Here is a 210,276-nt window from a genome sequence, read left to right as displayed (position 1 = left end):
ATTAATTATGGCACAACTGTTCAGAAATTTATGTACCAAATACTAGGATAGGAGCATCTTGATCTAATATGCCATACGTCATACCTGTACTGTGTCTGAAAGTGTTATAGGTTAGCTTGGTCGTTTCATGGTAAAAATATAGTATTACTTATCAATAACATTAATTAATTTTAGATTGGTTGTATATTATTACTTTTGAAAAAGAACATCTTGTTTTTTCTATTTACAGTAAGTTTTCACTCTATGAAAAAAAGGAAAAGAGGATTTTTAATGCTTCAACCGATTTATGGCTTCTTTTAATTCTAAGTTTTCTTTTTCAATTCTGTCTAATTTCTCAAGCACCTTTTTGTTGCTGTCTTCTTCATGTGTAAAAAAGGCGGTGAGAGAACTTGTCAGCATACCTATAAATCCAATACCCACAAACATCAACATAACAGCGGCAAATTTTCCAATAGCAGTATGAGGTGAGATATCCCCATAACCGACAGTTGTTGCAGTTGCGATAGCCCACCAAAATGCTTCACCGAGAGGGACGTTTTCAGCCAACGAATATAAAACGGCTGCTGTTGCTAATATGAATAAACTAACAATAATTAAGTATATTAGGCCGTTTGTTTTCAGAAATTTTTTTGCGTTTTTTTGCAATTTTCCGCTTAAGCCAACAAGTCTTGTTAGTCTCAAAACTTTCATCACACGGATACTTCTAGCGACACGTGCTATTCTTGCTATTCTGAAAAACGAAAAGATAGAATTCACGGGTAAAATAGCGAGCAAATCCCAAATGTTATTTTTGAAGAAACTGATTTTATTTTTGGATAAGGCAAAACGTGAAAAATAATCGATCGTAAAAAGCAATAAAATACTGTTGTCTATGTAACTGTACGGTGCACTGACCAGAGTTATCGCATTGGCATAGTCCATAATCACCATAACAATTGATGTTACAGCTAAAAATGCAATTATCACATCATAGGTTTTTTTCAAGTTTACCATTCCCAATTAATAATAGTTTTTGACACATTAGAAAATATTTTCTTATTTAACCATAATAGTATATTTTTTTAAGAGTGAACTTCAGGCAAATTCCATTTCTACTACAGACTCTTCTAATTCATCTAAAACCTCGTTGTCCTCTATAAACTTGATCCAGCTTTTTTGAGGTTCAAATTGGTCCTCTTTAACATACATTTTTATTTTATCGTGGATACCCGTGATGAAGGTATTAAGCATTTTATCTGCTGCACGTTCTAACATTGTTTCATTCCATCTCTTAGCTGGCTGTCTTTTTTTATTTTTTGCCTGCTGATATACCAGCGCTTTATCCCAGAAAATTTTAACAGCACGGCTGTTGTTAGTGATGTATTCTTGTAGTTCTTGATTATTCATCAGTAGCTCCTCCAATTTTGAATGTAATTTGTTTTAAAATTTTTGAATTGATATATAGTGTCTACGTGTTTATTATCAAGTTTTAAGCAAAAGTTCTTAAGACAAAATAAAAGCTCCCTTCGATACAGTATAATGGCTAGTACAACCAAAATTGGATCGAAAGGGAACCTCTACGTAACTTTTTACTGTTGTTGCAATTAAGCCTGTACTGTTGATATGTGGTTATTAAACAAGTTTTGCTGTAGTGTTAAAAGAAAATTTCAATGACGGAATTTGCCACAGAAGAAATTAACTCTATGCTCTCTGTTTGTAAGTCCCATTTGTAGTGTTAATAACCAGTGTATCGCCTTCTTGAATGAAATCTGGCACAGTGACCACCAATCCAGTTTCTAAAGTAGCAGGTTTTCCACCACTAGCTGCAGCAGCGCCCTTGATGTTAGGCGAAGTCTCTGTTACACGCAGAGTAACAGTAGTCGGCAGTTCTACGCCAATTAGTTCTTCGTTGCAGAAATCTAATTGAACTTTTAATTCTGGAATTAAATACTTTACTTCATTTGCAATTTGTTCAGCCGATAATTCGTATTGATCGTACGTATCTAAATCCATGAAATAAAAGACTTCACCTTGTTTGTACAAAAATTGTGCCTGCTTTTTGTCAACAATAGCTAGGTCAACTTTTTCAGTTGGCCGCATAGTTGTTTGGACAATAGAGTTAGACCGAATATCTTGCAACTTCATTTGCATTACTGTATTACCCTTACCAGGTTTGTGATGATTAGTTTCAAGTACTCTAATAAGTTTGTCGCCTTTTTCAAAAATCATGCCTGATTTTAAATTGATCGCTTCCACCATGTATAATACACTCTCCATTTTTTATTGACTGTAGTAGTTACAAGTTTTGAAATGAAAAGGTCTAGGAGGAGCTAGAGATAGTGCAAAACCTAAAATCAACATTTCTAAGTCCACCAATCATTTATATTTGCTACATTCTAATTCTAACATATTGAGCGTACACAAAATATGATTCACATTATTTAAATTTTATTACAATTAAAAATAGACTTGTTGAACACGAGGCAACTAATAACATATAGTGCTAATTGATCGAGTTTTTACTGCAGACAACCTACAATGACAGTAATAAATAACCTATAACTAAAAACGGAGGAACATTTTATGAAAAAAGAACAAAGAAAAAGATTGTTTCGGCAAAAATGGGTGCATCTTTTTATTGCTGTTGTATTAGGGTTGGCAAGTGGTTTCGTACTAAAAGCTTATTTCAATTGGGAAATCTCATTGTTGATGAGCTGGAATGCCGGTGCTGTCACTGTGATGTCCCTAATGTGGTTTAATTTTCAACCGTTAACAGGAGAGCATACTAAAAAAATTGTTTTAACTGAGAGTATACGCTATTCTTTTTTGGACATATTTATAATTTTGGCCAGTTGTGTTAGCTTAATTGTTGTTGTATTTTTGGTGACTGCTGGCAAAGGAGATCCCATGGAACTCGGAGTAGGATTAATAAGTGTTCCTGTTTCATGGAGCCTGGTCCATGCAGTATACACATTCCATTACGCTGAACTATATTACAAGAAAAGTTATGACAAGAAAGAAGGGGGGGTTGATTTCAATAATGACAGTCTCCCAAGTTTTTGGGATTTTGCCTATTTGTCCTATACGATAGGGATGACTTATCAAGTTTCTGATACGAATTTTTCTACTACAAGTTTTCGTAAGGCAGCATTGGGACATGCCCTGATTTCTTTTCTATTCAACACAGTTATAATCTCTGTATTAGTTAATTTTATAGCCGATTTAGCATAAGCAATTAGTAGTCAAGTAAGAAGTAAGTGACCTTGTACAATTATAATTAATGGAGTGTGACACAATTCGGTAAAATTTAAATATTTCGAAATTAGAGGGAGCATTTTGACTTATGGAACACGTTCATACAGAATTAATAAAAGGGGCCGGCTCAAAAGTTAAATTTTGAGCCAGCCCCAAGTCATTAGGCTAATTTTACTATTACAACTAAAGTGTTTTATTTTTCAATTTTTTATTTTTTACTAAGTGCCAAATAAAGAAGCCCACTCCAATAATAAATGCCAACCAACTCCAAATTACAAGATCTGAATAAACACCGATGTTTGATAAGCCGATAATCCATGCAATCAAAAGCAAAATAAGATTTGCAATATCGCCACCAAGTTTCTTCTTAGATTTGGTTGCTAAATAAACAATACCTGCTACTAAGAAAAGAATTGCTACAATAATTCCGCCTGATCCGCTTGTATTATTATTATTTTCAAGGGCGTCTCCCAAGCCTACAGCCATTGATTGGAAACCAATAAACACAGATAGAACAATCATTAGAATGCCTGCCACTAATTTTGTCGTTTTCATATACGAATCTCCTTATTTTTTATTTAATTCTATCTGTTCTATGTTAGTGCTCAAAACCTGTCCTCTAGTCAGATTGACTGTAACTTTTGTTACTTGTCCAGCGTCAGAATCGCTAGTAGTTCCCAGAATTTCGTTAACATCCCCATCATCTGTTCCAATGTTTCCACTACCTTGTAAAGCTGTTATAACATAGCTGCCGGGTTTAATGTCTTTTCCAACAATCCAGTCACCAGCATTCAATTGAGTTTGGTAGGTTCTTTTACCCGCAGGTGCGAAACTTGTAGCTTCAATTCCTTCTATTTTCACATTGTCTCCTTTTTTGAGAGTCGTTGTGTATGAGTCAATTTGACCACTATCATTATCAGTTGTTTGTCCTAAAATAATATTAATGTTTCCGGTGCTGTCTGAAATATTTCCACTACCATTAGTGGTTTTGATTATGTAACGACCAGGTTTGATATCTTTTGTTTTTCCGACCTTGAAGGTTCCTGCGCCAAGAGTTACTTGTTGAGCTTTAGCGTATACAACATCAGTGTTGCGTAAAGAAACCCCAATGAAAGTTGCACTTGCCATCGAACAGGCTAAGACAGTGGTTAGCCCGAATTTTGATAATTTGTTCATAATAAATCCCCCTAATAAATCAGCTTTTAATGTCTTCAGTGTTTGGACAGAAATAGTTTTTGTGGCTAGATTTTAAAATGCTTTTTATATACATAAGGCAATGTCGGCATCAAAAAATAATCCTACTGTTAGTTATTATTACTGTCTTTGAATTTCGATTTAACATCAACCAAATCTCTTATTTTACCCAAGATTATAACGGCCCCTGGCTAGAAGTCGTTTTCTTTTAGTTAAAAACTAGATATCTTTGTCCGCTTAAATTTTTTGATAGTACTTTCAATCTTAGATGTAGCGTGGAGCATGAAGAATTATATGGAAGGCAGATGACACTATGAAAAAATTGAATAACATTAGCTATAATAAAAATATTTTATTTTTACAGAATACACAGTTTTAAAGTCAATATAAATTATATATGTTTTAACAAAAATTATAAAATATTATGCAAAAACATTAGAATTAGAATATAAATTGAATATTAGTTTAATTTGTTAAACTTAATTTTCGGTAAAATGATTTATGCTTTTGCATTTAGTGATAAAGTTACTGATCATGGGTTTTAAATTACACAAAATTATTAAAAGTGGAAATAAAAAAGCTAACTTTTGCCAAAGTAAGAGTGAAAAAGATACTTTGAGCAGTAAGTTAGCTTTTTTTTGAAAAAATAAGGCCAGAGGAATGTCTTCTTACTTATCATGAATTTAGTTTAGAAGAAAATTTCTCGGCAAAGAGTGAGTTTAGATAAGTAGTACTGGTTGATGTAGTTTTTATAGGAATAATGACGAGCTAATTTTTTTGACTAGTCTCTGGCGAACAAAAAAATTTTTTTATTTAAAAGCATCTCTTTCTTCCAAATATTTAGTTTTTTCAATTTGCCAGAACTTTTCATCTTTAGATGTTATTTCCCGAATAGGCCGGGCAGGGACACCCGCAGCAATCACATCAGCCGGAATGTTTTTTGTTACAACTGCTCCAGCACCGATGACTGCATTATCACCGATCGTGACTCCAGGACAGATAACAACGTTGCCGCCGAGCCAGACATTGTTACCGATTTTAATTGGATGACCATATTCCAAGTATTCATTGCGAACACTTGGTACAAGAGGATGACCAGCTGTATAAAGTCCAACTCGTGGGCCAAATAAAACATTGTCACCGATCGAAATAGGTGCTATATCCAAAAAAATACTGTCATAATTAGCATAGAAATTCTTTCCCAAATGAATGTTTTCACCGTAATCCATGCGGGTAGGAATTTCAATATATGCATCTTTGCTGGGACAATCTACCATTTTTTGAAGCAATTGTGCACGTTTGCCATCTTCTTGCGGCAGAGTTTGATTATATTCATAAACAAGTTTTTTTGCATTTTTGCGCATTTTAACTAGTTCGGCATCATTTGAGGCGTAAAGTTTTCCAGCCACCATCATTTTTTTCTCCGAAGTCATAGAATACCTCCTGTGTTTAATTATGAGGAATATTATAGCATGAAGTAAGAGTACTTATGGCTTAAGAGCTCTTAATGACAAGAAATTAGGAAGTGTTTGATTGTGCATTTGTAGTTATCCGCTAACTTCTGTTGAACAAAACTTATGAATAATTTTTGAAGTGAATAGTGGTTTGCCAGCTATTTAGAAATAATTTTGTAGCAAGGTCTTTTTAGCCTGTTGAGAGCAAGAATTTAAAAATAGATTATTAAAACTGCTGTTGAAGGAAACAACAGCAGTTTTAAGGAAAGAACTATTATTTTAAATTGAGTTGCTAACCATGTATCACAATAGTGTATATTGACATTAGCTTGTGTTCAATTTAAATTCAACATCTATGTTAAACGGATTAAATTAGAAATATTCGTTTAATTGTAATCCGCTTGGAATTTTGAAGCAGAATATATGCTTTTCTTTATTATAGACACTAAAAACCTCTAGTAGTTCTGCGACACGACTTAATGAGCGTTCCATCATTCAGTCGTGAACTACTAGAAGTTTACAGACAAGTCAAGCGGTAACTACCTTTTAAAGCTGGTCGCTTGTTCGTTCTTGAGCAGACAGTTTAAAAATATCATAAAGTGCTTTTGCGAGTGTATTATTTTTATTTTCAACACCATGCTGCCGTAGAATATTACTAATATCTGTTTCTGTAAACATCCAGCATGCACCTCCTTTCTTAAATGATAATTTAATTATAACGCAAAAGTCAAAAAGAATGGCACCAGAATTTAAAAATATGCAAAAAGCAATGGCCCCAAAAGTTTAGTAAAAGGATGGTATTTGGAGTTAAAATGCGAAAAGAATTTTTGAGGGCAGAACTAAAGTGAAATACAGAAAAGAATGGTAGAAAATTATAAATTATTCCTTTGGAGCAGACGGTTTATTTTTTGAATTAAGTCCCTTAATAATTTGATCATTTTGAGCTATCAATACCCAGTTCTGTTCAACAATGGCTCTCAAATAACTAGCGGTAGCTTTTTCTGCAACATAGTCGCTGGAGATTACTTTTTTGCTGTTTTTTAGCAGTTGTTCCTCTTCAAGTTCACTCAAAATAGCCCTGACTTGCCAGAAAGCATCTCTGTCTAAGTTTGCTAATCCTCTATCTTCCAAAAGTCCATCAGCTTTTTTATTATTATTAAATAATGACATTTTTCTACCGACCTTTCCGTAACCTCTTTAAGGATATTGTAGCACTTTGGTAAGGAACTTTAACATTTGGAGAACAGAAAAAATCGAAGTTAAGGGTAAGATAAAGCAATCAAAACAATTGAACGTATCGCCATGATGAATAGCAATGAGAAGAGAAACATAATCAAAAGAAACGAGCTGAGATTTTCCCCTGAACTGAATTAGGTAAACAGGAATTTTTTAAAAATATATTAGTATATTAAAAAAACAGGGCGGGGTACAGTTCATTATCCTTTCTATCCCCGCTCTGTTTTAATGTTGTATTATAGAAATCAATGTGTTTTCATCAATTATCAGCTTTCTCTGCGTAATTATCAATTACTCATAGCCACTCGCTTCAAAATGTTTCTGTGATTACTGGTTAAAATTTAGCGGCTAGTGGCACATTTTCTTTTAAAATTATTGAACCTCACTTTGATTTGTCGTCCAACGTGAATTTTTAACACTAGGTAACAAAAAGAGTACAAGGAGCCAAATTTGTCCGATTAGCGGAACCAAGGTTATAAAAAGCCAGCCAGCGCTGTGATTTGTATCATGTAAACGGCGGGCTTTGAGTGTTAGTGTCGCTAACCAAACTAAAAATATAATAAATTTTGCAACTAAATTAGTTCCAAGATCACCAACGCTGTAAATTTCCTCAACAGGGTGACCCAAAAGATTTTCGAATATACCGGCTATGATACCACCCAAAATGTAATTGATGATTATTGGCCACCAATATTGTGAACGTGTGGCAGTAGCATTCCACGTTAATATGTTTTTCCAAAACTCTTTGTAGCTATTTATCATTTTATCTCCTCCTATCATCGTAAAGTTTAAACTAAAATATATATTAGTACAAAAAATCCGATATTTTACATAACATTAGATGTGTAGATAAAATCAACAAACACTCTCCAAGTATGCTGCTTAATGGAGGAGAGAGAGGGCGCAATTTGTTTTTTTGTAAATTTTCTGTTTTCACATGTATAAACGCGAAAAAGCATCGATGCTTTTTCAGAATATGTGACTATTTTTAACGCAAAGCTTTTCGATAGCCGTTGGCTTGGGCATCCTGCTCATTAGCGAAGTAAACGGCATTGGCAGAATTCATATGATATCCAGCTTGCCCAGGGACATGATAAATGTGTGATCTGGAATTTCCAATTATTTGGCCTTGGGTACCTGTATATAGATCATCTCCGCCATTACTGTTACTGTTATTTGCCTGCGCTGCAGCAGTGGAGCTTGCGGCAGCCGCAGATGAAGTCGCTGCTGCACTTGATGACGAAGCTGCTGAAGCTGCTTTAGAAGACTGTTCGGCAGCTTCATTTTGAGCTTTTGCTGCACTAGATGATTGGGCAGCACTGGCCGATTCAGCAGCTGCTAAACTGGAAGATGCGGCTTCAGATGACTCTTCAGCAGAACTGCTGGCTGATTCTTCAGCTGCAACACTGGCCGATGAGGACGCTTTAGAGCTGGCAATTGCTGATAGGTATGAATCTGATCGGTTATAGATATTAATTTTTTTGCTGCTGTGTTTGTTTCCCGAAGTTGCCGTTAATTTAAGATTTATCTTTTTCTTTGAATCATCAAGCTGAACTTGCACTTTAAAGTGTTTTCCTTTTTTAACACTCTTTTTTAATGTTTTAAAATTTGCTCCTTTGACGGTGAGCTTAACATTTTTAATCGCTTTTCCCTTAATATAAAAAATGCCATGTTCATTCGTTTCGTATCGAGATGAAACTGAATTCTTTTTTGTAGTGAGCTTAACCAGTTTTCCTTGATCAACTTTTGCAGCATTTACTTTTTCGATGGAGCTAGATTCCGGTAAAGTGGTGATTGCAAGTGAAAGTGTAAAGAATGAAAGGATGAGCATGCTGGTTTTAGATAAACTATGTATAAATTTTGGTGAATGATGCATTTTTAAATTCCCCCTATATAGTAAAGCAGCTTTTTAAGTCATCAGTTTTTGGACGTCTCTTGTTGAAAAATATAATCTTATACTTTTCTTAATATTTTTAATAATAGCACACTTCTTGTTACTATGTGTGTATTTTATTACACAAAAAATAGAAAATGATACTAGATAATATTTTTGATGCACTTATTGTGACCGGAAAACGTACTAAGTTATGATTAGCTAGATGCATTTAAAGAACAATTATTGTTTATAGACCGCGGATAGTTTCTAAAAGTAAATTTTTTAAGTGAAAGTTTATACGATATAAAGTTTGAGAATTAGGGCTAAGATGAAATTCTAGTTTTTGAGAAAGTGATTAAATTATGATTGCGGAATGACAAAAGTTCTGTAAAGTACAAAATAATTTTAGGCAAAAAATAAGTAATTTATACCGCTTTCATTGTATAATTGAGGTAGTCTATGAATTTGACAGGTGGTGAAATCATGCTGTACGGATATGAGCCTAATGATGATATTAGAGATCAAGTAAGAATTATTATGCGAAATTTTAATGAGATTCAATTTGCTTATGATACATCTGGGTCGGTTATTTCTATCCACGAAAGCAAGAAACATGTATTTATTATTGATAATGCATGCAATTCATGTCAAGAACTGCTGCAATTCTATAAAACAGGTGTAAAAAACAGAGCAGATTTAGAGTTCTTGATTAGGAAGACAAGATATATACTAGCCAAATTGTTGCAATTACATGATAATATTACTCAAAAAGAGCGAGATTTTGTCAATAGAGAGATTGATTTACTAAAATTACGTTTCGATAATAAATTTTTTGGATAATTTATTTTAAGCAGATCTATTTTTACGTATCATAACATGTACAGCAGTTTCTATGGGTTTTTGACACTTTGAAAAAACAACTAGTTTAGATTGTAGAGTTTTTTTATATTAGTGTGGATTTGAACCACGCAGGCTCTAAAATGATTTGAAGCTAGGCTCAAGAGGGTGACTAAAAGTGAAACCGGAGAGAATCTTAAATGTTGCCAATAGTGTGAATCTGCGTGAACTGGGGGGATACAAAACTCACGACGGTCGGATGATACGCTGGCAAAAATTGCTTCGTTCAGGTGACATGAGCCGGTTATCATCCAAAGAAGCAAAACGGTTATTTAATTATGGACTTAATTATGTGATCGATCTGCGATCACCATTTGAATGTGAAATGTCGCCGGATCGTATTTCCAGGCGGGTGATATATCGTTCTTATCCGGTCTATTCTCTAGGTGACAAAGGTTCTTCGGATCTTCCTGCCCTTGAGGATGAAAACGATATATATGAAAATGATTTCTCAGAACCATATGTAACAATGATCCTCAGTAAACATTCACAACTGGCATTTCGAATGATGTTTTCCGAATTGCTGGACAACAATAAAATAGGGAAATCCTTGCTTTTTCACTGTGCAGCAGGCAAAGATCGAACTGGAGTGGCTTGTTTTTTGGTTTTATCTGCGTTAGGAATCGATTATCAAATTATTAGGCGAGATTATTTATTGACGAATCTTGTGTATGAAACAGTAGATCAAAATGATTTGCGAAGAAAGCTGCAAAGTGATGATTTAATGGATTTTATCAATGAAATGAATTCTTCATTTTATGTTCAAGGCAGTTCGTTGGATAAAGCTCGTCAAGCTCTTATAAATAATTATGGCAGTGTGCGGGAATATATGCATGTTGCTATGCAGTTATCAGATGGAGACTTGAGCGATTTGCAGCGGATTTATTTAAAAAAGATATAGACTGACGATGGCAGATTTTGGTTAGTACTCGGTCTTTGTCTCTTACCAAATCATTTTAGTATCTGTACCAACATATTTTAAAGTTTGGAACAGTCAGCATTATCTATGAGCAGGGACCGACCAAGGGTAATCCAAGTTTATTACGCAAACATTCTGCATGTTCATTTTTTGATTCTGAAAAAGAAAAAATCTTCCGCAGTAGCATAAAACTACTAGAAGATTTTTTGTGATGATTAAAGTTGGAGATTAGTTTTCTTTCCGATATTTTTCCATTTTTTTCTGGAAAGTTGCCTCGGTTACACCATATGCAGTAAAAGTAATGGCATTAGCGCCTGCATCAATTGTTTCCTTTATCTGGGCGTCTGTTTTCCCCCAGATGCGATTATCGGAAAATTAGGTGAGGTGTCCTTTAATTCATTTCGCAGCCAGCGAACAAGGTTGGCTGTATCTTTTCCGCCGGCTACATTGAAAGCTTTAACGCCAGCGTTGATTCTTTGTTTAATATCAATACTTTTATTTACGACGGTATAAATTATTGGAACATCTACCACCTTACCGACACTAATTAATGTTTCGAGCGGCGTGGGTGCATTCAATACGACGGCTTGAGCCCCGTTCTCCTCTGCAAAAAAGCCGATTGTTGCTGAACGAAGTCCCTTAGTGAGACCTCCACCGATTCCGGCTAAGATTGGGACGTTCGAAACAGTTGAGATGGCTTGCAATATTTTGGTATTGGGTGTCCATGGGTAGACCGCTAAAACAGCATCTGCATTGCAGTTGGCAATTACTGCGACGTCCATTGTATAAATGATACTTTTAATCCTTTTACCAAAGAGATTGATACCAGATGCATCTCTAATCACGGATGGCGTTTCTACGATATCTGATCTTAATTTTGAAGTTAAATTTGGTACATTTTTTTTTGGCTCTAACATAGTCCAACCTCGATCTTTAGTAGTTTATTAAATAAATTTCAAGTTAAATATAAAACGTTTCCTCACTGAAGTAAATTATAAAAATAAAAACGTCTAATAGCAAACATTATGATATTTTTCTGATAATTCAAACTTTTACACTTTGTTTACACGTTTGAAGCTAATTTATGATTAAATCTTTACAAACACTCGTTACTATTGAGGTGTTCCAAGTATTGTGAAGGAGAGTGAGACTATGTCTAATGTTTCAAAGAAAAAATTATTTTTGATTGCAGCGATAGTTTGTACATTTCTTTTAGTTACTGCTACTTTTGGAGATTTGACAATTAGCAACACTGTGATTAATTACAATAGTATTTTCGGAACAGTTTTTCAAACTTTTGGAGAATTTCCAGTTTACTTTATTTTTGTTCTGAGTGGGGAAATAGCCGCAATTTACGCGGTTCGCTGTAGGAAGAACACGTTATTTGCTGTTCCGTTGTTTTTGGGAGGAATCGCACTGTCAGCATGGCAGGTTAAGCAGTATATAAATGAAGTTTCAAGTTATTCAATTGCTGCATTGACGAATATACATAATAGTAAAGCGATGGGATTAGCAAATAGTGATGCTAATACGGCAGACTTATCGCCGAAAGAGGCGACTATTATATGGTTTGTTGTATATATTTGTGTCACAATGCTTATTGTTTTTTGGTTGAAAAATAAAAATGATGACCAGATAAAAAGATATCTAGTGGTAGGTATTTTTGCTTCTTTAACTGTGTGGTTCTCTCTTGAGGTGAATATGGCACTCAAAGATTTTTGGGGGCGTGTCCGTCCATATGAACTGAGTACATCGCAACATGATTTTACATCGTGGCTGCATCCGAATGGTGTTAATGGACACAAGTCTTTTCCTTCTGGACATACAATGGCGGGAACTCTGTGTATTGTTTTTTCATGGTTTGCTATAGGTACAGTGCGCAAGCGGCTTTGGATAGTTGGAATTATTTATGGTGCAGTTCTAGGACTATCACGGTTAATTATCGGTGCGCATTTCTTATCGGATATTGTTTTTTCATATTTTTTGACAGCACTTTTTATTTTTATTATGCGTAGCTTATATGACAATATAGTAGAAGAAAACTTAAAATTGCACTAAAAAGATTTTACTGTGAAAAATGTGAGAAGGGTACCAAAAACAAAATTTTAGTAAGATTACTTGAGCTTAATTTTCAAGGGTATTTTAATATTTTATAAAAAAAGTATTTTGGGGTTTTGCTATGAAACATTTGCGTTTGCAAACGGCAATGGATAAACTGCTTTTAATAGGTTCTTCTGGTTTTTGGTATGTTTTCAGTATCTTAGTCTGAATTGCTAAACGTATTTTGTTTTGATAGACCTGTTCATCATTTTAAGTTAAAATTAGTTATCAATAGTAATCTGTAAGGAATGATTCGGTGAGCAAGTATAGAAAACAGTATGGGCTGCCTTTTAAGATCGGTATTGGATTGAATACCATATATATCATTTTTGAATTGACTTTCGGTATATTATTTGGCTCTGTTGCTTTAATGACAGATGCTATGCATAATTTAAGTGATGTTTTGGGACTTTTAGTTTCATGGTTTGCTGGGATCATCAGTTTTAAAAAGAGAACTCCCAAAATGACTTATGGCTACAAGCAAGCAACCGTTTTGGGGGCCTTTGCTAATGCGATTTTTGTTTTAGCAGCAATGATTTGGATTGTTATTGAGGCAATTGCAAATTTTGACATGCAAAGATCAAATCAAGGACTAGCTGTTGCTGGAGTGGCGCTATTAGGTGTTTTCATTAATTTTACTACAGCCTTTCTTTTTCAGAAAGACAGCAAAAAAGATTTAAACATTAAAGGAGCTTTTTTGCATATGGCCGCTGATGGGATGGTTTCATTAGGGGTAGTTTGCTCGGGACTGCTTGTCAGCTTGACCGGATGGGGCTTTATTGATTCTTTAACTAGTATAATTGTGGCTGTTTTAGTTATCTGTTCTTCATGGGGACTTCTTAGACAATCTCTGCAACTGCTAATGTCTGCTGTGCCGGATGATGTGGATGTAGAAAAGATCGTTCAGGTTATTAAAAGTTGCGATGAAGTAATAGATTACCATGATTTGCATGTTTGGGGTATAGGAACAAATGATGCTGCCGTATCGGTACACGTTAGTCTTAGAAAAAACATTGATTCTGCGAGCGTTTTAGAGCAGCTTACGAATAAATTAAAGGGCTTGAATAAAGTTACGCATACTGTTATTCAAATTGATTGCCCCCGTTCTGAAGTTGAGAATGAATTCTGATAAAACATCTAATTATTGTTTTGCTTCTAAAGTACCATTTTTTTAAATAATTAAACGTTAACCCCTATCATTATAACGAGAATAAAAAGGAAGCTGCGACATTCAAAATCGCAGCTTCCTTTTTTGTTGGGATATACAAAGTGATTTATATTTTAAATCTAAAATAAAATGTGGGTAGGGACTAGGTCAAAAGTTAAATTCTGGTTTAGCTTTTTTACTGATCCCGAATCAGGGTGTTCCATAAGGCAAGATTCTTTTGTCTAACTTCAAATTATTTACTAGGTTGTTCATTAGTGTTGAATAAAGAACCAATTGTTTTTTGAATGTTTATAGCTGTTTCAGCATGGTTCATCGTATATAGATGGATACCTTCAGCTCCTCGAGTTATAAGATCGACAATTTGGTCAACTGCATAAGCTAGACCAGCTGTTCGAAGTGATTCAGGGTCATGTTCATATTTATCAAAAATAGCCAGAAATTTTTTAGGAAGGTGAGCCGAAGTAGTTTTAATCAAACGCAAAGCTTGCTTTCTATTGGTGATGGGCATAATACCAGCTATAATTGGAACATTGATACCTGCTAAAGCACAGTTTTCCTTAAATCCAAAAAACTTATCATTGTCAAAGAACAGCTGTGTGATCAACTGAGTACATCCAGCATCGACCTTTTGTTTTAAATAATGAATATCTGAAACTAAATCCGGTGATTCTGGATGAATTTCAGGATAACAAGCCCCTGAAATTTTGAAGGTAGGTTCTTGAATATGAACGAATTTAATTAGATCGCTAGCATACCGGAAGTCTTTTTTGCAAGGAACTGTCGGAATAATATCGCCTCGAAGGGCAAGTACTTGCTGGATATTTAAAGCATTCAGTTCCGTCAATATTCTTTTGACTTGTTCTGCGCTGAGATATGCAGCTGGCAAGTGGGCAATCGCAGGAATATTTAGTGTGTTGTTAATATAACCAGCCAATTTAAGTGTTGTTTCTTCAATATCATTTTTATTATTGCTACAGGTAACACTAATAAAACGAGGCTTAAGTGTTTGAAGCTGATCAAGTGTTGTTACTATGTTATCCATGCCTGCTTGTGTGTTTGGTGGGAAGACTTCAAAAGATAAAGAAGGATGATTGTCATTCACATTCCCCAAGCTCCTTTCGGATTTTCTGTGCGGCACTTGTTAAATTCTTAAGACTTGCTTTTGTTTCACGTTCTCCACGTGTTTTGAGTCCACAGTCAGGATTAATCCAGACCTTGTGTTCAGGGACCTTTTGTAGAATTTTATGAATTGCATTTTCAATCTCATTGACGGAAGGAACGCGCGGAGAATGGATATCATAAACACCTGGGCCGACTTCTGTTTTAAAATTCTGAGCTTGCAGTGCATCTAGAATTTCGAGATTGGAACGTGAGGCTTCAAATGAAATAACATCTGCATCCATATTATCAATGGCGGGGATAATATCAGTAAACTCACTGTAGCACATATGCGTATGTATCTGTGTTTCAGGCTTGACTTTGCTGTGTACTAAACGGAAAGCTGGAATTGCCCAATCAAGATATTCGCTGTACCAATCACTCTTACGCAGCGGAAGTTTTTCACGCAAAGCAGCTTCATCGATCTGAATGATACGAATACCATTAGCTTCAAGATCAAGAACCTCTTCTTGAATTGCAAGTGCAATTTGAAGGGTAGATTCACTTACTGGGATGTCTTCACGTGGAAATGACCAATTTAGAATAGTTACCGGCCCGGTCAGCATGCCCTTAACAATTTTATCCGTTTGTTCTTGGGCATATTTAGACCACTTGATAGTGATAGGCTTTTGACGTGTCACATCACCCCAAATGATAGGTGGTTTAACTCCTCGTGTGCCATAAGATTGAACCCAACCATTTTTGCTAAAAAGGTAACCGCTCAAGTTCTGTCCGAAATATTCAACCATATCGTTACGTTCAAATTCTCCGTGAACTAGAACGTCAAGGCCAATTTCTTCTTGCCATTTAAGCCAATCATTGATTTTTTTAGCAATAAAAGCATCATATTCTTCCTGTCCAAGCTCATGACGTTTAAAACGTGCACGCATTTTTTTTACTTCGCGTGTTTGTGGAAATGAACCGATCGTGGTTGTCGGCAGAAGAGGAAGTTTGAACTCTTCTTTTTGCAGTGCTTCTCGCTTAGAGAACTCAGGAGTGCGAACGAATGAAGCCTCGGTCAGATTCGCGATTTTTTCTTTTAAAGCCTCGTTGCTATTAATGCGATTTCCAGCAAACAATTTCTGATTTTTAGCAAGCAGATTGTCATTTTTGCCTTCAAAAATTGAAGAAAGTGCAACGAGTTCAGCTAATTTTTCTTTTGCAAATGCAAAATGTGCTTTTATTTTCGGTTTGAACTCTTCATTAGCTACGCTGAAAGGGACATGCAGTAATGAACATGAAGTTGAAAGAACGATATTTTTTGTGGCTAACTGTTTAACAGTCTTCAATGTGTGTTGATAATTGTTGCGCCAGATATTTTTACCATTAACAAGTCCGGCAAACAAAAATTTTTCATCTGGAAAGCCGCTTTTTACAAGCTCTAATGTTTTTCGACCTTCAATAAAATCAAGACCAAGTCCGTCAAAATCAAGCTTGATTAAGTCAGAATAATTATCGCGAACATCACCGAAGTAGGTCTGAAGTAAAACCTTTAAACTAGCTTTTTTGGCCAGAAGTGCATCATATATCTTATTGAATAAGACACGATCTTGTGCTGACATATCTTTAACAAGCGAAGGTTCATCGATTTGCAGCCATGATACACCGAGTTCATTGAGTTTTGAGATGACTTCTGTGTAAACAGCAATAATTTGCGGAACGAAGTCTTCCAATTTAACATCATCAGCAAACTCACTAAGATGCAGCAGGGTATAAGGGCCAACTAGTACAGGGCGTGTATTGATTCCAGCTGCTTTTGCTTCTTCAAATTCAGCAAAAATTTTATCGCCAACTAATTTAATTTGCGTTGTTTTATCGAACTGAGGCACGAGATAATGATAATTAGTGTTAAACCACTTTTTCATCGGCAAGGCCTTGATATCTCCCTTTTCACCTTGATATCCGCGAGCAAGGGCGAAATATTTATCAAGAGGACTAAGGTCTAAATCAGCGGCTTCTTGCGGTATGATATTAAATAATAATGCCGTGTCAAGTGTTGTATCATAGAATGAAAAGTCATTACTAGGGATATAATCAACACCAGCGTCTTGTAGCAATTTCCAATGTTTCAGACGAAGTTGGGATGCTTGATCAAATAATTCTTTTTGTGTAATTTCATTGCGAAAGTATTTTTCAGTACTGAATTTCAGTTCACGATTCTCGCCAATGCGCGGGAATCCGATAACAGATGTGGCCATAAAATTTTCCCCCTTTTATTATTATGAATAAGGTAACACTATATTTGTTTATTGGATAAGTGACAGAATTGATTATTTGTTATAGTTATAAGCTATAACATAGTGGTAAAATGAAAATAAAATTTTTAACAGGAGGGAAACAATGCGCTTAGAGCAACTTGAGTATCTAGAAATGATCGTGAAAACAGGTTCTTTTAACGAAGCATCTAAAAGGCTTTTTATGACACAACCTAGCCTTTCGAACGCAATCAAAAAACTGGAGGAAGAATTAAAAATCAAGCTTTTGCTGCGGACAAAGACCGGTGTTTCACTGACTGATGACGGAAGAGAGTTTATGAGTTATTCAAAGCAAGTAACTGATCAAGTAAGTTTATTGCAGGAGCGGTATAAAAAACATGAGCCGCGTAAAAAGTCATTCTCTGTTTCAGCCCAGCATTATGCTTTTGTTGTGAGTGCATTTGTTGAATTGTTAAAGGGGCTAGATGTTGACGAATATAATTTTACTTTGCGCGAAACAGAGACACAGAACATTTTTGATGATTTGAATGAGTTTAAAAGTGAAATTGGGATACTTTATTTAAACAATTTTAATGAAAAGGTTTTGCAGAAAATTATGAAAGAAAATGATTTGGAGTTTCAGCCATTATTTAATGCAAAACCACATATTTTTGTTGGTTACCGTAACCCTTTAATTAAAAAAAAGAGCGTTAAATTGGCCGATCTTGAAGATTACCCATACCTTTCGTACGAACAGGGTGACGCAAACTCATTCTTCTTTGCTGAAGAAATTTTGAGCACAATAGTACACAAAAGAAATATTAAAGTCAGTGATCGGGCCACAATTTTTAATTTAATGGCAGGTGTTAATGGCTATACGATAAGTTCTGGAATTATCAGCAATGACCTAAATGATGATAAGATTGTTGCTATCCCTCTTGACGTGGACGATTCGATGACACTTGGATTAGTAAAGCATAAACAAATCGAATTAAGCCTAACAGCGGCTGAATATCTAAAAATCTTAAAACGGCATATCCAGAATTACGGGTTTCAAATCATTGACGAAAATAATTAACTTAATATTCAAACATAACGTGAATTCTCTCTTACTGTTTTGCAAAGCAAACCTTATTTACTTTTTAACTTTGTTAAATAAAGTTTTTTATTTCATAAAACGCTATCAAATTAGTGATGTGTCATTTAATAACAGAAGTATGATATACTTATTAAAATTAAAAGTTATAGGGGAAGATAGAATGAAAAAAATTATTGCTCTGATAAGTTGTATGTTTGGCTTATTTGTATTTATGAATGTTTACCATGAACCACAGGTAGATGCTGCAGAAAAGACATATACAATTGGAACCGATGTAACATTTCCCCCGTTTGTGTATGCCAATTCCAATAATAAGTACGTTGGAATTGATATGGAATTGATACGTTCGATCGCTAAGGAAGAAGGATTTAAGGTAGATATTAAACCAATTGGTTTTAATGCAGCTGTTCAGTCCTTAAGTTCTGGGCAAATTGATGGTGTGATTGCAGGAATGACAATTACCGATGAGCGTCGTGAAAAATTTGATTTCTCGACACCTTATTACAAATCTGGGATAGTTATGGCAGTTGCTCCTAAAAGCGATGTTAAAAGCCTTAAGGATTTGAAGGGCAAAAGGGTTGCTGTTAAGACAGGAACATCCGGTGCTACATATGCTAATTCAATTAAGGATCGTTATGGTTTTAAGACTGTAACTTTTGACGATTCTGATAACGTATATAATGATGTTAAGAATGGAAATTCGGCTGCATGTTTTGATGATAGTGCGGTCTTGAATTATGGTGTTAAAACTGGGTTAGGTCTTAAAGTTGTTACTAAGCCAACTGATACCGGCAGTTATGGTTTTGCTGTTGAAAAGGGAAAGAACAAAGAACTGATGGCTAAGTTTAATTCTGGATTGAAGAAATTAAAAGCTAATGGTCAGTATGATAAAATTATTAAAAAATACACTGGTGAATCAGCAACTTCATCTCAGAAAAAGGCTAACGACAAGGCTGACAGTGAAGGACATACTTTTATCGGTTTGATAAAACAAAATAAGTCAGCTATCCTTGAGGGTATTTTTGAAACTATCAAGTTAACAGTTGTATCAATAATTTGTGCTACAATTTTTGGTGTTTTGGTTGGACTACTTGGGGTGCTGCCTAGCAAAGTTGCGCGTGGAGCATCAACAACGATTATTTATATTTTCCGTGGATTGCCTTTACTTGTTTTAGCATTGTTTATCTATAATGGTGTACCAAGTTTGACTGGTTCTAAGGTCCCGGCCTTTATTGCAGGTATTATCACACTGACTCTAAATGAAGGTGCATATACAGCGGCCTTCGTTAAAGGCGGAATTGCGGCAGTTGATCCTGGACAGATGGAAGCTGCTCGGAGTTTAGGGTTGCCGTTTGGCAGGTCAATGCGCAAAGTTATTTTACCGCAGGGGATTAAGATTATGATCCCATCGTTTATTAACCAGTTCATCATTACTTTAAAAGATACTTCAATCTTGTCAATTATTGGGATACTTGAATTGACACAAACTGGTAAAATTATTATTGCACGTAATCTAGAAGGCTTTAAAATTTGGACGATTATTGCTTTGATTTATTTAATAATTATTACAGTGTTGACACTATTGTCCAAATGGGTAGAACGGAGGATCAATGATTGATGAAAAATTTAAAAGTTGATGTAACAGATCTTAAAAAAAATTTTGGTGATAATCATGTTTTAAAGGGGATTGATTTTAAGGTTGCCCAAAATGAAGTAGTTGTACTAATTGGTCCTTCAGGTTCTGGAAAGAGTACATTGCTCAGGTGCTTAAACAGACTGGAGGAACCAACATCAGGCAAAGTCATCATAGATGGTAACAACATTAGTGATTCAAAAACAAATATTGACCAGGCGCGTGAAAATATTGGCATGGTGTTCCAGCATTTCAATCTTTTTAATAATTTAACAGTTGGGCAAAATGTTGAACTTGCTCCGGTTGAACTTGGAAAAATGTCAAAAGAAGAGGCTGTTAATGCAGCTAAGCAGCTTTTGAGTACAGTTGGATTGGATGATAAGTATGATGCAATGCCGCAATCTTTGTCAGGTGGACAAAAACAGCGTGTAGCGATTGCACGTGCGCTTGCAATGAATCCGGATATTATGTTATTTGATGAACCAACGTCTGCACTTGACCCAGAAATGGTTGGTGATGTTCTTACAGTAATGAAGGACCTTGCTAAAAAGGGTATGACAATGGTTGTTGTTACACATGAAATGGGTTTTGCTAAAGAAGTTGCTGACCGGGTTGTCTTTATGGCCGATGGAAAAGTAATGGAAGAAGGAAAACCTGAAGAAGTCTTTGATAATCCTCAAAATGAGCGTACTAAAACTTTCTTGGAGAAGGTTATCAACGTTTAGGATATAAGCCGTGCTATAATGGTTTTATCTTTCAGAGTTGTCGTTAATTTAATATTTACTATGTCGAGTTGCTGCCCTGTCTTATGGAATTACAGAGGTGATTTTTACATGTTTAAAGTTGTTTTAGTTATGCATGAATCTTCCACAAATGACTATTATCGGATGAATAAAACTTATTTTGAGAGTATGCCTGTTGCTGGTCAGTATATTTATAATTCTGATGGGTTGGCCTATCGTGTTGAAGAAGTCGCTGAATTTGCAGGCTATGTCAGCAGTAAGGGTGCCACAACAATTTTGGTCGTACATCCGGTTGATAAGAAAGAACCTGTAAGCAATTTGTATGGGTTGGATATTGAACGTGACTTAGACGATTGATTAAATTTTGAATTGATTAGAAGTTTAAAAGTGAATAATGGTAAAAAACCTGAACTTTATGTGATCGAAGAAATGTAAAAATGTTCTTTGACGTAAAGGGTCAGGTTTTTTTATGGACGAATAACTGTTTTTGAGGATAATTAGGAGGGAAATGAAAGAAGACTCGAAAAATTAAAACTGAGGCTATGATATTAGTGGCCGACAATGTTATTATAAGAATATTGCTTAAAGAAGGGATTGTTTTTTTGTGGCTAAAGAGGCAGAAGAGCGGCGTCAAGCTGTCTGGAAGAAAAGTTTTCTGATTCTGTGGATAGGATGTTTCATCACAGCATTAGGATATTCAATGACGATGCCATTTATTTCGTTGTATTTGGATACTTTGGGTCATTTTAATAAATGGGAACTCAACCTCTATTCAGGGATTGCATTTTCTATTACATACTTGTCACAAGCAATTGTTTCTCCATTTTGGGGTAATTTGGCTGATCGCAAGGGAAGAAAATTAATGTGTTTGCGTGCGTCTGGAGTTATGGCATTCACTATTTTCTTTGTAGGAATGGCACAGAGTGTGTTAATGGTTATCGTTTTGCGTTTGCTGCAAGGAGCGTTCTCAGGGTACATTAATAATGCAACTGCGCTAATGGCGGGGGAAACACCGCACAAGAAAAGTGGTCAGGTAATGGGCAATTTAATGACTGCTAATGTAACCGGAACACTGCTGGGCCCGCTTTTTGGTGGATTAATTGCAGGTGCAGTTGGTTATCGAATGACATTTTTCATTACAGGGATCTTAATGGGATTAGTTTTTGTAATGACATTTTTGTATGTTACAGAACACTTTACTCCGATCCCTGCAAAAAAGATTAAACCCATGGGAAAGATCTTCCATGAACTAAGGCAGCCAAAACTTATTATCGTGATGTTTTTGACAACGCTCTTTGTGCAATCATCACTAATGTCGATTTCGCCGATTATTAGTTTACTGGTACGTCAGTTGATGAACGGCCAGGGGAATATTTCTTTAGTTAGTGGTTTTGTTGCAGCTATGCCAGGTTTTGGCACCTTGCTACTTGCCTCAAAAGTTGGACATTTGATGGATAAAATTGGGCCAGAACGAATTTTACTGACCGGATTGTTGGCTACTGCAATTATTTTTGTGCCTATGTTTTTTGTAACAGCACCGTGGCAATTGGGACTTTTGCGTTTCTTACTAGGGCTCTCTAGTGCAGCAATGCTGCCGGCGGTCCAGACTATTTTGACACTTGATGTCCCTAGCGAAGCATTTGGGCGCATTTTCAGCTACAACCAGTCATTTCAAGCAGCTGGAGGAGTGGCAGGACCAATGGTTGGTTCGCTTGTTTCGAGTTTGTTTAGTTATGAGACAGTTTTCCTTGTAACAGCAATGCTGATTGCAATTGATTTAATGATTGTTACACGCGTTGTTAGAAAAGGTTAATTTTTTGTATTTGTAATTTACTTAAAATATTTGCAGTGAATAGTTGAAAAAAGTTTGAAGAGGAGATCCAGGAAAATTCCAGATTTCTTCTTCAAACTTTTTTATGTTTTTTAAAACTATTAAGAAAGAAGCGTCACTCATAAGATATTTCAAGTAAGTAACTTTTTTTGTGTGTAATATGTGCTGTTGTAATCCAGATATCTTTGAAATGTAAATCAGGGTGTTTAGTCTTTTCTTGATAATGATTAAGCAAATCTCCATGTTGTGCAATAAAATCGGTTTGCATTCTGTTTACCATCAGCTTGTTATCGGGAAAGTAGATTTCTTGGTCTGAAATTCGAACACTATCAGGTATGATTAAACGAATGACATTACTATATGAGGTTTGTAACTGTTTATACTGATCCGGATGACGTTTTAAAAAAGATAGTAAATTAAAAATGGAGTCTGAATTGCTTGCCACATTGATCAATCCCTTATAATTAAGTCATTTTAAAGTTTGTTTGGTATAATTGTACTATCTGATCACCGATATGTAAAATTAGGCAAAGAAAATAGCTGGTTTGTTAAGGAAGTGGAACGAATGATTGTTCATTTTTATTTAGTAAGGCACGGTCAAACAGAACTCAATCGGCGTCGTCGACTTCAAGGAATTACCGATTCTCCATTAACTAAAAAAGGAATCGCTATGGCAAAAAAATTAGGTGATGATCTTCATAATGTAGAATTTACAGCAATCTATACAAGTGATCTTAAGCGTACTCAAAAGACTGCTCAGTATATTTTAGAACAAAACAACAAAAAAAAGCCGCCAATAAAGACAGCTCCTGGGCTGCGTGAACTTAATTTCGGAAATTATGAGGAAATGAAGAATAGAAAACTGGTTCCGACAGTTTTAAGAAAAATAGGTTTGCGCAAAATCATCGCGGCTTTTCGACAACAGCAGCATGTCGCTGCGGTAACAAATTTGTTCAAAATTATGGATACAGCGACTCAGATTGAAAATGCGCAGCAGCTTAATCAACGAATGACACGTACTTTAACAGAAATTGCCTACGAATATAAAGACAAGCAGGGTGAGGTCAATATTTTAATTGTTGCACATGCAATCGTACTTTCAGTTTTTATTGAGGGACTAAAGGGGGATGTCCCAATGCTTTTATTGAAAAACGCACGTGTTAGCAAGGTTGATTTCCAAGATGGTGTTTTTAATATTATCAGCATTAATCAGAAAAAACTAAACAATGATCGAAGTGAAAAAAATGAGGAATAAACGCACAATAAACATGTTACATGAACTTGTAAGTGAAAATGTTGTTCCTGGGGTTTCATATGCGTTGCTGCATCATGGCAGTGTCAAAGCTGAAGTATTTGGAAAACGGCAAGTCGTACCAGTTGAAAAAGAGATGAAACCTGCTTTGTTGTACGATGTTGCATCCCTGACAAAGGTTATCGGAACGACAACCGTTATTTTAAAATTAGTTGAAAAAGGTAAAATTAAACTTGATGATCCAATTAAAAAATTTCTGCCTAAGTTTTCAGATCAACGCATTACAATCCGTCATTTCTTGACACATACTTCGGCAATTACTGGTTATATAAAAAATCGCAATTCTTTAAATGCAAATGAGTTGATAGATGCGCTTTATACGTTGCATACAGGAGAATGGTTTGAAAAAAAAGTTGTGTATACCGATATTGGAATGATTTTTCTCGGTTTGATTATTGAGAAAATATATCAGCTGCCGGTCCAAAAAGTAATTGTTTCCGAAATACTGCAGCCTTTGGGAATGAACGAAAGTACGTTTGTACCAGATCCTGCACAATGTGTCCCAACTGAATTATCAAAAAAACGTGGGCTTATTTGTGGACAAGTCCATGATCCTAAAGCTAACATTATTGGTGAACGCTGCGGATCTGCGGGCCTCTTTACGTCCTTGCATGATTTAATAAAATTTTCAGCATGGATATTGGAGGATAACCCAAACAAAAAGATTCTGCATGAGCAGACAATTTGGAATTTGTTTAGAGATCAAACGCCTAGCAGAAGTTTGAGACGATCTTTAGGTTGGGATTTACGTTATAATAGTCAGAATGAAGCGTGTCTTTATCACACTGGTTTTACAGGTACATTTATTCTTTTGGATAAAAATAAGCAGGATGGACTAATTGTTTTGACAAATAGAGTTCATCCGAATGCAGTCAATGATATTTTTTTAGAAAAACGCGATAAAATAATCGCGCAATATCTTAACGAAAAAGATCAGAACAATTAAAAACAAATAGGGGGAGCGACAGTGAAACAACCACTTTTTTTAAAACCGTGTTTTCAAGAAAAAATTTGGGGCGGTCAACGCTTGAAAACAAAATTTGGTTATCCAATACCGAGTAATCAGACTGGCGAATGTTGGGCTATCTCGGCACATTCGCATGGACCAGCAACTGTTTTAAATGGAGAGTATAAGGGGCAAACCCTTGGTCAACTATGGCAGGATAAACGTGAATTATTCGGGAATGCTACTGGTGATGTTTTTCCGTTGTTGACTAAGATTCTTGATGCTCGGACTGAATTATCTGTTCAAGTTCATCCGGATGATAGTTATGCGATGGAACATGAACATGAACTTGGTAAGACAGAATGTTGGTATGTGATTGCAGCAGATGAAGATTCAGAGATGATTTACGGGCACCATGCCAAAACAAAAGCTGAGTTGTCCACGATGATCAAGAAGGGGCAATGGGACAAGCTATTGCGTCGTATACCAGTCAAAGCAGGAGACTTTCTTTATGTACCGAGTGGGACGATTCATGCGATTGGTAAAGGTGTAATGGTCCTAGAAACACAGCAAAGCAGTGATACGACTTATCGTGTCTATGATTTTGATCGTGTAGACAAGAAAACTGGGGAAAAGCGCAAATTGCACATTAAACAATCGATTGATGTAACTAATGTACCGCATATTGATCCCAAACTTGATATTTCAACACATAAACAAGGTAATGCTGAGATCACAAAATATATTGCTACTGATTTTTTTAGTGTCTATAAATGGGAACTTCCCTTCGGCAAGGCATCTTTTCAACGGGGAAAAGCCTCGTATACGTTAGTCTCTGTTCTTGACGGTCAAGGAAAGATAATTATTGCAGGCGAAAGTTATTCTTTGACTAAGGGTCAGCATTTCATACTTCCGTTTGATGTCAAGGAGTGGACAATCGAAGGAAAATTATCAATCATTGCTTCTGAGCCAGGTATCAAGGCTTGATTTTGAAGAATGTGAGGAAACTCTTCGTTCTGAAAATAAACTGTTTGAAAATAGGTTGAGATTCGCTGCCACAGTTAATGCTTAGTTTTGCAGTGAAGATTGTTTTTTATAATTGATATAAAAAATTAAGATTAGATTAAAAAAGGGGCTTTGCTAAAATAGAATTTTGGCAAAGCCCCTTGGTATCTGAATTTATTTTGATATAGAGTCTCTTATATCAAAAATTTCCAAAGGCAGATAAAAGTATTAGATTTCTAATAGGTTGGCTTGATAATTAGGCTTTCTTCTTTACTCAGATCAGCATCAGGATATTTGCGCTTTAAGGCGATTAGCAGCAGTCTTTTGGCAAGTTCTCCGTTGCGGGCAAGAATCGGGCCATGAAAATAGGAGCAGAAAACATTTTTGTAGATAGCGCCTTCTGATTTATCTTGGCCATTGTTGCCATGACCACTGATAACAGTTCCCAAAGGACGTTCGCTTGTACCCAAAAATGTTATACCATTGTGATTTTCAAAGCCATGATAAGTTTGGTTAGTTTCAGCATTTTTTATGACTATATCACCAATAAAACGGTTATGGTCTTGACTTTTTGTGTAATGCGGTAGAGCATTAATTCCTTCAATCCGTTCACCGGCAGCACCGATGTAGTATTGCCCAAGCAATTGATAACCGCCACAGATGGCGAGCATCGGACCGTTGTCTTCAATAAAGTCGGTCAAATCTTTTTTCTTGCTTTGAATATCTTTAGAAACAATGACCTGTTCGTAATCCTGCCCTCCACCAAAGAAGGCTAGATCAAATTTTTTAGGATCAAATGACTGATTAAGACTAACTATTTCAGAAGTTAAGGTGACATTCATTTTTTTGGCATAGTAGTTGAGTACCAGAATATTTCCAATGTCACCGTAAGTGTTCATCAAGTCACCGTATAAATGAGCTATCTTCAATGTATAAGGCATTATTGTTCCATTCCTTCCTTAATATAGTCTTGTGCAGCCATCGCTTTGCGCAATTGTAAGACAGCAGTGTAAGTTGCCAAGACATAGACATGTTCTGTCGGCATTTTTTTGATTGACTCAAGCACTGCATTCAGATTTTCACGCTCTTCAAAATTCTTTGCAGGAACACCTGCAACTTTAAGTCGAAATGCAATATCGCGATATCTTTCACCGCCTGCAAGCACGCTTGGAATTCTTTCAAATGGTAATTCTTCAAAACGACCATCCCAGATCCAGCTTGTATCAATGCCGTCAGCATAATTTGCGTTTAGCAAAACAGCTAATGAAAAGGGATTACGATCAGTTTTGATCATATTCAGCACTTGATCGAGACCAACTGGATTTTTAACTAGAATCAGTGTGACTTCTTTACCATCTATTGAAATGACCTCTTGCCGACCAAATATTTTTTCGTCTTTGCTATCTAATGCTTGAACAATCAACTTAGGATCAATATCAAAATGGCGGCCGACACTGTAAGCTGCTAAGGCATTATAAATATTATAAGTACCGCCAATATGCAGAGTCACTGGATGTGCGTCAATTTCAAAGGTTGATGAGGTTGGTGTCTGTTCTTTTATTTTAGTTACTTGGTGTTTTAAATCAGGTCGTTTGAAATCGCAATTTGGACAATAATATTTTCCTAGATTGCTGTAAGTAAGCTGATAATAATGCAATATTTTTTTGCATCTTGGGCATAATAAGCCATCAGTATTCGGTGCCGCCATTTGTTCACGATCTTTTTCGGCATTAAAACCATAATAGACGATAGGGTTGGGAAGTTCTTTACTATTGAAGATTGGTGCATCGCCATTAGCAATAATTGTTGCTTTTGGTGCCAAACGAATTCCCTTGAGTATTTTGTCATAAGTTGTGTATATTTCACCATAGCGATCCATTTGATCTCTAAAAATGTTAGTCAGCACGAAAGCACTTGGATTAACATAACGTGTAATCAAAGCAACGTTGGCTTCGTCAGTTTCTAAAACTGCCAAAGGTTTGCCAGATTTGGTTTTGTGAGCAGTAAGAAAGGCTGTTACGATGCCTTGTTTCATATTTGAACCGCTTGGATTGGTTAAAACATTAGTATATTTGGTACGCAAAACTTTAACAGTTAATGCGGTCGTTAATGTTTTACCGTTTGTGCCTGTAATAATAACTACTTCATAGTTTTTGGATAAAGTCTGTAAAACCTCAGGATCAAGTGCAAGGGTTATTTTACCAGGTAATGCTGTTCCTCCATGTAGAAAGTTATGCAAGAACCAGTACGATGCACGACCAGCTGCAATTGCGACTGAGCTTTTAAACGACATGCTTTTTCCTCCGTTTCAAAGCGATGTAAAGAGATGATAAAAAAATCGCTCTGTTTGATAATATCATTTTGTATCATATCATAAATAGCAGTGAGTGTATGTTTTTTGCTGTTTTTTCCTATGAAAATTATTATTTTCAACTAGATTATTTTTATTTTCAACCATGTGTAGTGAAATTTTACTGAAAATCATATATACTTATCAGGAGAGTCTTGATTTGGAGTGGATCATTTTGGCACAATTGTTTTTTCGTTATGGAGCAATGAATAGTGGTAAAAGTATAGAAATATTGAAAGTTGCGCATAACTATGAAGAACAGCACAAAAGTGTTGTTATAATGACTAGTGCAGTTGATAAACGTGAACAGGTAGGATATATTTCAAGCAGAATTGGATTAAAGCGGGAAGCTGTTCCAATTTATGAGAAGACAAATATATTCCAGGAAGTTATTGGACGGAATCCGCAAACAGCATGTGTGCTTGTAGATGAAGCACAATTTTTAAGCAAGCACCACATAATTGAACTGGCAATGATTGTTGACAAGTTGCAGATACCGGTTATGACTTTTGGCTTAAAGAACGACTTCCGTAATGAATTATTTGAAGGCTCAAAATATCTTTTACTCTACGCGGATAAAATAGAGGAAATGAAAACAATTTGCTGGTTCTGCCAGAAAAAGGCCATTATGAATCTGCGAGTTAGTGATGGAAAGCCAGTCTACGCTGGGGAACAGATAATGTTGGGCGGAAATGAGTCTTACTATCCAGTATGTCGGCGTCATTATCTGCACCCACCGCTTTCAGCACAAGAAGGAAACTAGGGAAGATATATATTTGTCATCTGTTTTTTATAGAAGAACTTATTTTTGATGGAGGAAATTATTAATGAACGATTTGTTTGATAGACTGCAGACCCTTAAGGATCGTTATGAAGAATTGGGAGGCTTGCTGTCTGATCCAGATGTTATTTCTGATACCAAACGTTTTACTAGTTTGTCGAAAGAAATGGCTGACTTGCGTGAAACGGTTGAAAAGTATGACCAATATAAAAAAGTTACTAATTTAATTAAAGAGGACGAAGAACTACTCGGCGAGAAGCTTGATGATGAGATGGCTGCAATGGCCAAAGAAGAATTAGCAGAAGCCAAGACTGAACGCGGAAAATTGGAGGAAGAGATTAAAGTTCTACTGCTTCCCAAGGATCCTAATGATGATAAAAATATAATCATGGAAATTCGAGGAGCTGCTGGCGGCGATGAGGCTAGCCTCTTTGCCAGTGATCTTTTCAGTATGTATGCTAAGTATGCTGAAAAGCAGAATTGGTCGATAGAAGTTTTGGATAAGAATGTCACCGAAGTTGGAGGATTTAAGGAAATTGCTTTACTTATCAATGGTGACAATGTTTATTCTAAGTTAAAATATGAAAATGGCGCTCATCGTGTTCAACGTGTGCCTGTTACAGAGTCAGCAGGGCGGGTTCACACTTCCACAGCAACAGTAGTAGTTATGCCTGAAGAAGAAGACGTTGAAATTGATATTGATCCGAAAGATATTCGTGTTGATGTTTATCGTTCTTCAGGTGCCGGTGGACAACATATTAACAAAACTTCATCAGCTGTTCGAATGACTCATCTTCCAACTGGAATCGTTGTTGCGATGCAGGATCAACGTTCACAACAGCAAAACCGTGAAAAAGCAATGAAAATCTTAAAGGCACGTGTTTATGATTATTATTCATCTAAGGAACAAAATGAATATGATAAGAACCGTAAGTCGGCTGTTGGAACAGGGGATCGTTCTGAAAGAATCAGAACTTATAATTATCCACAAAATCGTGTTACAGATCACCGTATAGGTCTCACCTTGAACAAGTTGGATCGAATTATGAATGGTGAACTTGAGGAAGTAATTGATGCTTTAATTTTGTATGATCAAACAAAGGCTTTGGAGAATTTACAAAATGAGTAGTGTAACCTATTTTGAAGCCCAAAAATGGGCTTCTTCTTTTGTGTCTGACCATAAAATTGATGAAAGTGTAGTCAACTTGCTCCTGTTGGGAATGAAGAATTGGAACTTAACTGATTTGTTAATGAATTATCAGCAACAAATGCCGCAACATGAGTTTGAAAAGTTCAAAGACATGCTGAATAAGGTGTATCATGGCTGGCCGCCACAGTATCTGCTCGGTGAAGCTGACTTTTTTGGACGTAAATTCAAAGTTACAGAAAACACTCTGATTCCCAGACAGGAAACAGAAGAGTTAGTTGAATGGGTACTGAATGATTTTGGAAATAATCAATCTGATTTAAAAATAGCAGATATTGGGACAGGAACAGGGATCATTGGTATTTCGCTAAAATTGGAGAGGCCTTTGTGGGATGTAACACTGACTGATGTTTCTCCCGCAGCACTTTCTGTGGCACGAGAAAATGCCCAAAGATATGGACTTGATATAAAAAGTATTTGCAGTGATTTATTTGCAACATTAAAGGGGAAGTTCAATATTATCGTATCCAATCCACCTTACATTGCTGAGTCGGAAAAATATTTGATGGATCAAAGTGTTATTGAACACGAGCCCCACGTGGCACTCTTTGCGGCAGAAAAAGGTCTATTTGTTTATCAACGAATTGCTGCAGAAATCAGTTCTTATCTTGAAAAAGAGGCTGTTTTGTATTTAGAAATCGGTTTTCGCCAAGGAAAAGCTGTAAAGCAGATTTTCCAGCAAGCATTTCCAAGTGCAGATATTTTTTTGAAAAATGATATCACAGGCCATGATAGGATGATTAAAGTTGTTTTTCATAATGATCAATGAGAAGGTGGAGAAATGTTAATCACGAAAATATATAAAACTGAAGAAATTGATAAAGCAGCTGATGAATTAAGAAAGGGAGAGTTGATAGCTTTTCCAACCGAAACTGTGTACGGCTTAGGTGCTGATGCAACCAATGAGCAGGCTGTTAAACGAGTTTATCTGGCTAAGGGACGTCCGTCAGACAATCCCTTGATCGTTACTGTTTCATCGTTTGAAATGATGAAACAGTATGTTGATGATATTAGTGAAGATGCACAGAAATTGATTCGTCATTTTTGGCCAGGATCTTTGACTTTGATTTTTAAAATCAAGCCAGGTTCGTTATCAAAGGCTGTAACAGGAGGGCTGGAGACAGCTGCATTTAGAATGCCTGATAATAGCGTAACGCGTAATTTAATTGATCTTGCAGGCGTGCCGCTAGTCGGGCCTTCAGCCAATTCGTCTGGTAAACCAAGCCCAACAACTGCAAAACACGTTTTTCATGATTTAGAGGGTAGAATTGCAGGGATCGTAGATGATGGACCGACGACCGTGGGTGTTGAATCTACTATCTTGGATATGTCATCTGAAGTTCCCGCTATCTTACGACCCGGAGCTGTTTTAGGCGAAGAAATCGAACAACTTCTCGGTAAAAAGATTCTTTTTGATCGACATAAAGTCGGTAAAACAGAGACACCAAAGGCTCCAGGAATGAAGTATAAGCACTATGCGCCAGATGCTCAGGTTTTGATTGTTAAGCATGAAGATTGGCAGGCGGCTTTGGAATGGGCAAAAAATCGCGCTGAATCTGTCGGAGTGATGGCCTTAAAGGCTGATCTTGGGGTAAACTTACCAAATAATTGTATTTTTTATGATTTAGGTACAGATATTCATACCGCCAGTCAACGCCTCTTTGCTGGTCTTAGATATTTTGACAATGAGCAGGCTGTGAATTGGATTCTAGCAGCAGCATTTCCGGAAAAAGACTTGGGTGCGGCCTATATGAACCGTTTAAGGAAGTCAGCTGGAGATAGTTTTTTTGAAAATTCAAAATTGAGCTAGCAAAAAGTAATGTTATCAGCTAAAATATATTAGGAAGAAAAAGGAGTGGCTAAATTGGGAAAGTTTGAAGTATTGAATCACCCACTGATACAGCATAAGTTAACGATTATCCGCAACGAAGACTGTGGTACTAGAGAATTCAGGCAGGTCGTTAATGAAATTGCAGAACTAATGGCATATGAAGTTTCACGTGATATGCCTTTGGAGGATTGCGAAGTTAAGACACCTATTACTAAGACGATTCAAAAACGTCTTGCAGGTAAAAAAGTCGTGATTGTTCCTATTCTCCGTGCAGGTTTGGGAATGGTTGATGGGATTCTTGAATTGATTCCTGCGGCTAAAGTTGGTCATGTTGGTATGTATCGTGATGAAAAGACTTTGAAACCTACAGAATATTTTGTTAAGATGCCGGATAATTTGGCGAGTCGTGATATTTTTATAGTTGATCCGATGCTGGCGACAGGCGGTTCAGCCATAATGGCTGTTGATGCGCTTAAAAAACGTGGTGCTGTGAATATTAAGTTTGTTTGCTTAGTAGCTGCTCCTGAAGGCATAAAAGCTCTGCGGGATGCTCATCCTGATATTGATGTTTTTGCTGCTGCGCTTGATGATCACTTAGATGAAAATGGGTATATTGTTCCTGGCCTTGGTGATGCAGGCGATCGTCTGTTTGGAACAAAATAATAAGCATAAAAAGTAGAGTTTTGGTAACATGGAATGTTACCAAAGCTCTTTTTAATATCATAAATTGTTTTTTTACCCATTGAGAACATTTACACAAAAACATTGAAAATACTGAAAATTGTTTTTCTTAAAAAAAATATTATCCGACCGTAAACATGATTAAATAAGCATAGAATGCGCTTTCCTGGGTTTTCAATGACATTTTGTGTTTTTTGTAAATTGGTGGTATGATTTCTTGTGTATTCAAAGACTCAGTTTCTTTGGAACCTTTTGTACCATGCTTTTTCCCATAATTGTTGGGTCGTACATCCAACTGTGAAAAGAGGTGAGACTTGGTGAATGAAGGAGCTTATGTTCAGGAGCTTTTTGGTATTCCCTTTAATCTTAGTAACGATATTCCAGGATTGATAGCGGCAGCAGTTGTCTTTTTTTTATTGTTTTGGCTGTCAAGAAACATTCAGTTGAGACCTAATAAAAGGCAAAATTTTATTGAATGGATAATCGATTTTACTAATGGAATTATTAAGGGCATAATGCCGGATGAAGAAGGCAAAAAATTCGGACTATTGGCATTTACGTTGTTTGTATTCATATTTATATCCAACCAATTGGGACTAATGCTTCAATTGACTGCAAACGGGACGAGTTATATTTCAAGTCCAACGTCTAGTGCCATGACTACGCTGTCGTTGGCGTTTATGGTTCTTATGCTTGCACATTTTCTCGGTGTGAAAAAATTTGGCTTCAAGGGGTATTTTAAGAATACTTATTTAAGCCCCATTCCATTTTTATTCCCACTAAGTGTGCTTGAAGAATTCACGAATTTTTTGACGTTAGCTCTTCGTTTGTACGGGAATATTTATTCCGGTGAAGTTTTATTGAAGTTGATCTACAAGTTTGCAACTTCTTTTGGTATTGCATCGTTTATTCCAGCGGTACCGCTAGAATTAATCTGGCAGGGGTTCTCTGTCTTTATTGGAAGCATCCAAGCCTACGTCTTTGTTACATTGACAATGGTTTATATTTCTCAAAAAGTTGAAAAAGAGTAAACAAGGAGGATTTCTAATTATGAGTTCATTAGCTTTAATTGGTGCAGGTTTAGCTGCAGCTGGTGCTGCCATTGGTGGTGCTATAGGTAACGGTCTTGTTATTTCTAAAATGTTGGAAGGTATGGCTCGTCAGCCAGAATTATCAGGTCAACTTCGTACAAACATGTTTATTGGTGTTGGTTTAGTTGAAGCTGTTCCTATCATCTCAATCGTTATTTCATTCTTATTATTGGCTCAAGGCTAAAAAAATCTTTTGTCAATATTTAGTTGAGTATGGAGGAGGTGTCAATAGATGAGTTCAACATTTTTGTTAGGAGCTGCAAATGGGGTTCAATGGGGCGATACGATCTTTTATCTTGTTCTCTTCATAGTTTTAATGGCATTGTTGAAACATTTCGCTTGGGGTCCAGTAAGCGAAATGATGGACAAACGTGCTGATAAAATTTCTGGTGATCTTGATTCTGCAGAATCAGCACGAAAAAAAGCAGAGGACTTAGCTACACAGCGCCAGGATGCTTTAAAGGATTCCCATTTTGAAGCTTCTAAAATAATTGAACGAGCAAAGAAGAATGGTGAACAACAAAAGGCTACAATCGTTAGCGATGCACAGGAAAGAGCGCAGACGTTAAAGGTGAATGCTAAAGAAGATATTTCACGTGAACGTCAAGATGCTTTAGACAGTGTAAAAAATGATGTTGCAGAATTATCTATTGAAATTGCTTCGAAAATCATTCGCAAAGATTTAGATGCAAATGATCAGAAGGCCTTAATTGATTCTTATATCGAAGGGTTGGGGAAGCAAAATGAAGCTAAGTAGAGAAATGGTTGCCCATCGTTATGGAAAGGCTTTGTTCGATTTAGCTGGAGAACAAGATATTCGCCAGTCTTTATTAGAAGAACTGACAGAATTGAAAAAAATATTTGAAGAACAACCAGAGTTGAACGTGTTTTTAACGAGTAAACAAATTTCATATTTAGATAAGGTGAAGATGGTAAAACTTCTAACGAAGACAGCATCGCAAACAGTCACTAATTTATTAAATATGACTTTTGATTATGGGCGTATCTGTAATTTGGACGCGATCATTAATGAGTATATTAGGTTAAATGATGAATTTGAAAAGACAGTTCGAGCATCTGTTGTTACTGCCATCAAATTAGAAGATGCTCAAAAAGAAAGACTTGCATCTTCATTTGCAGGCGTAGTTGGTGCTAAAAAGGTTTATCTTGATGAAAGGATTGACCCTGAGATTATTGGTGGGGTTGTTCTTAAGTCGAATAGTTACATTTATGATGGTTCGATCAAGACAAAGATTGCGCACATCAAACGTCTGTTATTGAAATGAATTATAAAGAGGTGAAACTTCTATGAGCATTAAGGCTGAGGAAATCAGTGCTCTGATTAAGCAACAATTAGCGAATTATCAAGATGAGCTCAGTGTGGATGAGGTCGGTACCGTTACTTATGTTGGTGATGGTATTGCTCGTGCCAATGGGCTCGATAACGCCTTAGCTGGTGAATTATTAGAATTTGATGATGGCACATATGGAATGGCTCAAAACTTAGAGTCGAATGATGTTGGTATCGTTATTCTGGGTTCATTCAAGGGGATTCGTGAAGGCGATAATGTTAAACGTACAGGACGTATTATGGAAGTTCCAGTTGGGGACGCTCTAATAGGAAGAGTTGTTAATCCTTTGGGACAAGCCATTGATGGCTTAGGCGAAATGAAGACCACGAAGACACGACCTGTTGAAAAGAAAGCTCCTGGCGTTATGGAACGTCAATCAGTTAAGGAACCTCTTCAAACAGGGCTTAAAGCTATTGATGCTTTAGTTCCAATTGGACGTGGACAACGTGAATTGGTTATTGGTGATCGTAAGACTGGTAAAACATCAGTTGGAATCGATACTATTATTAACCAGAAAAATGAAGATATGATTTGTATTTATGTTGCGATTGGTCAAAAGGAATCGACAGTTCGCGCACAGGTTGAAACGTTACGTAAGTATGGTGCAATGGATTACACGATCGTTGTTTCTGCTGGTCCTTCATCACCTGCGCCTTTACTGTGGCTGGCTCCTTATGCTGGTGCAGCAATGGGTGAAGAGTTCATGTATAATGGCAAGCATGTTTTGATTGTTTACGATGATCTTTCAAAACAAGCTGATGCTTATCGTGAACTTTCTTTGATTTTGAGACGTCCGCCTGGTCGTGAAGCATACCCTGGTGATGTTTTCTACTTGCATTCACGTTTGTTGGAACGTGCGGCTAAGTTAAGTGATGAATTAGGTGGAGGTTCAATGACTGCTCTGCCATTTATTGAAACTAAAGCCGGTGATGTTTCTGCTTATATCCCAACTAACGTAATTTCAATCACTGATGGTCAGATCTTCCTTGACAGCGATAACTTCTATTCTGGTGTTCGTCCTGCGATTGACGCTGGTACTTCTGTTTCTCGTGTAGGTGGTTCTGCACAAATTAAAGCTATGAAGAAAGTTTCTGGTACTTTGCGTTTGGATCTTGCTTCTTACCGTGAACTTGAATCATTTGCGCAATTTGGTTCTGATTTAGATGAAGCAACACAGTCTAAGCTGAATCGTGGACGTCGTACAGTTGAGGTATTGAAACAACCTTTACACAAGCCGTTGGTTGTCGAAAAACAAGTTTTGATCTTGTATGCTTTGACACATGGTTTCTTAGATGCAGTACCTGTAGATGATATTATGCGTTATCAGAGTGAATTGTTTGATTTCTTCGATAATAACAACAAAGACTTGTTAACTTCAATCAAAGAGACGGGCAATTTACCTGATACGGATAAACTTGATTCTGCTCTTAAGGATTTTGCAGAGTCTTTTCAAGCAACCGCAAAATAAGAAAGGTTGGTGAGAGTTAATGGGGGCTTCTTTACAAGAAGTTAAGCGGCGTATCTCTTCAACTAAGAAGACAGAACAAATCACTGGTGCAATGCAGATGGTTTCGACTGCCAAGTTGAGTCAGATACAACGCCACACGACTAGCTATCAAGTCTATGCGGATAAGATTCGCAGCGTTATCACACATTTGGCGCAAACGCATCTTCTGGATGGAAAAGTAATCAGCGACTCGGCCAGCACACCTAAAAAAGAGAAGGATCAAGTCAGTGGGCTTGATATGTTGACTAAAAGGAATGTCAAACATACTGGGATAGTCGTCATAACATCTGATCGAGGTCTTGTTGGAAGTTACAATAGCAACGTGATCAAACAGACGATGGAATTGATAAAAAATGCGGGTCATACTGCTGACGATACGGTAATTATCGCCTTAGGTGGAACTGGTGCCGATTTCTTTAAAAAACGCGGTTATAATGTTGCTTTTGAATATCGCGGCATTGATGATATACCGAAGTTTAGAGATACACAACAATTAGTTAAAAAAATTGTTGGAATGTATGATGATGAAACGTATGATGAACTGTTTGTTTGTTATAATCATTTTGTTAATACGTTGACCTCAGAGTTTCGTGCTGAACAAATGCTTCCAATCTCGGCAATTAATATTGGAAGTGATGATTTAACACAGAAATCAGATGAGGGGTACGCTCCAGTGTATGAAATGGAGCCTTCGCAGGATGCAATCCTAGAGGTTGTATTGCCACAATATGCAGAAAGTTTGGTTTATGGGGCTATTTTGGATGCTAAAACTTCAGAACACGCTTCTAGTTCAACTGCAATGAAGTCCGCAACGGATAATGCGAAGGATATTATTTCCTCGTTGGAGTTACAATTCAATCGTGCACGTCAAAGTGCCATTACAACAGAAATTACAGAGATCACGGGTGCACAAGCTGCCCTAGATTAGGATGACAGGAGGAATTAACAAGATGAGTTCTGGTAAAGTAGTTCAAGTTATCGGGCCTGTTATTGATGTTCAATTTCCTCTTAGTGAATCTTTACCCGATATTAACAATGCGCTTCATGTGGAACGTGAGGATGGCTCAAAATTAGTCATTGAAGTTGCACTTGAATTAGGCGATGGTGTAATGCGCACGATTGCTATGGATTCAACAGATGGCATAAAGCGTGGAGCAAAAGTTGAAGACACAGGTTCTTCAATCAGCGTTCCTGTTGGTAAAGATACATTAGGAAGAGTATTTAATGTTTTAGGAGATACCATTGATAACGGTCCGAAGTTTGATAAGGATGCACGTCGCGATCCTATTCATCGTGATGTTCCAGCTTATGATCAACTGAATACTGGGGTTGAAATCCTTGAAACAGGTATCAAGGTTATTGACCTTCTTGCACCTTATGTCAGAGGTGGGAAAATCGGACTCTTCGGTGGTGCCGGTGTTGGTAAAACAGTTTTGATTCAAGAGCTGATTCATAATATTGCTCAAGAACATAACGGTATTTCGGTTTTCACTGGTGTTGGAGAACGTACACGTGAAGGTAATGACCTTTACTTTGAAATGAAAGATTCCGGTGTTCTTGAGAAGACTGCTATGGTGTTTGGTCAGATGAACGAGCCACCTGGTGCACGTATGCGTGTTGCCCTAGCAGGCTTGACAATTGCTGAATATTTCCGTGATGTTGAAGGTCAGGATGTGCTATTATTTATTGATAACATCTTCCGCTTTACACAAGCGGGTTCTGAAGTATCAGCTTTGCTTGGCCGTATTCCGTCAGCCGTTGGGTACCAGCCAACTTTGGCTACTGAAATGGGACAACTGCAAGAACGTATTACATCAACAAAAAAAGGTTCGGTTACATCTATTCAAGCCGTTTATGTTCCAGCTGATGATTATACTGATCCAGCTCCAGCAACGACTTTCGCTCATTTGGATGCGACAACTAACTTGGAACGTAGTTTGACTCAGCAGGGTATTTATCCTGCTGTTGACCCGTTGGCATCGACATCTAGTGCTTTGGAACCTGAAATTGTTGGGGAAGAGCATTATAAGATTGCGGTTGAAGTGCAACATGTATTGCAGAGATATCGTGAATTGCAAGACATCATTTCTATTTTAGGAATGGATGAACTTTCTGATGAAGAAAAAGTAATCGTTTCACGTGCACGCCGTATTCAATTCTTCTTATCCCAAAACTTCTCAGTTGCTGAACAGTTTACGGGTGTTCCAGGATCATATGTACCAGTTGAGGAAACGGTTAAAGGATTCAAGGAGATTTTGGAAGGCAAGTATGATGATCTTCCAGAAGATGCTTTTCGTTCAGTCGGCCGGATTGAAGAAGTCGTTGAAAAGGCAAAAAAAATGGCTAGCAAATAATAAGGAGGTAACGTTTAATGGCTGAGCAATCTGTTTTGACAGTTAATATTGTTACTCCTGATGGTAGTGTCTATGAAGAAAAAACTACAATGGCTATCTTTAAAACGACTGTTGGTGAAATCGGTGTTTTGCCGAATCATATTCCGTTGCTTGCCTCACTTCAAATTGATGAAGTTCGTGTGAAAATTGATGGAACTGATGATAAATTTGAGGAAATTGCTGTTAGTGGTGGCTTTGTAGAATTCTCAAAAAACATCGCGACTGTTGTTGCTAATAGTGCTGAACTTAAAGAAAACATTGATTCTGACCGTGCTGAGCGTGCTCGAAGACGTGCAGAAGAAAAACTTGCACGTGCAAAACAAGAACACGATGTTGACACACTGCGCCGAGCGGAAGTTTCATTGCGACGGGCAGTAAACCGTTTAAATATCTCAAAACATTAAATATTGGTTTAGTGTTTTAATGAAGTAATTGCGGCGTAAAGGGTCGATATTCTTTGATGCAAGTAACCATGTGCTAACTGGTTTACCTGCAGTTGTTTAAGCAGTGGGTTGGCTTTTAGAGAACACATCAGTTAATTATTTAAAATTAGTGTGACAAAAATCAGAGCTTTTTGGATGCTAAGATCGATTTGCAAATATAGTTCAAGTTGAACTTGTGAGTAATTCGTTGTTAGTCAGAAAGATGATTTTTGAAACATGTTGATAATGAGGATCAGTGATGAAACTAATGTTTTGTCACTGATTCTTTTTTGTTTTTCGTTCTATATGCAACAAAATGATAACTTTTTTTAAATTCGCTTCAAAACCTTTTTCATATGGGTAAATAATTAAAATATTACAAATTAGTTACATTTTTGAAGACGGACGTTTTTTTTTATGCTATTATTAATCTGAAACAATTAAGGGGTTGTTTTTAATGAAGTACTATGGCTTTTTAGCTTTGCTGACATTAGTAAGTCACTTTGCTTTCATTACGGTGGCTTTTACGAGTCTTCAGTCTTTGCGTCTTGATCGCTGGATAACTCCTAGCAAACAAAGATATTTTAATATTTTGTTAGTGATGTTAGCAATTACGATTGGTTATACTTGTAGCTCCTTCTTTCTTAGTTTTGTTGATAATGTTCGTAATCTTACATACTTGCTGTCATTCTGATCAAGCATATGTTTTAATTGTGTCTTTTGTGCTGTAGTTTAATTATTTGTTGAATAATGAGACGTTTTGGAGGAATTGTATTGGAAAAGATTATCGTTCACGGTGGAAATCCACTAAAAGGTGAAGTTACAATTGAGGGGGCAAAAAATGCTGTTTTGCCCATTTTAGCAGCTAGTTTATTAGCAAGTGAAGGTAAAACTTATTTGGATAATGTTCCAGTTTTATCAGATGTTCATATGATGAATAATATGTTACGATTCCTGAACGTTAAGGTTGACATGGATGAGTCAAAGAAAACTGTTTCTCTTGATGCCACAGCTAAACCTTCATATGAAGCTCCATTCAAGTATGTTTCTAAAATGCGTGCTTCGATCGTTGTGTTTGGCCCTCTATTAGCTAGATTAAAACATGCCAAAGTTGCAATGCCGGGTGGTTGTGCTATTGGATCACGTCCAATCGATTTACATCTGAAAGGATTGGCTGCAATGGGGGCGAAAGTTGAACAGCATGATGGGTATATTGAAGCCTTTACGAACGGTTTGGTAGGTGCTAATATTTACCTTGATTTTCCAAGTGTTGGCGCAACTCAAAATATTATGATGGCTGCGACCCTCGCTGAGGGAACCACTATTATAGAAAACGTTGCACGTGAACCGGAAATTGTTGATTTAGCAAACTTTCTTAACCAAATGGGAGCAAAAGTTTCTGGAGCAGGAACAGAGACAATTAAAGTGACGGGTGTAAAAAATCTGCATGGCGTGCAACACACTGTTATTCAAGACCGAATTGAGGCTGGGACTTTTATGGTAGCTGCAGCTGTCACAAACGGTAATGTTTTGGTCAAAAATGCCATTGCGGAACATAATAAGCCACTGATTTCGAAACTAGAAGAAATGGGAGTAACTGTCATTGAAGGTGATGATGGTATTAGAATTATTGGAACATCCGATTTAAAACCGGTTTCCGTAAAAACTTTGCCGCATCCTGGTTTTCCAACAGATATGCAGCCGCAATTATCGGTATTGCAATTATTGGCAGCAGGTACGAGTATGTTGACAGAGACTGTTTTTGAGAACCGTTTTATGCATCTTGAGGAATTACGCCGCATGAATGCTAAATTTAATATTGAAGGCAATTCTGTTGCCTTAGAGGGGCCAACAGAATTTCACGGTGCTGAGGTTGAGGCAACTGATTTGCGTGCTGCAGCTGCTTTGATCTTAGCAGGGCTTGTAGCAAAGGGCTATACACAGGTATCACAGCTTAAATACTTAGATCGTGGTTATTATGATTTTCATAAAAAACTAGCTAGTTTAGGAGCAGAGATAAAACGTGTGAATGATGAAGTTTTAGAGACTTACCCATTACACCAAATTACTAAATCGTGATGAAAAATTATTGACCTTATTAGTTGCTGCATATCAAATACAGCCAACCTTAAATTTTTATATTGTTTGTCAGCACAAATGATCGAATATTTTTGTGTAAGCTTATTTGTGCTATAATGATAATGATTTTTTGCATATAATCTATGCTGGTATTAATTGATTATGCAGCAATGCATCCATTTTATTGAAGGAGAGTAATTATGGCTAAAGATATTGGTATTGATTTGGGAACTGCTAACGTTTTAATCAATGTGCAAGGTAAAGGCATTGTTTTGAACGAGCCTTCAGTGGTTGCGATCGATACACATACGGGACGCGTCTTAGCGGTTGGATCAGAAGCATACAAAATGGTTGGCCGGACACCTAGCAATATTCGTGCAATCCGACCACTTAAAGATGGTGTGATTGCTGATTTTGATATAACAGAGCAGATGTTGTCTTATTTTATAAAGAAATTAAATGTTAAGGGTTTTATGTCTAAGCCGAATATTTTGATTTGTTGTCCGACTAATACGACTTCAATTGAACGCAAGGCAATTCGACAGGCTGCTGAAAAATCCGGTGGGGGCGCTGTTTATCTCGAAGAGGAACCTAAAGTTGCTGCAATCGGTGCAGGACTAGATATTTTTCAACCTCATGGAAGTATGGTTATTGATATTGGAGGTGGAACAAGCGATATCGCAGTAATTTCTTTAGGCGATATTGTGGTTAGTCGCTCTTTGCGCGTTGCAGGCGATCGTCTGAGCAACGATATTTCTTCTTATGTGAAGAAGAGACATTCTCTTCAGATAGGAGAACGGACCGCTGAAAAAGCAAAAATTGAGATTGGAACGGTTGTTGCTGGCCACCGAAAGAAAGCAATGGAGATTAGAGGACGTGACATCGTAAACGGATTGCCACGAACGATACAGTTATCTTCAAATGAAATCGAGCAGGCACTGCATGATACGATGATTTCAGTAATTTCGGCTGCTAAAGAAGTTCTAGAGCAGACACCACCTGAATTAGCCGCGGATATTATTGATCGTGGTGTTATTTTAACTGGTGGCGGGGCATTGCTGGATGGCATCGACCAATTATTCTCAGATCATCTGAAGGTTCCTGTAACGGTAGCTTCTACGCCTTTAGATGATGTTGCTTTAGGAACTGGCAATTTGCTGAATCACATTGCGAAAAGTAAAAAAAGAAAAAAATAATGCAATCGGATAAAAGGTGAATTTGAAAGAAGGGTACAGCATGAGCAAGTTACTAATAACATTAGTTCGTGCCTATCAGAAGTTCATTTCACCTTTTTTTCCTCCAAGTTGCCGTTATTATCCCACATGTTCGCAATATATGCTGGAAGCTCTTAAAAAGCATGGAGCGTTAAAGGGAACGTTGATGGGAATTGCACGTCTTTTGAGGTGCCACCCCTTTGTGCGTGGTGGATATGATCCAGTTCCAGAGTATTTCAGTTTAAAACGAAATCAAAAAGGTAAAAAGTAAAGTATTATTAGGAGGAGTACCGTGGCAAGAAAAGAAAAAAATATTGAGATCTTTGAAGAAGAGAAGATGGTCGATGGCAATGTTATTTTAGAACTTAAGACAGAACGAGATGATATAGGGACTGTCAAGCAAGATGGAAACAGGTTTTTGGTACTATTGCCCAATGGTGAGACTTTTAAGGCCAGCTCTCAAAAAGAAGCAGTCAATATTTTGATTCGAGACTACCATTTGCATCGAGTTAATTAAGTATGTTTTGTCGGCTAGCTTGATTCATTAGTCGGCAATTTGTTTTTATCGAAAAAAGTAAACATTTTTACAAAGGAGGATCAGCTTTGGCAGAGAAACAGCTGACAAGAGCAGACAATGATGATTCACGGATAGATTACGGTATTGTTTTTTCGGTACTTATTCTAGCTGTAATCGGAATGGCATCAATTTATGTTGCTGCTAAGCACGATACCAGTACAACAAGCATTACAAAGGCACTGCTTATGCAAGTTGTGTGGTATGTCCTTGGAACAACTGCTGTCGTTGTGATTATGCAGTTCGATGCTGAACAATTATGGAAGCTGGCACCTGTGGTATACGGAGTTGGAATTACACTTTTGCTGCTTGTGCTTGTATTTTACAGTCGTTCTTATTTCGCAAGTACAGGAGCTAAGAGTTGGTTTTCTATAGCAGGGTTAACCTTTCAGCCTTCGGAGATCATGAAACCCGCTTATATTTTGATATTAGGGCGAATTGTTTCGCAGCATAACAGTGAGCATCCCGTACATACAACTAATTCAGACTGGCGTTTGTTAGGAAAAATGATTGCGTGGACTTTGCCGATTGCAGTTTTACTGAAACTGCAAAATGATTTTGGAACAATGCTGGTGTTCTTTGCGATACTCGGCGGAGTAATTTTAGTTTCAGGTATTACTTGGAAGATTATTCTACCTGTTGTTACATTTGCCACAGTAGTCGGAGGAACAGCTATTTTCTTAGTTATCTATGGTCGAAATGTTTTGTTGAATTTTGGATTCAAATCTTATCAATTTCAGCGTATTGAGGCATGGTTAGATCCTTCAGCAAGTACTTCTAGCAGCAGTTATCAATTATGGCAGAGTATGAAGGCGATTGGTTCAGGCAAATTACTTGGAAAGGGTTTTGATGTCTCCAAGGTTTATGTTCCTGTTCGGGAGTCGGATATGATTTTTTCGGTTATTGGAGAAAATTTTGGATTCATTGGCGGTTGTCTGTTGATTTTTATATACTTATTGTTGATTTTTCAGATGATTCAAGTAACTTTTGATACAAAAAATGAGTTTTATGCTTATATTTCAACCGGAGTCATTATGATGATTCTGTTCCATGTTTTCGAAAACGTCGGAATGAGCATCGGTCTCCTGCCTTTGACAGGTATTCCATTGCCTTTCATAAGTCAGGGTGGATCGGCATTGATCGGAAATATGATTGGAATCGGATTAATCATGTCTATGCGTTATCACAATAAGAGTTATATGTTCAGCAGTAGTAGAGAATTTCATTAAAAAAGAGTTAGATTAAGATTAGCTGTTTTTATAGCTGGTCTTTTTTTGTATAATGGAGTGAAGCAAATTGTTAATAAAGGGGTGTTTTAAATGAAACAATTTTATTGTTATAACAAATGCAGTACATGTCGTAAAGCCAAAAAGTGGTTAGATGAAAATTCTATTGAATATGAAAAAATTGATATTGTAAAGGATACTCCTACAGCTGACCAGTTAGCGAAATGGATAGATGGAAGTGGACAGCCACTTAAGTACTTTTTTAATACTAGTGGTATAAAGTATCGTGAATTAAAACTCAAGGATAAGGTACCTACGATGAGTGTTAAGCAGGCCAGTGAAATTCTTGCCAGTGATGGGAAGTTAATCAAACGACCACTAATGGTTGAAAAAGGGCATGTGACTTGCGGTTTTAAGATTGATATTTATGAAAAGAAATGGAAATAGTGGCTTTAGTTTTTAGAATTTTTAAAATAAAAATTCTATAAAAAGTAAAAAAAAGCTTTTATACAAGTGGATAGGAAGCATATGATAAACTTTATCAATTGAAAATGATTCGCAACTAGGATAGAATGTTAGCATACATTAATTGGGGGAATCGTCAATGTCAACACTTGAAGTTAAGGATTTACATGTATCAATCGATGGTAAAAATATTTTAAAAGGCGTTAATTTAAAAATGCAAACTGGTGAGATTCATGCCATTATGGGACCAAATGGGACAGGGAAATCAACTCTTTCAGAGGCCATCATGGGTCACCCTGCGTATAAAGTAACGAAAGGTGAAGTTTTGCTGAATGGTGAAAACATTCTTGAACTTCCAGTCGATGAACGCGCTCGCGCCGGTCTCTTTTTGGCGATGCAATATCCAGCAGAAATTCCTGGCGTCACGAATGCTGAATTTATCAGAGGAGCAATCAACGCACGTCTTCCAGAAGACAAGCCTCTTTCAGTACGTAACTTTTTGAAGAGGTTAGATAAGACGATGGGTGTCTTAGATATGACTGATGAGATGGCTGATCGTTACCTGAATGAAGGATTTTCAGGCGGTGAAAAGAAACGAAATGAAATTCTGCAGTTGATGATGATCAAACCTAAATTTGCTATTTTGGATGAAATTGATTCAGGTCTTGACATTGATGCGTTGAAAGTCGTTTCACGCGGAGTTAATCAAATGCGTGGACCAGAATTTGGTTCATTAATTATTACGCATTATCAGCGGTTGCTAAATTACATCGTCCCAGACGTTGTACATGTTATGATGGGGGGACGTATTGTGAAGCAAGGTGGGCCTGAGTTAGCTAAACGTCTTGAAGATGAAGGTTATGCTGGTCTGCGGGATGAGCTGGGGTTAGATATCAAATTGGTAGACGAAGAAGCGTAAGGGGAGATGTGGGTTTATGACGGTTGATTTGAAAAAATATCCAACTATTGCTGCATATGCGGAGAAAACAGCAGAACCAGCTTGGTTTACAGAATTAAGAACCAAGTCGTTAGAAAAGGCAGCTTCACTTGCGCTTCCGTCTTTTGAGAAGATTCGTTACCAGCGTTGGCCGATTCAACTGAAGCAGCCTTTGGAAAGAAAAAACTCTTCCAAAGAATTAATCGAGGAAATCAAACCTGAACAAACTGAAAACATGGTTGTCCAGTTGGGGCAAGATACCTTAGAGTTAAAAGTCAGCAATGAACTGCGCAGCCAAGGTGTAATTGTATGCGATTGGCACACAGCTTTGCAAGAACATAGTGATTTAGTGAAGAAATATTTTATGCAAAAAGCTGTTAAGATAAATGAAGATTTGCTTACGGCACAACATGTTGCGCATTTAACAAGTGGGCTATTTATTTACATTCCCAAAAATGTTGTTTTAAAAAAAGCACTTACGAGTTATTTTGTTCAAGATGCAACTGCCAAAAATGATTATGTTCACCACGTGATAATTGTTGCAGGTGAAAATAGTGAATTTTCATATCTTGAAAACCTGAAAACGGTTGGGGAACAGGCAACGACAGCTAATATTATAGTTGAAGTTATTGCACAAGAAAATAGTCATGTTAAGTTTGCCAGTGTTGATCGCTTAGGAGCTAAAACAACTACTTATCTAAATCGAAGAGGTTATTTAGAGAAAAATGCCAAAATTGACTGGTCAATGGGAATGATGAATGATGGAAACATTGTTGGTGATTTTGATTCTGATTTAGTTGGAGCTGGATCTCATTCTGAAGTTAAAATCGTTGCAATTTCTACTGGCAAGCAGATTCAGGGGATCGATACACGTGTTACGAATATTGGTAAACATACAATTGGTCATATTTTGCAGCACGGTGTCATTTTGTCACGTTCATCGCTAGTTTTTAATGGAATTGGTCACATTTTGAAGGGAGCTAAGGGTGCCGATGCACAGCAGGAAAGCCGTGTCTTGATGCTTTCGAATAAGGCTAAAGGGGATGCTAACCCTATTTTGTTGATAGATGATAATGATGTTACTGCTGGACATGCAGCAAGTATCGGACGTGTTAACCAGGAACAGTTATATTATTTAATGAGTCGAGGACTACCGAAAAAAATGGCCGAACGTTTGGTTATTATAGGTTTTCTGGGGCCAGTTTTAGCTGCCATTCCATCGAAACTGATTCGCGAACAACTAAAAATAACCATTGAAAGGAAGCTTATCGATGGGCAAAAAGATGAGTAGTTACATTGAAGATTTTCCTATATTAAAGCAAAAAGTCAATGACGAACAATTAGTCTACCTAGACAATGCTGCAACAGCACAAAAACCACGTGCAGTAGTTGAAGCGATCATGAATTATTATTATCATGATAATGCTAATGTCCACCGCGGGGTGCATACGTTAGCTGAACGTGCGACAAAGGCCTTTGAAGATGTACGTACGAAGGTCGCACATTTTATCAATGCACCAAGTAAAGATGAGATTATCTATACAAAGGGGACAACTGAAAGCTTGAATTGGGTGGCTGCCAGCTACGGGCAGACACATGTTGAGGCCGGAGATGAGATTGTTATTTCCTATATGGAGCATCACAGTAATCTAGTTCCATGGCAGCAGTTGGCACAGCGGACAGGGGCTAAACTTAAATATATTGATCTTCAGTCCGATGGTCAGCTGGACATGGATAGTGTGCGTCACCAGATTACTGATAAAACCGTGATTGTTGCACTAGCACATGCTTCGAATGTTTTAGGTGTAGTTAATCCGTTGGCTGAAATAGCAAAAATTGCCCATCAACATGGTGCGGTATTGGTAGCTGACGGTGCGCAGTCAACGCCGCATATGAAAATTGATGTTCAAAAGCTGGGAGTCGATTTTTTCGCATTTTCGGGTCATAAATTGATGGCACCGACAGGAATTGGTATTCTTTGGGGTAAAAGTGAACTTTTGGATGATATGCCACCGTTGGAATTCGGTGGCGAAATGATCGATTGGGTTCAGTTACAGGAAACGACTTTTAAAAAAGCACCTTGGAAATTCGAAGGCGGTACACAAAACATTGCCGGCGTAGTCGGCTTGGGAGCTGCAATTGATTATTTGGAACAGATTGGAATGGATAACATCCAGAAACACGAGCATGCCGTTATTCAGAAAGTCATGCCTGAATTACAGCAAATCGAGGGATTGACTATTTATGGCCCACAAGAAGCAAACAAACGTACAGGGGTAATATCCTTTAATCTCGATAATCTCCATCCGCATGATGTTGCGACTGCCCTTGATATGGAAGGTGTTGCAGTCCGTGCAGGGCATCATTGTGCTCAACCGCTGATGGAGTATTTAAATGTTCCAGCAACCGCTAGAGCTAGTTTTTATTTATATAACACGTTGGAGGATGGCCAACGTTTGGTTGAGGCAATCAAAGCCACAAAGGAGTTTTTCAAAAATGGCACTGTCTAAGTTGGAAAATTTATATCGGCAAATGATTTTGGAACATGCAACGCACCCGCACCATCATGGATCGCTAGAAAAAGCCGATCAGGATATTGAACTGAGGAACCCGACTTGCGGTGATGTTTTAACACTGCAAGTCGAAATGAAAGATGGAAAAGTGTCAGATATTGCTTTCTCGGGTTCTGGATGCACAATCAGTCAAGCTTCTGCAAGTATGATGACGGATGAAGTTGTTGGTAAGACACCAGAAGAAATTGATAAAATGGTCGTTGCATTTTCAGAAATGGTAACCGGAAATGAATCGGATGATGTTGATGAGCTTCTGGGTGATGCAGCAATATTGGCTGGAGTTGCACAGTTTCCAGCACGAATTAAATGTGCAACACTAGCTTGGAAGGCAATTTATCGAGCTGTAAAAACAGATGACAAAAAATCAACGCTCGGTTTTTTACGTCATGACGAATAGAAATGAAGGAGGTTCTCTGAATGTCAGATGCAGATATGCTCGGATTGGGCGGAGAGTATAAATATGGTTTTAAAGATGATATCAACCCCATTTTGACAACTGGTGAAGGTTTGAATGAAGATATTGTTCGTCAGATTTCAAAAGCAAAAAACGAACCAGATTGGATGCTTGATTTTCGTTTAAAATCTTTTAAACGCTACAAAGAAATGGAAATGCCGGATTTTGGGCCGGATTTATCTGGAATTAATCTGGATCGAATTAATTATTTCAGACGTGACAGTGACAGTGTAGCACGTAATTGGGAAGATGTTCCTGATGATATTAAGAAGACCTTCGATCGTTTAGGTGTTCCGGAAGCGGAACGCAAATATTTAGCAGGATCGTCTGCTCAGTATGAATCGGAAGTTGTTTATCACAATATGCGTGAAGATTTTGAAAAACTAGGAATTGTCTTTATGGATACTGATTCTGCAGTTCAAAAATATCCAGAGTTGGTCCGCAAGTATTTTGGAAAACTTATTCCGCCTTCTGATAATAAATTTGCTGCGCTTAACTCGGCTGTATGGTCGGGGGGCACGTTTATTTATGTACCAAAGGGTGTTAAAACAGAAGTTCCTATCCAAAGTTATTTCCGAATAAATGCGGGGAATAGCGGACAATTTGAAAGAACATTGATTATTGTTGATGAGGGTGCGAGCGTGAATTACGTTGAGGGTTGTACAGCACCAAACTATTCTGAAGATAGCCTGCACGCTGCGGTTGTTGAGGTAAATGTCTTGAAAGATGCGTATTGTCGTTATACGACAATTCAAAACTGGTCAGACAATGTGTACAGTCTTGAAACTAAACGGGCGCAGGCATTAGAAAATGGAACAATGGAATGGGTCGATGGTAACTTAGGATCTAAGGTAACAATGAAGTATCCTAGTGTCTACTTGAATGGCAGAGGTGCTCACGGAACAATGCTGTCAATTGCTTTTGCTGGGAAAGATATTGTTTCTGATACGGGAGCGCGGATGATTCACAATGCTAAAGACACGTCAAGTTCAATTGTTTCGAAATCTTTGTGCAAAGATGGCGGCCGAGTTGATTATCGTGGGAAGGTCCGTTTTGCACGGAATAGTGATGGATCATTCTCACATGTTGAATGCGATACGATTATTTTAGATGAAAAAAGTGCCAGTGATACGATTCCGTTTAATGAGATCAAAAATGGCAATGTTTCGATGGAACATGAAGCTAAGGTCTCCAAAATTTCTGAAGAACAACTTTATTATTTAATGAGTCGCGGCATTACAGAAGAAAAAGCTACTGAGATGATTATCATGGGATTTGTTGAACCATTTACAAAAGAGTTACCAATGGAATATGCGGTTGAGCTTAACCGATTGATTGAATATCAAATGGAAGGTTCTGTCGGTTAAACTAAGTAAATAGTCCATGAACGTTGTTAAACACGTTTGTGGGCTATTTGTTTACACGAATGTTTAAGTTGACCCACGAAATGACCGCGAAACATCAATTATCAATGTGACTTAAAAATCGGGGAAAATAATTAATTTTTACGTACTTTAAAGTTATCAAGAGGTGTGCTGTTTTTATACAATTAAATAACCCTCAGCATTTGAGCTGAAGGTTGTGTGGGTCGTATATCAATTTAGAGAATGGAGACATACCTGACTGCGACTACTTCGATGCTAGTTCTTTCAAAGTAAATTGTAAACTAAAGTGTTTCATGATGCTGTAATGAAAGAAGTTAGTCTTAATTTATTTCGTTAATATCTTCATTATTGTCAATTTTGAAAATTTTATAATCAGTAAAGTTTAAGAGCGGTTTCAAGGATAGTTTGTTGATCCGCTGATTATAGTAAGTCGAATAATAAAATGAAAGTGATTCTGAACACATATATGCAGTATAGCAAGTATAATCCTGAGCCCCTTGTTCATTTATTACGGCACCTTTAGGAATACTTACAGATTCTAAAATGTGATGAAGTAAAGAGATAGTAGAAGTTTCGTCTTTTGCTTGTTCAACAGTATTTTTTAAAAATGCTGTACGTACAAAACGAGAAGGTGGCGTGTAATCCCCAGGTAGTCCAAATGTTCCAGAGCCTTGACTGAAAGGCATGAGCTCTTTGTTTATGAAAGTAATAGAACTGTGCTGCTTAGGGGTGAGTGTGATGTAATTTCGTAAATTGGTCTCATGCCAATGATAATCGGGACTGTTTGTCATAACACCGATGGAATTTTCTATAATGTCGATGCCATCTTCCTTGGGTTCAATAATCAAACTTTGACCGCTTTGATCACTAAAAATAAAATGCAAAGGTGGGACAGTTTTAATTGTTGGATTTAACTGATTGATTATATTAATTTTTGTCTTAAATAAATTAGCAACTTCAGTTAAACTTTTAGCTTTGGATAAAACTGTTGAGATTATCCTATCAGGGGAAATGTTAATTTTTCCTGTCATCAAGTCATCTTTGTAGGATGCATAGCGGGGAAAGTATAGTGTGGCCCCCATTAAACCTTTTTCGTTAATTCCATCATATAAGAGAGGACCATACTCGTCTAATTGACCTACACCTGCAAATGCATAGTCAGAAATGATAGGACTATTATTTGAATAATTAGACTGAAATTTTTTGTTACGAGGTACAAAAATTACTTCTTCAGCCATTTCTATAGTGAAATCCATCGTACGTGCTAAAAAATGTTTACTGTTTTTGGAACTTAAAGTAAGACTGCTGCAACCAATCATATTATTACCTCCCTAACTGTCTTCCAGTATATCTTTGTGTATTAGTTATGTAAAATCAGCGCAGAGTATTCTTTCTGGAAATATTATTATTTGAAGGGTAGAGGCTAGAAAAAAACAACAATTAGATGTTACAATGACATTGGAATTAAACTTCTTTGAATTTAAGGAGGTGAAAATATTGAATGCATTTCCTAATAAGTTTTCTAAAAATTACTGAAAGGAAGTGATCCGCATATCTCCTAGCAAGTAGGTGACTTGCCTTTGTAAGATGTGGAGGGGGTAAAGATATTCTTTCCCATATTCAATATAAAATATAAATTCCAAATTAATAATAGAATAAGGTCTTTGATAGATCGTCGTGTCGTATCTGCTTTTTAGAAAAAACACTGTCAGAAATTTTTGTGTTTCTGAGGGTGTTTTTATATAGAACGAAATATTGACTTGAGCTTAAGCAAAAGAGTTTGAAGAGGTTTAAAATCAAGAGTATTTTTAATATACTCTAAATTTAAAATTAAAAAGTTGAAATCAAAGCCTGCTTTAACGATGATTCGGGACTTTTTATAAGTATTATTTAAAAGATAATATTTGCATTTTCTTATATCTGTGCTATACTTATAAACAAGTTAGCATTTGCTCGGAAATTAAAAGTATCATTTTTATGTTATTTCTAAAATTCTTTCAGGTGTTGATAGTCGATAGTCACTTTAGTTTTAATCCTAGGAGGATTTAGATATATGAAAAATGGTACAGTAAAATGGTTCAATGCAGATAAGGGTTTTGGTTTCATCACTGGCGAAGACGGAAACGATGTTTTTGTTCATTTCTCAGCTATTCAAAAAGATGGCTTTAAGACATTGGATGATGGCGAAAAAGTTACTTTTGATGAAGAAAATGGCGACCGTGGTCCCCAAGCTGTCAATGTTGTTTCACAATAATGACTAGTGAAAGATAATTACCAATTAAATTTGCTAATTAATCTTATAGAGCTTAATTCACTTTTGAATTTTGCTCTTTTTTTGTGCATAATTTTAATTGATTTCCAATTTTGGTTTCAAATTTAGCACAAATAAAAGGGATCTGTCCCGTTTACTGAGCAGATCCTTTTCATTAAAGTGTTGTAATAAATTCCGCATTGTATTATCATAATAATTAAGGTAGTATTCATAATAAACGATTGTCGCAAACGTTTGGCTACCTTACTACTTCTTGAGGACTTTATCCCAGTATAGCGAAGCTGAGATAAAGTCCTCTTCGCTTTATACAACACAAGAACATTCTACAACTATCAAGTTATACAGGTCAAGAATCATGAACTGGTCTTTTTGGATGTGGTAGTTATTTATTCAGAGAATACGAATATTTAGCTAAGAGATGAGGGCTGTACTTTAGAGGCATTCATTTAATGCTGATGGCATAGGAAATTTAGCAGCGAATTTAATAGCGAGTGTTCTTCAGATTTTTTTTATGCAAAATACTAAATAATATTAATTTAAAAAATAGTGTTATACGAAATAAGATTAGGTGTTAGCAGCAAAAAAAATAAGGAATTTTGCGAAAAACAACGACAAATAAAAGGCCTGCTAAATGGAATGAATGCAGGCCTTGTCAAAAGCTGATAATTATTATTTTGTTAAATTAACGTAGTAATTCGCCATTGTCAGCTGATAGTATGGCATCGTCCAAAGACCGGCAATACCACCGGTAATAAAAGTTAGAAGCCAATAACCAATAAAACTTAATTGAAGAAGAAAGTATTCCCATTTATGGTTTTTCATTAAGATCCGGCTTTGAGTAACTGCATCACGATATCTGATTTTGTGGCCTGCATCGACCTGATCACGGTAAATGTAAATTGCTTGTGAATAAGCAATCGACTTGATGATTCCAGGAATGATGAAAATCAGGGTCCACAGAAAAATCCACAGTGTCTGTAAGAGTGAGATGATGATTGTCCCTATGACATATTCACGTTGCTGAAATAGTTTCAAGCAGTCAACGAAGGGATTGTCCAGTTTCTGCGTTAAGCGGTGGATGTCAATGCAGGCGAACGTTACACTAACGATCAGAATAGACAGAATAATTGAGAACATAATATTAGCAATGGACCAGACATTCCAAATAGCTGAATAGTTTAATTGGTCTAAGTTGATACTTTGTTCCTGTTCCGTAAAATTACGGCTGGCAAAAGTATTGATAAAGTATACAACAAAAACTAAGAGAAACAATTTAAAAAAATATGGGTAATTTTTATTAAGCAGCTTTTTTGAACTGAGTTTTAGTTCCGTTTGATTAATAATGAGCACATCCTTTCAACATGTAAAAGCGTAACAAGGATTATTTCGAATGTAAAGCTGCATATTAGGAAAAATTTTGTTTGAATGAAAAAATAAATCTAGGATATTGCTGAAACTGAGTTGTTTCCAGAGGGGAATATGGTTTATTAAAGAAAAGCAATTAAGAAAATTTGGGGGCACTATTAATAATACTAAGGATTTATTATATTCAATAATGTGAAGAAGTGAGCATTAAAACATCAAAAACAAAAAGAGAGGCGAAGGGACATCTTGTATTTTACGTGAGGACTGTGCTAAAAAAACAATTTTTTTGATTGCTGGAATATCGATCTGAGTGGAAAATTTTTTCTTCAAAGCTTATTGATCTTTTCCCTGAGTAGTTTTATCTTTTTCAAGTAAAAGTTTAATTATTTTGTCATTTTGAGCAATTAAAATCCAGTTTTGTTCTACTAGTGCACGTAAGTAAGAAACTTTGGAATCATCACTGCGATCTTTAATTAATAGGCGTTTGTCATTACGTAAGAGATTTTTTTTATCAAGCTCACCCAGAATTGCTTCAACTTGTTCTGAGGTCTCGTTTGATATGTCATTCAGACCACGATCGATCAAGATCCCTTTGATTTTGTCGTTATTAAAAATCCCCATTTTATTTCCTCCATTCCCAAAAAATATCTTCAATTAAACTATAACATTGGTAAAGAAAATATTCCTTGTTAAAGCTTACGGGGAGGCAGTTGAACTGTACAATAATGTGCATAGAAAAAATTTTTTGGCTTTCTTTATTAAGAGTAAAAAGTTTGATGATTAAGTAAAGTCTTTGCATATTTTTATTATAAATAGTAAGGCTTCTTGCTATTTATAATATTGTTAAGTACAATTAAATTAATAAATGATAGGGGAGGAAGACATATGCTAGTCGAGTTCTTAAATGATTATTATCAAGCAAATCTAAAAAGCATTCATGACGTAGCTGGTAATCAACATTTAATTGGCTACAGTAAAGTTTTCAAAAGCCCATTATTCGTTAAAATTTTCAAGGAACGTGACATGTTTTATGCTGAGCAACACGTTAATCAAGTTTACTATCCGGAAATCTATTTGGATAGTGTAATCTTTGGTGACAGTTATGTGGTGACTCTTAAAGATAGAAAATTGAAAGATATTTCAATTAAGAAAATCAGTCCGGAAAGGGCGTATGCATTTGGTCAGCTACTTGGTGATTTTCATAAAAAATTAACCGGGAAAGCTACTGTTCATCAAAGTGATAAGCGTCTCTCAGAGCAAATTCAATATCATGTCAATAAACTGCAGGAAACAGAATATGAGGCAATAGTCAACGATGTCCAGCAAATGCTGAAATCTGATTTTGAGTACGCCGATATGGAATATATACAGCTTCCAAAGGTTGTGCTGCATGGTGACTTTAGTATTCGCAATATTATGAATTATCGAGGAAAAGATATTTTAATTGATTTTGAACGTTCGCATATGGGGACACCTTATCAAGACTTTATCAAATTCTTTTATAATGAGGTAAAGGAACCAGCACTGCGCAATGAATTTATTAAGGGGTATGTCACGATGCATGATTTTGAGATTCCTCGGAAATCAGTTCAGCGCTGTTTACTATTTTTATGTGCATTGGATATATGTGAATACAATGCAACGCATCCTAAACGTAAGTTTGGCGAGATGCCAGGTGCTATGCTTGAGACTATCAAGAAGAATGATGCAGTCTTAGCGCTTTAATGACAATTTCAGAAAAAAGTGTTTTCTCAAATTAAAAAGAAGTTGATCATTGAATATTATATTTGGTTTAATAAAGAATCGCGAATGTTACTGTTACTTTACATAAAAAGCCGCATACAAAAAGAGCATCACTAGAAAGGTACTTCAGCTTCTGGTGAGGCTCTTTTTGTATAATTCAAGGTTAAAGTTTATTAATTTAAAAAATCATTTACTTATCGCGGACGGCTGAATTGATAAGCCGAATCGAGATAATCGAGCAGTGCTCCTTCACGTAGCCCATTATTTGAGAATAGAATTTCTGGGATGTGAAGTGTCCTCAGAATTAAGGAAATGGGAATTAAACCGCCAATAATAACATCTGCACGTGTTTTAGCGAGCCCAGGTATCTTTTCGCGTTGTGCTTGGTTTAAATCAACTAAATCAGCAAAGATATCAAAAGCATCTTCACTTTTAAGCTTGTAGCCATGCAAACTTGGTAATTTATCGGAATTCTGTTGTCTTCTAGCTATTTTAGCTAAAGTACGGTTGCTGCCACCCAGGACAACAAGTTGAGCTTTATGTGCGTCAAAAAGCCAATTAATATCCGTTATTTTTTTCTCAACAAAAGTCATAGCTTTGAATAAGTCAGATGCAGCAATGTTATTTCCTAAAGAAAATTCCTGCGAGATATTAACAGAACCAATCGGAAGACTAATTAAGTCACTGACTTTTTTCTCTTTTACTAATATTAGTTCAGTACTGGCACCGCCAGTATCCATAATAATGCAATTGTCCTCGATAGGCAGAGTTTGAGTAACAGCAAGAAAATCGAGATATGCTTCCCGGTTGCCAGGAATAACTTCAAAATCAACCCCGATACGTTTTTTAACGAGTTTTAAAAATTCTGCTTGATTTTTCGCTTGCCGGACAGCCGCGGTAGCTAAAGCTTCAATTTTAACATTTTTGAGCTTTGAATAGATATCTTTAAATGAGGTTAAGGCTTTAAGTGTTCTTTCGATTGGTTCTTTCTGGAGGATCTTTTTAGAACCCATATTTTCAGATAAGCGGACCATTTCTTTCAATTGATGGGTAACGTTAATTGCACCCTTATCGTTTATTTGGGAAATTGTCATTCTAATTGAGTTTGAACCGAGATCGATCACCACAAAGTTTTCCATTCCTATTCCTCCTCCTCATCATTGGACAAGTGTACCATACTTTCATGGTGTGTCATTGGATGAAAAACGGACGCGTCTCTTTTTGCGGCATGTTCTTGTTTCAATAAAAGTTTGTTTTTTTGTTGGGCTTCCTTAATAAAGTGTTCCTGTGAATTCAATGGTGTTAAACCACGTCGATCCAATTTTTCAAACTTCTCGCCGCGTAAAACACGCGTCTTAATATTATCTTGCCACATCGTTGCGAAAATTGAAATAATTTTTTGCCGAATGTCGTCTTGGAGGATCGGAAACAGAAGTTCAACACGGCGATTCAAATTACGCGTCATCATGTCGGCACTTGAGAGATAAACATCCTCGTTGCCCTTATTGTAGAAGTAATAAATACGACTGTGTTCCAAAAATCGACCGATGATCGAATGAACATGGATATTTTCGCTGATACCAGGAATCATAGTTTTTAAGCAGCAAATACCACGAATAATTAAATCATTCTTAACACCTGCAGCGGAAGCTTCATAAAGTTTTTCAATAATTTTTTGATCGGAAAGTGAGTTCATTTTCATTTTAATCACCGCTGGCTGACCATTGTTAGCCGCTTCGATTTCATCATCAATTTTTTTGTTAATAAATGTACGAATCTTTTTCGGTGAGATATGCAGTTTATGAAAGTAGGGTGGTTTAGCATATCCGGATAACATATTAAAAATGTTTGAAGCATCAACACCCATATCCGGATTAGTAGTTAAAATTCCCATATCTGTGTAAAAATTTGCGGTCACGTCATTATAGTTACCAGTACCTAAATGCATATAACGTCTAATGCCATCTTCATCCCGCCTGATAACAAGTGTCAGTTTGCAATGAGTTTTCAATCCAACTAAACCGTAAATAACATGACATCCCATTTTTTCAAGCTGTTTAGCCCAGCGAACGTTGTTTTCTTCATCGAAACGAGCTTTAACTTCTACAAGCACGGTTACTTGCTTGCCATGCTGTGCAGCTAAGCCGAGATATTTAATGATAGGCGAATTGCCGGAAACACGATATAAAGTCATCTTGATAGCTAAAGTATTTGGATCTGAAGCTGCTTGAGCAATGAATTGGACAACTGAACTGAAAGAATCATAAGGATGTTGCATAAGATAATCTTGTTGACGAATAGCCGTAAAAATATTTTTTTCTGGTGCTAACTTTGGATTAACATATGCTGTGTATGGCGGATAACGTAATCCCTTGTGTCCAGTGACTAATCTGGGAAGCTTTTTCAAAAAAGACAAATCTACAGGTCCATTGATGCGATAAACAGCTTTTTCATCTGCATCAAGCGTCTTTGTTAAGCGTTCTCCAAGATGTTTACTCATCTTGTTTTCAATTTCAAGCCGCATGATTCCACCGTGTTCTCTTTTTTTCAGCTGTTTTTGAACTTCTCGTAACAAATCAGAAGTATCTTCCTCTGCAACATCAAGATCCATATCTCGAATAACACGAAAGGCTGCAACTTCACTTACTTTATAACCGGCAAACAAGCTTTCAATGAATTCTTTAACGATTTCCTCAATGAGGATAAATGTATTATCACTATTAGGCAATTTAATAATGCGGCCAAATACTTCGGGAATTCTAATTGTGGCAAAGCGCTTGTTATTTTTATTGTCCTGTTCATGTATACGGACTGCAAGATTAAGCGAATTATTGCTGATGAATGGAAAAGGACGCGATGAATCGTCAGCTAATGGCGTAAGAACAGGGTAAAGATCATCATTGAAGTAACGTTTAATAAATTTATATTGCTCCTCGTTAGCTTCCCGAGGGGTGATGATGTTAATATTATTTTTTTCAAGCTGCGGCAGTATAGAACGATTATATGTGGTGTATCTTTTGGTGACCATCTCTTGTTCTTGTTCGTTAATGGCGTCAATTTGTTGCTTAGGCGTCATCCCGGAAGCATCTGTTGATTGAATATTAACGGAATACATTTTATTGAGGGATGCGACCCTAACCATGAAAAATTCATCCACGTTACTTTGGGTGATACCAAGAAAATTGACTCTTTCTAGTAGTGGGTTATCTAAATCCCGTGCTTCTTCGAGAACACGTCCATTAAAGTCGAGCCAACTTAATTCACGATTTTTAAAATACTTGTGTTTACTGAACTCTGATTTTGTCATTTTGGCTGTCTCCTTTGCTTTAGTATAGGGTGGATACCGAAGACTTCTTTGAACAAAGCAGATTTATTTTTGAATGACCATGCTTCTAAAGCAATATTTTGATTTGAATAAGCATAGATAAGCATAGTTGAACCACGCAGAGAAACTGAAATTTTTTTAATTTTCTGCTCGCGTGAATCGTCTAAAGCATCAGCTAAACGCAGGATAGCCGACAGTTTTGCGACATTCATCTGAACTGTTGGTTCAAGTTTTTGAAAGTGCGGCTGGTCCGTTTCAGGTGTCTCACTGCTGTGATAACGTGAAACCTCAGCAATGATTTGATTCTCATCATTTGACAGGCCAATCAGCCTTGTTGCTTCGAGAATGTAAGCTGAATGCCGGTAATGCTGCTGCTGGTTAATATAGTTTCCTATGTCATCAACAATACAGGCAACGTGAAGCAGCAGACGCTCACGTTTTCCGAGATGATGAATTCGTTTGAGCTGATCGAATAAATGCAATGCCAATTTTGAAACATTTTGACGATGAGCATGACTTGTCAGGTAGCGTGATGCAAGATTTTCGGCCGAGGTCAAAATCATTCCGTTCAAGTCCAAATTCATGAGTCCTGTTTTAGTGGCTCTTTCAATTGCAAGTCCGTCTGAAACAGCAATATTTGTGATGATTAATTTCTTAGCTTTGATCATTTTTATAATTTTGTTGATAAGTATAAAGTAAGGAATGATACGTCCAATATCATTTTCATCAAGATCAAAAAAATCCATGAGATACTGGTCGGATGATTTAACGACGGTTGCATAAATTTTTTCAAAATCTTCAGTAGTCATTGTGTAGTAGGATTTATTGGCAGGAATGAATTTCTGAGCCAATGCGTAAGCGTCCTGAAGAACAAGATTTGAACCTTCCATATGTTGAGGAAAAACATGATGCAAATGTTCTAGCTTGCTGCCGATATAATCTTCGATAACTTCAACTGGATCATTTGTACTCAATTTTAAAGCTTCAGAAATTTCACCAACGTGAGAAGAACCTAGGTCAATGTTCCATGTGGAAATGAATTTTTGTTCGTCGAATTGGGATAAAGAAGCACGTTCGATTCCAAGACTCAGCAAATATGTCGACTTCAAGCTGAGGTTTTCAAAATTGTCCAAATGAACAGTGATGGCAGTTGCCTTATAGTAAGTTAATTGGCTCGTGCTCAGCCACTGTATATGCAAACCTGTTCGAATATAAATCTGTTCACCAAGATAACGAGCACTTATCGTGTTCAACTGTTGTTGATTACCCCATAATTTAACGTTTTTAACACCATAATCTTTTGTTAGCTGAAGATAGCCATTGATGGAACTGGCAATTTCTTCAACATTCTGATCATATTGATAATTTTTACTAGAAAAATAATTTGAAAAGACATCTTCGACTTTTGTTAATTTTTTTAAATCAATAATCGATAGTTGAATACGCCTAGGTGTCATGTATATAATACCGAAAAGTTTCATTGGCACAATAATCACCCCACTCTTTCTTCTATACTTAATTTTAACAACCATACTAAGGTTTATAAAGAAAAGATTGTGTAAATTTTAATCTGTATCGTTTTGGACGAATGGAAAGAACCATTAAACAGCCAATAGAAGCAGCAGGTTGATATTTTTTAACTGACAAGACTTATTCTACGTGTTATTATTCTAGGGGGTGTATTGAAGATATCCTCGATACGTTCTCTGTACATTAAGTTGAAAATTATCGTATAATAGGTAAAACCGTATAATAAGATTAGGGGATAGGAATGAGATATATTTATGGATAAAAAGAAATTGCACGTTGCACTGTTTTTCGGAGGAAATTCATCGGAGCATGATGTTTCAAAGCGTTCAGCACATAATATCTATGATGCTATGGACAAGGACAAGTATGATGTTTCAGTTTTTATGTTTACTAAGGATGGATATCTGTTAGGAAACAAGGATTCGATGCGCATTTTTAACGGCGAAGAAGAGGATAAAGTTGTTGCGGAAATTTTACCTAAAGTTGATTTTTCCGATCCGTTAGCCAACATTCAGAATATCTCTGAAGTAAAAGACATAGATGTTTTTTATCCTGTTATCCATGGTAATATGGGGGAAGACGGAACTATTCAAGGTTTGTTTAGATTATTAAACAAACCTTGGGTTGGTAGTGGAGTAGGATCATCTGCTGTTTCGTTTGACAAGGACTGGACAAAACAACTCTTGACACATAATGGCGTTCGGAATACTAAGTATCTTGTAGTTACGAAAGAAAACCAAAGCAAATACTCATATGAAAAATGTAGTGCGGAATTAGGAAACACTCTTTTTGTTAAACCTGCTCGTCAGGGCTCATCTGTTGGTATTTTCAAAGTTGAAAATAAGGCTGAATTTGATCGTGCAGTCAAAGAAGGATTCTATTATGATTTTAAACTTTTAGTTGAAGAATCAATTGAAGGTCCTCGTGAAGTTGAATGTTCAGTTTTGGGGAATCGTGATATAAAGGCTTCAAAATTAGGTGCTATTAGAATCCCTGAGACAGATACTTTTTATGATTATAACAATAAATTTGTTGATGCTTCGGGTGTTGTCTTTGATCTGCCAGTTGATTTGCCTTCAAAATTGGCAGATGAGATCACTCAAATGTCCTTAGATGCATTCCGTGTTTTAGGTAATCGTGGTTTGGCCCGAATGGATTTTCTTGTTGATAAGAACAATGTTCCTTATTTCGGAGAAGCTAATACCTTGCCTGGCTTTACCAATATCTCATTGTATCCGCAGTTATGGCAAGTTTCTGGTATTAGTTACAGCAGCTTAATTGATCAATTGATTCAATTAGCAATTGAAGAATTTGATGATAATGCTAAGTTGCATTATGATTTTGTCGAGCTTGGTGAAGAAAAACTTTAAGCTAAGGTAAGATTTTCAAAAGAGGGGTGGGTCAAAAGTTATATTTTGACCCACCCTTTAGCATTAACTCGTGATTTTTTCTTCCCGATTGCAAATTTTGAAATTTGGAATGATTGGCATATTAATAAAAGAGAGCATCCAAATAACTAAATAGCTGGGAGAGACTGAGAATGGTACAAAGATGTAATTGGGCACTAACTGGAAGTAAATTTTTGTGCGACTATCACGATAATGAGTGGGGAAAGAAGACTACAAATGCACGTGATATTTTTGAAATACTGAGCCTTGAGATTATGCAAGCAGGTTTGAATTGGGATTTGGTTCTAAAGAAACGTCAAGCCTTTAGGAATGCTTTTGATAATTTTGAAATTAATAAAGTGGCTGCATATGATACAGCAAAAATGGAGGAGCTCAGTTGCAATGCAGCAATTATTCGAAATAAGCGTAAAATAACAGCTATCGTAAACAATGCTCAGGTTGCACTTCAACTAAGAAGGGAAGGAACGAGTTTGTCTGAATTCATTTGGCGGCTTGCGGATAATAAGTCGATTATCAATAATTGGGAATATGCTGAACAGGTTCCTTCGAAAACTTTATTTTCCGAAAAAGTAGCTTCTGAATTACAAAAGAAAGGTTTTAAGTTTGTTGGTCCGACGATTGTTTATTCTTTTTTACAGGCAATTGGGATTATTAATGATCATCTTTCTTATTGTTCGTTCAAGAATTATTAATGGGCAATAAAAGTGGGGTTTCTCATTTTTGATCTACCTTTGTATTACAATTAATTAGTGCATCTTCTGAGAAGTCAATTTTTTATGTTTAACCGTAAATTGTTTGCATTTAATTCACGAATGTGTGTAGTTCACAGTTAATGCTCAAAACTAATAATTACATAACTTTCTAGTTTGAGCCTGGATTGTCTGCCTAACGTGCTCTAAAATCAAATCAGTTGTGGGATTCTTCCACAATAAAAAGCATTCATCAGAGACTAAGATTACATCAATGCTGAATGCTTTTTTGTTATTTATTATTTCTTTTTACGATCTTTTTCTTTTCCGAGTACAGGGTTATTTTCCAAGTCAGTTCTAACAACCAAAACATCGCACGCAGCCGTCCGGGTTACATATTCGGTTACAGAACCAATTAGCAACCGTTCAACAGCGTTTAAACCAGTTGCACCAATCATAATCAGATCAACGTGTTCCTCCTCGGGAACTTCTTTTGCAATAATTACTTTTGGTGCCCCGTATTCGATTGAGTAATCAGTATTCTCCAACCCTGCTTTTTTGGCTTCTGCAACGTAACCTTCAATTGTTTTGCGCGCAGTGTCAGTAATTTGTTCAACCATTGCGGTGTCAAAACTTGAAATGTTCTGAAAGGCACGTGTATCTACTACGTGAATCAAATGTAACTTCGTTTCAGGACCATTTCGCTTTGCGACCTGCACCGCTTTTTTAAAAGCAAGTTCAGCTTCCTTAGATCCATCGACAGGTACAAGAATGTTTTTGTATTGTTGTAACATTGAAATCACCCTTTCTATTTGCCACACCTCCATCTTACGTTATTTCCAACTAAAAAAAAAGTGAAAACAATTACATAATGATAATTATTGAAGAAAAATCAGCATCATGATTGGAAGTGTGGCAATGATTGTAACGTTGCATATTAAAACAAGTGCGAGCACCCAAGGGGCAAAAAAGAATCCGGTGATAAAAGTAATAAGTGATGAAATAATCAATATTAGACTATATGTTTTTACAATAATGGACAAAGCATGATTATTTTCAGGGTGAAACATCAAAAAGGTTTTCTGACGATGTGACCACAGATAGTAACCTAGGAAAAAAATTATACCTGCAAGAAGCAATGTTAAAATTTTAATAATGGTCATATGTAAACTCCTTTGAATATTGTTTAGGTTAGATATTTTTAGCAGTGGATGGGGTGCAGTGAAATCGAAAACTTCAATAATCAAACTCGAAGCATTTTGTACTCTCTTAGCAGCTAGTTTGGTTGAACAAAATTACTTTTATACTAACATCAAAATTGTCAGTTAAGCCGAAAGAGCCGTGACAAAACAAATGTTTTGTCACGGCTCCCTCAAACAAAGCAAAAATACTTTGAAAATCCGCCTGATGCCGTTAATCATCTCTGTAGTTGAACCCGCTCTCAAGCAGGTGGTTTTCGATCAACCAGTTTTTAACTTCCAAACAAAGTCTTGGCATGTTAGCTGCTGATTATCCCAAAAGCCGTAATTATAGGTGTTCGGTCAACCTTACATTATGAGATAACGCGTACATCTCAGATCCAATTTCATTCTAGCATAGGGTAAATTGATTATCAATTCTTAGAATTTCGATTTTTTACAGTTTTATCTTTTTGTTGTGCTTGTTTGAGACGTTCATACTGATTTTTCAAAGCCTGTTCGTAGCGTCCGTTTGTTTTTGGATGATAATATTGTATCTTAGCAAGTTTGTCCGGTAAATACTGTTGTTGTGTCCAATCATGCGGATAGTCGTGTGGGTATTTGTAATCGACGCCTCTTCCAAGTTTATCAGCTCCAGCATAATGTGCATCTTTGAGGTAAGGAGGGACTTCACCACAGTTGCCCTTGCGGATATCTGCAAGAACGGAATCAATAGCCATTATGGCAGAGTTAGATTTTGAGGACAGGCAAAGATCGATCACAGCAACCGCTAATGGAATTCTTGCTTCCGGCAAGCCAATTTTTTCAGCAGCGGTGACTGCTTGTACAGTTTGTGCTGCTACACGAGGGTTAGCTAATCCAATATCCTCATATGCTATGGTCAGCAGTCGGCGATTGATGCTTATTAGGTCGCCAGCTTCGATAAGACGGCCCATATAGTGCAAAGCGGCATCTGCATCAGATCCACGAATTGATTTTTGAAAAGCAGAGATGACGTCGTAATGCGCATCACCATCTTTATCTTGAACCAGAGCCTTTCGCTGAATACATTCTTCGATGACTTGTAAATCAATTATAATCGTTCCCTTTTTGTTAGGAACGGTCGATTTTGCAGCAAGTTCAAGCCCATTTAGTGCACTACGCAAATCACCACTTGTTGCATGACAAAGATGGCTTAAGGCATCATCGGTTAACTTGATTTGCATTTTTCCAAGTCCGTTTAATTTGTCAGTTAGCGCACGCTGAACAGCATGAGCAATGTCAGCTTCGCTCAATGGCTTTACTTCAAATATCTGAGTTCTGCTTCTAATAGCGGGATTGATTGCAATATATGGATTTTCGGTTGTCGCACCGATCAAAATAATACGTCCGCTTTCTAAATGAGGCAAGAGAAAGTCTTGTTTGGGCTTAGTTAGGCGATGAATTTCATCTAACAATAAAATAACAGTTCCGCTCATTTTAGCTTCCTCAGCAACAATTTCTAATTCCCGCTTAGAATCTGTGGCGGCATTTAATGTTCGAAATGCATATTTGGTAGAACCGGCAATGGCACTTGCAATACTGGTTTTTCCAGTTCCAGGTGGGCCATAAAGAATCATTGATGAAAGCAAACGTGCATCTACCATTCTGCGAATGATTTTTCCAGGACCAACGAGGTGTTGCTGTCCGACGACATCATCTATGTGTTGCGGTCGCATACGAAAGGCTAACGGTTGTATCATGGCTTACTCTCCTTTGTTGCATTCATTATAACATTATCTAAAGAAAATTTTAGAACGTAACTGTCAAATTCAACTGAATGTTTTTTTAATATTTGTTATAATTGCTGTCGAGTATTAATAATGAAAAGGTGAATGATATCATATGGTAGAATTAGATGAAATTGGCAGACAAATAGTTAAAAATAATTATACTGCAGCCTTTAAGGCTATAGGATGGCAAGTTGACAGAAGCTGGAAAGTTTCGTCCTCATTTTCAGAAGGAAACATTGACAAGGAAAAACTTGGAAATATCGAAAAAAGTGATTATTTTGAATTCAGTGAGGCAAATGATACCGTTTGTTTGAGCTCTAGTAAATGGTCCAGTAAAAAGACTCTTCGGGAAGAAATGATGTTGAATCAATACTTGCTTCAAAAAAACATAGGTTTTCGCGATGTATTGTGGCCGTTAAGTATTGTGAAAAAGTGGGCGGAACCAAACTGTTCTGGTGGTTTAAAGATACGGATCCAATTACCTGAAGATTTATTGATAGGACTTTATAAAAATAAATTTAAACAGCTGAAAATTGATTATATTTTTTTCCGCAATCAGGTTTATATGAAAATGTTGCAGCAATTTGCTAGTCATCGCTGGTTATTGACTTATTTAACAGGGGCGACACCCTTTGAAGGAACAGCGACAAAGCCAGTTCGTTCACAAAGTGAGTGTTATGCACCAACAATTACAAGTTTAGCAGATTCAGTCCTGTACCATTCTTTGAAAGATTATCTAAAAAGCGACTACTGCAAGCAAGCAGAATTAGTTGATGGGGTAAAGGTAGGGTCTTCGCTAGATGCAGAAAACGAGATGCTTGAAAAGGGAATTCATTACTTAGAAATTACACACCTTGATTTAGACCCTTTCAGCACTTTAGGAATCAGCAATGAAATTATGGACCTGCTTGAGGCAATGGCTGCATTTTTTATTGCAACACCAGGAATTAGAAATGAAGATCTTCAAAAGATTTTAAAAGGGAAACGACAACTGGACCAACAAATTGCATGTGAAAATCCATTTGCAATCAGTAAATGTCAGGTGCAAGCACGCCAGTTCATCAATAAATTAAGTCGATTTGTTAGTGAGGCGGGCCTTAGTGAGCTAGAAAATTCTTTAAACAAAATAGCTGTATTGTGCAGTTCACCAACCGAAACTCCCAGTACTAAATTGCTTAGAGGACAGGGAAGTGAAAAAATTGATGCGAGTGCACTTCGGCTGGCACTTGATATCAAGAAAAAAAATATTAATGCTCTTGCTGGAATCGTGGGCAAATTAGATTCCAATAGTCGGTTGGTTTTGTGTTCGGCTTTTAAACTAGGTGAGTCATTTTCAATTGTGTCCTTGCCTGATAAATTGATTAAAGTTGGGGATACAATGCTGGAAGCGGGAATTCAAACCGAAAAAAACAGTGGTATTATGCAAAAATTGTGGGCTAATCGTGAATTAAGCAAAGAAATTGTTGCTGCAGCTGGATACGATATTCCTACAGGATGGATAATATCAAGCATAGCTGAGGCCAAAAACGTGTATCAAGAGGTCCAGGGGCTGCTTATAGCAATAAAAAGCAGTCATTTACCGGGAGTATGTGTGTTCAGAGTTCCCCCAACGCGTGGTGCTTTTCTGCAGACTGTTAAGAAATATTTAACTCCAGAATATCCTTGCATAGTAGAGCAAGTGGTAGTGGGTTCGAACTACACAGCTTTAATTGTGGGAGGAAAAGTTATCAGTTTGGTAGAACGTATTCCACAAAATGTTGTTGGAGATGGGCGTTCAAGCATTGAACAGTTGATTCAAAATAAAAGGGCTAAGCGCGAAAGTCTGCAAAGTAATTTTGAATTTGGAAAGTTTCAGGCAGCAACGTTAGCAGAGCAAGGGCGGACAAGCAAAGATATTTTACCAAGGGGAGTGCAATTGTATCTTCGGTATGATGCAAGCGCAGGGACTGGAGCTGATTACTTTGAAGTTTTGACAGAGACGAATCATTCCTGTCTTGGAAAGATTGAGCAGCTCGCCAAGATCTTAAAAATGAATGATGGAGGTCTAGATGTCATTATTTCAAATATTTACCAAACACCAAATGGGGAAGAGAACCAGTTTGTTTTTTTGAATGCACATGCGACCCCTTGTTTTAGCGAACATGAATTAACTCTTTTAGGCAAAACACAGCACCCTGCAGATTGTATTGTAAAGAATGCCATTGGGTCAAATGAACACACTAAATGAAACTATATTGAAGGAAGTTTTGAGCTCTAAAATTTACACTACTATATAAATTGCTAATATTATTAGTTTTAACTACAAACGATACGAGGCTAAGCGAAAAGTTTGATCTTGAAATTACATTAGCATCAAAAAAATGTGCTTTAAACTTAAAGGAATTTGTTGCAAAATTGGTGTTTTGACATCGTTCACGCAAAAAAGTTGGTAAGCTGAATTTTTTATTCGGCATTCCAACTTTTTTTGCTGAAAATTAAGTTGCAGTCGAGTTTTACATACCCATGTACAGGTAACTATTCAACAGGTCTAATAGCAAAGCCGCCAAAATAATTAATTGGATAAAAAAAGCCAGACCCGAAAGGTCTGACCTCTGACAACAAATTGTCTAATTAAAGTTTGTTATAGTATTCAACGATAAGAGCTTCATCAACTTCGCCTTCAAGTTCTTCACGTTCTGGTAAACGAACTAATGAACCTTCTAATTTGTCTTCATCAAATGAAACAAATTGTGGGCGGCCAACGATTGCTTCCATAGCATCTTTGACAATCTGAAGATTTTTTGATTTTTCACGTAATGAAATAACTTGTCCAACTTTAACTTCATATGAAGGAATATCAACACGTTTTCCATCAACAGTAATGTGACCATGGTTTACCAACTGACGAGCTTGGCGACGTGTTGTTGCCAAACCTAAGCGATAAACAACATTGTCTAAACGACGTTCGAGTAAAATCATGAAGTTATCGCCGTGACGACCTTCGCGGATTTTACCAGCTTTTTGGAATAAGTTAGAGAACTGACGTTCTGAAAGGCCATAAATCATACGTAACTTTTGCTTTTCACGTAATTGCAAACCATATTCAGATAATTTACGACGATTATTTTGCCCATGTTCACCTGGTGCATATGGGCGACGAGCTAATTCTTTACCTGTACCGCTGAGTGAGATACCCAAGCGACGAGAAACTTTCCAACTTGAACCTGTATAACGAGACATAAGAAATCCTCCAATAATTTATTTTGGAGTAAAATAATCCGATGTATACTTTGTATTCGTGCATTTCGTTCTGCAATGTTCACTCTTGCAGCCGAAGAGGTACTGATTGACCAATATAGGCAACGAACTGTTGACGAGCTTACCGCATACCGCTGCATTATTTTACACAATGGCGAGTATAGCTGATTTTTCTTGATTAGTCAAGCTTACTGACACGCTATGATAAGTGCTTAATTAAAGTTTCTACAAATTCTTCAATGAGCTTTTCATCCTCTTCTGTAAAACGACTAGCAATAGGTGAGTCAATATCGAGAACCCCCCATTTTTTTGTATTGCTTGATATAGGAATTACAAGTTCAGACATACTCGCTGAATCACAGGCAATATGTCCAGGAAATTCGTGAACATTTTTGATGCGCTGTGTTTTTTGCAAAGAAAAGGCTGTTCCGCAAACACCTTTACCGATAGCAACGTGCATACAAGCAACTTTTCCCTGGAAAGGTCCAAGGACCAGCTCATTTTGATCTTCATCGTATAAATAGAAACCAACCCAGTTAATATCGCCTAAAGATTCAGCCAGAAGCGCGGAAGTGTTTGATAGATTGGCAACCAGATTTTTTTCATTTTCTAATAAAGCATCTAGTTGTTGGCTTAATAATGAATTTTTCACTGCTAAAAACCTCCGAGAAATGTGATTATTGTTGTATTATCATGTGTATCAATGGGATGACTATGCTATAATCAAAATTGAGTTACTATAGTATAGGGGTCGGGTACAAATTGGAACATTAACAACTAAAAAGAGAATCAATGGTGATAATTAGGAGTGTGGGATCATATGACACTAGTTTTGAGCATAATCGTTATAGTTGCAATAATAGCATATTTTTCTTTTTTTTACATACAGCGTAAGAATAGCGGAGAAATAGCACGTATTCAAAAACAGATAAGCGAGCTTGTAAACTCACCGTTACATACAAGTATTGCGAGTGCTGAGCAGATAAAATTGGCAGGGAAAAGCTTGTCGTTATTCGAAGAGACAAAACAAGGTTATCTTTATATGGTTAACCATCAGTTGCCAGAATTTTCTGAGCATTTGGATGAAATCGCGGGAGCTAACATGCGCTATAAATTTTTTCAAGTGGGCAGTGAGCTCAAAAATATTAGGTTAAAAATGGAGGATGCAAAAAAATTAGCGGAAAAAACTAAACTTGAAATTAGTGATGTAAAAAAGGACAACGAAGAACATCAGAAAAAATTAAAAGAATTAGAAGAAAAATATCGAGAACTTCGCAAAACTTTATTGGCAAAAAATTTTTCGTATGGTCCAAGTGTTGATTTGTTGGAAGAAAATTTGGCCCAGATTGAGACTGATTTTGACCATTATGCTGAAATTGCTAAGCAAGGTGACTATGTCAAAGCTAGTGAATTATTGGTTGGCCTTGAAAAAAAGACAGCTGCTTTGGAACAAGAATTGGAACAGATTCCGCCCTTATATAGAAACCTGAAAAATATTTTTCCTGACCAACTTGCTGAGATTAGCGAAGGTCATGAACAATTGGTTGCGCAAAAATATGCATTTAAAACAGATATTAAAAGAAGTGTCTCTGAGTTGCGTAACTTATTAGGCGAAAATGTTGTTAATTTGAAGAAACTTCAAGTGGCAGAGGCAGTTAAATGTGATAAACAGCTTGATTCTGGAATAAATGCTCTTTATGACGAACTTGAGCAGGAATTAAAAGCTCGGGCAGCAGTTGAAAAAAATGTACCAAGTTTGAAAAAATTTATTGAACATGCTGAAAAGCAGCAGCGTGATTTGTTGATTGAGTTAGACAGGCTCAATCAAAATTATACTTTCAACCATAATGAATTGGAGAATGGACATAAGTTGGATGGACAACTTAAGGCTATTGCCAATCATTTTAAACAATATCAGGAAAAAGCAGAAAAGGGCGAGGTTGTTTATTCAGAGACTTTAGAGCAACAGAAAAAGCAAGTAGTTGATTTGAAGGATATTGAAGAAAAACAAGCAGCTATAAGTAAAAGTGTACAGGGATTATGGCGTGAAGAGCAAGAAGCAAAGGAAGCTCTTTTAGAATTTGATTTTGAGATTCATCGTCTCAAACGGGAAATTGAAAAACTAAATTTGCCTGGCTTGACTAAAGAATACCTAGATTATTTTTATAGAGTCAGTGATGAGATTGAGCAGCTTGACCAGGATATTAATAAGATTCAAATTAATATGGATGAGATAACTAAGACTATGATAAATATTCAGGCAGATGTGGATGTTTTAGGTGAAAAAACAAACGACATTATCGCTAGTTCTTCACTAGCGGAGCTCTTACTGCAATATGCTAATCGATATCGTGTTCGTTATCCAGAAGTCGCACATGCCAGTGCTGAAGCATATGAACTATTCAATCACAAATTTGACTACGCTGCTAGTTTGGAAAAAATTGCAACAGCAGTTAATAAAGTTGAACCGGGTGCATATAAAAGAATAGAAGATGAATATTATGCTACTAATCCAGCTAAGGACTAAATTCATTTAGGTTTTTAAAACGTATTTTTTAGGCAACTGAGTTGAATAGTCAAATCGTGTGTGGGCTGTTTTCGCTTTGGCAAGATAAGTAGGATTTGAACAAGAATGCAGGCTAAGATGTGGGCAGTAACATCTCAGCCGCATTCTCTTTTGTCTATAGTTACAATTAAAAACAGCTGAATTTTTAATTTCTGTTTTTTGTACTGAATTAATAATTAAAGCTATTGTAACTAGACTATGAATTTTGGTAGAATATTTTATTGGCAGACTAGAGATTTGTTTTTTATTTTTAGTGTTGTAGAATGAAGTTTACATTTGGAAGTTTTTAATAAGAGTTAAGTATCAGAATACCTTTCCTAAGGAGCAGAAGAATTAACAATGATATATTTAGATAACAGTGCAACTACAAAGGTCGCTCCAGCAGTATTAGAAACATATACGAAAGTAAGTCAAAAAATTTGGGGTAATCCTTCTTCACTGCATGCCCTAGGTGAAAGTGCATATAGTCTGCTAGAGCAAGCGCGGAAACAAATTGCAGATCTGCTTGGTGTTAAATCCGGGGAGATTTTTTTTACAAGTGGGGGAACAGAAGGAGATAACTGGGTTCTCAAAGGGACTGCGATTGAAAAAATGGAATATGGAAAGCATCTGATCACATCCAGTATCGAGCATCCTGCTGTGTTGAATGCAATGGCACAATTGGAAAAGCTTGGCTTTGAGGTTACTTACTTACCGGTAGATAAACATGGTCATGTCTCGGCTGATGATTTAAAAAAGGCTATCCGGCCAGATACGATTTTAGTTTCAATTATGGCAGTTAATAATGAGATTGGAGCAATTCAGCCGCTTGATAAAATTGCAGATGTTTTGCGAGATTACCCTAAAATTCATTTTCATGTGGATGCAGTTCAAGGAATTGGTAAGGGAATTCAATCATTGATTATGAATGATCGAGTTGATTTTGTAACTTTCTCTGGGCATAAATTTCATGCACCTCGTGGAATTGGTTTTATGTTTAAAAGACATGGACGCAAGATTGCACCTCTGATGAGCGGTGGTGGGCAAGAAAAAAATCTGAGAAGTGGTACTGAAAATTTGCCAGCAATTGCGGCGATGTCAAAAGCATTACGCTTGCTGTTAGAGTCTGAGAGTACAAAAGTTCAAAATCAGCTCAAGATTAAGCAATTTATCTATGATCATATCACTCAATTTCCTAAAGTAACGGTCTTTTCGGAGATGAATAACAAGTTTGCACCACATATTCTCTGTTTTACAATCAACGGCGTTAGAGGCGAAACGATTGTACATGCTTTTGAAGACCATGATATTTATATTTCAACGACAAGTGCTTGTTCATCAAAAAAACATGAGATTTCTGGAACACTGAATTCGATGGCGATTCCCGCAAAAATTGCGACATCTGCTGTTCGTGTCAGTCTTGATGAAAACAATACACTTGTTGAAGCAGAAGAGTTCACAAAAGTATTTGATAAATTATACAGTCGTTTTGAAAAAATTAATTCATGATTTTGTATAGAAAGGAAAAAGAACGTGCAATATTCTGAAATAATGGTTCGTTATGGCGAACTTTCAACAAAAGGTAAAAATCGACGGAGTTTCATTGACCGCTTGGCACATAATGTGCGTAAAAGTTTGCATCAATTTCCTAATCTAGTTGTCAAGGCACATCGAGATCGGATGCATCTACAGCTACATGGTGAAAATAGTGAGGCCGTTATGACTAGTTTGAAAAAAGTCTTTGGGATTCAAAATTTTTCCCCATCTATAAGGGTTGAACGTGATATTGAAGCAGTTAAAGAGCGCGCATTAGAAATGATTAAGGACCAATTTTCTGATGGGATGACGTTCAAAATAAATACACGTCGATCAGATCATGATTTCGAATTTGATACTAATGAAATGAATGATATTTTAGGGGGATATATTTTAAAAAATCTCCCTGGAATTAGTGTCAAAATGAAAGCTCCAGATTTAAAGTTACGAGTTGAAGTGCGCAAAAATGGTATTTTTTTATCTAGTCAAACGATTAATGGTGCTGGAGGGCTGCCGGTAGGGACTGCTGGGAAGGCTATGATGATGCTTTCTGGTGGGATAGATTCTCCAGTTGCAGCGTATCTTGCAATGAAACGCGGAGTTGAAATTGAGATGGTGCATTTCTTTAGTCCACCATATACGAGTGAGCAGGCTTTGAATAAGGCTAAGGAGTTAACTGCAAAATTGACTCCTTATGTAGGACATATCAAATTCATTGAAGTTCCATTTACAGAAATTCAAGAAACAGTTAAACACGATGTCCCATCTGGTTATTTGATGACGGTCCAGCGAAGGTTTATGCTGCGCATTGCTGCTCTTTTGGCTAAAAGAAGAGATGGTCTTGCAATTTTTAACGGAGAATCACTGGGCCAAGTTGCTTCGCAGACATTAGAAAGCATGTTGGCAATCAACGATGTTACAACGATGCCGATTTTACGTCCTGTCGTCTCAATGGATAAAAATGAGATTATCAAGATTGCACAGGAAATCGATACTTTTGATTTGTCGATCAAACCTTTTGAAGATTGCTGTACAATTTTTGCACCGCCATCCCCTAAGACAAAACCGCGTCTCGATAAGGCTCGCGACTATGAGGCTCGTTTAGATATTGATGGTTTAATTGAACGCGCAGTGACTGGTATAAAGATTTCAGAGATCAAGAATGGCGAGACTTTCTTAAATCAGCAAGAAAATAAATTTGCGGAATTGTTGTAATTTTAGGGTTGACTAGCAGTTTAAACAACGATATTATAAGCCCTATAAGCAATGAACAAGAGCGTCTAAACGAATTAAGTCTGACAGAGAAGAGATAGTGTGTTGAGATATCTCCCAGCTTGGTTTTAGATGGTAGCTTGTGAGCTGTTGGTTTGAAACTTTCTAGTAGAATCAACCGGAACCTGTTCGTTAACATGGAATTAAGTGGGGTTAAAAGCCCAATTTAGGTGGTACCACGGCAATGTCGTCCTAGTTTAATTACTAGGGCGTTTTTTGTTTAGAAATTTTAGAGAGGATGATTTTTAATGACAAAAGAAATTTCGATGTCGACTAAGTATGATCCAAAACAAGTTGAACCCGGTCGCTATCAGGCATGGTTGGATCAAAAATTATTTAAACCCAGCGGAGATTTGAAAGCCAAGCCCTATTCGATTGTTATTCCGCCACCAAATGTTACAGGAAAACTGCATTTAGGGCATGCTTGGGATACGACGTTGCAAGACATGATTATTCGTCAAAAAAGAATGCAAGGCTTTGATACTTTATGGCTGCCAGGAATGGATCATGCTGGAATTGCAACACAGGCTAAAGTCGAGGCACGTCTTGCTGAACAAGGTGTTTCACGTTATGATCTGGGACGTGAAAAATTTATTGATACAGTGTGGAAATGGAAAGATGAGTATGCCGATATTATTCATAAACAGTGGGCAAAGTTAGGATTGTCGCTTGATTATGACCGTGAACGTTTCACTCTTGACGAAGGTTTGTCTAAAGCTGTCCGCAAGGTTTTTGTTAAACTTTATCAAAAGGGATTGATTTATCGCGGGGAATATATCATTAATTGGGATCCAAAAGCACGGACAGCACTTTCAGATATTGAAGTGATACATAAAGATGTCAAAGGTGCTTTCTATCATGTTAAGTATCCATTTGCGGATGATACGACTTTTAACGGGAAAAACTATATTGAAATTGCGACAACACGTCCTGAAACAATGATGGGAGATGTAGCCGTAGCTGTTCATCCTAGTGACAAACGTTATAAGGATATTGTTGGTAAAACACTTGTACTTCCTCTTCAGGGCCGTCATATTCCAATTATAGCTGATGAGTATGTTGATCCAGAATTTGGAACAGGGATGGTTAAAATCACACCGGCACATGATCCTAATGACTTTGGCGTTGGTAATCGACATGATTTGAAACGTATTAATACGATGAATGAGGATGCTAGCATGAATGCTAATGCTGGCAAATATGAAGGAATGAACCGGTTTGAAGCACGCAAGGCAATTGTTAAAGATCTTGAAGAACAAGATTATATGTTGCGGATTGAACCAATCGTTCATAGTGTTGGGCATTCGGAAAGGACAGGCGTTCAGGTCGAAGCACGTCTGTCAACTCAATGGTTCGTCAAGATGGAGCCCTTGGCTAAAGCGGCTTTGGCTAATCAAAAGTCTAATGATCCAGTTGAGTTTGTTCCAGAACGTTTTGAAAATACATTTGAACAATGGATGAATAATATTCATGATTGGGTTATTTCACGGCAATTATGGTGGGGACATCAGATCCCGGCTTGGTATCATAAAGAGACCGGTGAAATCTATGTTGGCGAAGAAGCACCTGAGGATAGTGAAAATTGGGAACAAGATCACGATGTGCTGGATACATGGTTCTCAAGTGCCTTGTGGCCATTTTCAACGATGGGTTGGCCTGATGAAAACGCTGCAGACTTTAAACGTTATTTCCCAACAGATACTTTGGTTACAGGATATGATATTATTTTCTTCTGGGTTTCTCGGATGATCTTTCAGAGTGTTGAATTTACCGAGCGGCGTCCATTTGAACATGTCTTGATTCACGGGCTGATTCGTGACGAGCAGGGACGTAAAATGAGTAAGTCGCTTGGTAATGGGATTGATCCGATGGATGTGATTGACAAATATGGTGCTGATGCATTGAGGTGGTTCTTATCCAATGGATCTGCTCCTGGTCAAGATGTTCGTTTTAGTTACACAAAAATGGATGCTGCGTGGAATTTCATTAATAAAATCTGGAATGCGAGTCGTTTTGTTATTATGAATCTGGATGATGATACACGTGCGGAGCTGCCTGAAAAAGCAGTTTGGAAATTATCCGATAAGTGGATCATCAGTCGCTTAAATCACACGATTACTGAAGTCACTCGTTTGTTTGACGGCTTTGAATTCGGTGAAGCAGGAAGAGCGCTGTATAACTTTATTTGGAACGATTTTTGTGATTGGTATATTGAAATGGCCAAAGAAGATCTTAATGGTGATGATCAAGCAGCCAAGAAAAACACGCAAAATATCTTGTGTTTTGTACTTGATCAGACAGTTCGTTTATTGCATCCGATTATGCCGTTTGTTACTGAAAAAATTTGGTTATCAATGCCACATGAAGGTTCTTCACTAGTAACAGCAAGCTATCCAGTTGCCGATGCTAAGTATGCTGATCCACAAGCTGAACGTGAAATGGAAAATTTGATTGAGCTGATCAAAGCTGTTCGAAATAGCCGGGCTGAGGTTAATGCTCCACTTTCAAGTGCCGTTGATATTTTAATCAAAACAAAGGATGAACAGACAAAGCTTGTTTTTGAAGCTAATAAAGAATATATTGAACGCTTCTGCCATCCTAAAAAGCTTGAAATTTCAGCAGCAATCGAAGCACCCGCACTGGCAATGACATCTGTAATTACCGGAGCTGAAGTTTATCTGCCACTGGCTGACTTGGTAGATCTTAATGAGGAAATCAAACGTCTCCAAAAAGATGTCAAAAAATTGACGGCTGAAGTTAAACGCGGAGAGTCCAAATTATCTAATCAGCGTTTTGTTGCGAATGCTCCAACACAAGTAGTTGAGCAAGAACGCGAAAAACTAAATGGGTATAAGGAAAAATTGACGGCAACTAACAAAAGAATTAAAGCGCTAGAAAAAGAACTTTAGACAGGTACGATTTTGGTATTACAATAAAATTAATGTATGGGCTGCGGTAAATTTGTTCGCAAGCACTTCTAGGATCAAACACAGATATGAGTTTTTTTATAACGGGGCCGGGTCAAATACTATTTGTCCTGACCTCGTTTGTTTTGAATTCAACCTTACAGCATGATATACAATTGAGGAGTCGGTTAAAATGAGTGTTAAAAGTTATGCGGAAGCACTTAATTTTATTCATGGAAGAACTAAATTTAAAAAGAGTCCTTCTCTGGACAGAATGCGGAAACTTGTTACCTATTTGGGGCATCCTGAGGAAAAAATTAAAGCGGTACATGTGACAGGAACAAACGGAAAGGGATCAACAACTGTTTTTTTACGGAATTTACTTATGTCGCAGGGACTACATGTCGGGACATTTACATCACCTTTTATGGTGAAGTTCAATGAAAGAATTACAATAGATGGACAGATGATAGCAGACAATGAACTAGTCAGGCTTGTAAATGAAATTATTCCGATTGTCAAGAGACTAGATGAAGAACTGATGAATCAAGAAGGCGGTCCAACGGAGTTTGAGCTGGTTACTGCGTTAATGTTTGTCTATTTTGCGGAACAAAATGTTGATATAGCTGTTATCGAGGTTGGTATCGGTGGAACATATGACTCGACAAATGTTATAATGCCATTGGTTTCAGTTATAACAACAGTGGCTTTGGATCATGCCAACCTGCTGGGTAATACATTGACTTCAATTGCTAGACATAAAGCAGGTATTATCAAACCTGACCGTCCAACGGTAATTGGTCGGTTGAATGCAGAAGCAAAGAAAGTTGTTACAGAAGTAGCCATCCAAAAAAGGTCAGAGCTTTATGCTCCAGACGAAAAATACCGAGTAACTAATGTCAGCAGGTCGAAACGTTGGGGAGAGAATTTTGCTTATGCTGGCTTGGGCAAACATTTTGCTAAGCTGCATGAATCTTTATTGGGCAGGTACCAGATTGATAATGCAGCAACAGCGCTTACGGCGTTTCTTTTAATTGTTCAAATGCAAGGATGTCAGGTTCGAATTTCAGAAATCTCTACCGCTTTGGCACACACAAACTGGCCTGGAAGATTTGAGTTGATTAACCAGGAACCGATGATTATTCTTGATGGTGCACATAATGAGGCAGCAATTGAAGAGGTTAAAGGGACCTTGTTAACGCATTTTAAGGGGCAGAAGATTTTTGTGATCATTGCCATTTTAGCAGATAAACAGCCACAGACGATGATTAGAAAATTGGCTGAAATTCCGAATATTCAAATTGTTGTAACAACTTTCAATGCTCCTCGTAAAGTGGCTCAGGTTTCTTCACTAGTGGAAAATATCAAGCAGCTCGATTATGAAAAGCAGTGGCAACGAGCACTTGTTAAAACCTTGCAACAGATGTCAGCAACGGATATTTTGCTAATTACAGGATCGCTATATTTTATTTCAGAGGTTCGCAGATATTTCACAACATAAATTGATTAATGCTGAGGGGTTAATAATATGAATTTAGATTTAGTTATTTTTGATATGGATGGGTTAGTTGTCGATTCAGAAAAAATATATTTTAAAGCCAATGAACTTGCAGCAGAGGCTCTTAAAATGCCTTATTCTTTCGAATATTATCGACAGTACATCGGTGCTGGAACTGAAGAAATGCTTCAAAAAATGAGCCATGATTATGGCAGCAAAGATCTTGTTGATGAATTTATCAAATTAAGCCGCGAAAATTTATATGATTTAGTTGAAAAAAATGGTTTGCCTTTAAAAAAGGGATTTATGGAACTCAGTACGTATTTGCACGATAGTCATATTAACAAAGCTCTGGCTTCTAGCAATAATAAAGACGCTATTGATTATTTTTTGAAAAAGGCACATTTGCAGACACAATTTGATTTTATTGTCTCTACAGATGATGTTGCACATGCTAAACCCGCACCTGATATTTTTAACAAAGCCTGGTCAGTTGCAGATGAGCCAGATAAGAAAAAAACATTGGTTTTGGAAGATTCAATTAATGGGATCAATGCAGCGGTCAATGCTAATATTCCAGCAATAATGATTCCTGATTTAATAGAGCCGCCAAAACAATTTAGGCAAAAACCACTTGCAATATTGGATGATCTTGGCGCAGTTTGTTCATTTATTCAATAACAAGCATCTTTACCTGACTAGCGTATTTTACGTCAGGGGGGATTTAGGTGACATTAACAAACAAGATTACGATACAGGAATTAATAAAAAGAGTGCAAAAATTTGGTGCGGAGTCTTTAAGTGATCATGAAGTGCTAGCAGTTATTTTTAGAGAAGTGTTTGGAAATAAAAAAATAAACCCTAAAACTGCAGAATTGGATGAGTATTCTGACCTACGCCAGTTAAAGTATTTCTCGGATGAAGAATGGAAATGTTTATTAAAAAGCAAAGAAAATGTTGCCTATGCTAAGGTATTGTGTGAATTTGCACAGCGTTTGGAGCGAAGGCCTAAGCTGACTTTGGGAAAAATTTATTCAAGTCAGGGAATTGGTGAACAGATGATTGATGAAATTGGAATGTTTGAACAAGAGGTTTTGGTTGTGATTTTGCTTGATACTAAGAATCAAGTCTTGGCTAGAAAAATTATCTTCAAGGGTACACTTGACGCTGCAACTGTCCATCCTCGGGAGATCTTTAAGTTTGCATTTCGTTATTCTGCCGCATGTTTAATAATTGTCCATAATCATCCAAGCGGTGTTACGACACCTTCAGAAAATGATTTGAAATTAACAAAAAGGATGGAGCACAGTAGTAAGATTCTCGGGGTAGCATTTTTGGACCATATTATTGTTGGTTCTACATCGTATTTTAGTATGCGTGAAGAGAAAATAATTCATTAAAAAAAGTTTGTTTTTTTAGTTTCTTTCGTTGCTTTAAAATTTATGATACACTCATTTTAGTTGAAATTTATAGGAGATGTGCTACAGATGCTCATGGGAAAAGTCCATTTTTTTGATAGCAAAAATGGTTACGGTTTTATTACGCCTGAAAATGGAAAAGACGATATTTTTGTCCATTATACTGCGATTAAAATTAGCGGTTACAAGGCTTTAGAGGTTGATCAAAAAGTTAATTTCATGATTGCACAAGGAAAACGCGGACCGCAGGCTGTTAATGTGATTCCTGTCAGTTGATTCTTAATTAATAATTAATTAAGAATTACAAATATGTGAGCTTTTTTGAAGCAGGTCTTGTATGCTAAAAGACGTATTGCAATTTGTCTAAACGGCATTGCATAATTATGATATAATACGGGTATTACGGATTAGAGCGTCATTTTACTGAGGCAAATGTGAAGGGATGAAAAAAAGTGTTCGGAATCGGGACGAAAAACATTGGGATCGACTTGGGAACCGCAAATACGATTGTTTATGCTGACGGCAAAGGAATCGTACTGCGTGAACCATCAGTCGTGGCAAAAAACACAAAAACTGGAGAAATAGTTTCTGTTGGTTCAGAAGCACGTGCTATGATCGGGCGCACACCCGCAAGTATTGTTGCTATCCGACCAATGAAAGATGGTGTTATTGCAGATTATGATACTACCGTTGCAATGATGAAGTATTACATTGACAAGGCATTGGGCCATAAGACAGGAAAACCATACGTGATGGTATGTGTGCCAAGCGGTGTCACAGAAGTAGAAAAAAGAGCAGTGATCGATGCTACACGGGTTGCTGGAGCAAAGGATGCCTACGTGATTGAGGAACCATTTGCTGCTGCAATCGGTGCGGGGTTGCCTGTTATGGACCCTACAGGTAGCATGGTTGTCGATATTGGTGGTGGAACGACGGATGTTGCAACAATTTCTTTAGGCGGCATTGTGTCAAGTAGATCAATAAGAATGGCTGGAGATAAAATTGATGAATCGATTATCTATTATGTTCGTCAGCATCATAACCTGTTGATTGGGGAAAGAACCGCTGAACAGTTGAAGATTGATGTTGCATCAGCTTCTATCGAACTGGCAGAAGAATTAGATGATCAGACAATCCGTGGGCGCGATTTGGTGACAGGATTGCCTAAAACAATTGACATTAAAGCAACGGATGTTGCAAAAGCAATTCAAGAAGTTGTTGATGAAATTATTTCAGCAATCAAAGAAACTTTGGAAGAGACTTCACCAGAGATTGCTGCTGATGTTATTGATCATGGTATCGTGCTCACAGGTGGCGGAGCTCAGTTGCGTCACTTAACTGAGGTGATTTCAGAAGCAACAAAAGTACCCGTGTTTATCGCGTCTGAACCTTTGGATTGCGTCGCTATTGGTACAGGTGAATCATTGAAGAGTATTGATGTAATGAAAAAAAGATAATATAGACGATTAAAGGCGTATCGTATTGAGAGGTTGGGATTTAGTCGTCCAGCCTTTTAGTTATGATGCGGCTTTCGTTTTTATGGAGGAAATTATGCAAAGATTTTTTTTCAACAAAAGACTTATTATTGTATTGGTTGTACTGATAATTAGTTTTGTTCTAGTAGCTTTCTCAATTACTGTGCGTAATAACAAAGCGACACCTCCATTGGTTCAGCAGGTGGGAAATGATGCGGCTGGAATGGCTGATCGAGTGATCGCTTACCCAGCGAATGGGTTGAAAAGTGCTATGGGTTCTTTTTCGGATCTCATGAATACTTATAGTGAGAATCAGCGATTGAAAAGTCAGGTTGATAGCCTAGCGTCTGAAAAGGTTAAAGACCAGACTCTAAAAAGAGAAAACAAAAAATTGAAAGAACAACTTAAACTTAATAAAACATTAACTGATTATGAAAAAATTTCGGCTTCTGTATTAACTCGAAGTCCTTCAGCTTGGCAGAATCAAGTAGTTATTAGCAAAGGATCTCTTTCAGGTATCAAGAAAAATGCAGCTGTCATGTCAAAGAAAGGTTTGGTTGGAAGAATTACCGAAGTCAACAAAACAAACAGCAAGGTTGAATTGCTGAGTACAACGAATGATTCTGCTAATCGCTTTGCAACACAGGTAATGACCAAAAACAACAAAGTGGTCAATGGCTTGATAACTGGTTACAATGCAACTTCAAATTACTTGGTTATGGGGCAGATAACAGTTAAAACAGGGATGGAAAAGGGCGATAAGGTCATTACATCCGGTCTAGGTGGTAATTCACCGAAGGGCTTATACGTTGGGACTGTTGCTAAAGTTGAAGAAGATGATTATGGCTTGGCTTCCAAAGTTTATGTGAAACCAGCTGCTGATTTTACAGATTTAGATGTTGTCACAGTTGCAAAAAGAGTTGATTAGAGGGTGTAATGTAAATGCGAATTTCAAGAATGCGGTATTTTTTCCCATTAGGTTTGTTCGTTGCCCTTTTTCTTGATGGTGCGCTTAGTCAAGCATTTGCCGGAGCAATGTTTACATCGACCTTAGCAATTGAAAGCAGGCTGGTTCTGTTGTGGATCGTCATGGCCGTCTGTTTTGGAAAAATTGATCATATATTAGTATGGTCAATCCTTGCGGGGTTGGTTTTCGACCTGTATTATACAGGGATCATTGGTGTTTTTGTTGTAATATTGCCTTTGATCATGTATTTAACGAAACTAATGTATAGATTTTTTACACCATCATTTATTGTGGTACTATTAATATATCTGATAGACGTAACAGTTGCGACTGTTATGTTTTACTGGATCAATTTGTTGATAGGATTCACTAATGTTTCGATGGCTGGGTTTATTGGACTATCATTGGGCTCGACACTTGCATATAATCTTGCAGTGTTCGTGTTATTGTATTTTCCTTTACAGCGTTTTTTTGAATCCTTCTCAAAATAAGGAGAGTCTGACTAATGCAGAATGTTGTGTTGAAGGGATATAAAGACGGCTATGAAATAACCTTAAATGCTGATGCTGATTTTAAGGCTATCTTGATTGACCTAAGTAAGTTATTTGCTGAATTGCAGCTGGAAAAAGAGAAGAGCGAGGCTAAGTCACTCTCTTTTGATATCAGTACAGGCACGCGTTTACTGGATGCTGAACAAAAACAAGAAGTTGAAAAAATTGTGAGCCAATATCCTCTGTTTTCAATACATAGATTTACATCCAGTGTGATGCAGATTCAGGATGCATTAGAAATGATTGAGAACCGTACGGTGCATTTGAATGCCAATACGATTAGGAACGGTCAGGTTGAAAATATAAAGGGCGATGTACTGTTTGTCGGTGATTTGCATCAAGGCGGAATTTTAAGAGCCAGCGGCAATGTATTTACTTTTGGGAAAAATGAGGGCATTATCCATGCTGGTTTTCCAAATGATGCAGAGGCGATCATTATAGGAAATATTCATGCTACACAACAAGTTAGGATAGCTGATGTGGTTGATATTCTTGAAGAAAATCAAATTGAAGATAGTGCTGAGACAGTCGTTTTTGTGAACGATCTCCACGTATTAGCGTATACCGAGCGTGCAAAAGTAAAGATGATCAGGCCAAAACTATTTACGCGAATGGGGGGTTATTGAGATGGGAAAAGCAATTGTTATTACTTCAGGAAAAGGTGGGGTGGGTAAAACAACAACTTCAGCTAATCTAGGGACAGCTTTGGCTTTAGCTGACAAGAAAGTCTGCTTATTGGATTTAGATATTGGTTTACGTAATTTGGATGTTATTCTCGGACTTGATAATCGTATTATTTATGATATCGTGGATGTTGTTCAGGGGAGAGCGAAGCTGCATCAGGCTTTGATCAAAGATAAGCGCTTTGATGAAAAACTTTTTTTACTTCCTGCGGCACAAAATGCAGATAAATCAGTATTGAAACCTGAAGAGGTTAAAGACATTGTAGATGAATTGAAACCTGATTTTGACTATGTTTTGATTGACTGTCCTGCTGGAATTGAACAAGGTTTTATCAATGCGGTCGCCGGTGCAGATGCTGCAATTGTCGTTTCAACTCCTGAAATATCGGCTGTACGTGATGCGGATCGTGTAATAGGTTTGTTAGAAAAAGAAAGCCTCGATGAGCCACCAATGCTGATTATTAACCGAATACGAACACATATGATGAATGATGGACAGGTTATGGATGTTGATGAGATAACACGTCATTTGTCAATTAAACTTTTAGGAATCGTCTTTGATGATGATCAGGTTATCAGTACGTCTAATAAGGGTGAACCGATAGTTCTTAATGAAAAAAATTTAGCAGCACAAGGATATCGGAACATTGCACGAAGACTTCTGGGAGAAACAGTTCCGTTGATGAATCTTGATTCAGAAGAAAAAAAGGGCCTTATTCAACGGATCAGTTCATGGTTTAAGAAAAATTAACTGTATTGACAGAATTAAAATTTGATGCTATTTTTAGTTGGTTAGTTATAGAATAATAACGATGAATAGAAGAGTAGTTTATGATCTGATGTAAGAGATTGTCTGGTTGGTGAAAAGACAAATCGATCGTAGGTGAACCACATCTGTGAGTTGACAAACTGAATTGATTATTAGGTTTGTTCGGGGAAACCGTTATCTTCTGAGTCTTGAAAAGGACTCAATAAGGTCAAGTTTTGTGAAAAACTGGCATATATGAGGTGGAACCGCGCAATACACGCCCTCTTAGACGAGATGGAGTCTAAGAGGGTTTTTTTATTGTTATATTTTAAAAAGGAGTGGTAGTAAAATGTCATATATTCTTGAAATACTTCCTTCGTTGCTTGAAGGAGCACAGTTAACTTTAAAAATATTTTTATGGACCATTATTGGCTCAGTTCCGCTGGGATTGATTGTTGGTTTAGGTCTAACGTCTCGTTTAGTTCCATTAAAAGCTGTTTTAAAATTTTATGTCTGGTTGATGCGTGGTACACCTTTATTGCTGCAATTAATTTTTGTGTTCTATGGGCTTCCGCTAATTGGCAATGGAGCATTGACTCTACAGCGTTATGATGCTGCTTTATTTGCCTTTATTCTCAACTACACCGCGTATTTTGCTGAAATTTTTCGAGGTGGTTTGCAATCGATCGATCGTGGTCAGTATGAGAGCGCCAAGGTTTTGCGTTTATCTTATTGGCAAACAGTGCGCAAAGTAATAACACCACAAGTTTTGAAAATTGTTCTTCCGTCAATAGGAAATGAAGTAATCAATTTGGTCAAAGACTCTAGTTTAGTTTATGTTATTGGCCTAGGTGATCTTCTTCGTGCCGGAAATGTCGCAACCAGCCGTGATGTAACTTTAGTTCCATTAATTTTAGTTGGTGTTATTTACCTGTTGATGACAGCTGTTTTAACATTTATTTTGCGCAAACTTGAACAACATTATAGTTACTGGAAGTAAGAGGGGGATCATATGTTAGAGTTAAAAAATATTTCCAAAGAATATAATAAACGTGTGATTTTGAATCGTGTGAATATGACTGTCAAAAATGGGAAAATTATGTGTATTGTGGGCGAGTCAGGCGCGGGCAAGACAACACTTTTGAGGTGTATTAGCGGTCTTGAAAAAATTGATGGTGGCCAGATTTTAATTGATGGAAAAGAATTTGATCCATACAGTAATCAAAATAATGATTCGGTTATTGGTGTTGTTTTTCAGGAATATCAGCTTTTTCCACATTTAAAAGTACTTGATAACATCACTTTGGCACCTACTATGGTATTAAAAAAGAAGGAAGTTGTAGCAAAAAAAGAGGCAATGCAGCTGTTGGACGGGCTCTCACTTACGGATAAAGCTGATTTGTATCCATATCAATTGTCGGGTGGTCAAAAACAACGTGTGGCTATTGCACGTGCAATGGCTATGAAACCCCAAATTCTTTGTTATGATGAGCCAACTTCAGCCTTAGATCCAGGTCTGCGTGATACCGTAAAAAACATTATTTTGGATCTTAAAAAAAGTGGTATGACACAGATTGTTGTGACACATGATATGGAGTTTGCTAAACAAATTGCTGATAGTATTTTGAAGGTTAAGCCTTCGCGCAGTTAGGAAAAGCCATATACGAGGGAGAGGTTACTGTGAAAAAAAGTATGGTAAGGTTCACTTTGCTTAGCGTAATAATTCTGCTGGCAACTACCGTAATGCTTTCTGGATGCACGAATGTTAAAAAAAGGGCTAATACTACTGATACTTGGTCAACAATTAAGAAACGAAACAAAGTTATTGTTGGTTTGGATGATAGTTTTGTCCCAATGGGTTTTCGTGAAAAGAATGGAAAGCTTGTTGGCTATGACATAGATTTAGCGCGTGCAGTTTTTAAAAAGTATGGAATAAACGTTGATTTTCAAACAATCGATTGGTCAATGAAGGAAACTGAATTACGGAATGGTACAATCGATCTGATTTGGAATGGATACACAAAGTCACCAGCTCGAGCTCGAACGGTTGCTTTCAGCAACACATACTTGAAGAATGAACAAATACTGGTAACTAAAAAAAATGAAGGTATTAAGCAAGCTTCGAATATGAATGGAAAAATATTGGGACTGCAAAGCGGTTCCTCGGGGTATCAATCTTATATGGACACCCCCAAGCTTTTAAGGCAATATGTAAAAAGTTCGGTTCAGTATGATACATTCAACAATGCTTTCTTAGATTTGAATGCTGGTCGAATACAGGGCCTATTGATCGATAGTGTTTACGCTAATTATTATATTAAGCATCAGGTAGATGCTTCTACTTATCGTAAATTCCCGATTGGTTTCCCCAAAGAAGATTTTGCGGTTGGGATGCGAAAAGGTGATAAGACACTGCAAAGAAAAATAAATAATGCTTTGCATGAATTGTATCAAGATCAAACTATGAAGAAAATAAGTGAAAAATGGTTTGGGGTTGACAATTCGGTCGATGACAAATGATAGAAGAAAGTGTACACTTCTTGTTGAGTGCTCAAATTAGGCGTTAAGATGTAATAATTAACAAGAAGGCGGTGTCGTTTTTGGAATTAGTGGGTTTGATAATCAGAATAGTTTGGATAATCAATATTATCGCGGCTGTTTTTACTGTTTTCAAGGAAAAAAGAGACATTTCTGCAACGTGGGCTTGGCTGCTAGTGCTGACCTTTCTTCCAATTATTGGTTTTATATTGTATCTTTTTGTTGGTAAGAAGATTTCGCGGGACAAAATTTACGATATTAAAACCCAGGAACGGATGGGGATTGAACAGCTGGTTTCGCTGCAAAAAGAACAATGGCGTGAAAAAGAACTACTGCCAGCGGATGAAATAACTGACACTGCGGGAGAAATGGTTCATCTTTTCCTGGAGACAGATAACGCAATTTTAACGAAACACAATCATATTAAAATATTCGATGACGGGTATGCGAAATTCAAAGCACTTTTCGAAGACATCAGAGCGGCTAAAAATCATGTTCATGTCGAATATTATACATTTTACAATGATCAAATTGGTAATGAGTTGCGAACCATATTGGAAGAGAAAGCAGCTGAAGGTGTCGAGGTTCGTGTTATCTATGATAGTTTTGGTTCACGTGGGACAACACATCGCTTTTTTGCACGTTTAGAAGAACTTGGCGGTCGAGCTGAACCTTTCTTTGGATCACGCAGATCGTTCCCTAATTTTCGTTTAAATTATCGTGATCACCGTAAATTAGTAATAATTGACGGTCGTATTGGTTATATTGGAGGATTCAATGTTGGTGACCAGTATCTCGGTCGCAGTCCGAAGTTCGGTCATTGGAGAGATACACATATTAAAATTACAGGCAATGCAGTTATTGCAATGCAATCGCGTTTTTTTATGGATTGGAATGCAACTGTCAAGGAACAGCATATTGGTTATAAGGAAAATTATTTTCCACTCGCACCTGGGCAAGGAAAAGCAAGTATACAGATTGTTTCGAGTGGTCCCGACAGTGAAGTCGAAAACATCAAGCTTGGTTACATAAAAATGATTAACAATGCAACAGATTATGTGTTGATCCAAACACCATATCTTATACCAGATGATTCTCTTTTAGAGGCACTTAGTATTGCAGCCTTTTCTGGAATCAAGGTTAGGGTAATGATACCATCAATGCCTGACCACGCATTTGTTTATCGTGCTACGCAGTTTTATGCAAAATCATTGGTGGACGCTGGGGTAGAAATCTATAAATATAATAAGGGCTTTCTGCATTCAAAAACACTGGTCGTTGATGGGAAAATAGCGGCGGTTGGTTCTGCTAATATGGACTATCGAAGTTTTAAACTGAATTTTGAGTCGAATGCTTTCATATATGATACAGAAGTTAGTGAACAATTAGCCGAAATTTTTGAAAAAGATCAAAAAGAATGTACTAAACTTACAGCTGAATATTTCAAGCAACAGTCACTTTGGCTTAAATTCAAACAATATTTTTCACGTCTGTTATCTCCAATTTTGTGACATGTAATCCAATTATACAGTGTTTGAAATTAATTGAGATAAAAGTAGCTTAAAGGTAATAAATCTGTGCAGCTTGAGTCAAATATTTTATTAGAAATCAAAGGATTGTGACAAACAACAGTTTTGTCGCAATCTATTTTTGAGTAATAGTATAGGAGAGTGTAGCTTGTTTAAAAGAAAGCAGAAATTTTTTGTTTATAGTTTGATTGCCTTGCTCGTTGTCTTAATCGTTGGGATTACGGGTGCAAGTGCTTATTTGTATTATTTTGCTTTTGAACCGCAAAAACCGCTTAACGGCACAATGGCCTCCAAAAAGAAAGTACAGTTGAAAATTGATAAAAAATGGCTTGCTAAGACTGATAAACAATTGTGGGATGAAACTTCTGCTGGTCAGAATTTGAAACTGAAAGCAACGTATATTCCAGCGGCACATAAAACAAATAAAACAATCATCGTAGCTCATGGCTATCAAGAAGAACATACTCAGATGGCGAGCTACCTTCGTATGTTTCATCGGATGGGTTACAATGTTTTAGCGCCAGATGATCGTGGAGCAGGACAAAGCCAAGGCAAATATATTGGTTTTGGCTGGCCCGATCGGCTTGATTATCTTAAGTGGATTAAACAACTGATTCACAAAAATGGTTCTAACTCGCAAATCGGATTATTCGGTGTCAGTATGGGTGGGGCTACAGTTATGATGATCAGTGGTGAGCACCTGCCGCACCAAGTAAAAGCAATCATTGAAGATAGTGGTTATTCCAGTATTGAAGGTGAACTGACCTATGAACTGAAACAGCGTTTTGGAATTCCCAAACAACCACTGATTACGACTGCAAGTTGGTTCACACAAGCCAAGGCCGGTTTCGATTTCAAAAAAGGTAGTTCTGTTAAACAGCTAAAAAAAAATCAGCTCCCCATTTTCTTTATTCATGGAGGAGCTGACAAATTTGTACCAACTAAGATGGTATATCAGAATTATCGTGCAACGACAGCATATAAAAAAATATGGGTTGCACCTCAAACAGGACATGCAATGGCCTATTATGAATATCCAAAAATTTACCGGCAGAAGGTTGGAAACTTTTTTAAACAATGGCTTAAATAACTTAAAAGAGCTAGCATTGCAGAATGTTAGCGGTGTTTGATCTGCTTTTTAAATCGGCGAGCATTTTTTCGTCAAGCTGTTCAACGGCATGTCTAAAATTACTTTCATCCAACCAAGAATGATTTTGAAATCCATGATCACTCTGGATACTAGGGTCAATGAAGCATGGCTCAAAACTATCTTGCAAGACAAAGTCATTAGGGTGTTCTGTCAATTGCTGTTTATTAATGCCGCAAAAACCACTTTGAGGACTTAGTTTCTGTGTAACCTCAGCTGTAGCATAGTAATAGACAGTATCTTCAGGAAAGAAAAAATGAAGGAGTTCAGCCATTGCAGCAGGCAAAACTAATTTTTTGTCAAGTGCGGTGCAAGTCTCATAAAAACGGTGCAGGCGTTCTGGATTCCAAGGTGAAAGAAAAACGCTGAACGGTTTTGCTGACTGTTTATTCTGTAGTTGCTTACAAAAATTTTTTTGAATGCCATTTTCACTTGTTGGAAGCTGTGCGGGCTTATTGTTGAACATTGCCTTGCTTGTGATAAATGCCTTCATATTTGATGCAGCCATTTTTTTGAGCCATTGCTTGGCTCTTTTTTTGTGTCCTCCATAAAGAGCAAAGATGTTGGCATAGCCAACAGTAGTTTTAGTTTGTATATCACTGATGATAAGTGCCAATGAGCCGTAGAGAGAGTCATCATTTTTATATGCAGTAACTTTGAAAGATCCTATTTTTTGGGGAAAGCCGTAAGGAATAATTTTTCCCATGTTCAAAATCGCAGGGATTAAATTGAAGCGTTGCATTTTTTGAAGTAATAGGAATAGTTCTTGGGACATATAAAATACGATTTTTGGCGAAGCAGAGTAGAGAAGATGCAGATTGTTTTTAGATAATTGGGTAATAATCACTGCTTGAAATTCAAAAATATTTTGTGAAACAAAGAATTTTTCAAAAGTCTCAATAGAAGGATCACACAAAATACATGTGCTATCTCTTTTAGCAATTAAATTTTTATTCAAAAAGAATAAATTATCGATTTTTATGTTAGCTGTAGTCATGAATTATCCCTCATTTCATGTAGGTTCCTCTGAGCTAAATTATAGACTAGCTAGTTAATATTTGCTAATACTCAGGAACATATTTTTTGGCATTTGGGGCTAGATTGTGTACAATATGTTTAGAAATGGAGGGATTCGCATGTATTTAACAATTACGCAAGAAGCGCGAAAAAAGATCATGTCTTATCTCGAGGATTCTAATGATGAACTTTTATTGGACTTTGATGATGGTGTTGGATCACTTTCACGTGTAGGGGTTTGTTCACTTGACTCTGTTTTTCGTATTTTAATTGTTTCTGATGATATTGATACGCATGACTATGATAAAAAGATTGATTCTGATATCGGGCCTTTCAAAATCAAAGGTTACAGTGAAATGTATATGGATGAAGAAATGAAGTTAGATGTTAACGAAGTTAACCAAATGTTACGTTTGACGGGTGCTAATTCAGGTGAACTGACTGCCGCAGTTCAAATTGAGCGAATAGAGAAGAAAACAGTGTAAATGCAGTACAATCTGGTTATAAAAGGAAGACCTTGACAAAATATTTTTTGTCGAGGTCTTTTTGTCTAATTTAAGATTTTGCAGTAATGCATTCTAAAAGCTGATTTTATTGGTTGTTTTTAATTGTACACAATTAAAAACTGGATAACACAGAAAATAATATTAATTAGAGATTTTCATCGGTTTTGAAGTTAAGTGGCGAAAGTTCAGTAGATTCTGTTATTAGTTGAGCTATTAGATCATCTACTTTATCAAGTCCAATTTGTGCATTGGCATAGCTTGTTTTTGTTAGAAAAGCAGCACGTTTTTGATGAGAAAGATTCTCGGCCTCAATATCACTTTGACGTACACGAGTTTTAAAGAGGGTGCGCAGCTCTTTTTGCAGGGAACTCAGTTGCATACCAAATTTGTTGTAATGTGCATCAACTAGGATCCCTAGCAATTTATAGCGCCAGTACGCTGAATCGAAACTATAAGTACTGCCGCCTTTTTGATAAGCTGGATGAGTATCAGTTATTCCAGAATAAAAAGGAACGAAGATACTTTGAGCAGTAACACCCATGGCAAGCCAATGCAAACCGCTGATTTCAAGTGGAAGCTCGGGCCGTATTTGCAGAATATGTGATTCTTGTGTCTTCGCTAGGCTGATTGGCCGGAACTTTCTTGAGGTGTTAGGAGAATCATTTCCTAACGGATCATAAGCTGTTCCTTGAAAATGTGAAGCCAGGACATATTCAAGATCGTCATTATTTAGCAAGCGGTCTGCTCGCTGAATAAATGGAAGCTCCTCACTCATGGGTTCCTGTTTGCATGAAGGTGTCAAATATTTCTGCCCATACCAGACACGTGGAGTGCTATAAATTTCATCGCTCAGTTCCTGAGTGCCAAAAATTTTTCTAAAATTAAATTCGTTCTGAGAAATATTTAAATTGTTTTCTTGAACAAATTTGAGTATTTTAGATGCGTACATAAAATTTGAAGAATCTCCAAAATCGATTTTTTGAATAGCTAACTGATTGGCAACGACTGCATACGCATCATCAGGAATTCGTTGCGCAACCCAGTAATGTCCGGTGGCAATCTCCATGTACCAAACATCATTTTTATCTGAAAACAAAACACCATTGGTTTCACTGGCACCATATTTTTCAACGATAGCACCTAAATAAGCTACCCCCTCACGTGCGGAGTGAATGTAAGGAAGTGTCACGGTCACCATTGCTTCTTCACCAATTCCATCTTTTACCAGCGGGTCCGCTCCAAGGACGCGTTCGTTGGCGTATGCGCTCTCAGTTGCGCTCATAGCGACCCCGTATTCGTTGATTCCATCTTCTTCAAAAAGGCCGAATTTGGAAGTCCATTCAGGCGTTGCAGTATATTTGCCTCTGATCAGAGGCAATTCGATGGTAAAACGATTATCCGGTGAAACAAAGACCTGTTGTTGTTTAAATTCTTTATGCGGATGAACGACTAGATGTTTCGGCCAAGCAGACTTTGCATCTTCATTACGTGCAATGAAAGTTGAACCATCAGCCGTTGCTTTTTTTCCTACTAGGATGCTTGTACAAGCAGAAAAATCTTTTTGTTTAAAAGACAATGTAAAACTCCTTTCTTTTTTTGCTTTCGTTCGTTAAAATGATTTTAGCATATTAGTTCGTTTAATTGCTTGTAAAATTGTATTTTAATAAGTAGTCTTATACTCGTAGATATTGTTTTTTTTTAATAATACACACCCATGTTTGATGGGCAATAAAAATGGGGGATCAAATATGGAGATTAGAATTTCGGATGAAGTAAAAAGAATTGCTGTTGCCGTTTTGGCAGGAGTTGTCTTGGCTGTAGGACTGAATTTTTTTATGATACCAGGTAATATTTTTGCTTCAGGTTTTAATGGAATTGCGCAGCTTTTATCGTCAATCCTCAATAAAATGTTTCAGATTAAAATTGATACTGGATACTTTATTCTTTTGCTGAATATCCCTGTAGGTATCTTAGGGTGGTTGAAAGTAGGTCGGAATTTTACATATTATAGTGTGGTCACCATTATTTCAACAACATTCTTTGCTATTGTAATTCCAGTACAGCGCTTTACGCCAGATCCTCTAATGAGTGGGTTGTTTGGCGGCGTATTAACCGGGGTTGGAATTGGTGCAGCTTTACGTTACGGTTTTTCAACAGGTGGCATGGATATCATTGCGGTTATTATAAACAAAACGACGGGCAAATCAGTTGGTTTTGTGATGTTGATAATCAATATGTTCATTATTTTGACAGCAGGTTTTTTCTTTGGCTGGCAGAGTGCGCTTTATACGATTATTTCCAACTATGCAATGACGCGCGTCATTGATGGAATTCATACATCTCATCAGAAGTTGACTGCATTTGTTGTTACGAACAGGTCTAAAAACATTATTCCAGTTTTGCGACGGTCATTGGTCAGAGGGGTTACAATAATGCCATCAAAAGGTGGGTATTCAGGTGAGGATAGTCAAGTTTTAATGATTGTTATCACTCGCTACGAGCTTTATCATTTCAAGCAGATTATTAATCAGGAAGATCCCACTGCTTTTGTTAATTTTGTGAACACATCAGACATTGCTGGAAACTTTTTCGATGAGGATCAACAGGCAAAAATCAGTGCACGTGCCGCGCAATTAAATAAAAAAAGGTAGAATAAAAAATGGCGGAAGCGCTTTAAAAATTAGATTTTGGAACGCAATGTCAGCTTCAATATAGCTGAATTATTTGTTGGAAATTTAATTGCTTTCTAATCGTATATCTGGTTTAATATACATAGAGTAATTAGAGTTGGAGTGCGCTTATTAAGTATTCTTAACCGCACTGCTGAATTTGAAAAGGAGTAGTAAAATGCCGATTGTACATATTGATTTGATTGCAGGACGTTCTCAAGAACAACTTAAACACTTAGTGGAGGATGTTACAAAAGCTGTTTCTAAAAATACAGGAGCACCGGCTGAACATGTCCACGTTATTCTCAGTGAAATGCAAAAGAATCGCTATAGTGTTGGTGGCGTTCTTAAGAGTGACGAGAAGTAGATGTTTTTGATTTCAAGCTGGGCAAGATACCTAGCTTTTTTTTATTATTTAAGACTATTTATAAGATGAGAGAGGATGTTTGAAGTTGGCAAATTTATCAGATTCATTCGAAATTAATCAAGCTGGACATTTAGCAATTGGCGGGGTTGATACGCTTAAACTGGCTCAAAAATATGGAACTCCTCTAATTGCATATGATGTTTCCAAGATAAAATCCAAGATAAAACACTTCAAACAGGCCTTTATTGATGCTGAAGTTCCATACCGTGTTGTTTATGCAAGCAAAGCTTTTTCAGCAATGGCAATGTACCAGTTGGTCGCACAAGAGGGACTTGGTTGTGATGTGGTTTCGGGTGGCGAGCTTTATACTGCTTTGAAGGGCGGAATGCCACCGGAACGTATTGAGTTTCATGGTAATAATAAGTTACCTTCTGAATTGGAAATGGCTGTTGATGCCAAAATAGGCTGTATTGTCGTGGATAACTTCCAAGAAATAGAATTTTTGGATGCTATTTTGCAAAAAAAAGAGACATCGATATCTGTTGTTTTGCGTGTTGCACCAGGAATTGAAGCAGAGACGCACAAATATATTTCAACGGGACAGGAAAATTCTAAGTTTGGTTTTGATGTTCATAGTGGACAGTCTGAAAAAGCTCTCAAGCAACTTATTGAAAATCCGCGTATGAATGTTAAAGGAATCCATTGTCATATTGGATCACAGATTTTTTCTGCCAAAGGTTTTGTGATGGCGGTTGAAAAAATGGTCTCTTTACTGAATGAATGGCATGAAAAATATGCTTTTGAAGCTGAGGTACTTAATTTGGGTGGGGGTTTTGGAACCCGCTACACTGAGCAGGATAAACCACTTCCACCTGAAGCTTTTGCTGAGAAAATCATTGCAGCTGTTAAAAGAAAAGTAGCTGATCTCGGTTTGAAAATGCCGGAAATTTGGATTGAACCAGGACGTTCCTTAGCAGGTGAAGCAGCGGCTACCCTTTATACGGTTGGTTCGCGCAAAGACGTTGAAGGGGTGTGTCATTTTGTTTCTGTTGACGGTGGGATGGGTGACAATATTCGTCCTGCATTATATCAGGCAAAATATGAAGCGTGGTTAGCTAATAAGCCTCAAGCTTTGCAGGAACAAATCGTAACAGTTGTTGGTAAGTATTGCGAATCTGGCGATATCTTAGTGCGCGATGCACCACTTCCAATAACACATCCTGGGGATATTCTGGCCATTCCATCAACTGGAGCATATGGCTATACAATGGCTAGCAACTATAATCGTAATCCTCGTCCAGCCGTTGTTTTTTGCGAAAATGGCGTGGATAAACTAATTATTCGACGTGAAACCTATGAGGACATGTTGGGTTGTGATTTAGGGCTGTAGAATGTTTTTTTATTTAAAATAACAGAAAAATAAAAAAGCTTAAGGTCGAGGTTGAAATGATCTCGTTCTTAGGCTATTTTATGTTGCGTATCTCTAATAGGTTCGGTCTAATAATAAGCAAATTTTTTATTCGGCCAATTTTAAATAGTTTTCAAGGTAAGCTGCTAAACCATCTTGAGTGTTATCCTTAGCTGTGACATCATTTGCTATTTTTTTCAATTCATCAGTACCATTATTCATTACGACACCCCAACCAGCATAATCAATCATTTCACGATCGTTATGTTCATCACCGAAGGCAACAATATTACTGCGGTCAATTTTAAAATTATCAGCCAAATGCTTGATTCCAACGGCTTTGTTCACACCCTTGGGTTCAAGCTCGAGAACAGGATTAACTCCGCCCCAAACACCAACTTCGACGCTTGAACCGTAGACTTGCTCTAAATGCTGGATAATTTTATCCTTCTTTTTATCATCAACTAAGATCGTTAATGAAGTAGGATCAGATTTTAAATTCTGCTGATTTAGTACCTGTTCAGAACTGAGTGGTACTGGAAAGAAGTCATCAACGACAGCATGCGGATTGCTGGCTAAGATCATTGATTTTTTTTCAGCAGCCATCAGTTTGATTCCAAAATTATCCATATTTTTTAGCAAGTCAAGTGCAATTTCGCGAGGGAAAGTTTTTTGGTATTCTTTGTCCCAGTTTTGATGCGGAATATGTCCTAAGCCGCCATTAAAATTGATCATGGGAGTTTTTATATTCAAATCATCGTAGATATATTTTGATATGCGATATGGGCGGCCTGTAACGATTGAAACGATATGACCGGCACGACTTGCTTTCTGCAGAACTTTTTTTGTTTTTTGACTAATAAGAGAGTGTTCATTTAATGTAGTTCCATCTAAATCTAATGCTATTAATTTCTGTTGCACGTTAGTTCACCTCATATTAAGAAGAATTCATAGGATTTAAGATACCATAAAAGCAAGTTATTTACTAGAGTTTGCCTTTAATGTCGTTGTATAATGTTACCATACTATTATGGGGGCGACAGCATGATTACAATTACGTCAAAAGAAATAAAGAAAATTCCTGTCTTGGAGCTTGTCCAGTCAGATAAGAAAGAAGATGTGTTGCCGCTGGTATTTTTTTATCATGGTTGGACGGGGTGCAAGGAAAAAGTGTTAACGCAGGGATACGAGATAGCTAAAAGAGGATTCAGAGTGGTCTTACCGGATGCACTCTACCATGGCGAGCGCCTGGTTTCAGGGAAAGCTTCAGAACACAAACTCGAGTTTTGGAAAATAATTGTTAATTCAATTAAAGAATTTCCAGATTTGCTAACTTATTATCGCAACAAATTTGGAATTAAGAGTGAAAAAATCGGAGTTAGTGGACTTTCAATGGGGGGAATCACTACCTGTGCATTGCTGCGTGTTTATCCGCAGATAACAGCTGCAGTCTGTCTGATGGGATCCCCAGCACCCAGCTCATTTGCGCGCCAACTGTTACATGCAATACCAGGGATGGAAGAGATCAATCCGAATTATGTGGAAGATCAGATCAAGTCTTTAGAGGTCATGGATCTTTCGCTAAATCCTCAAAAAATCAACTCGCGTCCAATTCATTTTTGGCATGGAACTAATGACGCGACAGTGCCATACCAGCCAACAAAATCTTTTTTTGAGCAAATAAGAAATCATTCGTATGCAAAAAATGTGACATTTACTACTACCCAAGGTGCAACACATAAGGTATCATATGAAACAACAGTCGAAATGGCAGATAAGTTTGCTGATTATCTGGCATAAAATTTAAGAGAAATATTTAGGAGGATTTTCCATGGAAAATCAAAGGGATCAAGAAACAATAAAAAATGAAATACTTGAAAAATTGGAAGATGTGATCGATCCTGAGTTAGGGGTCGATATTGTCAATCTCGGGCTTGTGTATGAAATTAACTTAAATGAAGCAGGTCTGTGCGAAATTCAAATGACTTTGACAACAATGGGGTGTCCACTGACAGATGTTTTGGCTGACATGGTGGATCGTGCACTTGTTTCGGTTCCTGAAATTGAAAAGGTTGATGTCAAATTTGTATGGGAACCGGCGTGGTCAATTGATAAAATGACTAGATACGCCAAGATGGCACTTGGTATTCATTAGATCAGCCAGTTAGGGGACGTATACTGTGATAAAGAAGAATGTTTGGCTGGTACTCTATGCAATGTTGCTGGCTTTTCTCAGTGTTTCACTGTTTTTAAAGATTCAGGAGCGGAATCTGACCATCAAGCTGAACAATCATAATCTCTCTGCTGATGCGTACTTAATCACATTAAAAGACAAAACGACGGTTGCACAGCTTGATGATAAACTACAAAATTCATCCAAACTAGAAGATGTTCAGGTGCACTATCAGGACAAGAAACGTAAAAATGTCACGTATTTTTACGGTGTAGGTAATTTTGCAGTACCACCAATGTTGAAAGGTAGTTTTTTTTCGCTGGCTGATTTTAAGTCGCAAGTAAATGTCGCTGTTGTTGGACAAAATTATGAAAAGAAATTGTATACACCAAAGGATCAAAGTTATTTAAAAATGGATAATAAGTACATTCCTGTGCTTGGTGTGATGGGGAACCATCAAGACACGGATCTGGATAACCAGATTTTTATTTCACTCAATGAACAGCAGCGAACTAAGGTGCTGGCTAATAATTTTCGAATCGTGATAGACGGAAAACACACTTTAAATAAGCATAGTGTTAGAAAAATCTTGAATGCATCAGGTGTTCGCCATCTTAACCGCAAGCATTTCTTGATTCAACAAGATTCATGGGTCGTATCGCATCTAAGTGAACTTTTAGGTCTGGCTTTAATTACACTTGCTTTTTTGAGCGGAGCTTTCATATGCAAACTTTTTGCACGCAGAGAGTATTTAGAAGCTGTTTTTTTGAAAAAGGATGTTAAAAAATTTATTTTTGAAGAATGGCAGTTTTTTGCCTTATTTAATGGACTAGGTACCATTTTCGGGATAATAATTGGTTTATTAGCCTTTGATATTACTGAATATGTTGTAATTTTTGTTTATAATCTCGGAGTATTCTTATTAACCAATTGTTTGTATGTAGTCTTGTTGAAAAAGCAAATTAAAAAGTTGAACAAAGGGGATTAATTGAATGGATTTACCAGAAGGTTTTGTCTCTAAATATCAGAAAATATTAGGAGATGAGGCACCAGCTTTTTTTTCGAGTTTGGCTGGTGAGGTCAAGAAAGGTTTTAGACTTAACACGCTAAAAGAAAATCCGGAAGAAGTTGATTTTGATCTGACCTATCCGGTCGAATATGTACCAACCGGTTATTATGGAACCGTTTCGGGACGCTCACTGGAACATCAGACGGGGTATGTTTACAGTCAGGAGCCAAGCGCAATGTATGTAGGCGAGGTTGCAGATGTAACTCCAGGTGAGCGTGTTCTTGATCTTTGTGCTGCCCCAGGAGGAAAATCGACGCAAGTTGCTGCCAAGCTTGCGGGAAAAGGACTGTTGGTTGCAAATGAAATAGATCGCAAACGGGCGGCTATTTTATCAGAGAATATCGAACGTGCAGGTGCTTCAAATGTAATTGTTTTGAATGAAGATCCGCAAACGTTGTCTAAGTATTTACCAGGATTTTTTGATAAAATATTAATTGATGCGCCTTGCTCAGGAGAAGGCATGTTTCGCAAAAATCCGCAAGCAATAAACTACTGGCACTCAAAGTATGCTGATGAATGTGCTCAACGTCAACGCAAAATATTGGAAGATGCTGTGAAAATGCTTCGTCAGGGAGGACAGTTAATTTACTCGACATGTACCTTTGCGCCTGAAGAAGATGAACAAATTATTGCTTGGCTGCTGAAACAGTATGAATATCTTAAAATTGTACCCTTAAAAAAATGGCATGGAATGGATGCAGGGATGCCTCGACTTGCAGATAATGATCAGCGTTTGTTAGGGACTGTTCGTTTATTTCCACATCATTTTAATGGTGAAGGACATTTTATTGCTAAGTTACAAGATCAGCGGCCTCAAGAAATACTAAAAAAAAGCAAGAAAAAGAAAAACAGAAATCGAGTTCTTAGAAAGCCAACAAGTAGCGAACGTTCTTTATGGAATGATTTTGAGCAGATGATGTTTACGCCTGATGTGTCCTTCCCAGCAGCTGAGTTACGGTGCTGGGGCGAGCGTTTGTACTGGTCACCTGAAAGCAGCCCTGATTTAACTGATTTACGCTTTATGCGGCCTGGGTTGGAACTTGGTGTTTTTAAGAAAAAAAGATTTGAACCGAGTTATGCACTAGCTCTTTATTTAGGACCACGTCGTGCGGTACGTGTGCTTAATTTTAAGCACACGGAGTGGGAGAGTTACGTTCAAGGAAACACTATCGCGTATAGCGGTAATGGGCTTGAAAACGGATGGTATCTGCTTTGTTGTGAAAATAAAAGTTTTTGTTTCGGAAAATTTGTGAATGGAACCGTAAAAAACTTTTTTCCAAAAGGGCTTCGGCTTCATCCAATTTTAAAAAAATAAAACAAGAGAAACTAACCGGCCTTCACAAGGTTTGCTAGTTTCTCTTGTTTTTTTGTGGATAGTTTTGTAACTGTTTCTGAAAGATATATAGTTCAGGTGCTAAGGTAAAGTCTGCTTGACGAAGTTCTGCGATGTTATGGCAACCAAGAAGGACCATCAAAGACTGAACTTGGTATTTAAGTTTTTCAATCAGTTCAATTAAACCAGCACTGTCCTGTTTGAGAACAGTATGAAGAAATAAACCTGAGATACCAACATTATCAGCCCCAAGAACTAAGCATTTGACAATATCGAGTGCATTTCTGATACCGCCGGAAGCTGTAAAAGAAAATTCTTTTTGAAAGGGCTGACTAGCTATCAGTGTTTCAGCGGTTGAAAGTCCAAAGTTATCGAGCAACGGAAAATCTTTAGCATGACGTCGTTGATTTTCAATTTTAGCGAAGTTTGTGCCACCGCGTCCTGAGAGATCAACGTATTTGATTCCTAAATTTTTAAATTGCTGCAGTAAACGTGGACTGATGCCGAAGCCGACTTCTTTAACCAAAACAGGAATTTCAAGGTTGGTTATGATTTTTTTTAAATTTTCACGCCATTTAAGTTTGCGATCACCTTCAGGCATAACGATCTCCTGTGCAGCATTAAGATGAATTTCAAGTATATCAGCTTTTAACAGTGCGACAGCCCTTTTTGCATCCTCAAGACTATGATCGGCTCCTAAATTGCCTAAAACAATGCCGTCAGGAATTTCTTTCCTAACGATACTAAAGCTTGATTCAACCTCAGGCAGTTTAAGAGCGATGCTTTCAGAACCGGTTGCCATGGGGATGCCTGTAGCGGCAGCGGCAGCAGCAAGCTTTTCATTTAACTTGGCAGTTGATGGACTCCCACCAGACATCGCGTTGATAAAAAAAGGAGCCGGAATTGGTATTCCAGCTAACGTAGTTGTTATATTGACCTCATCCCACGCAATTTCAGGAAGGTTGTTTGGGAAAAGTTTGATCTGATCCAAACCATTTGTACTCTCGGATTGATAAAGTTTTTCAGCAATAAAAACATGTTCGTCTTTTCGATGAGAATGTGAATTCATTGTCCAGACCTTCCTTTCCATTCGTTAATCGTTGACGCGGTGTACATGCAGATTGAGCGGTTCAATCCCGATCTTTTTCCAATTGTTCAACAGTTCTTGAATATCAATAGAATTATCGATTAAAACAATACCGCAATCGCCGCCGCCTGCGCCAGAAGTTTTGGAAGCGCCGTTCAGCTTTTCCGCAGTTTCGCATAATAGGTGCAAAAGTGGTGTTTCAATTTGGACATCGCTTAATTCTCCAAGTGATTGCAGTAATTTACGATTACAACGTATTTCTTTTTTTATGACCTCAAAGCTTTTTGCTCGAAAGCCTCTAATCATTCGTTTTAAACATTCCTTACTCTCGTTCAGAAAGTTTTGATAGCTTTTGAGACGTTCAGCTTTCTTGAGACCAACTGCATCAACTAAATGTGATGTTGATGCAGGCGAGCCCGTCCAACCTATCAGCAATGAAAGTTCATTGGGTGGGGTTAATAATTCAACCTTTAATTGCGGCCACTTCAGATCAATCAGTTCGGTTAGCGAATATTGATGGCGGGCTTTTTTTAGCCAATCTCGGTCAAAGGAGTTATACGCTATCCATCCTCCGTAGACACTTGCCGCAATATCTCCTAACGAACCGTTTCCTTGAATATCCAAATGCGCAATTGCAGATAATTTGAAAAGCCGGCTTTTAGTCATAGGGAGATTGTAGAAGCGGCATAAGGCTTTAACAGTCGCAACGGTAACGGCTGCTGAACTCCCTAAACCGTATTTTTTGCCATCAGGGCTGTCTAGGTCACTATCGATCCTCAGATGATAGCATTTCATTTTTTTGCCTAATGCTTGTGCGTAGGCTTCTGTCAGTTTTATGGCCGAGAGGATATAATGAAATGGATTGTCACGATTGTCGAAAATCATGTGATTTCCTTCGCGCTTCCAGAGAAGTGAATTCTCTTGATATTGCTGCGAATAAATTGATCCATAATCGTTACTTTCTTTGACTGTGACTGTTACAAATTGATTAAGTGCCACAAGAATTGCAGGAAATCCGGTTTCAACGACTGCATATTCGCCTGCAATATAAAGTTTTCCTGGTGCTTTGACCGTAATCAAAAAATCATGCCCCTTCAACGAATTAAATATAATTTTATTTTTTATTGATTAGTTGTACGCCCGGACCCGGGTGTGCAATCAATAACTGTTTTTTATCAAATTTAACTGCAAGTCTTCTCAAAATTTCTTCACTGTCTTCAACAGAGCAGAGAATTTTAACATTTGGGCCTGCATCCAATGTATAATAACAACAAATACCCTCTGAACGCAACAATTCTACTAGATGCATCACTTCAATGGTCGCAGATTCAAAATAGCTGAAGTGAGGACTGGCGCTCATATTCAAGGCATGCATCTTCATTGCATTTTCTTCAGTAATTTCGCCAACTTTTTTCAGATTGCGTTCTTTAATAGCTTTTTTTATAGCAGTAAGATCATGCTCAGCGCTTTTGATCCAAGCAGGATAGAAGGGGGAGGTTTCAACCACTCGCTGCATTCCTACGCGACTCGAAATTTTTTTTCGAGCTTTGTCGATTACAACTGCAATCATGCAAATGTTCCAATCAGTGTTTTCTTCAATCGGAACAGCAAACGAACTTAAATCATCGTGTCCGCGCTGCCATTCAACGAAGCCGCCATATATTGAACGGCTGGCTGATCCCGAGCCTCTACGAGCAAGCCGTGAAAGTTCAGGAAGGGATAGCTGCATTCCTGCTGCTCGGCTAGCTGCTAATGCCAATGCTGCATAGGCTGAAGCTGAAGAGGCCAAACCGGCTGTTGTTGGAACATGGTTGATAGACTTGATATGGGCAAATGCTTTTAACTCAGATTTTGAACGAACTAAATCCATAAAATGTGCAACTTTAGCTGCATCTTTTTTCTCATCATTCAGATAAAAAAGGTCTTGTTTTAAGTCTGAATCAAAGTAAACTTCAGTATCTGTATAAAAACGATCTAATGTCAATGAAAGACTGCTGTTCATCGGAAGTATCAATTGCTTATCTTTTTTACCCCAATATTTGATTAATGCAATATTAGTGTGGGCACGAGCCGTGAATGGTTTTGAAATCATTAGTTATTTTCCTCCTCAGGATCGTTTCCTAATGGCTGAATCCATGTCTCAGTGACACCTTTCTTGCGTAACTGGCGGGCAATTTCTTTTGCTGATTTTTGATTTCTTACAAGTGAAATGAAACAACCCCCACGTCCACCCCCCGTGAGCTTACTGCCTAATGCTCCAAAAGCAAGACTTGTTTTGATGAGATCGTCAAGCTGCTTGTTGCTAACACCAAGTGCAGCGAGCTGTGATTGAGCAATGTTAAACGTTTTTCCCAATCCTGAAGGATCATCGTTGGCAATTTGCTGACGCGCCGCGAAAGCAAGTTCTCCAAGTTTGTTAATCAATGCTTGTGTTGCTTCAGGATCGCTTTCCAATCTCTTCTTCACACTTGATACTGCCTCGCCAGTACGTCCCCTTATACCGCTATCACAAATCAAAAGACAGGCGTTTAAATTAATTGGCAATGTAAAAAGTTCTTTGTTTTTAATCATCCAAACGGGTTGCGAGCTTGCAGAAGTAGCCGCGTCAAGTCCGCTGGGATTGCCATGAATATCTTTTTCTGCTATATTTGCGAGCTGAAGGAGCTTGGAATGGGTGAGATGCCATCCAAAGTAAGTATAAAGTGCTCTAACTACAGCAATAGCAGTGGCTGCTGAGGAACCCATGCCTCTTTCAGCAGGAAGATCGCTCGTGATCGTCATGATGAAAGAGCTATTCATCATGGAATGTGCTTCTAAAATATAGTTGATCAGATGTTTTATTCCAGAAAGAGAAGTTGGAGAATTCTTGAGTTCTCCATCAAAGTAACGGCTATGCAAGATGCGTGGGCCATTACTTGAGTCTTTTATATGTACTTTTGTTTTTACCTTGGATAGCGGCAGTGCAATTGCTGGTTGACCATAAACAACTGAATGCTCTCCAATCAGGATTATCTTGGCGTGGCTTTCTCCATTTCCGGAATGCATAATTTTGGCCAAATCAATGCTCCCTTTCTACTACGAATGGTTATTACCATTAACATCATACTACAAAGATCCTTAAATTATTATAAATATTGGCTCGTTACAAACAAATAAGATTATACATATTTATTAACATTCTGACAATATAACAATCTTTAAAGGTGTTAAATATTGGATAAGATCATGCTTGATAATCAAATGTTGTTTAGATTGATTAATAGATTTTAATTTAGAGCGCTTAAAAGGCCGGATATGTGCTAAAATGGCGAGTAGATTATGCTAAGAAAGTCGGTGGAACAATGAACTTGGCAGGCACGTATGCAGTCGTTGATATTGAGACGACTGGAACCAGTATAGATGGTACAAATCGAATGATCCAGTTTAGTTGTGTTTTTGTTAAGGGTGGAAAAATAATCAATAGCTTCAACACAATGATTAATCCTTTAATGCCAATTCCAAAAGAAGTTCAGCACTTAACAGGAATTACGAACAAAGATGTAAAAAAAGCACCATTGTTTGAGGATGTTGCAGGAACGATTTTTGCTCTTTTACAGGATACAACTTTTGTGGCACACAATATAAACTTTGACTATCGTTTCTTAAATGCCGAATTTGAACGTGTAGGTTACCCTGCAAGTGAATTAGAGGGAATAGATACAGTTCAACTGAGTCAAATATTGTTGCCGACACTACCGAGTTTTAAGCTGAGTTATTTGAGCGAATACCTTAATCTAAGTCATCGTCATCCACATCATGCTGATAGTGATGCAGAAGCGACTGCGCAGTTATTGATTTTCTTATTGAAAACAATTGCTAATCTGCCGCTTCGCTGTCTCGAGGTGATCACATCATATCAAAATAGTTTGCTGATGCAGACCGGGTCGTGTTTTAAAGAAGCATTTGAAAAAAGGCAGCGTAAAGACAATGTTTTGCCAGCATATCTTCAAGAAGTTGGCGGAATTGTACTGCGGCGCTTCGGATTGTCAACTAGGCCGCAAAAAGAAAAAACTTATCCTCAAACAACTGCCTCCAAGAGAAAACTGTTTGCAAATGTTCTTGAATGGCGCCCAGTTCAAATTGAAATGATGGATCATGTGCACGAATTGCTAGAAAAGAATGATCATTCACGCTTAGTTCTCGAAGCTCCAACGGGGTTAGGTAAAACGTTGGGTTATCTTATACCGGCTGCCTATGCTGTAAACAAAGGGAAAAAAGTGGTGGTAAGTACTGCAACCACAGCTTTGCAGACCCAAATGAAAGAACAGGTTTTGCCTCTTTTGCAGCAAATTTTACCTTTCGAGATCGAAGCAGCGGTTCTTAAGGGAAGTCACCACTATCTTGATTTGGAAAAGTTCAGCCAATCTTTACACCAGCCTCAAGGAAAACAGACGCGGTTGTTACAGTTACGTTTGTTGGTTTGGCTGACTATTACAAAAACAGGTGATCTTTCTGAATTGCATCTGACAAAATATCAAAATCCTCTGTTTAATGAGATAAGACATCATGGGCTTGATAGTTTAGAGGCGGGCAGCGCCTTTTTCACTTATGATTTTGTTCGTCGACAGCGGATGTATCAGGATAACGCTGACTTGTTGATTGCAAATCACTCATATTTATTAAACCATGTTGAAATTTTAGGCAGCCCAGAAGCAAATTTGATCATTGATGAAGCTCAGCATCTTTCCAGCATGGCGCTTGCAAGCAATCGGGATGAGATTGATTTTGATGAGTTAAAAATTATCTGTGACTCGCTTCTAGTGAAGATTGGGTCGCACGTTTCGTTTGCTTTTGAGCAGCTTGAGAAACAAAAATTTATTACACATGCCGAAAATCATGAAGTAGCTGAAAATATTCGGATTATTGATCAGCGCATTCCTGAAATTAGGGATAATCTGATGCATCGATTTGTTCAGAAAAACGGAACTAAGAAAGATTTTTTTGAGAGTATTGTCCCAGTAAATCGACTCAGAGGTTTTATCAAAGAAAATTATGCAAGTATTGAATACGTCAACAAAGCTTTTGAAAATTTTGAGCAGGAATATCAGAAACTAATGCGGCGCTTTGAGGAATTTAAAGTTGAAAATAGATTAGACAAAAAAGCAGTTCATTTTTTGAATGATTTTTTTGCTCTTTCACGAAGATTAGTTGACTGTCGACAATATTGGATGCGGATGGAGCTAACTAGACTAGAAAAGCAGGAGGATGAGACAATTGTTTGGCTCTCAATTCCGTTGGATAATCCCGGTGCGCATTTGAGGTTGCAGTTTGGTTTGCTACAGGTAAAGAACTTCTTACGTCCGTATGTCTATAATAATTTTCAGCACGTTCTTTTTGTAGGTGCAAGTCTGTTGCTTCCAAATACGATGGATTATACGCTTGATCAACTAGATCTCCCACATGACACACAAATAGTGCAGTTGCCAGGAGCGTTTGATTATCACAAACAAGCATTGGCATTGATAGCAGCAGATGCACCGGACGTCACACATGAACTTGATAATTACATTGCTTATTTGGCAGAAACGCTGAAAGAAATTATTTTGGATAATAAACGGCAGACATTAATTTTATTTAATTCTTTAGCGATGATTGAAAAAGTTTATCATTTTTTGAGTGAGAGCGGGGTCACATTGCAGCGTGAGATTTTAGCTCAGGGAGTGACCGGCAGTAATGAAAAAATCATGAAACGTTTCCGATTATCTAAAGATACTGTTCTATTAGGAGCTGGTACTTTTTGGGAAGGTATCGATTTGCCTAAAGATCGTCTGGAACTATTGGTGATCACACGTCTTCCATTTCAAGCGCCAGATACTTTGATCAACCGTGTCAAATATCGCAATTTAATGCTTGAAGGACAAGATCCATTTCAGAACATTGCACTGCCCGAGGCTATGATGCGCTTAAAACAAGGATTAGGGCGTTTGATACGTACACCAGAGGATCGCGGGGTAATAATTCTACTGGATAGCCGGGTTGTGACCAAAAATTACGGTACACAAATGCAGAAAGTGTTCCCGACAACTATGCCACGCAAAATAATTAAAACAAATGAGATAAAGAAACATTTATTGAATTTTTGGGAAAATCAACAACCGTGACTTCAAAAAAAAATTGATTATTGCTATAATAAAACGGGCATGTAGTTTCTTAGTAATAGTCGCAAAAGAGATGAGAGGGGTCTATGAGAAGAACAAAGCATTACCGAAACAATCTAAGAAGAATGATAGTCCTCGCAACAGTGATTATCGTTGCATTTGGGGCCTTTGTTATTTACTCGCAGCTAACGTCTCCCAAAAGAGAGGCTAAAGCGGAGGCTACTAAGTTAGCTCAAAAGTATGCGAAGCTGAAAACTGTGAAGAATTTCTACTGGTATAACCGTCAAAAGACTTATTTTACCATCGATGGTCAGAATACTAATAGTCAAAATATTTATGTAGTTATTGCTCAGAAGGGCGGTCAGATAAATATTTATTCTCATGATAAGGGGATTAGCGGTACAAAGGCGCGTTCGATTGTTCAAAAAGAACATCAGCCTAAAAAAATAACTAAAATTGCGATGGGAATGTGGAAGAAAAAACCAGTATGGGAAATAACTTATCTCAATAAATATAATCGTCTGTGTTATGACTTAGTATCATTCAAGAACGGTTCAATGCTTAAAACGATTCAAAATATCTAGAATAATGAAGGTGTAGAAAATGAAAATTGCAAGCAGAGTTATGCAGGTCCAGCCGTCAGCAACACTAGCTCTTTCAGCAAAAGCAAAAGAAATGGTCGCTAAGGGAATTGATGTCATCAATCTTGGCGTCGGAGAGCCGGATTTTAACACACCACGGAAAATTAAAGAGGCTGCCATTAATGCCATCGAAACAGGAAAATCTGATTTTTATACCCCTGCAACAGGAATAATTGAGTTGAAACAGGCAATCTGTGATCGCTTGCGAAAAGATTTCAACACTGAGTATACAACTGACCAAGTTGCCGTTACTGTCGGTGGAAAGTTTTCTTTATACGTTCTTGCGCAGACACTGTTAAATGACAATGATGAAGTTTTAATTCCTTTGCCATATTGGGTTAGTTATGGTGAACAGGTCAAGTTAGCTGGTGGCAAACCTGTTTTTGTTATGCCATCTAACGGAGCTAAAGTAACAGTTGATGAACTGGAAAGAGAACGCACATCCAAGACACGTGCAGTGATTATTAATTCGCCGCAGAATCCTTCTGGCTTGATCTACAATCGTGCTGAATTACTTGCAATTGGTGAATGGGCAGTCAAAAATGATATTATATTGATTGCAGACGATATGTACGGCAAACTTGTTTATAATGGACATCAATTTGTTTCTCTGATTGGGCTCGGTCAGAAGATCAAGGATCAGACCATTCTGGTGAGTGGATTGTCAAAAGCTTATGCTATGACAGGCTGGCGTGTCGGGTATACCGTTGCGCCAAAGAAGGTCATTCAGAAGATGAACGTTGTTATCAGTCATGCGACCAGCAATCTAGCAGCTGTGAGTCAATATGCTGCTTTGGAAGCATTGACCGGAGATCAGGATGTAGTGGAAAAAATGCGTATTCAATTTGAAAAACGTTTGAATACAGTTTATCCGCAGCTTATAGCTTTGCCAGGTGTGAAACTTGCGACCAAACCTGAAGGAGCATTTTATCTTTTCCCTAATATTGCGGAAACAGTTAAAATGACTGGTTTCTCATCAACCGAGAATTTTGCTTCTGCTCTGCTTGAAGAAGCACATGTTGCGGTGGTAGCAGGCGTTGCTTTCGGAATGCCTGAACACATCAGGCTTAGTTATGCGACTGATATGGATAGTTTAAATGAAGCTTTAAAACGAATGAAAATATTTATTGAAAAACATCTGTAGGAGGCTGCATTTTTGGAAACGATTAGTATTGTTGATTCTAAAAAATATGTTGATAAAAAAGTTAAGATCGGTGTTTGGCTGACTAATAAACGCTCTAGTGGAAAGATCGCATTTTTGCAGTTGCGAGATGGTACGGCGTATTTCCAAGGAGTTGTTGTGAAAAGTGATGTCAGTGAAGAGACTTTCGCACTGGCAAAAGAAGTTAAGCAAGAAGAAAGCATGTATGTAATTGGGACTATTCATGAAGATGCACGTTCGCATTTTGGATATGAAATTGAAATTGAAGACATTGAACCAGTCGGAGCTAGCAAAGATTATCCAATTTCGCCAAAAGACCATGGAACAGATTTTTTAATGGATCATCGTCATTTGTGGTTGCGTTCGAAACGTCAATTTGCGATTATAAAGATTCGCAGCGAATTAATCAGAGCAACATATGCTTTCTTTCATAAAGAGGGATTTGTTAAGTTTGATGCGCCGATACTGACTGGATCAGCACCCGAAGGAACGACGGAGCTTTTCCATACAGAATATTTTGATAAGGATGCTTATCTATCCCAATCTGGTCAATTGTACGAAGAAGCCGGCGCAATGGCATATGGGAAAGTTTTCTCATTTGGACCGACTTTCAGGGCAGAGAAATCCAAGACAAGAAGACATCTGATCGAATTTTGGATGATAGAACCTGAGATGGCTTTCACACATCAAGAAGAGAGTTTGGAGATTCAGGAAAAGTATATTGCTTATCTTGTACAAAGTGTTCTCGATAATTGCCAGTATGAGTTAAAACTTTTGGGACGCGATCCAAAAGTTTTGCAACGCTATACAAAACTCCCATATCCGCGAATCTCTTATGATGAGGCAATTGAATTGTTGCAAAAGTCCGGAGACTTTCCAGATGTTAAATGGGGTAAAGATTTCGGTTCTCCAGAAGAAACGTACTTGGCAGAACATTTCAACAAACCGGTATTTGTACTAAATTATCCGAAAGCTATCAAGCCGTTCTATATGAAGCCACATCCAACTCGCAAAGATGTTGTTATTTGTGCTGACCTTTTGGCACCTGAAGGCTATGGAGAGATTATAGGTGGTTCTGAAAGGGCAACAGATGTTGCTTATTTAGAAAAACAAATTGAAAAAGCAGGACTCGACAAAGCAGATTATCAGTGGTACCTTGACCTGCGGCGTTATGGTAGTGTGCCTCATTCTGGTTTTGGGCTTGGTTTGGAACGTGCGGTTACGTGGATTACTGGCGAGGAGCATATTCGCGAAGCAATCCCGTTCCCACGTCTACTGAACCGAATTTATCCGTAATAGAGGCAAAAAGTGGTTAGGGTAAAAAATTATCTTGGCTGCTTTTTTTATAAGCAATTTTTTTCTAGTAAACAAGAAGGATGGGAGCAGAGATGGATAAAATATTTCAAGCATATTTGCATGAAGGGCAAATGACTGTTTCAAATTTGATCCTGCATAATTATCATTCTTTAGGAATGAATGACAGTGAATTTGTTTTGTATCTTCAAATAGATAGCTTTATCCAAAAAGGAGATCCATTTCCAGCTATTGAAAAAATAGCCGGAAAAATGGGAAAAAGTACAGCCGAGGTTTACCAGATGCTGCATCGCTTGATTGAAAAAAAACTGATGGAAATTAAGACAGTTTCGGATCATGATGGAAGGAAACATGATATTTATCAATTTGACCTTTTATTTGAAAAAATGCTTACGAAACAGCATCAAAAAGAAGAAGTTCAATTTAACAATAAAAATGAAATTAATCGAGACAAAGTTTTTAGCAGTATTGAGGTTGAATTTGGTAGATCATTGTCACCAATTGAATTAGAGACAATCAATTTGTGGCTTAACGATGATCACTACGATCCAGCGCTGATCTTGCTAGCTTTACGCGAGGCTGTTTTAAATCAAGCATATAGTTTGAAATATATTGATCGAGTATTATTAAATTGGGAAAGGCAGCATATCAAAACTGCACAGGATGTTCAGCGCGAAAAACAAAAAATGCGCCAGCGCAGACAAACTGAAAATGCTAACAATAATCAGAACAAACGAAGTAAGGATAAGCCTGATATTCCCCTTTATCATTGGTCGGATACCTCGTCGAAGAACGGGGATGAGAAGTGATGCTGAGCAGTAAGGAGACTATTAGAGCGATAGAAGTTATGAGCCAAAAATTTCCTGATGCACGAACATCACTTGAAGCAGATACTGATTTTCATTTTTTGCTAGCAGTTATTCTAAGTGCACAAACAACTGACAAAGCAGTCAATTTACTCACGCCGCGTTTATTTGTACGCTATCCAGCACCTGAAGATCTGGCTGCTGCCAGTCTTGAAGAGGTTATGCCACTTCTCAGGTCAATAGGTTTATATCGAAACAAAAGTAAATATATCATTGCTTGTGCTGCAGATATTGTTGCTAAATTTGATGGGCAGGTTCCCCAAACAAGAAAAGAATTAATGCAGCTTTCTGGTGTTGGACGCAAAACAGCAGATGTTGTATTAGCAGAATGTTTTAATATTCCCGCGATAGCTGTAGACACACATGTGACCCGTGTTTCTAAAAGACTGCGGATTGTTCCTCAAACAGCAGACGTTCTTACAATTGAGAAAACATTGATGAAAAAACTGCCTGAAGATTTGTGGATAAAAGCTCATCATTGTATGATCTTTTGGGGACGCTATCAATGTATGGCCCGCAAGCCCCTATGTGTGGAATGTCCATTACTTTTGATATGTGCTGAAGGAAAGACTCGGGTTCAGTAAGGATCATCTATGTTGATTATATTGAGCTGTAGCGTAGCTGATCAATAAAATCTGATATCCATAGTCAAGAAAACCCCAAGCTTACGCTGTTTAATGTGCCTGCAGTCACGTTTTAAACAAAAACAGTTGGAAACTGATATTTAGTTTCCAACTGTTTTTGTTTAATTTAGCAATTTAACTGTTGTTATTGTCCGTTATTGCTGCTTGAACTGCTGTCACTTGAAGGCTGTGAGCTGCTGCTCGTTGATGTTGATTGTTGTTGTTCAGAACTGTTTGAAGATGACGAAGTAGTTGTCGATGGCTCAGATGAAGAAGATGATGATGAACTAGAACTGCTACTCGACGATGAGCTAGAACTGCTGCTATCCTCACTTGATGAGCTCTCTTCAGATGAACTGTCACTAAAGAATGACGAGCTAGACGTCATTGAACTGATACTGTCTGAAGATGAACTAGAGCTTTTCTTTTCAGATGAGCTCTCTGACACCGTTGATTCTGGAGAACCTGCAAGATACAATTCACGTACTCCATTAACTGTTTTAACAAGGACGTTGCTTGGCCGTTCCCAATCAGTATTAGTCTTGCCTTGAGAAACATTTTCCATTGCGTATTTATAGAAGTATGAGGCTATCCGCGCAGAAGCAGTATCCAAGTAATTATTAGCTTCGTATGGATGGTCATAACCGACCCAAACTGAGATTGAATAGTGTTTGGTATAACCATTGAACCAAGAATCCATATCCGCAGAACTAGGGAACTTGCTTGCAACATCTGAGGGATAACTATTGGTTCCTGTTTTTCCAGCCTGATAGAGGCCACTGATGTTAGCGTAGCGACCAGTTCCAGAACTGTTTGTGATGACATCTTTCATCATATCAGTCAGCATGTAAGCAGTTGATGACTGCATAACTTGCTTACCGCTGCTAGAATAGTTTTTGACTTCCCCGTCGTTAGTCTCGATGCTGCTAATATAACTAGGTTTGTAGTAGGTTCCGCCGTTTGCAAATGCAGCGTAAGCAGCTGCATTTTGCAATGTCGAAGAGGGTAAACCAATACCATTTTGAAATTCAAGTGTTTTAGAATATTTAAAACCTAACTTGCTAATGAAGTTTTGTGCTTTTGTAATACCTACAGCTTCAAGAGCTCGAATAGCAGGAATGTTTCGTGACTGGATAATCGCATTTCGCATTGTCATTGAGCCTTTGTAGCTCCGATCAAAGTCATAAAGAGAAATGTTCGAACCAGGATATATATAAGCAGTGTCTTTTAGATGGTGGTATGTTGCCCAACTGAGATATTCGATTGCAGGACCATAATCCATTAAAGGTTTAGCAGTTGAACCGTTTGTTCTATCGGTTTGAACAGCTCGATTCAGCCCATATGTTACGTCACCAGTCTTTCGACCACCAATCATTGCGACTACTTTACCATTATTAGGATTAACAATGGTTGATGCAACTTGAAGTTTGTCATCCGGATATGAAATTTCGCTATTGGAATTAGCTAAATTATACAAGTTCTTCTGTGCTTTCATATCAAGGTTTGTGTAGATTTTCAATGAGTCTTTATAAGGATCATAGCCTTTTTTCTTGGCGTCTGTAATTACTTCCTTAATATATGAATCAGCAATTTTAGCATTTTGCGATTTTTTCTGGCTCTGATGAGTTGTCACTAATCCATTTTTGATGTTTTCATTTTCAGCCTGTGCAGCTTGCGCAGAAGTAATTTTTTTATTTGCGACCATCGCTGAGAGAACTTCATTTCTTCGTTTTGTTGCAAGTTGAGGATTGGAGTAGGGATTGTAATCGGAAGGCGCATTTGGGATTCCAGCTATCAAAGCTGTTTGTGCCAACGTAAGGTTTTTTAAAGATTTACCGTAATAATAGTGTGCCGCAGTTTGCATTCCAAAAGTTCCGTAACCCATAAATACTTTATTAATGTAAAAATTAAGAATTTGATCTTTGCTATAAGTATTATCCATCTTAAGTGCCAACCAAGCTTCTTGAGCTTTACGCCTGAATGTTTGATCGGAACGTTTAGTAGAATAGAAAGATAGTTTTATCAGCTGCTGGTCCAAAGTACTACCGCCTTGAAGGCCTTGTGAAGGACTCTTGATGTTAGAAAGAGCGGCTCCAATTATCCGAACAGGATCGACACCGTGATGTTTGTAGAAACGACGGTCCTCGATTGAAACAATAGCATCCTTAAGTTGTTGAGGAACGTTTTGGCTTTCAACTTTTAAGCGGTTCTGGGTACCTAAGGAAGTTATTTTTTTACCCTCCGCATCATAGATGACAGTGGATCCAGTACTTGACAGTTTAGATTCTGATAAAGTTGGAGCATTTTTAGCATACAAAAAAAATGCAGTTGCACCTACAGCAATAGCGACCTCCAAAAAAAGAATCAAAGTGATCACTGAGCGTTTGAAAAATATTTTGAATTTTCCATCCTTTGGTTCAGCTGAGCGACGTTTTTTGATTTTTTGATTTTTCTGGGCAACACGTGAATATTTAGGATCTTGATTACTCATGATTTTCTCCTTTTACAGAACGAATATTATTTATTGATCAGCTTGTCAACGTATGTTAAATACGGAATAAGCGGTTGGACGTGATAATTAATTGCATAGCCGAAACTTGCAATAACTTTCTTTTCAATTGATTTTCGTCCTTTAGCTTGATTGTCCCAGTAGTTAAACAAAGTAGCTGCCGGCAATAAAAAAAGCTGTTGTGTAACCGAAAATTTAATAATTGTAAAGCAAATTCCACCTTGCCGCGTACATGCTTTCATGTGCTTGATCTGATGTTCGTGGAAGTTGCTTAAAGGAAAGGATTTTTTGTTCTTAGTTTCCTTCGCCTCGAAATCAAGGTAATATCCTTTGTAGACACCATTATAATCAGTTGTGGATGATTGTTTAAAATAAGCTTCTTTGATTACAGCAGCACTTCTTTTAGGGTAGCTTACTTGAACGATTTGAATCGGCACAGGTTTTTTATGGATTACCGCAATTTCTTTTTGCAGGTAATAGGCATTGCTTTGATTTATTTCCTCCTCTAGTGACATACCGCGATTTCCAAAAATAATATCAGAATGTTCACGGTGGGGCAATCTCTTAGAAGATGATTGATGATACGTTTGACCATTCGGATAATGGAGGACCATACTTGCATCACACTCCCATTCGACTTATTATACCAACAACGAAGAAACTTGGCAAAAATGCTTTATATGCGGTACTTTGCGGACTAGATGCTTCTTTTCTTTCAATGTAGCTACAGTTGATTAGGAAATGTTTAAAAATTTAAAGAACGTGCTAAAAAAAGTGGAAATACTACTATTATTAATCTTGTTATTATATGCTAAATAGTAAGATAATCAAGAGGTTTAAACTTTTTATCAAACAAAAAAGGGGTCTGAAAATGCGATTGTGGATTACTGGATATCGCAGTTATGAATTAAATGTTTTTAAAAAGGATGATCCAAAGATTGAAGTTTTAAAAAATGTGTTAAAGGGATTACTTGTTCAAAAAATAGAGGAGGGGCTAGAATGGGTGATTTCTGGTGGTCAGCTGGGAATTGAGCAATGGAGTGTTGAGGTCGCACTTGAATTGCAAAAGGAGTACCCGGAACTGAAAGTGGCAATGATTCTTCCGTATAGTGATTTTGAGAAAAGATGGCAGGATGACAAACAGCTGACCTTCAATTTGCTGAAAGAAAAAGTAAATTTTTTTGCAAATGCAAGTTCTGAACCATACAAAACACCTCTGCAGTTGAAAAATTGGCAGCATTTTATGTTGCAGCATACTGATCAAATGTCACTGATTTATGATCCCGAATTTGAAGGAAAAACGAAATACGATTATAATATGGCAAAGAAATATCAGGAAAATCATGATTATGCAATTGATTTAATTGATATGGATCAACTTCAGACTAGTGCAAATGATTTTTTTGAAAGAAAAAGTGAAAATGATTTGCATTAGAAATGATATTTGATATAATAAGAAAGGTTATTGAGAAAGTTTCGAATAGAATATGAGGTGCATTTCTGTGGAGAAGATAAATTTTACGCCAAAAGACATTGTTAATAAGCATTTTAAACCAAAGATGCGTGGCTATGATCCAGCAGATGTGGATGAATTTCTTGATGACGTTATCAAGGATTATGAAACGTATTCTAAAGAAACACAGCGCTTAGAGATGGAAAATGACCGCCTTGTCAGCAAAGTAGATGAGTTGACAAAACAGCTTGCTGTTGGCAAAAGCGGACAGACGGCAAGGCCTAGTGCCAGTGTCACTAATATGGACATCTTGAAACGCTTATCCAATCTCGAACGTCATGTTTTTGGCGCACAATTGAATGATGATATGAATCAAGATAATCGCTTTTAGCGAATGATTTAACTTTTTATGTAGGTTTCTGGTAATCGCGGTTTACATTTATGTAGGCTGAGGAAAGTCCAAGCTTGCACAGGCTGAGATGCTTGTAGTGATCGTGCTTGCTGAAAAAATAAGGCAAGGTATTCCGATTGGGATAACGGCAGATAAAAGGGCTAAAGTTTCGGCTATGCCTGAGTAGTCTTGAAAGTGCCACAGTGACGAAGCAATATTGGAAACGGTATTGGTGGAACGCGGTAAACCCCACGAGCAGGTAACCCAAACTTTGGTAGGGGCGCTTCATGACGGAAATGAACAAATCATGGGGGCGAATCTTATAGATTCGGAGATAGATGATTACCACCGATTCCAACTCCTGAGTTGGATGACGTACGGAACGTGGCTTATAGAGGCTTACATATATCAGGGGGGTTAGGACAAAACATTGTTTTGCCTTAACCTCTTTTTTAGTTGCAAAGAAGACATCTATTATTGAATGGAAAAGTATTTTTTATTTTACAAATAAAAATGAAAGAATGGATTGATTATGAAAAAATTTAATTTAATAGCGACAGCTGCTGCCGGAATTGAAGGACTAGTAGGAAATGAACTACGGCACTTAGGCTATGATGATGTGAAGGTTGAAAATAGCCGTGTCCGTTATCAGGGTACAGTCGAAGACATTATTAAAACAAATCTTTGGCTTAGGACAGCGGATCGTGTCAAAATAATTGTTGCCGAATTTACGGCTATGACGTTTGATGAACTTTTCGAGCAAACAAAAGCATTGCCTTGGGATGAATATTTGGCACTAGATGCAGCATTTCCTGTGGCAGGCAAGTCACAAAAATCAGTTTTGCACAGTGTACCGGATGTTCAAGCAATCGTTAAGAAGGCCATTGTAAACAAGATGAGCGAAGTTTATCATCGACGGACACGTTTAGCTGAGACAGGGGCTAAGTTCCCATTAGAAGTGGCAATCAATAAAAATCATGTTCTTTTAACCTTGGATACAACCGGTTCAAGTCTCTTTAAGCGTGGTTATCGAATCGAAAAAGGCCCAGCTCCGTTAAAGGAAAATATGGCCGCCGCACTTGTACTGTTGGCTCATTGGTATCCGGAAAAGCCATTTGTAGATCCTGTTTGCGGTTCTGGAACTATTCCGATTGAAGCTGCAATGATTGGTCACAAAATTGCGCCGGGCTTTAATCGTAGTTTCGTGTGCGAAAGTTGGGAATGGGTTTCATCTGAGGTGTCAAAAAAAGTACGTGCTGAGGCTGAAGCACAGGCTGACTATGATATTGAACTTGATATTTCCGGCTATGATATTAATGAACGAATGGTTGAGATTGCCAAGTTGAATGCACAAGAAGCTGGTTTGCTGCATAGTATTAAATTCAAACAGATGGCTCTAAAAGATTTTAAAACAACTAAGGAAAATGGAACTATTGTTGCTAATCCGCCTTACGGTGAACGCCTGAGCGATCAAGATGAGGTCCGCAAGTTGTACAGCCAGATGGGAGATACGTACCGTCCGTTAAAAACATGGAGCAAGTACATTCTAACGAGTGATCTGCAATTTGAAATATTTTACAGACAGCGCGCTAGCAAACGCCGTAAATTATATAATGGATCTTTGCGCACGGATTTGTTCCAATATTGGGGTCAACGCCAACGAAATAAACATTAAGCTAATTTAAAAAAACAGAAAATCTCTTTAAGAGATTACCTGTTTTTTTATTATATAGTATATAATGACTTCAAGCGGGGTAAAATTTGTGCAATCCCTGAAGAGCTAGATAATGAGCACCTTTGTTATTTTTTTCTGAAATCCAGCGATTGATAACAAGTTCGCACTTCTCCTGAAGCGCAGCTAAGGCTGCAAGCTCCTCTGAATACGACTTACTGTATTTTTTTTCAATACTTGAGATTACGATTTTGCTATCACAGTGAAAAAAGATTGTTTCAGTGTTTCCGTAAAACTTGATAACTGCTTCAAAGCCCTTGATTGCTGCCAGAAATTCTGCGCGGTGATTTGAAGTTGGCGGCAATTTATAAAAAAGCTGTTGCTGACCAGCTGCCGTAACAATAAGTACGCCTGCAGCACTTGGACCAGGGTTCCCTCGTGTAGCAGCATCTGTATATAATTTAATCGTTAAAATCACATCCTTTGGAGGCATCTTTAATTATAATGAAAGAAAAACTTTTTTATCAACCTGATTTTTCGACCAGCATTATCTGCTGGTCATATACTTTCATAATACTACTTTTTGGTTTTATCTTGTGGCTTGAGATTACGGTTTTTCAAATCTGGACCCTGATTACACTGGTTGTTTTTTTGGGTGCGGCTGCTTTACAACTTTTATTAAGAAAGGTTGAAATGAATCACGAAGAGTTGATATTGCATACGGTTATCCCTCAGAACGTAAAGAAGATCAAACTCAGAGATATTAAAAATATTTCAAGGAAAAAGGCCAAACTGACAATTCAGACAAAGTATCAGACATACAGCTTCTTTTTATGTTCTAAATCAGCTGAAAAGCTGCATGATAACTTGGAATCCGCACTTTAACGTTCGCCTTTTTAGCGATAATTATAGTTAAAGAGTAAAAATAAAAACAAAAATCTGCTAAAATAATGACTTTGAGATATGTATAAGTTATACTGTTAATTGTGGATCGTGCTTTTATTAATTTTCTTATCAGGAGGCCAATAAGCAGTGAAAGATATTGAAATTGCACAGCAAAATAAAATGAATAAAATAACTGATGTCGCAAAAAAAATCGGATTAGGTCAGAATGACATCGAACAGTACGGTACATACAAAGCAAAAATCAAATTACCGGTAACATCTAAAGAAAAGACAAAAGGAAAGCTGATTTTAGTTACAGCGATCAATCCTACACCAGCTGGAGAAGGAAAATCAACTGTCACGGTCGGATTAGGAGATGCACTCAGCCTTTTACAGAAAAAGGTTATAATCGCTTTGCGTGAGCCTTCCTTAGGCCCCGTAATGGGTATGAAAGGCGGCGCGACAGGCGGTGGATATTCGCAAGTTGTTCCCATGGAAGATATTAATCTGCATTTTACAGGTGATATGCATGCGTTGACGACGGCTAATAATACCTTGGCTGCTTTAATTGATAACCATATCTATCAGGGAAATAAACTGCATATTGATCAGCGTCGAGTTATTTGGAAACGTGTTTTGGATATCAATGATCGTGCATTGCGCCATGTTGTAATTGGAATTGGGGGCGTAACTCAGGGAATACCTCGTGAAGACGGCTTTGATATTACTGTTGCAAGTGAATTGATGGCGATTCTTTGTCTGGCTGAAGATATTGCTGATTTGAAGAAGAGAATCGGTCAGATTGTTGTTGGCTATACAGGAGCTAAGGAACCTGTAACAGTTGACCAATTGGGTGTAACCGGTGCAATTGCACTTTTGCTGAAAGACGCAATTAAACCTAATCTTGTTCAGACATTGGCTCATACTCCTGCAATTATTCATGGGGGACCTTTTGCTAATATTGCGCATGGTTGCAATAGTGTTCTTGCAACACAGACAGCATTAAAATTGGCTGATTATACATTGACTGAATCTGGTTTTGGAGCTGATTTAGGAGCTGAGAAGTTTATGGATATTAAAACACCTGTTCTTGGTAAAACACCGGATACAGTTGTGATTGTTGCAACTGTCCGTGCGCTTAAAATGCATGGTGGAGTTAGTAAAAATAAACTTGAGGAAGAAAACATTGATGCGCTGCGAAATGGCTATGTTAATTTGCAGAAACACATTGCAAGTATGAAGCGATACAATGTTCCAGTCGTTGTTGCAATCAACCAGTTTACTTCGGATACTGAAGTTGAACTTGAAGAATTGCAGAGGCTGTGCGAAATTGATAATACGGCAGCAGTTGTTGCTAATGTTTGGGGAAAAGGCGGCGAAGGGGCAGTCGAGCTGGCCAAAAAAGTACTTGAAAAATGTGAGCAAAAAAATGAATTCCAGCCTCTATATGCAGCAAATGATGAAATAGAGACAAAAATCGAAAAAATCGTCACCGAAATTTATGGCGGTGCTAAGGTCGAGTATGGTGTTAAGGCGAAGCGTCAATTAAAACGTTTTAAAGAACTCGGCTGGGATCGTTTACCAGTCTGTATGGCTAAAACGCAATATTCGCTTTCGGATAATCCTAAGGCTTTAGGTGCTCCTAAGGAATTTACAATCCATGTTCGTGAATTCATGCCAAAATTAGGGGCACAGTTTATTGTAGCCCTGACAGGTAATGTGCTAACTATGCCTGGTTTGCCTAAAGTTCCAGCTGCAAATGGTATGGAGCTTAGTGATGATGGGACAATTTCTGGATTATATTGAAGCATCAGTATTTTAAGTGCTTTTTTAAAATTTAAAAGTACAAATTAATAAAATAAAGGACTGGATCAAAAGTTATACTTTGAACCAGTCCTTTATTTTAACCTTATCTTAGTAAAATTAACGTGGTTTAATAGTCAGATTTTCCTATTATTAACTATGGGTTATCTATCATAGTCACTCTCAAATTATAATCACCGTTTTGTTGGTATGTTCAAAGTCTAGCAACTGCTCGTACACTTTTATTTCTTACACTAAGTTTTCCTCTGAAGATGAAATCAAATTGTAAGCAAGATAAATTGACATATACAAAATAAAATAATAAAGTAATTATACTTATAAAAAGTAATTAAAAAGAATCGAGGGTGATTTAAAGTGGTTGATCCGCAAAAGATAGTCTTTGGACTGGATTCATTTGGCGATTTGCCAACTGATGAAAATGGTAACCTGATGACGCAAGCACAAGCTATTCGGCAAGTTGTTACAGAAGCAGAATTGGCTGATCGACTCGGCGTTAATGTAATTGCATTGGGTGAACATCATCGTCCGGAATATGCAATTTCCAGTCCTGACACAGTGCTTGCAGGAATTGCAACACGAACTAGGCATATTAAATTAGCTTCAGGTGTAACTGTACTTAGTTCTGATGATCCAGTGAGAGTTTACGAGCGTTTCGCGACACTTGATGCGTTGTCTAACGGACGTGCACAGGTGGTGATTGGACGTGGTTCATTTACAGAACCCTTTCCGCTGTATGGTTATGATCTGAGTGATTATGATTTGCTTTTTGAAGAAAAGATTGAACTTTTTTCAAAATTATTAGACGAGAAACCAGTTACGTGGTCAGGGAAAACACGTGCGGCGCTTGATGGGATTGAGGTCTTTCCTAAAACTGAAAAGGGACGTTTAGATACACAAGTTGCTGTCGGCGGTTCTCCTGAATCGGTTGTTCGTGCAGCTCGCTATGGTTTTCCGATGATTTTGGCAATAATTGGCGGGTCGCCTAGACGTTTTGTGCCTTATGTTAAGCTTTATCAAAAGGCATCTCAAAAATTCGGTACAAAAGCTTATCCGGTCGGAATTCATTCACATGGTGTGATTGCCGATAGTGATGCTGAAGCTGTTGAATTGGCTTGGAAACATACGCGCAAAAGCCTTGCACGTGTCGGAAAAGAGCGTGGCTGGGTTCCAATGTCACGGGAGCAATTCGAACAAGAAGTTAAGCAGGGTTCTATTTATGCAGGGGCACCAGAGACTGTTGCGCAAAGATTGGCAGCAACGATCAAATTGCTGAATGCAGGACGCTTTGAATTGGCCTACGGAGCCGGGGAATTGTCGGTACAAGCTCGTCTTCATATGATTGAATTGTATGCAACAAAGGTAATTCCACGTGTACGGGAAATCTTAGCTGAGGGGTGAAAAAATGGTTGAAACACTCGGAATTTTGGGTGCTGGAAAATTAGGCACGGTGCTAGGACAGTTAGCAATAGCTGCAGGATACCGCGTTTTGATAGCGGGGTCAGGAAGCTCAGCTAAAATCGAATTAACGATTGAAACCCTGGTGCCAGGGGCGGTTCCGACAACTGCTAGTGACGTTTATCAGCAAGCCAATATTATCATCTTAGCGATTCCGTTAGGTAAGTATCAAAATTTATCGCCTTCAGCTTTGGCCGGAAAATTGGTCATCGATGCGATGAATTATTGGTGGGAAGTTGATGGACCTAGACCTGACTTAACAGATCCGCGTCATTCTTCAAGTGAACTGGTTGCACATTTTCTCAAAAAAAGTCATGTTATTAAGGCCTTTAATCACATGGGATATCATGATTTATTTGATGAAGCGCGCCCGCAGGGACAGGCGAAAAGGAAAGCAATTGCCATTGTTGGGGATGAACACGAATATGTTAAAAAAACGGCTGAGATAGTTGACAGGTTTGGCTTTGAACCATTTTATGCAGGACCGCTAGCAGAGGGAATCAGAATGGAACCAGGGAGTGCAGTTTTTGGAGCTAATGTTGAAAAAAATGAATTAAAAAAATTGCTGGCAAGGTTTGAGGAAACAAAACGAGGTCAAATGGTATTGCAAGCACGTGGAATAAATTTCAAGTGACATAAATTTGAACAACCGACTGTGTAGAGGAGGTCGTTAGTTTTTAGAGACCTATTTAATTTGTATAGCTGTTGATATATTGAGATTAACAGTTTTTAAACTTTGCGAGTAGAGAAAGAAATCTTTTGTGGCAATGCATATGTATATAAAGCTGCATGCTCGTTTAGAGATTTATATGATTTTTAAAATTTATTATTATTTGAAGAGAGACAGCGTAATTTTAGCAAACAGCTGCTCTTTTCTCTTTGTTTAATGATTTGCCGATTAAAGATAGAAAAGGTGATGGATGTGAAAAAAGGAGTTTTATTAATAAATTTGGGGACTCCCAAAACGCCAACAGAAGAAGACGTACGTGTTTATCTGAAACATTTTTTAGGTGATCCGCGTGTTATAGATATGCCTAGATGGAAGTGGAAGCCCATTCTGAATTTGATGATTTTACCACATCGTCCAGCAAAGTCAGCTAAATTATATCAGCAGATTTGGTCAGATGAACACGGATCACCGCTGCAGTATTATACTGAACAACAAACCAAGAAGCTTCAAAATCGTCTACCGGATTATATAGTCAAATATGCGATGAGTTACAGTGCTCCTTTTATTGCGGATGTACTAGAGTCATTTGAACTTGAACATGTGGATTCTTTGACTATTATCCCACTTTATCCACAATATTCGACAACGACTGTTGGATCAGTAGTCGATGATATCAATCATTTCTACTATAAAAGAACATATATTCCCTCACTACATATCATTACTGATTTTTGCGAGTCTAAAGTATACATTCAAGCACTGTCGGACAAGATCAAAAAAGAATATAATGAATTCAAACCAGATAAGGTTCTTCTTTCTTATCATGGAATTCCCGTTAGTTATGTTAAAAAGGGTGATCCTTATCAAGAACGCTGTAATCTAACAACTGAATTGATTATGAAACAGTTGGACGGTATTCCATACATGCAAACATTTCAATCGCGTTTTGGGCCGGACGAATGGTTAACTCCCTCCACTGACACAACTTTGAAAGAATTGCCAGCAAAGGGGGTCAAGAAAGTTCTGATAGTATCTCCGAGTTTTGTTTCTGATTGTCTAGAAACACTGCATGAGTTGGATATTGAAAATCGTGAATATTTTTTGGAAAGTGGCGGAGTTGAATTCAAAATGTTACCAGCATTAAATGATGATGAGGCTTTTATTGATGTCTTAGAACAGTTGATTACCCAAAAATAAAGTTATGTAAATCAAGCTGAGAGCACTTTTTTTGAGTTATAGCATAATTAAGTGAGCCGTAGTCGAAAAAGTATTTCGATTACGGTTTTTTTGATTATTTTAATATTTGTGAGGAACACATTTAAAAATGATTTGACAGTTGTGATTGAAATCGTTAATATAGTTTAGTAAGTTAACTAAAATTATTTATTAAAGGAGAAGGGAAAATAATGGCTGAATTGAAAGAGGCCTATTACAGGCTATACGATAAAATAGTTGCTGAGCAGCTTGAACGGGAACAAGAACTGACATTACCCTTTAAAAATATTACCCCCAATGATGAGTTCTATTTGGATATCTTGTATAGACATAAGAATGCAACTTTGTCAGAATTTGCAAAATTAGCCCAGGTTACTAAACCGGGTGCGACACACATAATTGGCAAATTTGAAAAACTGGGTGTCGTATATCGCAGGCATTCAACTCTGGATAAGCGCATCTATCATTTGGAACTGAACGATAAACTTGTTGAATATTATCAAAAAAGCTATCAAATATTTGATGATATATTTCAAAAATTAGAAGCAAAATTGCAACCAGAAGAAGTATCATTTTTAATTAAATTGTTCAGAAAAATGGAGGGCTCTTTATGACCGATCGATTAAAAAAAATTGAACAAAATGCGTTGGTTTTCAGTGCTTTCACAAATTTAATAATGGCCGTTGCTGGTGTGATTGCTTTTCATAGCACACATATTCAGGCTATCTTTCTTGATGCATATTTTTCAGTAATTGCAATGTTGTCGAGCTTTGCAGCCATTTTTATTTCGCATTTTAGCAACAAAACAACTGCTCGTTTTCCACATGGCCTGTATATACTCGAACCCTTATACGGGGTATTCAAAGCTTTGTTTTCGCTTACAATAACAATAATTGCTGTGATTGGAAGTGTTCATGCAATTGCAGTTTACATGACACTGGGAATTGGCAGGCGCCTTGAACTAGGACCGGTTTTACCTTATACATTGGTCATGGTTGCAATGAGTTTTTCGCTAGCGTACTATTGCCGCAGAAACAATCAAAAAATTATGAATGCCAGTACAATGCTTCTTGCTGAGAGCAAGATTGCATTTATGGATGGTGTATTATCAGTTGGTGTCGGTTTAGGTATTTTGCTTGCGTATTTTTTAGGAAAAGTCCAAGGATTTCAATTCATAATGATCATAGGTGATTCAATCATTACACTCCTCTTGGTAGCCTTAACGATTAAGGAACCAATAAAGTTGTTGTATCAAAGTTTTATTGAATTATCGCATGGAACTGTCGCTGATAAGAAAATCAATGATGATATAAGCCGGATTCTTCAGAAGAGACTAACAGGTGTTTTGAAAGATTTTAACTTTGAAGTTATTAAAATAGGGATGAGGTGGAATGTTAAAATCGTTTTGCACAAGATATCTACGCCAATTCGAATTGAGGGATTGTCGAGCTTTAAAAAAGAAATTGAAAATGACTTGAAAGACAGATTTGAAGATCTGAACGTTATATTTTTGGTAGCATAATTGGCAGAAATCAGCTAATCTTGAAAACGTGAAATTTAGACCGAATAGATTAAATTATTGCTGATGAATTTGTGGAGGAAAAATATTTTTGGAGAGTTCTAATTAATTGTTGTATAATAGGTATTCAAGAGATTATACTAAAAGTCTGGAAACCCATAGTGCTTTCGAAAAAGATTGGCTTTTGGAGCACGTAAATGCGAAAAATCTAGTTTACATTGAAGGAAACGAGTCAAATTCAAATTTTGATACTGTTCAAAAAAGAAAAGAGGTGCCCTCCAGTAATGGTGATTTATTTTCTGCTGATATGTGCAATTGTTTTGCTCGATCAGTTGGTGAAGTTTTATGTTGTGCACAACGTTCCACTGGACACGAGTTATGGCTTCATTCATCATGTTCTAGGGATCGCACACATTCGGAATTATGGAGCAGCTTGGAACATTTTTACGGGACAAAGATGGCTGCTATTTATTATAACGATCATTGCACTCGGGGTCTTAGGATATCTTTTTAAAAAATTTTGGACTAACTGGATGTATGCTTTAGGGATCAGTTTTATTATTGGAGGAACAATCGGTAATTTCATCGACCGGATTCGTTTAGGGTACGTTGTCGATATGTTCCAAGTGTTATTTATTAATTTTCCAATTTTTAATGTTGCTGATGTTGCGCTGAATATTGGTGTAGTAATTTTCTTGATAGCCTTGCTGCGAGATGACAAAAATGACTGAAATGAGCAGAATTACCACACAAAAAGGAAGATTGGACAAAGTCGCTGCACAGCTTTTTCCTAATTATTCACGTTCACAGATTAAGCAATGGCTCCTAGCAGGCAATATATTGGTAAATGGTGCAACTGCTAAGCCAAAATATCAAGTAAAGTCTGGCGATTTGCTTGAACTTGATCGGCCATCTGTGCAGAGTATCTCAGTTGAACCGGAAAATATTCCGCTTGATATTGTATATGAAGATGATGATGTTCTTGTCGTGAACAAACCTCAAGGCATGGTTGTTCATCCTGCTCCTGATCATCCGGAACATACATTAGTGAATGCATTACTGTATCATTGTCCTTTGTCAACGATCAATGGCGAGTATAGACCAGGTATTGTTCACCGTATTGATAAGGATACTTCTGGTTTGCTGATGGTCGCCAAGAATGATCTGGCACATCGCAGTTTGGCTGCACAGTTGAAAAACAAAACTAATATACGGGAGTATACCGCTCTTGTTCATGGTAAAATCAAGCCGGATAAAGGAAAAATAGATGCACCTTTGGGACGATCACCTAAAGATCGCAAAAAGCAGGCGGTTGTTGCGGATGGACGTCACGCTGTAACCTATTTTGAAGTATTGAGGCGTTATCGCGATTATACGCTTGTGAAATGTATTTTAGAAACAGGTCGTACCCATCAAATTCGGGTGCATATGAAATACATTGGTCATCCTTTAGTTGGGGATCCCATTTATGGTCCCAGCAAAACAATCAAGGGGAAGGGACAATTTTTGCATGCAGGTAAACTAGGTTTTGAACATCCGGTGACACATAAGAAAATGGTTTTCGAAGTTCCATTACCAAGTATTTTTTCAAAAATACTGAATGTACTTGACAAAAGCAATACGGTCTAGTAAATTTAGGGTAATTAAGGTCCTTTAAAGATAGTCCAGTGAGGCTAAGAAGGCAGCGTCTCGTTTGAGCTCGGAATGAAGACATCGGTCTAACCACTTAGTCTATGGCTAAGTGGTTTTTTTATTGGACAAAAAGGGGAGAAAAAAATGGCAAAAGAAGTTATTGATTCAATGGCAATGAAACGTGCCTTGACAAGAATGACTTACGAAATTATTGAAAAGAACAAGGGCATTGATGATTTGGTATTAGTCGGAATCAAAACGCGCGGGATCTATTTGGCACGTCGGATTGCAGACCGTTTAAAACAACTCGAAGCGGCCGATGTTCCAGTGGGCGAATTAGACATTTCGCTTTATCGCGATGATCGCCATGATTTGTCACAGAAAAAAGAGCCTGTAGTTGATTCGTCTAGCTTAGATATTGATATTACGAACAAACAGGTTATTTTAGTTGATGATGTATTATTCACAGGAAGAACGGTTCGCGCAGCACTTGATGCTTTAATGGATCATGGCAGACCGCAAAAGATTAATGTTGCTGTTTTAGTTGATCGTGGGCATCGTGAATTACCGATCAGAGCAGATTTTGTTGGTAAAAATATCCCAACATCGCTTGATGAACAGATTTCAGTTTCTGTTGAAGAGATCGATAAAAAAGATGCAATTGAAATCAAAGAAATATAATTGGTACAACCATTTTAATTGACTCCAGAGAGAGCAAAAAGGTTGATGAACTACTTTGAAGGAATAAAATCCTTTAAGGCAAACCTTATGCTGACCTGGATCAGGAAGATTCAGGTTTTTTTGTATAGAAGGGAAGATTTTTTTGTGAGCGAGAAGAAAAAAGAAGAATTCAGGAATGAAGAAGCGATTTTAGATATTCAGGATAGGCCTAAGTTCGGACATTGGTTGGTTTTATCAATCCAGCATTTGTTCACAATGTTTGGAGCAACGGTTTTGGTGCCACTGTTAGTGGGCATTAACCCAAGTATTGCTTTGTTCAGTTCAGGTGTGGGAACGCTTGTCTATATTTTCTGTACAAAAGCTAAAATTCCAGCATACTTAGGTTCAAGTTTTGCGTTTGTTGGTACTATGCAAATCTTGATGAAAACTTATGGGTATCCTGCGGTTGGACAAGGAGCAATTTCAGCTGGCTTGGTTTATGTAATCGTGTCGCTTTTCATCAGTCGTTTTGGTTCAGAATGGGTCGACAGTCTTTTGCCGCCTGTCGTTGTCGGACCGATAATCATTGTTATTGGATTGTCGCTTGCAACAACGGCTGCTAATGATGCAATGCTGAATAATTCACACTATGATTTGAAGTATTTTGCAGTCGCTATTTTCACACTCGTAATTACAATTCTCTTCAATATGTTTTTAAAAGGGTTTGCAAGCATGGTCCCTGTTTTACTAGGAATTATCTGCGGCTACATCTGTGCAGTAATTGCTGGAATCGTCGATTTTCAAAGTGTGGCGGCGGCAAAATGGTTTTCATTGCCAGCATTTAAAGTGATGTTTGTTAATTATGATTTCAAATTGTACCCAGGTGCTATCATCGCAATGGCACCTATCGCTTTTGTAACGATGACTGAGCATATGGGTCATGTAATGGTTTTGAATAAACTAACCAAACGAAATTTCTTCAAAAACCCTGGGTTGCATCGAACATTGTTCGGTGATGGTCTGTCTTCTGTTATCGCTGGGTTTGTCGGCGGACCGCCAACAACCTCATATGGTGAAAATATTGGTGTTTTGGCAATGACAAAAGTACACAGTGTTTGGGTTCTAGGTGGAGCGGCTATTTTTGCAGTTCTTTTCAGCTTTGTGGGCAAAGTTAGTGCTTTGATCCAGTCGATACCCACCCCTGTCATTGGTGGAATAAGTTTCTTACTCTTTGGAATGATTGCATCGAATGGATTACGGATACTTGTTGACAACAAAGTTAATTACGAATTGAAGCGCAATTTGATTATTACTGCTGTAATTTTAGTGATTGGAATCGGTGGAACTTACCTGCAGATTGGGCAGTTCCAACTGACAAGTATTGCATTAGCAACCATTTTTGGAATTGTTGCAAATCTTGTCCTGCCTGAAAAAGCTAATAGCGAAAAATAGTAAGGAGATATGATGATGCTGAACATGCAAGAACGTTTAAAACTGCAACATTTTTTAACAATAAAAAAATTGGAAAATGATCAAGTTGAAGGACTGATTGATCGTGCAGAGTATTTTAAAGCAGGAGGTGCAGTTCCAGAGTTTTCACAGCCGATTTATGCTGTTAATATGTTTTTCGAAAACAGTACAAGGACACACTGTAGTTTTGAGATGGCAGAAAAAAAGCTTGGTCTTCAAACAATCCCTTTTGATCCTGCGACAAGTTCAGTCAATAAAGGCGAAACACTTTATGACACTTTACTTTCATTGAATTCAATCGGTGTCAGCTTGGCAGTTGTCAGACATTCGAAAAATGAGTACTACAATGAATTAGTGAATCTAGACAATACTCAAAAATTGGACATGGGTATCATTAACGCTGGCGACGGCAGTGGACAACATCCCTCGCAGTGTCTTCTAGATATGATGACTATTCACGAACAGTTCGGGCATTTTAAGGGGCTCAAGGTTGCAATTGTTGGTGATTTGACAAATTCACGGGTAGCACGCAGTGATATGCGTTTGCTGAAACAGCTCGGAGCCGAAATTTATTTTTCAGGCCCTGAGTACTGGTATTCAAGTGAATTTGAAGAGTTTGGCAATTATGTCAAAGTCGATGAATTAATCGATCAGATGGATGTACTTATTTTATTACGTGTTCAGCATGAACGTCATCAGCAGGAAGTTACTTTCTCGCCTGCAGCTTACCATAGTGAGTATGGTTTGACGGTCGAGCGCTATGCAAAAATGAAGGAAAATGCTATTATTATGCATCCAGGACCCATTAATCGTGGAGTTGAGCTGGCTTCAGAGTTGGTCGAAGCACCTAAATCACGCTTTTCAACGCAGATGAAAAATGGTGTCTTTATGAGAATGGCAATGATTGAAGCGGTAATTAATGGGCGTGGTTTAGGAGGTAAAAAATGAGCACTTTACTAGAAAATGGATTGGTTTATCAAGCAGGGCAGCTGCAGCAGCTCGATATTCTGATAATTGAAGGCAAAATTATGGCTTTAGGCAAGAATCTGTCAAAGTTGGGGATTGATGCTCAAAAAAAGATTAACCTTGCTGGTAAGTTGATTGCTCCGGGTTTGGTCGATGTGCATGTTCATTACCGCGAACCGGGATTCACGTATAAAGAAACAATTAGAACTGGAAGTCAGGCGGCAGCACATGGTGGTTTCACAACGGTTTGTGCCATGCCTAATCTGGATCCGGTTCCAGATAGTGTTGAGCGGCTGCAGGATGTACAAGCACGTAATGCAAAAGATGGTGTTGTTCATATTAAACAATATGCTTCCATTACGCAGAGACGTCAGGGAAAATGTTTAACTGACTTTGAAGCGCTCAAAAGTGCTGGAGCGTTTGCCTTCAGTGATGATGGCAGCGGTATTCAAGAAGCTGGGACAATGTATTTGGCAATGAAGAAAGCTGCAGAGTATAACGTGCCTCTCGTTGAGCATATCGAAGATAATTCACTGCTTTTCGGTGGTGTTATGAATGCTGGTCAGCGTGCTGCGGAACTAAATTTACCTGGAATGCTGGGGCTCAGTGAATCTTCACAACTTGCTCGTGACTTGATACTTGCGCAACAGACCGGCGTGCATTATCATGCTTGCCACCTTTCAACTAAGGAGAGTGTGGAATTGGTGCGTTGGGCAAAAGCTAAAAAAATTAATGTTACCTGCGAAGTTGCACCACACCATCTTCTTCTAGCAGATGATGATATCCCGCGAGACGATCCTTTTTATAAGATGAACCCACCATTGCGGTCAAAAGAAGATCGACAAGCACTTATTGATGGTTTACTTGATGGGACAATTGATATGATTGCAACAGATCATGCCCCTCATAGTGAGGATGAGAAAAAAGGCAGTATGTGCCAAGCATCATTCGGCATCACTGGTAGTGAAACGGCTTTTGCGTTACTTTACACAGCCTTTGTCAAAAAGGGGATCTTTAAATTAGAACAGTTGCTGGAATGGATGAGCGTTATCCCAGCTCAAAAATTTCATTTAAAAAATGCAGGAGCACTCTTGCCTGGAAAAAATGCTGATATTGCTGTGTTTAATTTAGATGATGAATTTGAATTAAGAAAAGAAAACTACCTATCTAAGGGAACAAATACGCCTTTTACAGGGATTAAAGCCTACGGTGAAACGGAAATGACCTTTGTTGATGGGAAAATTGTTTATCAAAAGGAGGACTGACAGTGGAACGTTATTTACTTTTAGAAGACGGAACGATCTTCAAGGGAGAAGGCTTCGGGGCACCGAGTACTACAAATGGAGAAGTTGTTTTTACAACGGGAATGACCGGCTACCAAGAAGCTGTTACCGACCAATCTTACTCTAACCAAATTTTGGTTTTTACCAATCCATTGATTGGAAACTATGGAGTCAATTTTGATGATTATGAATCTATTGAACCAACTTGCAAGGGAGTTGTCTGCCACGAGGTTGCACGTGTTTCAAGTAGTTGGCGACAACAGTCAACTTTCGCAGAATTTTTGGAACAAATGGATATTCCTGGAATTACAGGAATTGATACACGTGAACTGACTAAAAAATTGCGTTCCCATGGAACTATGAAAGGAAGTATTGTTGATGCCAAGGCTGATTTGGATCATGCTTTTGATCAGCTAAATGCAACAGTTATCAATCATGATCTTGTTCAACAGGTTTCAACTAGTAAAGCGTACCCTAACCCCGGAGATAAGCGGAATGTAGTTGTTGTTGATTATGGATTGAAACACAGTATTCTGCGTGAATTAGCGAAAAGAGGCTGCAATACAATCGTACTGCCGTATACAGCTACAGCTGAAGATATTTTTAAATTACATCCGGATGGAGTACTTTTATCAAATGGACCGGGAGATCCAAAGTCATTGACGCATGCTGTTGAGATGATTCGTGAAGTTGAGAAAAAATTACCACTTTTTGGAATTTGCTTGGGACATCAGTTATTTGCACTTGCTAATGGAGCCGATACTTTTAAGATGAAATTTGGACATCGTGGTTTCAATCATCCAGTTAAAGAAGTTGCAACCGGACGGATCTGTTTCACATCACAAAATCATGGTTTTGCTGTTCGTCCTGATTCAATTAATAATCAAAAACTCAATGTTACTTATCGTGAAATTAACGATGATACAATTGAGGGTTTACGGCATAAAGACTATTCCGCATTCAGTGTTCAGTTTCATCCAGATGCTGCTCCGGGTCCGCACGATGCAGATGATCTTTTTGATGATTTTATGCACATGATCGACGTAAGAAAGGATGAAAAGAATGCCTAAGAGAACGGATATTCATAAAATAATGGTAATTGGTTCCGGCCCTATCATCATCGGACAGGCTGCGGAATTCGACTATTCTGGAACACAAGCATGTATGGCGCTTCGGGAAGAAGGATATGAAGTTGTTTTAGTAAACTCAAATCCAGCCACAATCATGACTGATACAGAGATTGCTGATCGTGTTTACATTGAACCTTTAACGACCGAATCTGTTTCACGTATTATCCGTCAAGAATATCCAGACGCGATTCTGCCAACCTTAGGTGGTCAAACTGGTTTAAACTTAGCAATGTCGCTTTCTCAAACCGGTATTTTAGAAGAGTTTGAGATTGAGCTTTTAGGGACTAAGTTAGAAGCCATCAATCAAGCAGAGGATCGGGAACTCTTCAAGGAATTAATGACTAAGCTCGATGAGCCTATTCCAGAATCGAAGACTGTCAGCACAACTGAAGAGGCACTTGAATTTGCTGAAGAGATCGGTTATCCAGTAATTGTACGTCCAGCTTTTACAATGGGCGGGACTGGTGGCGGTTTGTGTGATAATAAGGCACAATTAGCTGAAATTGCAGCAAATGGTTTGGATTTATCACCAGTGACTCAGTGCCTGATTGAAAAAAGTATTATGGGATACAAAGAAATTGAATTTGAAGTAATGCGTGATAGTGCTGATAATACAATGGTAGTTTGTTCAATGGAAAACTTCGATCCTGTTGGGATCCATACCGGAGACTCAATCGTTTTGGCACCAACACAAACGCTGTCAGATCGTGAGTATCAGATGTTGCGTGATGTTTCACTGCGTTTGATCAGTGCATTGAAGATTGAAGGCGGATGTAATGTCCAGTTAGCCCTTGATCCACATAGCTTTAATTACGATGTGATCGAGGTTAATCCGCGTGTGAGTCGCTCATCGGCGCTCGCTTCCAAGGCAACTGGATATCCAATTGCTAAAATGGCTGCTAAGATTGCAGTTGGTTTAACGCTTGATGAGATAAAGAATCCTGTCACAGGGACGACGTTTGCTGAATTTGAACCAGCGCTGGATTATGTAGTTGCCAAGATTCCACGCTGGCCTTTTGATAAGTTTCCTCGAGCTAATCGCAAGTTGGGAACACAGATGAAGGCGACTGGTGAGGTTATGGCTATTGGGCGGACTGCCGAAGAAGCTATCCAGAAAGCTGTTCGTTCATTGGAAATCGATGAAGATGATTTGATATCATCCGAGGCTCAAGGAACTACCGATGAAAAATTAGAAGAAAAATTAGTACACGCACAGGATGACCGTCTCTTTTACATTGCAGAGGCCTTCCGTCGTAGCTATACTTTGGATGAAGTTAATGAGCTGACAAAAATAAATTACTATTTTCTTGATCTGATTAAGCATATTACTGAACTGGAAGTAGAGATCTGTAAGCATCCAAATGATAAAGATGTTCTGAAAAAGGCTAAAAGATATGGTTTCAGTGATCCAACAATTGCTAAATTATGGAATACTTCGACTGAAAAAGTGCGTACTTTCCGTAAAGAAACCGCGATATTGCCAACCTATAAGATGGTCGATACTTGTGCAGCTGAATTTGAATCACAGACACCATATTTTTATAGCACTTATGATTCTGAAAATGAAAGTGTTCCAACTGCAAAAGAATCAGTTTTGGTTATCGGTTCGGGCCCGATTCGAATTGGACAAGGCGTTGAGTTTGATTATGCAACAGTGCACAGCGTTAAGGCTATTCAAAAACTGGGCTATGAAGCAATTGTAATGAATAGTAATCCGGAAACTGTTTCGACTGATTTCTCTATTTCAGATAAGCTCTATTTCGAACCGCTGACACTTGAGGATGTTTTGAATGTAATTGAGCTTGAGAAACCAATAGGAGTAATAGTGCAGTTTGGTGGCCAGACGGCTATTAACTTGGCTGCGGATCTGCAAGATAATGGTGTTAAAGTACTTGGAACGAAGGTTGAAGATGTTGACAGGGCTGAAGATCGTGAGCTTTTCGATCAGGTTATAAATAACTTAGGTTTGAAACAGCCGGTTGGCAAGACAGCAACAACACAAGAGAAAGTTATCGAGACAGCAGAAGAGATCGGTTATCCGGTATTAGTTCGTCCAAGTTATGTTTTGGGCGGCCGTGCAATGGAAATTGTGAATAATGAAGACGAATTGAACGATTACCTTGAACAGAATGTCAAGGCAGCGATCGATCATCCAATATTAGTCGATGCTTACCTTGAAGGTCGTGAATGTGAAGTCGATGCAATTTGTGATGGCAAGGATGTATTATTGCCGGGAATTATGGAGCATATTGAGCATGCTGGAGTGCATTCGGGCGACTCAATGGCTGTCTATCCTCCCCAATCTTTCTCTGAGGCAATTAAACAGCAGATTGTTGAAGCAACCAAAAAATTAGCTGTTGCTTTGAAGTGTGTTGGAATCATGAATATTCAGTTCATCATTCATAACGATGAAGTTTATGTTCTTGAAGTCAACCCGCGTGCTAGTCGGACAGTTCCTTTCTTAAGCAAAATAACTGGAATCGAAATGGCACAGGTGGCAACGAAGGTTATTTTAGGAAAATCCTTAAATGCTTTAGGCTATGAATCAGGTTTGTATCCTGAAAGTGAATCAATTCATGTCAAAGCTCCAGTCTTTTCATTCAGTAAGTTGGAAGATGTTGATAGTTATCTGGGACCGGAAATGAAATCGACTGGTGAAGTTATGGGAAGTGATCATACTTTTGAGAAGGCACTTCTTAAAGCCTTCGCAGGAGCAAAAATGGAATTACCACTTAGCGGAAGTGTTCTGTTGACCATCGATAGTCATGACAAAAATATCGTCTTACCACTTGCTAAAAAATTCAGTCAGATCGGTTACCGTCTCTTTGCAACTGCTGGAACTGCCAGTTTTTTGAACGATAATGATCTACATGTTAAACAAGTCAATAAAATTGGTGAAGAAGGCGGAAATAGGATCGATATCCTGCAGTTAATAAGATCTGGTAAAACGCAACTTGTAATCAATACAATGGGGCACGATCAAGAAGTTACATCAGATGGTTTTACAATTAGACAAACGGCAATTGAACACAATGTTCCATTGATTACATCGCTCAATACGGCTGAAGCACTCATAAAAGCACTTGAAAATCGGACTTTTGCAACTGATGTAATGAAATAGATGGGCAACGATTGAATTCAAGCAGAGAGGAACTAAAATGCTGACTAAAAACGATTTTCAAATTATAGAACAACAAGAATTAGCACATGATATTTACCGTGTTATCCTGCATGGAGAATTCAATTACGCGGGAGTAAAGCCGGGATGCTTTGTGATGCTTAAGCTGCCCGATGAAGCATACCAGCTCAGGCGTCCATTGGCAATTGCTGCTTGTGATTCAGTTCAAAAAACAATAACGTTGATTTATCGCATAGTTGGGGATGGGATGCGTCTGCTGAGCAAACTTGCAGTCGGAACAATTGTGAATATACTAGGGCCACTGGGAAATGGGTTCTCTCTAGAAAATGTTGATGTTGGGACAGAGGTGCTTCTAGTAGGCGGAGGAACTGGTTTGCCGCCATTGATGATGCTTGCACAAGTCTTAAAAGAAAAAGGATGCAGGGTTTCAACTGCTGTTGGTTTCCGCACGGCTTCCATGATTTTTGGCGAGACAGAATTTGAACGCAGCGGACAACTATTATTGGCAACTGATGATGGTTCAAGAGGGTTCAAAGGCAATGTCGGTGAATTGCTTGCGTCTCAGACTACTGTTTCAAAATACACTAACGTTTATGCCTGCGGACCAGAGGGATTGCTGAAAATGGTTCAAACGCGTTTTGTGCCGACCGAGACAGCAATTTATCTTTCATTAGAAGGTAGAATGGCTTGTGGTGTAGGAGCCTGTGAAGCCTGTGTTGTATCAACAGGAGAGGGTACTTTTAATAAGTGTGTGTGTGTTGAAGGACCGGTTTTCAACGGACGGGAGGTCATATTATGAGAACTGATGAACGTCTTGCAATTGAGCTTCCAGGGCTAAAATTGAAAAATCCGGTGATGCCGGCCAGTGGATGTTTTGGTTTTGGTGACAATCGTTACGCTGAAATGTTTGATTTGAATGAACTAGGTGCAATCATTATTAAAGCAGCAACTTTAAAGCCGCGAATCGGTAATCCCGTCCCACGAATTGCTGAAACCAAAAGCGGGGTTTTGAACGCAGTTGGTCTCCAGAATCCAGGTGTTGATGTAATTCTCAAGGAAAAGCTGCCTGTTTTGCATAAGAAATATCCAGAGCTGCCAATTATTGCTAATGTAGCTGGTGCCACACAAGCTGAATATGTTGAAGTTGCAAAACGCTTGTCTGAATCAGGAATGGTTTCCGCACTTGAATTAAATATTTCTTGTCCAAATGTTCATGAAGGCGGAATGCTTTTCGGGACTGATCCGGTGATTGCGCAGCGGTTGACACAGGCTGTAAAAGAAGTTTCGCGGGTTCCGGTTTATGTTAAACTTTCGCCGAATGTTACTGATATTGTTGCCATTGCTCAAGCTGTTGCAGCAGGTGGAGCAGATGGATTAAGCATGATCAATACCTTGCTTGGAATGAGAATCAATTTGAAGACGCGGAGCCCCATTTTGGGCAATAAAACAGGTGGACTTTCTGGTCCTGGAATAAAGCCGATTGCTGTCCGGATGATTTATCAGGTCAGCCGTGCGGTCGATCTTCCAATTATTGCAATGGGAGGGATCGAAACAGCAGACGACGTACTTGAAATGTATATGGCAGGCGCCAGCGCGGTGGCAATCGGGACTGCTCACTTTAACAATCCAACTGCATGTCCTGATTTAATTAGAGAATTGCCACAAAAAATGGATGAATTGAAGATCGATAGCCTAAGTGAACTGATCACAGAAGTAAGGGGTGCTCAATAAAATGACAATTAAGCGACCAATCATTGCATTAGATTTTCCCAATCGGCAAGCCACAGAGACATTTTTGAATAAATTTCCAGCTGAGGAAAAGCTTTTTGTTAAAGTTGGCATGGAACTTTTTTACAGCGAAGGGCAAGAAATGGTTAAGGCAATTCTAGCTAAGGGACATGACGTTTTCCTTGATTTAAAATGTCATGACATTCCGCATACAGTTGAAAATACGATGCGTGTTATTGGAAAACTAGGAGTTAGCATGACGACACTGCATGCAAGTGGCGGCGGCGAAATGATGCGCGCAGCAAAAGAGGGATTGCTTGATGGCAGTGGTGGTAATAAAAATGCTAAGTTGCTGGCAATTACTCAACTAACTTCGACCGACCAGAAAATGGTGACTGAGGAGCAGCAGGTGGCAGTTTCACTTGAGCAAAGTGTCTTGCATTACGCCCGTTTGGCTCAAACAGCAGGAATGGACGGAGTGGTCTGTTCTGCCTATGAAGCAAATTCGATTTTGACAAAAACAAGCGCAAACTTTTTGCGTGTAACACCAGGTATCAGATTAGCTGGTGCTGATGTGGGTGATCAGAAGAGAGTTATGACTCCTGATCAAGCTGCGGCTCGCAAGAGCAGTGCAATTGTAGTAGGACGTGCAATTACGCAGGCAACAGATAGCGTAGCTGCATATCGATACATAAAAGAGATGTGGGAGGAAAACATTTAATGAAGCAAGTTGCTAAGGATCTTTTAGAAATTAATGCGGTGACTTTATCGCCAAATGAACCTTTTACATGGGCAAGTGGAATTAAGAGCCCAATTTATTGTGATAATCGGCTGACGATCAGCTATCCAGAGATAAGAACAAGAATAGCAAAGGGAATTGCAGATTTAATCAGAGAATCTTTTCCAGAGGTTGAAATGATTGCTGGAACGGCAACGGCTGGAATTCCGCATGCAGCTTGGATTGCACAGGAGTTAAATCTGCCTATGATTTATGTTCGTTCTAAACCCAAGGATCATGGCCGGGGTAAACAAATTGAGGGACACTTAACGGTGGGACAAAAAACGCTTTTAATCGATGATTTGATCTCAACTGGCGGCAGCGTACTTAAAGCTGTGGCGGCAGCTCAAAAAGAAGGTGCTGATGTGATTGGAGTTTGCGGAATTTTCAGCTATCAGTTGGATGCAGCCGATAAAAATTTTGCCGCAGCTAAAATACCTTTTGCAACCTTGACTAATTATGGAGAATTGATTGATGTTGCAGCTTCTGATGAACAGATAACTGCTTCTGAGAAGAAACTTCTTAAAAAATGGCGCCAGGACCCAGAGAATTGGTTGGAAGACTAGTCGTTTATTGATAAAAAAATAATGGGTAGAAATGTGTATTTAATTTTATTAATTTGAGGTTCAATTAAGGATAAGAATGCATTCGATTTTTGAATGTGTTCTTATTTTGCATATGTTACAATAAAAAATAATATGGAGGTGGCTAAATGAACTATAAAGATTTTGATCCGGAATTATGGAGTGCTATTGAAAAAGAAGAAAAAAGACAACAGAACAATATTGAATTAATTGCTTCTGAAAATATTGTTTCCAAGGCGGTTATGGCTGCTCAAGGAAGTGTTTTGACCAATAAGTATGCTGAAGGATATCCAGGCAAACGTTATTACGGGGGCTGCCAGTATATTGATATTGTTGAAAACTTAGCGATTGAACGCGCTAAAAAACTTTTTGGCGCAAAGTTTGTCAATGTACAACCTCACTCGGGTTCGCAATCAAATGCAGCAGCATATTTATCTTTGATCAAACCGGGAGACACTGTTCTAGGAATGGATCTGGCTGCTGGTGGACACTTGACACATGGTTCACCGGTGAATTTCAGTGGTAAAACATATAATTTTATCGGATATGGAGTTGATCAAGAAACGGAGAAACTTGATTATGCCCGTATTTTAGAGCTAGCAGAAAAACATCAGCCAAAATTAATTGTTGCTGGAGCAAGTGCTTATTCACGTAAAATCGATTTTGCCAAGTTCAGAGAAATAGCTGATAAAGTTAATGCAAAGCTAATGGTAGATATGGCACATATTGCAGGTCTTGTTGCGGCCGGGTTGCATCAAAACCCAGTTCCATATGCGGACATTACGACAACAACAACACACAAAACGCTACGTGGTCCTCGCGGTGGGATGATTCTAACTAACGACAGTAAATTGGCTAAAAAAATTAACAGCAACATTTTCCCTGGAACACAGGGCGGACCACTTGAACACGTGGTGGCGGCTAAAGCAGCTGCATTCAAAGAAGCTTTGGACCCTAGCTTTACACAGTATTCAAAACAAATCATCGCCAATGCACAGGCAATGGCAAAAGTTTTTGACAAAGATTCTGAAGCTCGTCTGGTTTCCGGTGGCACTGATAACCATCTACTGCTGGTTGATGTTCGTGATTTCGGTGTTAACGGTAAAGAAGCAGAACATCTTCTGGACAGCCTTAATATTACTGTCAATAAGAATTCAATTCCTTTTGAAACATTAAGTCCTTTCAAAACGAGTGGAATTCGACTAGGTACACCAGCTATCACAAGCCGTGGCTTCTCAACGAATGAGGCAAAGCAGGTTGCTGAGTTGATTGTTAATGCTTTAAAAAATTCGACTGATGAAGAAAAACTACGAGCAGTTAAAAAGCAAGTTAAAGAATTAACCGACGCACATCCAATCTATGCGCCTGATGCTGACCGCTGATAAAAGGAATTTGGGTAACAGTGAAGTACGAGTTGTTCCATAAGGACATGTTCCTTCAATAAATAATGCAAATTTAAATGTAGTTAGAGTATATTGATTGAAAATAGAAATTGCTAAATATAAGCGATAAATTATGAGAACAGTTCAAGTTTAGCTATAACTAATTTGCGGGCGAGCGCAGAAAACTTTTCTTCGGAATGTACAAAGTTAAAGCTAATTGTAGGGGAGTATGGCACAGCTAGTAAAATTTGAGTATTAACGCAAAATTATGAATACAGAGTGTTTTTTTGCTATGAGTAATTTAAAGTTAGACAGATAATTTTGACTTGTGGAACATATTTATCCGGAATTGATAATGAAACTAGATCAAAATTTAACTTTTGATCTAGTTTTTTTTGATCGTTAAAATTGAGAATAGAGTGAAATATTTTATATTTTGCAAAACTAATTGCTCAGCTATTCACATTGACGAACAACTTTAAATTCCTTACTATAGTTTAGAGAGACGTAATAAAGCTTGTAAAGTTTTAATTAATTAGTGAAAACGCTTGCTAAGAAAGCTTTTGAATGCTATTATCAGTGTGTAGAAAGCGCTTAACATATTAATAAGGAGGCTTTTAAGATGAAACAGATGGAAAGAGAAACTAGTCAAAAAGCATGGGATGATTTTAAGGGGGGACAGTGGCAGTCGGAAATTGACATTCGTGATTTCATTCAGCAAAACTATCATCAGTATAACGGTGATGAATCATTTCTCGAAGGGCCAACTGAGGATACAAGAATTCTCAATGATGAATTGACTAAGCTTAAGCTAAAAGAACGTGCTGCCGGCGGTGTACTTGATGCTGACACAAAAGTTGTTTCGACCATTACTTCACACGGGCCTGGGTACTTAGATAAGCAGCGCGAAAAAATTGTTGGATTGCAGACAGATAAGCCGATGAAAAAAGCTTTGATGCCATTCGGTGGAATTCGTATGGCAGCTGATGCTCTCAAGTCTTATGGTTTTGAGATTGATCCGGAAACAACACATATATTTACAGATATCACTAAGAGTCATAATCAAGGTGTATTTGATGCGTACACTCCAGAGGTCAGGCGTGCACGTCATTATAAAATAGTAACAGGCCTTCCAGATGCATACGGACGTGGACGTCTTGTTGGCGACTTTCCGCGCATTGCCCTTTATGGCATTGATCGGTTAGTTCAAGCTAAATTGAATGACTTAGATAATTATGGTGATCAAGAGATGACTGATGAAGTTATTCAAATGCGTGAAGAAATTTCTGAACAAATCAGGGCTTTGAATCAGATTAAAGAAATGGCTGCTTCATATGGCTTTGATATTTCCAAACCTGCGACAAATGCAAAAGAAGCTGTTCAGTGGCTATACTTTGGCTATTTAGCTGCTATTAAGCAGCAAAATGGCGCAGCAATGTCAATCGGGCGGATCGATACTTTCATCGATATTTTTGTCGAGAGAGATTTGAAGCGTGGCCTTTTAACAGAAAAAGAAGCCCAAGAGCTTGTTGATCAATTTACAATGAAATTGCGAATGGTATCATTTATTCGAACACCTGAATATAACTCCTTGTTCTCTGGCAACCCGATCTGGGCGACTTTATCTCTAGCAGGGATGGGAATGGATGGCGAGCACCATGTTACTAAGACAGCGTATCGTTTCTTAAATACGTTGAGTAACATGGGAGCTGCTCCAGAGCCAAATATCACCTTATTATGGTCGCAAAAACTTCCAGAGACGTTTAAGCGCTATGCAGCAAGTGTTTCGGTTGAGAGTTCAACGATCCAATACGAAAATGATGATTTAATGCTTAAACAATGGGGAACAGATTACTATGCAATTGCTTGTTGTGTGTCTGCACAGCCGGTTGCGGATGGAATTCAGTATTTTGGCGCACGTGCTAACCTTGCTAAGACGGTTTTATACGCAATTAATGGTGGTAAGGATGAGATTGGTGAAGCTCAAGTCGGACCAGCTTATGCGCCTATTACAAGTGAATACATTGATTACGATGAGTTTATGCAGAAGTTTGATGCGATGCTTGATTGGTTAGCAGATGTCTATGTTAATGCTTTGAACACAATTCACTACATGCATGACAAATATTACTATGAATCAGCCCAATTAGCTTTGAAGGACACACGATTGGATAGAACATTTGCAACTGGTATTTCAGGCCTTTCTGTTGCAGCAGACTCGATCTCAGCTATTAAGTACGGACATGTGAAAGCAATTCGTGATGAGAATGGGATCGCAGTTGATTTTAAAACAGATAAGGACTTTCCAAAATATGGTAATAATGATGAACGGGCAGATGAAATTGCGGTTTGGCTGGTTAAATCTTTGTTTACCAAGATGAATAAACATCATTTGTATCGTGGATCAAAATTATCAACATCTGTTTTGACAATTACTTCAAATGTTGTTTATGGTAAAAATACAGGGACGACTCCAGATGGACGTAAAAAAGGTGAACCTTTTGCACCTGGAGCTAATCCAGCTTACGGTGCAGAACAAAATGGAGCATTGGCATCACTTTTGTCTGTTGCTAAGATACCTTACAAATATGCAACAGATGGGATTTCAAATACTTTTGCTGTAACTCCAACGACACTGGGACATGATCCAAAATTACAAGAAGATACGTTGGTTAATATGATTAATGGCTACATGAAGAATAATGGACATCATTTGAACATTAATGTCTTCAAACGTGATACTTTGTTAGATGCACAGAAACACCCTGAGAAGTACCCAACATTAACAATTCGTGTTTCAGGATATTGTGTATACTTTGCAGATTTGACCAAGGAACAGCAAGACGATGTTATTTCACGTACGTTCCATGAAACAATGTAGTTGTGTTCTTTGATCCAGTTGATTAGTTGATTTTATAATAAGGAGGGGCTAAGGCAAAAATATTTTGTCCCAGTCGCTCCTTATGTATTTGTTAAGAGGATTCAACGAGAGGATGAGGAACAATGACGAAATCACCTTTACGTGAGAGAAAAGTTCCCAAACGAGATGGTCAAATTTTAGGCTTTGTTCATTCTACTGAGAGTTTTGGGGCAGTTGATGGGCCTGGAATCAGATTTGTGGCCTTTATGCAGGGATGCAATATGCGATGCCAGTTTTGCCATAATCCTGATACATGGAAGAAAAACGTTGGGACTGAAATGACAACAGACGAACTTTTAGAAAAAGCATTGCCTTTCCGTCAGTTTTGGGGAGACAAAGGTGGGATCACTTTAAGCGGAGGAGAGATTCTTTTACAAATTGAATTTGCAATCGAACTTTTTACTAAATGCAAGAAGTTAGGGATAAACACTTGTTTAGATACTTGTGGTCAGCCTTTTACCCGCAGGCAGCCGTGGTTTGGTAAGTTTCAGCGCTTAATGGAAGTAACTGATATTTTGTTAGTTGATATTAAACATATTAACTCCGATGAGCATCGTAAATTAACTGGTTATCGTAATGAAAATATTTTAGATCTATGTCAGTATTTGTCTGATACTAAAAAACCGGTTTGGATCAGACATGTGCTGATTCCTGAAAGAACTGATTTTGATAATTATCTTTCGGAGCTTGGGGATTATATTAAAACGCTTAAAAATGTTAAAAAGGTAGAGGTGCTTCCGTATCATACGATGGGTGTGCATAAATATCATGAAATGGGCATCAAATATAAATTGGAAGGAATTGAGCCTCCATCCAGCGAGAGAGTCGCAAATGCAGAAAAATTGCTACATGTGGATGATTATCAAGGATATCTCGATTGATATATCTTCTAAAGCAGCGCAGAGATAAGGCGCTATGATTATATATGAATAGCAGTCTATGACAACACGCATTAGGTTAAAAAAGCAGCCTTTGGAATGCAATAATGTCAAGTTTAATAATTATAAATCAAAGAGACTGGGGCAAGAGTGGCTTTGTCGCGGTCTTTTTATGCTGTTTAACAGTTAAGAATTTTAGAAATGTGAATATTATTAGTCATTAATCATTTGAAAGAGAGTACTAGCACGGTTTAAAAATGCAAATTATTTTTATGATAAAAAGAGTTTTAATTTATTTGCAAGCTGCTTTTTTTGTGGTACTTTTAAGACCGATACTAGTTAGTGACCAACACTTTAAGGAAATAATACTTTCTTCTGGCATTCTAAGTTATCTCAGCATCTGAAAAAAAACTCCTTGCAAGTTCTTATTTTTCAATAATTTAAATCATGATTTAATTGTCTTATTTGAAATGAGACCGTTACCAATTTTTTGAATATAATTCAACAAGAATACCATGCCAAGTGCATACAACACTGTCAATAGTCTAGAACTTTTTTATTCTGTAGGACTGTTTTCACAGCAAAAGACAGTGCTTGTTTTATTTACTAATTTTTAATTTTTGTGAGGTGATCAAAATAAATTCGTTCAAGTTCAATGTTTCAACTAATTTGAGGAAACAAATTATTCCGATGCCCTCAATAATCAAACAGGCGAGTGGCATTTACTTTATGGGACGTAAAGTTCGTTCTCTAGTATATACAACTGACATTGCCATTATTCGCAATACAAATGCAGATGCTATTTTGGCTGTTTATCCTTTCACTCCTGATCCAGCAATCATGCAGGCAATTAACATTGCTGCAGATAAACCCGTTTTCGCTGGCGTTGGCGGGGGGTTGACTAGCGGAAAAAGGTCTGCTGACATGAGTTTGTTTGCTGAAAGTTTAGGGAGTATCGGTGTGGTAGTCAATGCACCTACGTCTTCTGAAACAATAAAAATGATTGAAGATGTAGTCGATATTCCAATTTTGCTGACAGTAGTTTCCGGTGAAGTGGATTTTGATGAAAAATTTGCGAGTGGGATTGATGTTTTAAATGTGAGTGGGGGTCACAATACTCCAAAGATCGTTGCTGAGATCAGAAAAAAATACCCTGAAGTTCCAATTATTGCAACTGGTGGGCATTCTGATGAAACAATTACAGCAGTTCTTGAAGCGGGCGCAAATGCTATTACTTATACGCCGCCGACAACCAGCAGTTTGTTTGCACGAAAAATGCAGGAATATCGTGAATTTGGATTCTAACGAATAATAACTGGTAAGAGGTGTAAAAAGCAAGTAATTGCTATCAATATTTATATGTTAAAAGTTAATTTTTTGGTTGTCAAGACGGGTTGGTTTGTTTTATTATAAAGATATTCAATAAGTTTGAAGTAGCACTTACCATTAATAAAAATTAATAGAAGTGGGAAGGATATTATGAAAACGAAACAGGAAAACATTTTTTCTTCAAAAACCTTAAGTTATTTTCTGCAGCTTGCTGATACCATGAGTTATACCCAAGCAGCTCAAATTTTGGGAATAACACAACCTGCCTTGACCCAACAAATCAAGAAATTGGAGCGCAATGTAGGAGCTCCGTTATTTTACTCGGTTGGAAAGAAACTGCACTTATCGGATGCTGGCTACACGATGCTTGATGCTACCCATCAAATTTATGAAGCACTAAATAGAGCGACTGATGAGATTCAGCAGTCCACAAGTGCGACGCAAGGTGAAATAAGTATTGGTATCCTGGCTTCAATCGAGGATCGTGTTTTCAGTAATTTTGCGATCAATTACTATAAGGAAAATCATGACGTTAAAATTATTTTCCATATGCTGACTCGAAAGGAAATTTGGGAAAGACTCGAAAAAAATACGATTGATCTCGCTGTGATGTATCTTCCAGATGATAACATTAAGAATTGGAAGCCATACGCTGCCAAAAAGATAATTACGGAGGACCTGCTTTTTCTGCATCATGATGAAAAACTGTCAAAAAAGAGGCGAATCAAGCTTAAAGACACATTGGACAATGAATGGGTTACCTATCCTCCACTATATTATTTAAACAGTATCATTCGCGAATCTTACAAAAATGAGTTAGTAGATAAGCCTACTAGTGCTGCTCATTTTGCGACACCGGCCCAAATTTATCGTTTTGCGCTTGCTACAGGGGTTTATACGACTTTACCGCAGTCTTTTGTTTTGGCACATAATAATAAGAGGAAAGAGAAATTGTGGACAGCGTTATTTGAACCTGAAATATCCTTTGATCTATCTTTTGTATTTAGAAAAGATAAGGATCAAATTCCGCGAATCCAACATTTTCTACGCTCATTTGAAAATTATTTGACCGAGAAAGATTATATTTCCCGCTTGACAGAAATGAACAATGAAGGTTAAATCAAGATAGTAATAAAAAGAATGGAGATCAGTTTAATGAAAGAATTAGTTTTTGGACATAAAAATCCGGATACAGATGCGATTGTTGCTGCGAAAGCATTCTCGTATTTAGAAAATAAATTAGGGGCAGATACTGAAGCGGTTGCTTTAGGGGAACCTAATGAAGAAACAAAATTTGTTTTAGATCATTTTGACGAACCGGCACCGCGCGTGATTAGTAATGCTAAGGACGAAGTGGAAGCAGTAATGCTTGTTGACCATAACGAAGCTCAACAGAGTGTTGACGATATTGATCAAGTTCAAGTAACACATGTTGTAGATCATCATCGAATTGCTAACTTTGAGACAGCAGCCCCGTTATTTTATCATGCTGAACCTCTCGGCTGCTGCAGTACTATTATCTATAAGTTATTCAAGCAAAATGAAGTTGAAGTACCAGCTAAGCTAGCAGGATTGATGTTATCTGCGATTGTTTCGGATACATTATTGTTCAAATCACCTACAACAACCCCTCAAGATGAAAAGGCAGTTAAGGAACTAGCCAAAATTGCCGGTGTTGATTATGAAACATATGGTTTGGATATGCTCAAAGCAGGGACAAATCTAGGTAGCAAAACTGAAGAGGAATTGATTACTTCCGATGCTAAATCGTTTGAAATGGGTGGTAAAACAGTTCGAATCGATCAAGTTAACACAGTTGACCTTGATGAAGTGTTCGCACGTGAGGATGCTCTGCGTGCTGCAATTGAAAAGCAAAATCAGGAGAAGGGATATGATCTTTTCCTTTTAATGGTGACTAACATTCTGAATAGCGATACTCGTCTGCTTGTTATAGGCGAACCGCAAGAAGCTGTTTCTAAAGCCTTTGATGTTAAGATCGTTGATAATAAAGTGGATCTTCCAGGTGTTGTTTCACGTAAAAAGCAAGTTGTTCCTCCATTGGAAAAAGCTTTCTAGGCTGCCTTTTACAACGTTTGGATGTAAATTGAGAACAATAAAGAACAAGAAAGGGTTGGAGCGAATGAATCGTTTCCAACTTTTTTTGTATGAATCCTTTTTAGCGGTTTTGATAAGTAAATCATTACATTTGCTTGGAATTTTTTGCTTAAACAAGTATAATAAATAAGAGATTGCTTTGAAATACATAGGAGATTTGAGGTTGGTTTATGAGCCAAGAAAAAAGAGTTGAATTGATTAAACAACTATTAGAAGAACGTCAGGAATTAACGACCAAGGATATTATGTCAGAATTCGGTGTTTCTCAAGATACTGCTCGAAGAGATATTGTACTTCTTGATAAGCGTGGTGAAGTGAAACGGACACATGGTGGAATTTTACCGCTTGATTTTGGCAATAAAGTCCCCAATTTTCAAAGTCGTCTTGCACATTTTACACGGCAGAAAACCCAAATTGCGCTGGCTGCTGCTGACTACTTTCAAGCTCATCACGTCTATTTTGTTGATGCATCGACTATCTTGTTAAAAACATGTCAAAATCTGAATTTACCGATGACTGTTTTTACGCACTCATTGGATAATTGTATGGCATTGGCGGAAAAAAGCAAAATTACTGTCAAGACGTTAAGTGGAACGCTTGATCATCAGAATCGTTTCTTCTATTCAAACTCCGCGATTGAGGAGTTAAATAAAGTTGCCTTTGATACGGCGTTTATCGCAGCATCTGGAATCGACGAAAATGGTATTTACTTGTTGAATCAGGGAGATGCTGAAGTTGTTGGAACGGCGGTTAAACGTGCACGCAAAGTTATTTTAGTTGCGGAACATAAAAAATTCATTAATACATCTTATTACAGTATTTGTTCGCCGAATAAAATTTCAATGTTTATCACTGACAAGGTCTTAAGTGAGAGAGAGCGCAGTATTTTTCCAAAGAACACAGAAATTAGAATTGCTAGTTCTGATACGTTAAATTAAAAGAATTATTTTGTTTTAAAAGTAAAACTAGTGCTTTAGTAAAAAAAGAATAGTATTTTTGGGAGTAGCAAAAGTCAATCAATTAGACCTTTGTTACTTTTTTATATAAAGAAAACAAAGATAAAAGGTCTTTTTACTTGATAACTTTTAACAAAAAGAATAATATCTTACTTATATGATTTGGATGGTATAGGAATAGGGGCTGTTTTAATCTTTAGATAAAAGAAAACAGCACATGGTTTGCATTATGCGCTGGTTCTATCTGAAGATGGCAGCATATATTCAAAATAGGTACCTTATGTCAAGTAGTTTCTAAGCAACTAGTTAACTAACGTTTTGCGGGAGGTCGATTATTGTGGATATACTATTGGATGATTTGCTGTTTGAAAAGATTTCAAACGGTACCAAGACAGTTGAAATCTTTTTGAATGATGAGGAAATGAAGCATTTTAGTGTAGGTGATACACTTGCGGTTCATCGTAAAAGTGACAAAGAAGACATAATTCTAGCAAGTGCTTGGAGCATCAAAAAATTCAAAAAGCTTGCGGAAATTTATAAGTTGTACTCTGAAGAGGCAGTAGGGCTCAGTTTGGATGAACTAGTGCAGGTTTATCCGCAAAATGTGGTTAAGAAACACGGGGTACTTGCAGTGAAAATGAGGGTTTTAAAGGCGAATTATGATTGAATAATATTTAAGCTCAAGGACCTGAAGCCACTTGATTGCTGAAATTTTATCAAAAACATGAATTTTTGCAGCCTGGGGTTGAAATTTGAATTGTTTTTTTAGGTGGGGGATGTATCCCACGGAATAAGGAAGGTTAAGTTCTAAGATACCTAGGTCAACCTTGGGTAATGATGCTGAATAAAGCGTGGCGCTGGGTAACCGTCACATTCTGACCCAGTGCTTTGTTTTGACCTCATATTATTCGAATTAAAGTGTTCTAAAAGTCAATTGTTTCTGTTCAACCATAAATTACTCTTTTTCCAAATTGAGCTATCTTTGTAATTTTAAGTTAATGCTCAAAATCTAACGATTAGAGAAACATTTACTTCTTAACTAGAATTTAAAACAGCATAATTAGAAGTGAAATGACAAAAAATACTCTTTTCAGATTCGGTTAGTTAACCTCTGACTTAAAATTGGTTGACGTTCGAAAGAAGATACGCTATGATGAGGCTAACGAATCTTATTGAAGGAGTTTTTTTTAATGTTATCAAAAGGAAAAATACATAAATTAACACTGGCTGGTCTTTTACTGGCAGCACTGGTTATTTGTTCACAAATTACAATCCCCTTGCCAATTGTTCCACTTACATTGCAAACTTTTGCGATAGGCTTAATCGCATCATTACTTCCAACGCTCTATGCTTTTGAGGTGGTTATTGCATACTTGATTCTAGGAGCTGTCGGTTTGCCTGTTTTTGCTGGCTTTTCCGGTGGAGCAGCTGTTTTGGTTAGCCCTACAGCTGGGTATCTGTATTCTTTTGTGATATACGCTCTTGTAGCTTCACTATATTTAAAGTTCCGTGGACGTAGGGCAGTAGATCTGTTTATAGCTAACGTACTGGGAGCAGGGCTGAATCTTATTATAGGTTCACTGTGGATGGTTTTGATGCTGAACATGTCTGTTAAAGCAGCCTTTATGACTGGCTTAGTTCCGTTTATTATCCCTGCTTTGGTTAAGGTTGCGCTTGTTGTCATAATTGCTTCTCGGTTGCAGAAAATTACGCGGTTTAATATTGCTGCTTAGATGTTGATGGGGAGCTTTACTGGACTAAAAGTGCATCCACGTTTTTTAGGGGAGCGAAGGAGTTAACTTATCTTCGGAATTATTGATTTTTACGTTAAGTGCTGCAATAGCAGTAGATTTTGTGAATAGACAACCTAAATCTGGTTGAAAAAAATGTTTTTTATAATAATGAAAACAAAAATTGAAGATTAAATTCAGAGGAATGTGACAAGATGTTAATTTTGTCGTTTTCTCTGGTTTTTTTATGCCTTAGATTCAATTTTCTAGCTGTAAAAGAAGCGCAGTTGATTAAAAAACAAATTGTCTTTATTAATTTAAAAATTGCTTAAAGTTAAAACAAGCTTTAGCGCATTCTTTTCCTTTGATATCGTGATATAATTAAAAGAAATGGTTTTCTCAGATTCTTATCTTATTTTTTTATGGGGAGATATAAAATGAAAAGGAATAAATTTAATAATCGAATTGAACAAATTGCAGTTTCTGATATTCGACAGTTTGATACAGAAGTCAGCAACATTCCAGGTGTCATTAAGTTGACGTTGGGTGAACCGGATTTTAATACACCCGATCATATTAAGAAGGCTGCAATTAAAGCGATTGAGGAGAATCATTCTCATTACACGCCTAATGCGGGTATTCCGGAATTAAGAAAAGCTGCTGCTGCTTATTATAACGAAAAATTCGATTTTAATTATAAACCAGAACAGATTGTAACAACTATTGGAGCGACAGAGGGAATAGCTGCCAGTCTGCAGACGATTCTGAATTCAGAAGATGTTGTTATTGTTCCGACACCGATTTTTCCAATTTATATTCCTGACACTTTAGTTAATCGTGGTCGTGTGATTACAGTTGACACTAGCGAAGATAATTTTATTTTGACACCTGCTCGTCTGCGCAAGGTTTTTGAAGAATATCCGCTGGCTCATGTAAAAGCAGTTGTTTTAAACTATCCAAGCAATCCGACTGGTGTTGCTTATTCACGTGAACAGCTAAAGGGTCTGGCAGAAGTTATCAAAGAACAGGATATCTGGGCAATCAGCGATGAAATATATGCAGAACTTTCATACAACAAGAAGCATGTTTCACTTGCTGAATTTGCACCTGACAATACAATCGTCATTAATGGCTTGTCTAAGTCACACGCTATGACCGGGTGGCGTATCGGCTATATTATGGGGCCTCAGGATTTCATTGAACAGGTTGTCAAGTCACATCAATACATGGTAACTGCTCCGACGGCTAATGCACAGTATGCAGCTTTAGAAGCCATGAAGAATGGTAAGAAAGACAGTGCAGTTATGCTGAAGGAATATGCTAAGAGACGGGATTTCTTAATTAATGAACTCAAAAAAGTCGGTTTTAGAATGGCGAGTCCAGATGGAGCCTTTTATATTTTTGCCAAAATTCCAGCAAATTGTATGCAGGATTCGTGGAAGTTTGTGCGTAGTCTAGCACGGGATGCTAAAGTTGCTTTGATTCCCGGTATATCTTTTGGAGCTGGTGGCGAAGGGTACGTGCGGATTAGCTATGCTGCTAGTATGGAGAATTTGCAGGAAGCGGCCAAACGAATTCAAAAATATGTTGCTGCACAGGCATAGATGTTGAATTGCAAAGGGTAATCAATTATTAAGAGATTTTAGAAGAGTAGAGTTTTATTCATCAGTGTGAGGCTCTAAGGTAACAACTAGTAGAGGGCCTGAGAATTTTGATTCGATTCTTGGGCTCTTTGCTTGTCTAGTTTTATGTAATACAAATAATTTTGAAAAAGGAAGTTGAAACTATGGAGAACTCTAAAAAGAATCTTCCAGTCGGAGTTTTCGATTCAGGTGTCGGTGGAATTAGTGTTTTGCGCAACTTGCACCAACTAATGCCCGCGGAAGATTTTATATTTTTTGGCGATTCTAAAAATGCACCTTATGGTATCAAAACGACTGAAGAAGTTAAAAGGCTAAGTTTTGCAATCGTTGAGCATTTTTTGAGAAAAAATGTCAAAGCTATTGTGATTGCATGCAACACGGCAACAAGTGCTGCAGTTGATGACATTAGAGTTCGTTATCCTGAGCTGCCAGTTATTGGTTTAGAACCAGCCGTTAAACCAGCTGTTGAACGCAAAAAAAACTCGCATATCTTAGTTATGGCGACTCCACTGACGTTGCGTGAAGAAAAATTTACTGAGTTGATGGAAAAATATGAGAAAGATGCGACATTGATTCCGGTACCGGCTCCGACTCTAGTTGAGTTTGTTGAGCGTGGTGAATTAAATTCAGAAGAGGTACATGCATATCTTAAAAAGCTTCTTACAAAATATAAAGGGAAAACTGATGCAATTGTTTTGGGGTGCACGCATTTTCCATTCATCAAAGAAGCTGTTAGAGATGTTGTAGGACCGGAACCGTTTATTGTTGACGGAGGTCCGGGTGCGGCACGTGAATTACAGCGTGTCCTAAAAAGTAAAGATTTGTTGCGCACTGATATTCATCAAGGGCAGGTCGAATTTTTCAATAGTGAACCTGGCAAGGCTAAGATTGAATTGAGTGAAGCACTTTTTAATGCTTTGAAGAAGTAGCGAAACATTGAAATACATTAATTCATATAATACAAAGTTTAAAAATAGGGTTGAGCTGGGATAAATTCTTGGATCAGCCTTATTTGTATACACAAAAAATCAGTCGCGTACATATAGCTTGTGCAGAAATACGCCCAACCGTTAATTTTATTCTTGTATTTATGTTGTCGTTTCAAAAAATAATCTAATCAATCTAACTGCGAATTCTCCATAATTTTCGTTTCTTTTGACTGTGCAGTATGAAACAAAATTTGAAAGCGAATAATTATGATAGGAAACATTGTTCGATTTTGCACTTTTGTGCATATTTTAATGAATTTACAGAACAGTCAAACTGTCACCAAGTACTGAAACAATGGAGTTTAGTCTGATTAAGGAATGAGTAAATTTTTTGGGTTCTTTACTTATATTGATATTGAAGATAATAGAACGTATACTTCAATTAAAGGAAGCGCTTCCCTAAATACCGATGAAATGAGAAGGATATGGATTTAAACATGTTTACAAAGTGCTATAGATTTATTTATTGACTAGTAAACAAAGATAGATTGTGAATCTTTTTACTTTGTTTTTTGCTTCTTTAAATATGTTAGAAGACGGGTACCAGTCTCTTCATCAGTAATCAAAACATCGAGAATGTTTAATTTCAGTAGTGCAGCTATTGAAGGTACTTTAGCCAATGAACGTGCTACACCAACTACTGTTTGGGCTTTTTGAAGAGTGTGTAGCGGAATTGCGATTGTGCGGTTAAGCGGTTCGCCTCGAAGAATCTTACCATTCTTATCGAAAAAAGTGCAACAGCAATCACCTATTGCTTTTCGTTCTTTTAAAAATTCGATATCTTTTGCGGTCAGCAGATTGCGCCAACTACTTGAATAGCCTTTTAGAGGGCCGCCGATCCCGACTAGAGCAATATCCAAATTATCCCACGAACGTCTAAGCGGTTCGAAACGAGGTGAAGAGACAAAGCAAGTGCGGGCATAGGCTGATTCTTGAATAACTGGCGTATCAATAAACAGGCTTTTACCACCGAGCTGGCGGGCAAAATCATAGATAATTCCATTAACATGATAGCCGCTGTTAGCAGCACTCGGCCCGCCAACCAATGGAACAAAGAGTGCATCAGTATTTCTAAAATTATGCAGCTGACCAACCATTCCAGCTAAAGCACTGCCCCATGCAAAACCTACAGTTGCTTTAGGAAAAATGATCTGACGCAGATATTGGGCAGCTTTAGCAGAAAGTTGTTTATTCTTTTGTTTGCTGTTTTTGGCAATTAAGACATTTTTTAAGTGACCTAGCTTTTTAAGTTCTAATTCTAAAGCAAAAATACTAGTGTCAAAACCATTAATTTGAATGGAAACAATTTTTTCACGTTGTGCCTGTTTCAAAAGGCGACTGACGGTTGTACGGTAGATACCTAATTCCTGTGAGATTTGTTTTTGACTGTATTTTTTTATGTAATAAAGATAGGCTATTCTGGCTAATAATTCTCGCTTGTTTGTATCCATAATTTCATCCCTTAATTTTTAAACACGTTTTGAAAGCAGTTATAGATGCGGGCAGCATTACGAAAAGGTGCTGTATAGTAGGGTGATTTCAGCATTTGAATTATACCTTATTTAGATACAAAACAAAAATATTTGTATTATAAAATAGTTGCTGGATGCCTAATAACGAAGATATAATGCCGACTTTAATTTATTTAAAAATCAAAATAGTTAATGGTCTTCCGGATAGAAGGGAGAGGTATCATGACAATTAAACAAGGAACGGACAAGACAAGGAAAGGTTTAATTTTTAACATTCAAAAGTTCAGTTTAAACGATGGACCGGGTATTCGAACTGTTATTTTTTTCAAAGGTTGTCCTCTACGCTGTGCATGGTGTGCCAATCCAGAATCTCAAAGAAAAAAAACCGAGAAAATGTTTGATGAAGTCAAAAATTGCAGCACGATAGTTGGCAAGTATAAAACGGTTTCTGAGCTGATGAAGATTATTATGCAGGATAAAGATTTCTATGACGAATCAAACGGCGGTGTGACATTTTCTGGTGGGGAAGTTCTGTTCCAAGCACCGTTTGCTATCAAGCTTGCGGAAGCAATTAAAGCTCGTGGGATCCACCTGGCATGCGAAACAACGGGTTTTGCCAAACCAGAAGTTTTTAATGAATTTTATAAGTATATGGATTTAGTTTACTTTGACTGTAAGCAATGGAATCCAGTGCTTCATAAAAAAGGAACTGGTGGAACCAATGAACTGATTTTGAAAAATATGCAGACTTTGGTTGCGTCTGGAAGAAAATATTGTATCAGAATTCCAGTTATTCCTCATTTTAATTACACCAATGAAGACGCAAAACAATTTGGAAAACTTTTTCGTAAAATAGGGGTAACAGAAGTTGAACTATTACCATTTCATCAGTTTGGATTAAAAAAGTATACGGAGTTGGGAAGAGAGTATGAACTAAAAAATGTGGCCCAACTGCATGCAGAAGATTTATTGGAATACCAAAAAAGATTGCAGGAGGCAGGGGTAAAAGTCAAAATAAACGGGTGGTAAAGGCAGCAGCATTGGAGTCCGACTTAGGAGTATGTTTGTTTTTGAATAATGGTTATGTTTAATGAAATTCAAGGAGGTTGTCTAGTATGTGTACAACAATTACTGCAGATCAAGAAGTATTTGGACAGAATGTCGGAAATTTTGGGAAATTGACACCTAAAATGCATAATTATCGGGAGTCGATCCTTGATGCCAAGCCATACGTTGATCCTGAAAGAGCTATATTAACAACAGAGGCGTATAAAAAGTATCAAGATCAGCAGGTTGATATCATTAGAGCACGTGTTTTAGAACATGTCTTAGAAAATATGACGATTTATATCGAGAAAGACACGCTTCTGGCAGGAAATCAGGCATCACATAATCGCTGGGCTCCAGTTTTTCCAGAATATTCCATGAACTGGGTTATTGACGAGCTAGATACCTTCGAAAAGCGCTCTGGGGATGTATTTTATATTACAGAAGAAGCCAAAAAAGAGTTACGTGAAATTGCACCTTTTTGGAAGCATAATACTCTGGAAGATCGTGGTTATGCTTCCTTTCCACCACAAAGCCGTCTTTTTTATGATTTAGGATTGATTGGAGCTGATGGTAATATAACTTCGGGTGATGGACATATTGCAGTTGATTATGAGCATGTTATCAATAATGGACTAGTTTCATATGAAAAACGAATTAAAGAATTGATGAAACAATTGGATCTCACTGATATCAAACAACAAAAGAAACTTTATTTCTATCAGGCAGGTTTGATTGTCATTAATGCAGTTAGAGGTTTTGCGGAAAGATACGCCGACTTGGCTGAAGAGCAAGCAGCTCAAACCATTGAAAAAAAACGCAAAAACGAATTGCGTGAAATTGCGAGAATTTTGCGTAAAGTACCTTATCAGGCATCTAGTACGTACCAAGAGGCGGTACAAGCGATTTGGTTAACACATCTGGTACTGCAGATTGAATCCAACGGGCATTCAGTATCTTACGGGCGGCTGGATCAGTATCTTGATCCATTTTATGAAAGAGATATTGTGTCTGGCAGAATCACTGCGGAAAAAGCAACCGAATTGCTGACAAATTTATGTATTAAGACTTTGACCATCAATAAAGTTCGTTCATGGGCACATACAGAGTTTTCAGCCGGTAGTCCGCTATATCAAAACATTACAATTGGCGGTCAAACAAAGGATGGACGCGATGCAGTCAACCCAATGTCATATCTTATCTTAAATGCAATTGTGCAGGCTCATTTACCACAACCTAATCTGACAGTTCGTTACCATCATGGACTCAGCGATCATTTTATGCGTCAGTGTGTTGAAGTGATCAAAAAAGGTTTAGGAATGCCGGCTTTTAACAACGACGAGATTATTATTCCGTCATTTATCAAGCGTGGAATAAAGAAGGAAGATGCATACAACTATAGTGCGATCGGTTGTGTTGAAACAGCCGTTCCAGGTAAATGGGGTTACCGTTGTACTGGGATGAGTTTTGTTAATTTTCCACGGACATTGCTGATTGTTATGAACGGTGGCAAAGATCCAGAATCTGGTAAACAGCTACTTCCAAATTATGGTCATTTTACTAGAATGAAGTCATATGCAGAATTAATAGCATCATGGAATAAGTCACTAAGAGAAATTACGCGGCAGAGTGTCATCATAGAAAATAGCTGCGACCTGGCTTTGGAACAAAACTATCCGGATATTTTGTGTTCTGTTTTAACTGAGGATTGTATTGGACGTGGAAAAACGATTAAAGAAGGCGGAGCAATCTATGACTTTATCAGTGGATTACAAGTTGGTATTGCTAATTTAGCCGATTCACTGGCTGCCATCAAAAAACTGGTCTTTGAAGAACACCGCATTACGGCCAAGCAATTATGGCAGGCACTGCAAGACAATTATCAAGGAGAAGGCCAAGAATCAATTCGTCAAATGCTGATCAATGAAGCACCAAAATACGGTAATGATATTGATGAGGTCGATCAATTAATTGTTGATGCGTATCAACCTTATATTGATGAAATCGCGAAGTATAAGAACACACGGTATGGCAGAGGACCAATTGGTGGCTTTCGATATGCCGGAACATCTTCAATCTCTGCGAATGTTGGACAAGGACACAGCACATTAGCAACGCCAGATGGAAGATTTGCTCGAACACCATTAGCTGAGGGCTGCTCACCAGAACATGCGCTGGATGTGGATGGACCAACTGCTGTCTTTAAATCAGTATCTAAGCTGAATACGAAGGCTATTACTGGTGGTGTTTTGTTGAATCAAAAAATGTCGCCTCAGATTTTACGCAGTGCAGAGAACTGTGAGAAATTGGTAATGCTATTGCGTACTTTTTTCAATCGACTTCACGGATACCATGTTCAATATAATGTTGTTGCTAGAGAAACTTTGGTTGATGCTCAAAATAATCCAGATAAGCATCGTGATTTAATTGTTCGTGTGGCCGGTTATTCGGCATTCTTTGTTGGTTTATCTAAAGAAACTCAAGATGATATTATCGAAAGAACGGAACAAACTGTTTAATACGATGTTTTGTTGGCAAATGAGCAGTTGGGTTAAATTTTTGACTTAATAGATTTTATATTACGGTCGATAGATGAAATTAAAAAAGGAGAAAATATAATGGAAATATTAGTAGATACAGTCAATTTAGAGCAAATAAGAAGATATAATAAAACCCTGCCTTTAAGTGGTGTGACATCTAATCCAACGATTGTCAAAAAAGAAGGAAGAATTAATTTTTTTGAGCATCTGCGTGAAATTCGCAGAATCATTGGTAAAAATAAGGCACTTCATGTTCAAGTAGTCGGATCAACGGTAGATGAAATTGTTGCGGATGCACATCGCATTACGGAAGAAATCGACCAAGATGTATATATAAAAATTCCAACAAATGAAGAAGGATTGGCGGCAATTAAAATTTTGAAAAATAAGGGGTTACACATTACAGCGACAGCAATTTATACAGCTTTTCAAGGAGAATTGGCGCTGGCGGCTCATGCTGATTATCTTGCTCCTTACTATAATCGGATGCAGAATATGAACATTGCAGCTGATCAAGTAATTGCCGAACTTGCACAAGCAATCAAAAAAAGTGGAAGCCAGACCAAGATATTGGCGGCTAGTTTCCACAATGTTGAACAGGTAACAGCTGCAATAAAAAATGGTGCACATGCTGTCACAATAGGTACAGATGTAGTTAATGCTGGTTTAAATGTCCCTTTGATTTCAGCTGCTGTTACAGATTTTAAAAATGACTGGAAGTCACTATATGGAGATGTTACGATCGCAGCATTAAAATGAATAGCCAAAGGACCAATTTTACAATACTACGATAATATATTTTTATCTTAGCTTAATAATGGTTTATCACAATTAATTACAAACTTAGTAACCCTCCAGATTTAATCTCTGGGAGGTTATTTGTTTCTACACAAACAAATATAGACCTCAAGCAAAAAATTGCTCAAGATAAGTTCAAACTAGTCCCTTTAATTGATAAAACAGTTAAACATCTTAGTTAGGACAGTTTGTTGTTTCTTGTTAATGGACAATCGCTTTTGCGTTTTTCAATTTTTACGTCTATGAATTTACTATAATGAGTGTTTTTATCATTTCCTATCAAATACTTGGTGCCAAGTATTCCCATTTGATGAAAATCTTGGGTCAAGCTGGTCAATGTCGGTCTGACAAGATTACAAAGATTTGTACCATCAATAGTTATAATTGATAAGTCAGTGGGAACATGAAGCCCTAAACTAACAGCTTGGTTTGCAATTCCAAGACCTACTAGGTCGCTGCACGCAATAACAGCAGTAATCTTTGGATTTTTTCCAAAGTACTTCATTGTTTTAAGACCATCATCATATGTAAATAAGCCGTTGGTTATCCATTCAGGTCTAAGAACCAATTTGTTTTCAATAAGTGCTTTTCTGTAGCCAGCGATTCTTTGTTTTCCAATATATGAATTAGTGTCAAGACCGGCCAATGCAATATTTTTATGTCCTTGACCAATTAAGTAATTTGTTGCTTGATATCCAATTAAATAATCATTTGAGGCAATAAAAGGAATGTTGCGATTGTTAGAAATTGATAAAAAAATATAAGGTATTTCAGATTCACTAAGCAGCTTGTAGCTAGATTCTGAAAGGTCCAAAGCAAGTAACAGTATTCCCTTAACAGAACGTTCAATTATCGTTTTAATTGCCTCATATTGACGTTGCGGTTCTTTTTCTCCAGCATAGCTGATAATAACATTTAAGTCATGTTTGTATGCTTCCTCATGAATTCCATCGATGATAGGATTTGCAAAGTTAGTTTTGGTTGCTGAGACTATTACAGCCAGAACTTTACTTGAGCGGGTCACAAGTTCAACGGCTGCAGTATTTTTTCTGTATCCCATTTCTTTAGCGAGTGCTTGAATTTTTTTTATCGTTTTTTCTGAATTGAATTTATTTTTTCCAGATAAAGCTCGAGAGACAGTTGCAATTGAAACATTAGCTCTCTTTGCGATGTCTTTGATCGTTACGCCCATTAGTATTCACCTCATAATGAATATTATCACAGGTTTAATTATAGCACACCATTTTTAGAAAATAGTAAACGTTTGCTATATTGCTTAAAAGGTATTGTAAACGTTTACTCAATGTGATAATATAACCTTGTTGAATGAAATGAATATTGAGCTTTTAGAATGGAGGAGTTGTTATGATATCTAAGTTAGATGGAGAAACACTTTCTGCCGGTAAACAAAAAACAGATAATAGAGTGCAAAAAAAATTACCTGTTTTAAAGCGCTTAACTATATTCGCGATGACTTTTGGTTTCTTTGGGTCAACATGGCATTTTCTTTGCAGCAGTCACAACTTGGAAGAATATTCCAAACTATTGGAACCGATCCCAATAAACTAGGATTTTTTTTCATATTGCCGCCATTGGCGGGGATGATAATTCAGCCACTGGTTGGTAAATATTCAGATGGAACATGGAATCGTTTTGGCCGCCGAATGCCATATTTGTTGGTGGGTGCTCCTGCAGCAGCAATTGTTCTTATTTTATTGCCAAATGCTAGATCATTCGGATTTGGTTATGGTTCGGCCGCTGCTCTTTGGTTTGCAGCAGTCGCAACATTATTCATGGATTTAACTTCAAATGTGTGTATGCAGCCATTCAAGATGATCCTTGGTGATATGGTCAATGAAGAGCAAAAGGATATGGCATGGTCGTGGCAGCAATCTTTTTCAAGTCTAGGGGGAGTTGTAGCAACCTTAATTCCATTTGTTTTAGCCATTATTGGAATTCCTAATACTGCTTCTAAGGGTGCTATTCCGCTGACTGTTAAAATTGCTTTTTATCTAGCAGCAGCCATTTTATTGGCCACTTCAATATTAACAATTGCTAAGGTGCACGAATATGATCCGAAAACATATGCTCTTTACCACAACATTGATTTAAAAAAACAAAAAGGAAAGGGACCAAGTCTTGTTAGTCTGCTAAAGAAGGCACCTAGAGTTTTCTGGGAAATTTCAATCGTTCAGTTTTTTACTTGGTTTGCGATCTTGTATTCTTGGACATATGCAACTGGTGCTATTTCGCTGAATGTTTGGAATACTAGTGATCCTACATCGGTTGGCTATCAAGCAGCTGGAAATTGGTTTGGGGTTCTCACATGTATTCAATCAATTGCAGGTGTTGTATGGGGACTACTGGTTCAATCTCATACAAAATCAAGCCATCGGAAATTTTGGTATCAATTTGGGTTGATTTCCGGGGCGTTAGGCTTTATTTTAGTATTCTTTATACATAACAAGTATATGTTAATCATTCCGTTTATTTTAATTGGGATAACATATCTTGTTATAAATACACAGCCTTTTTCATTATTAACCGAAGCATTAGATGGTAAACATGATGGAGCATATCTGGGATTGTTTAACTGTAGCATTTGTTTGCCGCAAATAGCAGCATCTATAGCTAGTTTCTGGGTTTTTCCATTAGTGGGGCATTCGATGCCAGCAATGTTTTTAGTAGGAGGTGTCAGCCTGTTTGTCGCAGCATTTACAGTTCGATTTATACATCACAACAACTAAAATTAATAATTAAAGGCAAATGGATTTTGCCTATATCTGAAAGGAAAGATAATTATGAAAAAACAATGGTTTAAAGACTCAGTCGTTTATCAAATTTATCCAATGAGTTTTCAAGATAGTAATAATGATGGCATTGGCGATTTATTAGGGATCGTAAAACGTTTGGATTATGTTAAAAAACTTGGGGTTGATGTTATCTGGCTTAATCCAATTTATATCTCACCCAACAAGGATAATGGATATGATATTGCTGATTATAAGAATATTAATCCAGAGTATGGTAATATGGATGACTTCGACTACTTGTTAGCGCAAATCCATAAACGTGACATGAAACTTATAATGGATTTAGTTGTTAACCATACATCGGACCAGCACAAGTGGTTCCAAGAAAGTAAAAAAGCAAAAGACAATAAATACGCTGATTACTATATTTGGCGCGATCCAGTCGATGGACATGAACCGAATAATTGGCTGGCAGCATTTGGGGGACCTGCTTGGACATATGTCCCTGAAAGAGGACAATACTATTTACATTTGTTTGCTCCTGGACAACCCGATCTTAATTGGGAGAATCCAAAAGTAAGGGAGGCTGTGTTTGATGTTGAACGTTTCTGGCTAGATAAGGGCGTTGATGGTTTTAGAATGGACGTAATCAACTTAATTTCAAAACCAGCTGGTTTACCAGATCTTTCGGGAACTCCAACTGCTGAGAGAACACTTGGTTTTGTTGCAGATGGTCCTCGGCTCAATGAATTTCTAAGACAAATGCATGATGAAGTCCTTTCACATTACGATGTGATGACTGTTGGTGAAATGCCTGGATCAACCCCCGAAGATGCTATCAAGTATACTGGGCTTGACAGCCATGAACTTAATATGGTCTTTCAATTTGAACATGTTGGACTCGGACCTAATCCGGATGTACGTCTTGGCAAGTGGAACGATGAACCAGTTAAGCTGACAGAGCTGAAAAGTTCATTGAATCGCTGGCAAAAAGCGTTGGATGGAAAGGGATGGAACAGCCTTTATTGGAATAATCATGACCAGCCTCGGGCCGTGTCTCGATTTGGCAACGATGATCCTAAGTACCAGGTTAGGTCAGCTAAAATGCTGGGAACAACTTTGCATATGATGCAGGGAACACCGTATGTGTATGAAGGTGAAGAATTAGGCATGACTAACTGCCACTTTACTGATATCGAACAATATGAAGATTTGGAGTCAGTTAACTTTTTCCATGAATTAGTTGATCAAAGAAAGCTTGTTGATGGCCCAACTATGCTGAAGTATCTAGCAGTCAAGTCGCGTGATAATGCACGGACACCTATGCAATGGAATACTGATCAGGATGCTGGTTTTACAAAGGGGACGCCATGGTACGGCCTGAATGCTAACTACAAAGAAATTAATGCAAAAAATGAACTAGAAGATAAAAATTCAGTGTTTTATCATTATCAAAAATTAATCAAACTGCGTCATGATTTCGATATTATCAGATATGGGGCTTTTGAGGAACTTGATCCTCAAGATGAGCAAGTCTATGCATATCAACGGCATTATAATGGCAAAACTCTATTGGTCATCAGTAACTTCACAGATCAAACAGTTATGCGTAATTATAACCAGCCTAAAAATGCAGAATTGCTGATTAGTAATTACACTGATGATAAAGATGCTGAATTGCGGCCATATGAAAGCAAGGTCTATCTGTTCAATGATTAATTAAAAGCTGACAGGTTAGCATTTACAAAGTATAGTTTTATAGGTGAGTGTACTTTTGGATAATTGAGTATTGTCAAAATTAATTTTAAAAATAAATTATTGAGGTATTTACTTGTAGGAGGATAATGATGAAGAATTATAGTTGGATTAATAAACCGGATAAATTTGAAGAGAATGAAGAAACATTAGAAATCAAAACACAGCAGAACACTGATATGTGGCAAAAGACACATTACGGATTCAGCAATAACAATGCCCCAATGTATCTGACATCTAGCAGTCAGAAAGATTTTGTGTATGAGGTTAAAACTGAATTTGACAGTAATTATTTATTCGATCAATGCGGAATAATGATTTATTTGGATGAGCATAACTGGGCAAAATTTTCCAGTGAATATGAAAATGATGAGTTTCAGCGTTTAGGCGGAGTGGTTACTAAAAACGGGTATTCTGATTGGGCTACCCAGGATATTCCGGCAACTGTTAAAAGCATATATTATAGAATTACGAGAGAATCAAATGATTTTGTCGTTGAATATTCGTTTGACGGTGTTGATTTTCACCAGATGAGAATTTTTAATCTCTTGTTTGGTAACAAAATGGATGAAGTAAAAGTCGGTTTATATGCATGCAGCCCACAAGGAAAGGGTTTTACAGCAACGTTTAAACAACCACACTTTCTCTCAAAAAAATAGTTGATATTTTATTAGGTTCAGTTAGTAACAAAATTGAATAATATTTGAAAGCTATGAAGTGCCCCATAATTATTAGACATTGAAATCTGATGGTTATGGGGTTCTTGTATGTTCAAAACAGATATTGGACATGCTTTGCACTAATTAGCCTTAAATATTTAGTAGGAAAGTTTGATTTTTGAAACAGGTTAATATAGGTTGTGTTAAAAAAGACTGTGACAAAACAATAATTTTGTCACAGCCTTCTTGTATGAGGAGCTTTTTTGAGTAATCTTAATTTCAAGGTCTAAGTTCTATTCTATGTTTGTGTTGCTAAAATTCTGTTTATTCATACAGAATCATAGGCTTGAAACAAAACGTATTGCCTTACCCAAGATTTTAATGGGGTTTTCAGGTGTTGAAACAATTGGTTCGTATTTGGGGTTATCGGGCAATAATAATATCAATTTATCTGTATGTTTGATTCTTTTTAATGTAGCTTCATTTTCGTTTGTCAGCAAAACCGCAGCAATTTCTCCGTCTTCTACCTCAGGCTGCTGCCGAATTAAAACACTTGCGCCATTTGGGATGGTCGGTGTCATTGATTCTCCCTTTGCGCGCAAATAAAAGAGATTTCCAGAGGGTAAGGTTTCCTTTGGTTCTTCAATATATCCATCAATATTTTCGTCCGCTGTAATGGGATCCCCACAGGCAATCACACCTATGATAGGAATTTTAACAACTCCAGAAATGGGTATCATGTTGGTCGGCATCTCAACACCGAGGAGGTGTTCGGAAGTCGTTCCTAATGCTTGGGCGAAACTATCAATTCTATTTAAAGGGAAAGAGCGCGAACCATTAAAATACTTTGAAACAGCAGATTTTGCCATTTTTACACGACGAGCTAATTCACTGATTGAAATGTGCTGCTCTTTTGCAAGCTGCTGCATGGTAGCAACGATTTCTGTGTTAGATTTCATATCGACGGCTCCTTTTTAATAATTACTATCAGTATAGCATTGTTCTCAATGAAGAACAATGCTCTTTTTTTTGAGTAACCTTTGACAAAAAAGAACACTAATGTTAGATTTACAGTGTTCTCTTAAGTGAACACTATTGTGAGCTCGTATAAGAACAAATCGGCCGATTGTTTTATATTTATTAAAAATGGGGGAATGCTGATGGCACGTAAAGCTTCTATTTATGCGATTTATCGCGGTGATTGTTTTATTGATGTGGGGACCCTGCCTGAACTAGCGCAAAGAAATAAGATTACGATTGGGACATTGCTTTTTAAAGCCAGTCCGACATATGCACAGAGGACAAAGTATGAAGGGACAGTCAGAGTTTATAAAGTAGGACAGTCCTAATAAAAGCATCTAGGGTAAATTGGGAGTGAAAATTTTGAAGAAATTGTGGAATGCTAATAAAAATAAGGTAAATTTCTGGATTTCATTAGTCACATTTGTGCTCATTCTAAGTCTTACGTATGCCAAATTCAAATTTGCGTTGTCTTTTACAACAGCTGATTTGACACTAATTACCAGTGCATTGGGATCATTTATTATTTTCATCGGCAATGTTTTGAATAACAAAATTTTAGTTGAAGCGGGACAAAGCATTGATAGTACTGAATTTGGGGAAAAAATATCTGAAACGACAAAAGCGGTTTTTAGTGTTCAGGCAGATCTTAGTAAGCTAAAGAAAGAACTTGACCAAAAGGGCTTTCAGAATATTGGAGAAGATAAAAAGCAAAAGTAAAGGAAGGCGAAAATGAAAAAGATAGTAATGAAAAAAATATTTTTCGGAGTAGCTGCTATAGCTGCTCTTTTTTATTACGATTATTTTGGGTGTTTTTAAATTGTTTAGAACGAAATTTAATGTTTTGCTGTTAAAAAATTTTTCAAAAAATACTTATGTGTCATTGCAGCGCTCTATATTCAGAATTATAATTTGATTCATAAACAGAGAATGAAGAATAGAAATGTATTTTTAGGGATGTGAGCTAATATGTTTAAGCATATTCGTATTTTTTTCAAATTGGTGGCTTTTTTTATTGTTGGTTTGATAGGATTTATTAGCATTTTGATGTACCTAGGTAGCCTATCTTTTTATCCGTTCAAGTATAAGTTCGAATTTTATAATATTTACTTTTTTATCACATTGATATTGCTGCCATTTTTTAGAATTACTCACATGAGTTGGTTTAAATCAAGTGATGATCAGTTCGTGACATATAAGCAAAGGGCGCTGGATATGCATCAGCAAGATATAGCTCAAAATCATAAGAACAGAAAATGGTCATCAAATGGCGTGTCAGTGAACCCTTGGGAATATACAACAACCACTACCTTAACGTATGGCAATTCTGCGGGATGGGGATACAGTTTAGCCAAAAGTTTGTTTATGAGCACGGTATTTATTATTTTTGCACCCATATTTTATTTTGTATCATTCTTAAAAAGTCGTAGATGAAATGAATAAGTTTTGAGATTGTCAGATGAGTTTTACGCGTAATTTAATTTTTTGAAAAAATTTAAATAAAAAGTATGATGCAGCAGATGTTTGCATTATTGGGTTTAAAGTCAACAAGGGTTTGTTATGACATTTTATTGAAAGTTAAGATATAGTTTAGCTTTATTGTGAAGCTTTTTAGGTGAAAAAGACCCAGTGTTTAGCTTCAGTTAGTATTTTCTAATTGGGGACGCTACTAATAAAACTGTGTGATTGGGATAGCTTTGAAGGATGTTATTGAATTAAGTCAAGCATCAAGAGACCATGTTCTTCATATATTTTTCAGCATTTTGTTGAAGTTATCATCATTGACTTGTTTTTGATTTTCGTAGGCACTGATAATGTCTTTTTCATTTTCACTCAAATCTTCATTGCCTTTTTTCTTAGCTGCCGTGTAGAGTGCATTGATTAGTATTCTGTGGGTGATTGAAAGCTTTTTTATATTTAGCTGTCCACGTAAACGGTAGATCGATTGTAGTTTAAACGATGATCCTTCTACCATTTTAATTATCATTTTTTCAATTTTTAAATTATTTTCGGCACGTTGAGGATCGTAAATGCCCACGATAATCAATGTAATTTTTACTTGGTTACTTTGCCTTAGCTCACGAATTAGTTTATTAAAACCGAATATTTTACCTATATAAATTGGTGCTATGAATATAATTTCATCGCATTTATCTGTATAGTTCACAATCTTATCTAAAGAACAAAGAAAATAATTTTTTTGTTCAGCTATTTTGTGAGCATATTTTGCGCTTGTTCCATAGCGTGAAGAGTAGATGACAATTTTATTCAAGGTTACTTTCCTCTCTTTCCACTCCATCGTATAACTTCGTTATTAGTTTGTAAAAAAGATGAATTTCTTCTTGAGTATAATCACCAAAAATTGAATTTAGTTTATCTGTATGAAGTTCAGCAATCATATCGCCGTATTTATTTGCTTTTTCAGTTACTACTAAAGCCGTGTTTCTTTTGTTGCCAGTTTCTTGATTAATAGTAATAAACCCTTTCTTTTCGAGCGAAGTAGCCAATTTCTTTATGTTCTGACGAGATGAACCCAGGAGTTTTCCAAGATGTGTAAAAGTTGTGTCTGCATTTGAATGCTTGATCATTGTTAATAACATGAATTGCTTAAGTGTCAGCATTTCATTGTTATGATCAAAAATTGTTTGTAGACGATTTTGCAGAATGGATATGCTGGCAAAAATACCTCTAATTTCATTTGTTCTTGTACCGCTAAATTCATTAATCATTTGGTTAATATGCATGATGAACCTCCATGAATAATTATTTTTGTTTACATTATAGTAACTAGTTACTATAATGTAAATAGGTAACTAGTTACTGAAATGAGGCGTTAGAAATTATAAATACTAAAAGAAGACTTACTATTATTGTTGCTTTTATCACATTACTCGCAAGTATTACAGCAGCATATGGGGTATTTTCTTCGCAAGCAATTAATGAGAATGAAACAGTCCAAACAGTGTTTGGTTCATCAGTCACTCTCTATGGAAAAGGGCTTTACCACAATGAATCGATATCGATGGCAGCGCAAGTGATAGCTCAAGAAATCGTAACCTTATTTATCGTCATACCAATTCTGTTATTTTCTTTATTCCTTGCGAATAAAGGATATCTAAAAGGAAAGATAATGTTAACTGGGATTTTAGGTTATTTGCTTTACATGTATGCTACATATTGTTTTGTAGCAGTTTATAATAAGTTTTTCCTACTGTATGTATTGCTTATGTCACTATCTTTTTTTGGATTTATCTTGAATATGTATCAACTGGTTATGCTACGAAAAGAAATATTTTTTTATAAAACTTCGAACAAGTACATTGGGTTTTCTTCTATCATCTTAGGACTAACAATTTTATTTATGTGGCTAGGAAAACTTGTTCCGCCCTTGATTAGGGGAACGGTTCCTAGTAATTTAGAACATTACACAACATTTCCAATTCAAGCGCTAGATATGGGAATTATTGTCCCAGTGGCAATTATTTCTGGGATAGCAGTTATAAAAGAGCATGTACTTGGGTATTTATTAATTCCTGTTGTTACGATAAAAGGAGTCGCTATGTTTTTTGCAATCGATGCAATGCTGTTATCGATGTTTATAAATAACGTTCCTGTAAGCACATCGGAACTTATCATCTTTCCGTGTCTTACGCTATTACTCTGTTTTAATTTATATCTTATAATGACTAAGTTGCACGACTACAAAGAGTTGCTATAAAACAAAGTTTTCGTTTTTGATTAACTTAGATGTCAAGCTTATTTGACTATTTAGCAAGTCACATGACCTTTTGTTTCTTTTTATAGAGCAAAACAATAAACATGCACGAAAAATTTTATCAGAAGAAGGTTGGGGAATCCAAATAATTTGTTTCCGTCAGTTATTGAAAAAGCTAAGAAAGCTATTCATGATAAAAATAAATTATTTAATTCAATTGGTAGAATCAAATTATACAGGGAAACTTCCCCATGGAGAGTGGATTTTTTATAAATAAAGGAGTATAAAAACTCAAAAAAGGATCTCTGATAATTATGGGCATCAGAGATCCTTTTTTTATCTTAATTTAATATTATTGAACTGAATTCTCAGTGATAAAACTTTTATCTGACCAACTACTGTTAACGACGGTTTTTCGGGTAAGGCATTTTCCCGCTAAAATCTCAAATTTAAAAGGCAAGTTTGGGGATACGAGATAAGTTTTAGAAAATTATTCCAAATCTATCTGTTCAATTTGCTCATTTTCTGGTAGATCGCGTTTTTCTTTACGAATTCGATTCAATACTAAGTAAGCAATTCCACCAACAACAAAGCCAATAATCCATGATAGATCAACTTGCATCAAAGCTACTATGGCACCTATTGCCAACGCAATTGGGGCATTCCATTTAACAGCTTGTTGTTTGTTATCATTATACAAAGTCTCCAAATTAATAGATTGATGACGTTCAATATAGTATTCAACAAGAATAATGGCCGTCATGGGTCCTAAAAAGACAGAATATGAGCGAATGAAGAGTGCCAACCCAGCTGAGGAAGAGTCTTGCACCAGCAACCACGGAAATGAGCATGCTGCCAGCAGGCCTACAATGGCAATTGCCCATTTCTGCGGCATTTTAAGAAGAGATGTCAAAATGTAAGTTGGAGGCATAATGTTTGCAACGGAGTTAGTGGTAATTACTCCTAAAATAATGAAGCCGGAAACAAACAAAGTGATCAGATTGTTATTGAAAATGTGAGACATTGCGTTAACAGGACTAGAGATACCAGTAACTGCCGCTAGCATGGCACCAGTGACGATTGTAATGCCATAAGCAACTGTGATAGGGAGAAAATATAAGAATCCCCGATATTTATTAGATAAATTTGGCTTGAGTTCTCGGGAATAATCTGCTGCCGATTCAAAGATAGCAGTATAGTTGCCTAAAAAAGCGACAATAAAGCTAAAGAATGTCAAGCCCCATGATCCGTGAACATTAATGAGTTTTGATTGAATAACCGTGCCGTGCTGGGTAATCAGTAACACGAAAACACCAAATAGGGCAATCATTACAATCACAGAGATAATTGAAGTAACAACTTTAATTGATTTGAAGCCTTTTAAGGCAATTAAAACTTGCACAACTTGCATAATCACAAAACAAATTGCTGTATTATTAAATGATCCGCCCGTCATAATTTTTGCAATTTGATTTAACGCTAAAGCTCCAGTCCAGCTTTGAAAACCGAACCAGATAATGGCAGGGATTCCTCGAAGTAAGCTAGCAAATTTTGCACCGGTTTTTCCAAACGATAGGCGAAGTTGCATGACATATGGTGCACCGGTTAAATAACCAAAACGATCGTTTAGGGCAAAAATGACAGATATAATAAAGATGGCGATAGCGGCTGCAACTAATGTTTGCGTTAAACTCATGGTTGCGGTTCCGGCAACTACAAGTGAAGATCCTAGTGTGATATTGCCAATGTTGAAACCATCACCTAGCCACATTGACATGTAAGCAAAAACGCCAACAGTCCGATGGTCGTTTGAAATTGGTTTTAAATCCTCTGAAACTGGTGCATCCTCAATTGTGAATGGTTTGCGTTGTGTCAGTGTCGTCTGCATAGGCTGCTTCTCCCTTCACTTTCTGGTTTAATAGAAATTTGCCACGTAGAATAGTGCGTGTGATCCGATCATGAATTTCAAATCCTTCATAAGCAGAAAACTTATTTTTATAGTAGAGGTCATCGTTACTTAAGATATAACTTTGGGTCGGGTCTAGGAATATGATGTCGGCATCTTTACCTACTTCAAGGGATCCTTTACTTTTTAAACCAAATAAATCGGCTGGACCGGATGCAATTAATTGAACGAATTGAAGAATAGTGAGCCGCTTTGATTTGACGGCCACGTCATAAAAAAGGTCTACGTTATTTTGAGCACCACTGATACCGCCCCAAACTTCAAAAATATTATCGTTGGGATTGGCTTTCATGCTGGCAGGTGCTGGTGAGTGGTCAGAAGTGACAGCATTCAGCGCACCTTCTTGAACCTTTTTCCAAAGTTGTGCTTGAACATCTTTTGTTCTTAAAGCTGGTGAACATTTTGCAAGTGGGCCGATGTTTTGAAAATCATCTGTGTCAAGCGTCAGATAATGAACACAGGTTTCGCACGTTACATCTTGTCCTTGAGCTTGAGCCTCTTGAACTTTTTCAACAGCTTCACCGGTTGAGAGATGAACGAAATGCAGTTTACAGCCAGTCATTTTTGCAAAGTATAATGCTCGAAGAACAGCCTCGACTTCAACCATTGGTGGTCGGGAATCAATATAATCTTGAATTTTAGTTTGATGATTAGCGATTTTTTCTTCGGCAAATCGATCGGTCAAAACAGGATTTTCAGCATGTAGTGACAAGCGTAAACCCGTTTTTTGAATAGCTTGCATACCGCGATACAGTTCATAATCATCAACATTTTTAAAATCACCGGGAATATCGGTGCCTGTCGTTGCCATGAAGGCTTTGTATCCAGCAGCACCAGCAGCAGCTAATTTAGAAATTTCATCTAGATTGCCCGGAACTAGGCCACCGTATAGGGCAAAATCGATATAAGATTTTCCTTCAGCAATAGCTCGATGACGATTGAACTCATTTGCTGTCGTTCTGGCTGGCAAAGCATTGAGAGGCATGACGACCATACTAGTGGTACCGCCGGCAGCTAATGCTTGGCTACCAGTATGGTAATCTTCCCAATCGCTGCGACCAGGTTCGTTAATGTGAACGTGAGCATCTACCATGCCAGGGAGAACAAACTGTCCTTCAGCATCAATGACCTGCTCTGTTTCAGTTGAAAGTTTTTTTCCGATAGCAGCTACTTTGCCATTTTTGATTGCTAGCTCACCTTCAAATACTTTGTTGGGTGTTACGATTTTTCCATTTATAATAACTGAGTCATATTTCATAGTTAACAAATCCTTTCTAAAATTGCTGAATCGATTTTTGAACATTCACAAAGAAAAATGAATTGGGAACATCTTTTTTAATAATTAATTATAATTCTATGAGAATTTTGATAATGTGCATTAGACAGAGGGTACAAAAATTTATCAGAAATTAGTTAAGGTCCACAATCAAATGTTATATTATCTAACATTTGATTGTGGACCTTATTTAAGGCACGAGTTATAAATGATTATCAGAGTAATAGCAATGCTACTAGCAGCCGTTGAGCAACTTCGGGATCTTTGTAGTCTAACTGGAGTATATCTGCGGCCTTTTTAAGCCGATAAACTACTGTATTTCGGTGGATAAATAGCTGTTGAGCAACCAAATTAATCTGTTGATGGTTATAAAGATAAAGTTTGAGAGTTGCTAATAAATCATCCATCTCTTGTTTATTTTTAATTTGCAGAAGGGGACCAAGAATTTCGGTAACAAATGAATTTGCCTCGTTTTTTGGAATTAACTGCAATAATTCTGAAACTTTTTTAGGACGAAACTGTTGAATGACAATATTCGACTGCTCGGCTAATGTGTAAGCTTTTTTTGCTTCGTGATATAGGGATGGCAGTTGATTGACCGGTAATTTTGCATGGCTTAGACCGATTTTTAAAAGATAGCGATTGCCAAACATCTTTTTAAGAAATAGGGCGAGAGCACTGAGAAAATGTTCGGGATTTTGAGAGTCGGAAATAATTAGGACGAGCTGTTGCTGAGAAACAAAACTGGTTGCACGAATATTGTATTCGTCAATAAACCAGTCGCTTAAGTGTCGAACTTGTTCGACTTGATTTAAAAATAAGAGCACGCCATTTTTAGCAGGTTGTAATCCACAAACTGCACAGTAACAATTTTCTTGCAGATTAATGTTCAATTTATCTGGGTGTTGGTCTGTCAAGTCGATACTGATTCGACCAGTCAAGACATTGTTAAAAAATTCATTGAGTTGGTGACTTGCATCTTCTTTTCTGACATCGGTTCTACTATTCATCAAACTAATAATATTTTGTACTTGTTGGAGCTGAAGTTGCTGCATTGAAGTTAACTTTTCCAAATCGAAAATTCCAATAAATGATTTATTTTCTGAATACATGACCATTAGTGGAATGATCCGAAGTCTGCGATTGCCGCAATTAATAGTTATTTCTTTACTTAATGATAAGTAGCTGCCCTGAGCCGTGTTACGAAGATCACTTGAGATTTTTTCACGTTGATCCCAAATGGCTTGATTTGTAAAGCGCACTCGGAAATGACTGTCTAATAAAACAATGTCATGCTTCAAGTAAATGGCACACTGGTCTAAGAAAACATTATATTTTGTGTTGTTAAGTGCCAATTGTGAAAGCTGCTGATTTTGCTGAATAGCTCGACTTAGTCTGAGAACATCAGATTTAATGACAACTTTAATTAGTGAGGAGACCGTCTGGCTTAGGGATTCTTTTGCTGGAGTCAATAATAAGGGAAAATCCAAGGAATTTGCGAGTTGAATAATTTCATTAGGAATTTTTTTAAAATAACGGTTTGCTTTGATCCCCAAGCCGGCACATCCAACTGCGGACATTTTTTTTATTAATTCTGTTAGGCGATCAATGTTTTGATAATAGTGATAGCCGGTTGTAACTAATAATTGACCGGCAAACAAGTAAGATTCAATATCAGGTGCTTCAATCATTCCAATCAGTTTAGTATCACGATCAATTCCGTTGGCTCCGGCAATTAATTTGATGTTTTTTAGTTCGTTTGCTTTTAATAAGTTCACCATTTGCATAGACGCGGCACCTCTTTAGATTGTTTACAATAGTTGTTTATGACCATATTTAACAATCAGTTTAATGTTTTTGTGCAGGATTGCCAATAATTTTGTTATTAAATTCTTTGAAATATAGAGGCATAATTGCTTTTTGTTTTTCAGTAGTAGTCATGACCTTACAGCAGCGAGTGGAGATAAACTCCATACTTAATAATAGAATAGTTTAAAGTTGCTACATGTTATGTTACAAGAAAGATTTCATCCGTTTATTGTGAAATAATTTGTATCCAGATAAGGGATAAACTTCTCAATTTACCATTGGGACTTAAATATTATTTTATTTGCATCGTTAATTAGTTAAACTGGTAGTTTCGTCAAGTTTTTTCAAGAAAATCTATGATTTATATTAAAATATGTTGACGATTTAATTAGCTTAAGGTAAGATACAGATTAATTATTACTCATATTATTAAGCGGTATTGGGAAGAGTAGTTAGCTTAGTATGTTTTCAGAGAGCGTTGGGCGGTGAAAAGACGCAGCAAAAAAGTTAATGAAGATGAACCCATGGCTATGTTTACAAGTGCAAGCTTGAAACACGTTAGGATTACGGTATAATTCCTCTATGTACTCAAAGGAGTGCATTTAAAGGTAATTGCTATGTTAGGCAGTTATAAAAATGGGTGGTACCGCGATATTTTCGTCCCTGTGCAATTTAGTTGCACAGGGACTTTTTGTATTTTTAAGTAAGGAAGGCGGGGTTACATAGAATGTTAATATACAGAAGCAGTTTTTAGATAGATTAATACAAATAGTTATTACGTGAAGCATATTTAAGAAATATTCATAATCGGAGGAGACGACATGCAATTCAAATTTAACAAAAAGTTTTTAACGTTAATAATTGGTTTTATTTCGCTAGGGGTATTAGTTTCGGGCTGTTCAAAAGGCAGTGCTGATAATAAAAAAACATTAACGGTTGGTACCACTGCTCAGACATATCCAAATTCGTATAAGAAAAATGATAAATTAGTAGGTTTTGATATTGATGTGACAAATGAGGTTGCCAAAAAAATTGGCTATAAAGTTCGTTGGAAAGTGATTGGTGATGTCCCAGGTCTTTTTGGAGCATTGGACTCGGGGAAGATTGACACTATTGCTAATGCTGTAACTGTTTTACCAGCAAGACAAAAAAATTATAATTTTTCACGAGTTTATTCTCGATATCCAGCACAGATTGCTGTTTTGAAAGATTCAAAATATAAATCGGTTAAAGATCTGGAAGGAAAAACTGTCTCAGCAACGATTGGTTCTAGCAACATTGATTTGTTAAAAAAATATAATTCAAAAGTCAATATTAAAACATATGATGATCGAAATGCAGTTTTCACGGATGCTAATTCGGGAAAAGTAGATGGTGTATTAAATCAGCGTCAATTCCTGCAAACTACTATTAAAAAACAAAAACTTAACTTACGGATCTTAAAAGATGTTATCGGTGAAAATAAAGCTGCATATCCTTTTAAGAAAAAACAAGATCAAAAATTACGACAAAAAATTAGTGATGCGTTAAAAACGCTTGAAAAAGATGGAACATTGAGCAAAATTTCAAAGAAATATTTTAATGAGGATGTAACTCAAAAGTAGGAGTGGTGGCATTGAATATTAAGTATATTTTGGAAATAGTACCTAAAATTGCAAGTTATTTACCAGTCACTATTTTTATGGCAGTTTTTGCAATGGTTCTTGCAATTTTTCTAGGAGTTTTATTAACTATTGTGTTTTATATTCCTAAACTCCAATGGATTACTAGGACTTATACATTGATTTTTCGTGGATTTCCAACGCTAGTGCTTCTATTTATTGCATATTATGGTGTGCCACAATTACTGCATACTGAAGACGATATTTCGGCTTTTGCCGTTGCTACATTCTGTTTGGCTTTCAAAGAGGCTGCTTATCTGGAAGAAATTTTTCGTTCCGGTATTCTTTCAGTTGATAAGGGACAAATGGAGGCAGGGCGTTCTTTGGGATTGAGCAAGGCTAAAGTTTATCGGAAAATTATTGTACCGCAAACTTTTCGATACATTGTGCCGCCAATAGGAAATACATTTATTGGGCTCATAAAAGAGACATCACTTGCTTTTTCGATTGGAGTAACTGAAATTTTTGGACAAGGTAAATTAATTGCATCAGAAAATTTTCAGTATTTCAATGTGTACATTGTAGTAGGTATTTTATACGTGATCCTAATTTATTTTTATTCCTTATTGCAAACATTGATGGAGAAAAAATTAAATCAAATTTACGAATAGGAGATTCGAATGAAAAAATATTTACAAGGTGCTGAACAGGCATTTAAATATATTGATCAATATAAGATAGAAAGTAATGAAGGAATCTACTGGGACATTACTAATGCATTTCAAGGGGGATGGAAATATTATGATGAAATCAGCTTATATGCAGGCAGCTCTGGAATTATTAAGTTGTTGTTAGGCTTATACGAAACAACAACAAAAGATGAGTATCTGAAGATCGCAACCCAAGCAGGCAATTACTTGGTTTATCGTTGGTCGCAGCGCAGAAATTTAAAAAAAGCTTTTTCAAAGTATGCCTTTACGACCGGGTATGCGGGCGTTGCGTATATTCTAAATGAATTATATGAACTTACAAAAGAGAAAAGGTTTAAAGAGATTGTCACGCAAATTACCAATGAGATTATCAAGGAACAAAATAAAGAAGGCTGTTGGAGTGGGCAATCAGGAATTGTTGCCGATTCTGGTACAGTTTTATTTTTAATCTCGCTTGTTGGAAAGTATGAGTTGCCGGGTTTAAATTCTGCCATTAGAAGATACGGAGAGTTTTTGCTTACTCAACAAAAACATGACCCTGTCTATGGTAATTATTTTATCGGGTTAGACTTGAAGTATGTAGGTGGACCGATCGGAAAATTTAATACAGGCTTTCCTCTAGGACCATCCGGAGTAGCATATACACTTTTGAAAATCTATCAAATAACTGATGATTCGCGTTTTTTGCGGGCTACTGATGGTATTAAGGAATTTTATGAAAAGATGACAGTAGCTGGAGATGCTATTTTACTGCCACATTATTTACCTGATGATAATCATATGTGCTATGCAGGATACTGCGGGGGGCCAGTAGGCGTTTCAAGATATTTTTTCGAATATTATAAGATAACTAAACAAAAAGATTATTTAAAAGATTTTTATAAAGCAATTAATGGACTTTCGGTATTACATGTGCCAGAAGAACGATCATCAGGTTTTTGGAATACAGACAATTATTGCTGCGGGACTGCAGGTGTACTTCAATTATATATTGGTGTTTTTCTAGCAACAAAAAATCAGAATTATTTTCAAAAAGCAAAGGCAACCGCTGATATTTTGCTTAATCGCGCTATTAAAAAAGATGGGACCTTCAAATGGTTGCAAGCATTTGAACGAAAAAATCCTGATGTTTTGACAGCAGCGCTCGGATACTATGATGGTACGGCTGGAATTGCCGCTTCATTATTACAATTTCAGCAATTGGTTGATCAAACCTTCAAGTACCATCGATTAGTGGATGATCCTTATGCAGAATCGCAAGAAATAGGTGATAATTTTCTATGATTACAAAAAATAGTGTTATCTTGAGCCCACAGCAGTATCTTAACGAACGGGGTGTTCTTAAAAAAATAACAGAGTTGATTGAAGAACGAGCATTTAATTCACCTGTGATTATGACTGATAAACAGGTAAAGCAGGCAGTTAAGGGATTTGTCGACAATAATTTGTTCGTTAACTATACTACGCTGCTCTTCAAAGGAAACTGTACCTTTACTGAAATTGGAAGGTTAACAGAAGAAACTAGAAAAGGTGATGTGCTACTGGCGCTGGGAGGAGGGCAATTACTAGATACGGCTAAATGTGTTGCAAATAACCTGAAAATTCCGTTGATTAGCATTCCAACGTTGCCTTCAAATTGTGCTTGCATTACTACTAAAAGTATTGTTTACTCAGAAAAACATGAGATGCTTTCTGCTGTTCGACATTCTCAAAGTGTTGATACTGTTTTGGTAGAACCTGAACTATTGAGACAAGCTCCATACCAGTATTTTCTTTCTGGAATTGGAGATACACTTGCAAAATGGTATGAAATTCGCAGAAGAATTCCAATTAGTAAAACTAACAAGGTAATTCTAGAAATCTCACGAAAATTGATTGAAATTTGTAAAGAACAGATCCTCAAGGTGGATAATTTAAAATTATTAGATGAAGAAGAATTAAAAAACCTTTTGGATACAATTTTTTTAGTAGCAGCTTCAGTGGATGGTATGGCTGGTCTAAACGGCCGCAGTGTGGCAGCTCACAGTTTTTACAATGGTTATATCAAAGCATGTCCGGGTTACCACAAAACACATGGTGAAATTGTTGCAGTAGGAATTTTGTTTCAGCTGACTCTTGAGAAGGAATTTAATGTGATAAAAAAACTGGTCTCTTTTTATCACAAACTAGGATTACCAACTACTTTAGCTGAGTTAAATTTTAAAAATGATAAGAAAAAACGAGCTGTGTTGGCTAATGTTGTCGTTGCTAAAGATAATACTAGAATGCGTTCTGTTTTTCCTGATATTTCAGTAAAAAGAGTTTTCCAGGCATTGGATTATTTGGAAGAGGTACAGTATTGATGGAGATAAAAAGTTCTGACAGGATTAATAGGCGTACAGCACATTTTTTGGCGCAACAACAAAATCATATTCAAAGATTAAACGATCAAGGAATTAAAGTTATTAATTTGGGTCGCGGTAATCCAGATCTTCCTACATCACCGAACATTGTTGAAAAGTTAAATGAAGAATCATTGAATCCAAAAAATCATGGATATCCACCATATGGAGGAAAAGAATCTTTAAAAATTGAAATTATAAACTTTTATTTAAAAGAGTATGGAGTACATCTGCAAAGAGATGAAGTTACCATTTTTAATGGATCCCTTGCAGCGTTGACGGCATTACCGATGATTCTGGTGAATCCAAATGAAGTTATTCTTAGTCCAGATCCAGCATTTTTTGGGTATCAAAATGGTGCTTATATGGCTGGAGGAAAGGTCTATCGAATGGAGCTCACTGCAAAGAATAGATATTTACCTGATTTGAAACAAATTCCGGCTGATATTCGGAAAAAAGCTAAGTTAATGTTTTTGAATTATCCGCATAATCCTACAGGTGCAGGGGCTACATCAGATTTTTTTGAAAATGTTGTCCATTTTGCTGAAAAAAATGAAATTGTCGTTGCACACGATTTTGCCTATTCAGATATTAGTTTTGGAAAAAAAGCGCCCAGTTTTTTAGCTACTCGTAATGCAAAAACTGTAGGAGTCGAAATTTACACACTTTCCAAAACTTTTAATATGGCTGGTTGGAGAATTGCATTTGCAGTTGGCAACCGCAAGGTAATAAAGTTGCTAAAGCAATATGTGCAAAGTTCGCTTGGAGGTACGTTTGGAGCTATTCAAGATGCTGCTAGTTTTGCGTTAAAAACACAAGACATGGAACGAGCAAATTTAAAACAGACATATCTTACTAGACGTAATGTGGCACTTTCAATTTTAAAAGAAGCTAAAATAGAGGTTCTTCCATCAGCTGGAACTTTTTTCCTATGGGTGAAACTACCATTAGATAGTGCTGATGATATTGAATTTGCAAAAAAATTATTAGAAAAAAAACATATAGCGGTTGTGGCAGGCAGCACATTTGGTTCTAAAGGGAGAGGGTATTTGCGAGTAAGCTTAGTTTCTTCGACGACAGTTATTAAGGAAGGTATGACACGGTTAGTTGATTTTATTAAAAATAGTTACAATTAACGGTTGTTTCATAAGAAAATAATTTTAAAATAAAAGATCTACATCTAATAATGTTTTAGGATGAAAAAAGCATATTTTTAAATAGCAGTCTGTTGTCAGTTTTTTATCATTGATCAGGCTGCTTTTTGTATACTGTTTTTTTATCACATAAGAAAAATTTTGATTTATTTTAATGTACTCTTTCTGTTTTAGGGAAGGATGTTTTGCTATTAATTACACAAATTGTTTAGATAGTCTTGAGCAACTTATTGTTTGAATAAATTTGTTCAAGTCAATGCAGTAAGCTTTTTGCCTTTTTCAAAAAGCAGTTTAGTTAGACGCGATTTCTATATAAAAAATTAATAACTCTTAAGGAAAAAATATTGATTTATATAAAGTAGCTAAAAAAAGTAGGCTTAATCTTATGTGTATGGCCTGTATATGCATGTTGTTGTGTTGGAAATGCTTGGTTAGACTACTTAGTAATGTTTATTCAAAAAAGAGAGGGATGTGAGTAATGAATGAAAGAAAAGTTTAAACGGTTAGACGGGTGGCTAATAGGTATTTTAATTTTCGCCGCTTTTTTATATGGTTGGAGTATTTGGAAAGCAGGTTCATCAAATGATTTTTATACATCTGCTATTATCAGTATGAGCAAAAGTTGGAAAAACTTTTGGTATGCGAGTTTTGATCCTGCAGGTTTTATCACTGTTGATAAGCCTCCAGTTGCGTTATGGTTTATGGTTGCGAGTGTCAAAATTTTTGGGCTACATAGCTGGAGTATTGTTTTATCTTCAGTTTTATTCGGAATTGGTTCGGTTGCTTTGATTTATAAGATGATTCGGCCATATTTTGGCAGACTTGCTGCCAATTTAGGTGCCCTTTTTATGACAATTACACCGATCGTTGTTGCTGACTCGCGCACAAATAATATGGATGCAACTTTGGTTTTCTTCTTGTTATTAGCAGGTTATATCCTGCAGTTGGCGGTGAAAAAGCATAAAGTATGGCTTGTAGCAATTGCATTTGCTCTAATTGGGATTGCTTTTAATATTAAGATGCTGCAAGCATTCATGGTTTTGCCGGCAATGTACTTTTTCTATTGGATTGCTTCTACGGTTGGCTGGAAGAAGAAGGTGGTGCATTTATTTGTTGCAACGGCTGCTGTAACTATCTTCACACTATTATGGCCGTTGGCTGTTGATTCGACTAGTTCCAGCAAACGCCCTTATATTGGAAGTTCCTCTACTAATTCTGTTCTAAACTTAGCTTTTGGTTATAACGGCAGTCAGCGTTTGTTAGGACAGTCAACAGGAACTGGCGGAAGATTCAGCGGAATGGGGAACTCTCAGAAAAAACAACCAGCGCAAGGAAAAACGAAAAATCGACCAACTGGCAGCAAGAAAATGAAATCTCCTGGAGCTACTGCTACAGCCAATAAGGGCGGCCAACAAATGGGAAAACAACAAACTGGAGGACAGGGTACTCAAGGTGGAGGCAGCGGAGCCTTTAACATTGGAACTGCTGGGCCGTCTAGGCTTTTACAAAAAGCTCTGGGTCAACAGGTCAGCTGGCTATTTCCCTTAGCTCTTGTAGGTTTAATTGCTGCATACCTGTATGAAGTTAAACGTCAGAAAAAATGGTGGAAAACGACTCAAAAGCAACAACAGCTGCTTTATTGGGCTGGCTGGTTAGTTCCAGTCGCTGGTTTTTTCAGTATTGCCAGTTTTTTCCATCCATACTACATGATTATGCTTGCCCCACCTCTGGCCGTTCTATCGGCTATTGGTGTAACGACGTTTATCGAATCACTAAAGAAACAACGTGATCGTTGGCAACTTTATTTGATAGCCAGCGGCTTTTGGATAACTGCAGGATTGCAAGCTTGGTATGTCTACAGTTATTACCCGTGGCTCAGTTGGACAATTATTGTAGGAACGATAGGAACTTCACTTTTGGCAGTATTCTATCAGAAGTTGCACAAAAATTTGATCTATGGAGCTTTAGCAGTGGCGTTTTTAACTCTTGCCCCCGGGTTCTGGTCTTTGACACCTACTTTAGCAGGAGCATCTGATGCAATTCCGTCGGCTGGGCCTGACCTGCTAAGTAATTCTGGTCAATCTAGTGGTGGTCTAGGCAGTGAGAGTGCAAATACAAAAATGATCAAGTATCTTGAAAAAAACACTAAAAATACTAAGTATTTGTTCGCAACAATGGACTCTAATACAGCTGCACCATATATTATTAAAACAAAAAGAGCTGTGATGACAATTGGCGGATACAATGGTACGGATAATGCAATTTCTCTCGCACAGTTCAAAAAAATGGTCAAAGAAGGAAAAGTCAAGTACTTCTATCTTTCAGGCAAAACAACAAGCAGTTCTATTATTAGATGGGTTAAAAAACATGGAACCAAAGTTAAAACAAAAGAATATACAGATACAACTTCCGCAACTTCTAATCAAAAACAGCAAGGTACCTCACTGAACAAACGTGGAACGACGGGACGACCGAATGGTCAAAAAGGACAAGCGCCTAAAGGTTCATTCAAAAAAATGGCTGCAAAAGGTCAAAAAACCGGCGGCAAAGCTCCTAGCGGGATGAAAAAGCCTAGCGCTGGTGGTCAAGGGCAAAAAGGAATGTCTAAGAATCAATCCCAGCCATCAGGTGGATCGATGGGAGGACAAAGTGGCACATTATATAAATTAAATTAAAGTTTTAAAATATGGCAGTTTAGCAGAAATATATATATTCAAAAAGACTGTAATGCAAAAGATTGATAAGTGTTGAGCCTTACCGAATAAGATAATCTAAGATTAGATCCAGTTAGAAATTGACTATAATCAGTTTCTAACTGGATCTTTTATTTAGCCTATCGATAGTTGTTCGGCTTTAATTTAGAGTTACGAATGTAGCCTAATTTAGGTGTAATTCTCACAATCCAAAAGGGAATTAGTTCAAAAGCTGAGTTATGCGTTAGTTTCTTTAGCGATGCTGTATAACAGGTGTCCATAAGTTTTCCTCCTAACTTTGTATTCGTACTCAAGTTTTTACCAACTTTTTATACACATTCTTTTTGTTCATGCATTTTTAGCTGATTTCAACAAACAATAATGCAAAAATTTTAAAATCGGTTTAAGCTACATTTTTTTGACCCGGCACCAAATGGGGGAAAAAGTGTATGCATAATTCAAAGTATGCTTTGAATTAATGATTTTTACTAAAAATCACGTGAAAACTAAATTGAAACTCATTTAAATTTAATCTGGATGATGTTTTTACGATGGCTGAATTGTGAATGAAAGTGGGCATAATAAGCGCATTCTCCTTTGAATGTTAAAAGACATAACATACAGCCGTCCATATAGCTAGTGCAACAGTTACCCATTACTTGAGATAATAAAGGTCAAAAAGTATTGTTGAATATTTAAACCGCAATCAAGAATATATATTAACATGTAAACTGTAACACTACAGTTTTATGCATAATAGCAGTTAGTAGATTGCTCGCTGACTTTTGAAAGCAAAAAGTTTCAGTCTTTAGGCATTGTTATATTTATTGACATGACATTGAGAGTAAATTATAATCACATTAAGTTTTAATTATATTTTTTTATAACTTGGAAGTGGTGGAGATGTATCAAGAACTAGAATTATTGTCAGATGAACAGCGAATAGAAGCAATTACACGCAAGCTTGTTAGTGTGAAAAGTGTTAATGGTACTGCTGGTGAAGTTGCAATTGCTGAGGAAGTTGAAAAAATTTTACGTAGTTTCCCATTTTTTCAACAACATCCTGATTTTGTATGGACTCAGAAACTTCCGGGTGACTCATTGGGAAGAAAGAATGTTTTTGCCTTTATAAAGAAGGAAGGGGCGACAAAGACAGTCATTTATCATTCACATATGGATACTGTTGGAATCGACGATTTTGGAGTTTTAAAAGAGGAGGCACTGGATTCAGATCAACTGAATGAATATTTTAAAGGCTATAGTGAGGATCCAGATATTCAAAAAGATGCACTTTCAGGTGATTGGCTTTTTGGCCGCGGAGCATTGGATATGAAAAGTGGAGATGCTGTTAATCTTGCTAATCTACTCCACTATAGTGAGCATCCAGAAGAGATGATGGGGAATCTGCTATTTATGGGTAATTGTGTTGAAGAAAATGATCACAGTGGTGCAATTGCTTCACTAGATGAATTAGAAAAATTAAAGCAGAATTATAACCTAACTTATGAAGTGGCTGTTAATACAGATTTTATCAGTCCCAAATATGAAGGAGATCAGCAGAAATATATCTATTATGGGGCTGCAGGCAAAGCTTTAACTTGTTTTTACATTAAAGGGATCGAGACACATGTTGGTAACACATATGCTGGAGTTGATTCTACGTTGGTTGCTAGCCGTATCAATTTGTTGATTAATAATAATCCAGAGTTTGTGGAAGATATTCCAGATGAAGAAATATTGCCGTCATCATGTCTGATGCTTCGAGATCAAAAGGATTTCTATAATGTTCAAACTGCTAAGGTTACGCATATGTACTTTAATACATTCACATACAAGCGTCCCGTTTATGAGATCTTGCAGCATTTAAAAGAAGCAGTTCAGCACGATTGTAGTGATTTAGTCGCAGATTTGGCAGCAAAGCAGTCCGCGTATCTGAATGGCTTGTCATTTCCGGCAGTTCAGGATGAACGAAAAATTAAGGTGTTCACATTCGCTGAGTATTTGGACTATCTTCATCAAGAAGGTGTTCAAGTGGATGACTTGATACATTCTTTTTGGTTGAAAAACCAAGGGCTTGATAAAAGAGAAATCGGTTTTGCATTAATTGATTATTTAGATAAACAGCTCAATGATAATGTGGCAAAAGTGGTTCTGTTTTTAGCACCTCCATTCTGTCCGCATAACAGTATTGCACAAGATTCACGTATTTATCAAAAGCTCAAAGCAACTCTGACTGACTATGGACAAGAAGAAGATTTTAAAATGAAACAGTTCTTTCCTTATCTGTCTGACAGCAGTTACTTGGCAATTGATGAAACTAATGCGGAGATTAATAAACTGACTGAGAATTTCCCGCTTGCTGGGAAAATTTACCCGCTGCCTTACGATAAAATGCGCTCATTAAGTATTCCAGCTGTTGACATTGGTGTATTTGGCAAAGGAGCACACACCTGGAAGGAACGAGTCTATAAGCCGTATTCGTTTGAATTTTTGCCTAAACTGATTCGTGACTTTACAGCAAAAACTTGGAAAAAGTGAGGAGTGGAACAATGTTTGTACGTAATGGAACTTCTGAGTTAAAAAAAGTTTTGATCTGCCCACCAACCTATCTGGAAGAAGCAGCACCGATCAATGAGATTTCAAAAAAATATGCTGATCAACCATTGGATCGAGAAAAACTGTCTGCTGAATTTGAACAGCTTGTTGAAGCTTATCGTCAGGCTGGAATCAAGGTTGAACAGCAAACCGCAACTCCAGAGATGACAAATGCAGTTTTTGCACGTGATTTTGGCGGTTGTGTCAAAGAAGGTTATATTCTTGGCCGGTTTAAAAAAGATCTGCGTTTTCCTGAAAGAAAAGCGTACGCAGATAAGATGAAGAAATTGGGAATTCCTAAGATAACGGAGGTCAAAGAAGGCTACTTTGAAGGCGGAGACTTTGCCTTTCTGACTGAGAAAATAATTGCAGTAGGAATTATCGATCGTACAAACGAGAAAGGGTTTGAGGAAATCAAGGCCGGATTATCACCTTTGGGATATGAGGTTTATCCAGTCCCAGCAGATCCGCGCTATCTGCATCTTGATATGTGCTTTAATCTTGTTGATGATCATCTCGCAGTTGCCTATAAGGAGGGGCTGCCTACATCGTTTTTACAACTGCTGGAAAAACTGGAAATTGAAATTATTCCAGTACCAGAAGAGGCTATTTTCAAGCATGGATGCAATCTAGAAAGCTTAGGAGCTAAACGAGTTCTATCTTTGAAACAAAATACAGCAGTTAATCAATCACTGCGGTCGCATGGAATGAAAGTGATTGAACTAGATATAACTGAAACTTTGAAAGCGGGCGGCGGTCCGCACTGTATGACTTTTCCGTTACAACGTGGCTAATATAAAATTGGGGGAGAAATCATGAAATTAACATTTAAAAAGACTTTGGGGATGCTTGGAACAGTAATGGCATTAGGACTTGTTCTTGCAGGTTGCGGCAATAAAAATTCAGATAACAGTGTCAAAAAGATTCAGGATAAGAAAACCTTAGTGGTGGGGACTTCTGCAGACTATGCACCTTTCGAATTTCCAATTATGCAAAATGGAAAGAAGAAAATTGTTGGTTACGATATGATGATTGCACAGAAAATTGCGGATGATCTGGGTGTCAAACTTAAGATCGAAAATACAGAATTTCCATCTCTAATCTCAGAGTTAAAAAATAATAAGATTGATTTGATTATGGCTGGGATGGTTTCAACTAATGAACGTAAAAAGGCTGTTGCTTTTTCCAATTCTTATTACACAGTTGAAAATGTGCTGTTAGTTCAAAAGAAAGATGCAAATAAATTTAATAGTGTTTCTGATGTTAAGGGCAAGCAAATTGGTGCACAGCAGACGACAACACAAGAATCAATTGCTAAGTCTCAGTTGAAGGGAAGCAACGTTGTTACCGAAGGTGTTTTAACTGGTTTAACTACTGAATTATCGCAAGGCAAGTTGAGTGGTGTGGTCGTTGAAAATGAAATTGCTAATAACTACATCAGACAATATCCTGACAAGTATGCAATTGCCAAGGTCAAATTAACGACACCAAAAGATCAACGTTCTGTTAATATTGCGGCACGGAAATCAGATAAAGCCTTGTTGAAACGTGTAAATAAACAAATTACTAAACTGAAAAAGAGCGGCGAATTAGACAAGATGTTTAAGAAAGCTGAGGATCTGCAAGCTAAGAATTCAGATTAACCGAATCAAGTAAAGGGTGAAGAATATGTTTGATTTTTTAAAGCAGTACTATCCAGTGTTTGTTGAAGGAACTGCGCAAACGATTATTATTTCCATAATCGGGATCATGATCGGAATTTTGCTTGGATTGATTTTCGTTATGATGCGTCTTTCAAAAATAAAGTTTCTTTCGTACATTGCACGTGTTTATATCGCAATTGTCAGAGGAACTCCCGCTATGATTCAGGTAATGTTGATTTACTATACCTTATCGAAGGTTTTAGAAGTACCGCAGATTCAGTTTTTAGGTTCAGGACTTGATCGTGTTATTCCAGGATCAATTGCGCTAGGAATTAACTCAGGTGCATACACCGCAGAGATTTTCCGTTCTGGTATCATTTCCATTTCGAACGGGCAGACAGAGGCAGGACTTTCACTAGGTCTGAGTGATAGAACAACGATGTTTTCAATTGTTTTGCCACAGGCTGTTCGGAATATTTTGCCAGCGCTTGGGAATGAATTTATTTCCTTGGTCAAGGAATCGTCAGTTTTGTTCTATATTGGTGTTCAAGAGGTTACGGCTCAAGCGTTGGGAGTCGGTGGAACTCTGTATGACTTTGTACCGCCGCTGATCGTTGCCGCACTGATCTATTTTGTCCTGACCTTTATTTTGTCGCAGCTGATGCAGCTTCTGGAGAAGAAGATGGGACGCAAGTACCTGCGAAGCAATTAGAGAGGGGATAAAAAAATGAGTGCTGGAGAAAGTATTATTGAGGTCAGCAGCCTTAAAAAGGCTTTTGGCGATAATGTGGTTTTAAAAGATATTTCATTTGATGTTAAAAAATCTGAAAAAGTTGTTCTAATTGGCCCTTCTGGGAGTGGGAAAAGCACCTTGCTGCGTTGTTTGAATCGTCTAGAAGATGATTATGAAGGTAAGGTCCTGTTTGAAGGCGAGAATGTGAATGGCGCCAGCAAAGAAAAGTTACGTTTGCTGCGGCAGAAAATGGGAATGGTTTTTCAGCAGTTCAATCTTTTTCCGCACAAGACCGTCCTTGAGAATATAACTTTTTCGCCGATAAAATTAAAAATTGCTACTCCGCAAGAGGCTATTGCACACGCACACGAGTTGCTCAAACAGGTCGATTTATCAGAGAAAGCCGATGCATATCCGCAGTCATTGTCAGGTGGACAGCAGCAGCGTGTTGCGATTGCCCGTGCTCTGGCAATGAATCCTGAAGTTATGCTTTTCGATGAACCAACTTCGGCACTTGATCCGGAAATGGTTGGCGATGTTTTAGGTGTAATGGAGAGGTTGGCTAAAAATGGGATGACGATGATTATCGTTACACATGAGATGTCATTTGCACAAAATATTGCTGATAAAGTTCTCTTCATGGACGATGGCATGATTGCTGACAGTGGGACGGCTAAGCATATCTTCAAAGAAACAAATAATACGCGGACACAATCATTCTTATCTAAAGTCATGTAGTTGTTCGCAAGGAGTGAAGTAAAATTGAAATCATTATATGAACGATCGTTAACAGTTTTACCACCGGTGGCTAAACGCGCAACAAAACTAGGAATCGTAAAAGGTCAAGGTGCTTACTTGACTGACGAAAAGGGTGAGAAGTATCTTGATTTCGCAGCAGGTGTTGGAGTAGTTAATTGCGGGCACAATAATCCGATTGTGGTTGAAGCAATTGAAAAACAACTACATGACCTTGTTCATGGAGGACATAATGTTGTTTACTATCCTTCATATATTGAGTTGGCAGAAAAACTAGTTGCTCGTGTTGGAAATGATTATAAAGTTTATTTTTCCAATAGTGGTGCCGAAGCTAATGAAGGTGCGGTTAAACTTGCGTTAAGCGTGACCAAGCGAAGCGGTATTATAGCTTTCAATAGTTCTTTTCATGGGCGTACACTTTTGACTGCAGCAATGACTGCCTCGAACGCACAGTATCGCAAGAATTATGAAGGCGTCCTGCCACCTGTCTATCACGTTGACTTTCCTGATATCTATAATACTAAGTTGAGCGAAAAAGAAGAAGTTGCCCGCTGTCTAGAACAGTTGGAACAGGTTTTTCATAACATACTGGCACCATCCCAAACAGCTTGTATTGTTGTTGAACCTGTGCAAGGTGAGGGTGGTTACCTTCCAGCTCCAAAAGAATTTTTGGTCAAGTTACGCGAAATCTGTGATCGCTTTGGTATTTTGTTGATTTTTGATGAAGTTCAAAGTGGATATGGGCGAACTGGTAATTTATTTGCTAAAGATCATTATGGCATTCAACCTGATGTCTTGACCTCGGCCAAGGGGATCGCAAATGGAATACCTTTGAGCGCAGTGATCGGTAAAAAAGAATACATGGATAAATGGGAACCTGGAGCTCATGGTGGAACATTTGGTGGGAATCCGTTGGCTTGTGCTGCCGGATCAGCTGTTTTAGATATCATGGATACTGATTTTTTAGAGCATGTTAAAACCGTTGGGGCTTACTTTACCGTCAAACTTCAAAAACTGCAGGAAAAATATCCAGTTATCAGCAGTGTACGCGGGTTGGGATTGATGATTGCAATCGAGTTTCGCAAGGATGGTGGAAAACCAGCAACTGCATTAGTTGCGAAGGTTCGTGAGAAAGCTTTGCAGCAGCATTTAATTTTGCTGAATTGCGGTGTTTTTCATAATGTAATCAGATTTATTCCGCCATTGATCATCGAAAAGAGCGATGTGGATAAGGCTATTGCAATTCTTGATACGAGCATTGGCTCAAGTTTGAAAGAAGTGGGTGAAAGCTAATGGGGTATACCGTAGTCAATCCGTATAGCGGAAAAGTGCTCAAAAAATTTGCAACACTCAGCGATGCTGAAGTTGAAACAGCTTTAAATAAAGCTGAAGAATTCTATCAGCAGCAAAAAAAAGTTGCTGTCGCAGTTAGGGCGGAAAAGCTAAAACGTTTTGGGGCAGTTTTACTTAAAAACAAGGAAAAATTGGCGCGTGAGGCGGCGCTTAATATGGGAAAACGGCTCAGTGAAGGCCGTGGTGAAGTGGAATTATGTGCAAAGCTTGCAGAGTATTATGCAAATAATGCTGCCTTGCTCCAGCCTAAACCATACTCATATGGGGCGGGCAAAAAAGCTTTCTTGGAATATCATTCATTAGGCATCATTGCGAGTGTTGAGCCCTGGAACTTTCCGTATTCACAGGTTGTACGTGTATTGGCACCTAACTATTTGATTGGTAATCCAGTTGTTTTGAAACATGCGGGGATTGTTGCTGGTTGTGCAGAATTGTTGGAAAAGTTGGTTCAAGAAGCAGGTTGGGAAGAAGGAGCATTTAAGAATCTTTTTGTATCGCATGATCAAGTTTCAAAAATCATTGCGGATAAGAGAGTTCAAGGAGTAGCCTTGACGGGTTCAGAAGCAGCTGGACGAACGATTGCTGGTGCTGCTGGTAAAAGTTTGATCAAATCGACAATGGAACTTGGTGGAAGTGATGCTTTTGCTATTTTAGATGATGCAGATTTGAAGCTCGCCATTGCGGATGCTACGGCAGCAAGATTGCGCAACTCTGGTCAAGTTTGTACGTCAGCTAAACGTTTTATTGTTGAAAAGGCTGTTGCTGAGGAATTTATTGAAGGTATCAAGCAGACTTTTGCCGCCAAGAAAATGGGTGATCCACTTGATGAGACAACTGAACTAGCACCGCTTTCTTCCCATAGTGCGGCTGTTGGATTACAGACTCAGGTTGATGAGGCGGTTCAACACGGTGCAGAAATCTTGGTTGATGGTGGGGTTGTTGAAGGTCAAGGCAACTTCTTCAAACCAGTCGTTCTGGCTGATATTGCGCCTGATAATCCAGCTTATCGTCAGGAATTCTTCGGTCCAGTTGCACAGGTCTTTGTTGTTGAAAATGATGAGCAGGTTGTTGCTTTAGCAAATGATTCAGATTTCGGTTTAGCAGGAGCAGTTTATGGAAAAGACGAAGAACGCGCCCATCGGGTTGCTTCACAAATTGAAACAGGCCAAGTCTTTATTAACCGTCCCTCTGGAGCATACCCAGAGTTACCCTTTGGCGGGGTAAAAAATTCCGGCTATGGACGTGAAATGAGTGATCTGGGCTTGTATGAATTCACTAATCAAAAAATTATCGTATTTAATTAAACGGATAATACTGGAAATAACGTATTCAAATTATTTTTGACCACAAGTTATTTTCGTTAAAAAGAGAATTTAACATATTCAAATAAACGAATATCTTAAATTCTTTTTTGTGTTAAAAATCTTTTTAAGACATATTATTTTAGAATATCAAGAGATCCGCATGACAAAATTATGTGCGGCGAGAAGATAAAAAATACGTGTCTGCTGGTAACTTTTAACATTAATCAACGAACTCAAAGAGCGGTGATACTACAATCCGAATGCCAGTAACACAAGCAATTAATTTAGATTGGAGCGATGGTTATCGAAATAGCAAAGTTTGGTGTTGAAGAGTGGCTGAATAAATGGGAGAAAGAAGCTCGTTATGATATCTCACAGAGTTCGATTGCGGCTTTAACATTAAAAGAACTAACAAATTTAGGCGGGATGACAGTTACTGCTTTTTTTGAAAAACTTAGCAGTAAAGAATTGGATTATGGCTGGATCGAAGGTTCACCAACATTTAAGAAACTTGTTGCAAAATTTTACCAGAAGATTCCTACTGCGAATGTTTTGCAAACCAATGGATCAACAGGAGCAAATATGTTGGCACTTTATGCGCTTTTGAATCCAGGAGACCATGTTGTTACAACTTTTCCCACTTATCAACAGCTTTATGACATACCACGCTCGCTTGGAGCACATGTGGATTTTGTCCGCTTGGAGGAAGCTGCCAATTGGCAGCTTGATTTGGAAAAACTGGCGGCTGTTGTTACTCCAGCAACTAAAATTATCTGTTTGAATAATGCGAATAATCCAACCGGGACATTGCTTGATCGAATAGCACTTGAGCGAGTTGCAGCTATTGCTCGCAAAGCGGATGCATATGTTGTTGTCGATGAAGTTTATTCTCCTTTAGTGGATAGCGATGATTTTGTTTCAATTGCGGATGTTTATGAAAAAGGAATCGCTACTAATTCTTTGTCAAAAACTTATTCGCTTCCAGGACTCAGAATAGGTTGGATTGCTTCTCCAGACAGTGAGATTGTTAATCTTTTTCGAAAGTATCGTGACTATACTTTAATTAGCAGCGGAGTATTGGACGATGAATTAGCTGTCTTGGCCTTGTCAAACAGGGCGAAAATTCTTCAACGAAATCAGAAAATTGTAATCGACAACTTAGAAATCGTTAAAAAATGGATTGAAAAAGAACCAAGAGTTGAATTGGTTTTGCCTAAAAATGTGCCAACTTCATTTATTAAACTTGATATTCCAGAAGATGACTATTCGTTTTGTGTCTCACTGCTAAAGAATACCGGTGTCCTACTCGTTCCAGGAACGGCCTTTGGGGTACCTCAACATGCACGTTTGGGCTATTGTTGTGATAAAAAAACTTTAGAACAGGGATTGGCATTATTAACTCAGCATCTCAGAAAATTTGATAAATAAAAAGTAATAAATAGGTTGTTATGAAACTTGGAATGTAAGGTTGCGACAAAAGTGGAGTTTTGTCACAGTCTTTTTTAGTGTGATCTGCGCTCTATGAACTAGCATATTTTAAAAATAAAAATCAATTTTCACTGTTTTAAGCGCATAGTCAGTACCATATCATGAACCATTATTGCTTGTAGTAAACTTTATGTTCAAGCATCTTTTTGAACATTATAGAATTCACAATGTTGGCATCTATTTTATGAAAACGCTATACTAAGCCTATAAAGTGAAGGAGGTGCAGCTATGAGATTGTTTAATCCGTATTTTTTCAAATATGTACCGGCCAACCATCGCGACCCAGAGCTTAACGCTGCTTACAAGGTTGGTATTGGAAACGAGTTAGGATATACTTGTCAGAAAATTCAGCTTCTTTATAATGGTAAGATTCAGCCCAGAACTGTACCGAGTTTCATTTTTATTGATGAAGAATTATCCTCAGATAAAGCGGACTTTAAAAGAATTAGTGAGGCCATGGAAGATGTCTGGGAAAAATACTTGGATACACCGGCTGATCTGAGAGATAAAGTAAAAGATATTGATTTAACCAAAAATAAAATTAAAAAACAGCTTGGGAAGGATTACTATCCGGAAAAATCTTAGTTTTACCTGCAGACAAAAAGGACTGAGTCAGAAGTTATTTTGGCTCGGTCCTTTATTTTAACTTTTATTATACGAACTTGGTTAATTAAAACTTAAGATGACATATGATGATAGTCCTTCTTGCGATAAAATAAGAAGCTTGAGAATCCTGACAATATAATAAAAGGGACTGCCTTGCGGTATGGGCTCAAGAAGGCTTGTTTCAGATTGCGTTTGATATCTTGTTTTATGCGTTTTGTTACAAATAAAACTATTGATCTTTGGTGTTTAATGTTTTGTTTAACTCGGGCAGATACTTTTGCGTAGATATTTTGTTTTGCAGTTTCGGGGAGAGATGAACCATTAGGAATGCGCGCCAAAACTGCTTTATATCTTGTTTTAGTGATGGTTTTGGCTCTGACAGTCATAGCTGACTGCGATTTATTAGCAGTCTCTCCATGTTCAAGAGCTTTTTTGACATTTTCTTTAAAAGCTTTTTTGGATGCATGTGGCAGTGCAGCTGCTTCAATGCGTGCGTCAGCATTGTTGAGCGAGCGTGTTTTAGCTGTTTTTAAGTTAGTTGTTAAGGAGGAGACAAAGACAGCAACGGCCAGCAGGGTTCCGATTTGTCTAAAAAGTCCTAAGACACTTTGAGATGCAGTTAAAAGTTCTCCCGTGAAATTTGAGGCTCCCAAGATAACTATTGGACCAGCAATTATTCCAAATCCACCTCCGATCAACATAAAGCTGATTACCAGTTGGTTGTAATGTTCTGGGTCAATAATAGCAAGAACTATGTAGCCTGCAATCATTAAAAGGAAACCTAGCAGCATCATCAAACGTGGACCGGTTGTTTCGACAAGACGTCCGCCAACGGGGGATAAAAAGAAAATCATCAATGAAGTTGGCGTGATCATAAGTGCTGCTGTTAATTCGCTCTTCTCGAGAACGGTAGTAAAAAAAGTTGGCATGATGACCATAATTCCTACTAAAAAAATACTACTTAGAGTCATTGCAAGTACTGCACCAACGAATTGCCTTTCCCTAAATAAGGCAAGCGGGATCATAGGTGCATGGCTGTAATGTTCAATAATGACGAATAGACCCAAGGAAAGAGGAACCGTAGCTACAAGTATGATAATGGAGCTGCTATGCCAACCCCAGTCATTTCCTTTGATCAGTATAAGTGTTAGTGAAAATAGCATTATCATCGATAAGAACATTCCAGGTAAGTCGATTTTGGCATTGACGACTTTTTCATTTTTGAGCGGTAGGAGACAAATTGCCAAAAATAATGCCAGAGTGATCAGAGGAAGGTTAATAAAGAAAATATAGCGCCAGTTCAGATATTGTGTGATGATTCCACCTACAGTCGGACCAAGCGCTGCCGCTAGGCCTTGTGTGATCCCTAAGACGGTCAGTACAGTTTTTCTGTCTTTGAGGCTAACTGATGAGATGCCGATTGTCATGCTGGCTGGAAAAACAATTGCTGCCCCGAGGCTCTGAATTCCGCGTCCGATAACTAGCCAAATAGTATTTGCTGCAATTCCAGAAAATAACGAACCGAGCATGAAAGCAGCTAAACCAATCAGATAAACCTTGTTTTTGCCAAAAAGATCTGCAATTCTTGCAAAAGGAATTGTTAAAACGGCAAATATAATTGTGTAAATGTTTAAAGCCCATGAAAGGCTTTCCAAGCTAACATTCAGGCCTGTTTGAATTTTTGGCAATGCAATATTCATGATTGTTGTGTCAAGCATACATAAAAAGATACCGATTGCCATTGAAAAAGTGATTATTTTTTGTTTCTTGTTCATGATAAATACTCCTTGTGTTATTAATTTTATAGCTTGTTTCACACGATAGCATGGGGTATTCTTATTTTATATATATGGTTTACAAAAGGAGCGTTATTGTTAACTATGTCACCACAAGAGACAAAAAATAAAAAACTGATCGATATTTTTCAGGCACTTATCAAATTACTGCAAGCAAAAAAGTTTGAAGATATTTCAATTACTGAGCTCACAAGGCAAGCAGGAGTTTCCAGGACATATTACTATAAGAATTTTACAACGTTGGATGATATAATTAGTGATTTTGAAACGCTTAATATCATAAAATACATTCGACAGTTGCCTAACCAGTCGAATCTGAATTTTTCTACCCTGATGGAACATTATTTTCAACTTGTTTTGAACAATATTGACTCGCAGTTAACGCTGCTGAAATCCGGCAAAGAACAGGTTCTGATAAAGTCATTTGTGACTACATATCAGTATCTTCTGCAAAATGGGATGATAATAAGATTTTCGAAGAGCAAACGTGCTGAGGATGAATACTGGGCGGATTTTATTGCGGGAGCAGTTATTAATTCATCGCTTAGTTGGTTGAAACGAGGTTCAATAGAGACCCCAAAATATATGGGGAAAAAATTAGCATCATTTCTGGAACTTGCTTAAAAAGGCATTAAAAAGATCTGCGGCTTTTATAGTGGAGTTTGCGGAATATTTGAGAAAGTTAAGCTTCAGTGTGAATGAAAAAAATAATTACTCTACGAGGGGGAAACCAAATGAGTGAACAGGATCATACGGAATCATTGCAAAAACATAATATGCAGAATATTTGGGCACGGATAGAAAGGGATGCCCTTAATCGTATTTTAATAACAGCATTTTTAGCACTTATTGTCATTATACTTGAGATACTTGTACCGCAGCAGTTATGGGCAATAATAGCTGTGACAGCAATCGGGCTGTTTTGCGGCTGTTGGCCAATCATTATTGAATCATGGCATGATATTCGACAGCGGAAAATGAGCATGGACCTCTCAATGTTTATTGCGATCGTAGCAGCTGCTGCGATCGGTCAGTGGATCACCTCACTGGTTATTACAATTTTTGTGCTGGCAGCAGATATTCTTGAGGATTTATGCATGGATCAAGGCAAAAGTGCATTGACAGATTTAATGTCTTTCCTGCCTGAAACAGTCCGTGTCAAAAATACGACTAGTACTGAAAAAAACACAATTCAACAGGTAACACTCAAAGAAGTTCTGGTAAAACAGGTTGTTGTAATTTCACCTGGAGAACGAATTCCGGTGGATGGAACGGTCATAAATGGATTCTCAAGTGTCGATCAATCTCGAATTACTGGTGAATCAATGCCAGTCGAGGTTGCTTCCGGGGCATACGTTTATGCTGGATCAATCAATAGAAGTGGGGCATTAGAAGTACGTGCAGAACGCGTCGGCGAAGAATCCTCATACGGTCAAACGATTGCAGCAGTTCAGGAAGCTCAATCAAACCAAGCACCAATTCAAAAATTGGCTGATAAATTTGCTGCTTTTTTAATATATACGGCTATTGCAGGGGCTGTGATCACATGGTTTTTTACGCAAAATCTGCATAGTGCGATCGATGTGATTATCGTTGCTGGGGCATGTGGGATAGCCGCTGGAACACCTTTAGCTATGCTCGCATCAATTGCAAGAGCAGCGCGTACGGGAGCTTTTGTCAAGGGTGGATCCTATATGGAGGCACTGGCACATCTTGACACAATCATTTTTGACAAGACTGGGACATTAACATTTGGCACTCCCAAGGTAACAGAAATAGTACCTGTAGCTGGAGTCTCGGATAAACGGCTGTTGCAGATTGCTGCCAGTGCTGAATGGCATTCCGAACATCCTCTTGGAAAAGCGATCATTGCGGCGGCTAATGAAAGAGGCGAAGTACTTTCACAGCCAGATTCTTTTGAGAACAAGCCTGGTCAAGGTTTGACGACCGTGATTGACGGACACACGATAAAAGTTGGTAATGCAGGGCATCTAGGTCAAGGCCTCTTTGCAGAAATTGAACAAATGAAAGCCCAAAGCGACAATGCTGGATCTAATATAGTGTATATCTCTTATGATAACCGTTATATAGGTAAAATTTTATTGGCAGATTCAATCCGTGAAAATGCAGTTGCAAGTATCGCTGGGCTCAAAAAAATGGGACTGCGTGTCATAATACTGACGGGCGATAGAACTGAAGCGGCAGAGACAATTGCTGCTAAGCTGCAGGTCGATGAGGTACGTGCCGAACTTATGCCGGAAGAAAAGTTGGCTGCAATTGATGCGGAACGACGAGCAGGACACAAAGTTGCAATGGTCGGTGATGGTGTAAATGATGCACCATCCCTGGCACAGGCTGATGTTGGTATCGCTATGGGCAGCGGGACAGATATTGCGCGTGATTCTTCTAAAATTGTACTCATCAGTTCTAATTTGGGCGATGTAAAGAATCTTATTGGACTTTCGCGACGCACACGGAGAATTGTTAATTTTAACTTTGCAGGTACCATTGTTATTGATTCTGTTGGCATGCTGCTTGCGGGTTTCGGAATATTAACACCGCTTGTTGCAGCAATAATTCATGTCGGAAGTGAATCAATTTTTATTCTTAATTCGGCACGGCTGATTCCAGGCAAAAGTAAAAAATAAAGGTAAGACAGACTGTACTAAAAATTTTTTTCACCGCTATTATTAATGATTTTAAATGAATAGACCAGTCATCAGATATTTGAGTTAACAAGGTTGCAGTTTATACTAGGCAGCGTTTTTTGGTCAGCTGGCTCTGCTGTGGCTCTAAAAAAAGACCCCCACAACTTAGAAGATGGAATAACTTGTAACAGTTAACCGTTTGGTTTACCTGTCGCGAGTTACCACAAAGCTAGGTTGCGGGGGCCTTTTTCACTAGATAAGTTATATTTAAGCAGACACTAAAGCTTATTTTTTATAGGCATATTTGTAGTTCCACTGCGTTCCTGCCGTATTGTGAATAATACCTTTGATATCATTTTTTTGCAGATAAGCAGTAACTTGCTGATAGACAGGTGTCATGCCTTGGTCACTATTGAGAAGACGTGCGGCTTGAACCAGGTCATTCCAGCGTTTGCTTGCAGAATTTGCATCTGTATTTTGAGCACGTGCAATCAATTCATCATATTTTGTGCTTGAATATTTACCATAATTATAGGCTGTGCCGGTTTCAGGAATCTGCAAAAATGTGATTGGATCACTGAAATCACCACCCCAACCGGAAAGGTAAATATCAAAATTTCCTTGTAGAGCATTCTGCTGTGCATTGTTACCGGGAATGCTGTTAACTTCAATGCTTAAACCAGGTAGAATTTTAGCATATGCAGATTGCAGGTATTGTGCAATCACTGTACCGTTAGAGTCGTCATTTGAAGCCAACAATGTGAGCTTAAGATTTTTTTGCCCAATTTCTTTCATGCCCTTTGCCCAATATTGTCTTGCGAGTTTAGTATTACGCTTAACCGTATTTTTAACGTATTGTTGGTCAGCAAAATCAGTGCCGGTCTTTGGGTCATTCGCTAACTCTGAGGCTACGAATCCTTTTGGTGTCAGAGAGCCGTTCCCAAGAATCCTCTTAGTTAAAACGTTGCGATCAATTGCTAAAGACAGAGCTAATCTGATGTTGCGGTTATTCATTGCCGTACGTTTGACAGCATCACTGTCTTTGAAGTTGTACTGCAGATAAGAGACATATGAATATGGATACTGTTTGAATTGTGAACTGTTCTTGAAGTTTTTAACTTGCTGACCGGCGAGCGGAGTCAAGTCGAGCTTCCCTTGCTGATAAAGTTCCTGTCCAGTAGTTGGACTCCCAACAACCAAGTAATTGATTTTTTGGAGCTTAACAACTTTTTTGTCCCAATATTGATTGTTTTTTACAAATTGCCATTTGTTGCCGGTTCCGTTCCATTTCTTGATTTTGAATGGGCCTGAGTAAACCATATATTGTGCTTTTGTAGCGTATTTTTTGCCATATTTTTCGACAATTTTTTGATTTTGCGGTCCGAATAGAGGATAAGCCATCAAGACTTTAAAATAAGCGATAGGCTTATCGAGTTTGATTACGACTGTTTTGCTGTCAGGAGCAGAAATTCCAACCGAATTTGGAGATTTTTTACCTGAACTGACAGCTTCTGCATTCTTGATGCCACTGAACAAGTATGAATATGTTGATTTGGTTTTAGGATTCAGTGTTCTGCGCCATGAATAAACGAAGTCCTGCGCAGTGATTTTATCCCCATTACTCCATTTTGCGCTGCGTAGCTTAAAGGTCCACGTTTTGCCATCTTTAGAAACTGTTCCGCTTTTAGCCAATCCAGGTGTAGTTTTGCCATTTTTTCCAAGACGATAGAAGCTTTCAAAAACATTGCCTGTTTGACCATAACCGCTCGCTTTTGAGATATCGATCGTATCAAGTGGAGCAGTTGCGCTTAAATTCAAGACTTGTTTTTTTGAACTTGAACTATTTGCTGTTGATTTTCCGCAAGCTGTAAGTGTTAAGATCAAAACACTCATAGCTAACAGTGATAGTACTGTTTTTAGTTTACGCATCATTTTTCCCCCTATAAGTTAAATTACTTTTTACTATATTTATCTCTAATAATGGTTTCGCTGACCTCACATCCTTTACATGATAATCCTGCAACTAAAAAAGCTTTCATCCTTGCACGTAAAAAATATAACGCACAGGGACGAAAGCTTTCGTGGTACCACCCATCTTTATCCAGATATCACTATCTGTAACTCAGGAGCATACAAATAAAAGTATGCTGCGGATTTTATCGTATTCTCACGGGGCGACTTTTTTTGCTGCTGCCCAAAACTCCAAGTTCATCTTCAGTTATCCTTTGGCTGCGTTCTTGCACTATCAACGCTCGCTTAGTGTCTTAGTAATAACTTACTCTTCTCTTCATCGTTTTATTTGCTTATTAGTTTCTGATATCAAATTTACAGATTTTCTTACTAATTGTCAATAACTTGTTAATTTTTTTCTGATATGCTACAAATATAACATGGAAATTATTAAAAAAATATAAATATAGTTGAGAAAAGATTATACTTATATTTTTAGCGGAGAACTTAAGGTGAAGTTAAAGTTGACATGCTAGTATAGTTTCAAGTCGAAAGTCAATTCTAGCCTTTGATATGACACAAAAAAGGGGGAGATTCTTATGGCAGAAATTGAACGTTGGGTCCCATTTGTTTTAAACATGACTGGCTTGGCAGTTGCCATTAAAATGGGCATCTCTAGATTGGCCGAAAAAAATATCTGGAAGATTTTCACAGTTATTTCACTTGGCGTATACTTGTTTATTGTCGGTTACCTGGTTTTTTCGCCAACTCCTGATGCATATCGTGAGGTACCAGCAGCTTTATTTAGATTTGGTACAATTCCAATTAATATTATTCCGTTTAAATATATTGATACAGGTTTTTTCTTAAACGTTTTAATGACAGTTCCTTTAGGAGGATACTTATTTTTAATAAGACGATTAAATCTTAAACAGGTAATTCTGTTTGGTTTCGGGGTAGGGGCATCGATTGAATTCAGTCAATTTATTTATGACCTTCTGTTCCATATCTCGCGTTGGATCGATATTAATGATGTCATCACAAACGCATTAGGAGTCATAATTGGGTACGGGTTTGTTGTATTATTGAAAAAAACAGGAATTAAAAAATTTGTCCAACTATTCGAATATTCGGGCCAAACTAGACGAGTTAAAAAGAAAGCAAACAAATGAATTTTTTACTAAACTAATTTGACAGTTCAATAAGTAGTATTGGTTGAAGTTCTTATTTTTAAGAATTTCAACCAATTTTTTTGGAAAAACGAGTGGAGAAATACAATTTTCTTATTGAGTTCATATACACTTATTCCATAAATCAGAATTATTTATAACTTTGTGTTAGTATTCAAGTTTTTCAATCTATAGTTCAATTCTCCATCTTTGAATTACCGGTTCTTTTACAATCTTTTGGCACTGTGGTATTCTGTCTAGAAAGCTTTTTTAAAACCAAAAAATATCTATCAGGGGGATTCATGTGAGCAATAAAGCATATTGGGATTCAGTGGCACCTACAAAAAAATTTACGACAACATTTGACTATGATTTAATCGGTAGATATGTGCAAAAGAATTTTTCTATACTAGATATCGGTTGCGGTTATGGGCGGACTTTAAGTGAGCTGAAGGAACTTGGTTATACTGATTTATCAGGTTTAGATTTATCGGATGCTATGATTGAACGCGGGAAAAAAGTTGACCCAACTCTGAATTTAGGTGTAATGTCTAATAATCAAATCAAATTCAAGGACAACAGTGTGGATGCAATTTTCTTATTAGCAGTGTTGACATGTATCGAAAAAAATAGTGACCAAGAGATACTGATAAAAGAAATCAAGCGTGTTCTTCGGCCTGGTGGGATACTTATTGTGAATGATTTTCTGCTGAATGACGATGAGCGCAATAAAAAACGCTATGAAAATTTTAAAAAGCAGCATGAAGCTTTGCCTTATGGCATATTTAGGACAGATGATGGGGCTGTTTGCAGACATCACTCCGAGGAGCATTTAAAAAATTTATTAGCAGGTTTTGAAACAGCAAATTACTCTTTGACAACCTTTAAAACTATGAATGGACATATTTCCAAGGGAATCAACTATATTGGTATTAATGAATGAGTGGGATTTAATTAAACCAGAGATTTTGATTCTATCTAAAAAGCATTGGCTAAATTCTCAAAATGGGAATTACAACCAATGCTTTTTAGATAGGCTATCTGACTAATTTTCCATTTGGAAAGTGAGAAATAGGTGCAAGAATAGAAAAATCAGTGCCGAATCTTTTCAAGGAGATGTAATTAGTGGTCAAATCATTGAAGAGAAGGTAACGCATATGGTCATGCAAGTCATGATTGTGCATATAATGGGGTCGATTGAATTGTGCTAAGATCTCTTTTTCGCGTGTATCAGGTGAAACAATATAAAGCATGATATTACGCTTATTTATCTGGTACAAATCGTCCATTCGATTCATTCCTGACATGATTGAAGTTGACTTTTCAACTTCGAAAGCCGCAACTGGTTCTTCACTTTTCGAAAACCAGATGACATCGATTAAAGACACTGTTTCTTTTAGGTGATGATCGCTTAGTTGTTGGATAGACTGTGGGAGGGCAGGGATAGAATAATCGCCCAAGCGTTTGCCATCAAAGCGCCTATTGTGATCATTAGATGCGATCCATGCTTTGTAACCAATATGGTTTCCAATATCTGCAAGCATGTATTGAATTTGGTAATGGATATTCTTAGCAAGCTTGCTATTTTCAACAGAGCGCAGTTTATTTTGAGTCTTACTGGTGCTCACTTGATATTTTTCTGCATTTTCAGGAATGACATAGTTAAGCTTTCCAACATCAAAAAGAAACGCTGAGACCGCCCCAAGATCCTTTGAAAATAGTCCACCCATTTGATTGAGTTCAATGATACCATCGCGCAGCTTGAAATAATGATCCCAGCGGCCAAGACGAATATTTGAATTTGTTAGCATATTGTAGCCTTCAACGATCTTGGTGTTGAAAGGGCAGAAAATAGTCGGTTCAAGGAAGTAGAGGATATTAGCAACTGCAGGACCGAGACCTTTGATTTTAGCATCGGCTAGTTTGTTGACAGCCAGCAGCATTTTGAGTTCAGTTTTAGTGTTCAAGACAGAGTTCAAGCATTCAGCAAATAGCACTTGATTTTCTCGATTCTCATAAATATCCGGTATTCTCAACTTAGGTTTCCACATAAAGGCATGCTTGGCACCTTTAAAAATTTCATGTTGAGAAGCAATGATATCCATAACTACTTCAAGTGCTGATCCGTGAAGATCGCGAGGAAATGTTCCATTTTGGATTGTTGAAATGATTTTTTGAGTTCCTTTTCGGACACCATTAAATGCTTTCAGACGTTCTTCGCTATGTATGATCCATGTTTGATACAAAAGTTCATCTTTTTGCATGTACTGTGAAAAGATGTCATTAAGGTAGGTTGAATCCATCATAAATAATTCCTTTCTTTTAAGCATTGAAACAAGCTGTTTTTTGATTTGGATATGTATGGTTAGAGTATACTCTAGAATTGGTCAAATCAAAGATCGATTGACTTTTTGTATTAATATACTCAAAAAGCATTTTTTTGTCTGGCTGCTAAACATCTATAGTTAGTTTTGAACTAAGCTTGGAGTTTGCTATTAGCATTTGAAGATTACTGACTATAGTGCATTGTCCACAATTAGATACAAAAATAAGTCTGCTGAGCACTGAACAAATGAAACTTAAAACTTGTGTGCGGCAGACTTAGTTGATAATGTTTTGGTAATGCAAAGAAACACAAGAGTTGTTTGCAGATCAAATCTAATGGAAAAGATTCATTAGAAACGTTCCGGCAAGCAAGGAAAATGCAACATAGATGAGGGCAGCAACAATTGTTATGATTGTTGCTCTCTTTGAATTCTGACTGTTCATTTTTTTAACCTCCATTTAAGTGCTTTGTGCAGTGTGAGTGAGTTTAACACTGTTAAGCAACAAGGAACTTGCAACGACCGAAATAGAACTTAAGGCCATGAATACTCCAGCTAATTCGGGACTTAGGACTAACCCGAGACCAGAAAAGAGGCCAGCCGCAACAGGAATACCCAGTGTATTATAGATAAAGGCCCAAAATAAGTTCAACTTGATACGATCGAAAGTCTTTTGGCTTAGTTCCAAAGCACGCACGACGTCTTGCAGGTCGTTTTTGACGAGGACGATCCCACCTGACTCAATTGCAATATCTGTTCCTGAACCCATTGCAATTCCAACATTAGCGGTTGTCAACGCTGGTGCGTCATTAATCCCATCACCTACAAAAGCAAGCGGTGCATGTTGTTGCAGCTCTTTGACTTTGTCGGCTTTATCGCTTGGCAGAACATCTGCGATTACTTCGTCGATCCCAACCTGATCAGCGATTGCCCGTGCAACATGTTCATTATCACCTGTCAGCATGACAGTTCGAAGTCCGCGTTTTTTCAAGGCAGCAATCGCTACGGCAGAACTTTTTTTGGGTGTATCCTGAACAGCGATCAGGCCAATGATCTTGCTATCAAACCCCACAATGACAACTGTTTTGGCTTCATTTTGGAGCTGCAACATCTTAGCAGCAGTCTGGTCATCAAGTTGATAATCAACAAGCAATTTTTGGTTGCCAATAAAGGCTTGTTTGTTGCTAATCTGAGCTTGAATACCTTTACCTTCAATCGCAGTAAAGTTTTGAGCTTTGTGTGGAACAATTCCACTTTCTTTAGCTTTGTTTAGAATAGCTGCTGCGAGGGGGTGTTCCGAGGTAGCTTCAAGATTGACAGCGACTTCAAGAACTTTTTCAGGATCGCCAACAACATCAGTAACTTTGGGTTTGCCAACCGTGATCGTGCCTGTTTTATCAAAAACAACTGTTTTGATGTTGTTAGCAGCTTCGAGAATCTCACCGTTTTTGATCAGAATTCCCAACTTGGCACTGCGGCCGGTCCCAACCATCAGGGCAGTAGGGGTTGCAATTCCTAGAGCACAAGGACAGGCAATGATGATAACCGAAACAGCAAAAAGCATTGCATTAACAAGAGCTGCCCCCAGCAGAACATACCAGATCACAAATGTCAAAATGGCAATGATAATTACAATCGGGACAAAAATATCGGCAATCTTATCAACTGTTTTTTGAATTGGAGCATGGCTAGTCTGCGCTTTTTTAACTAATTCAACGATTTGCGCAAGTAGAGTATCATTTCCAACCTTTGATGCTTTAAACATAAAAGTTCCAGTATTATTGATAGTTGAGCCGATAACTGGATCACCTGTTTTTTTGGCAACGGGGATGCTCTCACCAGTAACCATTGATTCATCAATAGTAGAGCTGCCTTCGGTGATAACTCCGTCAACAGCGATTTTTTGGCCCGGTTTAACCTGAATAATATCTCCGACTTCAACTTCGGTTAATGGAATTTTTAGTATTTTGCCATTGCGAAGAACTTCGGCATCTTTAGCTTGCAGGTCCATCAGTTTTTCAACTGCACCAGAAGCTGCATGTTTCATCTTCTCCTCAAAAACTTGACCCAATAACACGAATGTAATGACAAAAGCTGCACTTTCATAGAAGACAGGTTGATGAGACAGCATTGCATAAATACTATAGAAATAAGCTGTAAAAGTTCCGATAGCAACTAAGGTGTCCATGTTGGCATGGTGATTAAGGAAAGAAGCCCAGGTACTTTGCAGAAACTGGCGTCCAGAAACAAGCATAACAGCCGTTGTGAGCAGAAACATTGTCCACATCCCACCGGGCAGGTCATAACCGAATGGCATAATTATCATTCCAATGAACATTGGTAATGAAACGATCAAAGAAAAAATAAATCTATTTTTGATGTTCATTATTTAATCACTACTTTCCCATGAAACATATTCATTCCGCAACTGAACTGATATTCACTAGGAGTTTTTGTATCAATCGTGAAGCTTTTTTCTTCGTTGAGCGGCAACGCAGCCTTGATTTCAAAGTCGGGAAGGACAACTGTATCCAGACAACCTTTGTCGCTGACACGTTTGAAAGTCAGTTGTGCAGGTATTCCTTGATGCAAGGTCACTGTTGCAGGCTGATAACCGCCATCAACGATCACTTCTGCATTTTGTTTTTTTACTGTCATTTTTAACGCCTCCCTGATATTCATTTATCTAATACGCAATATTATTTAACGATCACTTTCCCGTGGAACATGTTCATCCCACAGGCATAATCGAATTCGCCAGCTTTTGTCGTGTCTATTTTAATCACGTGTTCCTGATTTTGCGGCAGAAATTCGCTGATTCCGAAGTCTGGGAAGACGACTTGTTCCAAGCAACTTGAGGGGTCTTTACGTTTAAAGGTAATCTGAGCTGGAATGTCTTTCTTTAAAACGACAGTGCTCGGATTGTAACCACCATTTACTACAACATCTACATTTTGGCTGTTGCCTTTTCTTTCAGCTGTTACCTCTTTGCTGGAATGTCTGCCGAAGAACCACCAGACAATGAAGCCAATCACTAAAACTGCAATTATTGCTATTAATATTTTATCCATAGTTTATGTCCTTTCTAAATTTAAATTGCGCTAACAGTCTTCGTTGTGCACAGTACAGACCTCATTCATTGGAAGACAGTCACAGGTAATTGAGACAGGAGCTGTCTTCATCTTCTCATTTAATAAGATCTGCATTTTTTTGATATCAGCACGGCTAAAGGTCAGATCAGACAGGAGCTTTAGAATGACGGTACCCTTTTTCATACTGCATAAATGGTCAAATAATTCAAAAACGACCTTATTCATCGCATCTGATTCGGTTACAGTTGGCTGGTAGAAGAAACGGCGGCCTTCCTTGATTGTTTGCAGCATTTTTTTCTCAACTAAACGTCCAAGCAGAGTTTTAATTGTTGACTCCGACCAAGCACGCTTTAACTGCATCAAGTGGATAACTTCTGTGCTGCTGGCACCTTTCTTTGTCCAAATGATGCGCATTACCTCCCATTCAGAGGGAGACATCAGAGTTGCATCACCTTTTTTCAAATTTTCACACTCCTTTCGTTTACACTTGTAATCTACAGTCATAGTTTATAACTATGGTTTACAATTGTCAACGTAAATGAGCTGCAGAAAGCATTCAATACTTAATATAAGTTGTATAAACAAATTATGAAGAAATGAAGGTGTAACGAAAGTTAGTAATTTATATTTAGATAAATGAAATCAACCTTTTGGAACGTATCAGTATGTAGCAGAGAATCTAAGTTGAATGAAGAAAAGTGACTATGCAATTGTCTATGATGCAAAAAAATAAAAAAATTGCGACTATTATCTCAAAAGAGAGTATGAAAGTTTTATCTGATCTTGCTGGTGATCTTGACAGGAATGAGAAGAAAATTCACAAAGGTGCTCCTAAAGAGGCGAAAGCCAGTTATCGTTATGAATTAAGAGAAGTCGAACATGGAGAATAAAACAGAGTGATTTTGATAAACTTAGTAATCCGATAAGCCTCGAATAAAAGTCATGGAAGTCTGAGCATTGAGATATATCAATTTATGATACAAAGTTAAATAAAGTGGCTGGATCAAAAAATTATATCTTGACCCAGTCGCTTTATTTGGAGGTTTTTAATTTTTGTCTTGTATTTTTTAAAATTTTTTTAGAGAATGACGGTTAAAAACTTTTATTAAAACCAGTAAACCGATTGGAACAACTGAATAAAGTCCGACAAGTCCACCAACTTGATAGATTTGCTGCACATGCCAACTTTGACCAGCTAAATCGGTTGTTCTTTGATGAAATGGTGTGTTTAATGCTTTCAGCAATAATAAGGTTACCCAAGAATAGTAAACCAATACCATTTGAATCCAATAATTGCGTTTTTTAATGATTTTGGGAATTACATCTTTTTGGAAATATTTGGTATAGACAGAAAAAGTAAAAAGAATTGAAAAAACGCACAGAAACCAACCTAAATAATTGGAAAATGGAACTCCAAAGTAAGCACCGCCGTCTTTCCAGCGCCAGGCATGACTCACAGTCGAACTCCAGGGATCGATAACCACATCCCACATGACCATTATGAAAGATGCCACAAGTGGTTGGATAAATAGCATGCGATTATTGTTGTTACTGTAATGTTCAATGAGCGGGCCGCTTAGATTCCATGCGATAAATGCCATTTGGAAATAGGCAATATTAATAAATAGGGGTGTGTATATTAGCTTTGGACCCAAAGCAGATGTGTAATAATAATTTCCAAAAGGAAAGCCCGTTGCAATACTAAGATTTTCATAAAAGTTTCCAAATACAAAAGCAACAACTAAGAAAATAAGAATTCCGCGCCAACCGTAGCGCCGTGTTCCCTGCAGCAATGCAAAAACGACTGATAACAATGTTAGCAGAGCAGCCCCGCTTGAAGCCATAATTCCTTTAGTACTTATTCCTGTTATAATAGCGCTGATTAAAATAAGAATTACTAACAACCAAGTAATTGGCAAGTATCTGTGACTACTTTGGATCATTTTAATAACCTTCCTTTGTGTGTATGTTTTATTTTATGCTAAACTAAATAAAAGTTACATATGCCTACAATGTTACATTTGTAACTTTTAATAGAGAATACAGTTTTTAAATGATGTCGTCAATGGTGAAGACACAACAGTAGACAAAAGGAAAGTAGATGTCACATATTGCTAACCAAGAAATTAAATCCGCAAGTTCGTCGTACGCATGAATGGACCTTCAAGGCACTTATGCTCTTATTGCGGGAAAAAGATTTTGATAAGATTACTATTAAGGAAATAACTGCTAAGGCGGGAATTGCTCGGCAAACGTTTTACCGCAACTATACTGATAAAAATGATATTGTTCAAAAATATATCGATATCATTTTCATAGATTTTGTAAAACAGTTTGACGAAAAAAAGAAATCACTGGATATGTGTCAGTGTTATTTTAGAACGCTAAAGAATTACCAGCAGTCACTAATTGAGTTAACACAGTTGTACGATCCAGAGGTGATCTATAAAACATTCAGCAAATATTTAGATGTTTTCATAGAATTTTTAAAGCGCAAGGAACCTCCTGAGAAAGTGAATCAGCATCCTAAATATTTCAAAAAATACCAAATTATGTATCAGGTTGGAGGTGCTATTTTTATCACCGCTGAATGGGTGAAGGAAAAGATGGAAATACCTGTTGAAGAAATGGCTAGTACGTTAGAGGCTATTAGCAGGTCAAATTATTTTTATGATGGAAGAAGATAAGTCTTAGTTGATAATAGCTAATAGCCTTGGATCAATTTTGAGATTAAGTGGCTGGTTTTCTTCTGCAAATACTTGATCAAAAATTCAGTTGTGGTTCGGATTCTATCTTATGGCAGTTATTCTAGTAGTACGTTTCAAAAACTCTTATAGTCGGGGGGAAGTAATATCAAAATAAAAATCAATCGTCTGGGAAAAAATTCTTTGCAAGAAGATGAGGTATTATTTCATGTTCATGAAATAACCCCTCCCATAAATGACGCTATCAACCTTTTACAAAATAATAATGGTGTTATACTTGCTAAACTAATGAGCAGTGATCGTGAAGAAAAAATAAGATTTAGCGAGATTCTGTATGTCGAATATATCGAGAGACAAATTTTTTTATACACAAAAGAAAAAACTTATTTGTTAAGACAATCATTGATTAACTTCATCAATGCAAGTCCAGAGTATTTGATACAGATTTCAAAAAATACACTGGTTAATGTCTATGAAATTACAGCATTTACACCCCATCTAAATGGTAATCTGACAGTTCAGCTGAGCTCGACTGAGAAGCTGATCGTGAGCCGGCGTTATGTATCTAGCATCAGGAATTCATTAAAAAAAATAGCACGGTAAAACCTGATCTGTCATTATAATTGCCGCATGTGCTGCAAAACCTTCCTATTCTTGTGAAAACCGCTAAACTATTGGCATAACTTGATTAGGAGTGATTACATTGGCAATAATCTTAGATATACTAGCTCAAATAATCGGACGGACACCTTTTTGGGTATGGATCGTCTTGTTTATTTTAATAAAGCGCGGTATTAAATTAAGTCAGGATAACTCAGTTTCTTTAAAACGGACTGTTATTATGCCATTTATTTTTATTTGCTGGGGATTAGACCGTGTTCTTGAAAGTTTTAAGTATCCGTTGTTAACACTGATTTTGTATGTACCAATGATTTTAGTCGGTGCGTTTTTTGGTTATTTGCTTTATCGTAAGCGAAAATATTATGTTAAAGACAATATTCTTTTTCAGGAGGGAAGCTGGCTGCCGCTGACCATCATACTGATTAATTTTAGTTTCAAATATATTCTAAATGTTTATATGAGCGTTAATACGGAGTCTATGGGGATGTTGAATTTCAATTTGATTTATGCAATAATTTCTGGCGCAACAGTGGGGCTTTTTCTGGGAAGTTTGTTTAAGGCATACAGAGCAAAACAATTATTAGTGGGGTGAACTTATGGAATGGTTTAAACGTATTTTCAATGGTTTAGGGATCGGTTCTTTTGTTTATATGAGTTTGCTGCTCCTACATAGAATTAACACGGTTACGGCAAATGATGTTGTCTTTGTGTTTGTGCTTTCGTGTTTTGTTGGGATAACGACTGTCATATTTGAAATAGAATCATTAAGCTTTTTAAGTTCTTTAATAATCCATTATTTAGGTGTTCTTATTTTTATAGTCATACTTAATCTTATCTTTGGCTCATATTTTAATTATTTGCATATGGTTGCTAACACCACTTTTATTTATATTTTTTCTTATATCGTGGTAACAATTAAGTTCTTTTTTACAACGCGGCAAATAAATGTATCTCTTAAACAGGTAAGAAAAAAGGAATAAATAAAATACTGTGAGTTTATCGAAATGTTCAA

The 210,276-nt window shown here is 37.4% G+C and carries 194 protein-coding genes, 2 other RNA genes, 2 pseudogenes and 2 other annotated features; of the genes and pseudogenes, 143 read left to right on the top strand and 55 right to left on the bottom strand.

All coding sequences use genetic code 11. The annotated features are described in order from the left end of the window. Window positions 1-267 precede the first annotated feature (267 nt). The 3 genes from FD20_RS00995 to efp form a co-directional block, all read right to left on the bottom strand. A complete protein-coding gene (locus FD20_RS00995) occupies window positions 268-993 on the bottom strand; it encodes a potassium channel family protein (protein WP_057735685.1) in 726 nt (241 codons plus the stop codon). An 81-nt stretch (window positions 994-1,074) separates the two neighbouring features. Then, window positions 1,075-1,386, bottom strand: a complete 312-nt coding sequence (locus FD20_RS00990) for a hypothetical protein (RefSeq protein ID WP_057735660.1) — start codon at window positions 1,384-1,386, stop codon at window positions 1,075-1,077. Window positions 1,387-1,680: 294 nt separating this feature from the next. Further along, window positions 1,681-2,238 (bottom strand): elongation factor P, encoded by a 558-nt coding sequence (efp, locus tag FD20_RS00985; RefSeq protein WP_057735658.1) that lies wholly within the window; start codon window positions 2,236-2,238, stop codon window positions 1,681-1,683. Between the two features lie 324 nt (window positions 2,239-2,562). Here efp and FD20_RS00980 point away from each other — a divergent pair, with 324 nt between their 5' ends. After that, on the top strand, window positions 2,563-3,210 hold the full coding sequence (locus FD20_RS00980) for a DUF1345 domain-containing protein (RefSeq protein ID WP_057735657.1): 648 nt from the start codon (window positions 2,563-2,565) through the stop codon (window positions 3,208-3,210). A 207-nt stretch (window positions 3,211-3,417) separates the two neighbouring features. On the opposite strand, the gene FD20_RS00975 is transcribed toward FD20_RS00980, so the two are convergent. From FD20_RS00975 to FD20_RS00950, 7 genes are all read right to left on the bottom strand, one after another. Further along, window positions 3,418-3,789 (bottom strand): hypothetical protein, encoded by a 372-nt coding sequence (locus tag FD20_RS00975; protein WP_057735655.1) that lies wholly within the window; start codon window positions 3,787-3,789, stop codon window positions 3,418-3,420. A 12-nt stretch (window positions 3,790-3,801) separates the two neighbouring features. Then, complete coding sequence (locus FD20_RS00970) at window positions 3,802-4,410, bottom strand: hypothetical protein (protein ID WP_057735653.1); 609 nt, start codon at window positions 4,408-4,410, stop codon at window positions 3,802-3,804. Window positions 4,411-5,237: 827 nt separating this feature from the next. Beyond that, complete coding sequence (locus FD20_RS00965) at window positions 5,238-5,861, bottom strand: sugar O-acetyltransferase (RefSeq protein ID WP_057735651.1); 624 nt, start codon at window positions 5,859-5,861, stop codon at window positions 5,238-5,240. A gap of 567 nt (window positions 5,862-6,428) precedes the next feature. Then, entirely contained in the window at window positions 6,429-6,560 is a 132-nt protein-coding gene (locus tag FD20_RS13955) for a hypothetical protein (RefSeq protein ID WP_268871928.1), read from the bottom strand. A 201-nt stretch (window positions 6,561-6,761) separates the two neighbouring features. Further along, complete coding sequence (locus FD20_RS00960) at window positions 6,762-7,052, bottom strand: hypothetical protein (RefSeq protein ID WP_057735649.1); 291 nt, start codon at window positions 7,050-7,052, stop codon at window positions 6,762-6,764. A 438-nt stretch (window positions 7,053-7,490) separates the two neighbouring features. Further along, on the bottom strand, window positions 7,491-7,880 hold the full coding sequence (locus FD20_RS00955; protein ID WP_057735647.1) for a DUF805 domain-containing protein: 390 nt from the start codon (window positions 7,878-7,880) through the stop codon (window positions 7,491-7,493). A gap of 226 nt (window positions 7,881-8,106) precedes the next feature. Further along, entirely contained in the window at window positions 8,107-8,994 is an 888-nt protein-coding gene (locus tag FD20_RS00950) for a sunset domain-containing protein (protein ID WP_057735646.1), read from the bottom strand. A gap of 483 nt (window positions 8,995-9,477) precedes the next feature. Here FD20_RS00950 and FD20_RS00945 point away from each other — a divergent pair, with 483 nt between their 5' ends. Both FD20_RS00945 and FD20_RS00940 read left to right on the top strand, forming a co-directional pair. Continuing rightward, a complete protein-coding gene (locus FD20_RS00945) occupies window positions 9,478-9,834 on the top strand; it encodes a hypothetical protein (protein WP_157060812.1) in 357 nt (118 codons plus the stop codon). Between the two features lie 175 nt (window positions 9,835-10,009). Continuing rightward, window positions 10,010-10,792, top strand: coding sequence for a tyrosine-protein phosphatase (locus FD20_RS00940; RefSeq protein WP_057735643.1), 783 nt, complete (start codon window positions 10,010-10,012; stop codon window positions 10,790-10,792). 246 nt (window positions 10,793-11,038) lie between these two features. On the opposite strand, the pseudogene FD20_RS00935 reads toward FD20_RS00940, so the two are convergent. Then, window positions 11,039-11,727, bottom strand: a pseudogene (locus tag FD20_RS00935) (beta/alpha barrel domain-containing protein). Between the two features lie 235 nt (window positions 11,728-11,962). On the opposite strand from FD20_RS00935, the gene FD20_RS00930 reads away from it, so the two are divergent. Further along, window positions 11,963-12,868, top strand: a complete 906-nt coding sequence (locus tag FD20_RS00930) for a phosphatase PAP2 family protein (RefSeq protein WP_057735642.1) — start codon at window positions 11,963-11,965, stop codon at window positions 12,866-12,868. Between the two features lie 298 nt (window positions 12,869-13,166). Continuing rightward, window positions 13,167-14,039 carry a cation diffusion facilitator family transporter gene (locus tag FD20_RS00925; RefSeq protein WP_057735641.1) on the top strand — a complete coding sequence of 291 codons (873 nt, stop codon included), beginning with the start codon at window positions 13,167-13,169 and terminating at the stop codon, window positions 14,037-14,039. Between the two features lie 271 nt (window positions 14,040-14,310). On the opposite strand, the gene metF is transcribed toward FD20_RS00925, so the two are convergent. Together metF and metE are read right to left on the bottom strand one after the other, a co-directional pair. Beyond that, window positions 14,311-15,180 (bottom strand): methylenetetrahydrofolate reductase [NAD(P)H], encoded by an 870-nt coding sequence (metF, locus tag FD20_RS00920; RefSeq protein ID WP_057735639.1) that lies wholly within the window; start codon window positions 15,178-15,180, stop codon window positions 14,311-14,313. Beyond that, the gene (metE, locus tag FD20_RS00915) at window positions 15,173-17,434 is read right to left on the bottom strand and encodes a 5-methyltetrahydropteroyltriglutamate--homocysteine S-methyltransferase (RefSeq protein ID WP_057735638.1); all 2,262 of its coding nucleotides are present in this window, start codon (window positions 17,432-17,434) and stop codon (window positions 15,173-15,175) included. The genes metF and metE overlap by 8 nt, the downstream gene beginning before the upstream one ends. Before the next feature lie 142 nt (window positions 17,435-17,576). Between metE and FD20_RS00910 the strand changes: the two genes are divergently transcribed. The 5 genes from FD20_RS00910 (at window position 17,577) to FD20_RS00890 (ending at window position 22,719) form a co-directional block, all read left to right on the top strand. Further along, the gene (locus FD20_RS00910) at window positions 17,577-18,509 is read left to right on the top strand and encodes a LysR family transcriptional regulator (protein ID WP_057735636.1); all 933 of its coding nucleotides are present in this window, start codon (window positions 17,577-17,579) and stop codon (window positions 18,507-18,509) included. Between the two features lie 181 nt (window positions 18,510-18,690). Then, window positions 18,691-20,148: an amino acid ABC transporter substrate-binding protein/permease gene (locus tag FD20_RS00905; RefSeq protein ID WP_057735634.1), complete on the top strand. Its 1,458-nt coding sequence runs from the start codon at window positions 18,691-18,693 to the stop codon at window positions 20,146-20,148. Beyond that, window positions 20,148-20,888, top strand: a complete 741-nt coding sequence (locus FD20_RS00900) for an amino acid ABC transporter ATP-binding protein (protein ID WP_057735632.1) — start codon at window positions 20,148-20,150, stop codon at window positions 20,886-20,888. The genes FD20_RS00905 and FD20_RS00900 overlap by 1 nt, the downstream gene beginning before the upstream one ends. Before the next feature lie 108 nt (window positions 20,889-20,996). Further along, window positions 20,997-21,263, top strand: a complete 267-nt coding sequence (locus tag FD20_RS00895; RefSeq protein ID WP_057735631.1) for a hypothetical protein — start codon at window positions 20,997-20,999, stop codon at window positions 21,261-21,263. A gap of 247 nt (window positions 21,264-21,510) precedes the next feature. Further along, complete coding sequence (locus FD20_RS00890) at window positions 21,511-22,719, top strand: MFS transporter (protein WP_057735629.1); 1,209 nt, start codon at window positions 21,511-21,513, stop codon at window positions 22,717-22,719. A gap of 133 nt (window positions 22,720-22,852) precedes the next feature. On the opposite strand, the gene FD20_RS00885 is transcribed toward FD20_RS00890, so the two are convergent. After that, the gene (locus FD20_RS00885; protein WP_057735628.1) at window positions 22,853-23,182 is read right to left on the bottom strand and encodes a hypothetical protein; all 330 of its coding nucleotides are present in this window, start codon (window positions 23,180-23,182) and stop codon (window positions 22,853-22,855) included. 120 nt (window positions 23,183-23,302) lie between these two features. Between FD20_RS00885 and FD20_RS00880 the strand changes: the two genes are divergently transcribed. From FD20_RS00880 to manA, 3 genes are read left to right on the top strand one after another with little or no spacing between them, the layout of a single operon-like run. Then, window positions 23,303-23,992, top strand: coding sequence for a histidine phosphatase family protein (locus FD20_RS00880; protein WP_057735626.1), 690 nt, complete (start codon window positions 23,303-23,305; stop codon window positions 23,990-23,992). Next, entirely contained in the window at window positions 23,982-24,995 is a 1,014-nt protein-coding gene (locus FD20_RS00875; protein ID WP_057735684.1) for a serine hydrolase domain-containing protein, read from the top strand. Before FD20_RS00880 ends, FD20_RS00875 begins: the two co-directional genes overlap by 11 nt. Window positions 24,996-25,016: 21 nt before the next feature. Next, entirely contained in the window at window positions 25,017-25,982 is a 966-nt protein-coding gene (manA, locus tag FD20_RS00870; protein WP_057735624.1) for a mannose-6-phosphate isomerase, class I, read from the top strand. A gap of 254 nt (window positions 25,983-26,236) precedes the next feature. Here manA and FD20_RS00865 read toward each other — a convergent pair whose 3' ends face one another. Together FD20_RS00865 and FD20_RS00860 are read right to left on the bottom strand one after the other, a co-directional pair. Then, window positions 26,237-26,941, bottom strand: coding sequence for a type 1 glutamine amidotransferase (locus FD20_RS00865; protein WP_057735622.1), 705 nt, complete (start codon window positions 26,939-26,941; stop codon window positions 26,237-26,239). Further along, a complete protein-coding gene (locus FD20_RS00860) occupies window positions 26,941-28,293 on the bottom strand; it encodes a Mur ligase family protein (RefSeq protein ID WP_057735621.1) in 1,353 nt (450 codons plus the stop codon). The genes FD20_RS00865 and FD20_RS00860 overlap by 1 nt, the downstream gene beginning before the upstream one ends. A gap of 232 nt (window positions 28,294-28,525) precedes the next feature. On the opposite strand from FD20_RS00860, the gene FD20_RS00855 reads away from it, so the two are divergent. From FD20_RS00855 to sufB, 25 genes are all read left to right on the top strand, one after another. Beyond that, window positions 28,526-29,113: a thymidine kinase gene (locus FD20_RS00855; RefSeq protein WP_057735683.1), complete on the top strand. Its 588-nt coding sequence runs from the start codon at window positions 28,526-28,528 to the stop codon at window positions 29,111-29,113. A 64-nt stretch (window positions 29,114-29,177) separates the two neighbouring features. Further along, a complete protein-coding gene (gene prfA / locus FD20_RS00850) occupies window positions 29,178-30,260 on the top strand; it encodes a peptide chain release factor 1 (protein WP_057735620.1) in 1,083 nt (360 codons plus the stop codon). Further along, window positions 30,253-31,107 (top strand): peptide chain release factor N(5)-glutamine methyltransferase, encoded by an 855-nt coding sequence (gene prmC, locus FD20_RS00845; protein ID WP_057735618.1) that lies wholly within the window; start codon window positions 30,253-30,255, stop codon window positions 31,105-31,107. The genes prfA and prmC overlap by 8 nt, the downstream gene beginning before the upstream one ends. A gap of 12 nt (window positions 31,108-31,119) precedes the next feature. Further along, window positions 31,120-32,148, top strand: coding sequence for an L-threonylcarbamoyladenylate synthase (locus FD20_RS00840; RefSeq protein WP_057735617.1), 1,029 nt, complete (start codon window positions 31,120-31,122; stop codon window positions 32,146-32,148). A gap of 54 nt (window positions 32,149-32,202) precedes the next feature. Then, window positions 32,203-32,832 (top strand): uracil phosphoribosyltransferase, encoded by a 630-nt coding sequence (upp, locus tag FD20_RS00835; protein ID WP_057735681.1) that lies wholly within the window; start codon window positions 32,203-32,205, stop codon window positions 32,830-32,832. 335 nt (window positions 32,833-33,167) lie between these two features. Next, complete coding sequence (gene atpB / locus FD20_RS00830; RefSeq protein ID WP_057735615.1) at window positions 33,168-33,881, top strand: F0F1 ATP synthase subunit A; 714 nt, start codon at window positions 33,168-33,170, stop codon at window positions 33,879-33,881. 19 nt (window positions 33,882-33,900) lie between these two features. Further along, entirely contained in the window at window positions 33,901-34,125 is a 225-nt protein-coding gene (gene atpE, locus FD20_RS00825; protein WP_057735614.1) for a F0F1 ATP synthase subunit C, read from the top strand. A gap of 48 nt (window positions 34,126-34,173) precedes the next feature. Next, window positions 34,174-34,698 (top strand): F0F1 ATP synthase subunit B, encoded by a 525-nt coding sequence (gene atpF, locus FD20_RS00820; RefSeq protein ID WP_057735612.1) that lies wholly within the window; start codon window positions 34,174-34,176, stop codon window positions 34,696-34,698. Further along, on the top strand, window positions 34,685-35,227 hold the full coding sequence (gene atpH / locus FD20_RS00815; RefSeq protein WP_057735610.1) for an ATP synthase F1 subunit delta: 543 nt from the start codon (window positions 34,685-34,687) through the stop codon (window positions 35,225-35,227). The genes atpF and atpH overlap by 14 nt, the downstream gene beginning before the upstream one ends. A 22-nt stretch (window positions 35,228-35,249) precedes the next feature. Then, window positions 35,250-36,761, top strand: a complete 1,512-nt coding sequence (gene atpA, locus FD20_RS00810; RefSeq protein WP_057735609.1) for a F0F1 ATP synthase subunit alpha — start codon at window positions 35,250-35,252, stop codon at window positions 36,759-36,761. Window positions 36,762-36,780: 19 nt separating this feature from the next. Continuing rightward, window positions 36,781-37,728, top strand: coding sequence for a F0F1 ATP synthase subunit gamma (locus FD20_RS00805; protein ID WP_057735607.1), 948 nt, complete (start codon window positions 36,781-36,783; stop codon window positions 37,726-37,728). Window positions 37,729-37,750: 22 nt separating this feature from the next. Further along, window positions 37,751-39,154 carry a F0F1 ATP synthase subunit beta gene (atpD, locus tag FD20_RS00800; RefSeq protein WP_057735606.1) on the top strand — a complete coding sequence of 468 codons (1,404 nt, stop codon included), beginning with the start codon at window positions 37,751-37,753 and terminating at the stop codon, window positions 39,152-39,154. A gap of 17 nt (window positions 39,155-39,171) precedes the next feature. Next, window positions 39,172-39,597: a F0F1 ATP synthase subunit epsilon gene (locus tag FD20_RS00795; protein WP_057735605.1), complete on the top strand. Its 426-nt coding sequence runs from the start codon at window positions 39,172-39,174 to the stop codon at window positions 39,595-39,597. 475 nt (window positions 39,598-40,072) lie between these two features. Next, on the top strand, window positions 40,073-40,309 hold the full coding sequence (locus FD20_RS00790) for a DUF1146 family protein (RefSeq protein WP_057735603.1): 237 nt from the start codon (window positions 40,073-40,075) through the stop codon (window positions 40,307-40,309). Window positions 40,310-40,389: 80 nt separating this feature from the next. After that, window positions 40,390-41,694 (top strand): UDP-N-acetylglucosamine 1-carboxyvinyltransferase, encoded by a 1,305-nt coding sequence (gene murA / locus FD20_RS00785; protein ID WP_057735602.1) that lies wholly within the window; start codon window positions 40,390-40,392, stop codon window positions 41,692-41,694. Window positions 41,695-41,894: 200 nt separating this feature from the next. Continuing rightward, on the top strand, window positions 41,895-42,890 hold the full coding sequence (gene mreB, locus FD20_RS00780) for a rod shape-determining protein (RefSeq protein ID WP_057735600.1): 996 nt from the start codon (window positions 41,895-41,897) through the stop codon (window positions 42,888-42,890). A gap of 40 nt (window positions 42,891-42,930) precedes the next feature. Further along, on the top strand, window positions 42,931-43,179 hold the full coding sequence (yidD, locus tag FD20_RS00775) for a membrane protein insertion efficiency factor YidD (protein WP_057735599.1): 249 nt from the start codon (window positions 42,931-42,933) through the stop codon (window positions 43,177-43,179). Window positions 43,180-43,200: 21 nt separating this feature from the next. Continuing rightward, window positions 43,201-43,425, top strand: coding sequence for a DUF2969 domain-containing protein (locus tag FD20_RS00770; RefSeq protein WP_057735598.1), 225 nt, complete (start codon window positions 43,201-43,203; stop codon window positions 43,423-43,425). Window positions 43,426-43,511: 86 nt separating this feature from the next. Further along, on the top strand, window positions 43,512-44,711 hold the full coding sequence (locus FD20_RS00765) for an FtsW/RodA/SpoVE family cell cycle protein (RefSeq protein ID WP_057735597.1): 1,200 nt from the start codon (window positions 43,512-43,514) through the stop codon (window positions 44,709-44,711). Window positions 44,712-44,801: 90 nt separating this feature from the next. Next, window positions 44,802-45,155: an arsenate reductase family protein gene (locus tag FD20_RS00760; RefSeq protein ID WP_057735596.1), complete on the top strand. Its 354-nt coding sequence runs from the start codon at window positions 44,802-44,804 to the stop codon at window positions 45,153-45,155. Between the two features lie 157 nt (window positions 45,156-45,312). Continuing rightward, window positions 45,313-46,092, top strand: coding sequence for a Fe-S cluster assembly ATPase SufC (gene sufC, locus FD20_RS00755; protein WP_057735595.1), 780 nt, complete (start codon window positions 45,313-45,315; stop codon window positions 46,090-46,092). 16 nt (window positions 46,093-46,108) lie between these two features. Continuing rightward, window positions 46,109-47,401 carry a Fe-S cluster assembly protein SufD gene (sufD, locus tag FD20_RS00750; protein ID WP_057735594.1) on the top strand — a complete coding sequence of 431 codons (1,293 nt, stop codon included), beginning with the start codon at window positions 46,109-46,111 and terminating at the stop codon, window positions 47,399-47,401. Next, window positions 47,382-48,620, top strand: coding sequence for a cysteine desulfurase (locus FD20_RS00745; RefSeq protein WP_057735593.1), 1,239 nt, complete (start codon window positions 47,382-47,384; stop codon window positions 48,618-48,620). The genes sufD and FD20_RS00745 overlap by 20 nt, the downstream gene beginning before the upstream one ends. Further along, window positions 48,607-49,080: a Fe-S cluster assembly sulfur transfer protein SufU gene (sufU, locus tag FD20_RS00740; protein WP_057735592.1), complete on the top strand. Its 474-nt coding sequence runs from the start codon at window positions 48,607-48,609 to the stop codon at window positions 49,078-49,080. Before FD20_RS00745 ends, sufU begins: the two co-directional genes overlap by 14 nt. Window positions 49,081-49,100: 20 nt before the next feature. Continuing rightward, on the top strand, window positions 49,101-50,504 hold the full coding sequence (sufB, locus tag FD20_RS00735) for a Fe-S cluster assembly protein SufB (RefSeq protein ID WP_057735591.1): 1,404 nt from the start codon (window positions 49,101-49,103) through the stop codon (window positions 50,502-50,504). Between the two features lie 338 nt (window positions 50,505-50,842). Here sufB and FD20_RS00730 read toward each other — a convergent pair whose 3' ends face one another. Then, window positions 50,843-51,841 carry a choloylglycine hydrolase family protein gene (locus FD20_RS00730; RefSeq protein ID WP_057735590.1) on the bottom strand — a complete coding sequence of 333 codons (999 nt, stop codon included), beginning with the start codon at window positions 51,839-51,841 and terminating at the stop codon, window positions 50,843-50,845. A gap of 734 nt (window positions 51,842-52,575) precedes the next feature. Here FD20_RS00730 and FD20_RS00725 point away from each other — a divergent pair. Beyond that, window positions 52,576-52,776, top strand: coding sequence for a cold-shock protein (locus FD20_RS00725; RefSeq protein ID WP_034988066.1), 201 nt, complete (start codon window positions 52,576-52,578; stop codon window positions 52,774-52,776). Between the two features lie 687 nt (window positions 52,777-53,463). Here the strand turns inward: FD20_RS00725 and FD20_RS00720 are convergent. Together FD20_RS00720 and FD20_RS00715 are read right to left on the bottom strand one after the other, a co-directional pair. After that, complete coding sequence (locus tag FD20_RS00720; RefSeq protein ID WP_162255608.1) at window positions 53,464-54,066, bottom strand: DUF975 family protein; 603 nt, start codon at window positions 54,064-54,066, stop codon at window positions 53,464-53,466. A 426-nt stretch (window positions 54,067-54,492) separates the two neighbouring features. After that, window positions 54,493-54,780, bottom strand: coding sequence for a hypothetical protein (locus FD20_RS00715; RefSeq protein ID WP_057735589.1), 288 nt, complete (start codon window positions 54,778-54,780; stop codon window positions 54,493-54,495). A 264-nt stretch (window positions 54,781-55,044) separates the two neighbouring features. On the opposite strand from FD20_RS00715, the gene FD20_RS00710 reads away from it, so the two are divergent. Continuing rightward, entirely contained in the window at window positions 55,045-55,884 is an 840-nt protein-coding gene (locus FD20_RS00710; RefSeq protein ID WP_057735588.1) for an aminoglycoside phosphotransferase family protein, read from the top strand. A gap of 212 nt (window positions 55,885-56,096) precedes the next feature. Here the strand turns inward: FD20_RS00710 and FD20_RS00705 are convergent, their stop codons facing one another. The 3 genes from FD20_RS00705 to FD20_RS00695 are packed head-to-tail and all read right to left on the bottom strand — an operon-like array spanning window position 56,097 to window position 60,708. Beyond that, window positions 56,097-57,041 carry a Ppx/GppA family phosphatase gene (locus tag FD20_RS00705; protein ID WP_057735587.1) on the bottom strand — a complete coding sequence of 315 codons (945 nt, stop codon included), beginning with the start codon at window positions 57,039-57,041 and terminating at the stop codon, window positions 56,097-56,099. Window positions 57,042-57,043: 2 nt separating this feature from the next. Continuing rightward, complete coding sequence (locus FD20_RS00700; protein WP_057735586.1) at window positions 57,044-59,209, bottom strand: RNA degradosome polyphosphate kinase; 2,166 nt, start codon at window positions 59,207-59,209, stop codon at window positions 57,044-57,046. Next, the gene (locus FD20_RS00695) at window positions 59,206-60,708 is read right to left on the bottom strand and encodes a hypothetical protein (protein ID WP_057735678.1); all 1,503 of its coding nucleotides are present in this window, start codon (window positions 60,706-60,708) and stop codon (window positions 59,206-59,208) included. The genes FD20_RS00700 and FD20_RS00695 overlap by 4 nt, the downstream gene beginning before the upstream one ends. A 303-nt stretch (window positions 60,709-61,011) precedes the next feature. Here FD20_RS00695 and FD20_RS00690 point away from each other — a divergent pair, with 303 nt between their 5' ends. Then, a complete protein-coding gene (locus FD20_RS00690; RefSeq protein ID WP_057735585.1) occupies window positions 61,012-62,127 on the top strand; it encodes a D-alanine--D-alanine ligase family protein in 1,116 nt (371 codons plus the stop codon). A 170-nt stretch (window positions 62,128-62,297) separates the two neighbouring features. Next, entirely contained in the window at window positions 62,298-62,858 is a 561-nt protein-coding gene (locus FD20_RS00685) for a DNA-3-methyladenine glycosylase I (protein WP_057735584.1), read from the top strand. A gap of 296 nt (window positions 62,859-63,154) precedes the next feature. Here FD20_RS00685 and FD20_RS00680 read toward each other — a convergent pair whose 3' ends face one another. The 4 genes from FD20_RS00680 to FD20_RS00670 form a co-directional block, all read right to left on the bottom strand. Continuing rightward, complete coding sequence (locus FD20_RS00680) at window positions 63,155-63,649, bottom strand: universal stress protein (protein ID WP_057735583.1); 495 nt, start codon at window positions 63,647-63,649, stop codon at window positions 63,155-63,157. Window positions 63,650-63,733: 84 nt separating this feature from the next. Then, window positions 63,734-64,018 carry a hypothetical protein gene (locus FD20_RS00675; RefSeq protein WP_057735582.1) on the bottom strand — a complete coding sequence of 95 codons (285 nt, stop codon included), beginning with the start codon at window positions 64,016-64,018 and terminating at the stop codon, window positions 63,734-63,736. Between the two features lie 230 nt (window positions 64,019-64,248). Further along, a non-coding RNA gene (gene ssrS / locus FD20_RS12920) (6S RNA) lies at window positions 64,249-64,438 on the bottom strand. 29 nt (window positions 64,439-64,467) lie between these two features. Next, window positions 64,468-65,775, bottom strand: coding sequence for a replication-associated recombination protein A (locus FD20_RS00670; protein WP_057735581.1), 1,308 nt, complete (start codon window positions 65,773-65,775; stop codon window positions 64,468-64,470). A 142-nt stretch (window positions 65,776-65,917) separates the two neighbouring features. On the opposite strand from FD20_RS00670, the gene FD20_RS00665 reads away from it, so the two are divergent. After that, entirely contained in the window at window positions 65,918-68,032 is a 2,115-nt protein-coding gene (locus tag FD20_RS00665) for a hypothetical protein (RefSeq protein ID WP_057735580.1), read from the top strand. Between the two features lie 383 nt (window positions 68,033-68,415). Here the strand turns inward: FD20_RS00665 and rpsD are convergent, their stop codons facing one another. Together rpsD and FD20_RS00655 are read right to left on the bottom strand one after the other, a co-directional pair. Continuing rightward, on the bottom strand, window positions 68,416-69,024 hold the full coding sequence (gene rpsD / locus FD20_RS00660) for a 30S ribosomal protein S4 (protein ID WP_057735579.1): 609 nt from the start codon (window positions 69,022-69,024) through the stop codon (window positions 68,416-68,418). Between the two features lie 217 nt (window positions 69,025-69,241). Next, the gene (locus tag FD20_RS00655) at window positions 69,242-69,694 is read right to left on the bottom strand and encodes a GAF domain-containing protein (protein WP_057735578.1); all 453 of its coding nucleotides are present in this window, start codon (window positions 69,692-69,694) and stop codon (window positions 69,242-69,244) included. 168 nt (window positions 69,695-69,862) lie between these two features. Here FD20_RS00655 and ezrA point away from each other — a divergent pair, with 168 nt between their 5' ends. The 18 genes from ezrA (at window position 69,863) to FD20_RS00565 (ending at window position 89,798) form a co-directional block, all read left to right on the top strand. After that, window positions 69,863-71,569: a septation ring formation regulator EzrA gene (ezrA, locus tag FD20_RS00650; protein ID WP_057735577.1), complete on the top strand. Its 1,707-nt coding sequence runs from the start codon at window positions 69,863-69,865 to the stop codon at window positions 71,567-71,569. Between the two features lie 378 nt (window positions 71,570-71,947). Beyond that, window positions 71,948-73,096, top strand: a complete 1,149-nt coding sequence (locus tag FD20_RS00645; RefSeq protein WP_057735576.1) for a cysteine desulfurase family protein — start codon at window positions 71,948-71,950, stop codon at window positions 73,094-73,096. Window positions 73,097-73,120: 24 nt separating this feature from the next. Continuing rightward, window positions 73,121-74,338 carry a tRNA uracil 4-sulfurtransferase ThiI gene (gene thiI / locus FD20_RS00640; protein WP_057735575.1) on the top strand — a complete coding sequence of 406 codons (1,218 nt, stop codon included), beginning with the start codon at window positions 73,121-73,123 and terminating at the stop codon, window positions 74,336-74,338. 42 nt (window positions 74,339-74,380) lie between these two features. Then, window positions 74,381-74,593, top strand: a binding site (T-box leader). A 50-nt stretch (window positions 74,594-74,643) separates the two neighbouring features. After that, entirely contained in the window at window positions 74,644-77,304 is a 2,661-nt protein-coding gene (locus FD20_RS00635) for a valine--tRNA ligase (RefSeq protein WP_057735574.1), read from the top strand. A gap of 190 nt (window positions 77,305-77,494) precedes the next feature. Continuing rightward, window positions 77,495-78,802 (top strand): bifunctional folylpolyglutamate synthase/dihydrofolate synthase, encoded by a 1,308-nt coding sequence (locus FD20_RS00630; RefSeq protein WP_057735573.1) that lies wholly within the window; start codon window positions 77,495-77,497, stop codon window positions 78,800-78,802. Between the two features lie 27 nt (window positions 78,803-78,829). Continuing rightward, the gene (locus FD20_RS00625) at window positions 78,830-79,480 is read left to right on the top strand and encodes an HAD family hydrolase (protein WP_057735572.1); all 651 of its coding nucleotides are present in this window, start codon (window positions 78,830-78,832) and stop codon (window positions 79,478-79,480) included. A gap of 47 nt (window positions 79,481-79,527) precedes the next feature. After that, the gene (locus FD20_RS00620; protein ID WP_057735571.1) at window positions 79,528-80,199 is read left to right on the top strand and encodes a JAB domain-containing protein; all 672 of its coding nucleotides are present in this window, start codon (window positions 79,528-79,530) and stop codon (window positions 80,197-80,199) included. A gap of 87 nt (window positions 80,200-80,286) precedes the next feature. Next, on the top strand, window positions 80,287-80,493 hold the full coding sequence (locus FD20_RS00615) for a cold-shock protein (protein ID WP_057735570.1): 207 nt from the start codon (window positions 80,287-80,289) through the stop codon (window positions 80,491-80,493). Between the two features lie 176 nt (window positions 80,494-80,669). Next, window positions 80,670-81,674: a rod shape-determining protein gene (locus tag FD20_RS00610; RefSeq protein WP_057735569.1), complete on the top strand. Its 1,005-nt coding sequence runs from the start codon at window positions 80,670-80,672 to the stop codon at window positions 81,672-81,674. 94 nt (window positions 81,675-81,768) lie between these two features. Then, window positions 81,769-82,620: a rod shape-determining protein MreC gene (mreC, locus tag FD20_RS00605; RefSeq protein WP_057735568.1), complete on the top strand. Its 852-nt coding sequence runs from the start codon at window positions 81,769-81,771 to the stop codon at window positions 82,618-82,620. Window positions 82,621-82,634: 14 nt separating this feature from the next. After that, window positions 82,635-83,150, top strand: a complete 516-nt coding sequence (mreD, locus tag FD20_RS00600; protein ID WP_057735567.1) for a rod shape-determining protein MreD — start codon at window positions 82,635-82,637, stop codon at window positions 83,148-83,150. A gap of 14 nt (window positions 83,151-83,164) precedes the next feature. Beyond that, the gene (locus FD20_RS00595; protein WP_057735566.1) at window positions 83,165-83,836 is read left to right on the top strand and encodes a septum site-determining protein MinC; all 672 of its coding nucleotides are present in this window, start codon (window positions 83,165-83,167) and stop codon (window positions 83,834-83,836) included. Between the two features lies 1 nt (window position 83,837). Beyond that, window positions 83,838-84,644, top strand: coding sequence for a septum site-determining protein MinD (minD, locus tag FD20_RS00590; RefSeq protein ID WP_057735565.1), 807 nt, complete (start codon window positions 83,838-83,840; stop codon window positions 84,642-84,644). A 52-nt stretch (window positions 84,645-84,696) separates the two neighbouring features. Next, window positions 84,697-84,929 (top strand) — a binding site (T-box leader). Between the two features lie 61 nt (window positions 84,930-84,990). After that, window positions 84,991-85,641 (top strand): amino acid ABC transporter permease, encoded by a 651-nt coding sequence (locus FD20_RS00585; RefSeq protein ID WP_057735564.1) that lies wholly within the window; start codon window positions 84,991-84,993, stop codon window positions 85,639-85,641. Window positions 85,642-85,653: 12 nt separating this feature from the next. Then, window positions 85,654-86,292, top strand: coding sequence for an amino acid ABC transporter ATP-binding protein (locus FD20_RS00580; RefSeq protein WP_057735563.1), 639 nt, complete (start codon window positions 85,654-85,656; stop codon window positions 86,290-86,292). Between the two features lie 29 nt (window positions 86,293-86,321). Beyond that, window positions 86,322-87,161 (top strand): amino acid ABC transporter substrate-binding protein, encoded by an 840-nt coding sequence (locus FD20_RS00575; RefSeq protein ID WP_057735562.1) that lies wholly within the window; start codon window positions 86,322-86,324, stop codon window positions 87,159-87,161. Between the two features lie 80 nt (window positions 87,162-87,241). Continuing rightward, a complete protein-coding gene (gene cls / locus FD20_RS00570; RefSeq protein ID WP_057735561.1) occupies window positions 87,242-88,690 on the top strand; it encodes a cardiolipin synthase in 1,449 nt (482 codons plus the stop codon). A 166-nt stretch (window positions 88,691-88,856) separates the two neighbouring features. Continuing rightward, the gene (locus FD20_RS00565; RefSeq protein ID WP_057735560.1) at window positions 88,857-89,798 is read left to right on the top strand and encodes an alpha/beta hydrolase; all 942 of its coding nucleotides are present in this window, start codon (window positions 88,857-88,859) and stop codon (window positions 89,796-89,798) included. A gap of 10 nt (window positions 89,799-89,808) precedes the next feature. On the opposite strand, the gene FD20_RS00560 is transcribed toward FD20_RS00565, so the two are convergent. Beyond that, window positions 89,809-90,852, bottom strand: a complete 1,044-nt coding sequence (locus FD20_RS00560) for an MBL fold metallo-hydrolase (protein WP_057735559.1) — start codon at window positions 90,850-90,852, stop codon at window positions 89,809-89,811. Between the two features lie 139 nt (window positions 90,853-90,991). On the opposite strand from FD20_RS00560, the gene FD20_RS00555 reads away from it, so the two are divergent. Then, on the top strand, window positions 90,992-91,357 hold the full coding sequence (locus FD20_RS00555) for an iron-sulfur cluster biosynthesis family protein (RefSeq protein WP_057735558.1): 366 nt from the start codon (window positions 90,992-90,994) through the stop codon (window positions 91,355-91,357). 166 nt (window positions 91,358-91,523) lie between these two features. Here the strand turns inward: FD20_RS00555 and FD20_RS00550 are convergent, their stop codons facing one another. Next, entirely contained in the window at window positions 91,524-92,954 is a 1,431-nt protein-coding gene (locus FD20_RS00550; protein ID WP_057735557.1) for a C69 family dipeptidase, read from the bottom strand. 172 nt (window positions 92,955-93,126) lie between these two features. Between FD20_RS00550 and FD20_RS00545 the strand changes: the two genes are divergently transcribed. The 3 genes from FD20_RS00545 (at window position 93,127) to lysA (ending at window position 95,804) form a co-directional block, all read left to right on the top strand. Further along, window positions 93,127-94,029 (top strand): YitT family protein, encoded by a 903-nt coding sequence (locus tag FD20_RS00545; RefSeq protein WP_057735556.1) that lies wholly within the window; start codon window positions 93,127-93,129, stop codon window positions 94,027-94,029. Between the two features lie 178 nt (window positions 94,030-94,207). Next, the gene (locus FD20_RS00540) at window positions 94,208-94,414 is read left to right on the top strand and encodes a 2-hydroxymuconate tautomerase (RefSeq protein ID WP_268871927.1); all 207 of its coding nucleotides are present in this window, start codon (window positions 94,208-94,210) and stop codon (window positions 94,412-94,414) included. A gap of 85 nt (window positions 94,415-94,499) precedes the next feature. Continuing rightward, window positions 94,500-95,804, top strand: a complete 1,305-nt coding sequence (gene lysA / locus FD20_RS00535; RefSeq protein ID WP_057735554.1) for a diaminopimelate decarboxylase — start codon at window positions 94,500-94,502, stop codon at window positions 95,802-95,804. 126 nt (window positions 95,805-95,930) lie between these two features. Here lysA and FD20_RS00530 read toward each other — a convergent pair whose 3' ends face one another. Further along, on the bottom strand, window positions 95,931-96,743 hold the full coding sequence (locus tag FD20_RS00530; protein ID WP_057735553.1) for a Cof-type HAD-IIB family hydrolase: 813 nt from the start codon (window positions 96,741-96,743) through the stop codon (window positions 95,931-95,933). Window positions 96,744-96,866: 123 nt separating this feature from the next. On the opposite strand from FD20_RS00530, the gene FD20_RS00525 reads away from it, so the two are divergent. Genes FD20_RS00525 through FD20_RS00510 form a run of 4 tightly spaced genes read left to right on the top strand, consistent with a single transcriptional unit; the run spans window position 96,867 to window position 100,379 of the window. Further along, entirely contained in the window at window positions 96,867-97,622 is a 756-nt protein-coding gene (locus FD20_RS00525; RefSeq protein WP_057735552.1) for an alpha/beta fold hydrolase, read from the top strand. A 31-nt stretch (window positions 97,623-97,653) separates the two neighbouring features. Continuing rightward, the gene (locus FD20_RS00520) at window positions 97,654-97,977 is read left to right on the top strand and encodes a metal-sulfur cluster assembly factor (protein WP_057735551.1); all 324 of its coding nucleotides are present in this window, start codon (window positions 97,654-97,656) and stop codon (window positions 97,975-97,977) included. 25 nt (window positions 97,978-98,002) lie between these two features. Further along, entirely contained in the window at window positions 98,003-98,983 is a 981-nt protein-coding gene (locus FD20_RS00515; protein WP_057735550.1) for an ABC transporter permease, read from the top strand. Window positions 98,984-98,987: 4 nt separating this feature from the next. Further along, on the top strand, window positions 98,988-100,379 hold the full coding sequence (locus FD20_RS00510) for an RsmB/NOP family class I SAM-dependent RNA methyltransferase (protein WP_057735549.1): 1,392 nt from the start codon (window positions 98,988-98,990) through the stop codon (window positions 100,377-100,379). Window positions 100,380-100,413: 34 nt separating this feature from the next. On the opposite strand, the gene fni is transcribed toward FD20_RS00510, so the two are convergent. The 4 genes from fni to mvk are packed head-to-tail and all read right to left on the bottom strand — an operon-like array spanning window position 100,414 to window position 104,541. Then, window positions 100,414-101,466: a type 2 isopentenyl-diphosphate Delta-isomerase gene (gene fni, locus FD20_RS00505; protein WP_057735548.1), complete on the bottom strand. Its 1,053-nt coding sequence runs from the start codon at window positions 101,464-101,466 to the stop codon at window positions 100,414-100,416. A 24-nt stretch (window positions 101,467-101,490) separates the two neighbouring features. Beyond that, window positions 101,491-102,564, bottom strand: coding sequence for a phosphomevalonate kinase (locus FD20_RS00500; RefSeq protein ID WP_057735547.1), 1,074 nt, complete (start codon window positions 102,562-102,564; stop codon window positions 101,491-101,493). Window positions 102,565-102,598: 34 nt separating this feature from the next. Beyond that, window positions 102,599-103,576, bottom strand: a complete 978-nt coding sequence (gene mvaD, locus FD20_RS00495) for a diphosphomevalonate decarboxylase (protein WP_057735546.1) — start codon at window positions 103,574-103,576, stop codon at window positions 102,599-102,601. After that, entirely contained in the window at window positions 103,576-104,541 is a 966-nt protein-coding gene (gene mvk, locus FD20_RS00490) for a mevalonate kinase (RefSeq protein ID WP_338040457.1), read from the bottom strand. The genes mvaD and mvk overlap by 1 nt, the downstream gene beginning before the upstream one ends. 239 nt (window positions 104,542-104,780) lie before the next feature. Here mvk and FD20_RS00485 point away from each other — a divergent pair, with 239 nt between their 5' ends. From FD20_RS00485 to nth, 6 genes are all read left to right on the top strand, one after another. Beyond that, window positions 104,781-107,624, top strand: a complete 2,844-nt coding sequence (locus tag FD20_RS00485) for a helicase C-terminal domain-containing protein (RefSeq protein WP_235807686.1) — start codon at window positions 104,781-104,783, stop codon at window positions 107,622-107,624. Window positions 107,625-107,707: 83 nt separating this feature from the next. Beyond that, entirely contained in the window at window positions 107,708-108,205 is a 498-nt protein-coding gene (locus FD20_RS00480) for a cell wall elongation regulator TseB-like domain-containing protein (protein ID WP_057735545.1), read from the top strand. A gap of 19 nt (window positions 108,206-108,224) precedes the next feature. Beyond that, complete coding sequence (locus FD20_RS00475) at window positions 108,225-109,406, top strand: pyridoxal phosphate-dependent aminotransferase (RefSeq protein ID WP_057735544.1); 1,182 nt, start codon at window positions 108,225-108,227, stop codon at window positions 109,404-109,406. Between the two features lie 12 nt (window positions 109,407-109,418). Further along, complete coding sequence (gene asnS / locus FD20_RS00470) at window positions 109,419-110,720, top strand: asparagine--tRNA ligase (RefSeq protein WP_057735543.1); 1,302 nt, start codon at window positions 109,419-109,421, stop codon at window positions 110,718-110,720. Window positions 110,721-110,812: 92 nt separating this feature from the next. Continuing rightward, window positions 110,813-111,547: a DnaD domain protein gene (locus tag FD20_RS00465; RefSeq protein WP_057735542.1), complete on the top strand. Its 735-nt coding sequence runs from the start codon at window positions 110,813-110,815 to the stop codon at window positions 111,545-111,547. After that, entirely contained in the window at window positions 111,547-112,188 is a 642-nt protein-coding gene (nth, locus tag FD20_RS00460) for an endonuclease III (RefSeq protein ID WP_057735541.1), read from the top strand. Before FD20_RS00465 ends, nth begins: the two co-directional genes overlap by 1 nt. A gap of 184 nt (window positions 112,189-112,372) precedes the next feature. Here nth and FD20_RS00455 read toward each other — a convergent pair whose 3' ends face one another. Further along, window positions 112,373-114,718, bottom strand: coding sequence for a transglycosylase domain-containing protein (locus FD20_RS00455; protein WP_157060808.1), 2,346 nt, complete (start codon window positions 114,716-114,718; stop codon window positions 112,373-112,375). A gap of 26 nt (window positions 114,719-114,744) precedes the next feature. Further along, window positions 114,745-115,350, bottom strand: coding sequence for a Holliday junction resolvase RecU (gene recU / locus FD20_RS00450; protein ID WP_057735539.1), 606 nt, complete (start codon window positions 115,348-115,350; stop codon window positions 114,745-114,747). Window positions 115,351-115,607: 257 nt separating this feature from the next. Between recU and FD20_RS00445 the strand changes: the two genes are divergently transcribed. The 4 genes from FD20_RS00445 (at window position 115,608) to FD20_RS00430 (ending at window position 118,255) form a co-directional block, all read left to right on the top strand. Beyond that, the gene (locus tag FD20_RS00445) at window positions 115,608-116,171 is read left to right on the top strand and encodes an SLOG family protein (RefSeq protein ID WP_057735538.1); all 564 of its coding nucleotides are present in this window, start codon (window positions 115,608-115,610) and stop codon (window positions 116,169-116,171) included. Window positions 116,172-116,238: 67 nt separating this feature from the next. Continuing rightward, the gene (gene gpsB / locus FD20_RS00440; protein ID WP_034988165.1) at window positions 116,239-116,580 is read left to right on the top strand and encodes a cell division regulator GpsB; all 342 of its coding nucleotides are present in this window, start codon (window positions 116,239-116,241) and stop codon (window positions 116,578-116,580) included. 23 nt (window positions 116,581-116,603) lie between these two features. After that, window positions 116,604-116,977, top strand: an RNA gene (gene rnpB, locus FD20_RS12915) — RNase P RNA component class B. A gap of 135 nt (window positions 116,978-117,112) precedes the next feature. Further along, window positions 117,113-118,255 carry a THUMP domain-containing class I SAM-dependent RNA methyltransferase gene (locus FD20_RS00430; RefSeq protein ID WP_057735536.1) on the top strand — a complete coding sequence of 381 codons (1,143 nt, stop codon included), beginning with the start codon at window positions 117,113-117,115 and terminating at the stop codon, window positions 118,253-118,255. Window positions 118,256-118,325: 70 nt separating this feature from the next. Here the strand turns inward: FD20_RS00430 and FD20_RS00425 are convergent, their stop codons facing one another. Continuing rightward, on the bottom strand, window positions 118,326-118,745 hold the full coding sequence (locus FD20_RS00425) for a ribonuclease HI family protein (protein WP_057735535.1): 420 nt from the start codon (window positions 118,743-118,745) through the stop codon (window positions 118,326-118,328). An 11-nt stretch (window positions 118,746-118,756) separates the two neighbouring features. Between FD20_RS00425 and FD20_RS00420 the strand changes: the two genes are divergently transcribed. From FD20_RS00420 to murI, 30 genes are all read left to right on the top strand, one after another. Continuing rightward, entirely contained in the window at window positions 118,757-119,137 is a 381-nt protein-coding gene (locus FD20_RS00420; RefSeq protein ID WP_057735534.1) for an EbsA family protein, read from the top strand. 147 nt (window positions 119,138-119,284) lie between these two features. After that, window positions 119,285-120,943, top strand: coding sequence for a formate--tetrahydrofolate ligase (locus FD20_RS00415; RefSeq protein WP_057735533.1), 1,659 nt, complete (start codon window positions 119,285-119,287; stop codon window positions 120,941-120,943). A 372-nt stretch (window positions 120,944-121,315) separates the two neighbouring features. After that, on the top strand, window positions 121,316-122,359 hold the full coding sequence (locus FD20_RS00410; RefSeq protein ID WP_057735532.1) for an Atu2307/SP_0267 family LLM class monooxygenase: 1,044 nt from the start codon (window positions 121,316-121,318) through the stop codon (window positions 122,357-122,359). 4 nt (window positions 122,360-122,363) lie between these two features. Beyond that, entirely contained in the window at window positions 122,364-123,050 is a 687-nt protein-coding gene (locus FD20_RS00405; RefSeq protein ID WP_057735531.1) for an NADPH-dependent F420 reductase, read from the top strand. Window positions 123,051-123,332: 282 nt separating this feature from the next. Further along, window positions 123,333-124,283, top strand: a complete 951-nt coding sequence (gene hemH / locus FD20_RS00400) for a ferrochelatase (RefSeq protein ID WP_057735530.1) — start codon at window positions 123,333-123,335, stop codon at window positions 124,281-124,283. Window positions 124,284-124,492: 209 nt separating this feature from the next. Further along, entirely contained in the window at window positions 124,493-124,915 is a 423-nt protein-coding gene (locus FD20_RS00395; RefSeq protein ID WP_057735529.1) for a MarR family transcriptional regulator, read from the top strand. Continuing rightward, window positions 124,912-125,823 carry a cation transporter gene (locus tag FD20_RS00390; RefSeq protein ID WP_057735528.1) on the top strand — a complete coding sequence of 304 codons (912 nt, stop codon included), beginning with the start codon at window positions 124,912-124,914 and terminating at the stop codon, window positions 125,821-125,823. Before FD20_RS00395 ends, FD20_RS00390 begins: the two co-directional genes overlap by 4 nt. Window positions 125,824-126,104: 281 nt before the next feature. After that, window positions 126,105-126,551, top strand: coding sequence for a signal peptidase II (gene lspA, locus FD20_RS00385; protein ID WP_057735527.1), 447 nt, complete (start codon window positions 126,105-126,107; stop codon window positions 126,549-126,551). Then, a complete protein-coding gene (locus FD20_RS00380; protein WP_057735673.1) occupies window positions 126,544-127,449 on the top strand; it encodes an RluA family pseudouridine synthase in 906 nt (301 codons plus the stop codon). The genes lspA and FD20_RS00380 overlap by 8 nt, the downstream gene beginning before the upstream one ends. 147 nt (window positions 127,450-127,596) lie before the next feature. After that, the gene (gene pyrR / locus FD20_RS00375; RefSeq protein ID WP_057735526.1) at window positions 127,597-128,133 is read left to right on the top strand and encodes a bifunctional pyr operon transcriptional regulator/uracil phosphoribosyltransferase PyrR; all 537 of its coding nucleotides are present in this window, start codon (window positions 127,597-127,599) and stop codon (window positions 128,131-128,133) included. Window positions 128,134-128,277: 144 nt separating this feature from the next. After that, complete coding sequence (locus FD20_RS00370) at window positions 128,278-129,564, top strand: solute carrier family 23 protein (protein ID WP_057735672.1); 1,287 nt, start codon at window positions 128,278-128,280, stop codon at window positions 129,562-129,564. Between the two features lie 24 nt (window positions 129,565-129,588). Beyond that, window positions 129,589-130,530: an aspartate carbamoyltransferase catalytic subunit gene (locus tag FD20_RS00365; RefSeq protein WP_187327334.1), complete on the top strand. Its 942-nt coding sequence runs from the start codon at window positions 129,589-129,591 to the stop codon at window positions 130,528-130,530. Further along, a complete protein-coding gene (locus tag FD20_RS00360) occupies window positions 130,527-131,813 on the top strand; it encodes a dihydroorotase (protein ID WP_057735524.1) in 1,287 nt (428 codons plus the stop codon). Before FD20_RS00365 ends, FD20_RS00360 begins: the two co-directional genes overlap by 4 nt. A gap of 2 nt (window positions 131,814-131,815) precedes the next feature. Next, complete coding sequence (locus FD20_RS00355; RefSeq protein WP_057735523.1) at window positions 131,816-132,901, top strand: carbamoyl phosphate synthase small subunit; 1,086 nt, start codon at window positions 131,816-131,818, stop codon at window positions 132,899-132,901. Next, window positions 132,894-136,082, top strand: a complete 3,189-nt coding sequence (carB, locus tag FD20_RS00350) for a carbamoyl-phosphate synthase large subunit (RefSeq protein WP_057735522.1) — start codon at window positions 132,894-132,896, stop codon at window positions 136,080-136,082. Before FD20_RS00355 ends, carB begins: the two co-directional genes overlap by 8 nt. A gap of 37 nt (window positions 136,083-136,119) precedes the next feature. Continuing rightward, entirely contained in the window at window positions 136,120-136,899 is a 780-nt protein-coding gene (locus FD20_RS00345; RefSeq protein ID WP_057735521.1) for a dihydroorotate dehydrogenase electron transfer subunit, read from the top strand. After that, entirely contained in the window at window positions 136,896-137,831 is a 936-nt protein-coding gene (locus FD20_RS00340) for a dihydroorotate dehydrogenase (RefSeq protein WP_057735520.1), read from the top strand. The genes FD20_RS00345 and FD20_RS00340 overlap by 4 nt, the downstream gene beginning before the upstream one ends. Window position 137,832: 1 nt before the next feature. Then, complete coding sequence (gene pyrF, locus FD20_RS00335; RefSeq protein ID WP_057735519.1) at window positions 137,833-138,549, top strand: orotidine-5'-phosphate decarboxylase; 717 nt, start codon at window positions 137,833-137,835, stop codon at window positions 138,547-138,549. After that, window positions 138,549-139,172: an orotate phosphoribosyltransferase gene (pyrE, locus tag FD20_RS00330; RefSeq protein ID WP_057735518.1), complete on the top strand. Its 624-nt coding sequence runs from the start codon at window positions 138,549-138,551 to the stop codon at window positions 139,170-139,172. Before pyrF ends, pyrE begins: the two co-directional genes overlap by 1 nt. A gap of 146 nt (window positions 139,173-139,318) precedes the next feature. After that, entirely contained in the window at window positions 139,319-140,572 is a 1,254-nt protein-coding gene (gene glyA / locus FD20_RS00325) for a serine hydroxymethyltransferase (protein ID WP_057735517.1), read from the top strand. 622 nt (window positions 140,573-141,194) lie between these two features. After that, window positions 141,195-143,453 carry a formate C-acetyltransferase gene (gene pflB / locus FD20_RS00320; RefSeq protein WP_057735516.1) on the top strand — a complete coding sequence of 753 codons (2,259 nt, stop codon included), beginning with the start codon at window positions 141,195-141,197 and terminating at the stop codon, window positions 143,451-143,453. Window positions 143,454-143,575: 122 nt separating this feature from the next. After that, window positions 143,576-144,373, top strand: coding sequence for a pyruvate formate-lyase-activating protein (gene pflA / locus FD20_RS00315; RefSeq protein WP_057735515.1), 798 nt, complete (start codon window positions 143,576-143,578; stop codon window positions 144,371-144,373). A gap of 687 nt (window positions 144,374-145,060) precedes the next feature. Further along, window positions 145,061-145,675: a beta/alpha barrel domain-containing protein gene (locus tag FD20_RS00310; RefSeq protein ID WP_187327333.1), complete on the top strand. Its 615-nt coding sequence runs from the start codon at window positions 145,061-145,063 to the stop codon at window positions 145,673-145,675. 174 nt (window positions 145,676-145,849) lie between these two features. Next, window positions 145,850-146,818 (top strand): LysR family transcriptional regulator, encoded by a 969-nt coding sequence (locus FD20_RS00305; RefSeq protein ID WP_057735514.1) that lies wholly within the window; start codon window positions 145,850-145,852, stop codon window positions 146,816-146,818. 36 nt (window positions 146,819-146,854) lie between these two features. After that, window positions 146,855-147,775 (top strand): manganese-dependent inorganic pyrophosphatase, encoded by a 921-nt coding sequence (locus FD20_RS00300; RefSeq protein WP_057735513.1) that lies wholly within the window; start codon window positions 146,855-146,857, stop codon window positions 147,773-147,775. 209 nt (window positions 147,776-147,984) lie between these two features. After that, complete coding sequence (locus tag FD20_RS00295) at window positions 147,985-148,752, top strand: DeoR/GlpR family DNA-binding transcription regulator (protein WP_057735512.1); 768 nt, start codon at window positions 147,985-147,987, stop codon at window positions 148,750-148,752. Window positions 148,753-149,107: 355 nt separating this feature from the next. Next, window positions 149,108-149,437, top strand: a complete 330-nt coding sequence (locus FD20_RS00290) for an ASCH domain-containing protein (RefSeq protein ID WP_057735511.1) — start codon at window positions 149,108-149,110, stop codon at window positions 149,435-149,437. 523 nt (window positions 149,438-149,960) lie between these two features. Continuing rightward, on the top strand, window positions 149,961-150,503 hold the full coding sequence (locus FD20_RS00285; protein WP_057735510.1) for a biotin transporter BioY: 543 nt from the start codon (window positions 149,961-149,963) through the stop codon (window positions 150,501-150,503). A 434-nt stretch (window positions 150,504-150,937) separates the two neighbouring features. Beyond that, window positions 150,938-152,104, top strand: a complete 1,167-nt coding sequence (locus FD20_RS00280) for a pyridoxal phosphate-dependent aminotransferase (protein WP_057735509.1) — start codon at window positions 150,938-150,940, stop codon at window positions 152,102-152,104. A gap of 182 nt (window positions 152,105-152,286) precedes the next feature. Beyond that, window positions 152,287-153,072: a glutamate racemase gene (gene murI, locus FD20_RS00275; protein ID WP_057735508.1), complete on the top strand. Its 786-nt coding sequence runs from the start codon at window positions 152,287-152,289 to the stop codon at window positions 153,070-153,072. A 560-nt stretch (window positions 153,073-153,632) separates the two neighbouring features. Here murI and FD20_RS00270 read toward each other — a convergent pair. Further along, complete coding sequence (locus FD20_RS00270) at window positions 153,633-154,583, bottom strand: sugar-binding transcriptional regulator (RefSeq protein ID WP_057735507.1); 951 nt, start codon at window positions 154,581-154,583, stop codon at window positions 153,633-153,635. A 243-nt stretch (window positions 154,584-154,826) separates the two neighbouring features. Here FD20_RS00270 and FD20_RS00265 point away from each other — a divergent pair, with 243 nt between their 5' ends. The 3 genes from FD20_RS00265 (at window position 154,827) to FD20_RS00255 (ending at window position 158,950) form a co-directional block, all read left to right on the top strand. Continuing rightward, window positions 154,827-155,633, top strand: a complete 807-nt coding sequence (locus FD20_RS00265) for a glycyl-radical enzyme activating protein (RefSeq protein ID WP_057735506.1) — start codon at window positions 154,827-154,829, stop codon at window positions 155,631-155,633. Window positions 155,634-155,719: 86 nt separating this feature from the next. After that, window positions 155,720-158,170 carry a glycyl radical protein gene (locus tag FD20_RS00260; protein ID WP_057735505.1) on the top strand — a complete coding sequence of 817 codons (2,451 nt, stop codon included), beginning with the start codon at window positions 155,720-155,722 and terminating at the stop codon, window positions 158,168-158,170. A 99-nt stretch (window positions 158,171-158,269) separates the two neighbouring features. After that, complete coding sequence (locus FD20_RS00255; RefSeq protein WP_057735504.1) at window positions 158,270-158,950, top strand: fructose-6-phosphate aldolase; 681 nt, start codon at window positions 158,270-158,272, stop codon at window positions 158,948-158,950. Window positions 158,951-159,167: 217 nt separating this feature from the next. Here FD20_RS00255 and FD20_RS00250 read toward each other — a convergent pair whose 3' ends face one another. Next, window positions 159,168-160,181, bottom strand: coding sequence for a LacI family DNA-binding transcriptional regulator (locus FD20_RS00250; protein ID WP_057735503.1), 1,014 nt, complete (start codon window positions 160,179-160,181; stop codon window positions 159,168-159,170). Window positions 160,182-160,459: 278 nt separating this feature from the next. On the opposite strand from FD20_RS00250, the pseudogene FD20_RS00245 reads away from it, so the two are divergent. The 3 genes and pseudogenes from FD20_RS00245 to FD20_RS00235 all read left to right on the top strand — a co-directional run bounded on the left by FD20_RS00245 (window position 160,460) and on the right by FD20_RS00235 (window position 164,156). Then, window positions 160,460-161,736: pseudogene (locus FD20_RS00245) on the top strand (SLC45 family MFS transporter). Between the two features lie 54 nt (window positions 161,737-161,790). After that, the gene (locus tag FD20_RS00240; protein ID WP_057735502.1) at window positions 161,791-163,461 is read left to right on the top strand and encodes a glycoside hydrolase family 13 protein; all 1,671 of its coding nucleotides are present in this window, start codon (window positions 161,791-161,793) and stop codon (window positions 163,459-163,461) included. Window positions 163,462-163,589: 128 nt separating this feature from the next. Beyond that, window positions 163,590-164,156 carry a DUF1349 domain-containing protein gene (locus FD20_RS00235; protein WP_157060806.1) on the top strand — a complete coding sequence of 189 codons (567 nt, stop codon included), beginning with the start codon at window positions 163,590-163,592 and terminating at the stop codon, window positions 164,154-164,156. A gap of 338 nt (window positions 164,157-164,494) precedes the next feature. Here the strand turns inward: FD20_RS00235 and FD20_RS00230 are convergent, their stop codons facing one another. Then, window positions 164,495-165,115, bottom strand: coding sequence for a LexA family protein (locus FD20_RS00230; protein WP_057735500.1), 621 nt, complete (start codon window positions 165,113-165,115; stop codon window positions 164,495-164,497). A gap of 201 nt (window positions 165,116-165,316) precedes the next feature. Between FD20_RS00230 and FD20_RS00225 the strand changes: the two genes are divergently transcribed. The 3 genes from FD20_RS00225 (at window position 165,317) to FD20_RS00215 (ending at window position 166,610) form a co-directional block, all read left to right on the top strand. Next, window positions 165,317-165,505, top strand: coding sequence for a hypothetical protein (locus tag FD20_RS00225; RefSeq protein ID WP_057735499.1), 189 nt, complete (start codon window positions 165,317-165,319; stop codon window positions 165,503-165,505). A gap of 34 nt (window positions 165,506-165,539) precedes the next feature. Continuing rightward, on the top strand, window positions 165,540-165,896 hold the full coding sequence (locus FD20_RS00220) for a hypothetical protein (RefSeq protein ID WP_057735498.1): 357 nt from the start codon (window positions 165,540-165,542) through the stop codon (window positions 165,894-165,896). 249 nt (window positions 165,897-166,145) lie between these two features. After that, window positions 166,146-166,610 carry a hypothetical protein gene (locus FD20_RS00215; RefSeq protein WP_235807685.1) on the top strand — a complete coding sequence of 155 codons (465 nt, stop codon included), beginning with the start codon at window positions 166,146-166,148 and terminating at the stop codon, window positions 166,608-166,610. A 310-nt stretch (window positions 166,611-166,920) separates the two neighbouring features. On the opposite strand, the gene FD20_RS00210 is transcribed toward FD20_RS00215, so the two are convergent. Further along, the gene (locus FD20_RS00210) at window positions 166,921-167,448 is read right to left on the bottom strand and encodes a flavodoxin domain-containing protein (RefSeq protein WP_057735497.1); all 528 of its coding nucleotides are present in this window, start codon (window positions 167,446-167,448) and stop codon (window positions 166,921-166,923) included. Further along, complete coding sequence (locus FD20_RS00205; protein WP_057735496.1) at window positions 167,441-167,920, bottom strand: MarR family winged helix-turn-helix transcriptional regulator; 480 nt, start codon at window positions 167,918-167,920, stop codon at window positions 167,441-167,443. Before FD20_RS00205 ends, FD20_RS00210 begins: the two co-directional genes overlap by 8 nt. Before the next feature lie 218 nt (window positions 167,921-168,138). Here FD20_RS00205 and FD20_RS00200 point away from each other — a divergent pair, with 218 nt between their 5' ends. Beyond that, window positions 168,139-168,894 (top strand): hypothetical protein, encoded by a 756-nt coding sequence (locus tag FD20_RS00200; RefSeq protein ID WP_235807684.1) that lies wholly within the window; start codon window positions 168,139-168,141, stop codon window positions 168,892-168,894. 487 nt (window positions 168,895-169,381) lie between these two features. Here the strand turns inward: FD20_RS00200 and FD20_RS00195 are convergent, their stop codons facing one another. From FD20_RS00195 to FD20_RS00185, 3 genes are all read right to left on the bottom strand, one after another. Further along, window positions 169,382-170,779, bottom strand: coding sequence for an NCS1 family transporter (locus FD20_RS00195; protein ID WP_057735494.1), 1,398 nt, complete (start codon window positions 170,777-170,779; stop codon window positions 169,382-169,384). Then, window positions 170,739-172,115, bottom strand: coding sequence for an allantoinase AllB (allB, locus tag FD20_RS00190; protein ID WP_057735493.1), 1,377 nt, complete (start codon window positions 172,113-172,115; stop codon window positions 170,739-170,741). The genes FD20_RS00195 and allB overlap by 41 nt, the downstream gene beginning before the upstream one ends. A 233-nt stretch (window positions 172,116-172,348) precedes the next feature. Then, the gene (locus tag FD20_RS00185) at window positions 172,349-173,920 is read right to left on the bottom strand and encodes a PucR family transcriptional regulator (RefSeq protein WP_057735492.1); all 1,572 of its coding nucleotides are present in this window, start codon (window positions 173,918-173,920) and stop codon (window positions 172,349-172,351) included. Window positions 173,921-174,763: 843 nt separating this feature from the next. On the opposite strand from FD20_RS00185, the gene FD20_RS00180 reads away from it, so the two are divergent. From FD20_RS00180 to FD20_RS00155, 6 genes are all read left to right on the top strand, one after another. Continuing rightward, a complete protein-coding gene (locus FD20_RS00180) occupies window positions 174,764-175,546 on the top strand; it encodes a transporter substrate-binding domain-containing protein (RefSeq protein WP_057735491.1) in 783 nt (260 codons plus the stop codon). Between the two features lie 11 nt (window positions 175,547-175,557). After that, window positions 175,558-176,214: an amino acid ABC transporter permease gene (locus tag FD20_RS00175; RefSeq protein ID WP_057735490.1), complete on the top strand. Its 657-nt coding sequence runs from the start codon at window positions 175,558-175,560 to the stop codon at window positions 176,212-176,214. Window positions 176,215-176,223: 9 nt separating this feature from the next. Beyond that, window positions 176,224-177,537, top strand: a complete 1,314-nt coding sequence (locus FD20_RS00170; RefSeq protein WP_057735489.1) for a lanthionine synthetase LanC family protein — start codon at window positions 176,224-176,226, stop codon at window positions 177,535-177,537. After that, a complete protein-coding gene (locus tag FD20_RS00165) occupies window positions 177,534-178,595 on the top strand; it encodes an iron-containing alcohol dehydrogenase family protein (RefSeq protein WP_235807683.1) in 1,062 nt (353 codons plus the stop codon). Before FD20_RS00170 ends, FD20_RS00165 begins: the two co-directional genes overlap by 4 nt. Next, the gene (locus FD20_RS00160) at window positions 178,595-179,770 is read left to right on the top strand and encodes an aminotransferase class I/II-fold pyridoxal phosphate-dependent enzyme (RefSeq protein WP_057735488.1); all 1,176 of its coding nucleotides are present in this window, start codon (window positions 178,595-178,597) and stop codon (window positions 179,768-179,770) included. The genes FD20_RS00165 and FD20_RS00160 overlap by 1 nt, the downstream gene beginning before the upstream one ends. Window positions 179,771-180,270: 500 nt before the next feature. Beyond that, the gene (locus FD20_RS00155; RefSeq protein ID WP_057735487.1) at window positions 180,271-182,463 is read left to right on the top strand and encodes an ArnT family glycosyltransferase; all 2,193 of its coding nucleotides are present in this window, start codon (window positions 180,271-180,273) and stop codon (window positions 182,461-182,463) included. Between the two features lie 158 nt (window positions 182,464-182,621). Here FD20_RS00155 and FD20_RS13250 read toward each other — a convergent pair whose 3' ends face one another. Continuing rightward, window positions 182,622-182,762, bottom strand: coding sequence for a hypothetical protein (locus tag FD20_RS13250; RefSeq protein ID WP_157060801.1), 141 nt, complete (start codon window positions 182,760-182,762; stop codon window positions 182,622-182,624). A gap of 622 nt (window positions 182,763-183,384) precedes the next feature. Between FD20_RS13250 and FD20_RS00150 the strand changes: the two genes are divergently transcribed. The 9 genes from FD20_RS00150 (at window position 183,385) to FD20_RS00110 (ending at window position 192,938) form a co-directional block, all read left to right on the top strand. After that, window positions 183,385-185,019: a M20/M25/M40 family metallo-hydrolase gene (locus FD20_RS00150; protein ID WP_057735486.1), complete on the top strand. Its 1,635-nt coding sequence runs from the start codon at window positions 183,385-183,387 to the stop codon at window positions 185,017-185,019. Window positions 185,020-185,030: 11 nt separating this feature from the next. Beyond that, window positions 185,031-185,870: a dimethylarginine dimethylaminohydrolase family protein gene (locus FD20_RS00145; RefSeq protein ID WP_057735485.1), complete on the top strand. Its 840-nt coding sequence runs from the start codon at window positions 185,031-185,033 to the stop codon at window positions 185,868-185,870. Window positions 185,871-185,891: 21 nt separating this feature from the next. Next, complete coding sequence (locus FD20_RS00140) at window positions 185,892-186,719, top strand: transporter substrate-binding domain-containing protein (RefSeq protein ID WP_057735484.1); 828 nt, start codon at window positions 185,892-185,894, stop codon at window positions 186,717-186,719. A 25-nt stretch (window positions 186,720-186,744) separates the two neighbouring features. Continuing rightward, window positions 186,745-187,431, top strand: coding sequence for an amino acid ABC transporter permease (locus FD20_RS00135; RefSeq protein ID WP_057735483.1), 687 nt, complete (start codon window positions 186,745-186,747; stop codon window positions 187,429-187,431). Window positions 187,432-187,446: 15 nt separating this feature from the next. Then, window positions 187,447-188,190: an amino acid ABC transporter ATP-binding protein gene (locus FD20_RS00130; protein WP_057735482.1), complete on the top strand. Its 744-nt coding sequence runs from the start codon at window positions 187,447-187,449 to the stop codon at window positions 188,188-188,190. A 24-nt stretch (window positions 188,191-188,214) separates the two neighbouring features. Next, a complete protein-coding gene (locus tag FD20_RS00125) occupies window positions 188,215-189,501 on the top strand; it encodes an aspartate aminotransferase family protein (protein ID WP_057735481.1) in 1,287 nt (428 codons plus the stop codon). Then, window positions 189,501-190,865, top strand: a complete 1,365-nt coding sequence (locus FD20_RS00120; RefSeq protein WP_057735480.1) for an NAD-dependent succinate-semialdehyde dehydrogenase — start codon at window positions 189,501-189,503, stop codon at window positions 190,863-190,865. The genes FD20_RS00125 and FD20_RS00120 overlap by 1 nt, the downstream gene beginning before the upstream one ends. A gap of 303 nt (window positions 190,866-191,168) precedes the next feature. Next, the gene (locus FD20_RS00115; protein ID WP_057735666.1) at window positions 191,169-192,293 is read left to right on the top strand and encodes an aminotransferase; all 1,125 of its coding nucleotides are present in this window, start codon (window positions 191,169-191,171) and stop codon (window positions 192,291-192,293) included. Between the two features lie 288 nt (window positions 192,294-192,581). Next, on the top strand, window positions 192,582-192,938 hold the full coding sequence (locus tag FD20_RS00110; RefSeq protein WP_057735479.1) for a hypothetical protein: 357 nt from the start codon (window positions 192,582-192,584) through the stop codon (window positions 192,936-192,938). Between the two features lie 92 nt (window positions 192,939-193,030). Here FD20_RS00110 and FD20_RS00105 read toward each other — a convergent pair whose 3' ends face one another. Beyond that, window positions 193,031-194,734: an MFS transporter gene (locus FD20_RS00105; protein WP_057735478.1), complete on the bottom strand. Its 1,704-nt coding sequence runs from the start codon at window positions 194,732-194,734 to the stop codon at window positions 193,031-193,033. Between the two features lie 105 nt (window positions 194,735-194,839). On the opposite strand from FD20_RS00105, the gene FD20_RS00100 reads away from it, so the two are divergent. Together FD20_RS00100 and FD20_RS00095 are read left to right on the top strand one after the other, a co-directional pair. Beyond that, complete coding sequence (locus FD20_RS00100) at window positions 194,840-195,379, top strand: TetR/AcrR family transcriptional regulator (protein ID WP_057735477.1); 540 nt, start codon at window positions 194,840-194,842, stop codon at window positions 195,377-195,379. Window positions 195,380-195,489: 110 nt separating this feature from the next. Further along, window positions 195,490-197,403 carry a heavy metal translocating P-type ATPase gene (locus FD20_RS00095; RefSeq protein WP_201782782.1) on the top strand — a complete coding sequence of 638 codons (1,914 nt, stop codon included), beginning with the start codon at window positions 195,490-195,492 and terminating at the stop codon, window positions 197,401-197,403. 285 nt (window positions 197,404-197,688) lie between these two features. On the opposite strand, the gene FD20_RS00090 is transcribed toward FD20_RS00095, so the two are convergent. Continuing rightward, window positions 197,689-199,332 carry a peptide ABC transporter substrate-binding protein gene (locus tag FD20_RS00090; protein ID WP_057735476.1) on the bottom strand — a complete coding sequence of 548 codons (1,644 nt, stop codon included), beginning with the start codon at window positions 199,330-199,332 and terminating at the stop codon, window positions 197,689-197,691. A 620-nt stretch (window positions 199,333-199,952) separates the two neighbouring features. Between FD20_RS00090 and FD20_RS00085 the strand changes: the two genes are divergently transcribed. Further along, window positions 199,953-200,525 (top strand): VanZ family protein, encoded by a 573-nt coding sequence (locus FD20_RS00085; RefSeq protein WP_057735475.1) that lies wholly within the window; start codon window positions 199,953-199,955, stop codon window positions 200,523-200,525. Window positions 200,526-200,826: 301 nt separating this feature from the next. Further along, a complete protein-coding gene (locus FD20_RS00080) occupies window positions 200,827-201,465 on the top strand; it encodes a class I SAM-dependent methyltransferase (protein ID WP_057735474.1) in 639 nt (212 codons plus the stop codon). Window positions 201,466-201,559: 94 nt separating this feature from the next. Here FD20_RS00080 and FD20_RS00075 read toward each other — a convergent pair whose 3' ends face one another. From FD20_RS00075 to FD20_RS00055, 5 genes are all read right to left on the bottom strand, one after another. After that, the gene (locus tag FD20_RS00075) at window positions 201,560-202,786 is read right to left on the bottom strand and encodes a hypothetical protein (RefSeq protein ID WP_057735663.1); all 1,227 of its coding nucleotides are present in this window, start codon (window positions 202,784-202,786) and stop codon (window positions 201,560-201,562) included. A gap of 520 nt (window positions 202,787-203,306) precedes the next feature. After that, window positions 203,307-205,232 carry a copper-translocating P-type ATPase gene (locus tag FD20_RS00070; RefSeq protein ID WP_057735473.1) on the bottom strand — a complete coding sequence of 642 codons (1,926 nt, stop codon included), beginning with the start codon at window positions 205,230-205,232 and terminating at the stop codon, window positions 203,307-203,309. Next, complete coding sequence (locus FD20_RS00065) at window positions 205,232-205,504, bottom strand: cupredoxin domain-containing protein (protein ID WP_057735472.1); 273 nt, start codon at window positions 205,502-205,504, stop codon at window positions 205,232-205,234. Before FD20_RS00065 ends, FD20_RS00070 begins: the two co-directional genes overlap by 1 nt. Window positions 205,505-205,545: 41 nt before the next feature. After that, a complete protein-coding gene (locus FD20_RS00060) occupies window positions 205,546-205,917 on the bottom strand; it encodes a cupredoxin domain-containing protein (protein WP_057735471.1) in 372 nt (123 codons plus the stop codon). 30 nt (window positions 205,918-205,947) lie between these two features. Beyond that, a complete protein-coding gene (locus FD20_RS00055; protein ID WP_157060800.1) occupies window positions 205,948-206,400 on the bottom strand; it encodes a CopY/TcrY family copper transport repressor in 453 nt (150 codons plus the stop codon). Between the two features lie 254 nt (window positions 206,401-206,654). Here FD20_RS00055 and FD20_RS00050 point away from each other — a divergent pair, with 254 nt between their 5' ends. Continuing rightward, a complete protein-coding gene (locus tag FD20_RS00050) occupies window positions 206,655-206,828 on the top strand; it encodes a hypothetical protein (protein ID WP_235807682.1) in 174 nt (57 codons plus the stop codon). Between the two features lie 177 nt (window positions 206,829-207,005). Here the strand turns inward: FD20_RS00050 and FD20_RS00045 are convergent, their stop codons facing one another. After that, window positions 207,006-207,881: a carotenoid biosynthesis protein gene (locus FD20_RS00045; protein WP_057735468.1), complete on the bottom strand. Its 876-nt coding sequence runs from the start codon at window positions 207,879-207,881 to the stop codon at window positions 207,006-207,008. 168 nt (window positions 207,882-208,049) lie between these two features. On the opposite strand from FD20_RS00045, the gene FD20_RS00040 reads away from it, so the two are divergent. From FD20_RS00040 to FD20_RS00025, 4 genes are all read left to right on the top strand, one after another. Then, entirely contained in the window at window positions 208,050-208,625 is a 576-nt protein-coding gene (locus FD20_RS00040) for a TetR/AcrR family transcriptional regulator (protein ID WP_057735467.1), read from the top strand. A gap of 201 nt (window positions 208,626-208,826) precedes the next feature. Further along, a complete protein-coding gene (locus FD20_RS00035; RefSeq protein ID WP_057735466.1) occupies window positions 208,827-209,246 on the top strand; it encodes a LytTR family DNA-binding domain-containing protein in 420 nt (139 codons plus the stop codon). A 100-nt stretch (window positions 209,247-209,346) separates the two neighbouring features. Next, window positions 209,347-209,856, top strand: a complete 510-nt coding sequence (locus FD20_RS00030; RefSeq protein ID WP_057735465.1) for a CcdC protein domain-containing protein — start codon at window positions 209,347-209,349, stop codon at window positions 209,854-209,856. Between the two features lie 4 nt (window positions 209,857-209,860). Continuing rightward, window positions 209,861-210,244, top strand: coding sequence for a DUF3021 family protein (locus tag FD20_RS00025; protein WP_057735464.1), 384 nt, complete (start codon window positions 209,861-209,863; stop codon window positions 210,242-210,244). Window positions 210,245-210,276: the final 32 nt, after the last annotated feature.

The organism is Liquorilactobacillus uvarum DSM 19971, assembly GCF_001434935.1.
Classification (GTDB): Bacteria; Bacillota; Bacilli; order Lactobacillales; family Lactobacillaceae; genus Liquorilactobacillus; species Liquorilactobacillus uvarum.
This window is presented reverse-complemented; position numbering and strand designations above follow the sequence as displayed.

Coding starts and splice junctions, on each gene's coding strand:
- FD20_RS00995 (WP_057735685.1), bottom strand. CDS start 993: ATGGTAAACTTGAAAAAAACCTATGATGTGATAATTGCATTTTTAGCT.
- FD20_RS00990 (WP_057735660.1), bottom strand. CDS start 1,386: ATGAATAATCAAGAACTACAAGAATACATCACTAACAACAGCCGTGCT.
- efp (WP_057735658.1), bottom strand. CDS start 2,238: ATGGTGGAAGCGATCAATTTAAAATCAGGCATGATTTTTGAAAAAGGC.
- FD20_RS00980 (WP_057735657.1), top strand. CDS start 2,563: ATGAAAAAAGAACAAAGAAAAAGATTGTTTCGGCAAAAATGGGTGCAT.
- FD20_RS00975 (WP_057735655.1), bottom strand. CDS start 3,789: ATGAAAACGACAAAATTAGTGGCAGGCATTCTAATGATTGTTCTATCT.
- FD20_RS00970 (WP_057735653.1), bottom strand. CDS start 4,410: ATGAACAAATTATCAAAATTCGGGCTAACCACTGTCTTAGCCTGTTCG.
- FD20_RS00965 (WP_057735651.1), bottom strand. CDS start 5,861: ATGACTTCGGAGAAAAAAATGATGGTGGCTGGAAAACTTTACGCCTCA.
- FD20_RS13955 (WP_268871928.1), bottom strand. CDS start 6,560: ATGTTTACAGAAACAGATATTAGTAATATTCTACGGCAGCATGGTGTT.
- FD20_RS00960 (WP_057735649.1), bottom strand. CDS start 7,052: ATGTCATTATTTAATAATAATAAAAAAGCTGATGGACTTTTGGAAGAT.
- FD20_RS00955 (WP_057735647.1), bottom strand. CDS start 7,880: ATGATAAATAGCTACAAAGAGTTTTGGAAAAACATATTAACGTGGAAT.
- FD20_RS00950 (WP_057735646.1), bottom strand. CDS start 8,994: ATGCATCATTCACCAAAATTTATACATAGTTTATCTAAAACCAGCATG.
- FD20_RS00945 (WP_157060812.1), top strand. CDS start 9,478: ATGCTGTACGGATATGAGCCTAATGATGATATTAGAGATCAAGTAAGA.
- FD20_RS00930 (WP_057735642.1), top strand. CDS start 11,963: ATGTCTAATGTTTCAAAGAAAAAATTATTTTTGATTGCAGCGATAGTT.
- metE (WP_057735638.1), bottom strand. CDS start 17,434: ATGGCCACATCTGTTATCGGATTCCCGCGCATTGGCGAGAATCGTGAA.
- FD20_RS00910 (WP_057735636.1), top strand. CDS start 17,577: ATGCGCTTAGAGCAACTTGAGTATCTAGAAATGATCGTGAAAACAGGT.
- FD20_RS00905 (WP_057735634.1), top strand. CDS start 18,691: ATGAAAAAAATTATTGCTCTGATAAGTTGTATGTTTGGCTTATTTGTA.
- FD20_RS00900 (WP_057735632.1), top strand. CDS start 20,148: ATGAAAAATTTAAAAGTTGATGTAACAGATCTTAAAAAAAATTTTGGT.
- FD20_RS00895 (WP_057735631.1), top strand. CDS start 20,997: ATGTTTAAAGTTGTTTTAGTTATGCATGAATCTTCCACAAATGACTAT.
- FD20_RS00880 (WP_057735626.1), top strand. CDS start 23,303: ATGATTGTTCATTTTTATTTAGTAAGGCACGGTCAAACAGAACTCAAT.
- FD20_RS00875 (WP_057735684.1), top strand. CDS start 23,982: ATGAGGAATAAACGCACAATAAACATGTTACATGAACTTGTAAGTGAA.
- FD20_RS00865 (WP_057735622.1), bottom strand. CDS start 26,941: ATGCCTTATACATTGAAGATAGCTCATTTATACGGTGACTTGATGAAC.
- FD20_RS00860 (WP_057735621.1), bottom strand. CDS start 28,293: ATGTCGTTTAAAAGCTCAGTCGCAATTGCAGCTGGTCGTGCATCGTAC.
- prfA (WP_057735620.1), top strand. CDS start 29,178: ATGAACGATTTGTTTGATAGACTGCAGACCCTTAAGGATCGTTATGAA.
- prmC (WP_057735618.1), top strand. CDS start 30,253: ATGAGTAGTGTAACCTATTTTGAAGCCCAAAAATGGGCTTCTTCTTTT.
- FD20_RS00840 (WP_057735617.1), top strand. CDS start 31,120: ATGTTAATCACGAAAATATATAAAACTGAAGAAATTGATAAAGCAGCT.
- atpE (WP_057735614.1), top strand. CDS start 33,901: ATGAGTTCATTAGCTTTAATTGGTGCAGGTTTAGCTGCAGCTGGTGCT.
- atpF (WP_057735612.1), top strand. CDS start 34,174: ATGAGTTCAACATTTTTGTTAGGAGCTGCAAATGGGGTTCAATGGGGC.
- atpH (WP_057735610.1), top strand. CDS start 34,685: ATGAAGCTAAGTAGAGAAATGGTTGCCCATCGTTATGGAAAGGCTTTG.
- atpA (WP_057735609.1), top strand. CDS start 35,250: ATGAGCATTAAGGCTGAGGAAATCAGTGCTCTGATTAAGCAACAATTA.
- FD20_RS00805 (WP_057735607.1), top strand. CDS start 36,781: ATGGGGGCTTCTTTACAAGAAGTTAAGCGGCGTATCTCTTCAACTAAG.
- atpD (WP_057735606.1), top strand. CDS start 37,751: ATGAGTTCTGGTAAAGTAGTTCAAGTTATCGGGCCTGTTATTGATGTT.
- FD20_RS00795 (WP_057735605.1), top strand. CDS start 39,172: ATGGCTGAGCAATCTGTTTTGACAGTTAATATTGTTACTCCTGATGGT.
- FD20_RS00790 (WP_057735603.1), top strand. CDS start 40,073: ATGAAGTACTATGGCTTTTTAGCTTTGCTGACATTAGTAAGTCACTTT.
- mreB (WP_057735600.1), top strand. CDS start 41,895: ATGGCTAAAGATATTGGTATTGATTTGGGAACTGCTAACGTTTTAATC.
- yidD (WP_057735599.1), top strand. CDS start 42,931: ATGAGCAAGTTACTAATAACATTAGTTCGTGCCTATCAGAAGTTCATT.
- FD20_RS00760 (WP_057735596.1), top strand. CDS start 44,802: ATGAAACAATTTTATTGTTATAACAAATGCAGTACATGTCGTAAAGCC.
- sufC (WP_057735595.1), top strand. CDS start 45,313: ATGTCAACACTTGAAGTTAAGGATTTACATGTATCAATCGATGGTAAA.
- sufD (WP_057735594.1), top strand. CDS start 46,109: ATGACGGTTGATTTGAAAAAATATCCAACTATTGCTGCATATGCGGAG.
- FD20_RS00745 (WP_057735593.1), top strand. CDS start 47,382: ATGGGCAAAAAGATGAGTAGTTACATTGAAGATTTTCCTATATTAAAG.
- sufU (WP_057735592.1), top strand. CDS start 48,607: ATGGCACTGTCTAAGTTGGAAAATTTATATCGGCAAATGATTTTGGAA.
- sufB (WP_057735591.1), top strand. CDS start 49,101: ATGTCAGATGCAGATATGCTCGGATTGGGCGGAGAGTATAAATATGGT.
- FD20_RS00730 (WP_057735590.1), bottom strand. CDS start 51,841: ATGATTGGTTGCAGCAGTCTTACTTTAAGTTCCAAAAACAGTAAACAT.
- FD20_RS00725 (WP_034988066.1), top strand. CDS start 52,576: ATGAAAAATGGTACAGTAAAATGGTTCAATGCAGATAAGGGTTTTGGT.
- FD20_RS00715 (WP_057735589.1), bottom strand. CDS start 54,780: ATGGGGATTTTTAATAACGACAAAATCAAAGGGATCTTGATCGATCGT.
- FD20_RS00710 (WP_057735588.1), top strand. CDS start 55,045: ATGCTAGTCGAGTTCTTAAATGATTATTATCAAGCAAATCTAAAAAGC.
- FD20_RS00705 (WP_057735587.1), bottom strand. CDS start 57,041: ATGGAAAACTTTGTGGTGATCGATCTCGGTTCAAACTCAATTAGAATG.
- FD20_RS00700 (WP_057735586.1), bottom strand. CDS start 59,209: ATGACAAAATCAGAGTTCAGTAAACACAAGTATTTTAAAAATCGTGAA.
- FD20_RS00695 (WP_057735678.1), bottom strand. CDS start 60,708: ATGAAACTTTTCGGTATTATATACATGACACCTAGGCGTATTCAACTA.
- FD20_RS00690 (WP_057735585.1), top strand. CDS start 61,012: ATGGATAAAAAGAAATTGCACGTTGCACTGTTTTTCGGAGGAAATTCA.
- FD20_RS00685 (WP_057735584.1), top strand. CDS start 62,298: ATGGTACAAAGATGTAATTGGGCACTAACTGGAAGTAAATTTTTGTGC.
- FD20_RS00680 (WP_057735583.1), bottom strand. CDS start 63,649: ATGTTACAACAATACAAAAACATTCTTGTACCTGTCGATGGATCTAAG.
- FD20_RS00675 (WP_057735582.1), bottom strand. CDS start 64,018: ATGACCATTATTAAAATTTTAACATTGCTTCTTGCAGGTATAATTTTT.
- FD20_RS00670 (WP_057735581.1), bottom strand. CDS start 65,775: ATGATACAACCGTTAGCCTTTCGTATGCGACCGCAACACATAGATGAT.
- FD20_RS00665 (WP_057735580.1), top strand. CDS start 65,918: ATGGTAGAATTAGATGAAATTGGCAGACAAATAGTTAAAAATAATTAT.
- rpsD (WP_057735579.1), bottom strand. CDS start 69,024: ATGTCTCGTTATACAGGTTCAAGTTGGAAAGTTTCTCGTCGCTTGGGT.
- ezrA (WP_057735577.1), top strand. CDS start 69,863: ATGACACTAGTTTTGAGCATAATCGTTATAGTTGCAATAATAGCATAT.
- FD20_RS00645 (WP_057735576.1), top strand. CDS start 71,948: ATGATATATTTAGATAACAGTGCAACTACAAAGGTCGCTCCAGCAGTA.
- FD20_RS00635 (WP_057735574.1), top strand. CDS start 74,644: ATGACAAAAGAAATTTCGATGTCGACTAAGTATGATCCAAAACAAGTT.
- FD20_RS00630 (WP_057735573.1), top strand. CDS start 77,495: ATGAGTGTTAAAAGTTATGCGGAAGCACTTAATTTTATTCATGGAAGA.
- FD20_RS00625 (WP_057735572.1), top strand. CDS start 78,830: ATGAATTTAGATTTAGTTATTTTTGATATGGATGGGTTAGTTGTCGAT.
- FD20_RS00615 (WP_057735570.1), top strand. CDS start 80,287: ATGCTCATGGGAAAAGTCCATTTTTTTGATAGCAAAAATGGTTACGGT.
- mreC (WP_057735568.1), top strand. CDS start 81,769: ATGCAAAGATTTTTTTTCAACAAAAGACTTATTATTGTATTGGTTGTA.
- mreD (WP_057735567.1), top strand. CDS start 82,635: ATGCGAATTTCAAGAATGCGGTATTTTTTCCCATTAGGTTTGTTCGTT.
- FD20_RS00595 (WP_057735566.1), top strand. CDS start 83,165: ATGCAGAATGTTGTGTTGAAGGGATATAAAGACGGCTATGAAATAACC.
- minD (WP_057735565.1), top strand. CDS start 83,838: ATGGGAAAAGCAATTGTTATTACTTCAGGAAAAGGTGGGGTGGGTAAA.
- FD20_RS00585 (WP_057735564.1), top strand. CDS start 84,991: ATGTCATATATTCTTGAAATACTTCCTTCGTTGCTTGAAGGAGCACAG.
- FD20_RS00580 (WP_057735563.1), top strand. CDS start 85,654: ATGTTAGAGTTAAAAAATATTTCCAAAGAATATAATAAACGTGTGATT.
- FD20_RS00560 (WP_057735559.1), bottom strand. CDS start 90,852: ATGACTACAGCTAACATAAAAATCGATAATTTATTCTTTTTGAATAAA.
- FD20_RS00555 (WP_057735558.1), top strand. CDS start 90,992: ATGTATTTAACAATTACGCAAGAAGCGCGAAAAAAGATCATGTCTTAT.
- FD20_RS00545 (WP_057735556.1), top strand. CDS start 93,127: ATGGAGATTAGAATTTCGGATGAAGTAAAAAGAATTGCTGTTGCCGTT.
- FD20_RS00525 (WP_057735552.1), top strand. CDS start 96,867: ATGATTACAATTACGTCAAAAGAAATAAAGAAAATTCCTGTCTTGGAG.
- FD20_RS00520 (WP_057735551.1), top strand. CDS start 97,654: ATGGAAAATCAAAGGGATCAAGAAACAATAAAAAATGAAATACTTGAA.
- FD20_RS00510 (WP_057735549.1), top strand. CDS start 98,988: ATGGATTTACCAGAAGGTTTTGTCTCTAAATATCAGAAAATATTAGGA.
- fni (WP_057735548.1), bottom strand. CDS start 101,466: ATGAATTCACATTCTCATCGAAAAGACGAACATGTTTTTATTGCTGAA.
- mvaD (WP_057735546.1), bottom strand. CDS start 103,576: ATGATTTCAAAACCATTCACGGCTCGTGCCCACACTAATATTGCATTA.
- FD20_RS00480 (WP_057735545.1), top strand. CDS start 107,708: ATGAGAAGAACAAAGCATTACCGAAACAATCTAAGAAGAATGATAGTC.
- FD20_RS00475 (WP_057735544.1), top strand. CDS start 108,225: ATGAAAATTGCAAGCAGAGTTATGCAGGTCCAGCCGTCAGCAACACTA.
- FD20_RS00465 (WP_057735542.1), top strand. CDS start 110,813: ATGGATAAAATATTTCAAGCATATTTGCATGAAGGGCAAATGACTGTT.
- nth (WP_057735541.1), top strand. CDS start 111,547: ATGCTGAGCAGTAAGGAGACTATTAGAGCGATAGAAGTTATGAGCCAA.
- FD20_RS00455 (WP_157060808.1), bottom strand. CDS start 114,718: ATGAGTAATCAAGATCCTAAATATTCACGTGTTGCCCAGAAAAATCAA.
- recU (WP_057735539.1), bottom strand. CDS start 115,350: ATGGTCCTCCATTATCCGAATGGTCAAACGTATCATCAATCATCTTCT.
- FD20_RS00445 (WP_057735538.1), top strand. CDS start 115,608: ATGCGATTGTGGATTACTGGATATCGCAGTTATGAATTAAATGTTTTT.
- FD20_RS00430 (WP_057735536.1), top strand. CDS start 117,113: ATGAAAAAATTTAATTTAATAGCGACAGCTGCTGCCGGAATTGAAGGA.
- FD20_RS00425 (WP_057735535.1), bottom strand. CDS start 118,745: ATGCCTCCAAAGGATGTGATTTTAACGATTAAATTATATACAGATGCT.
- FD20_RS00420 (WP_057735534.1), top strand. CDS start 118,757: ATGAAAGAAAAACTTTTTTATCAACCTGATTTTTCGACCAGCATTATC.
- FD20_RS00405 (WP_057735531.1), top strand. CDS start 122,364: ATGGTTGAAACACTCGGAATTTTGGGTGCTGGAAAATTAGGCACGGTG.
- hemH (WP_057735530.1), top strand. CDS start 123,333: ATGGATGTGAAAAAAGGAGTTTTATTAATAAATTTGGGGACTCCCAAA.
- FD20_RS00395 (WP_057735529.1), top strand. CDS start 124,493: ATGGCTGAATTGAAAGAGGCCTATTACAGGCTATACGATAAAATAGTT.
- FD20_RS00390 (WP_057735528.1), top strand. CDS start 124,912: ATGACCGATCGATTAAAAAAAATTGAACAAAATGCGTTGGTTTTCAGT.
- lspA (WP_057735527.1), top strand. CDS start 126,105: ATGGTGATTTATTTTCTGCTGATATGTGCAATTGTTTTGCTCGATCAG.
- FD20_RS00380 (WP_057735673.1), top strand. CDS start 126,544: ATGACTGAAATGAGCAGAATTACCACACAAAAAGGAAGATTGGACAAA.
- pyrR (WP_057735526.1), top strand. CDS start 127,597: ATGGCAAAAGAAGTTATTGATTCAATGGCAATGAAACGTGCCTTGACA.
- FD20_RS00365 (WP_187327334.1), top strand. CDS start 129,589: ATGCAAGAACGTTTAAAACTGCAACATTTTTTAACAATAAAAAAATTG.
- FD20_RS00360 (WP_057735524.1), top strand. CDS start 130,527: ATGAGCACTTTACTAGAAAATGGATTGGTTTATCAAGCAGGGCAGCTG.
- carB (WP_057735522.1), top strand. CDS start 132,894: ATGCCTAAGAGAACGGATATTCATAAAATAATGGTAATTGGTTCCGGC.
- FD20_RS00345 (WP_057735521.1), top strand. CDS start 136,120: ATGCTGACTAAAAACGATTTTCAAATTATAGAACAACAAGAATTAGCA.
- FD20_RS00340 (WP_057735520.1), top strand. CDS start 136,896: ATGAGAACTGATGAACGTCTTGCAATTGAGCTTCCAGGGCTAAAATTG.
- pyrF (WP_057735519.1), top strand. CDS start 137,833: ATGACAATTAAGCGACCAATCATTGCATTAGATTTTCCCAATCGGCAA.
- pyrE (WP_057735518.1), top strand. CDS start 138,549: ATGAAGCAAGTTGCTAAGGATCTTTTAGAAATTAATGCGGTGACTTTA.
- glyA (WP_057735517.1), top strand. CDS start 139,319: ATGAACTATAAAGATTTTGATCCGGAATTATGGAGTGCTATTGAAAAA.
- pflB (WP_057735516.1), top strand. CDS start 141,195: ATGAAACAGATGGAAAGAGAAACTAGTCAAAAAGCATGGGATGATTTT.
- pflA (WP_057735515.1), top strand. CDS start 143,576: ATGACGAAATCACCTTTACGTGAGAGAAAAGTTCCCAAACGAGATGGT.
- FD20_RS00310 (WP_187327333.1), top strand. CDS start 145,061: ATGCCCTCAATAATCAAACAGGCGAGTGGCATTTACTTTATGGGACGT.
- FD20_RS00305 (WP_057735514.1), top strand. CDS start 145,850: ATGAAAACGAAACAGGAAAACATTTTTTCTTCAAAAACCTTAAGTTAT.
- FD20_RS00300 (WP_057735513.1), top strand. CDS start 146,855: ATGAAAGAATTAGTTTTTGGACATAAAAATCCGGATACAGATGCGATT.
- FD20_RS00295 (WP_057735512.1), top strand. CDS start 147,985: ATGAGCCAAGAAAAAAGAGTTGAATTGATTAAACAACTATTAGAAGAA.
- FD20_RS00285 (WP_057735510.1), top strand. CDS start 149,961: ATGTTATCAAAAGGAAAAATACATAAATTAACACTGGCTGGTCTTTTA.
- FD20_RS00280 (WP_057735509.1), top strand. CDS start 150,938: ATGAAAAGGAATAAATTTAATAATCGAATTGAACAAATTGCAGTTTCT.
- murI (WP_057735508.1), top strand. CDS start 152,287: ATGGAGAACTCTAAAAAGAATCTTCCAGTCGGAGTTTTCGATTCAGGT.
- FD20_RS00270 (WP_057735507.1), bottom strand. CDS start 154,583: ATGGATACAAACAAGCGAGAATTATTAGCCAGAATAGCCTATCTTTAT.
- FD20_RS00265 (WP_057735506.1), top strand. CDS start 154,827: ATGACAATTAAACAAGGAACGGACAAGACAAGGAAAGGTTTAATTTTT.
- FD20_RS00260 (WP_057735505.1), top strand. CDS start 155,720: ATGTGTACAACAATTACTGCAGATCAAGAAGTATTTGGACAGAATGTC.
- FD20_RS00255 (WP_057735504.1), top strand. CDS start 158,270: ATGGAAATATTAGTAGATACAGTCAATTTAGAGCAAATAAGAAGATAT.
- FD20_RS00250 (WP_057735503.1), bottom strand. CDS start 160,181: ATGGGCGTAACGATCAAAGACATCGCAAAGAGAGCTAATGTTTCAATT.
- FD20_RS00240 (WP_057735502.1), top strand. CDS start 161,791: ATGAAAAAACAATGGTTTAAAGACTCAGTCGTTTATCAAATTTATCCA.
- FD20_RS00235 (WP_157060806.1), top strand. CDS start 163,590: ATGAAGAATTATAGTTGGATTAATAAACCGGATAAATTTGAAGAGAAT.
- FD20_RS00230 (WP_057735500.1), bottom strand. CDS start 165,115: ATGAAATCTAACACAGAAATCGTTGCTACCATGCAGCAGCTTGCAAAA.
- FD20_RS00225 (WP_057735499.1), top strand. CDS start 165,317: ATGGCACGTAAAGCTTCTATTTATGCGATTTATCGCGGTGATTGTTTT.
- FD20_RS00215 (WP_235807685.1), top strand. CDS start 166,146: ATGTTTAAGCATATTCGTATTTTTTTCAAATTGGTGGCTTTTTTTATT.
- FD20_RS00205 (WP_057735496.1), bottom strand. CDS start 167,920: ATGCATATTAACCAAATGATTAATGAATTTAGCGGTACAAGAACAAAT.
- FD20_RS00195 (WP_057735494.1), bottom strand. CDS start 170,779: ATGCAGACGACACTGACACAACGCAAACCATTCACAATTGAGGATGCA.
- allB (WP_057735493.1), bottom strand. CDS start 172,115: ATGAAATATGACTCAGTTATTATAAATGGAAAAATCGTAACACCCAAC.
- FD20_RS00185 (WP_057735492.1), bottom strand. CDS start 173,920: ATGCAAATGGTGAACTTATTAAAAGCAAACGAACTAAAAAACATCAAA.
- FD20_RS00180 (WP_057735491.1), top strand. CDS start 174,764: ATGCAATTCAAATTTAACAAAAAGTTTTTAACGTTAATAATTGGTTTT.
- FD20_RS00170 (WP_057735489.1), top strand. CDS start 176,224: ATGAAAAAATATTTACAAGGTGCTGAACAGGCATTTAAATATATTGAT.
- FD20_RS00165 (WP_235807683.1), top strand. CDS start 177,534: ATGATTACAAAAAATAGTGTTATCTTGAGCCCACAGCAGTATCTTAAC.
- FD20_RS00160 (WP_057735488.1), top strand. CDS start 178,595: ATGGAGATAAAAAGTTCTGACAGGATTAATAGGCGTACAGCACATTTT.
- FD20_RS00155 (WP_057735487.1), top strand. CDS start 180,271: ATGAAAGAAAAGTTTAAACGGTTAGACGGGTGGCTAATAGGTATTTTA.
- FD20_RS13250 (WP_157060801.1), bottom strand. CDS start 182,762: ATGGACACCTGTTATACAGCATCGCTAAAGAAACTAACGCATAACTCA.
- FD20_RS00150 (WP_057735486.1), top strand. CDS start 183,385: ATGTATCAAGAACTAGAATTATTGTCAGATGAACAGCGAATAGAAGCA.
- FD20_RS00145 (WP_057735485.1), top strand. CDS start 185,031: ATGTTTGTACGTAATGGAACTTCTGAGTTAAAAAAAGTTTTGATCTGC.
- FD20_RS00140 (WP_057735484.1), top strand. CDS start 185,892: ATGAAATTAACATTTAAAAAGACTTTGGGGATGCTTGGAACAGTAATG.
- FD20_RS00135 (WP_057735483.1), top strand. CDS start 186,745: ATGTTTGATTTTTTAAAGCAGTACTATCCAGTGTTTGTTGAAGGAACT.
- FD20_RS00130 (WP_057735482.1), top strand. CDS start 187,447: ATGAGTGCTGGAGAAAGTATTATTGAGGTCAGCAGCCTTAAAAAGGCT.
- FD20_RS00120 (WP_057735480.1), top strand. CDS start 189,501: ATGGGGTATACCGTAGTCAATCCGTATAGCGGAAAAGTGCTCAAAAAA.
- FD20_RS00110 (WP_057735479.1), top strand. CDS start 192,582: ATGAGATTGTTTAATCCGTATTTTTTCAAATATGTACCGGCCAACCAT.
- FD20_RS00105 (WP_057735478.1), bottom strand. CDS start 194,734: ATGAACAAGAAACAAAAAATAATCACTTTTTCAATGGCAATCGGTATC.
- FD20_RS00100 (WP_057735477.1), top strand. CDS start 194,840: ATGTCACCACAAGAGACAAAAAATAAAAAACTGATCGATATTTTTCAG.
- FD20_RS00095 (WP_201782782.1), top strand. CDS start 195,490: ATGAGTGAACAGGATCATACGGAATCATTGCAAAAACATAATATGCAG.
- FD20_RS00090 (WP_057735476.1), bottom strand. CDS start 199,332: ATGCGTAAACTAAAAACAGTACTATCACTGTTAGCTATGAGTGTTTTG.
- FD20_RS00085 (WP_057735475.1), top strand. CDS start 199,953: ATGGCAGAAATTGAACGTTGGGTCCCATTTGTTTTAAACATGACTGGC.
- FD20_RS00075 (WP_057735663.1), bottom strand. CDS start 202,786: ATGCAAAAAGATGAACTTTTGTATCAAACATGGATCATACATAGCGAA.
- FD20_RS00070 (WP_057735473.1), bottom strand. CDS start 205,232: ATGAACATCAAAAATAGATTTATTTTTTCTTTGATCGTTTCATTACCA.
- FD20_RS00065 (WP_057735472.1), bottom strand. CDS start 205,504: ATGACAGTAAAAAAACAAAATGCAGAAGTGATCGTTGATGGCGGTTAT.
- FD20_RS00060 (WP_057735471.1), bottom strand. CDS start 205,917: ATGGATAAAATATTAATAGCAATAATTGCAGTTTTAGTGATTGGCTTC.
- FD20_RS00050 (WP_235807682.1), top strand. CDS start 206,655: ATGATGCAAAAAAATAAAAAAATTGCGACTATTATCTCAAAAGAGAGT.
- FD20_RS00045 (WP_057735468.1), bottom strand. CDS start 207,881: ATGATCCAAAGTAGTCACAGATACTTGCCAATTACTTGGTTGTTAGTA.
- FD20_RS00025 (WP_057735464.1), top strand. CDS start 209,861: ATGGAATGGTTTAAACGTATTTTCAATGGTTTAGGGATCGGTTCTTTT.